The sequence below is a fragment of the Kitasatospora sp. NPDC101447 genome, assembly GCF_044767225.1.
Taxonomy (GTDB): domain Bacteria; phylum Actinomycetota; class Actinomycetes; order Streptomycetales; family Streptomycetaceae; genus Kitasatospora.
Genome location: NZ_JBIWNL010000016.1, coordinates 1 through 177,322 on the forward strand (window position 1 = coordinate 1; position 177,322 = coordinate 177,322).

Here is a 177,322-nt window from a genome sequence, read left to right on the forward strand (position 1 = left end):
TACCTTCGGGGAGGATGGCTGGCAAGTCTCGTGTGCACTGTCGGCCGACCCATCTCGGGCGCTGGCGTCGATTGCTTTGCGCCGCAGGGTGTAATTGGAAAGTCCCTCATATTCGCGAATTGATTCCATGGTTTAAGGCCTATGGAATTGCACTAAAGTGAGTTGCCGAAGGCATTAAAGCAGGAGCCCCGCCGGAATCTTCGGCGGGGCTCCCGTTGTTCCTCGAAGCGGTCTGACGGCAGTAGTTGACGGCAACGTCAGCGGACCGGTGCTGCCCAAAGCGGCGGGTCGTCGCCGTCGTCGGGCTCGGTGGTGGCTCCGGAGGGCTGGCCGAGCGTGCAAAATCCCGACGCATGATGGCGCGGCGGAAGCGTGGCTGCTGGCCCGCTTCGGCTGATGGGGAGGAGGGCGGACGATGAATTGGCCTGAGGGGTGGGAGTGGTTGGACGAGCCGAGGGAGAAATGGGAAGTTCCGGATTCTCTGCGGGGGCCGGCGGCCTCAACCCCATTGAATCTAGCTATTGCCATACTGTCCTGCGACTTCCTTGGGCATGAGCTTTGCGTGCTCGTGGGGAGGTTTATTTCCGAGAATGCTCAGCTCTATCTCCGCTCGCCAGGAAAGGGCTTGACGTTCCGCGAGCAATCTCTGATCTCCAATGTCTTGACCAGACATACGCGTCGTACTTTCGAAGCGTGGGAGAGGTTCAGGCTGAGTGCAGAACAGGAGGGGCCTGCGAATGAAGTTCGCCAACGTGTGCAGGAGAATCGGGGACTTCTTGAGTCTGAGCTGAATGAGGCAATCCTGGCTTTTTCGAGACTTCCAGGAAGTGTCCTCTGAGAGAGTGATCGGCAGGATGTGCCCTCAGCTATCCGGCTTCGATTATTGCGGCACGGACTCGGTTTCAGGATCTCGTGGTGGCCGAGTCCGTGCTTGCGATATTGATCAACTGTGACGGAACGGCGCCGGTACCCCTTAGATCTGAAGGATGAACAGTGGGTGCTCATCGAGCCATGTTGCTGGAGTGGCGACGCACCCGCGCCGAAGGGCGTGCGCCCCATAGCCGAGCTGCGGGAAGTGGTCAACACGATCCTCTACGTTGCGCGGGCCGGCATCGCCTGGCGCTACCTTCCGCACGACTTCCCGCCCCACACCACCATCTACGGTTACTTCAAGGAGTGGGAACGCGACGGCACCGCCGAGTGGATCCACGACATGCTCCGTGACCAGATGCGGGCGAAGAAGCGCTGCCGGATCCTGCCGACAGCGGCGATCGTCGACGCCCAGGCGGTGAAGGCCTCGCCGAACCGTTAGGCCGGGTGAAGACGTTGACTGTGATCGTTCCAGCTTCCGTCGGCATTCACCCGTCCCTGGGTCTGTTGGGCGCGGTGGGCGTGGAGTGAGTGCAGGCAGGGGTAGGCAGAGCGATGTGGCATGGGATGCGGACGGTGGCATGCTCCTCGGGAGGGGGTGGGCGTCCGGCATTGTGAGAAGTTCGGTCGCCTCTGGGTGTTCTGGGACGACGGGGCCGATGCTCTGTGGAATCTGTGGGAAGTCTCCGACGGCAGGACGGACAGGACGGATAGGGCGGTCGATCGCGGCATCGCTGCGCGATCTCGATCTGGTGGGCTCGTCGCCGACCGGGGGGTGTGGCGGCACTGTGAGTCGCCGCGGCGCGCACCAGCCAGGCGTGACCCCTCTCGCCGCCTTGATTCGGGCTGATCCCTCACGGCTTGTCGTCGTGTCGCGCAGCGTCGCCGGGCGGTTACCCGGGTAGGACTTGGGGAGTCCCGACCGGGCGTTGCCGAGACATCGCAGGAGCCGCGAGTGGCCGCTTACCACGACAGTGACGGAGCCGAGCAGGTACCGGCGCAGGACGCCCCGCCACCGCCCGCCGAACTGGTCGCGCTGGCGCAGGCGTACGGGGTGGACACCCGGCATCCGGGGCCGGGCGGACGGGCGGTGGGGGCGCGGACCCTGGTCGCCGTGCTGGCCGCACTGGGGGTGGCGGCCGGGACGTCGGAGGAGGTGCGGGAGGCGCTGGAGCGTCACCGGACCGAGCAGCGCGCCCGGTTGCTGCCGCCCACCGTGGTGGTCCGGCAGGGCCGGCGCACCGCCCTGGACGTCCCCGCGGACGCCCGGTTGCACGTGGAGCTGGAGGACGGCGGGAGTTGGGAGCTGCCGTGCGGGCACTCGCACTGGCTGCCCGCCGACCTGCCCCTCGGGCGGCACACCCTCAAGGCGGAGTCCAACGGCGCGAAGGCCGAAGCGGCGCTGATCGTGGCGCCGCAGGAAGTCCCCCGACTGCCCGGCCGCAGCTGGGGGTTCCTCGCCCAGCTGTACTCCGTCCTCTCCGACCGCTCCTGGGGCATGGGCGACCTCGGCGACCTCGCCGAACTGGCCCAGTGGGCGGGCGCCGACCTGGGCGCGGGCTTCGTGCAGATCAACCCGCTGCACGCGGGGCTCCCCGCCACCCCCTCCGACCCGTCCCCGTACCGCCCCTCCTCCCGCCGCTTCGCCGACCCGGTCCACCTGCGGATCGAGGCCGTCCCCGAGTACCCGTACCTCGACGGCGAGCAGCGCGCCCGGGCCGAGGAGCTGACCCACCGGGCGGCCCGCCTGCGCGACGAGGTCCTCGGCCACGACGGCCTGATCGACCGCGACGCCGTCTGGGCGCTCAAGCGCGAGGCCCTGGAACTGCTGCACGAGGTGCCGCGCGGGCCCGGCCGGCAGGCCGCGTACGAGGCGTTCCGGCGCCGGGAGGGCGAGTGGCTGCGCCGGCACGCCCTGTGGAACGCCCTGGCCGAGGTGCACGGCGCCGACTGGCACCACTGGCCGAAGGGCCTGCGTCACCCGGACGGCCCACACGTCGAGCAGGCCGGCAAGGAGCTCCGGGACCGGGTCGAGTTCCACCACTGGCTCGCCTGGCAGGTCGACCAGCAGCTCGGCCACGCCCAGCGCGCCGCCCGCGAGGCCGGCATGCCGGTCGGCCTGATCCTCGACCTCGCCGTCGGCGTCCACCCGGACGGCGCCGACGCCTGGGCCCTGCAGGACGTCCTGGCCGGCGGCATCTCGGTCGGCGCCCCGCCGGACGCCTTCAACGCCCACGGCCAGGACTGGGGCCTGCCGCCCTGGCGTCCGGACGCCCTCGCCGAGGCCGGCTACGCCCCGTACGCGGACCTGCTGCGGGCGGCCGCCCGGCACGCGGGGGCCCTGCGCATCGACCACGTCATGGGCCTGTTCCGGCTCTGGTGGGTGCCGGCCGGGCACCCGCCCACCGAGGGCGCGTACGTCCGCTACGACGCCGAGGCGATGCTCGGCGTGCTGGCCCTGGAAGCGCACCGGGCCGGGACGGCGGTGATCGGCGAGGACCTCGGCACGGTGGAGCCGGGCGTCCGGGAGGAGCTGGCGGCGCGCGGGGTGCTCGGCACCTCCGTGCTCTGGTTCGAACGGGACTGGCAGGCCGGTGGCGGCATCCTGGCCCCGGACCGCTGGCGGCCTGGCTGCCTGGCCACCCTGACCACCCACGACCTGCCGAGCACCGCCGCCCGGCTCTCCGGGGAGCACGTCGAGCTGCGCCACCGGCTCGGCCTGCTGGCCCGCCCGCTGGGCGAGGAGCAGGAGGAGGCGGCCGGGGAGCTGGCGGACTGGCGGGCCGCGCTGGCCGCCCAGGGGCTGCTCACCCCGGACGAGCCGCTGTCGATGCCCGCGCTGTACCGCTTCCTGCGGGCGACCCCGGCGGAGCTGGTCGGCGTCTGGCTGCCGGACCTGATCGGGGACCCGCGCCCGCAGAACCTGCCGGGCACTTGGGACCAGTACCCGAACTGGCGCCTCCCGGTCGCCGACGGCTCCGGCGCCCCGGTCACCCTCGACCGCCTCGCCACCACCCCCGCCGCCCGCGTCCTGGCCCACCTGCTCGCCCTGCCCCGTTGACCCGACGGCCCCGCGCCGCACGCGGCACCCCCGCCGCGTGCGGCCACCCCTCCCGGCCCCGGCCTCACCAGCCCCACCCCGGTCTCACAGGTCCCCGCCTGTCCCGGCCGCACAGGTCCCCGTCCGGCCCCGCCGGCCCCGCCCGGGCCCGCCGTCACCACCCGGCGCACGCCCCCCGACCCACCAGGCCGACCCCGACGCGCGCCCTCCCATAAGCGGCGGGTAAGTTGGAAACGTGGACAAGAGGAACGCTTTGCGAGCCGGCGCGGTCTCCGCAACGGTCACGCTGATGATGCTGCTGTCGTCGCCCGCCATGGCCTACACCAGGGACGACGGCGATGACCCCGGTACCGGCCTGAGCCTCGGCCAGACCCTCGGCCTGTACGTGTTTCTCCCGATCGTTCTCTTCGTGGTGATCGCCGCCCTGGCCGGCCTGCCCTACGGCAAGACCAAGAAGAAGTAACCACCCCGCGCACGGAGTCCACCCGGACCCGCACAACCCCGAAGGGGCGCCGGACGATCCCGTCCGGCGCCCCTTCGGGTTGTCCGCGCCTCGTCAGCGAGCGCCCGCCGCACGGTCGGCCGCCTGGGCCTTGAGCGCGCGCTCGATCCCGGCCCGCGACTCGACGACCTGGCGCCGCAGGGCCGGCGCCGGCTCGGCCGAGGCCAGCCAGGCGTCGGTGGCCTCCAGCGTCCCGGTCGTCACCTGCAGCCCCGGGTACAGCCCGACGATGATCTGCTGCGAGATCTCGTGGCTGCGGGTCTCCCAGATGCCCTTGACCGCCGCGAAGTACTTCTCCGCGTACGGCGCGAGCAGCTCGCGCTGGTCGGACTGCTGGAAGCCGGCGATGACGGCCTCCTGGACGTAGTTGGTCAGCGTGTCGGACTCCACCACCGACGCCCAGGCCTCCGCCTTGGCCTCGGCGGTCGGCCGGGCGGCGCGGCAGGTGGCCGCGTGCTCCTGGCCGGCCGCGGTGTTGTCCCGCTCCAGCTCGGCCGCGATCGCGGCCTCGTCCGCCCGGCCCGTGGCCGCGAGGCGGCCGAGCAGCGTCCAGCGCAGCTCGGTGTCCACCGCGAGGCCCTTGATCTCGACCGAGCCGTCCAGCAGACCGGCGAGCAGTCCGAGCTGACCGTCCGTGCGGGCGACCGAGGCGAGGGCGCGGGCCCAGGCCAGCTGGTGGTCGCTGCCGGGCTCGGCGGCGCGCAGGTGCTCCTCGGCGGCGGCGGCCCAGCGGGAGAGGCCCTCCTCGCGCCAGTCCGGGTCGGCGTACGCGTCGAGGGCGAGCTTGACCTGGCGCTGCACGGACTGCACGACGCCGATGTCGGACTCGCGGCCGATGCCGGAGAGCGCGAGCGACAGGTAGTCGCGGGCGGCGAGTTCGCCGTCGCGGGTCATGTCCCAGGCGGAGGCCCAGCACAGCGCGCGGGGGAGCGACTCGGTGAACCCGCCGAGGTGCTCGGTGACGACGGCCATCGAGTCCTCGTCGAGCCGGATCTTGGCGTACGACAGGTCGTCGTCGTTCAGCAGCACGACGGCCGGACGGTGACGCCCGACCAGCTCCGGCACCTCGGTGCGCGGGCCGTCGACGTCCAGCTCGATCCGGTCGGTGCGCACCAGCGCGCCGCCGTTCAGCTCGTAGAGGCCGATCGCGATGCGGTGCGGCCGCAGCACGGCCTCGCCCTTGGCGCCGGCGGGCAGCGCGGGGGCCTCCTGCAGCACGGCGAAGGACTCGATCTCGCCGTCGGTGTTCAGCGTGATTGCGGGCCGCAGCACGTTGATGCCGGCGGTCTCCAGCCAGGACTTGGACCAGGCCTTGAGGTCGCGGCCGCTGGCCTCCTCCAGGGCGCCGAGCAGGTCGCTGAGCCGGGTGTTGCCCCAGGCGTGACGCTTGAAGTAGGCCTGCACGCCCTGGAAGAAGGCGTCCTGGCCGACGTAGGCCACCAGCTGCTTGAGCACCGAGGCGCCCTTGGCGTAGGTGATGCCGTCGAAGTTGACCTGGACGTCCTCCAGGTCGTTGATCTCGGCCATGATCGGGTGGGTGGACGGCAGCTGGTCCTGCCGGTACGCCCAGGTCTTCATCTGGTTGGCGAAGGTGGTCCACGACTGCGGCCACTTGGAGCCGGGGGCCTCGGCCTGGCAGACGGCCTCGGCGAAGGTGGCGAAGGACTCGTTCAGCCAGAGGTCGTTCCACCACTCCATGGTGACGAGGTCGCCGAACCACATGTGGGCGAGCTCGTGCAGGATCGTCGCGGCGCGGGCCTCGTACGCGGCGTCGGTGACCTTGGAGCGGAACACGTACTGGTCGCGCAGGGTGACGGCGCCCGCGTTCTCCATCGCGCCGGCGTTGAACTCCGGGACGAACAGCTGGTCGTACTTCGCGAACGGGTACGGGAAGTCGAACTTCTCCTGGAAGTAGTCGAAGCCCTGCTTGGTGACCTCGAAGATGGCCTCCGGGTCCAGGAACTCCCGCAGCGAGGGCCGGCAGTAGACGCCCAGCGGCACCTTCTGCTCGCCCTTCTCGTAGCTGTCGAAGACGCCGACGTACGGGCCGGCGATCAGGGCGGTGATGTAGCTGGAGATCCGGCCGGTGGGCTCGAACTCCCAGACCTGGGTGTTGCCGTCGCCGACGGGGGTCGGGGTCGGCGAGTTGGAGACCACGACCCAGCCCTTGGGGGCGGTCACGGTGAACCTGAACGCGGCCTTCAGGTCGGGCTGTTCGAAGGTGGCGAAGACCCGGCGGGCGTCCGGCACCTCGAACTGGGTGTACAGGTAGGTCTCGCCGTCGACCGGGTCGACGAACCGGTGCAGACCCTCACCGGTGTTGGTGTACGCGCAGTCGGCGACGATCCGCAGCTCGTTCTCGGCGGCCAGGTTCGGCAGCGGGACGCGGCTGTCGGCGAAGCTCGCCGGGTCGAGCGACGCCCCGTTGAGGGTGATCTCCTCGACGCTCGGGGCGACGAGGTCGATGAAGGTGTCCGCGCCGGGCGTGGTGGCGGCGAACCGGACCACGGTGGTGGACCGGAAGGTGCCTCCCTCGCGGGCCGAGCCCAGGTCGAGCTCGATGTCGTACGCGTCCACGCGGAGGAGATCGGCCCGGGTGCGGGCCTCCTCGCGGGTCAGGTTTGTGCCGGGCACTCGCTGCACTCCTTTGTCAGGCGGATGTTCCGAATCCTCGCATGTCCAACGCATGGGTCCGCCGAAAATTCACGGGCGGGGCGGGTACCGGCTGTTCGCCCGTACCCGCCCCGCCCGTGTGTCGTCGTGGCCCTCGGCCCCGACGGAGGGTCATGCCCCCGGCGTCACTTCTTCCACTTGGTCAGCGGACCGTCGGTGGAGCTGTAGCGACGGAAGGCGTACACCGCGCTGCCGTCGTCGGAGATGACGTACTCGGAGGTGCTGCTGCCGATGTCCAGGCCGTTCGACATGGCGATGGTGCCGATGTCGGTCATCGAGCCGTCGGTCGGCGAGAGCGTCACCAGACGGGCCGGCTTGTCGTAGCCCTGCTCGACGACGGCGCGGACCTTCCCGTCCTTGTCGGTGCCCGAGACCAGGCGGATGTCGTTGCTGGTCGAGGAGGTGGTGGCCGCCCACAGGCGCTTGCCGGTGTTCAGGTCGTAGGCGTTGATGCCCGGCTTGGTGCTGCTGACCTGGACGTACAGGGTGGAGCCGCTGACCACGTTCCGGGTGAGGGCCTCGTCCTGGCCGGACAGGCGCAGGCTGTCCGAACCGGCTTCCTTGACGGACATCTGGTTGCCCGGCTTGTTGTCCTTGTCGAACGGCAGGACGTAGTCGCCCTGCGGGCCGCTGGACATCAGCAGGACGAGCGGCTTGTCCGAGACGACCTGGTCGACCTGCTCGATCTGGCCGGTCAGGGTGATCGGCGTGCTGGCCGCCTTGCCCGTCTCGGCGTTGACGATGACCAGCTGCGACTTGGGACCGCTGCCGCCGTAGCAGCGGTCGCTGACGGCGATCTGGACGCCGGCCGCGCGGCCGCGCACGCTGCAGTCCTTGTCGCGGGGCTGGTACTGCCAGGCGGGCTGGCCGGTGGCGATGTTCAGCGCACCGACCATGTTGCCGCCGATGGCGACGACGTTGTCGGTGACGCTCAGGGTCGGCGAGGACATCCGGTCGGCCGAGACCTTGGTGCTCCAGAGCAGCTTGCCCTGGTTGAGGTCGACGGCGCCGACGGTGGAGCAGTCGCTGTCACCGGTGTTGAAGGAGATCGCGGCGACGCCCTTGGAGTTGGCGCCGTACGAGGCGGTGCACAGCTCCTTGACGCCGGAGGGGACCGGGATGGTCCAGGCCTCCTTGCCGTCGGTCAGGTTGTAGGCCTTGATGCCGTTGCTGTCGACGCGGACGGCGAGCTTGTCGGTGCCCCAGACGCCGAGCATCTGGTTCGAGGCGTCGGTGCCGGCGCCCTTGGGGGCGCTCCAGGCGACGTTGTAGGTGGCGCCCTTGGTGACGGGGCCGGGGGAGGAGGTGGTGTCCCCGGAGGTGCCGCCGTCGCTGGTGCTGCCGGTGGAGACGGGGCCCGGGCCCGGGGTGGGCGTGGGGTCGTCCTTGAGCAGGACGACCAGGGCGACCACGATCGAGATCGCCAGCACGCCGCCGATGATCCCGCCCCACAGCATCACGGGGTTGCGCTGCTTGGGCGCGGCCGGCGCACCGGGGTAGCTGTACCCGGGCTGCTGCTGCGGGAAGTTGTAGCCGCCGGTGTTGTTGTAGCCCTGCCCGGCGTCGGGGGCGCCGTACGGGCCACCGGGGACGGGGTCGTACGGGCCGACCGGGGCGCCGGGCGGGGGCGGCGGGGCCTGCGCGGGGAAGCCGCCGGCCGCGGTCGGCGCGTACGCCGCGTAGTCGGCGCCGCCGACGGGCGGCTGGGCGGGCGGTGCCGGCGGCTGCGCGGGCGGCGGCCCGGCGGGGGCGGCCTGGCCCGGGACGGCCGAGCCGTCGAGCTGCGTCATCTGGTCCGCGACGGCGGCCGGATCGACACCGCCGCCCGGCGGGCGCCCGAACGAGACGCCCCGGTTGTCCTGCGGACCGTTGCCGGGAGTTTCGCCTGCCCCCGGCGTAGGGTGATCCCCTGCCATCTGATTCCCCGTCATGTCTGGAAGTGCCCCCTGCCGGTACCGTCCGCGGTTCCGGTGGGACGGGTGAGAATTGGGCACCATGCTAGTGGTGTGTGGATTTCGGCCGCTGCCAGGACCGTCGAACCTCGTCCCCGCAGGTCCAGGCCGTGCAACACCTTCACCCCCCGATCACCCGGCCCCCACCCCCGACATCACGGCGTGACCCCGGCGGCCCGCCCGCCCGGCTCCCGGGCCGACCGCACCCGCCGCTGTCACCTGTCGGCATCACCCGTCCGGCTCACCCGCCCCCGGCGGCCGTCGTCGCCGCGCCCGCCGCTGCGCCGGTCCCGGACCGGCGCCCGCCGCCCGGTCGTCTCCACCTCCGGTCCACCTCCGATCCACCTCCGATCCGCCTGCGAACCCTCCCCGTCGACATCCCCGCCCCCGCCCCCGGGCCGTACCCTTCAGGAGTTGAAGGGGACACCCGGCGGAGGGGTCCCCGCCCTGGGAGGGTGGATCATGTCGACGGACACACCGGGCTCGCAGTCGTCCCTGCACCGGGCGAACCTGGAGCGGGTGCTGCGCGCGGTGCGGATGGCCGGCTCGCTGACCCAGGCCGAGATCGCCCGCGGCACCGGTCTCTCCGCGGCCACCGTGTCCAACATCGTGCGGGAGTTGAAGGAGAGCGGCACCGTCGTGGTCGCCGACACCTCCTCCGGCGGCCGCCGGGCCCGCAGCGTCTCGCTCAGCGGCGACGCCGGCATCGTGGTCGGCATCGACTTCGGCCACACCCACCTGCGGGTCGCGGTCGGCAACCTGGCCCACCGGGTGCTGGCCGAGGAGAGCGCCCCGATCGACGTGGACGTTTCCGCCCAGCAGGGTTTCGACCGCGCCGAGGCGATGGTCGAGCGGCTGCTGGCGCAGGCCGGGTTCCGTTCGGACAAGGTGATCGGCGTCGGCCTCGGCGTGCCCGGCCCGATCGACGTGGAGACCGGCGCGCTGGGCTCCACCGCGATCCTGCCCGGCTGGACGGGCATCGCCCCGGGGCGGGAACTGGGCGAGCGGCTCGGCATGCCGGTGCACGTGGACAACGACGCCAACCTCGGTGCGCTCGGCGAGCTGGTCTGGGGTGCCGGCCGCGGTCTGAGCGACCTCGCCTACATCAAGATCGCCAGCGGTGTCGGCGCCGGCCTGGTCGTCAACGGCCAGATCTACCGCGGCCCGGGCGGCACGGCGGGTGAGATAGGGCACATCACGCTGGACGAGGCCGGGCCGGTGTGCCGCTGCGGCAACCGCGGCTGCCTGGAGACCTTCGTCGGCTCCCGCTACCTGCTCTCCCTGCTCAGCTCCACCCTCGGCCCGGACCTCACGCTGCCCCGGGTGGTCGAGCTGGCCCACCAGGGCGACCTCGGCTGCCGCCGGGTGATCGCCGACGCCGGCCGGCAGATCGGCACCGGCGTCGCGACCCTGTGCAACCTGCTCAACCCGCGCCGGGTGATCCTCGGCGGCGACCTCGCCGAGGCCGGTGAGCTGGTGCTCGCCCCGATCCGCGACTCGGTGGCCCGCTACGCGATCCCCAGCGCCGCCCGGCAGCTCTCGGTGGTCCCCGGCACCCTCGGCGGCCGCGCCGAGGTGCTCGGCGCGCTGGCGCTGGTGATGAGCGAGATGGGCGAGTCCGGCGCGCTGGGCCGCGCCTAGCACCGCCGGATCCGAGCCCGGCGGCGGCCGTCCGTTGTCAAGGCGCTCGAACGCCAGTCCGTCAACCTGTCGTGACCCGCATCCCCCGGCCGACCTCCCGGAATGGCGGTAACCGAACGGTGGCACCGGGCGCGCCGCTCGGTGTCCGGCAAGCGGACATTAGACTCGACCGGTCGGTACCGGCCGCGACCGTCGGCCTGCCGCCGGACCGGGCAGCGACGCCCGTCGGACCGCCAGCGGTCCGCGAACACTGAACGAGGAGGAACGGGTGGCCCTGCTGACCCGCATTCGGGGACCGCGCGATCTCGACCGGCTCACGCCCGGACAGCTGGCCGCACTGGCCCAGGAGATCCGGACCTTCCTGGTGACCGAGGTCTCCAAGACGGGCGGCCACCTCGGCCCCAACCTCGGCGTGGTGGAACTCACCATGGCGCTGCACCGGGTCTTCGACTCGCCGCGCGACCGCATCCTCTTCGACACCGGTCACCAGAGCTACGTCCACAAGCTGCTCACCGGCCGCCAGGACTTCTCGCGGCTGCGGATGAAGGGCGGCCTGTCCGGCTACCCGTCCCGCACCGAGTCCGAGCACGACGTGATCGAGAACTCGCACGCCTCCACCGTGCTCTCCTACGCCGACGGCCTGGCCAAGGCCAACCAGCTGCTGGGCAAGAACGACCCGGTGGTCGCCGTGATCGGCGACGGCGCGCTCACCGGCGGCATGGCCTGGGAGGCGCTCAACAACATCGCGGACGCCAAGGACCGCCCGGTCGTCATCGTCGTCAACGACAACGAGCGCTCCTACTCGCCGACCATCGGCGGTCTGGCCAACCACCTCGCCACCCTGCGCACCACCCAGGGCTACGAGCGCTTCCTGTCCTGGGGCAAGGACGCGCTGCAGCGCACCCCGGTGGTCGGCCAGCAGCTGTTCGAGACGCTGCACGGCGCCAAGAAGGGCCTCAAGGACTTCATCGCCCCGCAGGGCATGTTCGAGGACCTCGGCCTCAAGTACATCGGCCCGATCGACGGCCACGACCTGACCGCCCTGGAGTCCGCGCTGACCAAGGCGCGCGGCTTCGGCGGCCCGGTGATCGTGCACTGCCTCACCGAGAAGGGCCGCGGCTACCACGCCGCCGAGAACAACGACGAGGACCGCTTCCACGCGGTCGGCAAGATCCACCCGGAGACCGGCCTGCCGATCCAGAGCGGCGGCGGGCAGAGCTGGACCTCGGTCTTCGCCGAGGAGATGGTCGCGCTCGGCCACGAGCGCGAGGACATCGTCGGGATCACCGCGGCCATGCTGCACCCGGTCGGCCTGGCCCCGTTCGCCGAGGCCTTCCCGGACCGCATCTTCGACGTCGGCATCGCCGAGCAGCACGCCGTCACCAGCGCGGCCGGCCTGGCCACCAACGGTCTGCACCCGGTCTTCGCGGTCTACGCGACCTTCCTCAACCGGGCCTTCGACCAGGTCCTGATGGACGTCGCCCTGCACAAGCTGGGCGTCACCTTCGTGCTGGACCGGGCCGGTGTCACCGGTGACGACGGCGCCTCGCACAACGGCATGTGGGACATGTCGATGCTGCAGATCATCCCGACCCTGCGGCTGGCCGCCCCGCGCGACGCCGACCAGGTGCGGGCGCTGCTGCGCGAGGCCGTCGAGGTCAAGGACGCCCCGACCGTGGTCCGCTACTCCAAGGGCACGGTCGGCCCGGCCGTCGCCGCGGTCGGCAAGGTCGGCGGCATGGACGTGCTGCGCGCCGCCGAGGAGTCCTCCGGCGCCCACCGCGCCGACGTGCTGATCGTCTCGGTCGGCGCGATGGCCCCGACCAGCCTGGAGGTCGCCGACCTGCTGGCCGCCCAGGGCATCACCGCCACGGTGGTGGACCCGCGCTGGGTCAAGCCGGTGGACCGGGCCCTGCCCGGCCTGGCCGCCGAGCACCGGGTCGTCGTCACGATCGAGGACAACGGCCGGACGGGCGGCGTCGGCGCCGCCGTGGCGCAGGCGCTGCGGGACGCGGACGTGGACCTGCCGGTCCGCGACTTCGGCATCCCGCAGGAGTTCCTGGACCACGCGAGCCGGGCCGAGATCCTGGCCGAGATCGGCCTGAACGCCCCGGACATCGCCCGGAAGGTGACGGCCCTGGTCGCCCGCCTGGACACGGCGACGGTCGACGCCTGAGCGACGCGGGCCGACGGGGGCGTCACCCGTTCCGCCGACGACCGTTCGTCGTAACTCTGTAACAGTTCGTCACGGAACAAGCTGACAATCCTACTGAATGGCGGGACCGGCGCCACCGGCGCCGATCCCGCCCGGTAGGTTGTCAACCGTGCCGACCCCCACCCGCCTCCGCCCCGCCGGACTGGCCGAGCGCCTGCCCGAGCGTGTCCGTACCCATCTCCGGAACGGGTACTGGACCAGGCTGGTGCCGGTCCTCGCACTGGTTGCGCTGCTCACCCACATCCCGTCCTTCGCCCGGCCCGTCTGGAGCCCGGACGAGGGCTTCCTGGCCACCCAGGCCCGGATGCTGGCGGACGGCGGGGTGCTGTACGACACCGTGGTGGACCGCAAACCCCCGCTGCTGCCCTGGCTCTACCAGGCCTGCTTCGCGGTCTTCGGCTCCGCCTCGCTCTGGCCGCTGCGCACCCTGGCCGTGGTCGCCCACCTGGTGACCGCGATCCTGCTGGCCTCGATCGCCCGCGGCCGCTGGGGCAACCGGGCCGGCGCCGGCGCGGGCCTGCTCTACCTGCTGGTCTCCATCGGGCTCTCCCCGGAGGACACCCAGGCGGCGACCTTCGAGGTCTTCATGCTGCCCGCCATGGTGGCCGCCTTCCGGTACGCCGAGCGGCGCCGCTGGCTGGCCGCGGGCATCGCGGTGGCGCTCTGCTCGCTGACCAAGCAGACCGGCGGCGCGGTGCTGCTGCCGGTGCTCTGGATGCTCTTCCAGGACGCCCGCCGCCGCGGGGTGCGCTGGCCGCCCGCCCTGTTCAAGATCGGCTTCGGCTTCACCCTGCCGATAGCGCTGGTCGCGGTGATCCTCACCAAGCCCAAGGGCTTCCTGTTCTGGGTGGTCACCGGCAGCGGCGACTACGCCTCCTTCGGCGGCGCCTGGCTGCAGATGCTCGGCCGCGCGCTCGGCAACTCCGCCATCCTGGCCGGGGCCGGCCTGGGCTTCCTGCTGCCGGTCGGGCGCCGGCTCTGGCTCAGGTACCGCCACCGCCCCCTGCCGGTGGCCGGCGAGGAACACGGCTCGACCGCCGACCTGTGGGTCTGGCTGCTCTCCTCGGTCGTCGCGGTCAGCGTCGGTTTCCACTTCTTCGGCCACTACTACCTGCAGCTGATCCCGCCGCTGGTGCTGCTGGGCACCGGGGCGGTCGCCACGTCGGCGATCCGCTGGAAGCCCGTCCTGGCGTACACCACGGCCGCCGCCACGGTGTTCTGGGGTCTGGCGCTGGCCTGGCCGGGGGAGCGGCTCGACCGCACCACCGAGGTCGCCACCGCCGTCGCCGCCCAGACCACCCCCAAGGACACCGTGCTGGTCTGGGGCATGCACCCCGAGCTGTACTGGCTGGCCGACCGCAAGCCCGCCTCCCGCTACCTGACGGCGGGCTTCCTCACCAACTACAGCGGCGGCAAGGACGGCAGCGCCAACGTCGGCGAGCAGTTCAGCGTCTCCAACGCCTGGCAGACCTTCGACAAGGAACTGGCCAACGGCCTGCCCGAGGTCGTGGTGGACGACTCCGGCATCGCCCCGTACCAGCCGGTCATGGTCCCCCGGATCGAGAACCTGCTGGACACCCACTACGAGATGGTCGGCGTCTTCGCCGACACCGTGGTCTACCGCCTCAAGCACTGAGACGTCCGTACACGCGGTGCCGAAGGGCCCGCACACACGGAGGAGCCCCAGTGACCACCAGGTCACCGGGGCTCCTCCGTCAGGCGGCTACGCCCTACGCGGGCACCGAGGCCACGCCGGGGGCCAGGAACGGCTTGCCGTTCACGCGCTCCGAGATGCCCTCACGGTCCAGGTACGGGGTGATCCCGCCCAGGTGGAAGGGCCAGCCGGCGCCGGTGATCATGCAGAGGTCGATGTCCTGCGCCTCGGCGACGACACCCTCCTCCAGCATCAGGCCGATCTCCTGCGCGACGGCCTCCAGGGCGCGGGCGCGGACCTGCTCCTCGGTGAGGACCGAGTCGCCGAAGGTCAGCAGCTCCAGCACCTCGGGGTCGAGGACCTGCCGGCCGTCCGTCCAGGTGTAGAAGCCGCGCTTGCCGGCCTTGACGACCTTGCCGAGGTTCTCGGAGACGGTGAACCGCTCCGGGAAGGCGCCGTGCAGGGTCTCCGAGACGTGCAGGGCGATGGCCGGGCCGACCAGCTCCAGCAGCACGATCGGGGACATCGGCAGGCCGAGCGGCTCGACGGCCTTCTCGACGTCGGCGATCGGGGTGCCCTCGTCGATGATGTTCTGGATCTCGCCCATGAAGCGGGTCAGGATCCGGTTCACCACGAACGCCGGGGCGTCCTTGCACAGCACCGAGGTCTTCTTCAGCTTCTTCGACACGGCGAAGGCGGTGGCCAGCGACGCGTCGTCGGTCTTGTCGCCGCGGACGATCTCCAGCAGCGGCAGGATCGCGACGGGGTTGAAGAAGTGGAAGCCGACGACCCGCTCGGGGTGCTTCAGCTTCGAGGCCATCTCGGTGACCGACAGGGAGGAGGTGTTGGTCGCCAGCACACAGGTCGGCGAGACCACGTTCTCCAGGTCCGCGAAGACGGTCTGCTTGACGCCCATCTCCTCGAACACGGCCTCGATGACGAAGTCCGCGTCGCCGAAGGCGACGGCCTTGTCGAGCGAGCCGGTGACCAGGCCCTTGAGGCGGTTGGACTTGTCCTTGCCGATGCGGCCCTTGGCGAGCAGCTTGTCGATCTCGGCGTGGACGTAGCCGACGCCCTTGTCGACGCGCTCCTGGTCGATGTCGGTGAGGACCACCGGCACCTCCAGACGACGGGCGAACAGCAGCGCCAGCTGCGAGGCCATCAGGCCGGCGCCGACGACGCCGACCTTGGAGACCGGGCGGGCCAGCGACTTGTCCGGGGCGCCGACCGGGCGCTTGGCCCGACGCTGCACCAGGTTGAAGGCGTAGATGCCGCTGCGCAGCTCGCCGCTCATGATGAGGTCGGCCAGGGCCTCGTCCTCGGCGTCGAAGCCGCCCTGCAGGCTGCCCTTGTCGGCGAGGTCGGCGTCCTTGACGGCGGCGATGATGTCCAGCGCCTTGTAGGCGGCCGGCGCGGCGCCGTGCACCTTGCCGTCGGCGACCATGCGGCCCCAGAGGACGGCGTCGTCCCAGGCCTTGCCGCGGTCGATCGCCTCGCGCTCGACGACGACGTCGCCCTTGAGGACCTTGGCGGCCCACAGCAGCGACTGCTCCAGGAAGTCGGCCGGCTCGAAGATCGCGTCGGCGATCCCCAGCTCGAACACGTCCTTGCCCTTGAGCTGCTTGTTCTGGTTCATCGAGTTCTCGACGATGACCTTGACGGCCTTACCCGCACCGATCAGGTTCGGCAGGATGGTGCAGCCGCCCCAGCCGGGGACGAGGCCCAGGAAGACCTCGGGCAGCGAGAAGGCCGGGACGCCGGCCGACACCGTGCGGTAGTCGGCGTGCAGGCCGACCTCGACGCCGCCGCCCATCGCCGCGCCGTTGTAGAAGGCGAAGGTGGGGACGGGCAGCGCGGCGATCCGCTTGAAGACCTCGTGGCCGCCCTTGCCGATGGCCAGCGCGTCCGCGCGCTCCTTGAGCAGCTCGACGCCCTTGAGGTCGGCGCCGACCGCGAAGATGAACGGCTTGCCGGTGATCGCGGCGCCGACGATCTTGCCCTCGGCGGCCTCGGCCTCGACCTGGTCCAGCGCGACGGACAGCTTGAGCAGCGAGCCCGGGCCGAAGGTGGTCGGCTTGGTGTGGTCGAAGCCGTTGTCCAGGGTGATCAGGGCCAGCTTGCCGGCCTGCAGCGGCAGGTCCAGGTGGCGCACGTGGGCGGTCGTGACGACCTCGCCCGGGAACAGCTCGGCGCCGTGCTGGAGCAGCTCAGTCGTGGTGCTCATGGTCACTTACCACCCTCGAAGTGCGGGTTCTCCCAGATGATGGTGCCGCCCATGCCGAAGCCGATGCACATCGTGGTGAGGCCGTAGCGGACGTCCGGGCGCTGCTCGAAGCGGCGGGCCAGCTGGTTCATCAGGCGCACGCCCGAGGAGGCCAGCGGGTGGCCGAAGGCGATCGCGCCGCCGAACGGGTTGACCCGCTCGTCGTCGTCCGCGATGCCGTAGTGGTCCAGGAAGGCCAGCACCTGGACGGCGAAGGCCTCGTTGACCTCGAACGCCTGGATGTCGTCGATGGTCAGACCGGCCTTGGCCAGCGCCTTCTCGGTGGCCGGCACCGGGCCGATGCCCATGACCTCGGGCTCGACGCCCGCGAAGGCGTAGGAGACCAGGCGCATCTTGACCGGGAGGCCGAGCTCCTCGGCGACGTCCTCGGCGGCCAGCAGCGAGGCGGTGGCGCCGTCGTTCAGACCGGCCGAGTTGCCCGCGGTGATGTTGCCGTGCGGGCGGAACGGGGTCTTGAGGTTGGCCAGCGACTCCATCGTGGTGCCCGGGCGCAGCGGCTCGTCCACGGTGGCCAGGCCCCAGCCGGTCTCGCCGACCTCGGGGTTGGTGTTGCGGATCGAGATCGGCACCAGGTCGGGCTGGATGTCGCCGTTGGCGTACGCCTTGGCGGCCTTCTCCTGGGAGCGCACGGCGTAGGCGTCGCAGCGCTCCTTGGTGATGTGCGGGAAGCGGTCGTGCAGGTTCTCCGCGGTCATGCCCATGAACAGGGCGGACTCGTCGACCAGCTTCTCGGAGACGAAGCGCGGGTTCGGGTCGACGCCCTCGCCCATCGGGTGGCGGCCCATGTGCTCGACGCCACCGGCCACGACCACGTCGTACGCGCCGAAGGCGATGCCGCCGGCGGTGGCGGTCACGGCGGTCAGGGCGCCGGCGCACATGCGGTCGATCGAGTAGCCGGGCACGGACTTCGGCAGGCCTGCCAGCAGGGCGGCGGTGCGCCCGATGGTCAGACCCTGGTCGCCGATCTGCGTGGTGGCCGCCACGGCGACCTCGTCGATGCGCTCGACGGGCAGGTTCGGGTTACGGCGCACGAGCTCCCGGATGCACTTGACGACGAGGTCGTCGGCGCGGGTCTCGTGGTAGATGCCCTTCGGGCCGGCCTTGCCGAACGGGGTGCGGACGCCATCGACGAAGACGACGTCCCTCGCGGTACGAGGCACGGGGGCTCTCCTCCCAGGGACCAACATTTGAGGTGGGCAGGCTGCCGCCGGCGAAGACCCGAGCGGCGCCGCATCACGGTCATGCTACCGGTCGGTAACCACCCTGCCCAGGCCTCTCGGACGGATCTGCCCGTGTGTCCCGCGACACGTCCGACCAGGAGAGCTGTTCCCGGGCGCGACGAAGGGGATGCCGTCCGTACGGACGACATCCCCTTTCGAGGTCCTGTCGGGGTCAGCCCTGGACCGCGGCCGCGGCGGCGAACGCGGCGGCCACCGCGGGTGCGACCAGGTCCACCTGCCACTGCCGGGCGCCCAGTCGGCGCAGTGCGGCGGCCACGCCCTCCGGGCCGCGGTCGGCCGGGGGCTCCCAGGAGACGCGTCGGACCAGGTCCGGGGTGATCAGGTTCTCGGCCGGCAGGTGGTGCCGTTCGGCGAGCTCGCTGACCGCGCTGCGCGCGCCGGAGAGCCGGGCGGCGGCCACCGGGTCCTTCTCGGCCCAGGCCCGCGGCGGCGGGGGGCCGTCGTGCGGTGCGGCGGCCGGCGGCAGCTGGCCCTCCGGGATCTCCCGGCCGCGCTGCACGGCCGCCAGCCACTGCTCCAGCTGGCGCCGGTGCACCCGCGGCCCGAAGCCCTGGACGGCCTGCAGTGCGGGGACGTTCAGCGGCATGGCCAGCGCGGCGTTGACGATCGCGGCGTCCGAGAGCACCCGGCCGGGGGAGACGTCGCGCTCCTGCGCCATCCGGTCGCGGGCCAGCCACAGCTCGCGCACCACGGCCAGCTGGCGGCGCCGACGGACCTTGTGCAGCTGCGAGGTGCGCCGCCACGGGTCGGTGCGCGGCGCCGGGCGGGGCGCGGCGGCGATCGCGGCGAACTCCTCCAGGGCCCAGTCGAGCTTGCCCTGGGCGTCCAGCTCCTGTTCGAGTGCGTCGCGCAGCTCGACCAGCACCTCGACGTCCAGAGCGGCGTAGCGCAGCCACGGCTCGGGCAGCGGGCGGGTCGACCAGTCGACCGCCGAGTGCTCCTTGGCCAGGCTCAGGCCCAGCACGTTCTCGGTCATCGGCCCGAGGCCGACCCGGGCGAAGCCGGCGATCCGCCCGGCCAGCTCGGTGTCGAACAGCCGCCGGGGTCTCATGCCGACCTCGGCCAGACAGGGCAGGTCCTGGGTGGCCGCGTGCACCACCCATTCGGCGTCGGCGAGGACGGCGTCGAGCGCGCTGAGGTCGGGGCAGGCGATCGGGTCGATCAGGGCGGAGCCGGAGCCCGCGCGGCGCAGCTGGATGAGGTAGGCGCGCTGCCCGTAGCGGTAGCCGGAGGCGCGCTCGGCGTCGACGGCGACCGGCCCGGTGCCCGCGGCGAAGGCCGCGACCGTGGCGGCCAGCGCCTGCTCGTCCGCCACGACGGGCGGGATCCCCTCCTTCGGCTCCAGGAGCGGGACCGGGGCTGCTTCTTCTGGGATGGCTGCTACGGCGTCGGTCACCCACCAAGGGTACGACGGTCCTCGGGACCGGGAGTGTTGTCGGACTGGTCAGACCGTCACCCGCGGGGTCGCCCGCCCGTTCTCGTCCCGGCTTCGGTTCCGGCCGGGCCGTGCTCCGGCCGGGCCGTGGACGCCGGCCGGGCCGTGGACGCCGGCGCGGCGGCCGAGGAGGAAACGTTCCTCCTCGGCCGCCGCGGCGGTCCGGAGCGCTCGGCTCAGTGAATGATCCCGGTGCGCAGGGCGACGGCGACCATTCCGGCGCGGTCACCGGTGCCCAGCTTGCGGGCGATCCGGGCGAGGTGGCTCTTCACGGTGAGCGCCGACAGGCCCATCGCCACGCCGATCGCCTTGTTCGACTGACCCTCGGCGACCAGCCGCAGCACCTCGACCTCGCGGCCGGACAGCTCGCGGTAGGCGGCCTGCTGCGGGCCCGGCGCACCGGGGGCTCCGGGGGCGCCCGGTGCGCCGGCGGCGCCCGGCATGCCCGGCATCCCGGGGCGGCGCATCCGGCCGGCCAGCCCGGCGGCGCCGAGCGGCAGGCCCGGTCGGCCCGGCATCGCGACGTTCGTCCGGGTGCCGGTGACCACGTAGCCCTTGACGCCGCCGGCCAGTGCGCTGCGGACCGCGCCGATGTCGTCGGCGGCGGACAGTGCCAGGCCGTTGGGCCAGCCCGCGGCGCGGGTCTCGGCGAGGATGGTCAGTCCGGAGCCGTCCGGGAGGTGGACGTCGGCGACGCAGATGTCGCGCGGGGTGGAGACCCGGGGGCGGGCCTCGGCGATCGAGGACACCTCGATCACGTCGCGGACGCCGAGCGCCCACAGGTGACGGGTGACGGTGTTTCGGACGCGGGGATCGGCGATGACCACCATGGCGGTGGGCTTGGTCGGGCGGTAGGCGACCACGTTTGCGGGGTGCTCAAGAAGGACCGACACCAGGCCTCCTGCGGGGAGTGGCGGACGGAACCCCGATGGGGGCGGTCGGAGTGTTCCGCGTTCGGAAAGGGTCACAGTCTGCTTCGGCAGCTACCGTGCCCGGCTTTAGCGAAAGATCACGATCTAGTGAGTAACAATACGGACAAATCGCGCAAATGATTGATGCGACATGCCTCGTATTCGCACAAAATCGATCAGATTCGATGCAAACCAGTTGGTATCGACCGCGTTATTGACGCAGAGCGGGTCCGAGTTCACACTCCGTCAGCCCTGGGGGTGGCGTCCGGCCGTCCGGTGCCGCCGGGCCCCGACACCACCCGTCAGTGCGACCTGGGGCGTCGCCGGGCGGGCATCGGGACCACTCCACCGAGTGACGGCACCTCCGGCGGCCCCTGCGGCGTCGGCGCGGCCGGCGGCAGGCCGGCGCTGATGCAGAGCAGGTCCGCCCAGGCCGCCAGGTGCCGCTCGAAACGGCCGTCGGCCGGCGTCCAGGAGGCCCGGATCTCGATCTCGGTCGACGACGGGCGGTCCGCCAGACCGCCGAAGTACTGGGACGCGCACCTGGTCACCGTGCCGGACGGCTCCGCGTACCCGGCGCCGTGCGCCTGCAGCGCGTCGAGCAGCCAGGCCCAGCCGACCTCGCACAGCATCGGGTCGCCGGCCATCTCCGGCTCCAGCTCGGCCCGGGTCATCGTGACCACCCGGAACTCCCCGTTCCAGGACTCCTGCCCGGCCGGGTCGTACAGCAGTACCAGCCGGCCGTCCGCCAGCTCCTCGCCGTCCACCTCGACCGCGGCGGTCACCGCGAAGGAGTGCGGGGCGAGCCGGCGCGGCGCCGGCGCGGGGGAGAGCTGCACCTCGGGCCGCAGCCGGGCCCCGTCCAGGGCCGCCACGGCAGCCCGGAACTCGCTCGGCGCCCCCTCGCGACCCGTTCCGCCACCTGCTCCGCCACCCTGCGCGGGGTGCCCTCCGACCGCTGCCATGACCCGAAGACTAGGTCGAAAGCACGGGTTATCGCCGCAACTTCTCTCCCAGCGGCGTGCCGGAACGGCAAACCCCGGCAGATCTTGGAGGAACCGACGAGACCGGCCGGGAAGAGGCCCCCGGGACGCGTGCGAAGATTTGACGCGTGAGCGAGACTACGGCAGACACGACGGCGGCCAGCAACGACGGCCGGACCACCCCCGCGCGCCGCGGCGCCGCGTACGACTCCGCGTTCCTGCGCGCCTGCCGGAACGAGCCGGTGCCGCACACGCCCGTCTGGTTCATGCGCCAGGCCGGCCGCTCGCTGCCCGAGTACCTGAAGGTCCGCGAGGGCATCCCCATGCTGGAGTCCTGCATGCGGCCCGAGCTGGTCAAGGAGATCACCCTGCAGCCGGTGCGCCGGCACAAGGTGGACGCGGCGATCTTCTTCAGCGACATCGTGGTGCCGCTCAAGGCGGTCGGCATCGACGTCGACATCAAGGCCGGCGTCGGCCCGGTCATCGCCGACCCGATCCGCACCTTCGAGGACCTGCAGCGGCTGCGCCCCCTGGAGCCGGACGACGTCCCCTACATCACCGAGGCCATCGGCCTGCTGGTGGACGAGCTCGGCGAGACCCCGCTGATCGGCTTCGCCGGCGCGCCGTACACGCTGGCCAGCTACCTGGTCGAGGGCGGGCCGTCCAAGAACCACGAGAACACCAAGGCCATGATGTACGGGCAGCCCGAGCTGTGGGCCGCCCTGGTGGACCGGCTCGCCGACATCACCTCGGCCTTCCTGAAGGTGCAGATCGAGGCGGGCGCCTCGGCGATCCAGCTGTTCGACTCCTGGGTCGGCTCGCTCGCGCCGGACGACTACCGCCGCTCGGTGCTGCCGGCCAGCACCAAGGTCTTCGACGCCGTCGCCGAGTACGGCGTGCCGAAGATCCACTTCGGCGTCGGCACCGGCGAGCTGCTCGGCCTGATGGGCCAGGCCGGTGCGGACATCGTCGGCGTCGACTGGCGGGTGCCGCTGAACGTCGCCGCCGAGCGGGTCGGCCCCGGCAAGGGCCTGCAGGGCAACCTCGACCCGGCGGTGCTCTTCGCGCCCACCAAGGTCGTCGAGACCAAGGCCCGCGAGGTGCTGCACGCCGCCCAGGCGCTCGGCACCAGCGGCCACATCTTCAACCTCGGCCACGGCGTGCTGCCGTCCATGGACCCGGACGCGCTCAGCCGCCTCGTCGCCTTCGTCCACGAGGCCAGCGCGCGCTGACCCGCCCGCGGTGGCGGGCCCCGTCCCGGGGCCCGCTACCCGGCGGCGACCTCGATCCCCGCGCGCCGCAGCAGCGCGGCCGTCACCCCGTCGCCGGGGCGCAGCTCCCCGGAGAACGTCCCGTCGTACACCTGCCCGCAGCCGCAGGACGGGCTGCGCGCCATCAGCACCGCCCGCCGCGCCCCCGCCGACTCGGCGGCGGCGAGCGCCGCCCGGGCGCCGGCCAGGAACTCCCCGGTGCAGTCCGCCCCGGTCGCGTCCACCACCCGCGCCCGCCCGTCCAGCACGGCCGCGCCGTCCCCGCCCACGATCTCCGCCGGCGGCCGCGGCGTCGGCAACCCGCCCGCCCCCTCCGGGCACACCACCACGGCCCGCCCCTCCTCGACCAGCCGCACGGCGTCCGCCGAGGTCTTCGCCCGCCCGTCGTACCGGCAGGGGATCCCGGCCAGGCACGCGCTCACCACGATCGGTTCCATGTGGTCGAGCCTACGGAACTGCGGTCAGTCCTCGACGAGCCGGTCCCGGCGGACCCTGAACTCCCGCTGCCCGCACACGGTTTCGAGGCCGTGCGGCCGGTGGATGGACACCGTGGCCACCCCGTCCGGGCCGGTTTCCAGCACCGTGCAGTCGATCTCGACCGGCACCGGGTACGGCGAGTCGACGTCGAGCCAGGCGTCCGGCCCGAGCGCCTGCTCCGTCCCGAACATCGCGGTCTTGTCGATCACGGACCACCGCCGCCCGTCCGCGTCCGTGAAGCAGACCTCCACCCACCCCGGGCACCCGTCCTCCACCCACCGGACCGCCTCGCCCCTCAGATACGTCATGGCATTCCGATAGCACACCGCCCGTGCAGCCGGATACCGGGACGCCGATCTCGCTATCTTGGGGGCATGAGTGAGCTGCCGGACTGGATGTACGCGCCCAGAGCCGAGGGTTGGTTCGCCGATGACCTCGACCACCTGCCGCAGGCGCCGCGGCACACCGAACTGATCGATGGAGCACTGGTCTTCATGATGTCTCCCCAGCGCTGGTGGCACGGTGATGTCGTCACGGACCTCGTGTACACACTGCGGCGGCAGCTGCCGGAGGGCCACAGGGTCGGACGGGAGATGACGATCAAGCTCGACAAGCGGAACCGGCCCGAGCCCGACGTCCTCGTCGTCAAGGCTGCGTTCGACCCGGACCGGACGCAGTTCGCTCCCGAGGAGGTGGCGCTCGTCGTCGAGGTCGTCTCGCCGGAATCCGCGCACCGGGACCGCACCGTCAAGGTCCGCAAGTACGCCGAGGCGGGCATCCCGCACTACTGGATCGTGGAGGAGGAGGCGGGCCTGCCGGTCGTGCACGTCTACGAGCTGGACGAGGCGACGAGCGCCTACGCCCCGGCCGGGATCTTCCGCGGCAAGATCGAACGCCCGGTGCCGTTCTCGATCGCGATCGATCTGGACGCGCTGGTGCCGAGCGGCGGGCGTGCAGCGGATTGAGGAGTCCGTGTAAAGACCTGCGAGACTGCGGAGCATGTCGGATGCACAGGTCGTCGTCGTCGGTGGTGGGATCGCGGGGCTGGCTGCGGCCGCTTTCCTGAGTGGGGCGGCCGGGGGGCCCGCGCGGGCTCGGGTGACGCTGCTGGAGGCGTCCGGGCGGGTCGGCGGGAAGCTGTGGGGCGGTGAGGTCGGCGGGGTCCGGGTGGACCTCGGGGCCGAGTCGGTGCTGGCCCGGCGGCCGGAGGCGGTGGAGCTGGCGCGGGCGGTCGGACTGGCGGAGCAGCTGGAGCCGCCGACCACCGCGAAGGCCGCGATCTGGACCCGCGGGGCGCTGCGGCCGCTGCCGGGCGGGCAGGTGATGGGGGTGCCGGGCGACCTGGAGGCACTGGCGGCCTCCGGCGTGCTCACCGCCGAGGGGCTGGAGCGGGCCCGGCACGAGCAGCCCACCGACGTGGGGGAGGACGTCGCGATCGGCCGCTACGTCGCCGACCGGCTGGGCCGGGAGGTGGTGGACCGGCTGGTCGAGCCGCTGCTGGGCGGGGTCTACGCCGGGCGTGCGGACGAGATCTCGCTGCGCGCCGCGGTGCCGCAGCTGCTGGGGATCGCCCGGGGCGGCGGCTCGCTGGTCGAGGGGGTGCACGAGCTGGCCTCCCGGCCGCAGGTGGTCGGCACCCCGGTGTTCAACGGTCTGCGCGGCGGCCTCGGCACCCTGCCGGAGGCGGTCGCCGCGGCCTGCGCCGAGGCGGGCGTGGACCTGCGCACGGACGCCCCCGTGGACGAGCTCCGCCGCACCCCCGACGGCTGGCGGGTGCGGACCGGCGGCGAGGTGCTGCACGCGGACGCCGTGGTGCTGGCCGTCCCGGCCCCGGCCGCGGCCCGGCTGCTGCGCGCGGACGCCCCGGCGGCCGCCGCCGAACTGGACACCGTCGAGTACGCGGGCATGGCACTGGTGACCCTGGCGTTCCGCCGCTCCGACCTGGCCGAGCCGCCGAGCGGCAGCGGTTTCCTGGTGCCGCCGGTGGACGGCCGGCGGATCAAGGCGTCCACCTTCTCCTCCAACAAGTGGGGCTGGCTGGAGCGTTCCGCGCCGGACGCGTTCCTGCTGCGCACCTCGCTGGGCCGGCACCGCGAGGACGAGGCGCTGGGCCTGCCGGACGAGGAGCTGGTGGCGCGCTCGCTGGCGGACCTGGGGGAGGCGATCGGGCTGACCGCCCGGCCGTACGACACCTTCGTCTCGCGCTTCGAGGCCGGTCTGCCGCAGTACCCGGTGGGCCACCCGGAGAAGGTGGCCCGGGTCCGGGCGGCGGCCGAGCAGGTGGGCGGGCTGGCGCTGTGCGGCGCCGCGTACGACGGGGTGGGCATTCCGGCGTGCATCGGCTCGGCGGCCGCCGCGGTGGCCGCCGTCGACAGACTGTTGACCCCGGAGACCGGGGAACGTTCCACGGAGAGGACAATGGGCGCATGACTGAGAGCGTTGAGCGGGAGCCGGAGCAGCGACCCGAGAAGAAGAAGGCGCGCGACCTGAACCAGGTCATCCGCTACACCATGTGGTCGGTGTTCAAGCTCAAGGACGCCCTGCCCGAGGACCGTGCCGCCCTGGCCGCCGAGGTGGACGAGCTGTTCGAGCAGCTGGCCGCGAAGGACGTGACCGTGCGCGGCACGTACGACGTCTCCGGTCTGCGCGCGGACGCCGACATCATGGTCTGGTGGCACGCCGCCGACTCGGACGACCTGCAGGAGGCGTACAACCGCTTCCGCCGCACCGGCCTGGGCCGCCGGCTGGAGCCGGTCTGGTCGAACATGGCGCTGCACCGCCCGGCCGAGTTCAACAAGTCGCACATCCCGGCCTTCCTCGCCGACGAGCGCGCACGCGACTACGTCTGCGTGTACCCGTTCGTGCGCTCCTACGAGTGGTACCTGCTGCCGGACGAGGAGCGGCGCGCGATGCTCGCCGAGCACGGCAAGATGGCGCGCGGCTACCCGGACGTGCGGGCCAACACGGTGGCCTCGTTCGCGCTCGGCGACTACGAGTGGCTGCTCGCCTTCGAGGCGGACGAGCTGCACCGGATCGTGGACCTGATGCGCGACCTGCGCCCCTCCCGGGCCCGGCTGCACGTCCGCGAGGAGGTGCCGTTCTTCACCGGCCGCCGCAAGCCGGTCAGCGAGCTGCTGGGCGGCCTGGCCTGAGCCACCCGCACTCCGTCCGGAGGCCGGCTCCCCGCACGAGGGGAGCCGGCCTCCGGCGTTCCCGGGCCCCCGGGCGTCGCCCTGCAGCCGGATCCGGGTCAGGTGCGGTGCGGGCGCAGGGCGGCGCGGAGACGGGCGTCGGGGAGGACGGCCGGGCCGTTCATGGCGACGGCGGTGAGCAGTTCGCGCTCCTCGTCGTCGGCGAGGCCGCGCTGGCGGGCCGGGCGGACCTCCCGCAGCACCTCCTGGCCGATCGGGGAGGCCCAGCGGGTGTAGGGGTAGACGTCCACCCGGGCCATCAGCAGGGTGCCCGAGGTGAGCACCAGCGGCAGGGAGAACCAGGCGAGCGGGGTGAGGGTGTCACCGCCGGTGAAGCCGCTGACCGCCAGCGAGGCGGCCAGCAGGACCAGCGAGAGCAGCAGCGCGTGCCGGACCTGCCGGACGACCACGACGGTGCTGCGCTGCACCAGGGCCGGGGTGGCCAGGCCGGCCAGTGCGAGCCGGGCGCCGATCTCCAGCACGGTGGGGTGCTCGGCCATCGCCCGGCGCAGCTCGTCCGTGCGGCACTGGCCTTCCGGGCCGACGGTGGCGATGATCGCCCGCTCCAGGCGGCTGCGGCCCTTGGGGTCGACCACGGTGGTCCAGCCGGTGTGCGCCAGGTGCAGCCGGCCCCGGCCGGCCATCAGGACGAGGGCCAGTTCGACCACCCGGTCCGGGCCGCCGGCCAGGTAGGCGGTCTCGTACAGCCCGATGCCGACGGCTTCCGGTGGGCGCAGCCCGTCCTGTTCGGCCAGGGCGTCGGCGGTGGCGGTCATCCGGACCAGCCGGAGGCAGGAGAGGACCGCCGCGACACAGGCCGGTATGAGGAAGAGCAACCACATGGGCTTGTTGTATGCCTGGCCCGATGGCGCGGGGAACGCCTTCCCGGTCCGCGATACCGAACTGTGACGTCGGTCGTGGGACGAACCGGGGCCGGTCAGGAGCCGCAGCCGCCCCCGCCGCAGCTCGATCCGCAGCTGGAGGACGAGGAACCGCAGCTGGAGGACGAGCCGCAGCTGGAGGAGGACGAGCCGCAACTGCCGGAGGAGGAGCCGCAGCTGGACGAGCCGCAGCCGCTGCCCCCGCCGGAGGAACCGGAGTCGGAGGAGCCGCACCAGGTGGCGGGGCTGCCGGACGAGCACGAGGAGGACGAGCACGAGGAGGAGGAAGACGAGGACGAGGACGAGGAGTTCGTGAACCAGGACGAGCTCGTGGAAGCCTGTCGCATCATTTCCTCCTCCTCGGCCGTCGCGCCGAGCATCGCGGCCTCCAGCTCCTGGTTCTCCAGCCCGGCGGCGGCCAGCCCGCCGAGTGCGAGCGCGCCCAGCAGCGCGCCGCCCGCCAGCATGGGCGGCACCCCCGAGCCGGGCGTCCACGGCGAGCCGCCCATCAGGGTCAGCTGGCGTGCCCCGGCCGGGGTGATCCGGCCCCTGACCGGCCAGGTGGCCAGCAGCGTGACGGCGCCCACGAACAGCAGGAGGCCCGGGATCCAGAGGTGAGGGCGGTCGTGGCCGGGGGCGCCGTCGTCGAGCAGCGCGGCGGCGACGGCGAAGGCCACGACGACGAGCATCGCGAGCCAGAGCAGCCGGCGGGCGGTGCGGGCCCGCCGCAGTCGCTCGGGGCGGCGCAGCAGGCCGCGGTCGGCGAGCCGGCCACCGATCTCCTGGACGGCGTCCGAGCGCATCACCATCCGGCGCAGCGGGCCGATCTCCCGGCTGCCGGTGGGGCCGACGGCCTCGTGGACCGCCTGGTCGACGGCGTCGTACGGCTTGCCGCCGGTGAGCGTGACCAGGCCGGAGCGGCTGATCACGACCTGCTCGGCCAGGTGCATCCGGACCAGCGCGGTGTCGAACACCCGGCCCGGCCCGCCGGACAGGAACGCGGTGTCCAGCAGCGGCAGACCGCGGCCGGGCAGGCCCTTGGCGTACCGGACGCGGCCGATGTGCTGCCGGGTCCGGGAGGCGTACAGGGCGGCGGCCGCCAGCAGGACGGCCGGGACGACGAAGTAGCTGTTGTGCCACATGGGCGGTTCCCCCGGGATGACGATGGGTCGCTAGCCGCGCAGGGCCCGGCGAAGGCGGGCGAGCGGGCCGGGCGGCCGTACGGGTGCCGGGTGGAGCCACTGCTCCAGGGCCCGGCGGTGGTGGGCGGCGGTCGGGCCGCCGTCGGTGAGCACCCACTGGGCGAAGGCCCGGGCGTCGGCGCGGTAGCCGCCGGTCTGCGGGTGGGTGCGGGCGTAGTCGAGGAAGAGCGGCCCGTACCGGTCGCCGAGCAGGCGGGGCAGGTCCGGGGCCACCTTCGCGGTGGTGTCGCGCCGCTTGGCGGCGAGGCCGGTGGACTGGACGCGGACCTGGACCGGGTCGAAGCCGGGCGGGACGGGCCCGCCGGCCACCAGGGCGGCCAGCAGCTCCTCCTGGCGCCGGGCCAGCCGCTCCCGGGCACCGGCGGTGCCGGTGGCCTCCGGGGCTGCGGTCGGGCCGGTCGCCGTGGTCGGGTCGCTCGTCACCGGGTGCTCCCCTCCAGCACCCGGCGGATGGCGTCCAGTTCACCGGCCAGCTCACTGGGCGGCGGAAAGTTCGCGTCCCGCTCCAGCAGGACGCCGGGCGGCGCCACCCGCGCGCAGAGCTCGGCCAGCACCTCCAGCACCGGCTCGGTGACGGGGTGGGCGTGCGTGTCGTGCCAGGTCCCGTCGACCAGGGTGCCGCCGGCGACGTGGACGTAGGCGAGCGCCTCCAGCGGGAGGCGGTCGAGTTCGGCGGCCGGGTCGACGCCGAGGTTGACCCGGTTGGTGTGCAGGTTGGCGACGTCGATCAGCAGCCGGACGCCGGTGCGGCCGACCAGCTCGGCGAGGAACTGCCCTTCGGTGAACTCGTCGTCCGGCCAAGCGAGTTGAGCGGCGATGTTCTCCAGGGCGAGTGGCACCGGGAGCTGGTCCTGGGCGATCCGGACGTTCTCGGCGATCACCCGCAGCGAGTCCCGGGTGCGGGGGACGGGCAGCAGGTGACCGGCCTCCAGACCGCCGGCCCGGACGAAGGCCAGGTGCTCGGTGACCAGCGGGGATCCGAGCGCCAGCACGGTGTCGGCGAGTCGGGCGAGACGGCCGGGGTCGGGCAGCTCGGCGCCGCCGAGACCGAGGCCGACGCCGTGCGGGACGACGGTGACGCCGCGCTCGCGCAGCGCCGTCAGCGAGTCGGGCAGGTGGCCGGCGCAGACGTTCTCGGCGACGACCTCGACCCAGTCCAGGCCGGGTTGGCGCTCGACCACGGTGTCGATCTCCGGGCGCCAGCCGAGGCCGACACCCAGGCGGGTGGGGGCGGCGGGGCCGGTGGCCGGTACGGGCCGGTCCAGGGCAGCGGAAGTCATGGGTTCGCCCCCTTCGGAGGGCTGGGGTGGGAGGGCCGTCGGGTGGTGCGGGCGTCGTCGCCGGGCTTTCCGCGGCCGTGTTGCTGAGGATGTCCCCGGGCGGGGTGGCTGCCAAGCCTCACCCGGTCTTCTCAGAGCATTATTTGAGCTTGCCGCCCCGGAAGGCCCGGCTCCGGCCCTCCGCCGCGGCCGTTCCCGCAGCTGGGGCCCCCTTTCGCGGGCGGAAATTCGGAGGCGGTGCGCGGGCGGCGCGGCTAGCGTGGGAATCCATGACTTCTTTGACGATCCGTGAATTCCACCCCGACGACGCCGCCGCCGTGGCGGCCGCCCACCGGGCCGGGCGCGAGCACCTGGTGCTGAGCGCCGAGGCCCTGCTGTGGCTGAACGACCGGCCGAATCCCGACGAGCACTTCCGCACCTTCGTCGCCGAGTGCGACGGCCGGGTGGTCGGCGCGGTGCGCTGCGGGCTGGTGCGCGGGACGACGACCGTCGGCGTCGGGTACGCCAACGGCAGCGTGCTGCCGGAGTTCCGGCGCCGCGGCGCCGCGACCGCGCTGCTGGCCGCGGCCGAACGGCACCTGGTCGAGCACGGGGTGACGGAGCTGCACACCTGGCTGGACGACGAGCCCGCCTCGCTGGCCTTCGCCGCCGCCCGGGGCTACGAGCCGGGCCGTCCCGCGCAGTTCGGCGGACGGGACCTGACGCTGCCGCTGCCGCAGGCACCGGTCCGGCCGGCCGACGTCGAGCTGCGCCCGGCCACCGACTGGGCGGACGACCCCCGCCCGCTGTTCCTGGTCGAGGCGGACGCCATCCGGGACGAGCCCGGCGAGGTGCCGATGGACGCCCTGGAGTACGAGGAGTGGCTGCGGGGCGACTGGGCCCGGCCGGACCTGGACCTGACGCTGACCGTGGTCGCCGTGGTGGACGGCGAGCCCGCCGCGTTCACCCTGGCGCAGACCGACGGGGTGGACCGCTACTGGTCCGCGTTCACCGCCTGCCGCCGGGACTTCCGCGGGCGCGGCCTGAGCAAGCTGGCCAAGCTGGAGTCCCTGCGCCTGGCGGCCGCGGCGGGCTACCGGCGTGCGTACACCTCCAACGACGAGACCAACGCGCCGATGCTCGCGGTCAACGCGTGGCTGGGGTACGAGCGCTGCGCGGGGGAGCGCAAGGGGATCAAGCGCCTGAAGTGACCCTCGGAGCGGTGATTCTGACACCCGGAATCGCCGTCAGGGGGGTATTTCCGGCCATGGGCGGGGACTTAACCAGGGCGTACGGTTCGTGGTCGAGTCTTCCTCCGGGGGGATGATATGGACATCCTGCTCCAGGTACTGATCGCATCGGTGCCGGCCGTGATCGGCTTCCTCGCGGCCCGCTCCCTCGCCCGGACGAGACTGTTCCTGCGCTACGGCTTCCTGCGGGCGCTGCTCGCGCCGTACAGCCGGGTGCAGATCATCACGCCGAGCATCGAGGTCGCGGAGTTCGCCCTCACCTCGGACGGCTGCCAGCTGACCAGCCGCGGGCCGAAGAACGTGCTGTTCATGCCGATGGCCGAGGCGAGGGCGATAGCGGAACTCACCGACCTGCTGCGCAAGGTCAACCGGAAGGCGACGATCGAGCTGGTGGTGGCGGGCGCGCAGGACCCGCGGATGCCGACCTTCTCGATCGGCGGCCCGAGCGTCAACGCCTACTCCGGCGGCGTGCTGGACGCGGTGTTCCCGGACTTCGCGATCGAGTACCCGGAGGCGGCCCGCGCCCGCTGGGGCGGGATGACCTTCGAGGCGCTGTTCAATCCGGCCGGGGAGCTGATCCGCGACCACGGCTTCGTCTTCGTCACCCGCACGCCCCGGCACGCGCCCTGCGTCGTGCTCTGCGGGGTGTTCGCCTTCGGCTCCGCGATGGCGGTGGAGGCGCTGACGGCGGCGAGCCGGAACTCCCCGCTGGCGACGCTCTTCCGCTCGGGGGAGAAAGGATTCGCCGCGGTGGAGGGCCGGGTGATCGGGCTGGACACCGTGGACGTCACGGTCGAGGTCTGCCGGGTCCTGCCCGCACCCCGGTCGGACGTCCCGTCGGGCTTCCGGGGCGAGGTGTCCGTCAGTCGTCCCGACCAGTGAGACGATTGGTCTCGGACCTGCGGTGCGAATCCGGACAGACGGGCGAGAGCAGGCCATGAACTCCGGCTATTCGTACAGGTTTTGCCCCGCCCTTGACGCATCATGGGCATAATCGCGCACATGACGATCAACCGTGCGAACGTGAGCGCGATTGCCGAGGACCTGTACGTGTGGCTCCCCCCGAAGCGGGGCTGGGGCCTGGCCAACTGCGGACTGCTGGCCTCCGACACGACCGCGCTCTGGATCGACACGCCCTACGACCCCTCGATGGCGGGGGAGTTCCTCGCCGCGAGCCGCCGACTGCTGCCGGCCGGGGTCGAGATCGACCGGGTGGTCGTCACCCACGCCAACGGCGACCACCTGTGGGGCGCCGGCGTGGTGCCGGACGCCGAGGTGATCGCCACCCGCGAGGCGCTGGAGCACATCCACTGGGAGCCCACCCCGAAGCAGCAGCACGCCCTGGTCACCGACAGCGACCCGGACTCGCTGCTCGGCGGCTACCTCAGGGAGCACTTCGGGCGCTTCGACTGGTCCGCCACGGACCCGGTGCACCCGGACACCGTCTTCACCGGCGAGCTGGAGCTGCGGGTCGGACGCCACCCCGTGCAGATCACCAGCCTGCCCGCCGCCCACACCGGCGGCGACCTGATCGTCCACCTCCCGCACCAGCGCGCGGTGTTCACCGGCGACGTCATCTTCTCCTCGACGCCGGAGCAGCCCGGCGACCACCCCTCGCACTGGGCGGGCCCGCTGGAGAACGTCATCGGCGCCTGCGAGCAGGCCCTGGCCACCGGCGCGGAGATCTTCGTCCCCGGCCACGGCCCGGTGCTCGACCGCGACGGCGTCCGGGGGCACATCGGCTACCTCGCGTACGTCCGCGAGCGCGCCCACGCCCTGCACGCCGCCGGCATACCCGCGCTGGACGCCGCCCGGCGGGTGATCGCCGAACAGCGCCACCCCGAACTCGGCCTGCCCGAGCGGCTGGTGCTCACCGTCGCCGCCGAGTACCGGCACCTGGACGGCTCGGCGGCGCCGGGCGCGCTGGAAGCCATGGGGCAGGTCGCCCTGGTCGCCCGGGAGCTGGCCGAGGGCCCCGCCGCCCGGATCCCGCGCCCGCGCCCCGCCCGGAACTGACACCCGGCTCCGCGCCCCGCGGCTCCGCGCCCCCGGTTCCGTGCCCCGCCCGGAACCGGGCCGGCCGGGAAGCCGCCCCCCATGCCCCGCCCGGAAACGGGCCCGCCCGCCTGCCCGGCCCGCCCCGCAAGCACTCCCGAGGACTCCGATGACGCAGATCGCGCTGATCGCCCTGGCGCTGGTCGCCGCCGTGGCCGCGGCCGTGCTCGCCCGCAGCCGGGCCGGGGCCGTCGCCCGCGCGGCGGCCGCCGAGACCGCGCTCACCCGGGGCGAGGAGCGCGCCCGCGTCGCCGAGGGCCGCCTCGCCCGCACCGAGCAGCAACTGCGCGAGGCCCAGGAGACCGCCCGGCGCTCCACCGACGAGGCCCGGCGGGCGGAGGGCCGCACCCGCGCCGCCGAGGACGCCGTCCACGAGGCGCAGGACGTGGCCCGGGAGGCGCAGGAGGCCGTCCGGGACGCCCTGCGGCAGGGCGCCGCGGCGACCACCCGCGCCGAGGAGGCCGACCACCGCCTGGCCGCCGCCGAGGCGCGCGCCGCCGCGCTGCTCGCCGAGATCGGCCACCTCGCCCAGGAGCGGGTCGCCGCCACCGCCGTACGGCTCAGCCACGCCAACGCCCCGGTCGTCGGCCCGCTGGACCCGCAGATCGTCGGCCCGGAGGCCGTCCGGGCGCTGCAGTCCGTGCTGGACGCCACCGCCGCCGCCCTCGCCGACGAACGCGAACGGGTGGATGCCGCCGCCCGCGCCGCGATGCGCGGTGCCACCTCCCGGATCCAGACCCTGCTGTACCAGATCCAGAGCCTGGTCCAGCAGCTCCAGCACGACAACGACGACCCCCGGCTGCTGGAGGTCGACTTCCGCAACGAGGTCGCGCTGCGCCGGATCCAGACCGTCGCCGTGCTCTGCGAGGCCTGGCCGGGCCTGGCCCGCACCGACTCGCCGCTCGCCGAGGTCGTCGTCGGCGCCCTCTCCCGGGTGCCGGGCTACGCCCGGGTCAAGGTCGCCAACCACCTGCGGGAGCACCGGCTCGCGGTCGTCGCCCGGGCCGCCGAGCCGATCGCCGTCACCATCGCCGAACTGCTCGCCAACGCCACCGCCTACTCCCACCCGGAGACCGACGTCCCGGTCACCGTCCAGCAGGGCGGCCGCGGCGCGCTGGTGATCATCGACGACAGCGGCATCGGCATGGACGAGGACCAGCTGCGCCGCGCCCGCCGACTGCTCTCCGGCCCGCCGGACCTCCTGCTCACCGAGCTCGGGAACCCGCCCAAGACCGGCTTCGCGGTGATCGGCAAGCTCGCCCGTCAGTACGGCTTCTCCTGCCACATCGAGCCCTCGCCGTACGGCGGCATGCGGACCATCCTGCGCATCCCGGCCGGGCTGGTGACCGTCGTCGACGACGAGCAGCCGCTGTCGGTGCTCACCCCGCTGCCGTTGCGGGCCGGGTCCGGCCCCGCGTCCGCGCCCACCGTCGCCGCCGTCCCGCCGATGCGCGACGCCGACGAGCAGGACGGCCCGCAGCTCGCCGACCGCCACCACCAGCCCGGACCGCACCCGGCACCGGCCATCCGCGTGGTGCCCGACCCGGGCACCGGCGGCCCGTCGGGGGACGCGGCGGTCCCGGACGGCCGGACCTCCCCCGCGTCCGAGGCCGCCCCGGCCTCCCAGGCCTCCCAGGCTTCCGACGGCGCCTCCGCCGCCCGGGCCTCCGGTGACGCCCCGGCCGACGACGGCACCGGCCTGCCCACCCGGCGCCGCCGCCGTCCGCTGGCCCCCGAGGAGGCCGGTGCGCCCGCCGCCACCGCGGGCTCGTCCGTCGGGTCCGCGGTGGGATCCGCCGGCGGATCCGACGCCCCCGGTCGGTCCCCCGAGCGGGCCGCCGCCCGCTGGCAGGCGCTGCAGCAGGGCACCGACTCCGGCCGGGCCGCCGTCGCACAGGCCGAACGCGAGAGTGCCGACCGTGCAGCCGCCGAACGCGCGAGTGCCCAGCGCGAGGCCGCCGACCGCGCAGGCGCCGCGACCCAGGACAGCACCACCCCCGCCGGCACCCCCGGCGACACCACCACCGCCCGCCCCACCGGTGACCACACCACCGGCCCGACGACCTTAGAAGGAGCCGAGCAGTGAGCAGCTCGCCCAGCCCGACCGCCACCGACGAGATCTCGTGGGTGCTGACCCCGCTGCTGGAGCTGCCGGGGGTGCTGCACGCGGTCATCGCCACCGGGGACGGCCTGGTCGAAGGGGCCTCGGAGAGCCTGGGACGGGCCTCCGCCGAGCGGGTCGCCGCGATGACCGCCACCGTGCACGCTGCCGCCCGCGCCTTCACCGGCGCGTTCACCGACGCCGAACGGCCGCGACTGGCCCAGACCGTGGTGGAGTCCGACCTCGGCTACGCCATCGTCGTCCCCGCCGGGGAGAACACCTCGCTCGCCGTGTTCACCACCCCGGACGCCCAGCTCGGCAACGTGTCGTACCAGATGCAGGTGCAGGTCGCCGCCCTGGGCCGCGCGCTCGCGAGCCCGTGCCGGCGGCAGGGCGACACCGGCCGGTCATGACCGCCGTCCCCCGCAGGCGGATGGTGCCCGCCTACCTGGCCACCGGCGGCCGCAGCCGCCCCGGCACCGAGGGCTTCGAGCGACTGACCGTCCTGTTCGCCGACCGTGCCGAACCGCCGACCGGGCTCGAACCCGAACACCGCCGGCTCTGGGAACTGCTCTGCCCCGGCGCGCTGACCGTGGTGGAGGCCGCCGCGCACCTGCGCCTGCCGGTCAGCGCCACCGTCTTCCTCGCGGCCGATCTGGTCGAGGCGGGCTGCCTGCACGCCCGCGCACCGATCCCGCGCGCCCAGCAGACCGACCGCTCCATCGTCGAGAGGCTCCTCGTTGGACTCCGTGCGCTCCGGTGACCGGGCCGCCGACCCGGTCGGCCGGTCCGTCGATCCACCCGTCGACCCGCCCGACGGCTACCCCGACGGCCACCCCGACGGCCACCCCGCGGGGCCGCCGGACCGGGTGGGCTACCTGCCCGACCGGGACCAGACGCTGATGAAGCTGGTGGTCGCCGGCCCCTTCGGCGTCGGCAAGACCACCCTCATCCGCACCCTCTCCGAGATCGCCACCCTGCACACCGAGGAGGCGATGACCGAGACCGGACGCCCGGTGGACGACCTGGCCGGCCTGCCCGAGAAGACCACCACCACCGTCGCCGTGGACTTCGGCCGGCTCACCCTGCCCGGCAACGTCGTGCTCTACATGTTCGGCACCCCCGGCCAGCGCCGCTTCTTCCCGCTCTGGCAGGACATCGCCCGCGGCGCCCTGGGCGCGCTGGTGCTCGCCGACACCCGCCGGCTGGCCGACTCCTTCGAGATCATGGACATGGTCGAGGAGCAGGGCCTGCCGTACGCCGTCGCGGTCAACTGCTTCCCGGACGCGCCGGCCCACCCGGTCGAGGTGCTCCGCGCCCACCTGGACCTGCACCCCGCGACCCCCCTCCTGCTCTGCGACGCCCGCGAACGCGAGGGCAGCCTGGACGCGCTGATCGCGCTGGCCGAGCACGTCCTCGACGCCCTGCCCACCGCCTCCACCGTCACCCAGGAGTGCCCGTGACCGTCGAGACCCGCCCGATCCCGATCCACGGCCCGGTCTTCGCCGCCGACCCACAACTCGTCTACGAGCGGCTGCGCCGGCACGGCCCGGTCGCCCCGGTGGAGATCGCGCCCGGCGTCGAGGCCCTGCTCGTCACCGACTACCAGGCCGCGCTGGACCTGCTGCGCGACAGCGACACCTTCTCCAAGGACTCCCGGGCCTGGCAGCGGACCGTCCCGCCGGACTCCCCGCTGCTGCCGGTGCTCGGCTACCGCCCGACCGCCCTGTTCAGCGACGGCGAGACGCACGCGCGCTACCGCGCGGTGATCACCGACGCCCTCGCGCTGTTCGAACCGCACCGGCTCCAGCGCCAGGTCGCCGAGACCGCCCACCGGCTGATCGACCGCTTCGCCGCGGTCGGCCGCGCCGACCTGATCGCCGAGTACGCCCGCCAGGTGCCCGCCTCCGTGCTCACCACCTGGTTCGGCGTGCCGGAGGCGCAGCACGCCGAGGTGGTCGCCGCGATCACCGGGCTGATCGAGGGCACCGCGCAGGCGGGCGCCGCGTACGGGAAGCTCCTCGCGGTGGTCACCGCCATGGTCGCCGAACGCCGCGAGCGCCCCCGGCACGACCTCGCCTCCTGGTTCGTCACCCACCCGCGCGGGCTGGACGACGACGAGGCGATCCGGCAGATCAGCCTGACCATGATCGCCGGGCACGAGCCGACCACCAACCTGATCGGCAACGCCCTGCTGCGCCTGCTCACCGACGCCCGCTACGCCGGCTCGCTGTTCGGCGGCGCGATGACCGCCCACCAGGCGATCGACGAGGTGCTCTGGCACGAGCCGCCGCTGGCCAACCTCTCCGCGCACTACCCGCGCTACGACATCGTGTTCCACGGCCGTGAGATCAAGGCCGGCACCCTCCTGCTGGTCTCCTACGCGGCCGCCAACTCCCAGGCCGCACCGCCCACCGACGGCGGCGGGCTGCGCAGCGGCGAGAGCGCCCACCTGGCCTGGGCGGCCGGCCCGCACGCCTGTCCGGCCCGCGACCCCGCCCTGCTGATCGCGATCACCGCGATCGAGCAGCTGGGCAGCCGCCTCAGCGACCTCGAACTGGCCACCCCCGCCGAGGAGTTGCTCTGGCGTCCGGGTCCGTTCCACCGCGCCCTGGTGCACCTGCCGGTCCGCTTCGAGCCGGTCGCCGGGTAGCGCCCGCAGGGCCCGCCGGGTACGACGGCCCGGCGGTACGAGGCCCCGGACGCCCCGGACGCCGCGGACGCCCTGGAGGCCGCGGACAGCACGGAGGCCCGGACACCGCCGCAGGGTGTCCGGGCCTCCTCGCCGCGCGGCCTACTCGGCCGGCCGCAGCGTCAGCGAGACGCTGTTGATGCAGTAGCGCTGGTCGGTCGGCGTGCCGTAGCCCTCGCCCTCGAAGACGTGCCCGAGGTGCCCGCCGCAGCGCGCGCACCGCACCTCGACCCGGCGCATGCCGAGCGTGGTGTCCTCGATGTACTGGACCCGGTCCTCGGCCAGCGGCGCGTAGTACGACGGCCAGCCGCAGTGGCTGTCGAACTTGGTCTCGGAGCTGAACAGCTCCGCGCCGCAGGCCCGGCAGCCGTAGACGCCGACCGTCTTGGTGTCGGTGTACTCACCGGTGAACGGCCGCTCGGTGCCCGCCTCGCGGAGCACGTGGTACTCCTCGGGGCTGAGCTCGGCACGCCACTCGGCCTCGGACTTCTCGATCTCGTAGCTCATCACGGCTCCCGTTCGCGGTGGATGTCGGACGGACGTACGTCAGACGTTGGAAGCAACGTTCGCGAGGTGCTCCAGGCCCCTCTCAAGATAGTCGAGGACGGCCGGCCCGAGGTTGGTGACGTCGCCCGCGCCCATGGTGAGCAGCAGGTCGCCCGGGCGGGCGAGGCCGGCCAGCACGGCGGGGGCGGCGGCGAAGGAGTGCTCGGCGGTGACCTCGGCGCCGGCCCGGCGGGCGGCGTCGATGATCAGCTCGCTGGTCACGCCGGGGATCGGGTCCTCGCGGGCCGGGTAGATGTCCAGCACCACGGAGGCGTCGGCCAGCGCCAGGGCCTGGCCCATCTCCTCGGCGAGCTGCTGGGTGCGGCTGAACAGGTGCGGCTGGAAGACCACCAGCACCCGGCCCTCGCCGTCCAGGCCCTCGCGGATCGCCTCCAGGTCGGCGGTCATCTCGGTCGGGTGGTGGGCGTAGGAGTCGATCACCTGGACGCCGGCGGCCTCGCCCTTGAGCTGCAGGCGGCGGCGCACGCCGGTGTAGGCGCCGAGCGCCTTGGCCAGGTCGGCGGCCGGGACGTCCAGCGCGACGCCGGCGGCCAGCGCGGCGACGGCGTTGTGGGCGTAGTGGCGGCCGGGCACCGACACGGTGAAGGTCAGCTCGGTGCCGTCCAGCAGGACGGTGACCTCGCTGGTCATGCCGCGGGCGACCACCGAGAGCACCCGGACGTCGGCGTCCTCGGCGGAGCCGACGGTGACCACGTTCAGGCCCTCGCGGCCGGCCACCCGGGAGGTCAGCTCGCGGGCGCCGTCGTGGTCGGCGGAGACCACCAGGGTGCCGCCGGGGACGATCCGGCCGACGAAGGTCTCGAAGGACTCGTAGATCTCGTCGATCGAGGCGTAGTTGGCGTGGTGGTCCAGTTCCACGTTGAGCACGATCGCCACCTCGGGCGCGTACTTGTGGAAGCTGCGGTCGCTCTCGTCGGCCTCGGCGACGAAGATCTCCCCCGTGCCGTGGTGGGCGTTGGAGCCGGGCGCGTCGAGGTCGCCGCCGATCGCGTAGGACGGGTCGAGGCCCAGTTCGCCGAGGGCGACGGCGAGCATGCTGGTGGTGGTGGTCTTGCCGTGGGTGCCGGCCACCGCGAGCGCGCGGCGGCCGCCCATCAGCGCGGCCAGCGCGTCGGAGCGGTGCACCACCGGGATGCCGCGCTCGCGGGCGGCGGCCAGCTCCGGGTTGTCGGCGCGGATCGCGCTGGAGACGACCACGCTGCTGGTGCCGTCCGGCACGTGCTCGGCGGCGTGGCCGACGTGCACGGTGGCGCCGAGGGCGCGCAGCGCGAGGACGGTCTCGGACTCCTTGGAGTCGCTGCCGGAGACGCTGGCACCGCGCACTGCGAGGATCTTCGCCAGGCCGGACATCCCGGCGCCGCCGATGCCGATGAAGTGCGGGGCGTGCAGGTCGTGCGCGGCGTCGTTCAAGGCGTGGCTCCGTACGGGCGGGGGCAGACAGGTCGGGCGGACGGCTCGGCACCCGTCGGCGTGGGAGCCGACGTGGGAACCGTCCTCGCGGGCGGACCGCAAGGACGATTCTGCACCACCGGCGCCCGCAGCTAGGAGTCGCTGGCGAACAGCCTCAGCACCGGGACCCCCACCTTGTGCCGGGCCTGCGAGGCCCAGTCGCGGTGGAAGAACTCCTCCACGAAGTGCGGTGAGGTGAGCACCACCACCTCGTCCGCCCGGTGCTCCTCGACGACCGCGCGCAGCCGTTCCAGGGGCTTGTCCTCGACCAGCTCGCCCACCGCCTCGGCCCCGGCCGCGCGCAGGTGGCGCAGGCTGTGCTCCAGCGACTCGGTGGCCACGGTCGGCCCGCTCTCGGACTCGTCGTGCTCGTGCCTCACCTTGTCGAGGTGGCCGAGGGCCACGTCGTCGAGCGCCCGCAGCAGTTCGTCCTGCTTGCCGCGCGGCTGCATCAGGACGACGAAGGAGACCTTCTCGTCGCTGTGGAGCGTGGTGACGAGTTCCACGTCCGCGTCCGAGAGAGCCTTTTCGATCATCAGTACCGTCTTGAACACGTGAGTCCCTTCCAGTGGCCGGCCCCCGGGCCCCGGCATCGCATAACGGGATCACGAGCGGGGGGTCACGGGGTCATTCCGAACCCAGGTGACGCAGGTAGCGGGTGAAGAGGAATCCTTTCTGCTCGATCAATGAGACCAGCCGCATCCGCTGCACGTCAGGCATTTCCGCATCGCGGAGGATGCGCGGCGCGTCGCCGCCGGTGAGCAGCGGGGCGAGCGACAGGCACAGCTCGTCCAGCAGGTCCGCCGCCGCGAGCTGCCCCAGCAGGCGCGGGCCGCCCTCGGTGAGCAGCCGGGTCCAGCCCCGCTCGGCCAGCGCGGCCACGCCCGCCCGCAGGTCCACCGAGCCGGTGCCGGCGAGTACCACGTCGGCCACCTCGGCGGCCGCCCGGCGGCGCTCCTCGGGGGCGTCCTCGGTGGTGATGACCACCGTCCTGACCAGCGGTTCCGTGAACAGCGGCGCGGTCAGGTCCAGCTCCAGCGAGCGCGTCACGATCGCGATCACCGGCGCCGGGGCCTGTCCGGCCGCGGCCCGGGCCGCCGCGAACTCCCTGCGGGCCCGGGCCGGCCGGTAGCCCTCCGCGCGGACCGTCTCCGCGCCCACCAGCACCACGTCCGACAGCGCCCGCAGCACCCCGAAGATCCGCTTGTCGGCGTCGCCGGAGAGCCCCTCGGACAGGCCGTCGAGCCGTGCCCCGCCGTCCAGGCCGGCCACCATGTTGGCGCGCAGCCAGGGGCGGCCCCGATTCACCTGTTCGGGGTACGCGTACACGGCGGCGAGCGACTCCAGTGCGGCCGGATCGGCGACCGGCTCACCCAGCGGGCTGATCAACTGTTGCATGCCCTCAGTGTTCCACCGCAGGTCGTCCGGAGGCGGTTCGGAGGCCACCGGGACCAGGCGTACCCTCTACTGATGTGCCCGCAGCCTCCCGCCCCGACACCGCGACCGAGTCCATAGCCACCGCGAGCGCGGCCGGCTCCCCGATCGCGCTCACCGACCGCCGTCCCGTCGTGCCCGCCGAGCGGCTGGTCGCCGAGATGGTCCCGCCGCCCCGGTTCGCCGAGGTGAGCTTCGGGTCGTACATCCCGGACCAGAGCCAGCCCAGCCAGTACGAGGCCGTCCAGGTCCTGGAGCAGTTCGCGGCCACCCTCGCGGGAGGAAACGGTTCCGCACCCAAGCGCAGCTGGTTCCGCCGCTCCGCCCCCGCGCCCACCGGCCCGGCCGGCGTCTACCTCGACGGAGGCTACGGCGTCGGCAAGACCCACCTGCTCGCCTCGCTGTGGCACTCCGCCCCCGGGCCGAAGGCCTTCGGCACCTTCGTCGAGCTGACCAACCTGGTCGGCGCGCTCGGCTTCCAGCAGGCCGTGCAGACCCTCTCCGGGCACACGCTGCTCTGCATCGACGAGTTCGAGCTGGACGACCCGGGCGACACCGTGCTGGTCTCCACCCTGCTCGGCCGCCTGGTCGACAACGGCGTCAAGCTGTGCGCCACCTCGAACACCCTGCCCGAGAAGCTGGGCGAGGGCCGCTTCGCCGCCGCCGACTTCCTGCGCGAGATCCAGGGCCTGTCCGCGCACTTCCGCCCGCTGCGGATCGACGGCCAGGACTACCGCCACCGCGGCCTGCCCGACGCCCCGCCGCCGTACTCCGACGAGGCCGTCGAGGCCGCCGCCGCCCGCACCCCCGGTGCCTCGCTGGACGACTTCGACGCCCTGCTCGCCCACCTCTCCGCCGTCCACCCCAGCCGCTACGGCGCGCTGCTGGACGACGTCACTGCGGTCTGCCTGCGCGGCGTGCACCAGGTCGACGACCAGTCCACCGCCCTGCGCCTGGTCGTCCTGGCCGACCGCATGTACGACCGCGAACTGCCCGTCACCGCCTCCGGGATCCCCTTCGACCGGGTCTTCCCCGAGGACATGCTCCGCGGCGGCTACCGCAAGAAGTACCTGCGCGCGATCTCCCGCCTCGTCGCCCTGGCCCGCGACAGCGCCAAGTAGGCCCCGCCCGTAACCCCGGCCCCCGTCACGCGTTGCTCCTTGCGGAGCGAAGGGGGGCGCATGACCGGTGGCGGGCCCGGAGCGGGCTACTCGGTCGAGATCGAGCCCGAGGTGCGCGAGTGGCTGCGTCAGTGCCCGCTCCCCGAATACCGTGCGGCCGAGCGCGCCGCGGACCGACTGGCGGAGGACGGCGAGCTCCTGCCGTTCCCGCTCTCCAGCCACCTCGGCGGTGGTCTGCGGGAACTGCGGGTCGGCCCGGTGCGGATCACATACTGGCTCGCACCCGGGCGGAGAGCTGTGCTGCTGACGGTCTTCCGCAAGACTAGGAACCGCGAAACGGACCAGGTCGAGCGGGCACGGCGAGCCCAGAAGGTGTGCGAGGCCGAGCACCGGCCCGCAGCCGACCACGAGGTGTACGACCGGGAGGAGCAGCGGTGAGCAGCGGCTATCACACGCGGTGGGTCGTGCCCCCGGAGCACCGTGAGAGCGAGGAGTACCGGGCGGCCGGGCGGCGGATGGCGCTGGCCGAGGCCGTGTACGTCCGCCGGTCCGCCCTGGGCTGGAGCCCGGCCCAGCTCGCCCAGCGGGCCGGGCTGGACGAGGAGACGGTCGAGAGCATCGAGGAAAGCGGCATCGATCCGACGCTGCCGCTGATCGAGCGCCTCGCCGCCGCCTTCGACTCGGTCGTCCGCATCGACCCCGCCCGAGAGCCCGCCATAAGGTTCGAGGCGCACGCGGCCTGACCGAAGCACCCCCGGCTGTCAGTGGTGGGTCGTACGGTGGAGTCGTGCGTCCCATCACGAGTATTGAGCGGTCCGTGGCGCCCTTCGAGGTCGTCAGTCCCTTCCAACCGAACGGTGACCAGCCGGCGGCGATCGCCGAGCTGGAGCGGCGGATCAGGGGAGGGGAGAAGGACGTCGTGCTGCTCGGTGCCACCGGCACCGGCAAGTCGGCCACCACGGCCTGGATGATCGAGAAGCTGCAGCGGCCCACCCTGGTGATGGCGCCGAACAAGACGCTGGCCGCGCAGCTGGCGAACGAGTTCCGCGAGCTGCTGCCGAACAACGCGGTCGAGTACTTCGTCTCGTACTACGACTACTACCAGCCCGAGGCGTACGTCCCGCAGACGGACACCTACATCGAGAAGGACTCCTCGATCAACGAGGAGGTCGAGCGGCTGCGCCACTCGGCGACCAACTCGCTGCTCACCCGCCGGGACGTGATCGTGGTCGCGTCCGTCTCCTGCATCTACGGCCTCGGCACCCCGCAGGAGTACGTGGACCGGATGGTGCCGCTCAAGGTCGGCCAGGAGATCGACCGGGACGACCTGCTGCGCCGCTTCGTGGACATCCAGTACGCCCGCAACGACGTCGCCTTCACCCGAGGCACCTTCCGGGTGCGCGGCGACACCATCGAGATCTTCCCGGTCTACGAGGAGCTCGCCGTCCGGATCGAGATGTTCGGCGACGAGATCGAGGCGCTCTACACACTGCACCCGCTCACCGGCGAGATCATCAGCCAGGACGACTCGGTCTACGTCTTCCCCGCCTCGCACTACGTGGCCGGCCCCGAGCGCATGGAGCGCGCGATCACCGGCATCGAGCAGGAGCTGGAGCAGACGCTCGCCCGGATGGAGAAGCAGGGCAAGCTGCTGGAGGCCCAGCGGCTGCGGATGCGCACCACCTACGACATCGAGATGCTGCGCCAGATCGGCACCTGCTCGGGCGTCGAGAACTACTCGATGCACTTCGACGGCCGCGAGCCCGGCTCCCCGCCGAACACCCTGCTCGACTACTTCCCGGAGGACTTCCTCCTCGTCATCGACGAGTCGCACGTGACCGTCCCGCAGATCGGCGCGATGTACGAGGGCGACGCCTCGCGCAAGCGCACGCTGGTCGAGCACGGCTTCCGGCTGCCGTCCGCGATGGACAACCGCCCGCTGAAGTGGGAGGAGTTCCTGGGGCGGGTCGGCCAGACGGTGTACCTGTCGGCGACGCCCGGCCAGTACGAACTGTCGCGGGGCGACGGCCAGGTCGAGCAGATCATCCGCCCGACCGGCCTGATCGACCCCGAGGTGATCGTCAAGCCGACCGAGGGCCAGATCGACGACCTGGTGCACGAGGTCCGCACGCGGGTCGAGCGGGACGAGCGCGTGCTGGTCACCACGCTGACCAAGAAGATGGCCGAGGACCTCACCGACTACATGCTCGGCCTGGACATCCGGGTCCGGTACCTGCACAGCGACGTGGACACCCTGCGCCGGGTGGAGCTGCTGCGCGAGCTGCGGGCGGGCCGCTTCGACGTGCTGGTCGGCATCAACCTGCTGCGCGAGGGCCTGGACCTGCCCGAGGTCTCGCTGGTGGCGATCCTGGACGCGGACAAGGAGGGCTTCCTGCGCTCCGGCACCTCCCTGATCCAGACGATCGGCCGCGCGGCCCGCAACGTCTCCGGTCAGGTCCACATGTACGCGGACAGGATCACCGCGGCGATGGAGAAGGCCATCGACGAGACCAACCGCCGCCGGGCCGTGCAGCAGGCCTACAACAAGAAGCACGGGATCGATCCGCAGCCGCTGCGGAAGAAGATCGGCGACATCCTGGACACCCTCGCCCGGGAGGACGTGGACACCGACGAGCTGCTGTCCACCGGCTACCGCAGCCCGGGGAAGGGCAAGGCCCCGGTGCCGGCGCTGGGCGCGGAGCGCAAGCCCGCCAAGTCCCTGCCGGCGGCCGAGCTGGCGGACCTCATCCAGGAGATGACCGACCGGATGCACACGGCCGCCGCCGACCTGCAGTTCGAGGTCGCGGCCCGGCTGCGCGACGAGGTCAAGGAGCTGAAGAAGGAGCTGCGGCAGATGCGCGAGGCCGGCGTGGCGTAGCCGCCCGACCGGGGCGCCCGGGCTTGGCCGGAATGGCACCGGTCAAGCCCGGCGGTGTCTCAGCCTTGCCACAAACGGGGAAACCCTGAGGAGGCGGGGGTGTCGCAGGGCCTAGGCTGGCCTGCGGCATCGCGCTCATTGGACGGGCGCGGGCCGTATGCAGAGGGGGCCTCAGCCGGGGGACGGCGACGGGGTGTTCCAGGGGAGCCGGGCGGCAGTGACCGCGTGGCCGGCAGAGAGGACAACGTCGTGTCGGTGAACCTTGCCAAGGGGCAGCGGGTCAGCCTCCAGAAGGGGCAGGGCGGCGCCCTGACCGTGGTCCGGATGGGCCTCGGCTGGCAGGCCGCCCCCAAGCGGGGCCTGTTCGGCAGTCGTACCAGGACGATCGACCTGGACGCCTCGGCGCTGCTGTACGCCGAGCGGACCCCGTCCGACGTGGTGTTCTTCCAGCACCTGGAGAGCAACGACGGCTCCGTCCGGCACACCGGGGACAACCTGCAGGGCGGCTCGGGCCACGAGGACGACGAAGCGATCCTGGTCGACCTGATGCACGTGCCCGCGCACATCACCCAGGTGGTGTTCACGGTGAGCTCGTACACCGGGCAGACCTTCGCCGAGGTGCAGCGGGCGCACTGCCGGCTGGTGGACGAGACCACCGGGCTGGAGCTGGCCCGGTACGAGCTGGCGGGCGGCGGGCCGCACACCGGGCAGATCATGGCCAAGGTGGTCCGGGACGGCAACGGCGGCTGGGAGATGCAGGCGATCGGTGCCCCGGCGAAGGGGCGCACGTTCCAGGACCTGCTGCCGGCGATCGAGCCGTTCCTCTGACGCCGCCCCCGGCGGTCATCCCGGGTCGTCGTTCCTGACGGGTCTTTACCTTCTTTACCTTTCTTTGCCCGTCCTGTTACTCTCGATGGCAGCGGAGGGGAGTATTCCTCGACAGCCGACCCCGTCATCACGGGTGCCCGTCGCGGCATCCCGGGGCGCTGGCCCGATGGGCGGAAGAGACCTCCGGCAGTGACGACCTGTCTCGCCTAGCTGCCGGAGGAGCAGTAATGGACGTTTCCGTAACCATGTGGGCCACCACGATCGGTGTGCTGATCGCACTCGTCGTGGCCGATTTCTTCATCGGCGGCCGCAAGCCGCACGAGGTCTCGATCAAGGAGGCCGGGATCTGGACGGCCGTCTGGGTCGTGCTGGCGCTGCTGTTCGGCGGCTTCCTGTGGTGGCACTCCGGCGGGCAGCCGGCGGGTGAGTTCTTCGCCGGTTACATCACCGAGAAGTCGCTCAGCGTCGACAACCTCTTCGTGTTCATCCTGATCATGGGCAAGTTCGCGGTGCCGAGGATCTACCAGCAGCGCGTGCTGATGTTCGGTGTGATCATCGCGCTGGTGCTCCGCGCGGCGTTCATCGCCGGCGGCGCCGCACTGGTCACCCAGTTCTCCTGGGTGTTCTTCGTCTTCGGTGCCTTCCTGATCTGGACCGCCTGGAAGCTGATCAAGGAGGCGCGGGCCGAGGAGGAGGACGAGGAGTTCGAGGAGAACCGCCTGCTCAAGTCGATCACCCGGCGCTTCCCGTCGACCGACGGCTACCGCGGCACCAGGCTCCTGGTCCGTGAGCACGGCCGCCGCCTGATCACCCCGATGCTGATCGTCATGCTGGCGATCGGCACGACGGACGTCCTGTTCGCGCTGGACTCGATCCCGGCCATCTTCGGCCTCACCCAGGACCCGTACATCGTCTTCACCGCCAACGCCTTCGCCCTGATGGGTCTGCGCCAGCTGTACTTCCTGATCGGCGGCCTGCTGAAGAAGCTGGTGCACCTGAGCTACGGCCTGTCGGTGATCCTCGGCTTCATCGGCGTGAAGCTGGTGCTGCACGCCGCGCACGAGGCGGGCGCGACGTGGGCCCCGGAGATCGGCATCCCGTTCTCGCTGGGCTTCATCGTGGTGGTGCTGGCCGTCACCACCTTCACCAGCCTGCGCGCCTCGAAGAAGGCCGAACCGGCCGAGCGCGCCGAGCAGGCCGAGCCCGCGAAGCTCGACGCCTGACCGACACCGAACGAGTCGGGGCCCCGTCGCCGGATGCGATCCGGCGGCGGGGCTCAGTTCTGTGGGCGCCGACCTGCGCCGACCGGCCCGGAAGCCGCTACCAGCCGCGCTCGCGCCACTCGTCGAGGTGCGGGCGTTCGGCGCCGAGGGTGGTGTCGTTGCCGTGGCCGGGGTAGACCCAGGCCTCGTCCGGCAGGGCGTCGAAGATCTTCTCGTTGACGTCCCGGAAGAGGCTCTTGAAGGCCTCCGGGTCACCCCAGGTGTTGCCGACGCCGCCGGGGAAGAGGCAGTCGCCGGTGAAGACGTGCGGGTGGCCCTGCGGGTCGTCGTAGATCAGCACGATGGCGCCGGGGGTGTGCCCGACCAGGTGCCGGACGGTGAGCTCGACGTCGCCGACCCGCAGCCGCTCGCCGTCCGCGAGCCGCAGCTCGGTGGGCACGTCGATGCCCTCGGCGTCCTGCTCGCCGGCGGCGGTGCGGGCGCCGGTGGTGGCGACCACCTCGGCCAGCGCGGCCCAGTGGTCGTGGTGCCGGTGGGTGGTGACCACGGTCTCCAGCTCGTCGCCGACGGTCTCCAGCAGCACCGGGGCGTCCGCGGCGGCGTCGATCAGCAGCTGCTCGTCGGTGGCCCGGCAGCGCAGCAGGTAGGCGTTGTTGTCGTACGGGCCGACGGCCACCTTGGTGATGATCAGGTGGGCCAGTTCCCGTACGTCCGGCGGCCCGCCGACCTTGACCGCTCCGTGGTACGTCATCCGTCCGCTCCTCGTCCTAGTCCGGACCCGCCAACAGGGTTCAGGATCATCCTCGCGCCGTCAGCCCATCGGGGGAAGCGGGGGGAGGGCGGTGTCGGGGGTGCGGCGCAGGCCGGCGCCGTCGGAGCGGCCGGAGAGCCAGGCGGTCAGAGCGCGCTGCGGGCCCTCGACGGTCAGCGCGGGGGTGCCGGTGCCGATCAGGCCGAAGCTCCCGGTGTCCTCGGCGCGCACCTCGACGAGTGGCAGGCCGGGGCCGTGGAGCTTCTCCACGAGCCGGTGGAACTCCTCGACGGCGAACTCCTGCGGCCAGTCGCCCGGGCCGTGGCCGGCGGCCAGGTCGACGTGGTGGTACTCGACCTCCAGCAGGCGCTTGTGCGGGATGTCGGAGGCCGGGAAGACGTAGCCGGAGCGGTGCTTCACCTCTGCCGTCCAGGCCTGCGGGGTCAGCAGCGCGGCGGCCTCGGTGAAGCGGGCGTGCGACTCGCGCAGGTCGGCGAGGTGGACCTCCAGCGGGCGGGGCGCGTCGCGCTCGATGTCCTGGTCACGGGCCTCGTTGCTGACGTACTGCGGGATGTCGGCGCCGGTGCGGGCGCCGGTCAGCAGGTTGACCAGGGAGTCGGCGTTGCGGGCGAGGTGGGCCAGCACGTGGCCACGGGTCCAGCCGGGGAGCGCGGAGGGTTCGGCGACGGCCCCGGGCTCCAGCCCGGAGACGGTCTGCAGCAGGCGCTGGGTGCTCTCCTCGACCTGGCCGAGCCAGGCGGCGGCGGAGGCGGCGGCGGACTGCGGGTCGGTCATCGAATCTGCCTTCTGTCGGGAGACTGCGCGTTGCCCGCAGGGGGCTTCGCTCGTTGACCAGTCGACGCTACCGCCGGATCCGGGCCCTGAGCAGGGAGTTTTTCGGTACGCGCACGGTGTGGGTACGGACCGTCCCGGCCCCGCCCTCACTCGTTCGGGTGGTCTCCACTGGACAGAGTCGAGATTCGAACGTCTGAGCTATAGGCTGGCTGCCGCATCCTGGAAGAAGTACCGAATCTCACCGCAAGCCGTCTCGCCCCGGAGAAAGGCGCCAGAAGCAGTGGCCGACCGCCTCATCGTCCGCGGTGCTCGCGAGCACAACCTCAAGAACGTCTCGCTCGACCTGCCCCGCGACTCCCTCATCGTCTTCACGGGCCTCTCCGGCTCCGGCAAGTCCTCGCTCGCCTTCGACACGATCTTCGCCGAGGGCCAGCGCCGGTACGTCGAGTCGCTGTCGTCCTACGCCCGTCAGTTCCTCGGGCAGATGGACAAGCCCGACGTGGACTTCATCGAAGGCCTCTCCCCGGCCGTCTCGATCGACCAGAAGTCCACCAACCGCAACCCCCGTTCGACCGTCGGCACCATCACCGAGGTCTACGACTACCTGCGCCTGCTGTTCGCCCGGATCGGCAAGCCCCACTGTCCGCACTGCGGCCGCCCGATCGCCAAGCAGTCGCCGCAGGCGATCGTGGACAAGGTGCTGGAGCTCGCCGAGGGCACCCGGTTCCAGGTGCTCAGCCCGGTGGTGCGCGAGCGCAAGGGCGAGTTCGTCGACCTCTTCGCCGACCTCCAGTCCAAGGGCTACTCCCGCGCCCGCGTCGACGGCGAGACGATCCAGCTCGCCGAGCCGCCGAAGCTGAAGAAGCAGGAGAAGCACACCGTCGAGGTGGTCATCGACCGCCTCACCGTCAAGGAGAGCGCCAAGCGGCGGCTCACCGACTCGGTGGAGACGGCCCTGCGGCTGTCCGGCGGCATGGTCGTGCTCGACTTCGTCGACCTCCCCGAGGACGACCCGGAGCGCGAGCGGATGTACTCCGAGCACCTCTACTGCCCGTACGACGACGTGTCGTTCGAGGAGCTGGAGCCGCGCTCGTTCTCCTTCAACTCGCCGTTCGGCGCCTGCCCGGACTGCTCGGGCCTGGGCAACCGGATGGAGGTCGACCCGGAGCTGGTCGTACCGGACCCGGAGCGCTCGCTGGACGAGGGCGCGATCCACCCGTGGTCGGCCGGGCACGCCAAGGAGTACTTCCAGCGCCTGATCGACGCGCTCGCCGAGGAGCTCGGCTTCCGCACCGACATCCCGTGGGCCGGGCTGCCCGCCCGCGCCAAGAAGGCGCTGCTGTACGGGCACAAGCACCAGGTGCAGGTCCGCTACCGCAACCGCTTCGGCCGCGAGCGCTCGTACAGCACCGGCTTCGAGGGCGCCGTCCCGTTCATCCAGCGCCGGCACACCGAGGCGGAGAGCGACAGCAGCCGCGAGCGCTTCGAGGGCTACATGCGCGAGGTGCCCTGCCCGACGTGCCGGGGCACCCGGCTCAAGCCGGTGGTGCTCGCGGTCACCGTCGAGGACAGGTCGATCGCCGACGTCTCCTCGATGTCGATCAGCGACTGCGCCGAGTTCCTGGGCGCGATGAAGCTCAACGCCCGGGACAAGCAGATCGCCGAGCGGGTCCTCAAGGAGGTCAACGAGCGGCTGCGCTTCCTGGTCGACGTCGGCCTGGACTACCTCTCGCTCGACCGCGCGGCCGGCACCCTGTCCGGCGGCGAGGCCCAGCGCATCCGGCTGGCCACCCAGATCGGTTCCGGCCTGGTCGGCGTGCTCTACGTGCTGGACGAGCCGTCCATCGGCCTGCACCAGCGGGACAACCACCGGCTGATCGAGACGCTGGTGCGGCTGCGCGACATCGGCAACACCCTGATCGTGGTCGAGCACGACGAGGACACCATCAAGACCGCGGACTGGGTGGTCGACATCGGCCCGGGCGCGGGCGAGCACGGCGGCAAGGTGGTGCACTCCGGTTCGCTGAAGCAGCTGCTCGGCAACAAGGAGTCGCTGACCGGCCAGTACCTCTCGGGCAAGCGGTCCATCCCGATCCCGGACTCCCGCCGCGAGCGGGACAAGAAGCGGCAGTTGACCGTCCACGGTGCGCGCGAGCACAACCTCAAGGACGTCACGGTCGGCTTCCCGCTCGGCACCTTCACCGCGATCACCGGGGTCTCCGGCTCCGGCAAGTCGACGCTGGTCAACGACATCCTCTACACCCACCTCGCCCGGGAGCTGAACGGCGCCCGCAGCGTGCCCGGCCGGCACACCCGGATCACCGGCACCGACCAGGTGGACAAGGTGGTGCACGTCGACCAGTCGCCGATCGGCCGCACGCCGCGCTCCAACCCGGCCACCTACACCGGGGTGTTCGACCACGTCCGCCGGCTCTTCGCGGAGACCCAGGAGGCCAAGGTCCGCGGCTACCTGCCGGGCCGGTTCTCGTTCAACGTCAAGGGCGGTCGCTGCGAGAACTGCTCGGGCGACGGCACGATCAAGATCGAGATGAACTTCCTGCCGGACGTCTACGTCCCGTGCGAGGTCTGCCACGGCGCCCGGTACAACCGGGAGACGCTGGAGGTGCACTACAAGGGCAAGTCCATCGCCGAGGTGCTGGACATGCCGATCGAGGAGGCGCTGGCCTTCTTCGAGGCCGTCCCGGCGATCGCCCGGCACCTCAGGACGCTCAACGACGTCGGCCTCGGCTACGTCCGGCTCGGCCAGTCCGCGCCCACCCTCTCCGGCGGCGAGGCGCAGCGCGTCAAGCTCGCCTCGGAGCTGCAGAAGCGCTCCACCGGGCGGACGGTGTACGTGCTGGACGAGCCGACCACCGGTCTGCACTTCGAGGACATCAGCAAGCTGATCAAGGTGCTCAGCGGGCTGGTCGACAAGGGCAACACGGTGATCGTCATCGAGCACAACCTCGATGTGATCAAGACCGCCGACTGGGTCGTCGACATGGGTCCCGAGGGCGGCTCCGGCGGCGGCACGGTCGTCGCCGAGGGCACCCCCGAGCAGATCGCCGCCGTCCCGGAGAGCCACACCGGCAAGTTCCTGCGGGACATCCTGCCGAGCGACTTCGCGGACGCCCCGGTCGCCGCGGCGGCGAAGAAGGCGGCACCGCGCAAGCGCGCCGCGGCGAAGAAGTAACCACGCCCGTACCGCCGCTCCCGGACCGCCCGAACAGTGGGAGGCCCGGGAGCGGCGGGGCGCGTGCGGCATAGACTTCCGTGGTCCCTCGCAGCAGCAGCAACCGTAGGAGCGCACCGATGTCCGAGGCCCCCGAGACCAGCCCCACCGCCTCCCGCCGCACCCTGCTCTGCGGGGCCGCGGCCGTCCTGGCGGCCGGCGGCACCGTGGCCGTGACCGGCTGCAGCTCGTCCTCCTCGGGCTCCTCCGGCTCCGGCGGCACCGCCAAGGGCCCGGTGGACCTCGGCGCGGCCTCGGCCGTACCGGAGGGCGGCGGCAAGGTGTACCGCGAGCAGAAGATCGTGGTGACCCAGCCGACCGCCGGCCAGTACAAGGCCTTCAGCGCCAAGTGCACCCACGCCGGCTGCATCGTGGACCAGGTGAAGAACCAGCAGATCCAGTGCCCCTGCCACGGCAGCCGCTTCGGCATCGCCGACGGCGCCGTGCAGGACGGCCCGGCCCCTTCCCCGCTGCCCGCCTACACCGTCACGGTCGAGGGCGGGAACCTCAAGGTGACCCCGAGCTGAAGCAGTTGACCCCCGTCGAGTTGATCTCCTCCCCGCGGCCCCGTCCCCACTCGGTACGGTGGACCCATGGCTGACCCGAGCACCTACCGCCCGGCGCCCGGCGCGATCCCGACCTCCCCGGGCGTCTACAAGTTCCGTGACGCCCACGGCCGGGTCATCTACGTCGGCAAGGCCAAGAGCCTGCGGCCGCGCCTGTCGTCCTACTTCCAGGACCTGGCCGGCCTGCACCCGCGCACCGCGACCATGGTCACCACCGCCGCCTCGGTGGAGTGGACCGTGGTCGGCACCGAGGTCGAGGCGCTCCAGCTGGAGTACTCCTGGATCAAGGAGTTCGACCCGCGGTTCAACGTCAAGTACCGCGACGACAAGAGCTATCCGGAACTCGCCGTCACCCTCAACGAGGAGTACCCGCGGGTCCAGGTGATGCGTGGGGCGCACAAGAAGGGCGTGCGCTACTTCGGCCCCTACGGGCACGCCTGGGCCATCCGCGAGACGGTCGACCTGCTGCTGCGCGTCTTCCCCGTCCGCACCTGCTCCAACGGCGTCTTCAAGCGCGCCCGCCAGGTCGGCCGGCCCTGCCTGCTCGGCTACATCGGCAAGTGCGCCGCGCCCTGCGTCGGCAAGGTCTCGGCGGACGAACACCGGGAGCTGGCCGAGGACTTCTGCGACTTCATGGCCGGGCGCACCGGCAACTACCTGCACCGGCTGGAAGAGCAGATGCAGGAGGCCGCGGCCGAGCTGGAGTACGAGAAGGCGGCCCGGCTGCGCGACGACATCGGCGCCCTCAAGCGCGCGATGGAGAAGAACGCCATCGTGCTCGCCGACGCCACCGACGCCGACCTGCTGGCCCTCGCCGAGGACGAACTCGAAGCCGCCGTGCAGATCTTCCACGTCCGCGGCGGCCGGGTGCGCGGCCAGCGCGGCTGGGTCACCGACAAGGTCGAGGACGTCGACACCGCCGGCCTGGTCGAGCACGCCCTCCAGCAGCTCTACGGCGGCGGCGAGTCCGTCCCGCGCGAGGTGCTCGTCCCCGCCCTGCCCGAGCCGGTCGAACCGGTGCGGGAGTGGCTGGCCGGCCTGCGCGGCAGCCAGGTCGACCTGCGCATCCCGCAGCGCGGCGACAAGAAGGACCTGATGGCCACCGTGCAGCGCAACGCCCAGCAGGCGCTCGCGCTGCACAAGACCAAGCGCGCCTCCGACCTCACCACCCGCAGCCGCGCCCTGCAGGAGATCGCCGACGCGCTGGAGCTGGACTCCGTCCCGCTGCGCATCGAGTGCTACGACATCTCCCACCTCCAGGGCGAGGACGTGGTCGCCTCCATGGTCGTCTTCGAGGACGGCCTGGCCCGCAAGAGCGAGTACCGGCGCTTCCAGATCAAGGGCTTCGAGGGCCAGGACGACGTCCGCTCCATGCACGAGGTGATCGGCCGCCGCTTCCGCCGCTACCTCCAGGAGCGCGAGCAGACCGGCGAGTGGGCCGTCCCCGAGGAGGACGAGCAGCCCGAGGACGGCCCGCGCACCGAGGAGGGCCGCCCCAGGCGCTTCGCCTACCCGCCCCAGCTGCTGGTGGTCGACGGCGGCCAGCCGCAGGTCGCGGCCGCCAAGCGCGCCCTGGACGAACTCGGCATCGACGACGTCGCGCTGTGCGGCCTGGCCAAGCGCCTGGAGGAGGTGTGGCTGCCCGGCGAGGACGACCCGGTGGTGCTGCCCCGCTCCAGCGAGGGCCTCTACCTGCTCCAGCGGGTCCGCGACGAGGCCCACCGCTTCGCGATCGGCTACCAGCGCAACAAGCGTTCCAAGCGACTCACCGCCGGGGAGCTGGACTCCGTCCCGGGCCTCGGCGAGACTCGCCGCCAGGCGCTGCTCAAGCACTTCGGCTCGCTGAAGAAGCTCCGGGCCGCCACCGTGGACGAACTCTGCGCGGTACCCGGCATCGGACGCCGCACTGCGGAGACTGTTGCGGCGGCGTTGTCGTCCCGTACACCCGCCGCACCCGCGGTCAACACCGCGACCGGCGAGATCATCGAGGACGGGGCCGACCAGGCCGCCGAGCCGGCGGCAGCAGCACCCCAGACCGCACCATCCCAGGAGACGCCATGACGGCCGACGCCGCCCGTCAGCCGGTGTGCCCCGACCCCGCCCGCCTGCCCGGGCCGGGGAAGGGCGGCCGTGCCGTGCGCGTTCTCCCCAGCAGAAAGACCGAGAGCGGGGAACCGAAGTGACCGTGTCAGACGTGGCCGAGAACGCGCCGGAGCTGGTGATCATCTCCGGCATGTCCGGAGCCGGCCGCTCCACCGCCGCCAAGTGCCTGGAGGACCTCGGCTGGTTCGTGGTGGACAACCTGCCGCCGGCCCTGATCCCGACCATGGTCGACCTGGGCGCCCGGTCCCAGGGCAACGTCGCCCGGATCGGCGTCGTCGTGGACGTCCGCGGCCGCCAGTTCTTCGACGACCTGCTCACCTCGCTGGACGAGCTGGAGAAGCGCGGCGTCCGGCTGCGGGTCGTCTTCCTGGACTCCTCCGACGACGCGCTGGTGCGCCGCTTCGAGAACGTCCGCCGCCCGCACCCGTTGCAGGGCGACGGCCGGATCGTGGACGGCATCGCCCAGGAGCGCGACCTGCTGCGCGACCTGCGCGGCGAGGCCGACCTGGTGATCGACACCTCGAACCTCAACGTGCACCAGCTGCGTGCCAAGCTGGACGCCCAGTTCGCCGACCACGACGAACCCGAGCTGCGCGCCACCGTGATGTCCTTCGGCTTCAAGTACGGCCTGCCGGTCGACGCCGACCTCGTGGTGGACTGCCGCTTCCTGCCGAACCCGCACTGGGTGCCCGAGCTGCGGGCCCGCACCGGCACCGATACGGACGTCGCCGACTACGTGTTCCGGCAGCCCGGAGCCAACGAGTTCCTGGACGGCTACACCGAGCTGTTGCGGATCGTGACCGAGGGCTACCGACGCGAGGGGAAGCGCTACATGACGCTTGCCGTAGGCTGCACCGGTGGCAAGCACCGCAGCGTCGCCATGTCCGAGCGTCTGACCAAGCGTCTCATCGCCGACGGAGTCGAGACGGTGCTCGTCCACCGTGACATGGGACGGGAGTAACCGCCGCCTTCCCTGCCGGGCCCCCGGCGGAGCCGGTGGCGGGGCCGAGGAACGCGAGGTGATGTGTGGCGGGATACGTGCCCGGGCGACAGACGCAGAGCAGGACCGGTGACCGGGCGGGCAGCCCGGCCCGGCCCCCGGCGCCGAGCCGTCCGCGCAGCAGTCCCGCCAGGGCCAATCCGGCCCCCCGGATCACCGCGCTGGGCGGCGGCCAGGGCCTGTCCGCCTCGCTGTCCGCGCTGCGCCGCCTGACCAGCGACCTCACCGCCGTGGTCACCGTCGCCGACGACGGCGGCTCCAGCGGACGGCTGCGCAGCGAGCTGGGGGTGCTGCCCCCGGGCGACCTGCGCAAGGCGCTGGCCGCGCTGTGCGGGGACGACGACTGGGGCCGCACCTGGTCCGAGGTGATCCAGCAGCGCTTCACCGGCAACGGCGAGCTCGGCGGCCACGCCGTCGGCAACCTGCTGATCGTCGCGCTGTGGGAGAAGCTGGGCGACCCGGTGGAGGCCCTGGACTGGGTCGGCCGGCTGCTCAACGTCCAGGGCCGGGTGCTGCCGATGTCGGCGGTGCCGCTGGACATCGAGGCGACCGTGCGCGGCCACGACCCGGCGCTGCCCGGCGAGGTGTCGGCGGTCCGGGGCCAGGCGAACGTCGCGGTCACCCCGGGCACCGTGCAGTCGATCCGGCTGCTCCCGGACGGGCCGCCCGCCGTCCCGGAGGCGGTCACCGCCGTCCGCGAGGCGGACTGGGTGGTGCTCGGCCCCGGCTCCTGGTTCACCAGCGTGCTGCCGCACCTGCTGGTGCCCGAGCTGGCCAAGGCGCTCACCGAGACCCGCGCCCGCCGCCTGCTCACCCTGAACCTCGCCCCCCAGCCCGGCGAGACCGAGGGCTTCACCCCGCAGCGCCACCTGGAGGTCATCGCCGACCACGCCCCGGAGCTCGCGGTGGATGCGATCCTGGTGGACGAGCGAGCCGTCACCGGCGGCGCCTTCGGCCAGGCGGACCTCGACGGACTGGAGAAGGCGGCCGAGCGGATGGGCGCCGCCCTGGTGCTCGGTTCGGTGGCCCGCACCGACGGCACGCCGCGACACGACCCCGAGCTGTTGGCGGCAGCGTACGACCGGATTTTCCGGACACATGGAAGGATCGGGCCATGGCGATGACTCCAGCGGTGAAGGACGAGATCAGCCGGCTCCCGGTCACCCGGGCCTGCTGTCGCAAGGCGGAGGTGTCGGCGATCCTGCGGTTCGCGGGCGGGCTGCACATCGTGAGCGGCCGCATCGTGATCGAGGCGGAGCTGGACACCGGGGCGGCGGCACGGCGGCTGCGCAAGGACCTCCTGGAGATCTTCGGGCACTCCTCCGACCTCGTCGTGATGGCCCCCGGCGGGCTGCGCCGCGGCAGCCGCTTCGTGGTCCGCGTGGTCAAGGACGGCGAGCTGCTCGCGCGCCAGACCGGGCTGGTCGACGGGCGCGGGCGTCCGATCCGCGGCCTGCCGCCGGCGGTCGTCTCCGGTGCCACCTGCGACGCCGAGGCGGCCTGGCGCGGTGCCTTCCTGGCGCACGGCTCGCTCACTGAGCCGGGCCGCTCCTCCTCGCTGGAGATCACCTGCCCCGGCTCCGAGGCGGCGCTGGCGCTGGTCGGCGCCGCCCGCCGGCTCGGCATCCCGGCCAAGGCCCGCGAGGTCCGCGGCGTGGACCGGGTGGTGATCCGCGACGGCGACGCGATCGGCGCGCTGCTGACCCGCCTCGGCGCGCACGAGTCGGTGCTCGCCTGGGAGGAGCGCCGGATGCGGCGCGAGGTGCGGGCCACCGCGAACCGCCTCGCCAACTTCGACGACGCCAACCTGCGCCGCTCGGCCCGCGCCGCGGTGGCGGCCGGCGCGCGGGTCGCCCGCGCGCTGGAGATCCTGGGCGAGGAGGTGCCCGAGCACCTGGCCGCGGCCGGCCAGCTGAGGATGCAGCACAAGCAGGCCTCGCTGGAGGAGCTGGGCGCGCTCGCCGACCCGCCGCTGACCAAGGACGCGGTGGCCGGCCGGATCCGCCGCCTGCTGGCGATGGCGGACAAGCGCGCCTCCGAGCTCGGCCTGCCGAGCACCGAGGCCAGCCTGACCGACGAGATGGCGATGAACTGACGCCCGCGGTCCGTGATCACGACACGGCCGGCACCCGGCTCCCCGGGTGCCGGCCTTCGTCGTTTCCGGGTCGTTTCCGGGTGCCCGCCGAACCCCCGAATTGGTAGAGACCACTGGCCCCGGGACCAACTGCCCGCCGGACCAAGGCCGGATGGCCCGGAACCGCCTTCGGGGCACGCCACGCCACGTCTCACGAGGTGGCGCGATGTGCCCCAAAAGGCCCCGGAGGGGTAGGGTCATAGGCGGTCGGGGACTTCCCAAATCTCACCCCCGTCGGGCTCCGGCCCGGCGTACCTAACGAGGAGATCGGTTCGTGACGATCCGGGTAGGCATCAACGGCTTCGGCCGCATCGGCCGCAACTTCTTCCGTGCGGTCAAGGCCCAGGGCGCGGACATCGAGATCGTCGGTGTCAACGACCTCACCGACACGAAGACCCTGGCTCACCTGCTCAAGTACGACACCACCCTGGGTACCCTCCAGGCCGAGGTCTCGCACACCGAGGACAGCATCACCGTCGACGGCCACACCTTCAAGGTGACCGCCGAGCGTGACCCGGCCAACCTGCCGTGGGCCGCCCTGGGCGCCGACATCGTCGTCGAGTCCACCGGCATCTTCACCAAGGCCGAGGCTGCGAAGAAGCACCTCGCCGCCGGCGCGAAGAAGGTCATCATCTCGGCGCCCGCGACCGACGAGGACGTCACCATCGTCCTGGGCGTCAACGACGACAAGTACGACGCGGCCAACCACCACGTCATCTCCAACGCCTCCTGCACCACCAACTGCGTGGCGCCGATGGCCAAGGTGCTGAACGAGGCCTTCGGCATCGTCAAGGGTCTGATGACCACCGTCCACGCGTTCACCAACGACCAGGTCACCCTGGACTTCCCGCACAAGGACCTGCGCCGTGCTCGTGCGGCGAGCCAGAACATCATCCCGACCTCGACCGGTGCCGCCAAGGCGACCGCCCTGGTCCTGCCGGAGCTGAAGGGCAAGCTGGACGGCACCTCGCTGCGCGTCCCGGTCCCGACCGGTTCCATCACGGACCTGGTCGTCACCCTGGAGCGCGAGGTCACCAAGGACGAGGTCAACGCGGCCTTCCAGAAGGCCGCGCAGGAGGGCCCGCTCAAGGGCATCCTGGCCTACACCGAGGACCCGATCGTCTCCTCGGACATCGTCAACGACCCGGCCTCCTGCATCTTCGACAGCCAGCTCACCATGGTCCAGGGCAACCAGGTCAAGGTGCTCGGCTGGTACGACAACGAGTGGGGCTACTCGAACCGCGTCGTCGACCTGGTCACCCTCGTCGGTGGCCAGCTCTGACGCGTGGGAGCTGACGTGATGTAGGGGCGAGGGCCCGGACGGCGCACCGTGCCGACCGGGCCCTCGCTCCGCGCTCAAGGACTTCTCAGGCGGCCCCTGCGCCGTGCCGCCTCTGCGCATCGACCATCTCCCCAGGAGCAACCGAATCCCCGTGAAGACCATCGAAGAGCTCATCGAAGCCGGTGTCGCAGGAAAGCGCGTGTTCGTGCGCGCCGACCTGAACGTCCCGCTGGACGGCGAGACGATCACCGACGACGGCCGGATCCGCGCCGTCGCCCCGACCATCGCCAAGCTGGCCGCCGCCGGCGCGAAGGTCGTCGTGGCCTCGCACCTCGGCCGTCCCAAGGGCGAGCCGGACCCGAAGTTCTCGCTCGCGCCCGCGGCCAAGCGGCTCGGCGAGATCCTCGGCAAGGACGTCGCCTTCGCCACCGACACCGTCGGCGACAGCGCCGCGGCCACCGTCGCCGCGCTGGCGGACGGCGAGGTCGCGCTGCTGGAGAACCTGCGCTTCAACGCCGGCGAGACCAGCAAGGACGACGCCGAGCGCGGCGCCTTCGCCGAGCAGCTGGCCGCCCTGGCCGACCTGTACGTCGGTGACGGCTTCGGCGCCGTGCACCGCAAGCACGCCTCGGTGTTCGACCTGCCGAAGCTCCTGCCGCACGCCGCCGGCGACCTGATCGCCACCGAGGTCGGCGTGCTGAAGAAGCTCACCGACGAGGTGCGGCGCCCGTACGTGGTGGTGCTCGGCGGCGCCAAGGTCTCCGACAAGCTCGGCGTGATCGACAACCTGCTGAAGAAGGCCGACCGGATCCTGATCGGCGGCGGCATGGCGTACACCTTCCTCAAGGCCAAGGGCCACGAGGTCGGCATCTCGCTGCTGCAGGCGGACCAGATCCCGGTCTGCCTGGAGTACCTGGCCGAGGCCGAGAAGCGGGGCGTCGAGTTCGTCCTGCCGGTCGACGTGCTGGTCTCCGCCGAGTTCCCGGACCTGAAGGGCAAGACCCCGGCGAACCCGGACCTCGTCGCCGCGGACGCGATCCCGGCCGACAAGGAGGGCCTGGACATCGGCCCGAAGACCCGCGAGCTGTACGCGGCCAAGCTGGCCGACGCCGGCACGGTGTTCTGGAACGGCCCGATGGGCGTCTTCGAGCACCCGGACTACGCGAACGGCACCAAGGCCGTCGCGCAGGGCCTGCTGGACAGCGACGCGTTCACCGTCGTCGGCGGCGGCGACTCCGCCGCGGCCGTCCGCATCCTGGGCTTCGACGAGAACGCCTTCGGACACATCTCGACCGGCGGCGGCGCCAGCCTCGAATACCTGGAGGGCAAGACCCTCCCCGGCCTCGCCGCTCTGGAGGACTGAAAGCACATGACCGACCGTCTCCCGCTCATGGCGGGCAACTGGAAGATGAACCTCAACCACCTTGAGGCCATCCAGCACACCCAGAAGCTGGCGTTCGCGCTGGCCGACAAGGACTACGAGGCCGTCGAGGTCGCCGTCCTGGTGCCGTTCACCGACCTGCGCTCGGTGCAGACCCTGGTCTTCGGCGACAAGCTGAAGATCAAGTACGGCTCGCAGGACATCTCGCAGCACGACGGCGGCGCCTACACCGGCGAGGTCTCCGGGCCGATGCTGGCCAAGCTCCAGTGCACCTACGCGGTGATCGGCCACTCGGAGCGCCGTCAGTACCACGGCGAGAACGAAGAGATCGTCAACGCCAAGGTGAAGGCCGCCTACCGCGCCGGGATCACCCCGATCCTGTGCATCGGCGAGCCGCTGGACATCCGCAAGGCCGGTACCCACGTCGAGTACACCCTGGCCCAGCTGGACGGCGGCCTGGCGGACGTCCCGGCCCACCAGGCCGAGACCGTCGTGGTCGCCTACGAGCCGGTCTGGGCGATCGGCACCGGCGAGGTGGCCACCCCGGAGGACGCGCAGGAGGTCTGCGCGGCCATCCGCAAGCGGATCGCCGAGCTGTACGACGCCGAGCTGGCCAGCAAGGTCCGCGTGCTGTACGGCGGTTCGGTCAAGTCGTCGAGCGCGGCCGGTCTGATGGCCAAGCCCGACATCGACGGCGGCCTGATCGGCGGTGCCTCGCTGGACGCCGACGAGTTCGTCAAGATCGTGCGCTACCGTGAGCAGGCAGTAGGCTAACGCCGCTGCAGCAACGTAGGCTTTGGGGTCGGACCGCCGTACGCGGCCCGGCCCCTTCGCCGAAGATACGAGAGAGTTGGTCCCGTCGTGGTTCTCGGGTTCTCGATTGCCCTGATCATCTTCAGCCTGCTGATGATCCTCCTGGTGCTGCTGCACAAGGGGAAGGGCGGCGGCCTGTCGGACATGTTCGGCGGTGGCGCGATGTCCACCGGCGGCGGCTCGGCGGTGGCCGAGCGCAACCTCGACCGCATCACCATCGTGGTCGGCCTGGGCTGGTTCGCCTCCATCATCGTCCTGGGCCTGGTGCTGAAGTACCAGAGCTGACACAAGCCTGACGCCCCGTCGCCCGAGCGCCTATCCTGGAGCGGTCGGGGGCGGAGGCGATGGTGGCGGATCCTTAACTCCTGCTTACACTAGGACGACTTTCGCCACCGACGCGCTCCGCGGCGGGTCGGCGCACCAGTACGCAGGGAGTCAGACCGTGGCAAGTGGCAATGCCATCCGTGGCAGCAGGGTTGGGGCCGGCCCGATGGGCGAGGCGGAGCGCGGCGAGTCCGCCCCGCGCAACCGGATCTCCTTCTGGTGCGCCAACAAGCACGAGACCCGGCCCAGCTTCGCCGCCGAAGCGGCGATCCCGGACACCTGGGACTGCCCGCGCTGCGGCTTCCCGGCCGGGCAGGACCAGCACAACCCGCCGGCTCCCTCGCGCAACGAGCCGTACAAGACTCACCTCGCCTACGTCCGTGAGCGGCGCACCGACGCCGACGGCGAGGCGATCCTGGCCGAGGCGCTGGCGAAGCTCCGCGGCGAGATCTGAGGCGACCGGAACGGCGAAGGGCGCCACCGTCATCGACGGTGGCGCCCTTCGCCGTTGCCTGCCGGCCCTACGCCGAGGCCGGCGGGTAGAGCTGCGGCGGGATCCGCTCGGCGGCGGCGCGGTCCAGCAGCATCAGGGTGCGGCTGCGACCGTACGCGCCGGAGGCGGGCGCCTGGATCTCGCCGGGTCCGGACAGGGCCAGCGCGACCGCGCCCGCCTTGTCCTCGCCGGCGGCCAGCAGCCAGACCTCACGGGCGGCCCGGATGGCCGGGAGGGTGAGCGAGATCCGGGTCGGCGGGGGCTTGGGGGCCCCGCGCACGCCGATCACGGTCAGCTCGGTCTCCCGCACGCCCGGGTGCTCGGGGAAGAGCGAGGCGACGTGGGTGTCCGGGCCGACGCCGAGCAGCAGCACGTCGAAGGCGGGGACGCCCAGCCGGTCGCCGGGCCCGGCCGCCTTCGCCAGCTCCTCCGCGTAGCGGGCGGCGGCGGCCTCCACGTCCGAGCCGTCCGGCCCGTCCGAGGCGGGCATCTCGTGCACCCGCGCCGGGTCGAGCGGGACGGCGTCCAGCAGCTCGGCCCGCGCCTGGACCGCGTTGCGGTCCGGGTCGGCGGCGGACACGAACCGCTCGTCGCCCCACCAGAGGTCCAGCCGGCCCCAGTCGACCGCGTCGCGCGCCGGGGAGGCGGCGATCGCGGCCAGCAGGGCGTTGCCGTTGCGACCACCGGTGAGCACCACCGAGGCGGTGCCGCGCGCGGCCTGGGCGTCCACGATCCGGGTGATCAGCCGGGCCGCGGCCGCCTGGGCCATCAGCTCCTTGTCCCGGTGGACGACCAGCTGCGGGGTCGCGTTGGTCATGCGCTTTCCTTGGTGGTGCGCTTGCCGGCGGCCTTCTTGGCGGGCTTCTTGTCCGACGCGTCGGACGTGATCCGCTCCGGGTTGGCCACCGTGTCCTCGGCGGCGTCCCCGGTGTCCCCGGCGGCCTCCCGGGCGACCAGCCCGGCCGCCGCGGTCTCGGCGTTGGCCGGCTCGCGCAGCCGCTCGACGGGCGTGCGCACGGCCGTCGCGTAGATGTCGTCCGGGTCCAGGCGACGCAGCTCCTCGGCGATCAGCTCCGAGGTCTCGCGCCGCTTGAGCGCCACCTGGCGGTCCGGCGAGCCGGGCATGGAGAGCGTGCCCATCAGGCCGTCCGGGCGGTCCAGGGTGACGTCCCCGTCCGTGGTGCGCAGGTGCACCGCGGTGATGCCGGGGCCGCCGGTGACGACCCGCTCGACCGGCACGTGCAGCCGGTTGGTCAGCCACAGGCCGAGCAGCTCGACGCTGGGGTTGTAGGACTCGCCCTCGACCACCGCGGAGATGATCGTGGACGGCCGCTGGTCCAGCGCGGCGGCCAGCATGGAGCGCCAGCCGGTGATCCGGGTCCAGGCCAGGTCGGTGTCGCCCGGGGTGTAGCTCTGGGCCCGCTGGGCGAGCTGGCCGACCGGGGACTCGGCGGTGACGGCGTCGGTGATCCGGCGCTGGGCGAGCGAGCCCAGCGGGTCCTGGGCCGGGTGCAGCGGCGCGTTGTCCGGCCACCAGACCACGACCGGGGCGTCCGGCAGCAGCAGCGGCAGGACGACCGACTGGGCGTGCGCGGCGAGCTCGCCGTGCATGCGCAGGATGACCGTTTCGCCGGAGCCGGCGTCCGAGCCGACCAGGATCTCGGCGTCCAGGCGGGTCTCGGCGCGGGCCCGGGGCGAGCGCCCGGCGCGCTTGATCACCGCGAGGGTGCGCGAGGGGTGCTCGCGGGAGGCGTCGTTGGCGGCCTTGAGGGCGTCGTAGGCGCTGCCCTCGTCGGTCACGATCACCAGGGTGAGCACCATGCCGGCGGCGGTGGAGCCGCTGGCCCGGCGCGCCTCCATGAGCGCGGCGTTGATCTTGCTCGACGTCGTGTTGGTGAGGTCGATCTTCATGGCCGGCGCCAGCTCCTGCCGTCTCGTGCGAGCATCTCGTCCGCCTCGACGGGGCCCCAGGTCCCCGCCGCGTACTGGGCGGGCTTGCCGTGGGTGTCCCAGTACTTCTCGATCGGGTCGAGGATCTGCCAGGAGAGCTCGACCTCCTGGTGGCGCGGGAACAGGTTGGCGTCGCCGAGCAGCACGTCGAGGATGAGCCGCTCGTACGCCTCCGGGCTGGACTCGGTGAAGGACTCGCCGTAGGCGAAGTCCATCGTGACGTCACGGACCTCGAAGGAGGTGCCCGGCACCTTGGAGCCGAACCGCACCGTCACGCCCTCGTCCGGCTGGACCCGGATGACCAGGGCGTTCTGCCCCAGCTCCTCGGTCGCGTAGGAGTCGAAGGGCAGGTACGGGGCGCGCTGGAAGACCACCGCGATCTCGGTGACCCGGCGGCCCAGGCGCTTGCCGGTGCGCAGGTAGAACGGGACGCCCGCCCAGCGGCGGTTGTTGATCTCCAGCTTGATGGCCGCGTAGGTGTCGGTCTTGGAGTCCGGGTTGATGCCGTCCTCGTCCAGGTAGCCGACGACCTCCTCGCCGCCCTGCCAGCCGGAGGCGTACTGGCCGCGCACGGTGTGCCGGCCGAGGTCGGCCGGGAGCTTGACGGCGCTGAGCACCTTGAGCTTCTCGGCGACCAGTGCCTTCGGGTGGAAGGAGGCCGGCTCCTCGATGGCGGTGAGCGCCATCAGCTGGAGCAGGTGGTTCTGGATGACGTCACGGGCGGAGCCGATGCCGTCGTAGTAGCCGGCCCGGCCGCCGATGCCGATGTCCTCGGCCATGGTGATCTGCACGTGGTCGACGTACGACCGGTTCCAGATCGGCTCGAACATCTGGTTGGCGAAGCGCAGCGCCAGGATGTTCTGGACCGTCTCCTTGCCCAGGTAGTGGTCGATCCGGAAGACCTCGTCCCGGGGGAAGACCTCGTGGACGACCTTGTTGAGCTCCTGCGCGCTCTCCAGGTCGTGGCCGAAGGGCTTCTCGATGACGGCGCGGCGCCAGGAGCCCTGCGGCGGGTCGGCCAGACCGTGCTTCTTGAGCTGCTGGACGACCGTCGGGAAGAACTTCGGCGGGACGGACAGGTAGAAGGCGAAGTTGCCGCCGGTGCCCTGGGCCTTGTCCAGCTCCTCGATGGTCGCGCGGAGCTTGTCGAAGGCGTCGTCGTCGTCGAAGGTGCCGTGCACGAAGCGCATGCCCTTGGCGAGCTGCTGCCAGACCTCCTCCCGGAACGGGGTGCGGGCGTGGTCCCGGACGGCGTCGTGCACCTCCTTCGCGAAGTCCTCGTCGTCCCACTCGCGGCGGGCGAAGCCGACGAGGGAGAAGCCCGGCGGAAGCAGACCGCGGTTGGCCAGGTCGTAGATGGCCGGCATCAGCTTCTTGCGGGACAGGTCGCCGGTGACCCCGAAGATGACCAGACCCGACGGCCCCGCGATGCGCGGGAGCCGTCGGTCCGAGGGGTCACGAAGCGGGTTGACGGGGGTGGGCGGGAGGTCGTCCGCGTCCGAATCCGAAGTCAACTCAGGGAAATCAGTGCTCACTTGATGGGCTCCGCTTTCGTGCGCTGGCTGTGAGCAGGGGTCACTTCTCGTCGGCGAAGGAGGCGAGCGAGGCGGTGACGGTGTCGAGCAGCTCGTTCCAGGACTGCTCGAACTTCTCGACGCCCTCGTCCTCCAGGACCTGGACCACGTCGTCGTAGTCCACGCCGGCCGCGGCGATCGCGTCCAGCACGGCCTTGGCGTCGGCGTAGTTGGGGACGATGGTGTTGCCGGTGATCACGCCGTGGTCGCCGGTGGCGTCCAGGGTGGCCTCGGGCATGGTGTTGACGGTGCCGGGGGCGACCAGCTCGGTGACGTACAGGGTGTCCGGCAGGGCCGGGTCCTTGACACCGGTGGAGGCCCACAGCGGGCGCTGCGGCTTGGCGCCGGCGGCCTCCAGGGCCTTCCAGCGCGCGTTGCCGGCGGTCTTGCCGTCGACGCTGCCGAAGACCTCCTCGTACGCCTGGTAGGCGAGGCGGGCGTTGGCCAGGGCGGCCTTGGAGCGCAGGTCCTTGGCGTCGCCGCCGATCTTGTCCAGGCGCTTGTCGATCTCGGTGTCCACGCGGGACACGAAGAAGGAGGCGACCGACTCGATCTGGGAGAGGTCCAGGCCCTTGGCCTTGGCGGACTCCAGGCCGGTCAGGTAGGCGTCGATGACGGCCTTGTAGCGCTCCAGCGAGAAGATCAGCGTGACGTTGACGCTGATGCCCCGGCCGATGACCTCGCTGATCGCGGGCAGGCCGGCCTTGGTGGCGGGGATCTTGATGAAGACGTTCGGGCGGTCGACCAGCCACCACAGCTGCTTGGCCTCGGCCACGGTGGGGGCGGTCTCGTGCGCCAGGCGCGGGTCGACCTCGATGGAGACCCGGCCGTCGCGGCCGTTGGAGGCGTCGTAGACCGGGCGCAGCACGTCGGCCGCGTCGCGCACGTCGGAGGTGGTGATCATGCGGATCGCCTCGTCGGTGGTGACCTTGCGGACGGCGAGGTCGCGCAGCTGACCGTCGTAGGAGTCGTCGCCGCTGCCGGCGATCGCCTTCTGGAAGATGGTCGGGTTGGTGGTGACGCCCACCACGTGCTTGTTCTGCACCAGTTCGGCCAGGTTGCCGGAGTTGAGCCGCTTGCGGCTGAGGTCGTCCAGCCAGATCGCAACGCCTTCGTCGCTGAGGCGCTTCAGTGCGTCAGTCATGGTGCTTCAGTCCCTTGTTCTTCTGCTTCGTGGGGTAGGCGGAGGGGGCCGCGTACTCGCGTGCGGGCGGGTACGCGGCCCTGGCGGCTAGCGGTTGACGGCTTCGAGGGAGCGCAGGGCGTTGTGGGCCTCGGCCACCACGCGCTCGGCGGTGATGCCGAACTCCTCGAAGAGCACCTTGTAGTCGGCGGAGGCGCCGAAGTGCTCCAGCGAGACGATGCGGCCGTGGTCGCCGACCAGCTCGCGCCAGCCCTGGGCGATGCCGGCCTCGACCGACACCCGGGCCTTGACCGACGGCGGCAGCACGCTGTCGCGGTAGGCCTGGTCCTGCTCCTGGAACCACTCGAAGGACGGCATGGAGACCACGCGGGTCGCGATGCCCTCGGCCTCCAGCACCTCGCGGGCCTTGACGGCCAGCTGGACCTCGGAGCCGGTGCCGAGCAGGATCAGCTGCGGGTCACCGGTGGAGGCCTCGGCCAGGATGTAGCCGCCCTTGGCGGTGCCCTCGGCGGAGCCGAAGACCTCGCGGTCGAAGGTCGGGACGCCCTGGCGGGTGAGGGCCAGGCCGACCGGGCCCGGGTGGCTGGTCTGGCGCTCGACGACGGTGCGCCAGGCGACGGCGGTCTCGTTGGCGTCGGCCGGGCGGACCATGGCCAGGCCCGGGATGGCGCGCAGCGAGGCCAGGTGCTCGACCGGCTGGTGGGTCGGGCCGTCCTCGCCGAGGCCGATCGAGTCGTGCGTCCAGACGTAGGTGACCGGCAGCTTCATCAGCGCGGCCAGGCGGACGGCCGGGCGCATGTAGTCGGCGAAGACCAGGAAGGTGCCGCCGTACACACGGGTCTTGCCGTGCAGGGCGATGCCGTTCATGGTCGAGCCCATGGCGTGCTCGCGGATGCCGAAGTGGATCGTGCGGCCGTACGGGCTCGCCGACTTCAGCGGGTTGCCCTCGGGGAGGAAGGAGCTGTCCTCGTCGATGGTGGTGAGGTTGGACTCGGCGAGGTCGGCCGAGCCGCCCCACAGCTCCGGGATCACCGCGCCGATCGCCTTGAGGGTGTCGCCGGAGGCCTTGCGGGTGGCGACGTCCTTGCCGGCCGGGAAGGACGGGACGGCCTTCTTCCAGCCCTCGGGCAGCTCGCCGGCCTGGATGCGGTCGAACTCGGCGGCGCGGTCCGCGTCCGCGGCGCGCCAGGCGTCGAAGGACAGCTGCCACTGGTCGCGGGCGGCCTTGCCGCGCTTGATGACCAGGCGGGCGTGCTCGATGACCTGGTCGCTGACCTCGAAGGTCTTCTCCGGGTCGAAGCCCAGGACCTTCTTGGTGGCGGCGATCTCGGCGGCGCCGAGCGCGGAGCCGTGCGCCTTGGCGGTGTTCTGCGCGTCCGGGGCGGGCCAGGCGATGATCGTGCGCATCGCGATGAACGACGGGCGGGAGGTCTCGGCCTTGGCCGCGGCCAGCGCGTCGGCCAGGGCGGCCACGTCGATGTCGCCGTTGGACTTCGGGGTCACCCGCTGGACGTGCCAGCCGTACGCCTCGTAGCGCTTGAGGACGTCCTCGGAGAAGGCGGTCTCGGTGTCGCCCTCGATCGAGATGTGGTTGTCGTCGTAGAGCGCGACCAGGTTGCCCAGCTTCTGGTGGCCGGCCAGCGAGGAGGCCTCGGCGGAGATGCCCTCCTCCAGGTCGCCGTCGGAGACGATGGCCCAGATGGTGTGGTCGAAGGGGGATTCGCCGGCCGGGGCCTGCGGGTCGAAGAGGCCGCGCTCGTAGCGGGCGGCCATCGCCATGCCGACCGCGTTGGCGATGCCCTGGCCCAGCGGGCCGGTGGTGGTCTCGACGCCGGCCGTGTGGCCGTGCTCCGGGTGACCGGGGGTGCGGCTGCCGGCGACGCGGAAGGCCTTGAGGTCGTCCAGCTCCAGGCCGTAGCCCGAGAGGTACAGCTGGGTGTAGAGCGTCAGGCTGGTGTGCCCGGGGGAGAGGACGAAGCGGTCGCGGCCGACCCAGGACGGGTCGGTCGGGTCGTGGCGCAGGAAGCGCTGGAAGATCAGGTACGCGGCCGGGGCCAGCGACATGGCCGTCCCGGGGTGCCCGTTGCCGACCTTCTGGACAGCGTCCATGGCGAGGACTCGCGCGGTGTCAACCGTGCGCTCGTCCAGATCGGTCCACTCGAATGCGTTCGTCGGCGCAGTGCTCACCCTGTCTCAGGGCTCCTTCCATTGAAGAGTGACCCCGTGAATGGGGACCGGGTCGGCCACGGCGCTGTGGTCCCGACGCTGGGTGGTGCCGGTCACGGAGGGTAGATCCCGCTTCTGCGTGCGAGCCTACCGTCCGGGCCGGGGCTCACCCTCCGTGCTGAGACAACCGGGATTTCCGCATGGTGATTCCCACTAGGCCCGTATGACTGCTTTTGTCCCAGACTCTCCTGTTTCGTGACGGCCCGCCGCCGGGGTGGTCAGGACGGGGTAGCGGGGGCCGCCGGAGACGGTTCGTGGCTTCACCCAGTCGGTTCACCCGGGGGTGTGCGGTTCGGCCTCGCCGGGGACCCCGGAGCCGGATGGGATATATGGAGCGTCTATGGTGTCGTGGTACGCGCAGAGCGGACGATTCGGGACCCTTCGTTCCTGTGGACGCCTGCGAGGATTCATCTTCAGTTGGGGTGTTAGTGACCGCCGTCGAAACCCGTCCCGCCGGGGTCACCGGGGCGACGCCTGCGCACCGGCCGATCGGGGCCCGTGTCGGCGCGTTCGTCGCACTGACCAAGCCCCGGATCATCGAGCTGCTGCTGATGAGCACCGTGCCGGTGATGTTCCTGGCCCAGCAGGGCGTGCCGAACATGCTGCTGGTCCTGAAGGTCGTCGTCGGCGGCTACCTCTCGGCGGGCGGCGCCAACGCCCTCAACATGTACATCGACCGCGACATCGACGCGATGATGTCCCGCACCGAGCGCCGGCCGATCGTCACCGGGATGGTGTCGCCGCGCGAGGCGCTGGTGTTCGGCATCGCGCTCGCGGTCCTCTCCACCGCGGTGCTCGGCTGGGGCGTCAACTGGCTCTCCGCCGGACTGGCGCTGGGCGCGCTGCTGTTCTACGTGTTCGTCTACACGCTCGGGCTGAAGCGGCGCACCTCGCAGAACATCGTCTGGGGCGGCATCGCCGGCTGCATGCCGGTGCTGATCGGCTGGTCCTCGGTGACCGACTCGGTGTCGTGGGTGGCGGTGGCGCTGTTCCTGGTGGTGTTCTTCTGGACCCCGCCGCACACCTGGGTGCTGTCGATGAAGGTCCGCGACGACTACCTGCGCGCGGGCGTGCCGATGCTGCCGGTCGTCAAGGGCAACGTGGCGGTCGGCAAGCAGGTGGTCGCCTACTCCTGGGTGATGGTCGCGACCTCGCTGGCGGTGTGGCCGCTGGGGCACATGAGCTGGCTGTACCCCGTCGCCGCGGTGCTGCTCGGCGGCTTCTGGCTGCGCGAGGCGCACGCGCTGTACGGGCGGGCCAAGGCCGGGGTGGTGGGCGCCAAGCTGAAGGAGATGCGGCTGTTCCACTGGTCGATCACCTACCTGTCGCTGCTGTTCGTGGTGTGCGCGATCGACCCGTTCGTGAAGTAGACGTCGTGCGGAAGAGCCCCGGTCCTCCTCGGACCGGGGCTCTTCCGTTTCCGGTGCGTCAGCGGGGCGGCAGCTCGGAGGGGCCGACGTGGCCGTCCAGCCAGTCCCGCAGCGGCAGGGAGGCCTGCAGGAAGGCGGTGATCCGGGTGTAGGCGGTGCGGGTGCCCAGCCACTTCGCGGGCTCCCACTCCTGCCAGGCCACCAGGCCCTTGTGGCGCAGCAGCTCGATCCGGGGGTGGTCCTTGGGGTAGCCGCGCGGGGCCGACTTGAGGGAGTCCCGGCCGAACACCTTCGGGCCGTCCTTCTCCACCCGGGCGATCACCCGTTCCAGCTCGGCGCCGGTGACGTCCTCCGCGACGGCGGCGCGGTAGCGCTCCAGCTGGTCCGGGGCGAGCTGGTACATGCCGTTGCCGCAGGCCAGGCCGTCGGCGGAGAGCTGGATGTAGCCGCCGCTCTCCAGGTGCGCGCCGATGTGCGTCTTGTACGGGGACTTGTCGGCGCTGAAGCGGATGTCGCGGTTCGGGCGGAAGATCTTCCCCTGTCCGAACTCCGGCTCCAGGTCGGAGAGCAGCTGCTCCATCGGGGCCCGTACGGCGTCCTCGTACTGCTCCTTGTGGGCCTGCCAGAAGGTCTTCGAGTTGTCGGCCTCCAGGTGCTCGTAGAAGTCGAGCGCCTCGGAGGGCCAGCCTTTGAACGTCACGTCTCCAGTATGTGTCCCGGTGCACAGGGCGCTCCCGTCGCCAGGGCGTGTACCGGTGGGTAGCATGCGGGCATGAGCAGCGCAGAGACCGCCACCGCCGCGCCGGACGCCCGCACCGAGCGCCGCGCCAAGCGCATCGCCAAGAACCTGACCAGCTTCGCCAAGCAGCACGGCGGCAGCGCCGACGCGGTCGTCGAGTACGTCGGCGCCGTGGCCACCCGGATCGTCGTGGTCGGCGCGGACGGCGCCTGGGGCGACCAGGTGGCCCCCAGCTACGCCGTCGGCCGCCGGGCCGCGGAGCTGGCCGGGCTGACCCTGCACGACGACTTCGAGGGCGAGCTGGGCCTCAGGGTCAAGACCGGCCCGTACGAGTGGAAGCGGATGGCCGGCATCCAGCTCGGCGGCTGACGCCCCGCTCGGACGATGCGAAGGCCCGGTTCCCCCCCCGTGCGGGGGAACCGGGCCTTCGCGCTGTCCGGTGCCGTTCCGGTGTCGTACCCGGCGCCCTCAGGCGGCCGCGGTCTGCGGGGTCCGGTCGGCCGGCTGCCCGGCGGCGGCCTCGTCCTCGCGGGTGCGCAGGGCGAGCGGGATGCGCAGCGCGGCGATCCAGGTCAGCGTGGCCAGGAACATGTGGAGGCCGACCATCAGCTCGGGGGCGTCGGTGAAGTACTGGATGAAGCCGAGGACGCCCTGCACGAGCAGGACCGCGAGGAGTTCCTTGGTGCGGGACTTGGCTGCCTGCGGGGCCTTGATCGCGGCGAAGACGAAGATCATCGCGATGGTCAGGCCGACCGAGACGAAGGCGAAGTCGGCGTGGAACTGGGCGAGGCGGTCGTAGTCGATCGGGATGCGCGGGACGATCTTGTTGTCCTTGGGCGTGCCCGGGTGGTGGCCGGCGCCGGTGACCAGGGTGCCAGCCGCGACCAGCAGGCCGACGACCGTGACCAGGACATAGGAGAGCTGTTGGATGGGGCGGGCGACCGCGAGCTTCGGCGGGCCGTCGCCCTCCTTGCTGCGCTCCCACATCAGCAGTGCGACCCAGACCAGGGCCATCGCGGCGATCATGTGCAGCGCGACGGTGTACGGGTTGAGGCCGGTCAGCACGGTGATGCCGCCGAGCACGGCGTTGCTCATCACCAGCCAGAACTGGGCCCAGCCGAGCTTGGTCAGGCTGCGCCGCCACGGCCGGGCGCACCGGGCGGCCAGGATCGCCCAGCCGACCGCCGCGCTCAGCACGTAGGTGAGCATCCGGTTGGTGAACTCGACGATGCCGTGGAAGCCCATCTCGGCGGTGGGCGTCAGGCTCTCGTCGGTGCAGCGGGGCCAGGTCGTACAGCCGAGGCCGGAGGCGGTGAGCCGGACGGCGCCGCCGGTGACGACGATCACCACGCTCATCACCAGCGCGGCGAACGCGGCGCGCCGGACCATCGCGGCGGAGGGCTGCCAGCGCTCGGCGAGCAGGGAGAAGGGGGTGGTCTTAAGCACGACGTCCATGGTAGGTGGCTTTATGGGCGATCTTGGGGCGGGGCGCCCCGCCGCGTCCGGGGCGTGGAGGGACTGTTCGGACAGAACGTGCTGCCGCCGGCGATCGGCGGTGCCGTGGTGATCGCCGCCGGTGGCGCGATCGTGGTGGCCGCCCGACGCAAGGCCAAGAGGGCCTGATAAGGCAGGAAAAGTCCGAATGTTCGTCGGTTGATTGAAGCGGCACCCCCAGTGGTTGAACCCGATCACCGGGGGCGCCGTTCTGTCTGGAAGGTGACGAAGTTCATTCAAGTCTGCCGAATCCGCGTTCCGCGAGGTGGCGACTGTGATGGGCTGGTCATGCACATCGAAGACCGGACGGACAGGCGAAATCCGGTCGTACGGCGGGGTGTGGCGGGAAGCGGGAGTGCCGGTAGAGTCCCCCGGACAGTCGTAGCGGGCCACCGCGAACCATTCAACACGCCTGCTGCACAAGACCATTCGGAGGGGAACAGCGTAATGGCGCGACAGCAGCGGCACATCGGGATCGGCGCGGCGGCACTGGCCGGCACGGCGGCGGCCGGATTTCTACTGCCCCTGGCGCTGGCCACCAACGCCTCGGCACACGTGCCGAGTTGGTCGGTGACCTGCGACAAGATCGTGATCGATCTGATCAACTACAGCCCCAAGGCCGACGTGAAGAACACCGTCAGCCTCACCATCGACGGCGACAAGGTCCTGGACAACAAGGCCTTCCCCGCCGAGTTCCACGGCACCTTCCCGGTGAAGGACCACACCGCCCCGATCAAGGCGAACCTGGTGGTCACCACCTCGGAGAACCCGAACGAGAAGGGGTGGAACATCAACGAGACCAAGACGATCGAGCCGTGCCACACCCCGACTCCGACCCCCACCCCCACCAAGACCCCCACCCCCACGCCGACGCCCACCGTGACGCCGACGAAGACCCCCACGCCGACGCCGACGCCCACCGTGACGTCGACCGCGACGCCGACCGTGACCCCGTCGGCCACCCCGACCCCGAGCACGACGCCCTCCTCGGCGCCCACCAGCAGCGGCCCGGTGCTCGCCCAGACCGGTAGCAACGACGCGACCCCGATGATCGCGGCGGCCGGCGGCGGCGTGCTGCTGGTCGGTGGCGCGCTCGTCGTGATCGCCCGCAAGCGTCGTGGCGGCAGCCAGGGCTGACGCACCGCGACCCGAACACGGCAACGCCCCCCCGGCCGGATGAGGCCGGGGGGCGTTGCCGTGTCGCAGGCGCGGCCTACTCCCAGCGGAAGAGACGGGCGGCCGCGGCCAGGCCGAGCACGGCCCAGCCGGCCAGGATCCCGAGGTCCGCCCAGGGCACCCCGGCACCCGTCTGCAGCACCGAGCGCAGGCCGTCCGAGAGCGCCGAGATCGGCAGCAGCTCCAGCACCGACCGCACGGCGTCGGGGAACCGGCTCAGCGGCACGATCACCCCGCCCGCGAGCAGCAGCAGGATGAACACCAGGTTGGCGCCGGCCAGCGTGGCCTCGGCCTTCAGGGTGCCCGCCATCAGCAGGCCGAGCCCGGAGAAGGCGGCGGTGCCGAGGACCAGCAGCGCGGCCACGCTGAACGGGTCGCCGTGCGGGGACCAGCCGAGCGCCAGCGCGATCACCGTCAGCAGCGCGACCTGCAGCGCCTCGGTGACCAGCACGCAGCCGGTCTTGGCGGTCAGCAGCGCCCAGCGCGGGAGCGGGCTCGCGCCGAGCCGCTTCAGCACGCCGTAGCGGCGCTCGAAGCCGGTCGCGATGGCCTGCCCGGTGAACGCCGTCGACATCACGGCCAGCGCGAGCAGGCCGGGGGCCAGGAAGTCGACCCGCTTGCCCGGGCCCTCCACCGCGACGATGTCCACCGCGGAGAACAGCACCAGCAGCACGGTGGGGATGACCACGGTGAGCAGCAGCTGCTCGCCGTTGCGCAGCAGCATGCGGGTCTCGAACGCGGTCTGCGCGAGCAGCATCCGGCCGACCGGCGCTGCGCCCGGCTTCGGGGCGTAATCGGTGGCACTCACGATCGGAGCTCCCGTCCGGTCAGGTCGAGGAAGACGTCTTCGAGGCTGCGGCGCTGCACGGACAGCCGCTCGGGCAGGACGCCGGAGGCCGCGCACCAGCCGGTCACGGTGGCCACCAGCTGGGGGTCGACGGGCGCCTCGACCCGGTAGTTGCCGGGGGCGGTCTCGACGGCGGTGGCGCCCTCGGGCAGCTCCTTGAGCAGCGGGCCGAGGTCGAGCCCGGGCGGGCCGTCGAAGCGCAGGGCGCTCTCGGCGCCGCCGCGGCACAGCTCCTCGGTGGTGCCGTCGGCGATCACCCGGCCGCGGTCCACGATCGCGACGCGGTCGGCGAGCTGCTCGGCCTCGTCCATGTGGTGGGTGGTGACGACCACGGTCACGCCGTCCCGGCGAAGGTCGCGGACCAGCTCCCAGGTGGCGCGGCGGGCCTGCGGGTCGAGGCCGGCGGTGGGCTCGTCCAGGAAGACCAGCTCGGGGCGGCCGACCACGGCCATGGCCAGGGCGAGCCGCTGCTGCTGGCCGCCGGACAGCCGCCGGTAGGTGGTCCGGCCGCAGGAACCGAGGCCGAGGCGCTCGACCAGCGCGTCCACGTCCAGCGGGTGGGCGTGCAACTTGGCGGTGTGCCGCAGCATCTCGACGGCGCGGGCACCCGCGTACACACCACCCGACTGCAGCATGACGCCGATCCGGGGGCGCAGCGCCGCGTTCTGGGCGACCGGGTCGAGGCCGAGCACGCGGACGGTGCCGGCGTCGGGGCGGCGGTAGCCCTCGCAGGTCTCGATGGTGGTGGTCTTGCCGGCGCCGTTGGGGCCGAGGACGGCGGTGATCGCGCCGCGTGCGATGGTGAGGTCGAGGCCGTCCACCGCGGGCTTGTCGCCGTAGCGCTTGACCAGCCCGGCGATCTGGACCGCGGGTTCGGAGTGCATACCGGCGAGTGTAAGAGGCGCTCACGAACCGGCCGTACGGCGGCCTCGATGATCGTTTCGGCTGGTCAGGTAAGGCTTACCTGCGTGATCGATGACACCGGTGAGGCATGGATCACGGCTTGTCCCGACGGAAGTAATTACGCAACACTGGTGTTGTGAAAAACATGCGCGAGCACGCCCAGCAGCAGGAGGCCGAGTCGGCCTCCCACTGCGACGTGCCCGTGACGGCGGCCGAGGTGCTGCTGGAGGGCCACCGCGCCACCCGGGACCGGGTCGCCCGGTCGATCCTGGACCACGGCCCGTCCTCCGCCGCCGACCTCGCGAGCCGGCTCGGCCTCACCGCCGCCGCCGTGCGCCGCCACCTGGACGGACTCACCGCCGCCGGCCTGGTCGAGTCCCGCGAGCAGCGGGTCTACGGCAGCCGCGGCCGGGGCCGCCCGGCCAAGGTCTTCGCCCTCACCGACGGCGGCCGGGACGCCTTCTACCAGGCGTACGACCAGCTCGCCGCCGACGCCCTGCGCTGGATCTCGGACTCGGTGGGCGGCGGCAAGGCGGGCGAGGAGGCCGTCGCCGCCTTCGCCCGGGCCCGTTTCGGCAAGCAGGGCGAGAAGTACCTGGAGGCGCTGGGCCGGGCCGGGGCGGGGGAGCGCACCGAGGCGCTCGCCGAGGCGCTCAGTGCCGACGGGTACGCTGCCACGGTGCGGCGTGTCCCGTCGGCCGCGGCGAAGGCCCCGGCGGGCGCCCAGCTCTGCCAGCACCACTGCCCGGTCGCGCACATCGCCGAGCAGTTCCCGCAGCTCTGCGAGGCGGAGACCGAGGTCTTCTCCCGGCTCCTGGGCACCCATGTGCAACGGCTGGCCACCATCGCCCACGGCGACGGGGTCTGCACCACCTATGTGCCGGCACCCGGTGCCGCATCGTCGCCCGCCCGGGGTTCCGCGGGCCGCGGCTCCGATGCAGTGCCGACTGCCGGTACGTCCACCGAAGATTCTGCGTCCGCGCGTTAGGAAGCTCGCATGACTGACACCGTTTCGCACCCGGAGCTTGAGGGCCTGGGCAACTACGAGTACGGCTGGGCCGACCCGGACGCCGCCGGCGCCGTTGCCAAGCGCGGGCTCAGCGAGGAGGTCGTGCGCGACATCTCCGCGAAGAAGAGCGAGTCCGAGTGGATGCTGAACCTCCGGCTCAAGGGCCTGAAGCTGTTCGGCAAGAAGCCCATGCCGACCTGGGGCTCCGACCTCACCGGCATCGACTTCGACAACATCAAGTACTTCGTCCGCTCCACCGAGAAGCAGGCCGAGTCCTGGGAGGACCTGCCGGCGGACATCAAGGCCACCTACGACAAGCTCGGCATCCCGGAAGCGGAGAAGCAGCGCCTGGTCGCCGGTGTCGCCGCCCAGTACGAGTCCGAGGTCGTCTACCACCAGATCCGCGAGGACCTGGAGGAGCAGGGTGTCATCTTCCTGGACACCGACACCGCGCTGCGCGAGCACCCGGAGCTGTTCAAGGAGTACTTCGGCACCGTCATCCCGGCCGGTGACAACAAGTTCGCCGCTCTGAACACCGCGGTGTGGTCCGGCGGCTCGTTCATCTACGTGCCGAAGGGCGTGCACGTCGACATCCCGCTGCAGGCCTACTTCCGGATCAACACCGAGAACATGGGCCAGTTCGAGCGGACGCTGATCATCGTCGACGAGGACGCCTACGTCCACTACGTCGAGGGCTGCACCGCGCCGATCTACTCCTCCGACTCGCTGCACTCCGCGGTCGTGGAGATCATCGTCAAGAAGGGCGGCCGCTGCCGCTACACGACCATCCAGAACTGGTCGAACAACGTCTACAACCTGGTCACCAAGCGCGCCGTGGCGTACGAGGGCGCGACCATGGAGTGGGTCGACGGCAACATCGGCTCCAAGGTCACCATGAAGTACCCGGCCGTCTACCTGATGGGCGAGCACGCCAAGGGCGAGACCCTGTCGATCGCCTTCGCGGGCGAGGGCCAGCACCAGGACGCCGGCGCCAAGATGGTGCACATGGCGCCGAACACCTCGTCGCACATCGTCTCCAAGTCGGTGGCGCGCGGCGGCGGCCGCACCTCCTACCGCGGTCTGATCGAGATCGGCGAGGGCGCGCACGGCGCCAAGTCCAACGTGCTGTGCGACGCGCTGCTGGTCGACACCGTCTCCCGCTCGGACACCTACCCGTACGTGGACGTCCGCGAGGACGACGTGTCCATGGGCCACGAGGCGACCGTCTCCAAGGTCAGCGAGGACCAGCTGTTCTACCTGATGAGCCGCGGTCTGACCGAGACCGAGGCCATGGCGATGATCGTCCGCGGCTTCGTCGAGCCGATCGCGCGCGAGCTGCCGATGGAGTACGCGCTGGAGCTCAACCGGCTGATCGAGCTGCAGATGGAGGGCGCGGTCGGCTGACGTCCAGCCGCCACCGCCGTCCACCGATTTCCGAGGAAGAGAGCACTACGAACAGCCATGGCTGAGCAGAACACCACCGGCTCCACCACCGCCGGGTCGATCGAGGTCGGCACCGCCGGCGCGGGCGCGCAGCTCGCCGGCCCCGGCACCGGCCGTGCCACGGTCCAGCAGCCGATCGACGCGCGCGTCGCGGTCAAGCCGTCCTTCGACGTGAACGACTTCCCGGTGCCGCACGGCCGCGAGGAGGACTGGCGGTTCACCCCGCTGCACCGCCTCGGCGGGCTGCACGACGGGACCGCCGCCCAGGCCGAGAAGGGCGAGGACAAGGTCGAGTTCACGCTGCCGGACGGCGTCACCGCCGAGACCGTCGGCCGCGACGACGCCCGCCTGGGCAAGGCCGGTACGCCGGTGGACCGGGTCGCCGCGCAGGCGTTCAGCGCCTTCGAGCAGGCCCTGGTGGTCACCGTCCCCAAGGACGCGGTGCTGACCGAGCCGGTCAGGATCGACGTGCGAGGCGAGGGCGGCGTCCGCTTCGCCCACGTGGTGATCGACGTCAAGCCGTTCGCCGAGGCCGTCGTGGTGCTCAACCACGCGGGCACCGGCACCCGGGCCGCCAACGTCGAGCTGCTGGTCGGCGACGGCGCCAAGCTCACCTTCGTCTCCGTCCAGGACTGGGAGCGCGACGCCGTCCACGTCGCCCAGCACAACGCGCTGGTCGGCCGGGACGCCACGTACAAGTCCGTGGTCGTGACCTTCGGCGGCGACCTGGTCCGCCTGCACCCGCGGGTCAACTACGCGGGCCCCGGCGGCGAGGCCGAGCTGTTCGGCCTCTACTTCGCCGACGCCGGCCAGCACCTGGAGCACCGCCTGGTGATCGACCACGACACGCCGCACTGCCGGTCGAACGTGGCGTACAAGGGCGCGCTGCAGGGCCAGGACGCGCACGCGGTCTGGGTCGGCGACGTGCTGATCCGCGCCGCCGCGCTCGGCACCGACACCTACGAGCTCAACCGCAACCTGGTGCTCACCGACGGCGCCCGGGTCGACTCGATCCCGAACCTGGAGATCGAGACCGGCGAGATCGTCGGCGCCGGCCACGCCTCGGCGACCGGCCGCTTCGACGACGAGCAGCTGTTCTACCTGCAGGCCCGCGGCATCCCGGCGGACGAGGCCCGCCGCCTGGTGGTCCGCGGCTTCTTCGCCGAGCTGCTCCAGCAGATCGGCGTGGCCGAGGTCCAGGAACAGCTCATGGAGAAGATCGACGCAGAGCTGGAAGCGGCGGTCTGAACGCGATGACCTTCCTCCGTGCCTGCGCGCTGAGCGACCTCCAGGAGGACGTGCCCAAGCGCGTGGACCTCAACGGCGTGCCGGTCTCCGTCGTCCGCACCGACGAGGGGGTGTTCGCCGTGAACGACATCTGCTCGCACGCGAACGTCTCGCTCTCCGAGGGCGAGGTCGAGGACTGCATGATCGAGTGCTGGCTGCACGGCTCCAGCTTCGACCTGCGCACCGGCAAGCCCTCCGGCCTGCCCGCCACCAAGCCGGTCGCTGTCTACCCCGTAAAGATCGAAGGGGACGATGTGCTCGTCTCCGTCAACCAGGAGTCCTGAGTACACATGGCAACCCTTGAAATCCGCGACCTGCACGTCTCCGTCGAGGCCGAGAACGGCCCGCGCGAGATCCTGAAGGGCGTCGACCTGACCGTGAAGCAGGGCGAGACCCACGCCATCATGGGTCCGAACGGCTCCGGCAAGTCCACCCTGGCCTACTCGCTGGCCGGCCACCCCAAGTACACCGTCACCGGCGGCTCGGTGCTGCTGGACGGCGAGGACGTCCTGGAGATGTCCGTCGACGAGCGGGCCAAGGCCGGTGTCTTCCTGGCCATGCAGTACCCGGTCGAGGTCCCCGGTGTCTCGGTCAGCAACTTCCTGCGCACCGCCGCCACCGCCGTCCGCGGCGAGGCCCCGAAGCTGCGGCTGTGGGTGAAGGAGGTCAAGGAGGCGATGGCCGCCCTCCAGATGGACCCGGCCTTCGCCGAGCGCAACGTCAACGAGGGCTTCTCCGGCGGCGAGAAGAAGCGCCACGAGATCCTCCAGCTGGAGCTGCTCAAGCCGAAGATCGCGATCCTCGACGAGACCGACTCCGGCCTGGACGTCGACGCGCTGCGCATCGTCTCCGAGGGCATCAACCGGGTCCGCTCGACCGGCGAGGTCGGCACCCTGCTGGTGACCCACTACACCCGCATCCTGCGGTACATCCAGCCCGACTACGTCCACGTCTTCGCGGGCGGCCGCATCGTCGAGTCCGGCGGCGCCGAGCTGGCCGACAAGCTGGAGAACGAGGGCTACGAGGCCTACGTGAAGGGGGGCGCATCCGAGTGACGCATGCCCATGAGCGTTCGGGCCTGCCGGGTCTGCTCGACACCGACGCGATCCGCAAGGACTTCCCGGTCCTGCAGCGGCTGCTGCACGACGAGAAGCCGCTGGTCTACCTGGACAACGCGGCGACCTCGCAGAAGCCGCGCCAGGTGCTGGAGGCGCTGACCGCCTACTACGAGCGGCACAACGCCAACGTCCACCGCGGCGTGCACGTGCTCGCCGAAGAGGCCACCGCGCTGTACGAGGGTGCCCGCGACAAGGTCGCGGCGTTCGTCAACGCGCCGAGCCGCAACGAGGTGATCTTCACCAAGAACGCCTCGGAGTCGCTCAACCTCGTGGCCAACATGCTCGGTTGGGCCGACGAGCCGTACAAGGTGGACGCCGACTCCGAGATCGTCATCACGGAGATGGAGCACCACTCCAACATCGTCCCGTGGCAGCTGCTCTCGCAGCGCACCGGCGCGAAGCTGAAGTGGTTCGGGCTCACCGACGAGGGCCGGCTCGACCTGTCGAACATCGACGAGCTGATCACCGAGAAGACCAAGGTCGTCTCCTTCACCCTGGTCTCCAACCTGCTCGGCACCGTGAACCCGGTCGAGACGATCGTCCGCAAGGCCCAGTCGGTCGGCGCGCTGGTCGTCATCGACGCCTCGCAGGCCGCGCCGCACATGGTGCTGGACGTGCAGGCGCTGGAGGCCGACTTCGTCGCCTTCACCGGCCACAAGATGCTGGCCCCGACCGGCATCGGCGTGCTCTGGGGCCGCCAGGAGCTGCTGGAGGACCTCCCGCCGTTCCTCGGCGGCGGCGAGATGATCGAGACCGTCACCATGGGCTCGTCCACCTACGCCCCGGCGCCGCACAAGTTCGAGGCCGGCACCCCGCCGATCGCCCAGGCGGTCGGGCTCGGCGCGGCCATCGACTACCTGCAGGGCGTCGGCATGGAGAAGATCGCGGCGCACGAGCACGCGATCACCGCGTACGCCGTCGAGCGGCTGCTGGAGGTCCCAGACCTGCGGATCATCGGCCCGCGCACGGCCGTGGACCGCGGTGCGGCGATCTCCTTCACCCTCGGTGACATCCACCCGCACGACGTGGGTCAGGTGCTGGACGAGCAGGGCATCGCCGTGCGCGTCGGCCACCACTGCGCGCGGCCCGTCTGCCTCCGGTACGGAATTCCGGCGACCACGCGGGCGTCGTTCTACCTGTACTCGACGCCGGGCGAGGTCGACGCGCTGATCGACGGCCTGCACCACGTCCGGAACTTCTTCGGCTGACGGGACGCGCAGGACATGAAGCTCGACTCGATGTACCAGGACATCATCCTGGACCACTACCGCAACCCCCACGGCAAGGGGCTGCGGGACGGCGACGCCGAGGTCCACCACGTCAACCCGACGTGCGGCGACGAGATCACCCTGCGGGTGAAGCTCGACGGCGCGACCGTCGCCGACGTCTCGTACGAGTCCCAGGGCTGTTCGATCAGCCAGGCGAGCGCCTCGGTGCTCAACGACCTGGTGGTCGGCAAGAGCGTGGGCGAGGCGCAGGCGGTCCAGGAGGCCTTCCTGGAGCTGATGCAGAGCAAGGGCCAGGGCGAGGGCGACGAGGAGGTGCTGGAGGACGCGGTCGCGTTCGCCGGCGTCTCCAAGTACCCGGCCCGGGTCAAGTGCGCCCTGCTCAGCTGGATGGCCTGGAAGGACGCCACCGCCCAGGCGCTCGCCCAGCACCCCGCCGTGAACGACTGATCCCGCAGAGGAGGACAGAACCATGAGTGACGAGAGCACCACTGACGCCACGGCCTCCACTGCGGAGGAGCAGACCGGCATCATCGTCGGCACCACCGCCGGCACCGTCTCGGTCGAGGACCTGACCGAGGCCCTGATGGACGTCGTCGACCCCGAGCTGGGCATCGACGTCGTCAACCTGGGCCTGATCTACGGCATCCACATCGACGAGTCCGACGTGGCCACCATCGACATGACGCTCACCTCGGCGGCCTGCCCGCTGACCGACGTCATCGAGGACCAGGCGAAGACCGCCACCGACGGCCTGGTGAAGGACCTGCGCATCAACTGGGTCTGGATGCCGCCGTGGGGCCCCGACAAGATCACCGACGACGGCCGCGAGCAGCTCCGCGCCCTGGGCTTCAACGTCTGAGATCTCCCGATCGTCAACCTGCTGCCGCGCGAATCCTCCGGGTTCGCGCGGCAGCGGCGTTTCCGCGCCTACGCGCTCCACGCCTTCCAGGCATCCGTGCCGATCTCGACCCCGAACGGTTCCGGCAGTCGGACGGACTCGCCGAACTCCCACTCGCCCAGCACCTCGTGCGTCCCGTCACCCCGGTTCGGCTCGCCGAACAGCGTGACGCCGGGCCGTCGCGGGTCGCGGTCCACCAGCAGGTAGTACGGCACCCCAGCCCGCGCATACCCGTGCCGCTTGGCACGACGATCGTAGTGCGCGCTGAGCGGCGCGGTGACCTCAGCTACCAGACTGATCTCCTCCGGGCGGAGGTGCCGATCCTTCGCCTCCGGCAAAATCGCCGATTCCACCTCCGAGGCCGTCATCACAAGGTCCGGAACATAACCGTCCCCGATCTCCGCAAGGTCGAGGCCGACAGTCTGCACCGCCCGCCATGGATAACTCGGGTGCGTGAATTCGGCGCGGAACACCGCTTCTTGAATGTCCGAGACGGTCGCAGCATGGCCGTAACTCGGATGAGGCGTCACCACGAACTCTCCACCGATCACCTCGACCCGCAGGACTTCGGACAACCGCAGGTGCTCGTCGAGTTCGCCACGAGCCCACAGCGCATACGGCGACTCGGGCAGGACCCAGTGCCCAGACGCGACGACGGACGACATGCCCCCACCCTGGCGGCCCGTCGGCAGATACACCGCCGTTGCACGGATCTTCTCCACGAAGGGAGGAATCGCGGCAGGAAGGTTGACGAAGGAGCCACGGAATCGAAGCCCGCCCGCCGGCCCACGGGAGCGGGAACCTTCCCAGTACGGCCGTGCTCCCGAAAGGGCACCAGGATGACGCAGCGGACCTACTACACCACAGGCGAGCGCATCAAGCTTCTACGCGGCGAGCACGGCAACATCGGCGTCTACTACCAGGCGCCGCAGCCCCAGGCTCAGTGGATCGGGCGGATCATCGCGGTCAGCCGGGGCGAGTTCGGAGAGGGCTGTTGGGCGTTGAACGCCTGGTAGCCCCAGGTCTCGTAGAGCCGCTGGACTTTGCCGTCCCCGGCGAGCGGGTTGACCAGAAGGGTGACACGGCCCTCAACGCGGCGGCGCAGCAGGTCGTCGTGGATCCGGCGTGCGGCTCCCGTGCCGCGCCAGCGGGTCCGGACGCCGATTTCCTTGATGGCCAGAGCCGGGGCCTCGGCGTAGCCGTCCGGAAGGGGCTCGGTCATGCGCTTCCAGTACCGGTCGCCCGCCTCGATCGTGTTGCCGTAGGCGTAGCCGACCGGTACCTCTCCGTCGTAGCCGAGGACGAGCGCGAAGCCGGGCTCGGTGGCATGCCGGTCGAGGCGTTCGGAGAACACCTCGACGCGGTAGTTCGGCAGGTGCAGCAGGGGGGCCCGCACATCGGCGTACACGTCCAGCAGGTCCTGCCGGGCCTCGGGGGGCAGGGTGGTGTGGTGGCGGAGTTCGACGGTCACGCGGTGGTCCTCCAGCTGTTGTGGGCGTATGCCTCCCAGGTGCGGTCTGGGCCACTGCCGCTGGCCAGCGTGTGCAGCGAGGTGCCGAAGGCGGCCAGCATCCGGGTGACGCGGGGGTGTGCGAAGTCGTCGGCCGGGACGGACATGGCGGTGGCGACCGCGGGCTCGAAATCGCCCTGCCCGAGCTGGGCGCGGGCAAGCCGGACGGTGGTGATCGCTCGGGACCTCTGCATGGTGTCGCGCCGCCGGACGATGCTGCGGTGCGCGTGTGCTTCCGCGTCCTCCCAGTTCCCGGCTGCGAGGTGGGCGGCGAGGGCGAGTGAGTCGAGTTCGGACTGGTCGTAGAAGGCGGTGATCCACACCGGTCGGGAGACCTCAAGGTCGGCTCGGTTGAGGGCGTCCTGTGCGTGCCCGATGGACCGGCGGACCGCATTGGAGTCCCCGGTCAGGCCGTGGATCGCTGCGTGGCGGGCGTGTCCGAGAGAGGCGAACAGCGGGTCGCGTCGGGCGATCGGTAGGCTGCGGGCGACCGCATTGGCGGCGAGCGCGTCGCCTGTCTGCCCGAGGTGCCGGTACAGGCTTCCCGCGTGGGACCAGATGCGGAACTGGATGCCGGAGTCGCCGGACATCGCCGCGAGGGTGGCAGCCTTCTGGTGGTGTTCGAGGGCTGCGTCGAAGCGGCGGCCGTCGATCGCGGCCCACATCGCCGAGGACATGAACGATGCCGCGCAGGCGTACAGCTGGGCCCGAACCCGCTGGGTCGCGGTGCCGTTCTTCTGCAGGTCGAGGGCTTCCTCGGCGAGCGCGGTCGCCCTGGTCTCGATGCTGAGCCGACCGCCGTGGCGGTGGTCGCTGGCGATGACCTCGGCGAAGCGGGCCTGCAGTCTCCGCACGTCACCGACGCCGATCCGACCACTCGATGCCACGGCAGGGGGGCTCACGAGCAGGGTCACGGCCGCGCCTCCGGCCGCCGCTATGAAGTCGCGTCGCCTCACGTCGTCCTCCGTCGTGGTGCGGGCCCGCCCAGTCGGGACGAAGCCGAGGTCTTCGGGCGTACATGCGAATACTGCCCTGAGTGCGAGGCGGATCTTCACCGGCGGCCACCGGGTCGCGCCGGTCAGCCAGTTGTGCACCGTGCGCTCTGACACGGAGCCGAGCTTCCCCGTGAGGGTCCTGATCTCGGCGTTCACTTCGCGTGCCAACTCGGCCTTGGTCATGCGGCGTTCGGACATCCGGAGGCGGAGCGGGACATTGGCCAGCATGAGGTCAACGTAGTCGTGCTGCCACGCGCCGTGCATGCGGCCAGGCAATGGGACGGTCAAGTTTTCCGGTCGGAATGCGACCAGAATGCCATCAACTTTGCCTCACTGTAAGGCTTGTGACTGTCGTTCACTGATCGCACGTCGCCCGCACCGGGCGGCCCCCCGGCGCAGGATCCCGCCCCGTGGACGGCCCTGCGCCGGCCCGGTCTCCAACTTTGGAGAAGCAGCATGATGCACTCCCCGGCCCGGTATCGGCGCCGCATCGCCCGCCGTCCGAGGACAGCCGTTGTCCAGGCTGACTCCTTCTGCAACCTGAACTGCACCTACTGCTACCTGCCCGACCGTGATCGGCGGGCACCGATGTCGGTCGCGATCGCCGAGGCGGTGGCCCGTTCCGTCGCCGAGTTCGCCTGGCCTCGCTGATCCGACACCGGCCCGTGCGTGCTGTTCCGCTGCCCGTGGTGGTGGCAGCGCCGCGTCCGATCCCCATTCACGTAGGAGAGCTCCATGGCTGCTGCGCCGCCGCAAAGCCCCCATCCGGTCACGCCTCGGCTGCCGACCGGCCCGACCTTCGACCAGGAGCTGTGCCGGCTCGTGCTCGACACTGCACCCCGCCTGTTCGCCGTCGTGCAGGTTTGGGGCGAGGGTCTCCCGGACGTCGATGGGTGGGTCGCGGCCTGGGGGGTCGCCGACCACAGCGGGCGAGCGCACGTCATCAGCATCGACGGGCAGGCGCGATTGACCCTCACGTCTCCTGACCGGGCCTTACGCCACTTCGCCGGGCGGCCGGGGATCACTGCGCGGCTGGTCTGGCTCGCACAGCCGAGTGCAGCAGCAGTGGATCGGACCGAAGTCGCCTGACCTTGACGTGCTGGCGCGAGGGGCTACACGGCCCGCGGACTCCTCGCCGACCTCCTCTCCCGCCCCGGGGCAGAGGAGGCAGCCACAGGCGCCGCGAGAGTCCGAACCGCCCTGCGCTCCGCCATGACCGGTGGTCGGTCTGCACGCTTCGCCCACTGAGACACGCTGTCCCAGCGGTCGGACTGACTCCGGTAGGACGGGCCCTCTCGCTTCCGGCGAGGAATCGCCCTGCCCCGCCCTCGCCGAGCGCCGTCTGGCCGGGCGGCGCTCGGCGAGGTCCGGGGTGGGCACCCGCCGAGAGGCGGGTGGGGGGTGGATGGTGGGGAACGGCGGTGGACCTGCTCACCGAAACAGATGACGCGCGGGTGTTCACCTGGCGGTGGGTGAAGAGGAAACGCCGCTGCCCGGGGCTCCTGTGGGAGTCCCGGGCAGCGGCGTTCGGTGTTCGTGGGGGTCAGGCCGTGTGCTTGGGCTTGCGGGCGACGGCCACGGCCAGGGCGGCGCAGAGGACGGCGGCGACGGTGGCGAAGCCGCTGACGGCGGGCAGGAGGCCGTACTGCTGGACGAGGGCGCCGACGGCGATGATGGGGGCGGAGCTGCCGAGGTAGACGATGATCCACAGGGCGCTCAGCTCGGAGCCGCGGCGTTCCGGGTTCATGGCCGCGACGGCGCTGGTGAACAGGGAGCGGAAGGCCACGCCCTGGCAGATGCCGCCGAGGACGCTGCCGATGAACAGCAGTGCCGGGGTGCCGGTGTACCCGGCGGCGACGACCAGGCCGAGGCCGGTGGCCAGGCCGGTCATGCCGAGGGCGATCACCGTACGGTCGGCGGTCGGCGGGACGACGAGCTGGGCGGCGGCCGAGGAGCCGAGCAGCAGGGCGGCCACGATCGCGCCGGTCAGGTGCGAGGGCGTGTGCAGCAGCTTGGCCGAGAAGGCCGGGGCGAGGGCCAGGTAGACGCCGAAGACGCCGTACGAGATGAAGCCGGCGCCGGCGGCGAGCAGGAACTCGCGGCGGCCGGTGCGCGGCAGCCGCAGGCGCTGCGGGCGCAGGTGGGCCGGGGTGGTGATCCGGGGCGGGGAGGCCGGCGGGCGGTTGCGGCCGGGCATCCGGGGGTGGACCAGCGCCAGCGGCACGCAGAGCGCGAGGAGCGCGATGGCGTGCAGCAGGAACGGCGTGAGCAGCGGGTCGGCGCCGTCGGCCAGCAGGGAGCCGACGATGGGGCCGAGCGCGACGCCGCCGGCGGAGCAGGCCAGGGTGAGCTTGGCGGCCAGTGTCGGGTGGTCGGGCAGCAGGTCGCCGAGGGCGGCCCCGGCGGCGCCGGTGGACAGGCCCACGGCGATGCCCTGGACCGCCCGGCCGGCGGCGAGCTGCCAGAAGCTGCCGGAGGTGGCGAAGACGACGTCGCCGGCGGCGGCCAGGGCGACGGCGGGCAGGATCAGGGCCCGCCGGCCGAGGTGGTCGGACCAGTGGCCGACGACGGCCAGCACCGGGACCAGCGCGAAGACGTAGATCGTGAAGAGGATCGTGGTGTCGAGCGGGCCGAGTCCGAGGCGCTGCTGGAGGAGCGGGTAGATCGGCGTCGCCAGGTTGGCACCGATCAGCATCAGCAGCAGGGCGGCGGCCACCAGGCCGACGCGGACTCCGCGCATCGCGTTCCAGCGGCTGATCGCGGAGAGCTGGAGCTGGGCGCGCGGCGCGAGCTCCAGGGGAAGCAGGGCCTCCGACAGTCGGCGTCCGTCGAGCTGCGCGGTGCGCAGGCCGGAGCCGGCGGGGGAGAGGTCCGCCATGTGAGGGGTCTCCTGTGGCAGGGCACCACCGGGGTCGGCGGGGTATGCCGGCGCGCCCGTCCTGAGGCGCTGTGGTGGTGGCCGCGGTGCGGGGCTCCCTGGTGGAGCGGATGAGCTGAGAGAGGGGGCTTCGTTGCCCGGCGGCCCGCGCGGGGTGTGCACGGTACCAATGCGAAGGATAAGGGGTGGGCGCGTGGATGCGGCGCGCGCCCCTGCGTGCGCCCCTTGCGGCCGGGCATCGGGGGTGCCACACCTATACGCTGAGGTGGTAGATCGGTACGCGGAGCTGTTTGGGCTGACCGCTGGCTGAGGGAGAGCGCAAACGATGGCCGGACGACGTCGGAAGAACGCCGGGGCTACAGGGGGAGAGGGAGCTGCCGAGGCGGTCCTTCCCGCCGACATGGAGCTGCAGGACCTCTACGGGGCGTTCGCCGCGCACGGTCTGGACGACGAGGACCTGGACGACGCGGCCGTCCTGGTGCCGCCCGTCAAGCTGCCCGCCGAGGAGGAGCTGGCCGAGCAGGCGAAGGCCGTCCCGATGTTCGGGTACGCGCTGACGCTGGCCCGCTGGGCGGCCCCGCACCGGGCGGTGGACGAGTTCGGCGACCTGGTCGAGGAGGACCGCGCCCCCGCCGCGCGGCTGCTGGGCCTGGCCCCGGCCGAGGGCGAGGTGCCGGAGGAGGCCGAGGTCGAGGCGCTGCGCGCCTGGTCGCTGGCCTGCGACCTGGACCTGGTGGAGCTCGGCACGACCGCGGAGGGCGAGCACGTCGCCGTCCCCGGGCCGGACCTGGAGCCCGCCGAGCAGGGCGATCCGGAGACCGTCCTGGAGCTGTGGCTGACCGCCGCCGGGATCGTCCGGGAGCTGGCGGTGGAGGCGGACTCGATGCCGGAGGAGGGCACCGAGGAGGCGACGGCCGAGGAGGACGAGGACGGCCTGAACGAGGTCGAGGAGGCCCGGGACGAGGCCGCCGAGCTGCTGGACGAGGCGCTGCAGGTGCTCTACGAGACCACCGCCTTCGCCGACCCCGGCAACGAGACCGTGCCGCTGGGCGTGCTGGCCGCGCTGCTGGTGGTGCCGGAGGGCGAGGAGCCGAGCGAGGAGCTGCTGGGCGACATCACCGACGTGATGGTCGCGCTGGACCCGATGCTGGGCGACCTGGCCGAGCTGGGCCTGCTGGAGTACCGCCCGATCGACCCGGAGCTGTTCGACGAGGAGGAGGGCGAGGAGCCCGCCGTCGTCGGCGAGGAGCCGCTGGACGAGGAGGAGTCGGCCCGCTTCGGCCTGGTCCGACTCACCCCGCTCGGCCAGTACGGCATCCGGCAGTGGCTGCTGGAGGACGGCTACGACGCGCCGCTGGTCGGCGAGCTGGCCCAGGGCGACGCGGCCGAGCTGCTGCGCGCGGTGTGCGAGTCGGCCAACGTGCTGCCGGAGGAGGAGCTGCGGGTGTGGACCGCCGGCCGGGAGCCGGTGGCGGCGGCGCGCGAGCTGCTCGCGGCGGCGCGCGGCGACGACGCGTACGGGCCGCTGCGGCGGATGCTCTGCGTCTCCGCGCTCGACCTGCTGGGGGCGGGCGCCGAACCGGCCGTCCGGGAGGTGCTGGACGACCCGGAGCTGGGCGGTGCGGCGCGGGCCTGGCTGACCGCGCAGGGCGCGACGGACGTGCCGGTGCCGACCCGGGCGATGACGCTGTGGACGGTGGTCGACACCTTCGCCGCCCAGCTGCTGGACAGCGGCGGTGACGCCGCGCTGCTGCGCGAACTGGTCGCCGACCTGCCGGTGAAGGGCGATACGGCGACCTGGTTCGGCGAGCTGTGGCGGGTCGACCACCCGTACACGGCGGACGTCCTGGAGGCGATCGGGGAACTGCACCTGGACCGGGCGGTGGCCAAGGAGGCGCGCAAGGCGGCCTTCAAAGCCCGTTCGAGGAACTGAGGGGGCCCGGAGCGGACCCGGGGGTCTACTCCGGGAGGTCCAGCGAGCCGTCCTCGGTGAAGGGGAAGAACGGGTTGTGGGCCAGCTCCCAGAGGTGGCCGTCCGGGTCCTCGAAGTAGCCGGAGTAGCCGCCCCAGCTCGTCGGGACCGGCGCCTTGACCACCACGGCGCCGGCCTCGACGGCCGTCCTCATCGCGGCGTCCACCAGCGCGGGGGACTCCAGGTTCACCGCGAGGGTGACGCCGCGGAAGGACGGCTCGCCGGCGGCGGGGATGCCCGCGTCGGCCGCCAGCTCGTCGGTGGGGAAGAGACCGAGCGCCGAGTCGGCGGTGCGGAACCAGACGATCTCCGGGCTGGAGGCGGTGGAGCGCCGCCAGCCGAGGCCTTCGTAGAAGCGGGCGCTGCGGTCGAGGTCGGAGACGCCGAGGGTGACGATGCTGATCCTGGCGGGGAAGCCGTCCGGCGCCGGGCCGGCGCCCGCGGTGGTGCTGCTCTGTGCGGTCATGCGGCCAGGTTAGGGAGGACGGCTGACAACCGGGTGCCCTGACACGGCCACCACCCCCGTCCGGCAGTCGGGCTGATGACCCGGCAGCTGCGGGCACGTAAGGTGGCGTCAGCGGTGCGGGCGCGAGGAGTCGGGGGTGCGGCACAGGATGGTGCGGGAGAGCGGCGGCAGGCCCCAGGAGTGGAACACCGGGCCCTCGGGCCGCGCCCCGGTCCCGGACCGGTCGGGCCCGGAGGGCCGCTTCGCCGACCAGGAGGACTTCTCCCGCCGGACCCTCGCCGCGGTCGACTTCCCGGTGTACGGCGTGGCCTCCGGCCCGGGCCGCACCGGCGAGGCACTGGCCGCCTTCGAGACCTCCGGCGGCGTGCTGCGCTGGGTCGAGGTGCTGTGCGGCGACTGGCGTTCGGCGGCGGGCCCGTACGTGACGGTGCGGACGTACCGCCCGGGCGCCGAGCGGTGCGAGCCGCTGCCCGAGCTGGAGGACGTCGTCGAGGACGAACGGGACCGCGTCTACGAGCAGTTGGGCGTCGACGAGGGCGACGGGCCGGGCCGGGTACGGGCGCTGCGCGCGTGGATCACGGTCGACGGCGAGCCGCGCGCCGTGGAGGTGCACGAGGACCGGCCGGTGCTGCGGCCGGGGGCCGCGGCGGCCGAGGGGCCCGGGGCGGTGTGGGCCGGGCGGCTGCGGATCGGCGGGCTGACCGTGACGGTCTGCGGGCGCGGGGTGGACCCGGGCGGGGTGGAGCTCGGCGGGATCGGCGACTTCGAGCGGTACCTGAGCGGACGCACCGACCTGCTGCGCGACCTCGCCTCCCGGCGGGCCCGGTACGTGCCGGTCGAGGAGCGCGAACTGCCGCCCGTCGTCGGGCTGGAGGCGCACCGGTCGCTGATCGCGCAGAGCATCGCCGAGACCGCCGCGATCGAGGCACAGGTCCGGGCCGGGCGCACGCCGCGGCTGCCGCGCGGGCTGCGCGGGGACGCCTGCGCGGTGCGCTGGGAGGCGGCGGTGCGCCAGCAGATGCGGCTGGCCACCGAGACCCGGGAGGAGGCCGCGGCGGCGGTGACCTCGATGGTCAACCACCTCAACCGGCTGTCCCGGCAGACGCACTGGCTGGTGGGCACGGCGGAGGGGGAGGCGGCCGTCGAGGAGGTCGTCCGGTACACGGTGTTCGCGAGCGAGGTGGCGAGCCTGCCCGCGCAGCGGGCCTGGGCGCAGCTGTGGCGGGAGCGGCCCGCCGGGGGAGGGGCCGGGGTGTGGGAGGAGCACCGGCTGGCCGAGCAGCTGTGGCTGGCGGCCTGGGAGCAGTGGCGGGCGGCGCGTCGCTGAGCCCGGCGGGCCGGGGCCGGGAGTGCGGAAGCCGGGTCGGGAGTGCCGTGGCAGCCGGGTCGGGAGTGCCGTCCGACCGGGGCCGGGAGTGCCGTGACGGCGGGCGGCTTCTGACGATGCCTTGGCAAAGCGGAGGTCATGTGAAGGTCATCGGTCGGCAAATGGCCGCCCGGATGTGAGGTGGGCGTCATGCCGGGTTCACCCGCCCGGCGGAGCCTGCTGGTCGTCGGCATCCCGCCCCGACGCCCGCTCATCCTTCAGGAGTTGCTGCCATGTCGCTGTCCCGCCGGGACTTCGTCAACCGTTCCACCCTCGTCGGGGCCGGCGTGCTGATCGCCGGCAGCGCCGAGGCCCTGGCCAGCGCCCCCGGTGCGATCGCCGCCCCGGCCGGCGGCGAGGCTCCGGTCGCGGCCGCCGCCGGGACCAACGCGGCCGGTGGCACCGCCGTCGGCTACGGTCCGCTGGCGCAGGACCCGGCCGGACTGCTGTCCCTGCCGAAGGGCTTCTCGTACAAGGTCCTGAACCGGGCCGGCGTCACCAAGCTGCGCACCGGCGAGTTCACCCCGAGCAACCACGACGGCACCTCCGCCTTCGAGGACGAGCACGGCGGCAACTTCATGGTCGTCAACCACGAGCTCTCCGGCGCCCGCGCCAACTGGCCGCACCCGGTGCCGCTGACCGAGGGCCACGTCTACGACCCGGGCGCGGCCGGCGGCTGCACCATCGTGCACGCCAAGCGGGACGGCTCGGTCGAGCAGTGGGTCGGCATCGCCGGCACCGCCACCAACTGCGCGGGCGGCGTGACCCCGTGGGGCACCTGGCTGTCCGGCGAGGAGACCGAGGACAAGGCCGGCAAGAACGGCTTCACCAAGGACCACGGCTACATCTTCGAGGTCGACCCGTTCGACGACGACTACAACCGGGACCCGCAGCCGGTGAAGGCCTTCGGCCGCTACGCGCACGAGGCCGTCGTCGTGGACCCGAAGCGCGGCCAGGTCTACCTGACCGAGGACGCCTCGAACCCGAACGGCCTGCTGTTCCGCTGGACCCCGCCGGCCGGTTTCAAGCACGGCCGCTACCAGCTGCGCAAGCTGGCCGCCGACGCCGGTCTGCTGGAGGCCTTCAAGGTCTTCGACGCGCAGGGCAAGTTCGTCGACGACCTCTCCCGCGCCACCAAGGTCGGCACCACCTACGGCGTGGACTGGGTCAAGGTCCAGGACCGCGACGCCGCGACCGTCTCCGTCCGCAAGCAGTTCAAGGACGGCGAGGTCACCCGCGCCCGCAAGCTGGAGGGCATGTGGTGGGGTGACGGCGGCTTCTACTTCGTCTCCAGCTTCGCCCGCTCGGAGAGCCCGCTGCAGCACGACGGCCAGGTGTGGTTCTACAACCCGGCCCGCCGCACCATCACCCTGAAGGTCCTGCTGGGCGTCAACACCGACGTCTGGGGCGACCACGACAACTTCGACGGCCCGGACAACATCACCGTCTCGCCGTACGGCGGCATCGTGATCTGCGAGGACGGCGAGGGCGTCTCGCACCTGTTCGGCGCCACCGAGGACGGTCTGGTCTACCCGATCGCCCGCAACGAGCTGAACATCGGCACCGCCGAGAAGCCCGAGTTCAGCGAGTTCACCGGGGTGACCTTCTCGGACGACGGCAAGACCCTGTTCGCCAACATCCAGACCCCGGGCATCCAGCTGGCCATCACCGGCCCGTGGCGCCGGCTGAACGAGCACAAGCGCGGCCAGGGCTACGGCGAGTGACGCACCGTCCGTCCTGACCCCGTCGGCTGCCCGTGGACTACTCGTCCGCGGGCAGCCGCAGTTGCAGCATCGCCAGCAGCCGCTGCTGCGGCTGGGCGAGGTCGATGCCGGTCAACTGCTCGGCGCGGCGCACCCGGTAGCGCAGGGTGTTGGGGTGGATGTGCAGGGCGTCCGCGGCCACCCGGACCTCGCCGAGCGCGTCCAGCCAGGCCAGCACCGACTCGGCCAGCCGGGTGCCGTGCCGGCGGTCGTACTCGGTGAGCGCGGTGAGCCGCGGGTCGCGCAGGCCGGTGCGCTCCTGCAGCAGCGCGACCATCTCGCTGACCAGTACCTCCGCCTGGACGTCGATCAGTGCCGCGACGTCGAGGTCCACGCCGCCGCGGCCCATCGCGTCCAGGATGCGGTCCGCCTGCGCGCGGGAGTCGGGCACCCGGGCCAGGCCGTCGACGGTCGCGCCGATCGCCGCGCGCAGCGTGACACCGAGGTGCTCCCGGGCCGCCGTGACCACCTCGGAGGCCCAGCCGCGCACGGTCGTCATCGGCAGGCCCGGCGGCAGCTCGGGCAGCAGCACGTACACCCGGGACTCGATCGGGGCGAGCAGCGCGGTGCGGTGCCGGGCGGCGGTGTGCACCGAGATCAGGCCGGTGACGTCGGAGCGGTGCAGCGCCTCGGTGGTGTGCGCGCCGTACGCCAGCACGGTGGCCGGGCGGCGCAGGTCCAGGCCGAGGTGGGTGGCGAGGGACTGGGGGCCGGTGGAGCCCTCCAGCAGCCCGGTGAGCAGCGTCTGGGTCAGCCGGACGTCGGCGGACAGCTCCCGGCGGCGGCGCACCAGCTGGGCGGCCGCGACGCGGGCGGCGCCGACCAGCGCCTGCTCGGCCAGCGGGGCCAGCGGCTGCGCGCCCTCCTGCACCCAGATGGTGCCGAGCGGCTGCGCCCCGGCCCGGATGCCGACGGCCAGGCGGCGGCGCAGGCCGAGCTCGGGGTGCGGCTCGACCGCGATCGGGGCGTCCGAGCTGCGCAGGTGCTGGAAGATGCCCCACTCGCGGAGCTTGGACAGGTACGGCTCCGGGCCCTGCCAGCCGAGGATGGAGAGCCGGCGCAGGTCGTCGACCTCGTCGGAGTCGGAGGAGCGGGAGTAGGCCAGCACCCGGCTTGAGGTGTCCTCGATGGAGACGATGCCGTTGGTGAGCACGGCGACGGTCTGGGCGAGGGAGAAGAGGTCGCCCGCGTTGGGCTCGGGGGAGCCGGGCGCGTCCGGCGCGTCCGGGCCGGCGATGATCGCCCGGGCCAGCGAGTCGAGGTGCTCCCAGCGAGTCTCCCGGCGCACCGAGAGCAGGGCCACGCCCGCGTCGGTGGCGGCCTCGCGCAGCGCGTCGGCCTGGCCGGGGCCGTCCAGCTTGACCGCGACGGCGGCCGCGCCGGCCCGGCCGGCCGCGCGCAGGGCGGGGAGGGCGGCGCGGCCGCGGGCGCCGATCGCGAGGACGAGTTCGCCGGGGGCGGCGGTCGGCGGGTCCTCCGGGTCGAGGATCGCGACGTCGCGCACCGGGACGTCCAGGCCCAGCGGGGCGGCCTGCAGTTCGACCAGGGGTTCGCCGAGGGACATCAGCAGTTGACGGAGCGGCAGGCCGGGTGTGCTCACTCAGGCCTCCTTCATCCGCTCGGACAATGCCGTGTGGTTGATTTTAGCCGGACGGACAGAGTCGTGGTTCGTCGATCCTGAATAGTTGACTCTGACTATCCGAGAATGGATAGTCAGTACTGACCAAGTGATGAGGAACGTTCTCATGGCGAAGCGACGCAAGGTGTCGAACCCGCTGGCCCTCGCGGTCCTGGCCGAACTCGGAGCCGAGCCGATGCACCCGTACGAGATGGGGCGACGGCTCAAGGAGCACGGCAAGGACCGCAACATCAAGTACAACCGCAGCTCGCTCTACATGGTCGTGGAGCAACTGCGGAAGGCCGGGTTCGTCGCCGAGCAGGAGACCGTCCGCGACACCCAGCGGCCGGAGCGCACCGTCTACGCCCTCACCCCCGAGGGCCAGACGGAGCTCCTCGACTGGATGCGCGAATGGATCGCCGAACCGCAGGAGGAGTACCCGGCCTTCGGGGTCGCCCTCTGCCTGCTCGTGGTGCTCCCGACCGAGGAGTCGGCCGACCTGCTCGGCCGACGGCTGGAGGCGCTGGACGCGCGGATCGACGACTCGCGCGCCCAGCTGCGCAAGGCCGTCGAGATGGACGTCCACCCGATGTTCGTCGTCGAGGAGGAGTACGCCCTCGCGTTGCTGGAGGCCGAGCGCCGCTACACCGAGAACCTCATCGGACAGATCGGGGAGCCGGACTTCAACCGGACCCTGCAGGAATTCATGAGGAGCCTGGAATGAGCACCACCGGCACCACTGGCACCACCAGCACCACCGGCAATACAGGGACCACCCTGAAGGCGCTGGTCATCGGCGGCGGCATCGCCGGACCGGTGATGGCGCTGGCACTGCGCAAGGCCGGCATCGAGCCGGTCGTCTTCGAGGCGTACGGCAGCTCCGCCGAGGGCGTCGGCGGCACCTTCATGATCGCCCCCAACGGGCTCGGCGCCCTGGCCCTCGTCGGCCTGGAGGAGGAGGTCGGCCGGATCGGGCAACCCGTCGGGCCGATGGTGATCGAGGACGGCAAGGGCGGCGTGCTGGCCGAGTTCTCCGGCCTCGCCGACCTGCCGCGCGGCCGGCTGATGCGCCGCGCCGAGCTCTACGAGGTGCTGCAGCGGCGGCTGCAGGAGACCGGCGTCGAGGTGCACTGGGGCAAGCGGCTGGTCGGCGCCGAGGAGGGCGCCGACGGGGTCACCGCCCGGTTCGCCGACGGCAGCACCGCCACCGGCGACCTGCTGATCGGCACCGACGGCACCCGCTCCACCGTCCGCACCCTGATCGACCCGGCCGCGCCCGCCGCGCAGTACACCGGACTGCTCGGCGTCGGCGGCTACAGCTCCCACCGGCTGCCCGGCCGGGCCGGACGCGGCGAGTCCGTCCACTTCGCCAACGGCGCCCGCGCCTTCTTCGGCTACTGGGGCCTGGCCGACGGCAGCGGCACCGCCTGGTTCAGCAACATCCCGCAGCCCGAACCGCTGGCCCCCGAGGAGGCCCGGGCCGTCAACATGGCGGAGTGGCTGCGCCGCTGCCGCGAGCTGCACTCCGACGACGTGCCCGCCCGCGAGGTGCTGCGGATGGCGAACGTGGAGACCATGGACGTGTTCCCCCGGCTGGAGATCATGCCGTCCGTGCCGCGCTGGTACCGCGGCCGGATGGTCCTCGTCGGGGACTCGGTGCACGCCCCGTCCAACAGCTCGGGCCAGGGCGTCTCGCTGGCCGTCGAGAGCGCCGTCGAACTCGCCCGCTGCCTGCGCGACCTGCCCGACCACACCGCCGCCTTCGCCGCGTACGAGGCGCTGCGCCGGCCCCGGGTCGAGAAGATCGCCGCCGACGCGGCCCGCACCAACAGCCAGAAGTCCTCCGGGCCGGTCGGGCGGATGATGTTCCGGCTGGTCGCGCCGATCGCGATGCGGACCTTCATGAGCCCCGAGAAGATGCTCCGGCCGGTGCACGGCTACCGGATCGACTGGGACCGCCGGGTGGCCCCGGTCGCCCTGGACGGCACGGGTGCGGGCGCGACGGGCCGTCACGGGCGGGGCAAGCGCGCGGCCTGACGGTCGGGCGCGGTGCGCGAGCGCGTCGGGAGCCGTGATGGAGGGCGTCGGGTGCCGTGACGGGGCGGGTCGGCCGCCGCGGGGGTGGGGCCGACCGTGACCGCGGCGTGACCCCCTTCGTCGGGCCGGACAACGCCGTACGGGGGAATTTAGCCGCCCGGCCAATCAAGTAGGTCGGTGGCCAGGAATAGCGTTCGTGCTGTGGCCGGCGTGCGACCCGCGCCGGCAATCCCCCCGCATTGAACGAAGGAGAGCGTGCGCTCTATGGACGCTGTGACCCAGGTCCCCGCGCCGGTGAACGAGCCGGTCCACAGCTACGCCCCCGGGAGCCCCGAACGGGCCCGTCTGGAGGCCAAGCTGAAGGAGCTGGGCGGCCAGGAGCCGGTCCAGCTGACCATGACGATCAACGGTGAGCGCCGGATGGGCGGCGGCACCGAGATCCACGTCGTCCAGCCGCACAACCACGCGGCTCGGCTCGGCACCCTGCGCAACGCCACCCAGGCCGACGCGCAGGACGCCATCGACACTGCCCTGGCCGCTGCCCCGGCCTGGCAGGCGCTCTCCTTCGACTCCCGCGCCGCGATCTTCCTCAAGGCCGCCGACCTGCTGGCCGGCCCCTGGCGCGAGACCCTGGCCGCCGCCACCATGCTCGGCCAGTCCAAGACCGCGCAGCAGGCCGAGATCGACACCCCCTGCGAGCTGGTCGACTTCCTGCGCTTCAACGTGCACTTCGCCCGCCAGATCATGGCCGAGCAGCCGATCTCCTCGGACGGCGTGTGGAACCGCAGCGACCACCGCCCGCTGGAGGGCTTCGTCTACGCGATCACCCCGTTCAACTTCACCGCGATCGCCGGCAACCTGCCGACCGCGCCCGCGCTGATGGGCAACGTGGTGCTGTGGAAGCCGTCCCCGACCCAGCAGTACTCCGCGCACCTGCTGATGCAGCTGCTGGAGGAGGCCGGCCTGCCCAAGGGCGTCATCAACATGGTGACCGGCGACGGCCTGGCCGTCTCCGACGTCGCGCTGAAGCACCCGGCGCTGGCCGGCATCCACTTCACCGGCTCCACCGCCACCTTCCAGCACCTGTGGCGCGAGGTCGGCACCAACATCTCGCAGTACCGCACCTACCCGCGGATCGTCGGCGAGACCGGTGGCAAGGACTTCCTGGTCGCCCACCCGTCGGCCGACCCGAAGGTCCTGAAGACCGCGATGACCCGCGGCGCCTTCGAGTTCCAGGGCCAGAAGTGCTCCGCGCTCTCCCGCGCCTACGTCCCCGCCTCGCTGTGGGCCGGGCTGAAGGACGAGTTCGCGGCCGAGGTCGAGGGCCTCACCATGGGCGACGTCACCGACCTGTCCAACTTCATGTCGGCCGTCATCGACGACCGCGCGTTCGCCAAGAACAAGGCAGCGATCGACCGCGCCCAGGCGGACTCCTCCGTGGAGGTCCTCGCCGGCGGCACCTACGACGACTCGGTCGGCTACTTCGTCCGCCCGACCGTCCTGGTCTGCCAGGACCCGGCGAGCGAGTACTTCAAGGACGAGTACTTCGGCCCGATCCTGGCCGTGTACGTCTACGAGGACGAGAAGTACGACGAGATGCTGGCCCAGATGGAGTCGGTGTCCCCGTACGGCCTGACCGGCTCGATCATCTCCCAGGACCGCGCGGCGGCCCAGGACGCGATGCACAAGCTGCGCTTCGCGGCCGGCAACTTCTACATCAACGACAAGCCGACCGGCGCCGTCGTCGGCCAGCAGCCCTTCGGTGGCGGGCGTGCCTCCGGCACCAACGACAAGGCCGGTGCCAAGCAGAACCTGGCGCGCTGGACCTCGACCCGCTCGGTCAAGGAGACCTTCGTCCCGCCGACGGACTACCGCTACCCGCACATGGGCTGACACGCCCCGTGCCGACCACACGGCTCGTCCAGTAGCCACCGGTCACCCGCGACGCCCGGCCCCGCAGCCGGGCGTCGCCCCGCCGGGGCGGCGGCCCCCCCCCCCCCCACCCCCGCCCCCGCCCCCCCGGCCCCCCCCCCCCCCCCCCCCCCCCCCCCCCCCCGCCCCCCCCCCCCCCCCCGCCGGGGCGGCGGCCCCACCCACCCGAACCGCCGCCCCGGCCCTTCTGCCACCCTTGGAAACACCAGCTCCAGGAGTCACGATGCTCCGTTCCGCCCTTCTCGCGGCCTCCCGGTCCCCGCAGGTCCGCACCGTGGTCGAGAAGTTCCCCCCGACCCACGCGATAGTCGAGCGCTTCGTCGCGGGCGAGGCCCTCGACGACGCGGTCACCGCCTGCGACGACCTGGTCGCCACCGGCCGCAAGGTCACCCTGGACCACCTCGGCGAGGACACCCAGGACGCCGCCCAGGCCGCCGGCACCGCCGAGGCGTACGAGCACCTGCTCAAGGCCCTCAAGGAGACCGGCCTGGCGGCCGGTGCCGAGGTGTCGGTCAAGCTGTCGGCCGTCGGCCAGTTCCTCCCGGTGGACGGCGAGAAGATCGCGCTGGAGAACGCCCGCCGCATCTGCGAGGCCGCCGCCGACGCGGGCACCACGGTGACCCTCGACATGGAGGACCACACCACCACCGACTCCACCCTCGGCATCGCGCGCGAGCTGCGGGCGGACTTCCCCTGGCTGGGCGTCGTGCTCCAGGCCTACCTGCGCCGCACCGAGGCCGACTGCCGCGAGTTCTCCGGCCCCGGCTCGCGCGTGCGCCTGTGCAAGGGCGCCTACAAGGAGCCCGAGGCGGTCGCCTTCCAGGGCAAGCACGAGGTCGACCTCGCGTACGTCCGCGCGCTGAAGATCCTGATGGCCGGCGAGGGCTACCCGATGATCGCCTCGCACGACCCCAACATGATCAAGATCGCCGGTCAGCTGGCCGAGTGGAACCACCGCACCCGGGACTCCTTCGAGTACCAGATGCTCTACGGCATCCGCCCCGAGGAGCAGCTGCGCCTCGCCGGCGAGGGCAACACGATGCGCGTGTACCTCCCGTACGGCCAGGAGTGGTACGGCTACTTCATGCGCCGCCTCGCCGAGCGCCCGGCCAACCTGACCTTCTTCCTGCGCGCCATGGCCACCCGCAGCTGACCCCGGCGCCACCGAACGGACGGCCCGCACCCCTGACGGGGGGTGCGGGCCGTTTTCGTGGTTTCCGGAGTCCGTGGTTCTAGAGGAAGTCCTTGGTGTCCAGGTCGAACCCGAAGGGGGCGGGGATCGTGAGCGGTTCGCCGAACGCGGCGAGGTGGACCTCGGTGTACTCCTCGCGGTGAGGGGCGCTGAAGAGGCTGACCTGGGACTTCTCGCGGTCGATCAGGAGATAGAGCGGGATGCCGGCGCGGGCGTAACAGTGCCGCTTGGTGATGCGGTCCTGGTCGGGCCTGCTCGACGTGACCTCGGCGACCATGGCGACGCCGTCGGGCTCCATCCACGGCGGGGCGCCGCGGAAGAGGCGAAGCTCCTCGGGGGCGAACGTGACATCGGGGATGACGTGATTCGGCGGGTGGGGAGTGCCGGCGGCGAGGCGAAGGCCCTTGTGCTGCGACATCTGCATCTCGGTGGCCGACTCGTGCCACACCTGATCGGCCAACTCGCTGCGGAGGTGGGCGTGATGGCCGTCACCGGGTGGTTCGATGAGGATCTCGCCTTCGAGGAGTTCGGCGCGGAGTCCTTCAGGGGTGTCGAGATCGAGAAACAGTTCGAGGAGGATGGCGCTATCGGTCGCGTCCATGGAAGTCCTCTCGTTCCGGCTTGCGCGCAGCCTATTGGGTTCGATGATGTGTCGGGCGGGTTCGCGTGAAGATCACTCGATGGCGTGGTTTTCTGGTGAACTGGGCTTTTGGTGGGAGGAGTTGGGGATGCTGAAGGAGTTCGCGGGGCTGTCGACGCCGTTGGTGGCGGATGCGTGTGTGCGGCTCGGGGTGGGGTTGCGGGCGGCGCCGGTGGGGGTTCGCGGGGTGGCCGAGGGGAGCCGGGCGGCGGGACGGGTGCTGCCGGTGCGGCACTACGGGAGCGTGGACGTCTTCCTGGAGGCGTACGGGACCGCCCGGGAGGGGGACGTCCTGGTGATCGACAACGGCGGGCGGACCGACGAGGCCTGCATCGGGGACCTCGCGGTGCTGGAGGCGCGGGCCGCCGGGGTGGCCGGGATCGTGGTGTGGGGGCTGCACCGGGACACGCCCGAGCTGCTGGACATCGGGCTGCCGGTGTTCAGTTACGGCGCCCTGCCGCTCGGGCCGATGCGGCTGGACGAGCGGGAGCCGGAGGCGCTGCTCTCGGCGCGGGTCGGGCCGCACGCGGTGACCGTCGGGGACGTGGTGTTCGCCGACCCGGACGGAGTGCTGTTCGTCCCGGCCGGCCGGGTCGAGGAGGTGCTGGAGGCGGCGGGCGCGATCGCCCGGACCGAGCGCGCGCAGGCCGAGCGGATCGCCTCCGGGGACACGCTGCGCCGGCAGACCGCCTTCGACGACTACCTGGAGCGCCGCGCCGCCGACCCGTCGTACAGCTTCCGGCAGCACCTGCGGCGGGTCGGCGGGGCGATCGAGGAGTAGCGGCGGCGGGGCCGAGCCCGGGCCACGTCCCTTACAGGGGGCGGTACATGACGTGCAGGCCGACGTAGCCGTCGACCGGGTGGCGGAAGGCCTCGGGGACGGTGCCGACGATCTCGAAGCCCAGCGACTCGTAGAGCTTCACGGCGTGGTGGTTGTTGGCGACCACCGCGTTGAACTGCATGGCGCGGAAGCCCGCCCGGCGGGCCCAGTCGAGGGTGTGCTCGACCAGGGCCCGCCCGATGCCCCTGCCGTGGTGGGCCGGATCGACCAGGTAGCTGGCGCTGGCGACGTGCGAGCCGTTGCCGGGCCGGTTGCGGTTCATGTTGGCGGTGCCGACGATCCGGCCGTCGTCGTCCACCGCGACCACCGTCCGGTTGGGGGCGGCGAGCAGCCACCACTCCCGGCCGAGCTCGGAGGGCATGTCGAGGGGGTAGGGGAAGGTCTCGCCGGCGGCGACGACGGTCCGGAAGAACGGCCAGATCTCGGGCCAGTCCTCGGGGGTGGCTTCGCGGATGAGCATCCGACAAGCATGATCCACAGCACCGGGCCGGGCCAGTGGTTTTCCGCGGGATGCCCGGGCCCCGCCCGGCGGCCGGCGGGTCAGCCGCCGAGGACGGCGTTCTCGACGACGACGGCGGCGTTGGCCTGCCCCCGGGCGTTCGGGTGCACCAGCGCGTACTTCAGGGGGAGGATGCTGGTCAGCACGCCGTCCAGCCAGTGGTCGGCGTCGCAGACGCTGTGGCCGGCGGTGGTGGGGTAGAGGTCGACGAAGGTGTCGCCGTGGGCGGCGGTGGTGCGGGCGATGGCCGCGTTGAGCGGCTCGACGATCGCGGTGCGGGCCCAGGCGAGGTCGCCGGTGGTGAAGGTGGCGAACTGGCGCAGGTCGCCGTAGGTGCAGAGGTTGACGTCCTCGGGGACGAGGTGCGGGTAGCCGACGGTGAGCACCTTGGCGAACGGGGCCTTGGCGTGCAGCGCGGTGAGCATCCGGTCGTAGGCGTCGCGGAGCCCGGCGAGGCGGCCGGGCAGGCTCGCGTCGTACGCGTCCTTGCAAGGGGTGCCCTGGCCGAGGTGGGTGGCGCCGAGTTCGATGCAGTTCTTGAGGATCTCGGCGAAGCCGAGGTCGTTGCCGCCGATGCCGACGGTGATCAGGTCGGTGGCCGGGCCCACGGCGTCGATCTGCGGCGGGACGGGCGGGTAGGGGGCGTTCGGGTCGGAGCCGAGCGGCGGGAGCGGGCGGCCGAGCGGGGAGAGCTTGGTGGCGTCGACGTTCTCGGTGGTGGCGCCGCTGCAGCTGACGTTGTGCTGGTCGACCAGGGAGCCGAGGTCGCGACGGGCGATCTCGGGGTAGGACCCGACGGTGCGGGCGCAGCCGTCGACCGGCTCGGTCTCGGCGCCGGTGGCCTCGATGACGCCGGCGGTGTACGAGTCGCCCATCGCCACCCAGCTCAGGGCCCGGGCGCGGGCGGACGGCTTGGCGGCGGCCTGGACGGCGGTGGGCGTGGTCAGTCCGGCGGCGAGGACGACGGCGGTGCCGGCGACGGCGAGGCGGGACGGGAAGCGTGGCACGGTCTCTCCTCAGCGAGTGCGGGGGAGAGTGCGATTCACCCCCCTGAGAGTCAATCGAGCCGGTGCGTGGACGACTTGATGCCTCAGGAGGGTGAATTCGCGGGCGCGGGCATGACTAGAGCAGCGCGGCGGCGGGCTCGATCATCGCGCGGGCGGTCTTGCCGTCGACGTACTCGCCGAGCGCGGTCATCTCCCACTCGCCGCCCGGGCGGCGGACCAGCTTGCACATCACCACGCCGGTGCGGGGCTCGGAGTGGGTGAGGTCGAAGCGGACCAGTTCCTCGTTGGTGCCCGCGTCCAGCAGGCGGCAGTAGGCGTTCTTCACGTCCGTGAACTTCTGGCCGGAGAAGGAGTTGACGACGAAGACCAGCCCGTGGACCTCGGCCGGCAGGCCCTCCAGGTGCACGGTGATCATCTCGTCGTCACCGTCGCCGCCGCCGGTGAGGTTGTCGCCGGAGTGGGCGATGGCGCCGTTGAAGATGTTCAGCTTCATGAACCAGGCCGTCTCCAGCCGCTTGTGGCGGGCGTCGAAGGCGAGGCAGGAGGCGTCCAGGTCGACGCTGCGGCCGCGGCCGGCGGGCTCCCAGCCGAGGGCCATCCGGACGGAGGAGAGGAAGGGGCGGCCGTTCTTGATCAGGGAGACGGAGCTGCCCTTGACCAGGCTGACCCGGCCCTTGTCCAGGGTGATCTTCGCCGGCGCGGCCGGGGCGGGGGCCGGGGGCGCGGCGGGCGGCGCCGGCGGGAGCGGGGGCAGCGCGTGGGATCCGGTGGCGATGGCGATCCGCGGGTCGACCGCGGCGGCGGGCGGCGTTGCGGGCGCCGCCGGGGGAGCGGGCGGGGCCGTCGGCGGGGTGGGGAGCTGGACGGTCCGGTCCGCAGCCTGCGGGGTGCTCGGGGCGGGGGCCGGGGGAGCCGCGGGGGCCGGGGCGGCCTCGGCGGCCGGGGTCGGGGTGTCCTCGACGCTGACGCCGAAGTCGGTGGCGATGCCCGCGAGGCCGTTGGCGTAGCCCTGGCCGACGGCGCGGACCTTCCAGGCGCCGTTGCGGAGGTAGACCTCGACCACGATCAGCGCGGTCTCCACGCCGAGCGGGGGCGGGGTGAAGGTGGCCAGGACCTCGCCGCTGTCGGCGTCCCGGACGGTGGCGGTGGGCTCCGTCCCGGCGAAGGTGGAGACCTGGTCGGCGGGGCTGGCGGTGACCACGATCTTGGTGATGCCGGCCGGGACGGCCCGGGTGTCGACGGTGATCGCGTCGGGGGTCCCGGCGGCGGCCGGGCGGTGGCTGACACCGGGGCCGTTCGGGGCGTTGAAGAAGACGAAGTCGTCGTCCGAGCGCACCTTCCCGGCGTCGGTCAGCAGCAGGCCGGAGACGTCCAGCGCCTTGGGCGCGGTGACCTCGACGGTCACTCGCGCGGCGGTCAGCGGTGCGTTGCCGCCTTGGGTCAGGACGGTGGGCACGGACTCCTCCTCGGGTGCGGAACGACGGCCCCGGGCGGGGGCCGTTGGGGGCGCCCGGCCGGGTGGTGCCCACAGTAACGAACGAGGGTGCGGGGATGCGCCCGTCCGGGCAGGTCAGCTGTCGGATCGTCGGACTGTTGGAACGTTGTAACAACGGGCCGTCGGCCGGGCGGCCGCGGCGACCGGCCGGACCGGGCCGAGGGCGGGGCGTCAGCGGGGCGCGGGGACCTGCGGACCGGCCGGAGTGCCCGGAGGCCGAGGTGCGGCGGGCAGGGGAAGGGCGGGGCCGAAGGTGCCGAGCGTGGCGACCGCGCGCGGGTGGCCGAGGGCGAAGGCGGAGGCACTCCAGCTCTCCGTCGGGGCCGACTTGCGGACCGCCGACGGGTCGGCCGCGACCGGACGGGCGCCGCGCACCCCGAAGGTGTAGTGACCCGGTCGGACGTCGGTGCCGGGCGGCGTGGTGAAGCGGTACACCAGGGTGCCGCGTTCCTGCTGGACGGTGACCACGGCTCCGGGCAGGTCGGTCCAGGCGGTGCCGGGGCCGGCGGCCGAGTCGCCGGGGACGAGCCGGAACTCGGCCTGCAGGGCGGTGACCGACTCGGTCACGGTGAGCCCCAGCTCGTGCCGCAGGCCGTCGCGGCCGAGCGGCGAGACCAGGGCGACGCCGGACAGGGCGTGGTCGGCGCTCGGGTCCGGGTCGACCGGGTCGGGCACGACGGGAACGGGCGCCGTGGGAGCGGGTGCGGTCGGGTCGGGCGCGGTGGGGCCGGGGGCACCCGTCGCCGTGCCGGTGTCGCCGCCCGGGTCGGTCGCGGTGGGCGGCACGGGGTGGGTCGGTCCGGTGGGCTTGAGGCCGGGCCGGTTCGGCGGCCGGTCGTCGGTGGGCCCGCCGACGGGCTGCTCGGTGGGCGGGGTCGGGGCGACGGGCGAGGGTCCGCCCGGCGCCGGTGCGCCGGGCTGACCGCTCGGCTCGCTGCCCGCGAGCTGGGTGCCGGAGGGCTGCGCGTCCTGCCCGGCGGCGGTCCGGCCACCGGTCGGGTCGCCCGGGTGTGCGGAGCGCTCGGTGGGGGTGGCCAGGACGGGTGCCGCTCCCGAGGGGTGGGCCGAGGGGCGCGTGGGCGGGTGCGCCGGCTGCCGGGCGGCGGACGGCCCGCCGGAGGCCGGGCCGGCCGTGGGCGTCGACGCGGAGACCGCCTCGGCCTGGTCGGTGGCCCCCGGGGTGGGCGGCGGGGTGGAGCCGACCCGGGCCACGCCGGCCCGACGGCCGATCCCCTGCTGCTCGTTGAGCAGGAGGGTGGTGGCGATGCTGATGCCGACGACGGTGGACATCGCCATCGCGGCGCCGGAGAAGCGCAGGGTGGGCAGGCGGAGCCGGCCGCCGAACGGACGCGGTCGACCGTGCCGGCCGTTCCGGCCGTGCCGCTCGGGCTCGTGCCGCACGTCCTGCGTGGTGTCCTCGCGCACAGCCACCGGACCCCTCCCTCCCCGAAGTCGCCGTCGCGTCGCCGTATTCTCCCACGCGCGACCGCCGGGCCCGGCTCCGGCCGCCGCGGGGGGCCGTTTCCGCCGCGGGCCCGCGTCGGGGAGGGGGAGAGCGTACCAGCGGGCGGTCACACCGTGGACGGCTTCCATCCATTTCGTGGACATCCGTTCGATGTACGGAAGTTGACGCTCCGTCCGACAAGCGCCGTAAGGGCCGGTTGCCCCGGACGGGGGTTATTGCAACCCCCTTGCAACCCTTGCCGCCCGGCCCGGGGTGGCGCAGGCTGAGTGCATCCCACGCCGTCCCGGAGAGACCGTCATGCCGCCCGACCCGCTGTCCGCAGCCTCCAGTGCACCCCTCGCCGCCACCCCCACGGGCGGCGATGGGGACGGCTCCACCGCCGCTCCGGCGGCGGTGGAGGAGGTGCTGACCCTGCGGATCTCGCTGGGTGAGGAGGTCGTCGGCGAGGTGCGCACCCGGTTCCGGTTCGACGCCGTCCGGCCGTACGAGGTGCTGCTGACGTTCCACCTGGGGCGGCCGGACGAGGCCGACTGGGTGTTCTCGCGCGAGCTGCTGCGCGACGGCCTGCGCTCGTTGAGCGGCCAGGGCGACGTCAAGCTGTGGCCGGCGTACTGCCCTTGCCACGGTTCGACCCTGCACCTGGCGCTCGAATCCCCGCACGGCAGCGCCCTGTTGGAGGCCTCCAAGCCCCGGGTGCAGGCCTGGCTGGACCGGACGTACGCGCTGGTCTCCGAAGCGCAGGAGCGCGACTGCGGCCCCACCGACGCCGACCTGGCCGCGCTGCTCGCGGGCGGCTGACGGTCGGTCGGCGGTCGGCGGTCGACGGTCGGTCGGCGGTCGGCAGCCGGTGGCGGGCCTCAGCAGCCGAGCGGGGCGTCCCCGGGGGCGCGCGGCGGCGGGACGGGTGCCGCGCCGGGCAGCCGTGCGCTCCCTGCCGCCAGCGCGGTCCGCAGCCTCCGGACGGCCGGGGCCGAGGAGGACGGCAGCAGGTCGTACGGGTCGTCCGGCCCCTCCACCGTGACCAGCACCGACTCGGCGATCCGGTACGGCCGGTGGGCCAGCAGCCCGCCCAGGTAGCGGCGCAGCCGGGACAGCTCGGCGCGGACCGTCACCGTCCGTCCCGCGTCGCCGAACAGCGCCTCGGCGAGCTGGGCGGCGGTGCTGCCCTCGCGTCCGGTGGCGAGCAGGAGCAGCAGTTCGGCGTGGCGCGGGCTGAGCGGGTGGGACCAGCTGCCGGCCGCGCCGCGGACGGACAGCTCGGGGCGGTCCGGCCGGCGCAGGTCGAGCCGGAGCCGGGCGCCCTCGGACTGTTCGGCGTCGACCGGGCCGGAGCCGTCCTCGCCTGGTGGCCGGACCGGGCGCACCAGCCAGCCGTCGGCGAGCGGTTCCAGCACGCACTCGCCGAGGCCGGGCACCCAGTGCACCGCGGCCGGTGCCCAGCCCTCGCTGGGCACCCGCAGCCGGTCGGGTGGCGGCAGCCCGGCCGCGGCGGCGGTCCACCCGGCCGCGTCCACGACCAGGGCCGGGCCGCCGACCCGCGCGAGCATCGGGGCGGCCAGGGTGCGCAGCTGGTGCAGCGCCTCCAGCCGGTGGGCGCGCAGCTCGGTCTCGGCGAGCCGGGCGGCGGTGGCGGTGAGCTGGAGCAGGTAGGGGCGGATGCTGTGCGCGGGGCCGCTCAGGTTGACGGCGCCGACGAGACGTCCGGTGCCGGGGTCGTGCACGGGTGCGGCCACGCAGGTCCAGGAGTGGTGGCTGCGCAGGTAGTGCTCGGCGGAGTGGACGTGCATCGGGCGCCGGGCTCGCAGGGCGACGGCGATGCCGTTGGTGCCGACGCTCTCCTCGACCCAGCGGGCGCCGGTGATGAAGCCGATCCGGTCGGCGCTGCGGCGCAGGCCGCGCTCGCCCTCCTGCCAGAGCACGTGGCCCTCGGCGTCGGCGATGGCGAGGATCAGCGGGACGGCGCCGGTCGGTTCCAGCAGGGTCTGCCGCAGGACTGGCATGACTGTGTCAAGCCCGCTGGCGCGGCGGCGCTGTTCGACTTCGGCCGGGCCGAGCAGGACGGTGGCGGCGCCGGTGTCGGGGTCGAGTCCGAGCCGGCGCAGCCGGGCCCAGGAGTCGCCGATCTCCGGGCGGGGTTCGAGCAGGCCGGGGGCGCCGCCCTCCTCCGGGGACGGTCCGGTGAGCTCCCGGGCGGCGGCGTCGGTGAGGGTCCGCTCGTGGACCTTGGCCAGCTCCGTCGCGGTCGGCGGGGTGCGGCGCTCTGGTCGTCGGGACTGCCGTCCGGTCTGCCGCACTCGTTCCGCTCCTCGCCGCCGTTCGAGGTCGCGCCGGGGCCGACGCGCTGACGAAAGCGTACGGGTGAGGTGGGCGCGTGGGGATGGGGTCTGCCAACTCGGCATACCGGGCGGTACGGCGGAGCGGCCCCGGGGCGCGGGCGGCGTCAGTGCCGCGCGCCCGTGCCCAGCTCGGCCGCCTCGACGGTGTGGTGCAGGTCGGCGGTGGCCTCCAGGGTGGCGCCGGTGCTCAGCGCCAGGCAGGCGGCCAGGGCCAGCGCGACGGCCCGCAGCCGGGCGCCGGGGGTGGCGGCCGGACGGGGCTGGAGCAGCGCGGCGACCCGGCGCGGGACCGGTCCGGAGTGGGCGGCGGCGGCCGCCCGGGGCCGGTCCGGCCAGGGGGAGCGGCTCGCGGCCAGGGCGGCCCGGCCGACCGCGCGGGCGGTCACGGTGCGGTCGCCGACCCGGGCCGCCGCCACCTCGTCGGCCCAGCGCTCCAGGTGGTACCCGAGGGGCGCGCGCAGTGCCCGGAGCGCCGGATGGACGTGGGCGGCGTGCTCGGCCACGGCGAGGAAGACGTGGTGGCGGGCGGCCAGGTGGGCGCGTTCGTGGGCGAGCAGGGCGGAGCGCTCGGGCCCGTTCAGGGCGCGCAGCATGCCGGAGGTGACCACGATCCGGCCCGGTTCGCCGGGGCGGCCGGGGCGGCGCAGGCGGCCGGGCAGGGCGAAGGCGTCGGCGCGCTCGTCGTCCAGGACGCTGAGCGGGGGCTCGGCGGGCCGCAGCAGGGCCGCCACCGTCGATCGGGCGGGGCGCGGGGGAGTCGCGGCCGACGGTTCGGCGGGCCCCGGCGTCGGGGTGGTGAACCGTTCCGGGGTGCGCGCCCGGCGCACGGTGGCGCCTCGGGGGCGCACGTCCGGATGCCGGTCACCGGGCGGGAGGGCGGCGCGGGCCGTCCGCAGTTCCAGCCGGCGGCGGCGGGCCGTGCGCACCGCCAGCGCGGCGAGCACGACGAGTGCCAGGGCGGCCGCCGCGGCGGCGAGCGGGGCGTCCGGTGCGGCCGCGGTGAGCCACCGAAGCGAGAGGTGGCCGAGGGCGGCGACCGGCGGCAGCTGGAGCAGCCCGGCGGTGGCGAGCAGGCCGAGCGAGCAGAGGGTGCCGCCGGCCAGCACGGCGGTGCTGCCCGCCAGCGTCCAGGCGGCGGCCCGCGGGGGCAGGGACTCGGCGAGGCGGCGGGCCAGGGGTGCGGCCAGGAGGGGCAGCAGCAGCGGGGCCCAGACGGCGATCATCATCGGCCGGCCGACCCCCGGGGGCCCGGTCGCGGGTCGTCGCCGGCGGCACCGTCGCCGAGCAGGTCGCGCAGCAGCTGCTCGTCCTCGGCGGAGAGGTCGGACACGAAGCGGGCCAGCACGGTGGAGCGGTCGGCCTCGCGGCCCAGCTCGGTGTGCATCCGGCGGGCCGCCAGTCCGGCGGTGTCCTGGACGGTCGGGGTGTAGGCGTAGGCGCGGCCGGCCCGGGTGCGCTCGACCGTCCCCTTGTCGTGCAGCCGGGCCAGGATCGTCGCGATCGTGGTGCGGGCGAGGTCCCCGCCGAGCGCCGCCTGGACGTCCTGCGGCGTCATCGGCTGCCGGGCCGACCAGAGGGCGGCCAGCACCTCGGCCTCCAGCTCCCCGGCGGGCCGGCGGGCGGACGTTACGTCGGACATGGCGGCGTTTCCTCCAAGTTTCGTCTACAGTCATGTAGACCGTCTACGTGACTGTAGACGGTCGGGCGGGGGTCCGGCTCGTGAACCCACCGGTCCGGGCGCTCCCAGTGAACCGCCGACCGGGCGGGGTTCGCGGTGCACGGCCGACCCGGGCGGATCCGCTGCGAACCGATCGGTTCCGGGCGGATTCCGCCGTGAACCGCCCTCCAACGTACGGGAGGTTCGCCAGCCTTGCTCCAGTTCCCCGGCGATCCGGCCGTTCACCTCGCGGTGAACCCGCTGGACGCGTCCTCACTGCTCGCCGCCTTCGGCGCACTCGGCATCGCCGTCGTGCTCTTCGCCGAGACCGGCCTGCTGGTGGGCTTCTTCCTGCCCGGCGACTCGCTGCTGTTCACCGCCGGACTGCTCTGCGTGCCCGGAGCGGCCGGAGGGCCGCAGCTGGAGCTCTGGCAGGTGCTGCCCGCCGCCCTGGTCGGGGCGCTGGGCGGCGCCCAGCTCGGCTACCTGATCGGCCGGCGCGGCGGCCGGGCGCTGCTGCGCCGCACCCGGCGCAAGAGCCTGCTGCAGGGCGTCGAACGGGCCGAGGAGCTGCTGACGAAGTACGGCCACGGAAAGGCGATCGTGCTCGCGCGCTTCATCCCGGTGGTCCGAACGGTGCTGAATCCGCTGTGCGGCGTGCTGGAGGTGCCCGTCCGCTCGTTCACCCGCTGGCAGGTCCTCGGCGGTGCGGTCTGGACGGTCGGCGTGGTGCTCGCCGGGTACGCGCTCGGATCGTCCGTACCCGGGATCGACCGATATCTGCTCCCCGTCATCGGTCTGGTAGTAGTTGTCTCCGTGTTCCCCATTGTTCTCGAACTGTTCCGCGCCCGTAAGGCGCCACGTCACGGAGGTGACGCGTGATGCCCACCCGGGCCCTGGCCGTCTACGACGGCAGCGGCATCGACGGCAGCCTCTACACCCGGGTCAACGGGTGGGCGCAGTCGGCACCGCACTGGCTGGACGAGCTGATCAAGGTCTGGTCGGCGCTCGGCCTCGGACTGTTCGCACTCTTCATGCTCTGGGCGTGGTGGCGCGCACGCGGCGCGGACTCCGCGGTGATGGCCAAGGTGCTGGCCTCGCCGGTGATCGTGGTCCTCGCGTACGCCGTCAACTCGGTGTTCAAGGGGATCGTCGAGGAGGTCCGGCCCTGCGCGCAGATCCCCGGCAGCATCTCGCTGGAGACCTGCCCGGGCACCGGCGACTGGTCCTTCCCGAGCAACCACTCGGTGATCGCCTTCGCCGCCGCGGTCTCGCTCTGGTTCGTCAACCGCAGGCTCGGCTCGGTGGCCGTCCTGTTCGCGGCCCTGATGGCCGCCTCCCGGGTCTGGGTCGGCGTGCACTACCCGCACGACGTGGCGGTCGGCGCACTGGTCGGCCTGCTGGTCGCGGTGGTGCTGGCGCCGGTCGCCGGGCGCTGCGGGCCGCTTGTGGACCGGATGCGCTCCGGCGCGCTGCGGCCGCTGCTCGGGCCGGGACAGCCGCCGCTGGTGAGCCCCGAGTACGCGGGGTACGGGGCGCCGCGGCACTGAGCACCCGACGGCGTCGCTCCCGCCGGATGCGGCGGCTGCCGCCGACGCCGGTGCGGCGGCGCCGATTCCGCTGATTCCACCCGTTCCGCGGCCCTTGTCCGGCCGGGGCGGCGGGTAGAGCATGTGAGCCGGGCGTGGGGCCTCCTCGGGGGCGCCCGCCCGGCTCAGTCGTGCTCGGGGCGCGAAGGCGCCGGGCGTGCCAGCGGAGGGAGTGCCGTATGCCGTACAGACTCGACATCGCGCAGGGGGACTGGCCGGGCGACCTGCTGCACAAGGGCGTCGAGGGGCTGCTCGGGGAGGCCATGGTGCTCACCCTCGCCACCGCCGGCCACGAGCACGGGCCGCACGCCAACCTGGCCTTCTTCGCGTACGACGACGACCTCGTCCTCTACTTCGTCAGCGAGCGCTCCACCCGGCACAGCCACCACCTGGCCGAGGAGGCCCGGGCCGCCGCCACCGTCTTCCTGCCGCCGCCCGTCTTCGGCGAGCAGCTGCGCGGGCTGCAGCTGACCGGCAGCGCGGGCGAGGCCTGGGGGCGGCAGGCGGAGGCGGCGCTGGCCGCGTACCAGGGGCGCTACCCGTCCTTCGCGCAGGACGAGGACGTCCGGCGGCAGTTCCTCACCGGGGGCGGGGTGGCGGCGCTGTACCGCTTCCAGGTGGAGGAGCTGACGGCGGTGGACGAGCCGAACTTCGGCCGCCGCAACTACCTGCGGGCCCGGGTGGTCCGGTCGTAGGCACGCCTCGCCTCGCCGTCCGCGCCTCGCCGTCCGCGCCCCGCCGTCCGCGCCTCGCCGTCCGGGCCTCGCCGTCCGCGCCCCGAGCCTCTGCGCCTCTGCCACCGTGCGCAGGCCCCCCGACCCGGTCCCGGCGCCGGGAACGCCGCGGAGCGGGAAGTCGGCACTTCCGACTTCCCGCTCCGGTGGGCGAGTCGAGCAGCCCGTCGGTCAACCGACGGTCCGTCGGGACGCGATCGTCAGTGGCTGCCCTTGAGGTTGAGCACGACCACCCCGACGATCACCAGCGCGATCCCCACCCACTGCAGCCGGCCGAGCGACTCGCCGAAGGCGACCACACCGATCCCGGCGACCGCCGCCGTGCCGGCCCCCGACCAGACCGCGTACGCGACCGAGACCGGGATGTGCTTGAGCGCGCGGCCGAGCAGCAGGAAGGAGAGCGCGTACCCGAGGCCGACCCCCAGGCTCGGCCAGAGGCGGGTGAACCCGTCGGTGAGTTTGAGGCAGCTGGTGGCGCAGACCTCGCTCAGGATGGCGAGGGCGAGCAGGACGTAAGGCATGTCGGGATCAAACCGCCGGAGCGGCGGTGAGCTTCCCGAGCAGCGCGAGATCGGCCTGCTCCAGGCTGGCGAGCAGCGTGATCCGCTCCCCGTCCGGCATCGGCGTGGCCGTGGACGGCACGGCGAGCACGGCGCAGCCGGCCGCGCTGGCGGAGGCGACCCCGGTCGGGGTGTCCTCGACGGCGAGGCAGACGGCAGGGTCCAGGCCGAGCCGCTCGGCGGCGGCGAGGTACGGGTCCGGGGCGGGCTTGGTGCGCTCGGTGTCCTCGGCGGCCAGGGTGACGGCGAACCAGTCGCGGCCGATGGCGGACAGCACCAGGTCGACGACCCGGCGCGGGGAGGCGGAGACCAGCGCGGTGGGCACCCCCGCGTCCCGCAGCGAGGCCAGCAGGGCGAGCGCGCCGGGGCGCGGCACCGTTTCGGCGGCGACCTTGCCGGCGAAGGACTCGCCCAGCCGGGCGGCGACCTCGGCCTCGTCGAGGGTGGTGCCGCTGACCCGGTGGAGGTGGGCGGCGGTGTGCTCGACGGCCTGGCCGAGCACCTCGGGGGCGTCCTGGTCGGTGAGCGGGTGGTGGAGTTCCGCGGCGATCTCGACGGCGGTCTGCCACCACAGCTGCTCGGTGTCGACCAGGGTGCCGTCCATGTCGAAGAGGACGGCGGCGGGCAGGGCGGCCCCGGCGGGGGCCGCGGTTCCGGTCACTACGGGTTCAGGCATGGCGGTACCTTCGGTGGTTCTCGAAGTCGGAGCAGGGACGTGCAAGGCTCTCAGGCCGGGCGGCGGTCCACCAGCACGGGGCGCTCGGGGAGGGTGAGCTCGGCGCGCGAACCGGCCGGCAGCGCGGCGGTGGCCTCGGTCGGCAGGTCGGCCTTCACCTCGGTGCCGTCGTCGAGGCGCGCGGTGAGCCGGGTGACGGCGCCCAGGAAGGACGCGTTGACCACCAGGGCGGGGCCGTTCTCGGCGGGCGTCAGGTCGACGTTCTCCGGGCGGACCAGCACCTGCAGCTCGCCGTCGGCCGGGACCTCGCCGTCCACCGCGTGGCGGCGGCCGAGCACCTCGACGCCGTCCGAGGTGCGGGTGCACGGGATGCGGCTCATGGTGCCGACGAACTCGGCGACGAAGGCGGTGGCCGGCCGGCCGTACAGCTCGGACGGCGTGGCGCACTGCTCCAGGCGGCCCGCGCGCAGCACCGCGACCCGGTCGGCCATCGACAGCGCCTCCTCCTGGTCGTGGGTGACGAACAGGGTGGTGATGCCCAGCTCCTGCTGCAGGCGCCGGATCTCCTCGCGCAGCTGCAGCCGGACCTTGGCGTCCAGCGCGGACAGCGGCTCGTCGAGCAGCAGCACCCGCGGCTGCAGGGCGAGCGCGCGGGCCAGCGCGATGCGCTGCTGCTGACCGCCGGACATCTGGTGCGGGTAGTGCTCGGCGCGGTGCGGCAGGCCGACCAGCTCCAGCAGCTCCTGGGCGCGCTTGCGGCGGTCGGCCTTGCCGGTGCCGCGCATCCGCAGCCCGAAGGCGACGTTGTCCAGCGCGGTCAGGTGCGGGAAGAGGCTGTACGACTGGAACACCATGCCCGCGTCGCGCTTGTGCGCCGGGATCGCGGTGATGTCCCGGCCGTCGACCAGGACCTCGCCGGAGTCGTGCTGCTCGAAGCCGGCCAGGATGCGCAGCGCGGTGGTCTTGCCGCAGCCGGACGGGCCGAGCAGGGCGAGCAGTTCGCCCGGGTGGACGGTGAGGTCCAGGCCGTCGAGGGCGGTGGTGGCGCCGAACGAGCGGCGCAGCGAGCGGAACTCGACGGTGGCGCTGCCGGGGGCGAGCGCGACGCCGGTGACGGGGGCGGGGGCCGTGGTCATGGCAGGGAACTCCTGGAAAGCGGGGGGTGGTTCAGGACCGTACGGGCGGTGCGCTCAGGAGCGCGCGGTCTTGCGGCCGCGGCCGACGGCGGACATCAACAGCAGGACGAGCCAGACGATCAACAGGCTGAGCATGGAGACCGCGACGGACATCTGGCCGTCGCTCTTGCCGTTGGAGTTGATCCACACCGAGAAGGGGGCGAAGCCGAGGATCGAGGCGGTGGTGAACTCGCCGAGCACCAGGGCGACGGTGAGCACGGCCGCGTTCAGCAGCGCGCTGCGCAGGTTCGGCAGGACGACGGTGAACACCGCGCGCAGCCAGCCGGCGCCGCAGTTGCGGGCGGCCTCGACCAGGGTCACGACGTCCACGCCGCGCAGGCCGGCGTCGATCGCCCGGTAGGCGAAGGGCAGCGCCATCAGCACGTACGCGATGACCAGGACGATCGGGAACTGCGGGTCCTGGATCGCCACGATGGTCTGGAACAGCGGGGTGTCCTGCAGGTAGTCCGGGCCCCAGCGCAGCACGCCGATGATGCCCGTGGTGAGCGCGACCACCGGGACGACCAGCGGCATCGAGCACATCACCTCGATCACCGGGCGCAGCTTGGGCGCGCCGAGCCGGGCGGCGAGCATCGCCGGGACGAGCAGGAGCAGCAGCACCGCGACGGTGACGCCGGCCAGTTCGAGGCTGAGTACCAGGCTGTCGGTGAAGCCGGGGGCGTTCAGCAGCTCGGTGTAGGCGCGGAAGGTGGTGCCGCCCTTGTTGTCGTCGATGCTGAACCACAGCGAGGCGGCCATCGGCACGGCGAAGTAGACGCCGCAGAGCAGCAGGACCAGGCCGCGGCCGAAACGGATGCGATCGATCAGGCGAGCCACTTGGCACTCCGGCGCTGAAGGGGCAGGTACACGGCCATCACCAGGCAGGCGACCACGATCATGTCGAGGCCGAGGGCGAGGGCGAGGTTGCCCTGGCCGACCAGGACGTTGCCGGACAGCGCGTCGCCGATCTGCATCGAGATCAGCGGCACCGAACTGCCCACCATGGCCTCGGCGGTGGCGTACGCGGCGAAGGAGGCGCCGAACAGCAGCACGAAGCCGCCGAGCAGCGAGGGCAGCAGGACGGGCAGCGCGACGTGCCGCCAGTACTGCAGCGAGGTGGCGCCGTTGTTCTGGGCGGCCTCGCGCCACTGCACGCGCAGGCCCTCCAGGGCCGGCGTGATGGTGATGACCATCAGCGGGACCAGGAAGTAGAGGTAGACCACCGAGAGACCGGAGAAGGTGTAGAGGCTCCAGCCGTGCGTGGTCAGGCCGAGCTTCTTGGTGACCTCGCCGGAGTTGCCGAGGGTGGCGACGAACATGAACGCCAGCGGCACGCCGCCGAAGTTGGCGAGCACGCCGGAGGCCGACATCACCGCCTCGCGGAACATCCGGAACCGGGAGGTCGCCACGGCCTGGGCCAGCGGCAGGCCGACCACGGTGGCGATCAGCGCGGTCAGCAGCGAGAGCTTCACGCTGCCCCACAGGGCCGTCCAGTAGGCGCCCTGGAGCGAGCCGGTGAGGTTGTCGGTGGTGAAGGTGCCGCCGCCGTCGGGTGCGTCCGAGGACGTGGTGAACGCGCCGATGGCGATCGCGACGGCGGGCAGGCCGAAGCCGATCACGAAGAACAGCAGCAGGGGGAGGGCGGCGAGCCAGGCTCGGCCGCCGCCGCCCCGGCGCTTGCCGGAGCGGGGGGCCTTGGCCGTGCGGGCCGAGGCCGTGGTGGGGGTTGCGGGGCCGGGGGCGCCCCCGCCGCTCTGGGCGGCGGAGGCGGTGGCCGGCACCGGGGTGGGAGCCGTGGTCATCTCAGGTCAGCCCGCGATCGCCTTGGCCCAGTTCTCGGTCACGGTCTTCTTGGCCGCGTCCGTCTGGTCCTGGGTCGGGAAGGTGGTGAAGGGCTTCTCGACCGGCGGGAGCTTGGCGGCGGCGGCCGCGTCCAGGGTGCCGGCGGCCTTCATGGCGTCGAACAGGGCCGGGGTGGCGTAGCCACCGAGGAAGCCGTTCTGGCCCTGGGCGCTGTAGAGGTACTCCTCCCACAGGCGCGCGGCGGCCGGGTGCGGGGCGTCCTTGTTGATCGCCTGGTTGTAGTACTGGGCGTAGGAGCCGTCCGACGGGATGGCCACCTGCCAGTCGATGCCCTTGTCCTTGAACTTGTCGGCGTAGCCGGCGTTCAGGTACGACCAGTCGATCGAGATCGGGGTCTCGCCCTTCTCGATGGTCGCCGGGGTGACCTCGACCGGGTTGAAGTTGCCGGCCTGCTTGACCTTGCCGAAGAAGTCGATGCCGGGCTGGATGTTGTCCAGCGAGCCGCCGTTGGCGAGCGCGGCCGCGTACACGGCGCCGAAGGCGGCGCCGGCCTTGGTCGGGTTGCCGTTGAGGGCGACCATGCCCTTGTAGTCGGGCTTCAGCAGGTCGGCGAAGGTCTTCGGGCAGACGGACACCTTCTTGGCGTCGCAGCCGATCGACATGTAGCCGCCGTAGTCGTTGTAGTGCCGACCGTCGGCGTCCTTCATGGTGGCCGGGATCTTGTCGAAGTCCGTCACCTTGTACGGGGCCAGCAGGCCCTGCTTGGCGGCGCTCAGCGCGAAGGCGGAGCCGAGGTCGACGACGTCGGGGGCGCGGTCCTGGCCCTTGCGGGAGGTGACCGCGTTGATCTCGTCCTGGCTGGAGCCGTCCGGGTTCTCGTCCTCGATCTCGATGCCGTACTTGGCCTTGAAGTCGTCCATCAGCTTGCCGTAGTTCGCCCAGTCGCGCGGCAGCGTGATGACGTGCAGCTTGCCCTCCTTCTTGGCGGCGGCGACCAGCGCGTCCATGCCGCCGAAGTCGGCGACCGAGGTGGCGGTCTTGGCGTTCTTGCCGCCCGCGGCGTCGCCGGACTTCGCGGAGGAGCCGGCGGAACCGCAGGCGGTGAGGGAGAGCGCGGCGGCGGTCAGGACGGCCGCGAAGGCGGCGGTACGGGCGCGGTGCACGGACACGGGTCAGTCTCCTGAGAAGGGGGAACTGCGAGTGGGCGTCTCGATCGGGGGATCTGGCGAGTGGCGGTCCGGAGTCGTCCGGGCTTCGGGGGCTGTTCGGAACCGTCCGAGTTGACTAGCCAACTTCGCTGACGGAGGTAAGTACGCCGGAGCCCGGTGACGGGAAGGTGAACGGACGGCCCAGAACCGGGGTCGGCTACGGGAACGGTGGAATCCGGCCACCGGAGCGTGATCCGTTCGGTGCGATGCTTCGAAGGCGTAGCGGGATAGGGTCTGGCTGTCCGCGCCGGTACCGCTGCGCAGGACACCGCCCCAGGAGGGACATTGACTGACGTGGCAACCGAGCCCCAGCGCCCCGAGGCCGAGGGGCGCCCGGCCGCGAGAGAGCACGCCGGCACCGAGGAGCGTCCCGTCGGCGGGGACCGCCCCGCCGCGACCGGGGAGCGGGCCTCCGGCGCGCTGTACCGGAAGGTGGCCGCCGACCTGCGCGAGGCCATCACCACCGGCGCGTTCGGCGAGGCCGGCCGGCTGCCCGCCGAGGGCGCGCTGGCCGAGCAGTACGGCGTCTCGCGCGGCACGGTCCGTCAGGCGCTCGCGGTGCTGCGCTCCGACGGGCTGGTCACCTCCCGCCGCGGCACCCGCCGGGTGGTGCTCGGCGGCGCGCGGGTGCAGAGCTTCTCCGAACTGCTCAGCTTCACGCACTGGGCGTACTCCATGGGCGAGGAGCCCGGCGGCATCCTGGACTCGCTGGTGCGCCGCCCGGCGGACGCCGCCGAGCGCGAGCAACTGCGCCTGGAACCGGGGGCCGAGGTGTACGTGACGGTCCGGCTGCGGACGTTGTCCGGCACGCCGGTGATGGTCGAACGCACCGTCTACCCGCCGCGGGTCGGCGAGATCGTCGCCGAACTGCCGCCGGACGTGGTCTCGCACACCGAGGTGCTGCGCGAGCACGGCATCCTGTTCACCGACGCCGACCACACCATCGACATCGTCGCCGCCAACGCCGAGGACGCCCGGCTGCTCGGCTGCCGCCGCGGCGGCCCGCTGCTGCGCGAGCGGCGCCGGACCACCGACCCGACCGGCACCCCGGTGGAGTGGTCCCAGGACCGCTACCTGCCCGGGACGGTGGCGTTCAGCGTGCACAACTCCCTTGCCACCTCGGCACTTTCGCGGCACGCGCGGGAGATGGACTGAGCCGTCCCCCGCGCGTCCCGGTGCGCTACCGCATGAGGGCGGCGAGCAGCGGCCGGTAGTGGTCGAAGCCGGGAGTCGGCGCGCCGGCCACCTTCGCCTGCTCGTCCCAGCGCCGTACGGCCACCGCGTCGACCGCGCCGGGGAGTTCGGCGAAGGCGGCGGCCTCGGCGTCGGACATCGGGCCGCCCTGGACGCTCAGCGTGTACTCGGAGGCCGCGGACAGCCGGTCGCGGTACCCGGGCTCGACCGCGCACAGGTAGCGCTTGGCCGCCACGTGCAGCCGGACCGGCTCGGTGACCTCCGGGCCGAACCAGCGGGCCAGCCAGTCGGCGCCGGTGTCGCTGTGCCGGTTGTCGTTCCCCTGCATCAGGTCCCGTCCGTGCAGGGCCCCCTGGAAGTGGCCGACGTCGTGCAGCAGGGCCGCGGCGACCAGGTGGTCCGGCGCTCCGGCGGCCTCGGCGGCAGCGGCGGCCTGCAGCATGTGCTCGGCCATGGTGACCTCCTCGCCCAGGTACTCCCCGGCGCCCTCGCCCGCGAACAGCCCGGCGACCGCGTCCAGGGCGGCGGCGCGGTGGTGCAGCACGGCGAGGGTGCTCGACAGCGAGTCCAGGTCGGCGTAGCAGCCCTGGAGGTGCCGGTGGCCGTCCTGCCGGAAGGCCGTACGGGCGTGCAGCAGGCGGGTGTTGTCGAAGACCAGGCAGTCGCCGGGGCCGAGGCGGAAGGTGAGCTGCAGCTCGGGGCGCAGGGTGATCGCGGCGAAGCGGCGGTAGGCGGCGTAGAAGGCGCTCAGCTGCTCGCCGCTCCCGCGCAGGGTGCCGATCGAGCGGTTGTTGAACCGCACCTCGCGGATCCGGCCGAGGGCGTCGACGTCGATCAGCGGACGGTCGGCGCGCAGCTCGGTGCGGCGGTCGCGGAAGACGAAGGGGACGGGCGTGCGGGTCAGTGTCTCGAAGTCCGCCGGCGCCTCCGCGCGGAGGACCGCCGCGGCCTTGAAGCCGTCCACCAGGCCGGAGTCCCCGCCGGTCGCCGAGTTCTCCAGGCAGTGCAGCAGCTGCAGCGTCGGCACCGGGTCGCGGTACGGGTTGTCGGTGTGCGGCGCGATGGCGGCGCTGGTGAAGGCGAGGTTGTTCGGGTCCGGCTCGACCCGGACGTCGAACAGCTCCCCGTAGTTGGTGACCCGCACGTACCCGAAGCTCTCCGCCACCCGCAGCACCTGCCGCTCCACGGCCGGCACCCCGCGCAGCACCGCGAACCCGCTGCGGCGGACGGCGGCGAGCACCGCGGCCTGCTCGGCCGGGTCGGTCAGGTAGGTCTCCCACTCCGCCTCGGGGATGCCGCGGGCGAAGTCCGCGGCCGCCCAGAGCCGCTTGCCCTGCTCGGTGCGGCCGTCCCCCTCGTCCTCCTCCGCCAGCCAGTCGAGCGGGTAGCGGGAGCGGTGCCCGTCCGACCAGAGCACCTCCAGCCGACCGTCGGACTCGGTGCTCGCCGCGATCGTCAGGTCCTCCGGCAGGTCGTTGATCTGGAACAGCTTCTGCCCGTTGCGCGGGTCCCGGCACTCGGCGCACGGGCAGTTGTCGCGCAGCCAGTACGGCGACGGCTCGGTCATGGGGTGGTCTCCTGTTCGGTGGCTTCCGGCGCGAAGTTGTATAGCCAACTTCCCCCCTTGCGGGAGCCTGCCTGCCCGCGGTGAGCTCCGCGTGCCCGGTGGGTGAACGCTGCGCGAACTGTGCGGGGGGCGGCCCCCGAAGCCGGTTGCGCGGCGCGGTCCGGACCTGCTCGGATGTGCCGGTGAACGATCGACTCCCGAGAACCGTCGCACTGACGGCGCTGGCCGCACTGGCGGTCTCCTGCACCGGCAACGGCGCCACCCCGACCGCCGCGCAGGCCTCCGTGCCGGCCGCCGCGCCGGCCGCCACCGGGGCGGCGGCGGACCGGCAGTACCGCCCGCCCCAGGAGTTCGACGGCCTGCCGTCCGTCCCGGACTCCGCCTTCGTGAAGCTCATCCGCAGCGGGGTCGCCAAGGGGGACCTGCCCGCCACCGCCGTGGGCACCAGCTACATCAGCGCCGACCGGGCCCGGAACATCACCGTCCGCGTGATGCCGCAGCACAACACCGACCCGGCCGCGGCCCTGGACGAACTGATGGCGAAGGAGCTTCCCAAGCCGGAACTGCGCGCCGGATTCACGGAAGCCGACCCGGGCGAGCGTGGCGGTGTGATGCGCTGCGGCTCCTTCGGCGCCGACGGCAGCACGGTCAGCGCGCTCTGCCTCTGGAGCGACGGCAGCATGCTGGGCATCTACGGCGAGTACGTCCGGGGCACGGAGCAGGACGTCGACGCCGCCGCCCGCCACGCCCGCGACTTCCGCCGGCTCGCCGAGGCCCCCTCCTGAGCCCGGCCGCTCATCCGGGCTCCGGCAGCGGCTGCGGGTCGGGCGGGTGCCGATCATCGCTTGGGCCGGTCGCCGTCGCAGCCGACTTCTCGGAGGCCTATCCGCTGATCATGCGACGCGACGGGGAGCCGGTCGAGGCGCAGGACGATACGCCGGTGGCGTTACTGCGGAGGGGGAGCGGCCGTCATCGGCGGCCGCTTCGTCCGTCTGGCTGACGGGGGCGGGGTGCAGCGCGTTTCGGGGCGAGCGAGGGGCTGCGGCTGCGGCACTGTCGGGGTGGATTTTCCCCTGAAGCGAGAGGCGGCCGGGCATGGCTCATTCCGATACGAACACGGGGCCGATCGCCTCGGGGCACACCGGGCTCAAGCGTGAGGTCGGGGTCGCCGGGCTGCTGTGGGCCTCGGTCGGGGCGATCATCGGGTCCGGCTGGTTGTTCGGTGCGCAGAAGGCCGCGGTGGCGGCGGGGCCCGCGGCACTGGTGTCCTGGGCGATCGGCTCGGTGGCGATCATCCTGCTGGCGTTGGTGCACGCCGAGCTGGGCGGGCTGTTCCCGGTGGCGGGCGGGACGGCGCGGTACCCGCACTACGCCTTCGGCGGGTTCGCGGGGATGTCCTTCGGCTGGTTCACCTGGCTGCAGGCGGCGACCATCGCACCGATCGAGGTGCAAGCGATGATCAACTACTCCCAGCACTGGTCCTGGGCGGACGGCCTGCTGAACAAGGACCTGACGCTCACCGGCGCGGGCTTCGTCGTCGCAGCCGCGCTGATGGGTGTCTTCGTCGCGATCAACTTCCTCGGCGTCCGGCTGCTCGCGCACACCAACAGCGTGGCGACGGTCTGGAAGGTCGCCGTCCCGATCCTGACCATCTTCGCCCTCGGGATCACCGAGTTCCACGGCTCCAACTTCAACGTCCACGGCTTCGCACCGGACGGCGCCAAGGGCGTGCTCGCGGCGATCAGCACCAGCGGGGTGATCTTCGCGCTGCTCGGCTTCGAACAGGCCATCCAGTGGGCCGGCGAGAGCCGCAACCCCCGCCGGGACATCCCCCGGGCCGTCCTGGGGTCGGTGGTGATCGGCACGGTCATCTACATCATGCTCCAGGTGGTGTTCATCGGCGCCCTGCCGCCGGAGACCTTCGCCGGCGGCTGGGGCACGCTCACCTACCCCGGCATCAGCGGGCCGTTCGCGGGCCTCGCCACCCTGATCGGCCTGGGCTGGCTGGCCACCATCCTGTTCATCGACGCGATCATCTCGCCCGCCGGCACCGGCCTGGTCTACATGACCTCCAGCTCGCGGGTGACGTACGGCCTGAGCCGCAACGGCTACGCGCCCCAGGCCCTGCAGTTCACCGACAAGCGCTCGGTGCCCTGGCTGGGCCTGATCATCGCCTGGGTGGCCGGCGTGATCTGCTTCCTCCCCTTCCCCAGCTGGCAGCGGCTGGTCGGTTTCATCACCTCGGCCGTCGTGCTGATGTACGCCGGTGCCCCGCTGGCGTTCGGCGTGCTGCGCAAGCGGCTGCCGGGGATGGAGCGCTCGTACCACCTGCCCGGCGGCACGATCATCTCGCCGGTGGCCTTCGTGGTGGCGAGCCTCATCATCTACTGGTCCGGCTGGGACACCCTGTGGCGCCTGGGCCTGGCCATCGTGATCGGGTACGTGCTGCTCGGCGGGTACTCCGCGTACGCCGTCTCGAAGGGCGTGCCGAACGCGCCGCGGATGGACTTCAAGGCGGGGCAGTGGCTGCCGCCCTACCTGGTCGGGATGGGCCTGATCTCCTGGCAGGGCAGCTTCGGCGCGGGCGCGAAGGGGAACCTGCCGCTGTGGTGGGACATCCTCGTCGTGGTGGTGTTCTCGCTGGTCGTCTACTACTGGGCGCTGGCGGTCGCGCTGCCGGCGGAGGAGATCGAGCGGAACATCCGCGGCGTCGAGGTGGTGGACGCGGGCGGGCACTGAGCCCGGCGAACCGGAAGCGGCCCCCGGGAACCGTTCCCGGGGGCCGCTCCGCGTGTCCCTACGCCTCGACGTTCGCCTTCCATGCCGCCCCGGCGGCGGCCAGGGCCGGCTCGGCGTCGGCGTCCGTGGCTGCCGCCAGACCGGCGAGGCAGGCGCGGACGGTGTCCAGCGAGGCTGCGGCGCCGTAGTGGTTGACCCGGAGCATCGAGGCGGCCAGTGCGCCGCCGCCCGGCTGGACGGGCAGCGCCGGGTCGAGGCGGGCGGCGATTTCGCCCGCGTGCAGCCCGTCCGGGGTGCGCAGGGTGGTGGCGACCGGCGCCGCGTGGGCGTCCTCGGTGACGAAGGGGGAGAGGCTGCCGAGCGCGCGGACGCCGGCCCGGGTGGCGGCCGCGGCGGCGCGGTGGCGGCCGATGACGGCGGGCAGGCCGTCGGCGGCGATCCGGTCCAGGCAGGCGCCGAGGGCGAGCATCTCCAACTGGGCCGGGGCGTGCGGGAGCACGGCGCGGCCGGCGTCCGTCCAGCGCTCCTTCCAGTCGAGCAGCGACAGGTAGGAGCGGCGCGGGGCGGCCGGGTTGGCGGTGATCCGCTCCCAGGCGCGCTCGGAGACCGAGACGGCGGAGACCCCGGCGGGCCCGCCCATCGCCTTCTGGCCGCCGATCACACAGAGGTCGATGCCCCACTCGTCGGTGAGCAGCGGTTCGGCGGCGACGGAGGCGACCGCGTCGAGCATCAGCAGGGCGCCGTGCTCGCGGACGACGGCGCCGATCTCCGCGACCGGGTTGGTGTTGCCGGTCGCCGCCTCGGCGTGGACCAGCGAGACGAAGTCGATCCCGGGGTCGGCCCGGAGGGCCTCGGCGACCTGCTCCGCGCTCACCGCGCTGTCGAAGGGGACGGCGAGGTCGACGACGGTGGCGCCGCAGGACCGCAGCCAGTTGCCGAAGGTCTGCCCGTACGGGCCGGTGACGATGTTGAGCGCGGTGGAGCCCGGGTGGGCGGCGCCGCGGATCGCGGCCTCCAGGGGGAGGAGCGCCTCGCCCTGGGTGACGATCACGTCGGCCTCGGTGTGCAGCAGCGCGGCCACCTGGTCCTCGATCGCCGCGAACTCGGCGGCGCTGAGCGGGGGGAGGTCGAGGAAGGGACTCACGTCGTTGATGGCCTCTCGCTGCAAGGGACGGTCGGTGCGGGAACGAGTCTGCCGCATCTTCGCTACTTACACGGAACGTCTCCGTCGGTAGAGTGCGGCCATGAGCGATGGCGCGGTGCTGCACGTGCGGGGTCGGGTGCTGGTCGGTCCGGAGGACGTCCGGGACGAACTCTGGGTGGTGGACGGCCGGGTGAGCTTCACCCGCCCGCCGACCGCCGGGGACGTCCGGACGGTGACCGGCTGGGTGCTGCCGGGCCTGGTGGACGCGCACTGCCACGTCGGCCTGGACGCGCACGGCGCGGTGGACGCGCAGACCAGCGAGAAGCAGGCGCTCACCGACCGCGACGCCGGCACCCTGCTGATCCGCGACGCCGGCTCGGCCGCCGACACCCGCTGGATCGACGAGCGCGAGGACCTGCCCCGGATCATCCGCGCCGGGCGGCACATCGCCCGCACCCGCCGCTACATCCGCAACTACGCGCACGAGATCGAGCCCGGCGACCTGGCCGCGTACGTCCGGGCCGAGGCCCGGCGCGGGGACGGCTGGGTCAAGCTGGTCGGCGACTGGATCGACCGGGACCGCGGCGACCTGGCCGCCTGCTGGCCCGGCGACGCGCTGGCCGAGGCGATCGCGGCGGCGCACGAGGAGGGCGCGCGGGTCACCGCGCACTGCTTCTCCGCCGAGTCGCTGCCGGACCTGCTGGCGGCCGGGATCGACTGCGTCGAGCATGCCACCGGGCTGACCGAGGAGCTGATCCCGGTCTTCGCCGAGCGCGGCGTCGCCATCGTCCCGACCCTGGTCAACATCGCGACCTTCCCGGGCCTCGCGGCCGGCGGCGAGGCCAAGTTCCCGGCCTGGTCGGCGCACATGCGGCGGCTGCACGAGCGCCGGTACGACACCGTCGGCGCGGCGCACGACGCGGGCATCCCGGTGTTCGTCGGCACGGACGCGGGCGGCTCGCTCGCGCACGGGCTGGTCGCGGACGAGGTGGCGGAGCTGGTGAAGGCGGGCCTGAGCCCGGCCGAGGCGCTGTCGGCGGCGAGCTGGGGCGCGCGGCGGTGGCTGGGGCGGCCCGGCCTGGAGGAGGGCGCGCCGGCGGACTTCGTGGTGTACGCGCAGGACCCGCGGGCGGACGTCCGGGTGCTCGCGGACCCGCAGCTGGTGGTGCTGCGGGGGAGGCCGGTCGGCTGACGGCGGGTCGGGTGCGCGGTTCGGGCCCGCCTGGTCCGCCGCCGGGCTGCCGGGCTGTCGGGTCCGTCAGGGCCGCCGCCGGGCCGCTGCGGGGCCCGCGGAAAGGGCCTCCCGGTGGCCCTCGATCCCATGATCATCCGCCGGAACGCCCTGTCGGTGTAGGCCGATAGGGTGGCGACCATGGCACCGCGTCCACTGAATGAGATCGTCGAGCCCGGTTGGGCCACCGCCCTGGAACCCGTCGCCGGACGGGTCGCCGCGATGGGCGACTTCCTGCGCACCGAGCTGGCCGCAGGCCGCACCTACCTGCCCTCCGGCCCGAACGTGCTGCGGGCCTTCCAGCAGCCGTTCGCCGACGTGCGGGTGCTGATCGTCGGGCAGGACCCGTACCCGACGCCCGGCCACGCCGTCGGGCTCAGCTTCTCGGTGGCGCCGGAGGTGCGCCCGATCCCGGCGAGCCTGATCAACATCTACCAGGAGTACGGCACCGACCTGGGCCTGCCGCAGCCGTCCAACGGCGACCTCACCCCGTGGACGCAGCAGGGCGTGCTGCTGCTCAACCGCGCGCTGACCACCGCGCCGGGCAAGCCCGCCGCGCACCGCGGCAAGGGCTGGGAGGAGGTCACCGAGCAGGCGATCCGGGCGCTGGTGTCGCGCGGCGGCCCGCTGGTGGCGATCCTGTGGGGGCGCGACGCCCGTAACCTGCGGCCGTTGCTGGGGGCCGTCCCGGCGATCGAGTCGGCGCACCCGAGCCCGTACTCGGCGAGCGGTGGCTTCTTCGGCTCCCGGCCGTTCAGCCGGGCGAACGAGCTGCTGGTGCGGCAGGGGGCGCAGCCGGTGGACTGGCGGCTGGCCTGAGGCCCGTTCGTAGCAGAGTCAGGTCAGCGCGGAACGGCAATCTCACTCCAACGGGTGAAATGACGTTCCGTGTTGCTCATGTGACGGATTGTTCGAGAAGACTGGCGGCTCATCGTTCCATCTGTGTGGGGGTACCGCCTTGTCTGCTCGCCGAATCGTTTCTGCAACCGCCGTCGCCGCCGCCACCGCCGTGATGGCGGCGGGCACGCTGCTCACCGCCGGGCCCGTCCAGGCCGCTCCGGCCGCCCCGTCGGCCGAGCCCTCCCCGGGCAAAGCCCGCGCCGTCACCGCCGAAGTCGCGCTGGACGTCAAGCTGTTGAACAACGCCGTGGACGTCCCGGTGAACATCGCACTGAACAAGGTGGAGTCGCCCGCACAGCGATCGGGGTCCCCCCGGCCGGAGGCCGGGGGAGGCTCCGTCCTCACCGCCGCGGTGGACGGTGTCGACCAGCAGGGCCCGGTCACCCTGGTCAAGGCCGACGTCGGCACGTCCGTGACCCGCGTCGACGCCAAGGGCGCCACCGCCTCCGTGAAGCTGGTCAACGCCGACGTGCACGCACCCGGCCTGCCCGCCACCGCGCTGCTCGGCCTGGAGGCCATGAGCGCCGAGGCGACCTGCCCGGTGGACGGGCAGCCCACCGCGGACGTGGTCGCGCCGGCCAAGCTGACCGTGCTCGGCAAGCCGGTCACCGTCGGCCTGTACGGGCCCACCAAGGTGGACGTGCCGCTGATCGGCAGCGTCACGGTGGAGTTCTCCAAGAAGACCACCACCTCGACCACCGCCGCCGCCTCGGCCCTGGAGGTGCAGGTCGAGGTGAACCCGCTGAACCTGAACGTCGCCAAGGTCAGCGGCAAGGTCACCGTCGCCTCGGTGGGCTGCGAGAAGCCCTCCGCGCCGTCGGCCGCCCCGTCCGTGACGAACGCCCCGAGCACCGCGCCCGCCGCCCGGCCGGTGGCCGACACCACCACCTCGCACGCCGCCGTCCCGCCGGCCGGGGCCGGGAAGTCCGCGCAGCCGGAGCGGCTGGCCACCACCGGCGGCAGCAGCGCCACCGGCCCGCTGGCCGCCGGGGCCGCCGCCCTGGTCGCGGGCGGGGCGGCGGCGCTGTGGGCCACCCGGCGCCGCCGGGCCGCGCACGCCCGCCGGCACTGAGGCGACGTCGTGACCGGGGCCGGCCGCCGACTGCTGCGGTGACCGGCCCCGGCCTCGGCGGCCGGTCCGCGGAGGGCCCCGGGGGAGGGGCGCGTGCACCGCGCGAGGCGGGAGTGCCACCCCCGGCACTCCCGCACCGTGACCGTGCCAATGCGGACGGTTGGTTCACATGCGCGTTACATGAGAGGAACAACCGGGAAACGGCGGCTTGCGACGCTACGCGGGCACCCACCACCCAGCAATGCGAGGGACAAGCCGTGGCAATCAAGGCCGAGTACATCTGGATCGACGGCACCAAGCCGACCGCGAAGCTCCGTTCCAAGACTCGCGTCCTGCCCAACGCCGACAAGATCCCGACCTGGGGCTTCGACGGTTCCTCGACCAACCAGGCCGAGGGCCACGCCTCGGACCGCGTGCTGGAGCCGGTGAAGGTCGTTCCGGACCCGATCCGCGGCGGCGACAACATCCTGGTCCTCTGCGAGGTCCTGGAGACGAACGGCACCCCGCACGAGTCCAACACCCGCGCCCTGCTGCGCGAGGTCGCCGAGAAGTACGCCTCCCAGGAGTCGATCTTCGGCATCGAGCAGGAGTACACCTTCTTCAAGGGCTCCCGCCCGCTCGGCTTCCCGGAGGGCGGCTTCCCGGCCCCGCAGGGCGGCTACTACTGCGGCGTCGGCGCCGAGGAGGTCTTCGGCCGCGAGATCGTCGAGCTGCACCTGGACCGCTGCATCGACGCCGGCCTGGCCATCTGCGGCATCAACGCCGAGGTCATGCCCGGCCAGTGGGAGTTCCAGATCGGCCCGGTCGACGCCCTGACCGTCTCCGACGACATGTGGATCGCCCGCTACCTGCTCTACCGCACCGCCGAGGAGTTCGGCATCGACGCCACCCTCGACGCCAAGCCGGCCCGTGGCGACTGGAACGGCGCGGGTGCGCACACCAACTTCTCCACCAAGGCGATGCGCGAGGGCTACGAGGCCATCATCACCGCCTGCGAGTCGCTCGGCGCCTCGCAGGAGAAGGTGCTGGAGCACGTCAGCCAGTACGGTGACGACATCCAGTCCCGCCTCACCGGCAAGCACGAGACCGCCCCGTGGAACGTCTACAGCTACGGCGTCTCCAACCGCGGTGCCTCCGTCCGCATCCCGTGGCAGGTCGAGGTGGAGCAGAAGGGCTACATCGAGGACCGTCGCCCGAACGCCAACGTCGACCCCTACGTCGTCACCCGCCTCCTGATCAACACCTGCTGCGAGGCCCTGGAGAAGGCCGGCCAGGTCTGATCCGACGCCCCCGTGGTGTGCGTGCAACGCCCGCAGGCCCCTCCCCGCACCGGGGAGGGGCCTGCGGGCTTTGCGCCGAGCGCCTCGCCGGGCCCGGGGAGGGGCCCGGCGGCGACCGGCAAATCGCTGGTCAACTGTCGGCGCCGGAACGAGAATTCATGACATGACCCAGCAGCCCCTGCTCCTCCTCGACGTGGACGGACCACTCAACCCCTTCGCCGCGCCGAAGCGGCGCCCGGACGGCTACGGCACCTTCCGCCTGCGGCCCACCTGGTGGATCGCGAAGCAGGAGCGGCTGGCGGCGGCACAGGCCAGGCTGGCGACGCGGGCGAAGCACGCCAAGCGCCCGGTCGGCCGGGTCAAGCCGCTGCGGGTCTGGCTGAACCCGGCGCACGGCCCCGAACTGCTGGCGCTGCCCTATGAGTTGGTGTGGGCCACCGGCTGGATGAGTGAGGCGAACACCCACATCGGGCCGAACATCGGACTGCCCGAACTGCCGTACATCCGCTGGACGGAGATGTTCGGCGAGGACCCGGACGGGCTGCACTGGAAGACCCGGGACGTGGTCGCCTGGGCGGCCGGGCGGCCGTTCGTCTGGGTCGACGACGAGCTCGGCCCGCAGGACGCCGAGTGGATCGCGGCGAACCACGCCGGGCCGGCGCTCACCCTGCACGTCAACCCCCGAACAGGCCTGCTGGCCGACGACTTCGCGACCCTGCGGGAGTGGGCGGCCGCCGCATGAACGGACAGCCGCTGCTCTTCCTGGACGTGGACGGACCGCTCAACCCCTACGCCGCGCCCGGGGCCCGTCAGCCGGACGGCTACCGCACCCACCGGCTGCTCCCCGAGACGTGGGTGGCCCGCCACGCGCCGCAGCCTCGGGAGCAGGTGGAGCCGCTGCGGGTGTGGCTGAACCCGGCGCACGGGCCGGAGCTGCTGGCGCTGCCGTACGAGCTGGTGTGGGCCACCACCTGGACGGACGACGCGAACGCCCTCATCGGCCCGAACATCGGGCTGCCCGAACTCCCCTACGTCCCTTGGACGGAGATCTTCGGCACGGACCCGGACGGGCTGCACTGGAAGACCCGGGACCTGGTCGCCTGGGCGGCCGGGCGGCCGTTCGTCTGGGTCGACGACGAGCTCGGCCCGCAGGACATCGAGTGGATCGAGGCGAACCACCCGGCCCCGGCCGTGGCGCTCTGGGTCGATCCCCGGTTCGGCCTGCGGGAGCTGCACTTCGAGGCGCTCCGGGCATGGGTGGAGGAGGCGTGCTGAGCGGGGCCGACGCGCGCGCCGGCTCCGGCGTCGACGTGGGCCCGGTCGAGCGGCTGCGGCGCTACCCGGTGAAGTCCCTGCTGGGGGAGGAGCTGGACGCGGCCGACGTCACCGGCCGCGGCCTGGCCGGGGACCGGGAGCGGGCGCTGCTCGACCCGGCGACCGGGCGGGTCGCCAGTGCCAAGCACCCCCGGCTCTGGGCGGGCCTGCTCGGGTATGCGGCGGCGGTCACGGCGGACGGCGGTGTGGCGATCACCGGTCCGGACGGGCACGCCGCGGACGAGGCGGAGCTGTCCGAGGCGCTCGGCCGCAAGGTCGCGCTGGTCGCCGGACGCCCGCCCGGTGCGACGGTCGAGCGGGCCGTGCCGGAGGAGGTGCTGGCGCACGGCATCGCCGCCGAAGTCGGCTTCACCGTCAACGAGTTGGGGCGTGCCGCACCCGAGGGCGGCTTCTTCGACTTCGCTCCGCTGCACCTGATCACCACCTCGACGCTGCACGCCACCGGTTGCGAGGCCGAGCGCTACCGGCCGAACCTGGTGATCCGCACCGACGGTGAGGGCTTCGTCGAGAACGCCTGGGTGGGGCGCGAGCTGGCCGTCGGTCCGACGCTGCGCCTGCGCGTCGTGGCGGCCACCCCGCGCTGCGCCGTCCCCACCCTGAAGCACGGCCCGCTGCCCCGCCGCCCGGAGGCCCTGCGCATCCCGGCCGAGCGGAACCGGGTGGTCCCGCTGGAGGGCATGCCGGCACTGCCCTGCGCGGGGGTGTACGCGCAGGTGCTGGCGCCCGGGCGGATCCGGACGGGCGACCGGCTCAGGCTGGACTGAGCACCGCCGCAAGGGCCTTGAGGAACCGGTCGGTGGTCTCCTCGTCCCGGACGGCGATCCGCAGCCACTCCTCGCCCAGGCCCGGGAAGGTGTCCCCGCGCCGGACGGCGAAGCCGTGCTCGCGCAGGCGCCCCCGGACGGCGGCGGCGTCCGGCAGCCGGACCAGGACGAAGGAGGCGGCCGGTTCGCCGTACCACCGCACCTGCGGGAAGGCGGCCAGGCCCGTCAGCAGGTGGTCGCGCCGGCGGGCGAGCTCGTCGGCGGCCCGGTCGGCCTCGGCGAGTGCGGCCGGGGAGCTGCAGGCCTCGGCGGCGGCCAGGGCCGGGGTGGAGACCGGCCAGAGCGGCTGGGCGGCGGCGAGTTCGGCGATCAGCGGCGCCGGCCCGAGCACGTAGCCGATCCGCAGCCCGGCCAGCCCCCAGGTCTTGGTGAGGCTGCGCAGGACGACGACCCGGCCGGGCAGGTCCCGTACGGAGGCGAGGGACTCCCGTTCACCCGGCACGGTGTCCATGAACGCCTCGTCCACCACCAGGGTGCGCCCCGGCCGGGCGAGCGCGGCCACGGCCTCGGCGGGGTGCAGCACCGAGGTCGGATTGGTCGGGTTGCCGAGGACGACCAGGTCCGCCTCCTCGGGGACGGCGCCCAGTCGGAAGCCGACCCCGGGGGAGAGCAGCACCCGGTGCACCCGGTGTCCGGCATCCCGCAGGGCCGCCTCGGGCTCGGTGAACTGCGGGTGAACGACGACGATGTGACGGGCCGTCAGGGTGCGCGCCAGTAGGACGAAGGCCTCCGCGGCCCCCGAGGTGAGCAGCACCTCGTCCACCGGGCGGGCGTGCCGGGCGGCCACCGCCGCGCGGGCGGCGCTCTGGTCGGGGTAGGCGGCGAGGTCTCCGAGGGTGGCCGCCAGGCGCTCGCGCAGCCAGCTCGGGGGCGTTCCGGTGCGGACGTTGACGGCGAGGTCGATCAGGCCGAGCCCGTCGGCGCGGACCTCGGCGTCGCCGTGGTGGCGCAGGTCGGGTTCGGGGGCGGTCACGCGGGGTCTCCCTGGTGCTGGGCGGGGTCGGCGGGGTGGGCGTCGGTGTCGCTGTCGGTGTCGGTGTCGGCCGGGGCGGCCCGGGTGGCCGGTGCGGGCACGTGGCGGAGCTCGTACGGGCCGGGCGGCACGGCGAGTCCGGCGCCGTCGCCGAGGGTGACCAGGGCGACGGTGTGTCCGTGGGCGGCGAGGTGTGCGGCGGCTCCGGCCGGGTCCAGCGGCGCCCCGGAGCCGTCCGCCGTCGTCCCGGCGGCGACGTCCACCGCGATCCGCCGCGTCGTCGGCCGGAGCGGCCCGGCCGCCGCCTCGATCGCCGCGAGTGCGTCGAGGGCCTCGGGAGTCCCCACCACCGCGGAGGCGTCCCGCAGTTCGGCCGGTACGTACGGCTGCGCCGCGTCGGTTCCCGGCCGGCCCGCCCCCGGGGCGCCGGCCCCCGGGGTGCCCGCCCCCGGCAGGCCGGGCCGGCCGGTCCCGAGGTCGACCTGCACGAGCCGGCCGCGCACCGCCGCCGCCCGCGCGATCGCCACCGTCGCCATCGCCGACTTCCGCTTGGCGACCACGAGCCGCCCGCCCGGCGCGCTCGCCAGCGCCGCCGCCTCGGCGACGCTCGCCGTACCGACGGCCGCCCCGACCGCCGCGGACGGGTTCGGCACCGGTACGCCCGCCAGCTCCTCCGCGGGGTGCTCCTCCACCGGAACCCCGCCCAGGCAGAACGCGGCCCAGCGCACCGCCGGGTGGTCCGCCTTGCCGGCCACGGTGGCCAGCCGGGCCACCGTGCCGCGGGCCAGGCCGGCCCCCATGAGCGTGGCGTCCAGCAGGCGCATCAGCTCGGTCCGCCCGGCGCCGCCGGCGGCGCCGACCCCGACGACGAGCGTGCGCGGGAGCACCAGCAGATCGCTGTAGCCCGGGTCCTCCTGGTCGGTGACCCGCAGGATCGGGGCGTCCTCGGGGGCCTCGGGCGCGACGGGTGCGACGGGCGCCCCGGCCCACGGTGCGTGGCCGGTGGGAACCGGAGTGACGCCGAGGGCGGCCGCCACCTCGACGGACAGCTCCTCCGCCGTCTCCCCGCCGGCCATCGGGATCACCCAGCGCCGCTGCGGGTCCACGCAGAGCAGGGCCGTGCCGCGCGGAAGGTCGACGAGCCCGCCGGTGAGCAGGGAGATCACGGTCGGGAGCGCGGCGACGGCGACCACGGCCCGGTAGCGGCGGAGCGCGTAGTCCAGGGCGTCGGGCGGCTGGAAGCAGTTGCCGCGCGAGGCGTGGTGGACGCGGCTGCCCTCCGGCCAGAGGGCGTGCAGCTCGTCGGCGAGCGGATGGCCCGGCCCGTCGATGGCGACCAGTCCGATCACGTACCGCGCTCCTTGCCGTTCCCGGCCCCTCGGCAGCGGCCCCCGCGATCCCACCACGGGCGGCCGGAGGGGGTCAATCGCGACCGGTGTGACGTCCGCCGCCGGGCGGTGCGCGGGCCGGGACCTGGGCCGCTTCGGCCGGGACCTCGGCCGCTCCGGCCGGGACTTCGGCTCGCCGGCCGGAACGCTGCACGTCCACGAACCGGACGGCCCGGTCGCGGCAGCTGTTCGTCTGTTCTTCACTTGTCTTGTGCCGTACACGACACCCGCGCGCTCCTACTGTTTTCGGCGCTCCTGCCCCGGCAGCCCCGACCTCCGGAGGACCCCATGGCCATCGCACGACCGCGCACCCCCGGCGTCCCCGCCCCCGACTCCGCCCCCACGGCCGGCGCCACCCCGGCCCGGTCCGCCGCGCCGCGCCCCGCCCGCCGCCGCAGGATCCGCCCGCTGACCACCCTCGCCGCCGGGCTCGGCCTGGCCGCCGGCTCGCTGGGCCTCTGGTCCGCGGGCGGCAGCGCGGCCGCTGACACCGCCGCCGGCCTGCCCGCGCCGGACCACGTGGTCGTCGTGGTGCTGGAGAACCACGCCTACTCGCAGGTCATCGGCAGCCCCGACGCCCCGTACATCAACGACACCCTGGTGGCCGGCGGCGCACAGCTGACCCAGTCCCACGCGCTCACCCACCCCAGCCAGCCCAACTACTACGCGCTGTTCTCCGGCAGCACCCAGGGCATCGTGGACGACAGCTGCGTGCACGTCGGCGCGCTGCAGGCACCCAACCTGGCCTCCGAACTGCTCGCCGCCGGGCAGACCTGGGCCAGCTACAACGAGGGCCTGCCCCAGCAGGGCGCCACCGACTGCCGCGTCGACAACTACGCGCAGAAGCACAACCCGTGGTTCGGCTTCGGCAACGTGCCCACCGACAGCGCGAACACCATGGACGCGTTCCCCACCGACTTCAGCACCCTGCCCAAGGTCTCCTTCGTCGTCCCGGACCTCTGCGACGACATGCACGACTGCTCCGTCGGCACCGGTGACTCCTGGCTGCAGAGCAACCTCGACGCCTACGCGCAGTGGGCGAAGAGCAACAACAGCCTGCTCGTCGTCACCTTCGACGAGAACGACGGGATGGCCGGCAACCGCATCCCGACCCTGGTCTACGGCGCCCACGTCACCCCGGGCAGCAGCACCGCCACCACCTACAACCACTACGACGTGCTGCACACCCTGGAGGACCTGGCCGGCCTCGACGCCCACGCGGGCAACTCGGCCGGCGCCACCGACATCACCGGCATCTGGAACTGACGCCCGTGTACGTCGCGGACTCCCGCAGTTCGAAGGCACCCGTCGCCCCGGCCGCAGGACCGGCGCGACGGGCCGCCGTCCCCGGAACGGTGCTCGCCCTCGGCGCCGTCAGCCTGGTCACCGACATCTCCTCCGAGATGGTCACCGCCGTCCTCCCCCTCTACCTGCTCACCGGGCTCGGCCTCTCCCCGCTCGGCTTCGGCCTGCTCGACGGCATCCAGAACGGCTTCAGCGCCCTCGTCCGGCTCGTCGGCGGCCACCTCGCCGACCGCCGCGGCCGCGACGGCGCCGCCCGCCACAAGGCCGTCGCGGCCGTCGGGTACGGGCTCTCCGCGCTGTGCCGCCCGCTGCTGCTGCTCGTCCACTCCGTGCCGATGATCGGCGCCGTGATCGCCGTCGACCGCACCGGCAAGGGCCTGCGCACCGCACCCCGGGACGCGATGATCTCCCTCGCCACCGAACCCGCCCACCGCGGAAGGGCGTTCGGCGTGCACCGGGCGATGGACACGGCCGGCGCCCTGCTCGGCCCGCTCACCGCCTTCCTGGTGCTGCGGCTGGCCGGCGGCCCGCTGCTCGCCGACGGCGGCGAACGACACGGCTACGACGCGGTGTTCACGGTCAGCTCGTGCGTCGCCGCCCTCGGCGTGCTGATCCTGCTGCTGTTTGTGCCGAAGCGGCAGCAGCGTGTTGACGAACCGTCAACTCCCGCTCCCTCGCTGCGCGACAGCCTCACCCTGCTGCGGCTGCCCGGACTCCGGCGCCTCACCCTGTGCGCCGTCCTGCTCGGACTGACCACCGTCAGCGACTCCTTCCTCTACCTGCTCGTCCAGCGCCGACTGGGCCTGTCCGTCACCCTCTTCCCGCTGCTGCCGCTCGGCACCGCCGCCGCCTTCCTGCTGCTCGCCGTCCCGCTGGGGGCGCTCGCGGACCGGATCGGCCGCCACCGGCTCTTCCTCGCCGGGCACGGCGTGCTGCTCCTCGCGTACGGGGTGCTGCTCTCGCCGCTGCGCGGACTGCCGGCGGTGATCTGCGTCCTGGTGCTGCACGGCGCGTTCTACGCGGCCACCGACGGCGTGCTCGCCGCCGCGGCCGCCGACGCCGTGCCGGCCGAGCAGCGCGGCGCCGGACTCGCCCTGGTCGGCACCGGGCAGGCGCTGGCCCGGTTCGCCTGCTCGCTGCTGTTCGGCGCGCTGTGGGGCGCGGTCGGCGGCCCGACGGCGCTGGGCTGGTCGGCGGGGGCGCTGGCGCTGTGTGTGCTCGGCGCGTCGGCGGTGCTGCGCCCGGCCGGGCCGGCGGCGGCACGCGAAGCCGGACCTGACGGCGGGCGCGTCGTCGGGCTAGTAGCCGAAGCCGATGCCGCATCCGAAGCCGATGCCGCATCCGAACCCGATGTCGCATCCGATGCCGAGCCAGAAGCCGGAACCGTCGCCGTCGCCGTCGAGGAGAGTTCGTGAACCTGCAGAACCGGACCAGGGTGATCATCCTGCTGGTCGCCGTCGTGCTGCTCGGCGCGGTCGGCACCGGGGCCGTCCTGTACGCGGCCGACCGCACCGCCCGCCGGGACCAGGCCCAGCCCGGCGGCCCCTCCGTCCGGCCCGGCACCGTTTCCCTCCAAGCCCCGAGCAGCGGGCGTCAGTTGATGTTCCGCAACATGGCCTGGGGCCCGCACCGGGACGAGATCACCACCGTCGCCGCCGACCACCCCGACGGCCCCCGCACGGCCTCCGGCCTCCAGTGCCTGCGCTTCCACGCCGCCGCGGGCACCGGCATCTGCCTCCAGGCCCAGCGCGGCGCGCTGGAGGACACCTACCGGGCCGTCATCCTCGACGACCACCTGCGCGAACGGCGCTCCTTCCCCGCCGCCGGCATCCCCACCCGCTCCCGGGTCTCGCCGTCCGGGCACCTCGCCGCCTGGACGGTGTTCGTCAGCGGCGACTCGTACGCGGGCAGCAACTTCTCCACCCGCACCTCGATCGTGGACGTCCGGGACTGGAACCTCCGGGAGAACCTGGAGGACTTCGCGATCATCCTGGACGGCCACCCGTCCCAGGCGCACGACATCAACATCTGGGGCGTCACCTTCGCCGACGACAACACCTTCTACGCCACCGTCGCCAGCGGCGGACAGACCCACCTCGTCCGCGGCGACCTCGCCGCCCGCACCCTCACCGCGCTGCACGACAACGTCGAATGCCCCTCCCTCTCCCCGGACGGCACCCGCATCGCGTACAAGAAGCGCGTCCCCGGCCTCCCCGACGACGCCCCGTGGCGGCTGTACGTGCTCGACCTCGCCACCATGACCGAGACCGCCACCGCCGAGCAGCGCAACATCGACGACCAGGCGCTCTGGTCCGGCGACGGCACCCTGCTCTACGCCCTGCCCGGCGACTACGGCGCCGACCTGTGGGCCGTCCCGGCCGACGGCTCGGGCAGCCCCCAGCCGGTCACCAAGGCTGCGGTGGCCCCCGCCTACCTGGGCTGAGGAACTCTCGACTACGGTCCCACGTCGAGCACAGTGTGACGTCCTGATCGAACAACCGGATCGAACGTCCTGATCGAGGGGGAGCAGCAACCCGTGGACGGCATCCCACCCGAGCGCATGGTGACCGACTCCTGGCCCGCCCTGCACGGCCGACCCGTCCTGCGGCGCACCGTCGCCGTCGGGCTGGTGCTGTGCGTGTCCGTCGGCGCCGCCCTCGTGGTGCGCGGCGTCAACGCGCTCACCCTCGGCAGCCCCGGCCACGAGACCGACCGCGACCGCGCCGAACGCCTGGCCGGCCTCCACCCCTCCCAGCACCCCGGCGTCGGCCGGTACTACGTCCCGGTCGGCGCCGTCTACACCCACACCTCCGACGGCGCCCCCATCGCCTACCTCCACTACCGCCTCGGCGGCGGCAAGGCCCCGGGCCTCGGCGACTTCCTCAGCGCCTACGACCTCCCCGCCCCCGGCCCCGCCGCCCCCCTTCCGCCCGACCTCGTCGCCGCCCTCGGCGGCGACGAGCCGGCCGAGGCGCCGGAGCTCCCGGAGGGGCCGGTCACTCCGCCGTCTCCGACCTCCTCGCCGTCCGCTCTGCCGTCTTCGGCCACTTCACCGGTCACTCCGCCGTCTCCGGTCCCCTCGCCGTCCGTTCCGCCGCCTCCGGTCCCCTCGCCGTCCGTCTCCCCTGAGGCCGAGGCCTCTCCGTCCCCGTCCCCCTCCCGGTCCTGCTCGCACTCCTCGCACTCGCACTCCTCGCACTCGCACTCCTCGCACTCCTCGCCGTCCGGGCCGTCCGACCCGCCGTCCTCCGCCGCTCCGGCTCCCACCGGCGATGCCACCGCCCTCGCCCCCGAGGCGGACTCCGAGGCGGACCCCGATGTCGACCCGGACGCCGGTCCCGATGCGGAGGTCACCCCGACCCCGGAGGTCACCCCCGCTCCCGACGGCGAGCCCGCTGTCATCACGCCCACTCCCGCCGCGACCGTCACCCCGACCCCCACCGCCACGCCCACGCGCACCTCCGCCACCCGCCGTATCTACGTGTCCGCCATCCCCGGCGGCCTCTCCGGCGCCGCCGACATCTACATCCGCGCCACCGGCTGACCCCCGGGCGCTCACCTCCCGTGCGCGCGCATGCCGCTGCCCCGCCGAGCGGTGCTCGACGGGGCAGCGGTGAGGGGGGTGGCGCTGCTCGGTCAGCGAGTGGCTGCCGGGACCCGGACCGGGACCGCGACGGGAGCAGCAACGGCGGCGGGGGCCGGGGCCGGGGCGGCGGTGCTGCGGGCGGGGGCCTGGCCCACGACCAGGGCGCCGAGGGCGAGCAGGAGGCCGAGGACCTGCCAGCCGGTGAGGGTCTGGCCGAGGACGACGAGGCCGCCGACGGTCGCGACGACCGGGTTGATCAGGCCGAGGAACGAGGCCGGGCCGGCGCCGAGGTGGGCGATGCCGCGGAACCACAGGACGTAGCCGAGCGCGGTGCTGAACAGGCCGAGGTAGGCGAAGCCGGCCAGGTTGGCGGCGCTCAGCGCGGGCGGCGCGCCCTCGACGAACGCCGCGAGCGGGACCAGGAAGACCGAGCCGGCGAGCAGCTGCCACGCGGTGAGGTCGGTCAGGGTGGCGCCCTCGGGGCGGCCCCAGCGGCGGGTGAGGACGGTGCCCATGGCCATCAGCGCGATCCCGATGACCATTGCGGTGATCCCGATGCCGTCCAGCCGGGCGCCGCTCTTGAGCACCAGGAGTGCGACCCCGGCGACCCCGACCAGTCCGGCGAACAGTGTGCGCCGTCCGGGCCGTACGCCGAGCACGCCGATCGAGAACCCGGCGACGAGCAGCGGCTGGATCGCCCCGATGGTGGCCGCGACCCCGCCGGGCAGGCGGTACGCGCCGACGAACATGAGCGGGAAGAACAGCCCGATGTTGAGCATCCCCAGTACTGCCGCCCGCCCCCACCAGCGCCCCTTGGGCAGCTTGCGGCCGATCGCCAGCAGCAGCAGCCCGGCGGGCAGGGCGCGCAGCGCGGCGAGCAGCAGCGGGCGGCCTTCGGGCAGCAGCTGGGTGGTGACCAGGTAGGTCGTGCCCCAGGCAGCCGGGGCGAGTGCAGCGGTGGCGGCGATTCCTGCGCGCTTGCGGTCCATGACGGCCATCCCCTCAACGTTGATTATCTGAACGTTGAGATAAGTTCTACGCGCCGAGGTAGGTGAACGTCAAGTATGTGAAGGTTAAGATATTCGGGCGGGGGTCTCCCGGAAGCAGAGCCAGGAAGGCGGCAGACCATGCAGCAGCGCGACACGGTCGACGACATCGTCGAGCAGTGGGCGAGGACCCGTCCCGATCTGAACCCCGGCGCCATGGGCCTGATCGGCCGACTGCGGCGGCTCAACGTCCGGGTCGACAACGCCCTGCGCGAGTACTTCACCACCTGCGGCCTGGACTCCTCCGAGTTCGACGTCCTGGCCACCCTGCGCCGCTCCGGCGCGCCCTACGAGCTCAACGCCCGCGCCCTCCTCAAGGCCGCCATGGTCACCTCCGGCGCCATCACCAACCGGGTCGACCGGCTGAGCGCCAAGGGGCTGGTCGAGCGCAACCCCTCTCCGGACGACCGCCGCGCCGTCCTGATCCGCCTCACCCCGGCGGGCAAGGACCTCATCGACGGCGCCCTGGCCGGCCACGTCGACAACGAGGAACGCATCCTCGCCGCACTCGACGACGACGAGCGCGCCCAGCTCGACGGGCTGCTGCGCAAGCTCCTCGTCGCGCACGGCGACACCGAGCCGCTCCTCGACTGAGCCCCGGCCGCCCGGCACCCACACATCCGGCACCCGGCACCCGACCCGGGCCGGGCGTCGGGCAGCCGGGCGTGTCCGGTGGCCGCCCGGCTGCGTTGACCCCACGGAGCCCGCACCTGCGGACCCTGCGGAACCGCACCGGAGGAGAGGCCCGATGAAGGACAGGACGCCCAGGGACATCGCCGTCGGCGACCAGCTGCGGGCGGCCGGTGCGGAAGGCGCCCGGTGGCTCGCCGCCGCCGGGTGGGGCCCGCCGGTGACCGTCCCGCTGCAGCAGGCCGCCCCGTGGCAGCGGGAGACCCGGGCCCGGATGCTGGCGGCGCAGGAGGACCGGTCCTGCACCTGGTGCGACCACCTGCTCGACGGCGGCCCCCAGCCCGTCGTCGTGCACGCCGAGTGCCCCACCCACCTGATCTGCCGGGCCTGTTCCGTCGCCGCCCGCCCCCACCGCCCCTGCCTGGACTGCGGCGGGCCCGCCGCCTCCCCGTCCCCGGCCGACGGTCGTGAGGACGTCTTCATGGGCGCGGTGACGATCTACACCCGCCTCCGCTGCGCCGCCTGCTGCCGCGCCGACGCCCTGCGTGGCACCGTCGGCGGCGGCCCCTTCGGCAACGGCGTCTGACGGCTCCCCGGCCGGGTCCGCCGCCCGGCCGCGTGCACCGCGGAGCGTCGTCGCCGCCACGCCTCGGCCGCTCCTCAGGCCGCTCCGCGCAGGGCGGGCGGCTGCCAGTCGTAGGTCCGGGCGGAGCGGCTGAGCAGGGCGCGGGCGGGGAGGAGGCCGGCGAGGGTGAGGGCGGTGCTGCGGAGCAGGGTGGCGACGGGGGTGCGGAGGGCGACGAGGTCGCCGATGCGGCGGGAGCCGGTGACGATGGCGGTGGTGCGGGGGAGCCGGGCGGCGGTGTAGGCGGGGAGGGTGGTGACGGGGTCCGTGGCGGGGGTGAGCGGGGCGGCGAGCACGACGGCGTCCTCGATGGCCTGGCAGGCGCCCTGGCCCTGGAAGGGGCACATCGCGTGGGCGGCGTCGCCGAGGAGGGCGACCCGGCCGAGGTGGTGGGCGGGCAGGGGGTCGGCGAGGTCCCAGACGTCGTGGCGCAGGACGCGGTCGGGCTCGGCGAGCGCGAGGAGTTGGGGGACGGGGGCGCACCAGGTGCCGTAGTGGCGCAGGAGTTCGGCCTTCTCGTCGCCGTCGGCGGCCGCGGCGCCGGCGGGGGCGAGGGCGGCGCCGTACACGTAGACCCGGTCGTCGGCGAGCGGGACGACCCCGGCGAGCCGTCCGCGTCCCCAGACCTCGCCGACGGCGGCCGGTCGGCGGGCGGGCGTGACGATGGTGCGCCAGGTGGTGAAGCCGCTGTAGCGGGGGCCGGGGTGCCGGGGGAAGAGCAGGCCGCGGGTGGCGGAGCGGATGCCGTCGGCGGCGACGACCAGTGCGGCGGACCGCTCGCCGTCCGGGGTCCGGACGACGGCGGGTTCGGTGGCGCTTCCGGGGCTGACGAGCGAGGCGGGCGAGTCGGTGCGGACGGTGCCCTCCGGGAGGGCGTCGACCAGTGCGGCGATGACCTCGGCGCGGGCGACGGCGGCGATGGTGTCGCCGAAGCAGGCCTCGAAGGTGGCGGTGTCGGTGCGGGCGAGCCAGCGGCCGGAGGGGTGGCGCAGGCCGACGGCGGGGTGACTGTTCGCGAGGGAGCGCAGGCGTGCGCCGACGCCGAGCCGGTCGAGGGCGCGCAGGGCGTTGGGGGCGAGGGCGAGTCCGGCGCCGACGGGTTCGAGCGAGGCGGCGCGCTCGTGGACGGTCACGGGGACGCCCTGTCGGTGGAGGGCGAGGGCGGCGGCCAGCCCGCCGATGCCGCCGCCGATGACGATCGCCTGGTGCCTGCCCATGGATGGGCTCCTCTCCGACGCTCACACTACGGCTGTAGTTGCCGCTGTGCGTACCGTACTACACATGTAGTTCCGATGGACTACTGCCGTAGTGGGTTGGGATCGTCCGAGGAGAAAGGCCATGATCGGACCCATGACACCCCCGCGCCCGACCCTGATCGCCGACGCCGCCATCACCCTGATCGCCGAACGCGGCCTGCGCGGGCTGACCCACCGCGCCGTGGACGAGGAGGCCGGGCTGCCTGCCGGATCGACCTCCAACCTCGCCCGGACCAGGGCCGCCCTGCTGGAGGTCGCGCTGGTCCGGATCGTCGCGCGGGAGACCGAGGACCACCCCGTCCTCACCGGCGAGCCCCCGGCCGACGCCTCGCCCCGGGAACTGCTCGAACGGGTCGGCGCCGACCTGCTCCTCCAGGCGCTCACCACCGGACGCCAGGTCACCCTGGCCCGCCTCGAACTCGCCCTGGAGGCCACCCGGAGGCCCGAACTGCGCGCCGTCTACGACCGGTTGGGCGCGCGCTTCGCCGACATCGCCGCCGCCCTGCTCGCCCGGTGCGGCTCGGTCGATCCGGTGGCCGACGCCCGGCGGCTGGTCCGCTGGTGCGACGGGGTGCTGTTCAATGCGACGGCCGGCAGCGGACACCTGCGCACGCCGGTGCCGGAGGAACTGCGCGAGGAGACGGCGCGCTACCTCGCCTCGCTGCTCGACCGGGACTGATCCGGCGCCACCGGGGGGACGCGGCGCCGGCCCACGCCGCGACGGCCCGCGCGGCGCCCACCCGCCGCATGACGGCCCGCCGCATGGCGGCCCACCCCATGGCGGCCCACCCCATGGCGGCCGCGCCGTCGGGTCCGGGCTGCGCCGTCAGGCCTGCGCCGCGCCCACCCGCGCGGCGATGGTGCGGGCGCACTCGGCGGCGGAGGCCCGTGAGGTGTCCACCACCAGGTCGTACGCGACCCCCGCGTGCACCGCCTCCGCCTGCGCGGCGGCCATCCCGGCCACCCGGTCGCCGCGTGCGGCCTCCCGGGCCGCGGCCACCGCAGGCTCGCAGCGCACGCCGACCCAGAGCACGTCCAGGCCGTCCAGCGCCGCCCGCCAGCGGGCCTGCGAGGCGGTGGTGCCGAGGAACACCTCGTCCACCAGGATCCGGGCGCCGGCCCGGGCCATCGCCGCCACCCCGATCGTCCACGCGGCGTCCAGCCGGGCGAACGCCGGACCGACCTCGACCGTCCCGTCCCCGCCGTCCAGGCCGCCGATGCCCTCGCCGCCGTCACGCAGCGCGGGCGGCAGCGCGTCGACCATGGTGTCCGCGCCGAGGTGCAGCCACGGCTCGGGCAGCAGCTCCTGCAGGCAGCGGGCGATGCTCGACTTGCCGGAGCTGGAGCCGCCGTTGAGGACGATCACATGCATGGGCGGATCCTACGGTCTGCCGCCGTGGGCGGCCGCCGCGGCCGTGAAGGACGACGCCAGCGCGGGCGCCCCCGCCCAGTGCAGGTGCAGGTAGGAGGCGTGCACATTGCTCCCGGCGAAGCCCTCCGTGCGCGGCCCGGTCGGCAAGTGCCAGCCCCAGGCGGGGTGTTCGCCCGCGCCCGGTTCGCACACCGTCCGGTGGAACTCGTGCCCGCGCAGCCGGGTGCCGGCCGGTGCGAGTGGCGAGTCGTGCAGCGCGACGGCCTCCCGGTAGCCGAGGGTGAGGCGTTCGGTCATCCGGGCGCCGGTGTCCAGCACGCCGCACATCGGCAGGCCGTCCAACTCCCGTCCCAGGTAGAGCAGTCCGGCGCACTCGGCGGCGATCGGCCCGCCCGAGGCGGCGAACGCGGCGATGGCCGAGCGCAGTGCGGCGTTCCCGCTCAACTCCCGTACGTACAGCTCCGGGAAGCCGCCGCCGATGACCAGCCCGGCCGTCCCGGCCGGCAGCGCGGTGGCGTTCAGCGGGTCGAACGGGACGACCTCCGCCCCTGCCGCGCCGAGCAGTTCGGCGTTCTCGGCGTACGAGAAGGAGAACGCCGCGCCGCCCGCCACCGCGATCCGCGGCCGCCCGGCCACCGGGGTGACCTCGGCCGACGGGTCCCACGGTTCGGCGTCCAAGTCGGGCGCGGTGCGGGCGAGTTCCAGCAGAGCGTCCAGGTCGACGGAGGAGGCGACCAGGTCGCCCATGTCGGCGACCGCCTTCAGCGCCTCCGCCGAGCGCTCCACCGCCGGGATCAGCCCGAGGTGGCGGGACGGCGTGGCGACCGCCGCCGAGCGGCGCAGCGCGCCCAGCACGGGCACGCCGGAGCCCTCCTCCAGGGCCTCGCGCAGCAGGTGCTCGTGCCGGTCGGAGGCGACCCGGTTGAGGATCACCCCGGCCAGGCGCACCTGCGGGTCCCAGGAGGCGAAGCCGTGCACCAGCGCGGCCACCGAGCGGGACTGCGAGGAGCCGTCCACCACCAGCACCACCGGTGCCCGCAGCAGCTTGGCGACGTGCGCGGTGGACGCCAGCTCGCCGCGTCCCGAGGCCCCGTCGAACAGGCCCATGACGCCTTCGACGACCGCGACGTCGGCCCCCGCCGCGCCGTGCAGGAACAGCGGCGCGATCCGTTCCGGCCCGCACAGGAAGGCGTCCAGGTTGCGGCCCGGGCGCCCGGCGGCGAGCGCGTGGTAGCCCGGGTCGATGTAGTCCGGGCCGACCTTGTGCGGCGACACCGCCAGCCCGCGCGCGGCGAGCGCCGCGATCAGGCCGGTGGCGACGGTGGTCTTGCCGGCGCCGGAGGAGGGCGCGGCGACGACGAGGCGGGGGATTGTGCTCAACGGTCCACTCGATCTACCACTCGATGCCGCGCTGGCCCTTGCGGCCGGCGTCCATGGGGTGCTTCACCTTGGTCATCTCGGTGACCAGGTCGGCGAAGTCGGTCAGTGCCTCGGGGGCGTACCGGCCGGTGATGACGACGTGCTGGCTGCCCGGGCGGTCCTTGAGCACGGACACCACCTCGTCGGCGTCGATCCACCCCCAGTGCATCGGGTAGGTGAACTCGTCGAGCACGTAGAAGCGGTAGGTCTCGGCCGCGAGGTCGCGCTTGACCTGCTCCCAGCCCTCCTTGGCCGCCTCCTCGCTGGTCATCTCCTGCTCGGCGGAGCGCTGGATCCAGGACCAGCCGGAGCCCATCTTGTGCCAGTCGACGGTGCCGCCCTCGCCGGAGGCGCCGAGCACGCGCAGCGCGTTCTCCTCGCCGACCTTCCACTTGGCGGACTTCACGAACTGGAACACCCCGACCGGCCAGCCCTGGTTCCAGGCCCGCAGCGCCATGCCGAACGCGGCCGTGGACTTGCCCTTGCCGGGGCCGGTGTGCACGGCGGTGATCGGCAGCGTGCGGCGCTGACGGGTCGTCAGTCCGTCGTCGGGGACGCTCTCGGGGACGCCCTTGGGCATGGGTCAGGCCGCCTTTCGCAGGGTGGTCGCGCGGTTGTCGCGGACGGTCGTGGGACGGTTCTCGCGGACGAGCGAGGCCACGCCCTCGGCGCGCAGCTCGTCCAGGCTGACGGCGGTGCCGCCGAGCTGCCCGGCCAGGGTGCGGGCGAGGCCCAGTCGGACCGGGCCGGACTCGCAGTCCAGCACCACGCTCGCCGTGCCCTGCGCCGCGAACAGCGCGGCCGCGCGGTGGGAGCGGGCGAGCGCGTCGCGCCCGCCGGTGGCCCGGCCGTCGGTCACCACGACCAGCAGCGGGCGGCGGCTCGGGTCGCGCAGCCGCTCGACCCGCAGCACCTCGTGGGCCCGCAGCAGCCCCTCGGCCAGCGGGGTCCGCCCGCCGGTGGGCAGCGACTCCAGCCGGGCCGCGCCGACCTCCACGGAGGAGGTGGGCGGCAGCGCCAGCTCGGCGCCGGTGCCGCGGAAGGTGATCATGCCGATCTTGTCGCGCCGCTGGTAGGCGTCCATCAGCAGGGACAGCACGGCGCCCTTGACGGCGGTCATCCGCTGCCGGGCGGCCATCGATCCGGAGGCGTCGACCACGAACAGCACCAGGTTGGACTCCCGCCCCTGGCGCACCTGTTCGCGGAAGTCGTCCTTCTGCAGCACCAGCGCCCGGCCGCTGCGCCCGCGCGCCACCTGGTGCGGCGCGGCGGCCTGCAGGGTCGCGGTCAGGTGGAGCCGGCCGAGCGCGCCCTGCGGGCGGCGGGCGCGGATGGTGTGGCCGCCGTTGGTCTCGGCGGGGGAGCGGCGGCCCTGGGCGCCGTGGCCGGTGCCGCGGACGGTGAACAGCTTGGTCCGGTACGGGTCCCCGGCCGCGACCGGCGCCGACTCCCGTGCGGGGGAGGGGTGCTGGGTCGGGACGGGCTGCTGCGGCTGCTGCTCCGCGTCGTCCGGTCCGTCCGGTCCGCCCTCCGCGGGCGCCTCCGGTGCGCCGTCGGCGGACGGCTCGGGCGCCCCGCCGCCGTCCGGGCCGCCGCCGTCGGGGCCGCCCTCGGGGCCGCCCTCCGGGCCCGGGCCGTCGCCCTCGGGCTCCGGATCGTCGTCGCCCTGGGGGTGCTCCTCCAGCGTCCGCTCCAGCTGCTCCTCGTCCAGCCCCGGAGCGTCGAAGGGGTTGCGGCGCCGCCGGTGCGGCAGCGCCAGCCGGGCGGCCTGGCGGACGTCCTCCTCCAGCACCTCGGTGCGACCGTCCCAGGCGGCGAGCGCGACGGCCGTGCGGGCCATCACGATGTCGGCGCGCAGGCCGTCCACCTCGAACGCGGCGCACACCGCGGTGATCTGACGCAGCGCCACATCGGTCAGCTCGACCTTGGGGAGCAACTCCCGGGCCGCGGTGATGCGTTCGGCGAGCGCCCGCTCCTCCTCGGCGAACCGCGCGGCGAAGCCGGCCGGGTCCGCGTCGTACGCGAGCCGGCGCCGGACCACCTCGGCGCGCTCGGCCGGGTCCCGGGTGGCGGCGATCTCGACGGTCAGGCCGAACCGGTCGAGCAGCTGCGGCCGCAGCTCGCCCTCCTCCGGGTTCATCGTGCCGACCAGCAGGAAGCGGGCCGCGTGCCGCACCGACACGCCCTCGCGCTCGACGTACGAGCGGCCCATCGCGGCGGCGTCCAGCAGCAGGTCCACCACGTGGTCCTGGAGCAGGTTCACCTCGTCGATGTACAGCACGCCGCGGTGCGCCCGGGCGAGCAGTCCGGGCTCGTACGCCTTGACGCCCTCGGCCAGTGCGCGCTCCAGGTCCAGCGAGCCGACGATCCGGTCCTCGGCCACGCCGACGGGCAACTCGACCAGCTGGGACGGCCGTTCGTGGCTCACGGCGGCGGAGTGCGGCCCGTCCGGGCACTGCGGGTCGGGCGCGGCCGGGTCGCAGGCGAAGCGGCAGCCCTCCACGGTGGCGATGGACGGCAGCAGGCCGGCCAGGGCGCGCACCATGGTCGACTTCGCGGTGCCCTTCTCGCCGCGCACCAGCACGCCGCCCACAGCGGGGGAGACCGCGTTCAGCAGCAGCCCGAGCCGCAGGTCGGCCATGCCGACGATCGCGGTGAACGGATAGCGGACGTCAGTCATGCGTCACTCCCAGGTGCCCCGGGCGCCAGGAACGGCAGCGATCCGGCCGCCGGCACCCCGCCCTCGATCAGCTTCCACAGCGCGTCGGTGTCCGCGTGTTCCTCGATCAGGTCGCCCAGCCGGTCCAGCCGGGCCTCGCGCGCCTCGGCGAACGAGGTGTCCGGGGCCGGCACGAACGCCCGCCCGGCCAGGTCGGCGACCTCGCGCAGGAGTTCGCGGCGGAAGCCGTCGTTCTCCAGCACGCCGTGCCAGGTCGTGCCCCAGACCGAGCCCGCCCGGCAGCCGTCCAGGCTCTGCCCCCGGCCATCGGAGATGAACCTGTCGCCGCCCTCCACGGTCACCACCCCGTGGTGGATCTCGTAGCCCACGACCCGCCGGCCGTACGCCTCGCCGACCGGCCGCGCCAGCACCTTCTCGACGCCGAACCGCACCTGCGTCGGCAGCAGGCCGAGCCCGTCGACGGCGCCCGCCTTGGACTCCACCTCGTCGACGATCCCGCGCGCCAGCATCTGGTAGCCGCCGCAGACCCCGAGGATCGGCAGCCCGGCCGCCGCGCGCGCCTTCAGCGCCGGTTCCAGGCCGCGCTCGCGCAGCCAGGCGAGGTCCGCCACGGTGGCCCGGGTGCCGGGCAGCACCACCAGGTCGGCGTCGGCCAGCTCCTCCGGCCTGGTGGCCCAGCGCACCAGGACGCCGGGCTCCTGCGCCAGCGCGTCCACGTCGGTGAAGTTGGACAGCCGGGGGAAGCGCACCACGGCCACCCGCAGCACGTCCGCCCCGAGCGGGCCGCGCCCGTCGACCCGGTCCACCACGGTCGACAGGTCCAGCGAGTCCTCGGCGTCCAGCCACAGCCCGGGCAGCATCGGCAGGGTGCCCAGCACCGGACGGCCGGTCAGCCCGTGCAGCATCTCCAGGCCGGGCGCGAGCAGCCGCGCGTCGCCGCGGAACTTGTTGACGAACCAGCCCGCCACGTGCCGCTGGTCCTCCGCGGACAGCAGCGCCAGCGTGCCGTACATCGCCGCGAACACACCGCCCCGGTCGATGTCCCCGACCACCACCACGGGCAGCCCGGCGGCCGTGGCCAGGCCCATGTTGGCGATGTCGCGGTCGCGCAGGTTGATCTCGGCGGGCGATCCGGCGCCCTCGCAGACGACCACCTCGTAGCGGCTGCGCAGATCGGCCAGGCACTCCAGGGCGCGTTCCAGCAGGACGGGCTTGCGCTCGCGGTAGTCCAGCGCGCCCACCTCGGCGACCGGCCTGCCCAGCAGCACCACCTGGCTGCGGCCGTCCGCGCCGGGCTTCAGCAGCACCGGGTTCATCGCCGCCTCCGGCTCCACCCGGGCGGCCTGCGCCTGCATCGCCTGGGCGCGTCCGATCTCGGCGCCGTCGGCGGTGACGAAGGAGTTCAACGACATGTTCTGTGCCTTGAACGGCGCGACCCGCACGCCCTGACGGGCCAGCCAGCGGCAGATGCCGGCGGTGACCACGCTCTTGCCCGCGTCCGAGGTCGTCCCGGCGACCAGCAGCGCGTTCGTCATGCCCTTCCCCTCTTCCCACGGAGCGCGCGCAGCAGGACGTGCCCCGCGACCGTCGTACCCAGCGCCAGCGCGCCCACCCGCCGGGAGAGCGTGCAGGCCCGTTCGATGTCGTCGACCGTGACCGGCCGCAGCTCCCCGCCGAGCACCGGCCGGTGCTCGACGCGCTCGCCGTACTGCAGCGTCCCGCCCAGCCGCACGCCCACCGCGCCGGCGAACGCCGACTCCGCCTGACCGGCGTTCGGGCTCGGGTGCGAGGAGCCGTCGCGCCGCCAGACCCGCCAGGCCGTCCGCGGCTGCGGGGCGGCGGCCACCGTCAGCAGGGCCGTCAGCCGGGCGCCGGGCCAGCCCGCCACGTCGTCCAGCCGGGCCGAGGCCCAGCCGAACCGGGCGTGGCGCGGCGAGCGGTGGCCCACCATGGCGTCGAGGGTGTTCACCGCGCGGAAGGCCAGCAGCCCGGGCGTGCCGGCCAGGGCGCCCCAGGCCAGGGCGTTCACCACGGCGTCGGCGGTGTTCTCGGCCACCGACTCGACCACCGCGCGGGCGATCTGCTGCTCGTCCAGCGCGCTCGGGTCCCGCCCGCACAGGTGCGGCAGCCGCTCCCGCGCGGCCCGCAGGTCGCCCTGCTGCAGCGAGCGGCCGATGGCGCGGGCCTCCCGGGTCAGCGAGGTGCCGCCGAGCACGGTCCAGGTCGCGGCCGCCGCCAGTGCGGCCCGGCCCAGCGGTCGCCGGCCGACGGTACGGTCCAGGGCGAGGGCGCCCGCCGCGACCGTACCCACGCACAGCGCCGTGTACCCGGCCCCGACCGCCCGGTCGTCGCGCCACAGCCGCCGCTCCAGGCGGGTGGCGGCGCTGCCGAAGACGGCCACCGGGTGGCCCCGGCGCGGGTCGGCGAAGCGGGCGTCGGCGGCGTAGCCCACGACGGCGCCCACCGCGAACGCGGCGGCGCGGGCCCAGCGGCGGCCGGCCGCAGGACGGACGGTCACCGGCCGCACGCCGGAAGGCGGCTCATGGAGGGACAGCTCAACGAGAGGGAGCCCAGCGGAAGGCGACTCATCGAGAGGCGACTCATCGGGAGACGGCTCGGCGGAAGGCAGTTCGGAGTCCGGCCGGGCGGGGCAGCCTGCATCGCGTGCGTGTCCTCACTCAGGGTCCGCGCCCTGGATCGACGTAGCGGGGGCGAGAGTCTCCTGGCTTCCGGGTCGGACGCACCCCCGGTGCCTTCCAGCGGCTTCTGACGGCCCGCCGTGGCGAGATTTCCGAGCGTGCTCCCCGGTGACAGTGGCGGGACCGCGCCGGACTCGCACCGGCTTCCTCTCCATGCCTCCGATTGGCCCCAGGATCCCATCACGCGGCCGAACCGGGAGTCAACCGAGGTCACGGAGGGGTTGGTCACACGGGACGGCGGCCGATGAGCTGTGGGATCGCCCAGCGCGGCACCGCCCCCGGGCCGGCCGCTTCGTGGGTTCGGTCGCTGGGGCCGCGCCGTGGTCCGCGCCTAGCGTTCGGTGGCATGCGTCGCAGAAAGCCCCCCGCCGCCCCGCCCCCGGTGCCGTTCTCGCCCGCAGCCGCCCGCGCCCACCGGGCCGCCCTCGGCCTCACCCCCGAACAGGTCGCCGAGGGCCTGGCCGCGCACGGCGTACGGCTGCTGCCCGCGCACGTCCTCGCCTGGGAGAACGGCGAGCTGCGCCCCGGCGAAGCGGAGTTCATCGCCCTCGCCCGCGCCCTCTGGTGCCCCGCCGCCCAGCTGATGGACACCCGTCCGGTCCGGTTGCGCGACCACCGCGTCGCCCGTGAGCTCGGCCAGGCGGCCGTCGCCGAGCGCACCGGCACCACCCTCGACTCCTACCGGCAGGCCGAACTGACCGACCGCTGGGAGGGCGACGAGGAACAGACCCGCGCCCTCGCCGACGTCCTCGGCCTCGGCCTGCCCGAACTCGTCGAGGCCACCGGCCGCGGGGAGGCGCTCGACCACCTCCTCCGCCAGTGCGTCACCGGCCGCTGGCAGCCCCACCTCCGCGCCCTCGCCCGCATCGTCCCCGCCCCCGCCGACACCCTCGCCGACGCCCTCGCCGCCCTCCACCAGGAGCACCACGTCCCCACCCACTGGGGCGCCACCACCCGCACCGCACCGCCCCCGGCCGCCGGCTCCCTCACCCCCCGCTTCTGGCACCTCCTCGACACCGCGGGCACGACCGGGCCGACCGCGTGACAACGGGCACCACCGGGCCGACCGCGTAACAACGGGCACCACCGGGCCGACCGCGTAGCAAGGGGAGGCGGCCGGCCCTCCGACGGCGGGTGCGGATCCGGAGGCCGTGCCCCGGACGGGTCAGCCCGGTGGCCGCGCGGGCGGGGCGCCGGTGGACTGGTGCACGAACACCGTCCGGTCCGAGACCAACAGAGCGGGGAACGATATGCGCTGGGGAACCGCTGCCGTCGTGGCGGCCGCCGCCGTCGGAACCGGGGCCGTCGTCCTGGTGATCGGCCGTCGGGCTTCCGAGCGGATGGTCCGTCCGGTGACCGCCGGGCGGGAGTCCGGGCGGGAGTCCGGGCCGGTCGTGGTCCGGAGCGTCGGCGCCGGGCGGGTCACCTTCACCCGCAGCCCGGAGAGCCTGCACCCCGGCCGCTGGGCGGTCGAGTGGGGCGACAACGGCCACGCCGTCGTCGAGGACGTCCTGCACAGCGACGAGCAGGGCGTCACCCGTCGGCTGGTCCGCGCCGACCAGGGCACGCTCACCCCCGGCACCGAGGTCCGCTTCACCCCCCGCGTCCACCTCGGCGACCCCACCCGGGCACTCGGCCTCGCCTACACCGACACCTCCGCCGACGGGGAACTCGGCGCGCTCCCCGCCTGGCACCTCGACGGCAAGCGCGGCACCTGGGTGATCCTCGTCCACGGCCCGGAGGCCGACCGCCAGCAGACCCTCCCGGTGCTGCCCGTCCTCGACCGCTTCGGCCTGCCCGTCCTCGCCGTCACGTACCGCGGCGACGAGGGAGCCCCGGCCTCCCCGGACGGGTACAGCCACTTTGGCGAGACCGAGTGGCGGGACGTCGAGGCGGCGGTACGGCTGGCGCTCGACAACGGCGCGAGCCGGGTGATCCTCTACGGCTGGTCGGTCGGCGCCACGGTGGTCCTGCAGACCGCGGCCCGCTCGACCTGGGCCCACGCCATCAGCGGCCTGATCCTCGACTCGCCGGTCCTCGACCTGCCGGGCTCCGCCCGCCGCGACGCCGAGCGGCTCGGCTTCCGCGGCGCCGCCGCCGAACTCGGTGTCCTCGCCGCGCGGGGCCGCACCGGGGTCGACCTCGCCGACTTCTCCCGCATCGCCGAGGGCGCCGACCTGCGCGTCCCGACGCTGCTCCTGCACAGTCCGGACGACCGGGTCTCCCCGTTCCACAGCGCCGAGCGGCTCGCCGCCGCCCGCCCCGACGTGGTCAACCTCCAGGCCTTCCCCGGCGCCGACCACGGCACCCTGTGGAACAGCGCCCCCGACCACTACACCGAGCTCCTCCGCCGCTGGCTCACCCCGCTCCTCTGACCCGGGGGCCGTCGGCGGCCGCGCGGCCGGCAGCCGTGGGGCTGCGGGCCGGGCGCCTGGCACGGGGCACGCGGCGCCGGGCCGGGTGGCGGGGGGGGGGGGGCCCCGCCCACCCCCCCCCCCCCGCCGCCCGCCCCCCCCCCCCGCGCCCGGCCCCGAACGTGCGAGGCCCCACCCCCCGGCGGCGAGGGCGCCGCGCCCGGGCGGGGGGGGGGGGGGGGGGGGCGGGGGGGGGGGCGGGGGCGGGGGGGGGGGGGGGGGGGGCGCGCGCCCCCCCCCCCCCCCCCCCGCGCCGAGATCGGCCCGATCCGCCGGTCATCCGTCCGGATTCGGGCTGGACAGCTCCGCCGGGCGTCGAGGGCCCCGGCGTCGATCGCCGCGATCGCCGCGCAGCCGGGGGCACATCCTGGCCCCTGCTGATCACCCCCGCCCTCACACTCCGTGACCGTTCGAACGGGTGCAGCAACCGCCCCGGCTCACCTGGCATGAGCAGGCCACACGTTTCCGGCCAGGCGGTTTGCCTCTGTTGCCCGATCTTGCGGAGGTGCCGCCGCCGGTCGCCCGGTCGTACGGACAACCGGATGTGACAGAAGGCCGGTACAAGGGGAAGACTGCTCGACGTGACGTCTCGGAACCCGCGCGACCGTGATGCCCCGCTCCCGCCTCCGATCGGTACCGGTGCGACGGTGACCCGTCTCCCCGGTACGGCCCACCGGCCAGCCGGTGGCAGGCCGAGCGGGGCGGGTGTACCCCGCAACGGCGTACCCCGGCGACGAGGGCCCGCGCCGGCGCCCGGTCGGGGCCGGGTTCCCGTGCCGGAGGGCTTCCCGGCACCGGCCGAGCTGGCGCCGCTGGCCCGCCGGATGCTGGTGGACGCCGTCCGGATCGCCCGCTGGGCCGGGGAGCTGGAGGAGGTCGACAAGCGCGGCGAGCTGCTCCCGGAGGACGCCCGTGCGGCCGGCCGGGCGCTGGCCATGACGGTCGGCGCCGCCGCCAAGGCCTGGGGGCAGGCGCTCCTGGTGGGCCTGGTGGAGGCCCGGGACGCGGGAGCCGGCCCCGGCTGGCGCCTGCACGCCTGGGAGCACGACGACGAGGCCGTGGTGCGCGGCTGGTCGGCGCTGTTCGACGCCTGGACCCTGCTCGCCCCGGTGCCGCCCGCCGCGCTGCGCGGGGTGTTCGCCGTGCTGGCCGGGCAGGCCGTGGACCAGGCTCCGCAGCTGCTGTCCTTCCTGCACCTGGTGGACGGCCCGGTGCCCGAGAGCGAGCTGCTGGAGCTGCTGCGGCGCGGCCTGGACGAGCGCCGGGTCGGCGGCGGGCCCGGCGGTCCCGGACTGTCGCCGGTGCCGCACGCGGCCTCCGCGGTGTCCGCGGTCCGCGGCACCTGCCGGGAGCCGCAGATCGACACCCCGGCCGCGCCCTCGGACGTGGCCGCGGTCCTGGACTGGATGCTGGACGGCCTGGCGGCCGTCGGCGCGCTCACCCGCAGGAACGATGCGGCCGAGCTGTCGCCGCTCGGCCACTGGGCGGTGCGGGCGAAGCTGGAGGAGATCTGCACGGTCGCGCAGACGGCGGCCGGGCACATCGAGCAGAGCGCCTTCGAGCTGCTGAACGCCTGCGCGGACTACTCGCCGGGCCCGGCCCGCGCCGAGTACCGCGCCTGGGTCGCGGCCCGTCCGGCGGACCGCGCGGTGGCCGAGCTGCTGGACGCGGCGCAGGGCGACGACGCGCTGGTGCGCGGGCTGGCCTTCGAGGCGCTGCGGGTGGCCGGCGGGCCGGCCGAGCAGGCCGTGCGGGCGGCGGTGGACGAGCCGGTGCTGCGCCCGTACGCGCTGCTGTGGCTGGCGGAGCGCGCGGACGAGGGGGTCTCCCCGGCGGACGTGCTGGGCGCGGACGACGCGGCCTGGCTCTGGGTGGACACGGCGGCCGCGGTGCTCGACCACGGCGAGACGGAGCTGCTGGTGGGCCACGTCGAGGGCGCCTCGGCGGGGGACCCGGTGCGGCTGTTCGCGCGGGCCCGGCAGTCCGGGCACCCGCGGGCGGCCTCGGTGCTGACGGCGGTCTCGGGCGTGCACCCGGACCCGGGCGTGGCGCGGGCGGCCCGCCGCTCGGCCTTCAGCGTCCACACCGGCGGCGCGTGATCCCACGGAGCCCGCGGGCACGCGGAGCCGGCGGACCGCAGAACAGGCGGTAGGCATGCGGAAGGGCCCGGAACCGATCGGTTCCGGGCCCTTCCGCATGCGACGGTCGAGCGGCCTCAGCCGAGCCGCGACTCCGCCCGCCGGGCGCGGACGTCGCCGACCTTCTGCCCCACCTTGCGGCGGATCACCAGCAGCGGCGCCATCGCGGCGAGCGTGATCTGGGCGAACGCGCCGACGTGCATCAGCGCGTCGCCGCCGGGCAGGCCGGTGGCCCAGGCCGCCAGGCAGCCGATGGAGACCACGATCCAGCAGAGCGTGGCGGTGGCGAGCAGCCCCTGCGGCTTCGGGTACTCGATCCGGCTGACCATCAGGTACGCGGCGCCGAAGATGGCGAGCAGACCGGGCAGGAACGGCGGGTCGAGCAGCACGATGGCGATGACCGTCATCGCGCCCATCGGGCAGGGCATGCCCTGGAACACCCCGGGCCGCATCTTGACGGCCGAGAAGCGGGCCAGCCGCAGCACGACCGCGAGCAGCACGGTGATCGCGATGAGCGCCGAGAGCTTGCTGTTGGAGCCCTGGGAGACCATGCCCCAGACCGCGACGAAGTAGGCCGGCGCGATGCCGAAGCTGATCAGGTCCGCCAGGTTGTCCAGTTCCGCTCCGAGGGCGGAGGAGCGCAGCTTGCGCGCCACCAGGCCGTCGAAGAGGTCGCACATCGAGCCGATCAGCAGCAGCGTGACCGCCGTGGCGGCGCTGTGCCGGTCCGGAGCGGCGTCCGGGTTGGTGATGTGCGGGACGAGGACCCCGGTGGTGATCGAGTAGATCGCCAGGAAGCCGCAGACGGCGTTCCCCAGGGTCAGGAAGTCGGCGGTGGACAGGTGCTGGGGAGAACGCGGAGCACGCAGCTCGCGGTCGCGCGCCCAGCGGCGGCGGCGCAGGGACGTCTCCTCGTCGTCCAGGCCGACGATTGTCTCAGGATCAGTCACGGTCAAGGCGCGTCACCCCGGCTGTGGTCTTCTGGCCGACCTCGACGCCGACCTCGACGCCGGCCGGCAGGTAGGTGTCGACCCGGGACCCGAACCGGATCAGACCGATCCGGTCGCCCTGCTCGACCTTGGTTCCGGCGGCCACGTACGGCACGATGCGGCGGGCCACGGCCCCCGCGATCTGGACCATCTCGATGTCGCCGAGCTCGGTGTCGAAGTGCCAGACGACCCGCTCGTTCTGGTCGCTGTCCTTGTTGAACGCGGGGACGAAGCCGCCCGCGACGTGCTCGACCGACGTCACCGTGCCCGGCAGGGGCGCGCGGTTGACGTGGACGTTGAGCGGGCTCATGAAGATCGCGACCCGGGTGCGGCCGTCCGGCCAGGCGTCGATGCTCTGCACCACGCCGTCGGCGGGGGAGATCACTCTGCCCGTGCCGACCTCACGCTCGGGATCGCGGAAGAACCACAGCATGCCCGCGCTGAGCGCGCAGGCGGGTACCGCCGCCAGGGCCCACTTGCCGCTGCGCCGGGTGAGGGCGGTGGTCACGGCGGCCGTGGCGAGGGTGGGGACGAACCAGGGGGTGGCTCCGCGCGCGATGGTCACGCGGGGTCGCCGACCGGACGTCGGGGCTGCGAGGGCATCGCGGTCCGGGACGGAGGTGTGAGGGGACGGGCTGATGGGCATCGAAGACCTTTGTCGCGGGGGATCATGGCCGCTGGACGGGGGCCACCGCGGAATCGGTAATAGAGGGACGGCTTGCTGTCCCGGTGGATGCTATCGGGAGCACACGGTGGGTGGGCAACCCGCCTGCTCGTTCATGTGTCCGGCGGGAGCGCGTGTGCGCGTCCCACCTCTACGACCGTAGCTCGCCCCGGTCCGGTTCCCAAGGGACCGGACGCGGCTGGTGAGACTTGTCTCAGCGGGTGCCCCGATCGAACCACGGCGGGGAAACGGGCGCGGCGGCCGGAAGAAGGTGTGCGGAAGCGGCCGCAGGGCGCGTTGTCGCAGCTGTACGCCCTACGGCCGCTTCCGGAGGGCCGTGCCGGACCCTGGCGGACCAGGCCGGGCCCGTGACGGGGCACGGCGCTCCGCCGGGACGGGCCCGCACGCCCGTCGACCGGCGGTTCGAGGGGGCCGTCCGGCGACGCGGTCGGTCGCCGGACGGCCCGGGGATCACTCGGCGATCCGGTACTCCTCCAGGAGCCGGCGTCCGACGATCATCTTCTGGATCTCCGCAGTACCTTCACCGATGAGCAGCATCGGGGCCTCGCGGTAGAGGCGCTCGATCTCGTACTCCTTGGAGAAGCCGTAGCCGCCGTGGATGCGGAAGGCGTCCTCGACGACCTCCTTGCAGTACTCGGAGGCGAGGTACTTGGCCATGCCGGCTTCGAGGTCGTTGCGCTCGCCGCTGTCCTTCTTGCGGGCGGCCATGACCATCATCTGGTGGGCGGCCTCGACCTTGGTGGCCATCTCGGCGAGCTTGAACTGGATGGCCTGGTGCTCGGCGATCTTCTTGCCGAAGGTGGAGCGCTGCTGGGCGTAGGAGATGCCCAGCTCGAAGGCGCGGCGGGCGACGCCGCAGCCGCGGGCGGCGACGTTGACGCGGCCGACCTCGACGCCGTCCATCATCTGGTAGAAGCCGCGCCCCGGGACGCCGCCGAGGATGCGGTCGGCCGGGATCCGGACGTCCTGCAGCACCAGCTCGGTGGTGTCGACGCCCTTGTAGCCCATCTTCTCGATCTTGCCGGGCACGGTCAGGCCGGGAACCCTGGGGTTCGGGCCGAAACCCGCCTCCTTCTCGATCAGGAAGGTGGTCATGTTCTTGTACGGCGTGTTGCCGCCCTCGTCGGTCTTGCAGAGGACCGCGACGAGGGTGGAGGTGCCGCCGTTGGTGAGCCACATCTTCTGGCCGTTGAGGACGTAGAAGTCGCCGTCCTTGACGCCCTTGGTGGAGATGGCCGAAACGTCGGAGCCGAGGCCGGGCTCGGACATCGAGAAGGCGCCGCGGATTTCGCCGGCGGCCATCTTCGGCAGGAAGTGGTCCTTCTGCTCCTGGGTGCCGTGGGCGTTGATCATGTGCGCCACGATGAAGTGGGTGTTGACGATGCCGGAGACCGACATCCAGCCGCGGGCGATCTCCTCGACCACCAGGGCGTAGGTGAGCAGCGACTCGCCGAGGCCGCCGTACTCCTCGGGGATGGTGAGTCCGAAGAGGCCGAGCTGCTTCATGCCCTCGACGATGGCGGTCGGGTACTCGTCCTTGTGCTCCAGCTCGGTCGCGACCGGAATGATCTCCTTGTCGACGAAATCCCGCACGGTGGCGAGGATGTCCCGCTGGATCTCGGTGAGGCCGTCGGTCTGTGCGAGGCGTCCCATCGTGCGGCTCCGAAATTGTCTGAAGAAGGCGGGGGGGGGATTGCGGGGGCCCTGCCGGCGTGGCTGCGGCAGCAGGGCCCCCGTTACCGGGTGGGGGTCGGCCGATGACGGCGGCCTGCCCCTCCGGGGTCTCCACGGTCTCCTCGGAAGGAGAGGGGGGAGGGGTTCAGGAGAGCGGGGTGGGGCGGCCGGGCTGCTCGCCGCCGCGCGCCTTGGTGTACGTCTCGGTCGGCACCATCACCTTGCGGCGGAAGATGCAGACGACCGTGCCGTCCTGCTTGTACCCCTTGGTCTCGACGTAGACGATGCCGCGGTCGTCCTTGGACTTGGACGGCCACTTGTCGAGCACGGTGGTCTCGCCGTAGATGGTGTCGCCGTGGAAGGTCGGTGCGACGTGGCGCAGCGACTCGATCTCCAGGTTGGCGATCGCCTTGCCGGAGACGTCCGGGACGGACATGCCGAGCAGCAGCGAGTAGATGTAGTTGCCCACCACGACGTTCTTGCCGAAGTCCGTCGTCTTCTCCGCATAGTTGGTGTCCATGTGGAGCGGGTGGTGGTTCATGGTGAGGAGGCAGAAGAGGTGGTCGTCGTACTCGGTGACCGTCTTGCCGGGCCAGTGCTTGTAGACCGCGCCGACCTCGAACTCCTCGTAGGTGCGTCCGAACTGCATGGCTCAGGCCCTCAGCTTTCCGGGATCTCGAACTTGGTGGTGCGCTCCATGCCGCCGGCCCGGCCCTTGCCGGCGATGACCAGGGCCATCTTGCGGCTGGCCTCGTCGATCATCTCGTCGCCGAGCATCGCGGAGCCCTTGGCGCCGCCCGCCTCGGAGGTGCAGTAGTCGTAGGCGTCGAGGATCAGCTCGGCGTGGTCGTAGTCCTCCTGCGAGGGCGAGTAGATCTCGTTCGCGGCGGCGACCTGGTCCGGGTGGAGCACCCACTTGCCGTCGAAGCCGAGGGCGGCGGAGCGGCCGGCGACCTCGCGGTAGCCCTCCTGGTTGCGGATCTGCAGGTACGGGCCGTCGATCGCCTGGAGGTCGTTGGCGCGGGCGGCCATCAGGATGCGCATCAGGATGTAGTGGTAGGCGTCGGCGTTGTAGCCGGGCGGCTGCTCGCCGACGACCAGGGACTTCATGTTGATGGAGGCCATGAAGTCGGCGGGGCCGAAGATGATGGTCTCCAGCCGGGGCGAGGCCTCGGCGATGGCGTCGACGTTGATCAGGCCCTTGGCGTTCTCGATCTGCGCCTCGATGCCGATCTTGCCGACCTCGAAGCCCATGGTCTTCTCGATCTGGGTGAGCAGCAGGTCGAGCGCCTTCACCTGCTCCGCGTCCTGGACCTTCGGCAGCATGATGCAGTCGAGGTTGGGGCCGGCGCCCTCGACCACGGTGATCACGTCGCGGTAGGTCCAGTGGGTGGTCCAGTCGTTGACCCGGACGACCTTGGTCTTGTTGCCCCAGTCGCCGTTGTTCAGCGCGTCGACGATGTTGTGGCGGGCGCTCTCCTTGACCAGGGGGGCGCAGGCGTCCTCCAGGTCGAGGAAGACCTGGTCGGCCGGGAGGCCCTGGGCCTTCTCCAGGAAACGCGGGTTGCTGCCCGGTACGGCGAGGCAGGAGCGGCGCGGGCGCAGGCGGTTGACGTTGGTCATGAGGGTGGTTCGTTCCTTCCCAGTGGTCAGCTGGTCAGCTGGTCAGTTCGTGGCCGCAGTCGGTGCGGGCGTCCACGGCTGGAGCTTGTTGGCCAGCCGGATCTCGTCCACGATCCGGCCGATGATGGTGGTGATGCCGAAGTCCTTCGGGGTGAACACGGCGGCGACGCCGGCGGCCTTGAGGGCCTCGCCGTCCGCTGCCGGGATGATGCCACCCACGATCACCGGGACATCCTGCACCCCGGCGCGGTCCAGGCGCTTCAGGACGTCGGGAACCAGCTCGCAGTGCGCGCCGGAGAGGATCGACAGACCCACGCAGTGGACGTCCTCCGCGACGGCGGCGGAGACGATCTGCTCCGGCGTCAGCCGGATGCCCTGGTAGACCACCTCGAACCCGGCGTCGCGGGCCCGGACGGCGATCTGCTCGGCACCGTTGGAGTGCCCGTCCAGTCCGGGCTTGCCGACCAGCAGGCGCAGCTTGCCGGCGCCCAGCTCCTCGGCGGTCGCGGCGACCGCGGCACGGACCTGCTCCAGCTCCCCGCCCGGCTCGGCGGCGACCGCGACGGGCGCGCCGCCGACGCCGGTGGGGGCGCGGTACTCGCCGAAGACCTCGCGCAGGGCGAAGGACCACTCGCCGGTGGTGACGCCGGCCCGGGCGCAGGCGAGCGTGGCCGGCATCAGGTTGGCCTCGGTGGCGGCGACGGCCTTGAGCTCGGCCAGCGCCGCCTGGGCGGCGGCCTCGTCGCGCTGTCCCCGCCAGGCCTCCAGGGCGGCGAGCACGGACCGCTCGGAGGCCGGGTCGACCACCATGATCGCGGTGTCGAGGTCGGCGGTGAGCGGGCTGGGCTCGGTGGTGTCGAAGCAGTTGACCCCGACGATCTTGTCCTCGCCGGACTCGATCCGGGCCCGGCGGGCCGCGTGCGAGGCGACCAGGTTGGACTTCAGGTAGCCGGACTCGACGGCTGGGATCACCCCGCCCATCTCCAGCACCTTGGCGATCTCCGCCTCCGCGCCGGCCAGCAGCGCGGCGGTCTTGGTCTCGATCACCTCGGAGCCGTTGAAGATGTCGCCGTACTCCAGGAGGTCCGACTCGTACGCCAGCACCTGCTGGATCCGCAGCGACCACTGCTGGTCCCACGGGCGGGGCAGGCCGAGCGCCTCGTTCCAGGCGGGCAGCTGGACGGCCCGGGCGCGGGCGTCCTTGGAGAGGGTGACGGCCAGCATCTCCAGGACGATCCGCTGGACGTTGTTCTCCGGCTGGGCCTCGGTCAGGCCGAGGGAGTTGACCTGGACGCCGTAGCGGAAGCGGCGCTGCTTGGGGTCCGTCACGCCGTAGCGCTCCAGGGTGACCTTCTCCCAGAGCTGGGCGAAGGCGCGCATCTTGCACATCTCCTCGACGAAGCGCACGCCGGCGTTCACGAAGAAGGAGATCCGGGCGACCACGTCGCCCATCCGCTCGGCGGGCACCTGGCCGGAGTCGCGGACGGCGTCGAGCACCGAGATGGCGGTGCACATCGCGTACGCGATCTCCTGGACGGGCGTGGCCCCGGCCTCCTGCAGGTGGTAGCTGCAGATGTTGATCGGGTTCCACTTGGGGATGTTGCCGACCGTGTAGGCGATCATGTCGGTGATCAGCCGCACCGACGGGCCGGGCGGGAAGACGTGCGTCCCGCGCGACAGGTACTCCTTGACGATGTCGTTCTGGGTGGTGCCGGTGAGCCTGGCGATGTCGGCGCCCTGCTCCTCGGCCACCACCTGGTAGAGCGCCAGCAGCCACATCGCGGTGGCGTTGATCGTCATGGAGGTGTTGGTCTGTTCGAGCGGGATGCCGTCGAACAGGGTGCGCATGTCGCCGACGTGCCCGACCGGGACGCCGACCCGGCCCACCTCGCCCCGGGCGAGGATGTGGTCGGAGTCGTAGCCGGTCTGGGTCGGCAGGTCGAAGGCGACGGACAGGCCGGTCTGGCCCTTCGCCAGGTTCCGCCGGTAGAGCGCGTTGGAGTCGCTCGCGGTGGAGTGGCCGGCGTAGGTGCGCATCAGCCAGGGCCGGTCGCGCTTCTGGGGCTCGGTCATCGGGTCCGTCTCACACGTTTCGGAAGCGGTTGATGGCGTCGACGTGCGTGGCGCGGAACTCCTGGTCGCGCACGCCGAGGCCCTCCTCGGGGGCCAGGCAGAGCACGCCGACCTTGCCCTGGTGCTTGTTGTGGTGCACGTCGAGGGCGGCCTGGCCGGTCTCCTCCAGGGAGTAGACCTTGGACAGGGTGGGGTGGATCTTGCCCTTGGCGACCAGGCGGTTGGCCTCGAAGGCCTCGCGGTAGTTCGCGAAGTGCGAGCCGACGATGCGCTTGAGCGACATCCACAGGTAGCGGTTGTCGTACTGGTGCATGTAGCCCGAGGTGGAGGCGCAGGTGACGATGGTGCCGCCCTTGCGGGTGACGTACACCGAGGCGCCGAAGGTCTCGCGGCCCGGGTGCTCGAAGACGATGTCCACGTCCTCGCCGCCGGTGAACTCGCGGATCTTGGAGCCCAGGCGCTTCCACTCGCGCGGGTCCTGGTTGTTCTCGTCCTTCCAGAACCGGTAGCCCTCGGCGGAGCGGTCGATGATCGCCTCGGCGCCCATGGCGCGGCAGATCTCGGCCTTGGCGTCGCTGGAGACCACGCAGATCGGGGTGGCGCCGCCGGCCAGCGCGTACTGGGTGGCGTACGAGCCGAGGCCGCCGCTGGCGCCCCAGATCAGCACGTTGTCGCCCTGCTTCATGCCGGCGCCGTTGCGCGAGACCAGCTGGCGGTACGCGGTGGAGTTGACCAGGCCGGGGGAGGCGGCCTCCTCCCAGGTGAGGTGCTTCGGCTTGGGCAGCAGCTGGTTGGTCTTCACCAGGGCGATCTGGGCCAGGCCGCCGAAGTTGGTCTCGAAGCCCCAGATGCGCTGCTCCGGGTCCATCATCGTGTCGTTGTGGCCGTCCGGGGACTCCAGCTCGACCGAGAGGCAGTGCGCGACGACCTCGTCGCCCGGCTTCCAGGAGTTGACGCCGGCACCGGTGCGCAGCACGACGCCCGCGAGGTCGGAACCGAGGACGTGGTACGGCAGGTCGTGGCGCTTGGTGAGCGGCGACAGCCGGCCGTAGCGCTCCAGGAAGCCGAAGGTGGAGACCGGCTCGAAGATCGAGCTCCACACCGTGTTGTAGTTCACCGAGCTGGCCATGACGGCCACCAGGGCCTCGCCGGGGCCCAGTTCGGGCAGGGCGACCTCGTCGAGGTGAAGGGACTTGCGGGGGTCCTTGTCGCGGCTGTCGAGGCCCGCGAACATCTGCTCCTCGTCCTTGTGGAGCGTGACCGCCCGGTAGGACTCGGGGAGCTTGATCGCCGCGAAGTCCGCCGACGTGCTGTCGGTGCTGAGGATCGCGTCGAGGATTTCCTGCATGGCTGCCTCCGAAGGCGTACCTGTGTGAGGGTCACAGGGCGTCTGGGGGAGCCGGGAGCGGACACCGGCTTCGCTGAGATGGGTGGTGGTCGGTCAGGCTGGGCGCCCGGCGTGGACCGGGCCGTGCTGGCACTGCTCCCGGGGTGTGGGAACACCGGACGACGGCGCGCCGAGGTGGGGAGCCGCGGCGCCGCGACTGGTGAGTAACAAGGTAGTGGCACCCTGTGCCACTCGTAAAGACACCGGGTGTCAGGAATTCCGACCGGCCGAAACGGGCGGAAACGGCGCGTGACGCGCGTTGCGCGGACAGCCGAAAGGCCCGCGCCGACGAATCGGCGCGGGCCTTTGATATCGCTCTGACCTGCGTAAACGCTGGGCCTATGACTCCCGGGCGCCGCTCAGTGCGGCCCGGATGCTGTCCACCACGACGTCCAGCGGGGCGTCCGTCCGGGCGACTGTGATGAGCACCTCACCTCCGGGGCTGGCACTCAGTGCGCTCTCGGCCACGGTGTCACCGGGGGCCCCACTGGCACCGGGTGCCACCACGGACCCCCGGCGTCTGGCACCCGGGGCGCTGGCGGCCCAGAAGGTCCGCCGGATCACCTCGAAGGAGTGGTCCAGCTGTGCCTCCACGTCCCCCCGCCCGCCGGCCCGCAGCCAGCGCCGCAGCACGTGGTTGTGCGCCGCGACGACCGCCGCCGCCGACACCTCGGCCAGCATCGAGTCGTCCTCGCCGCCGCGCTGCCAGCCGGACGGGATGGACTCGCCGGTGTCGAACCGGCCCAGCAGGTACCGGGTGAACAGCCGCTCGTAGCGCGCCACCACGGCGATCTCCCGCTCGCGCAGCGCCGGGACCTGGCGGATCAGCTGGTACCGCGCGACCGACACCCCCGGGGTGGAGGCGTACATCCGCAGCACCTCCTTGATGCCGCGGCAGACCACGTCCAGCGGGTGCTCCTCCGGCTCGGCGCTCGCCAGCAGGTCGGCCACCCGGACGAGGGTGTCGTCGTGGTCCGGGAAGATCGCCTCCTCCTTCGACCGGAAGTACCGGAAGAAGGTGCGCCGGGCCACGCCGGCGGCGGCCGCGATCTGGTCGACCGTGGTCTCCTCGTAGCCCTGCGAGGCGAACAACTCCATCGCGGCCGTGGCCAGGTCCTGGCGCATCTGCTGGCGCTGCGCCGCCGCCCGGCGGCTGCCCGGCCCGCCCTCCGGCCCGGTGCCCCCGGTCGAGGGGGCGGTCCGCTCGGTGCCGTGCGAACCGGCGGGGCGCTGCGGGGAGGCTGACTGAACCCGATCCATGTCCGGAACGCTACACGGCCCCGGGGGTGCGGCCGCGGGCCTTCCCCGGCGCACCGGTGCGACCGGGGCGCTCACGGCCGGCCGGGGCCAGCGCGAGGACACCGCCCCGGGGCTCCAGCCGGGGCGCGCGGCGGGCGCGGCCCCGTGCGGCGGCGCGCCGTTGCCGTGCGCCGCGCCGCCGTACGGAGGGGTCCCGGAGGGCGGTCCGGCCTGGTACGGGCCGCCGCCCCCGGGCTGCGGCGTGGTCACCGGCGCGCGTGGTCGCGGAAGCCGCGGCCGGTCTTGCGGCCCAGGCAGCCCGCCGCGACCAGGTGCTCCAGCAGCGGCGCGGCGGCCAGGCCGGGCTCGCGGAACTCCTGGTGCAGCACCTGCTCGATGGTCAGCGAGACGTCCAGGCCGACCACGTCCAGCAGCTCGAACGGGCCCATCGGGTAGCCGCAGCCGAGCTTCATCGCGGTGTCGATGTCGTCCACCGTCGCGTAGTGCTCCTGCAGCATCCGCACCGCGTCGTTCAGGTAGGGGAAGAGCAGCGCGTTGACGATGAAGCCGGCCCGGTCGCCGCACTCCACCGGGTGCTTGCGGACCTTGGCGGTCAGTTCCAGCACGGTCGCGGTGACGTCCGGCGCGGTCAGCACGGTGGAGACCACCTCGACCAGCTTCATGGCCGGGGCCGGGTTGAAGAAGTGCATGCCGATCACGTCCTGCGGCCGCGAGGTGGCGGTCGCGCAGCTGATCACCGGCAGCGAGGAGGTGGTGGTGGCGAGTACCGCGCCCGGCTTGACGATCTTGTCCAGGGTGGCGAACAGCTCCCGCTTGATCCCCAGGTCCTCGGCCACCGCCTCGACCACCAGGTCGACGTCGGCCAGCTCGGCGTACTGGCCGACCGGGGTGACCAGCGCCAGCGCGGCGTCCCGCTGCTCGGCGGACATCCGGCCCTTGGCGACCGAGCGCTCCAGGGACCTGGCCAGCTGCGCCTTCGCGCGGTCGGCCTTCTCCTGGCTGCGGGCGGCCAGCAGCACCGGGTGCCCGGCCTTGGCGAACACCTCGGCGATGCCGGTCGCCATGGTGCCCGAGCCGCAGACACCGACGGTCCGGACCTCGCGGCCCGGCACCTTCGGCAGGGCCGGACCGGTCGCCGCGTCCACGGCCCTGGACGAGCCCGGCGCCTCGTAGGTGTAGAAGCCGCGGCCGGACTTGCGGCCCAGCAGCCCGGCCGAGACCAGCTGGCCGAGGATCGGGGCGGGGGCGTGCAGGCGGTCCCGCGACTGCTCGTACATCGCCTCCAGGACGGTGCGCGCGGTGTCGACGCCGATCAGGTCGAGCAGCGCCAGCGGGCCCATCGGCAGGCCGCAGCCGAGCCGCATCGCGGCGTCGATGTCCTCCCGCGAGGCGTACTTGGACTCGTACATCGCGGCGGCCTGGTTCAGGTACGCGAACAGCAGGCCGTTCACCACGAACCCGGCCCGGTCGCCGGCTGCCACCGGCTCCTTGCCGAGGTCGCGGGCGAAGGCGGCGGCGTCCTCGGCGGTCTGCGGGGAGGTCAGCACGGTGCGGACCACCTCGACCAGCTTCATGGTGTGCACCGGGTTGAAGAAGTGCAGGCCCAGCACCCGCTCCGGACGGGCGGTCGCGGCGGCGATCCGGGTCACCGAGAGCGCGGTGGTGCCGGTGGCCAGCACGGTCGTCTCCGGGCAGATCCGGTCCAGCTCGGCGAAGACCTCCCGCTTCAGCTCCAGCTGCTCGGGCACCTCCTCGATCACCAGGTCCGCGCCGGCGGCGGCCGCCAGCTCGTGCCCGACGGAGATCCGGGCCAGCAGCCCGCTGCGCTCCTCGGCGGTGAGCCGCTCCCGGTCGACCGCGTGCGCGGTCGCCTCCTCGATCCGGGCCAGTGCCCGGGCGGCGGAGTCCTCGGTTGCCTCGATGCCGATCACCCGGCGGCCGCTCTTGGCGACGGCCACCGCGACGCCGGCACCCATCGTGCCGAGGCCGACGACGGCGACGGTCGGGAAGGGACGCTCCATCTGTCCTGACTCCTAGTCATGAAGGGCCCGCGCGTGCTCCGGCGGGCACGCCGCCGCGCCCGTACGCCGGGGGCGGCCGCCGCCGGAGGAGGGTTCACGCGCGGGGGCTTGGGGAGATGACGGGGTGCGGCCCACCCGGGCAGCGGCCGGTCCGCTCCGGCCGAACTGCGGGTGTGCCGTGGTACTCAGGCGCTCGAAGGTGAAGGAAGCGGCTCTGATGCGAGGGAAACCCGGCCGGCCGCGGTTCGCGGCACCGGCCGGTGAAAGCGCACCGCGCGAGCGCCGCAGACACGGCGACCGCAGGCTCCCGCCGGTGCGGCTCCCGAAGCCCGGCGGTGGTGCGTCCGGCCACTGTAGCGAAGCTACTCGTCGGTAGGAAGAGGGCGTGGGCGGAAAACCGTTCGGGCGCGCGGGCCGCTGCCCGCTAGGGTGATCGACGCGGGGGCGGCTCCGCGGCGTGCTTCCTTCTCTCATCTTTCACATGACCGAGTGCGCCCACTCTCCGCCCCCGCTTTGTCGTATCCGACGGGGGAAGAGCTGTGAAGAAGCCGAGCGTCGCGGCGCCCGAACACGGGCTGGACGCCTACCTGCTGCGCCGCCACGGGACGGTCCCGGTCGAGGGCGGGGCCGCGCCCGCGGAACCGGACCCCTGGACGGCCGAGGGCCTGATCGCCCTGGAGGCCGACCTGGCCCGGCGCGGACACGTCCTGACCCGCGACCTGCACGCCGCCCTCGGACGGCTGCGCCCGGCCGCGCTGGCCGAGACCGGCACGCGCCTGCTGGCACGGATCGACGCGACGCTCGGCGCCGACCGCCGCCACCAGCCGCTGTTCCGCCGCTTCCCCGAGGGCGTGCCCTCCCGCGCACGGGCCGACTACTCGGCGGCCGTCCGCGGCTACCTCCTCTGCCAGGCGAGCCAGATCTGCCTCTGCTGCGGGCGCAGCAGCCTGGAGGCCGGGATCGGCGCGCTCGCCCCCTGCGCACACCTGCTGTGCGGCGACTGCCACGACGACCTCGTCGAGCCCTCCGGCGACGCCCGCTGCCCGGTCTGCCGCACCCCGCTGGACCGGCAGCGCCGCCTCGCGCCCGACACCCGGGGCGCCCGGCACGCCGCCCGCGCCCTCCAGCCCGGCAGCACCCTGCGGCCGCTGCGCCTGGCCGAGGCCGGCGACCGGGCCGAACTCGCCGGCACCGCGCTCGCCGCCCTGCTCGCCCGGCGGACCCCGCTGGACCCGCAGGACCGCGAGGACCTGGCCCTGCTGCTCGACCACGCCCCGGCCGACCCGGCCGCCTGGCTGCCCGCCGAGATCCCCGTCCGGGAGAGCCGCGCCACCGTGCTGGCCGCGCTGCTGCGCCGCGACCCGGAGCACACCCGACCGCTGCTCGCCGCCCACCTCACCACCGCCACCGACGTGCTGCGGCTGATCTGGGCGTGGTCCGGCGCCGAACCCGACCTGCTGCCGGAGACCGCCCGCACCCTGCGGCTGCGGGGCCTGCCCCGCCCGCTGCGCCGCGAACTGCTCGCCGTCCTGGACGCGTTCCCGGTCGGCACCCTCGCCGAGGACCTGCGCCGCCACCGCCAGCCCTGGCTGCGGGCCGGCGAACTGCTGCACCCGTACGAGCACCGCGCCCGCTTCCCGTACGCGGCGGCCGCCTTCGCCGTCGTCCGGCAGAGCGACCTCGACCTGCACGGCCTCGGCCCGCACCTGCGCGAGGCCCCCGCCCCGCTACGGGTGCGCGAGACGCCCGCCGGGCACACCCGGCTGACCGTCGAGACCTTCGCCGCCCGGGTCGAGCACGCCCTCGAACAGGGCGACCTGCCCGCCGCCGTGCGCCTGCTGGCCCGCCGACCCGGCGAACTGGTGCGCCGACTGCACCACCTGCTGCGGGTGCACGCCACCTGGTCCCCCGGCGCGCCCCTGCCCGCCGAACTCGCCGACGCGCTGCCGGCCGCGCTGCGCGCGGTCGCCCCCGGCCCGCTGCTCGGCGCGTACGGACGGCTGCGCGCGCCGCGCGGGATCGGCGAGCAGCGGCTGTACTTCCCGCGCGGCCGGGTCGCCTCGGCGCACGTCCGCCGCGACTGGGGCAAGCCCGTCCCGGCCGGGCTGAGCGCGCCGGTCTGCGCCCTGATCGAGGCCGAACTGCTGCGCCGGGCCGGGCAGTCCGAGCGCTACGACGTGGCCGTGCTGGACGCCGGGCTGGCCGACCTGGTGGTCCCGTTCGCCGAACGGGCCAGCGCCAAGACCCTGGTCGCCGTGCCGCGCGGCAGCGTGCAGCGGCTCCCGCACGGGCAGCACCTGCGGCTGTTCGTGCACTGGACGCAGCGCCCGCCGCAGCGGGTGGACCTCGACCTGTCGGTCGCCTTCTACGACGAGGAATGGCAGTTCACCGGCCTGTGCGACTACACCCGGCTGGTGCTCGGCCCGCGCGCCGCCGTGCACTCCGGGGACTTCACCACCGCCCCGCCGCCGCACGGCGCCACCGAGTTCGTCGACCTCGACCTGCAGGCGCTGGGCAAGGTCCGCGCCCGGTACGCCGTGGTGGTGGTGTTCAGCTACAACGACATCCCCTTCGAGGACCTCGCCGACGCGTTCGCCGGCTTCATGACCCTGACCCCCTCCGAGGCGGCCCGGAACCGCACGGGCGCCTTCCACCCCAGGAGCGTCCGCCAGCGGCTGGACCTCGCCGGGGACGCCAGGATCTGCGTCCCGATGATCGTCGACCTGCACACCCGCAGCCACACCTGGACCGACCTCAACGTCGGCGCCGCTTCCGGGTTCCACAACCTCTTCCGGCACCACGCCGAGATCGGCACGCTGGCCGAGGCCGTGACCACCCACTTCGCCACCGGCACCCGGGCCACCCTGTGGGACCTCGGCTGCGCCGCCGCCGCGGCCGCCAGCGACGAGGTGTGGGTGCGCGACCGCACCGGCCTCGGGCTGGGGCGCTACCACCGGGGCGCGGACGAGCCGGTGGCGGCCTTCGCCGAGCGGCTGCGCGGGTGGTACGAGAGCGACCACCACACCGAGCAGCCGGCCGACGACACGGCCCGGCTGATCGCCGAACGCCTCGGCGGCTCACGGGCGTTCGCGGCCCTGGTGCACGCCGACGTGCCCGTCCCGGAGGGCGCCGGCGGGACGCTGTACCGGCTCTACCCGGGCCGGCTGGACGCCGCGCCGGACACGCTGGAGCGGATCACCGCAGGGGAGCTGGTGGCCCGGTTCGCCCCGAACGGGTGAACGGGTGGACGGGCTTCCGTTTGGACCACCCGATAGGGGAGTTACGGAAGCCCGACCGGCGGGGCAGCATGGTGACATGACCATCGGAACCGCCACCGCAGGCCCCACCGCGCCCGGCGCCGCCCAGCCCTCCGGTGCCGATCCGTTCGGCCCCGCCGGCTCCGCGGCCGCCGTGGGGCTGCCCCCGCGCGCCGAGCGGGCCGAGCGCGCCCAGCAGGCGGCCGACCGGCTGCGCACCGCCGCCGTGGAGGCGGTGGCCGTCACCTGGGTGGACAACGCGGGCGTCACCCGGGTCAAGGCCGTGCCGCTCGGCGGTCTGACGCACGCCGCGCAGTGGGGCGTCGGTACCGCGCCCTGCTTCGACGTGTTCCTCGCCGACGACGCGATCACCACCAGCCCGATCATCGGCGGCCCCACCGGGGACCTCAGGCTCTACCCCGACGTGGAGCGGATCGTCCCGCTGGCGGCCCAGCCCGGCTGGGCCTGGGCCCCGGGGGACAGGTACACCCAGAGCGGCGCCCCGCACCCCGGCTGCCAGCGGCTGTTCGCCCGCCGGGCGCAGGCCGCGGCGGCCGGGCGCGGGCTGAGCCTCAAGGCCGGCATCGAGATCGAGTGGGTGGTCGCCCTCGCCGGTTCCCCGCAGGAGGCGCCGCAGTACCCGACGCACGGCCCCGCGTACGGGATGCACCGGCTCACCGACCTCTCCGACTACCTGCGCGACGTCCTGCGCGCCCTCGGCGAGCAGGGCCTGGACGTCCTGCAGATCCACCCCGAGTACTCCCCGGGCCAGTTCGAGGTCTCGGTGGCCCCCGAGGGCCCGGTCGGCGCCGCGGACACCTCCGTCCTGGTCCGGCACACCGTCCGGGCCGTCTCCGCCAGGCACGGCCTGCGGGTCTCCTTCGCGCCGGTGGTCGAGGCGGGCGCGGTCGGCAACGGCGGGCACCTCCACCTCAGCCTCTGGCGGGACGGGCAGAACCTCGGGCACGGCGGCCCAGGCCCGCACGGGCTGACGGCCGAGGCCGAGGGCTTCCTCGCCGGGGTGCTCGACGCGCTGCCCGAACTGCTGGTGCTGGGCTGCTCCAGCCCCGCCGGGTACCTGCGGCTGGTGCCCTCGCACTGGGCCGGCGCGTACCAGTGCTGGGGCCTGGAGAACCGCGAGGCCGCGCTACGGCTGGTGACCGGCTCCACCGGGGAGCGGGCCGCCGCCGCCAACGCCGAGGTCAAGTGCTTCGACGCCAGCGCCAACCCGTACCTGGCGGTCGGCGCGGTGATCGCGGCCGGCCTCGCCGGGCTGGACCAACGCCGGGCCCTGCCACCGGAGTTCACCGGGGACCCGGCGGCCGCCGAGCCCGGTACGGTGCCCAGGCTGCCGCAGGCTCCGGCCGAGGCGCTGGCCGCGTACGAGCGCTCGGCGGTGCTGCGCGAGGCGCTCGGCGAGCCGCTGTACCAGGCGGTGCTGGCGGTGCGCCGGGCGGAGGCCGAGCAGTACGCCACCGCCACGCCCGAGGAGGTGGCCGCGGCCACCCGCTGGCGGTACTGACCGGTGGCCCGGCCGCGGCCCGCACCGTCCGCAGCGGCGCCCGCGCTGGTCGACCACCACTGCCACAGCGTGGTGGCCGCCGACCTCTCCGACGACGCCCTGGCCGGGCTGCTCACCGAGTCCGACCGTCCGCCCGCGCCCGGCTGCTCGCCCTTCGACAGCGCGCTCGGCCTCGCCGTGCGGCGCTGGTGCCCGCCCGCGCTCGGCCTTCCGGCGCACGCCCCGGCTGCCGAGTACCTGGCCCGGCGGCGCGAGTTGGGCGCCGCCGGGGCGACCGGCCGGCTGCTCGCCGCGGCCGGGCTGGACACCTGCCTGGTGGACACCGGGCTGACCGAGGCCGCGGGCCTGCCGCTGCTGCCGCCGGCCGAACTGGCCGCGGCCGCCGGGGCGTCGGTGCGCGAGGTGGTCCGGCTGGAGTCCGTCGCCGAGGCGGTGGCCGCCGGTGCCGAGGACTGGCCGTCGGCCGTCGCCGAGGCGCTGGCGGCCGCCGCCGGCGGGGCCGTCGCGGTGAAGTCCGTGCTCGCCTACCGGCACGGCCTGGCCGCCCCGGCCGAACGGCCCGCCCGCCGGGCCGTGGTGGCCGCGGCCGGCGCCCGGCTGCGCGGCGGGTCCGGGCGGCTCACCGACCCGGTCCTGCTGCACCACCTGCTCTGGACGGCCGTGGACGTCTGTGCCGAGCTCGGCCTGCCGATCCAGCTCCACACCGGCTTCGGGGACCCGGACCTCACCCTGCACCGGGCCGACCCGTCCCTGCTGACGGACTTCGTGCGCGCCGCCGAGCCCAGCGGCGTCCCGCTGGTGCTGCTGCACTGCTACCCGTACCACCGTCAAGCCGCCTGGCTGGCCCAGGCCTTTCCGACGGTCTTCACCGACCTCGGGCTGACGGCTTCCTACACCGGCCCGCAGGTGGCATCGGTGCTGGGCGAGATGCTGGAACTGGCGCCGTTCGGCAAATTGCTGTTCTCCACGGACGCTTACGGGCTACCCGAACTTTTCTTGGTGGGCACCTGTCAGTTCCGGCACGGACTGGCCGTGTTGCTGGATCGTTGGCGGGCGGACGGTGCCTGTTCCGCCGCCGACGCGCAGCGGCTGACGTGCTCGGTCGCCGCCGACAACGCCCGTCGGCTGTACGCCCTGTAGCTGCGCCGCGGCCGTGCGGGCCCGGTGCCCGGCCGCCGTTATCGGGGCAAAGGAAGCACGTCGGCGAACCATCACTTTTTAACAATCTTGGCCCCTGTTTCCCTTGTTGACCTGCGGACTCCTAACATCCGTTGCTGGTCTAGATGTGACGATTAGATGACTACCTCTTGCGCATCTCATCGAATATTCATTAGCGTCCGGTCATTCCCAGTGCACCTGCCAACCGCAGCTGCCGCATGACGACTCGGGAGGGCCACCCCCAATGAGAGTTTCTCGGATCAGCCGGACCCGGTACGCGGCGGTGGGCCTCGTGCTCGCCACTGCCGGCGCCCTCGCGCTCCCGGCCGGCACCGCCGTCGCGGCCCCCACGGCCGACCCGACGACCGGTCCGCTGCTCAGCTACGTCGTCAACACCAAGGCCAACCACGGCCAGGTGCAGAAGGTCGAACAGGCCGTCAAGAGCCTCGGCGGCACGGTGGTCTACTCGTACGAGCAGATCGGCGTCGTCATCGCCCGCTCGACCGACACCAAGTTCGCCGAGAAGCTGCGCCTGGCCAAGGGCGTCGACTCCGTCGGTGCCAGCCGCACCAAGGGCATCACGGCTGCCGACCGCGAGAAGGCCGAGGTCGTCGCCGAGCCCACCGCCGCCGCGGCCGCCCCCGGTCAGGAGCCGCTTGAGGCCAACCAGTGGGACATGCGCCAGATCGGTGTCGACAAGGCGCACAAGCTCTCCCTGGGCAGCCGCAACGTCACCGTCGGCGTGCTGGACTCCGGCATCGACGGCACCCACGAGGACCTGGCCGCCAACGTGGACGCCTCGCAGTCGGTCTCCTGCATCGACGGCGGCAAGCCGAACACCGACTGGAAGGCCTGGCAGCCGGGCGTCGACGGTGACCACGGCACCCACGTGGCCGGCACCATCGCCGCCGCCAAGAACGGCAAGGGCATCGTCGGCATCGCCCCGAACGTCAAGCTGGCCGCGGTCAAGGTCGTGGACGACGGCGGGTTCATCTACCCGGAGTACGCGATCTGCGGCTTCGTGTGGGCCGGTGAGCACCAGTTCAAGGTGACCAACAACAGCTACTACATCGACCCGTGGATGTTCAACTGCCCGAACGACAAGGACCAGGCGGCCATCACCGCCGCCGTCCGCAAGGCCGTCGCGTTCTCGCAGCGCAAGGGCGTCCTCAACGTCGCCGCGGCGGGCAACGAGAACATCGACCTGGCGCACAAGACCACTGACGTCTCCAGCCCGGACGACACCACCCCCGGCACCCGTCCGGTCACCAACGACTGCCTGTCGCTGCCGACCGAGCTCCCGGGCGTCCTGGCCGTCTCCTCGGTGGGCGTCAACGGCGACAAGTCGTACTACTCCAGCTACGGCAAGGGCGTCGTGACCGTCGCCGCGCCGGGTGGCGACGCCCGCTACCAGATCCCGAACACCCCGGACAAGAACGGCCGCATCCTGTCCACCCTCCCCGGTGGCAAGTACGGCTACATGCAGGGCACGTCGATGGCCTCGCCGCACGCCACCGGTGTGGTCGCCCTGCTCGCCAGCACCTTCCCGTGGGCCAGCGCGGACGAGCTGACCGAGATGCTGACCAGCCAGGCCGAGTCCCACGCCTGCCCGACCGGCGACTGGAACCCGGGCGGCGCCGGCCAGTGGAAGGCCACCTGTGAGGGCGGCGCCGACGACAACGGCTTCTACGGCGCGGGCATCATCAACGCCGAGAAGGCGGTCCAGTGGTGGCGCTGAAGCACTGAGGCGCTGAGGCGCTCAGGCGCTGACCGCGACGACACCTGATCGCCGAGCCGGGGAGCGGGGCCACACAGGCCCTGCTCCCCGGTCGCGTTTGAGTAGCCGTACTCAGGCCTTCGCCTCCCCCGCCGCCGAGGATGGGTCCGTACCCGACGGAGTCACCACAGGAGTTGAGCGGCATGGCGCAGACCGTCCCCGGCCGACAGGCCCTTCCCGGCAAGCGGAACCGGCTCGCGCTGGCCCTGGGCGTGGGCGAACTGCTGCTCGCCGCACCGATGCTGGCCACGGTCGCGGCCGGCGGCCTGGTGGTCGCCGTGATGGGCCTGGCCGCCGGTGGGTCGGCGGTCGCGGTGCTGCTCCTCGCCCTGCTGCTCGCCGCCGGCCCGCTGCTCGGCCTGGGCCTCGGGTTCCTGGTCGCCCGGCTGCAGCGGCTGCCCCGGGACGTCGCGTTCCCGGTGGTCGGCTTCGGCCTGCTGCTCGGAACGGCGGTCGAGTACTTCGGCTGGATCCGTCCCGCGATGGGCTGACCCGCGGCGGCCCCGCGATGGGCTGACCCGCGGCGGCCCCCTGATCGGCGGCCGGCTCAGCCCTCGTCGAAGTGGTGCTCCCAGACCGTCTCCACCGACGGCTTGCCGTGCAGGTCCGGCACCTGCTGCAGCCAGGCCGGGCGCCCGGCCCGGGTCCGGGCCGCCTGCCGCCGCTCGGCCTCGCGCAGCTGCTCGGGCGTGGCGAAGCCCTCCGGCAGCCACTCCCCGGAGAGCACCACCCGGGCGGCCAGGTGGGTGACGTACGCGTGCCGGACGGCGTCCGCCGAGTCGAAGCCGGGCTCGCCGGCCAGCCACTCGTCCGGGACCAGGGTCAGCACCTCCTCCAGCAGCGGCACGGTGACCAGCGGACCGAGCTCCTCGTCGGCCAGCCGGACGTCCGGGGCCGAGCCGCCGAGCGCGTGCGCGCTGAGGTCGTACCGCTTGCCGACGGACGCCTCGGCGCCCGCCCAGCGGTGGTGGAAGATCAGCGCGGCGCCGTTGTCGATCAGCCAGAGCCGCCCGTGCCAGACCACCAGGTTGGGGTTGTGCACGGTGCGGTCGACGTTGCCGGTGAGCGCGTCCAGCCAGACCACCCGGCCGGCCTCGACGGAGTCCACCGCGATCATCCCCGGGCGGAAGTCCCGCGCCCCGGGCAGCAGGTCCATCCCCAGGTTGAGTCCCGCGCTGGCCTTGAGCATGTCCTGGATCTCGGTGTCCGGCTCGTCCGCGGCGACGGCCGGGTCGAAGTCCACCAGCCGCAGCTCCGGCACCCGCAGGCCCAGCCGCCGGGCCAGCTCGCCGACGATCACCTCGGCGATCAGCGCCTTGCGGCCCTGCGCGGCCCCGGTGAACTTGACCACGTACGTTCCCAGGTCGTCGGTCTCCACCACACCGGGAACGGAGCCGCCGGCGCGCAGCGGGTCGACGTAGCGCACTGCAGTCACCAGATCGAGCACACCGGCCACCCTAATTCGTTGACGGCGGATCGGTGTAGCCAGGTGCTGCGGCCGGTCCGTTCGAATGCCGGGGCCGTCAGGCCCCGGGGACGGACCGGCGCGCGACACCGCGGCCCCGGCCTGCCCGGGTGTCGGTGCGGGGCGGCAGACTGCGCGCATGAGCGACATCCCACACGCCTCCCACCGGCAACTCGGCCTGACCTGGGTCGGGTCCATGGGGGGACCGCTGGTCGTCGTCCCGGTGTCCGCGCTGCACCGGTGGGGCGGATGCACTCCGGAGGGTGTGATCGTCGGCGGCACCGACCGGCCGGACGACTACGACCGGGCTTGCGCGGTCGAGGGTTCCGCCGAGGTGATCGGCCTGGGCGGTGGCACCGCATCCGCTCTGGTGCTGGGTGACGAGCCCGCCGCCACTTGCTACCTGTCCGAGCGGAAGAGCTTCCTGCGGTGGTTCGCCGCCGACTCCGACGTCGAACTGCTCGCCGCTGCCGAGGCCGCGCTGGACGACCCGTCGACGCCGTGGGAGGAGTGCGGGGTCTGGGAAACCGACGGACCGGCAGTCCTCATGGACTCGGCCGAGGCTGGCAGCGACCTCGGCGTGCCCTACCCCACCGGCGGGGGGCAGCCGGACGAGGCCCCGGTCCCCTTGCCCGCAGGACGCTGGAGGGTCCGCGCGTTCTGCGAGAACGCCGACTCCCACCGGCTCGGCGTGGTCCAGCTCCTTCCCGAGTCCGGTCCGCAGCCGCCCGCACCCTGACACGGGCGACAGCCCGAGGATTCGAACGTCGGGTCCGTGCCCGGAACGGCCGGCTCGACCGCTCGGCACCGTGAGGTGTCCATCCCGCCGCGTCACGGGCGTGACCCTGTGATTGGCTTGCCGGTGAGAGCGCTACCACCACACGAGGAGAGCAAGGTCATGGGACAGGTGCAGGCCACCACCGAGCGGGTCTACGACGCGGCCCCCGAGCGGGTGTACGAGGTGCTGGCCGACTACCAGGTGACCCGCCCGAAGCTGCTGCCCGCGCAGTACAGCGAGTACGAGGTCCGGGTCGGCGGCACCGGCGCCGGCACCCAGGTGCACTGGAAGCTGCAGGCCACCGAGAAGCGGGTGCGCGACTGCCTCTTCACCGTGTCGGCGCCGAAGCCCGACCAGCTGGTGGAGAAGGACGCCAACTCCAGCATGGTGATCACCTGGACCGTCGCCGCGGCCGGCGAGGGCCGCAGCAAGGTCACCGTGACCGCCACCTGGCAGGGCGCGACCGGCATCGGCGGCTTCTTCGAGCGCACCTTCGCCCCGAAGGGCCTGAACCGGATCCACGACGAGGTGCTGGCCAACCTGGCCGCCGAGGTCCGCTGAGGACCGCCGAGGTCCGCCGAGGTCCGTCGGGGCCGGTCGAGCCCCGCTGAGGTCCGCCGAGCGTCGCTGAGGTCCGCCGAAGCCGGCCGGGGCCCGCCGGGCGGCGCGCCGGAATTCGACGGCAGCGCGATTCGAGCGCGTAAATCCACCGATGCACGTGAATCGCGTGGGAATTCGAGCGGCGGGGGGCGGCCCGGCCGCCCCCACGCCCACAGCCCGGCCGCCCCCCACCCCCACCCCACCGGCGCCCGCGCCCCCGCCGGGGGCGCCGCCCGCCAC

At 73.1% G+C, this 177,322-nt stretch carries 155 protein-coding genes, 1 pseudogene and 1 riboswitch; of the genes and pseudogenes, 87 read left to right on the plus strand and 69 right to left on the minus strand.

Going from position 1 to position 177,322, the window contains the following annotated elements:
• Positions 1-949 precede the first annotated feature (949 nt).
• The 3 genes from ACIRST_RS22865 (at position 950) to ACIRST_RS22875 (ending at position 4,394) form a co-directional block, all read left to right on the plus strand.
• The gene (locus tag ACIRST_RS22865; protein ID WP_402803972.1) at positions 950-1,312 is read left to right on the plus strand and encodes a transposase; all 363 of its coding nucleotides are present in this window, start codon (positions 950-952) and stop codon (positions 1,310-1,312) included.
• A gap of 513 nt (positions 1,313-1,825) precedes the next feature.
• Positions 1,826-3,931, plus strand: a complete 2,106-nt coding sequence (gene malQ / locus ACIRST_RS22870) for a 4-alpha-glucanotransferase (protein ID WP_402803974.1) — start codon at positions 1,826-1,828, stop codon at positions 3,929-3,931.
• A gap of 235 nt (positions 3,932-4,166) precedes the next feature.
• A complete protein-coding gene (locus tag ACIRST_RS22875; protein WP_350521432.1) occupies positions 4,167-4,394 on the plus strand; it encodes a hypothetical protein in 228 nt (75 codons plus the stop codon).
• Positions 4,395-4,487: 93 nt separating this feature from the next.
• On the opposite strand, the gene pepN is transcribed toward ACIRST_RS22875, so the two are convergent.
• On the minus strand, positions 4,488-7,067 hold the full coding sequence (pepN, locus tag ACIRST_RS22880; RefSeq protein ID WP_402803977.1) for an aminopeptidase N: 2,580 nt from the start codon (positions 7,065-7,067) through the stop codon (positions 4,488-4,490).
• A gap of 164 nt (positions 7,068-7,231) precedes the next feature.
• A complete protein-coding gene (locus ACIRST_RS22885) occupies positions 7,232-8,896 on the minus strand; it encodes a PQQ-binding-like beta-propeller repeat protein (protein ID WP_402803979.1) in 1,665 nt (554 codons plus the stop codon).
• 624 nt (positions 8,897-9,520) lie between these two features.
• Here ACIRST_RS22885 and ACIRST_RS22890 point away from each other — a divergent pair.
• The 3 genes from ACIRST_RS22890 to ACIRST_RS22900 all read left to right on the plus strand — a co-directional run bounded on the left by ACIRST_RS22890 (position 9,521) and on the right by ACIRST_RS22900 (position 14,550).
• Positions 9,521-10,699, plus strand: coding sequence for an ROK family transcriptional regulator (locus tag ACIRST_RS22890; RefSeq protein ID WP_350521429.1), 1,179 nt, complete (start codon positions 9,521-9,523; stop codon positions 10,697-10,699).
• A gap of 268 nt (positions 10,700-10,967) precedes the next feature.
• A complete protein-coding gene (dxs, locus tag ACIRST_RS22895) occupies positions 10,968-12,875 on the plus strand; it encodes a 1-deoxy-D-xylulose-5-phosphate synthase (RefSeq protein ID WP_350521428.1) in 1,908 nt (635 codons plus the stop codon).
• 148 nt (positions 12,876-13,023) lie between these two features.
• Positions 13,024-14,550: a glycosyltransferase family 39 protein gene (locus ACIRST_RS22900; protein ID WP_350521427.1), complete on the plus strand. Its 1,527-nt coding sequence runs from the start codon at positions 13,024-13,026 to the stop codon at positions 14,548-14,550.
• A gap of 94 nt (positions 14,551-14,644) precedes the next feature.
• On the opposite strand, the gene ACIRST_RS22905 is transcribed toward ACIRST_RS22900, so the two are convergent.
• The 5 genes from ACIRST_RS22905 to ACIRST_RS22925 form a co-directional block, all read right to left on the minus strand.
• Positions 14,645-16,792, minus strand: coding sequence for a 3-hydroxyacyl-CoA dehydrogenase NAD-binding domain-containing protein (locus ACIRST_RS22905; protein ID WP_402803982.1), 2,148 nt, complete (start codon positions 16,790-16,792; stop codon positions 14,645-14,647).
• A gap of 2 nt (positions 16,793-16,794) precedes the next feature.
• Entirely contained in the window at positions 16,795-18,012 is a 1,218-nt protein-coding gene (locus ACIRST_RS22910; RefSeq protein WP_350521425.1) for an acetyl-CoA C-acyltransferase, read from the minus strand.
• Positions 18,013-18,244: 232 nt separating this feature from the next.
• Complete coding sequence (locus ACIRST_RS22915; RefSeq protein WP_402803984.1) at positions 18,245-19,489, minus strand: HRDC domain-containing protein; 1,245 nt, start codon at positions 19,487-19,489, stop codon at positions 18,245-18,247.
• Between the two features lie 215 nt (positions 19,490-19,704).
• Entirely contained in the window at positions 19,705-20,421 is a 717-nt protein-coding gene (locus ACIRST_RS22920; protein WP_030288221.1) for a response regulator transcription factor, read from the minus strand.
• A 320-nt stretch (positions 20,422-20,741) separates the two neighbouring features.
• On the minus strand, positions 20,742-21,404 hold the full coding sequence (locus ACIRST_RS22925; RefSeq protein WP_350521423.1) for a DUF3000 domain-containing protein: 663 nt from the start codon (positions 21,402-21,404) through the stop codon (positions 20,742-20,744).
• Between the two features lie 146 nt (positions 21,405-21,550).
• On the opposite strand from ACIRST_RS22925, the gene hemE reads away from it, so the two are divergent.
• A complete protein-coding gene (gene hemE / locus ACIRST_RS22930; protein WP_402803987.1) occupies positions 21,551-22,654 on the plus strand; it encodes a uroporphyrinogen decarboxylase in 1,104 nt (367 codons plus the stop codon).
• 35 nt (positions 22,655-22,689) lie between these two features.
• Here the strand turns inward: hemE and ACIRST_RS22935 are convergent, their stop codons facing one another.
• Together ACIRST_RS22935 and ACIRST_RS22940 are read right to left on the minus strand one after the other, a co-directional pair.
• Entirely contained in the window at positions 22,690-23,130 is a 441-nt protein-coding gene (locus tag ACIRST_RS22935) for a DUF523 domain-containing protein (protein ID WP_402803989.1), read from the minus strand.
• 24 nt (positions 23,131-23,154) lie between these two features.
• The gene (locus tag ACIRST_RS22940) at positions 23,155-23,478 is read right to left on the minus strand and encodes a hypothetical protein (RefSeq protein WP_350521421.1); all 324 of its coding nucleotides are present in this window, start codon (positions 23,476-23,478) and stop codon (positions 23,155-23,157) included.
• A 66-nt stretch (positions 23,479-23,544) separates the two neighbouring features.
• On the opposite strand from ACIRST_RS22940, the gene ACIRST_RS22945 reads away from it, so the two are divergent.
• From ACIRST_RS22945 to hemQ, 3 genes are read left to right on the plus strand one after another with little or no spacing between them, the layout of a single operon-like run.
• Positions 23,545-24,135 carry a Uma2 family endonuclease gene (locus tag ACIRST_RS22945; protein ID WP_350521420.1) on the plus strand — a complete coding sequence of 197 codons (591 nt, stop codon included), beginning with the start codon at positions 23,545-23,547 and terminating at the stop codon, positions 24,133-24,135.
• Between the two features lie 34 nt (positions 24,136-24,169).
• The gene (gene hemG / locus ACIRST_RS22950; RefSeq protein WP_402803991.1) at positions 24,170-25,600 is read left to right on the plus strand and encodes a protoporphyrinogen oxidase; all 1,431 of its coding nucleotides are present in this window, start codon (positions 24,170-24,172) and stop codon (positions 25,598-25,600) included.
• Entirely contained in the window at positions 25,597-26,322 is a 726-nt protein-coding gene (gene hemQ, locus ACIRST_RS22955) for a hydrogen peroxide-dependent heme synthase (RefSeq protein ID WP_396546994.1), read from the plus strand. Before hemG ends, hemQ begins: the two co-directional genes overlap by 4 nt.
• Before the next feature lie 98 nt (positions 26,323-26,420).
• Here hemQ and ACIRST_RS22960 read toward each other — a convergent pair whose 3' ends face one another.
• The 3 genes and pseudogenes from ACIRST_RS22960 to ACIRST_RS22970 form a co-directional block, all read right to left on the minus strand.
• The gene (locus tag ACIRST_RS22960; protein WP_350521417.1) at positions 26,421-27,203 is read right to left on the minus strand and encodes a TIGR04222 domain-containing membrane protein; all 783 of its coding nucleotides are present in this window, start codon (positions 27,201-27,203) and stop codon (positions 26,421-26,423) included.
• A gap of 95 nt (positions 27,204-27,298) precedes the next feature.
• Positions 27,299-28,384, minus strand: a complete 1,086-nt coding sequence (locus ACIRST_RS22965; protein ID WP_402803994.1) for a TIGR04222 domain-containing membrane protein — start codon at positions 28,382-28,384, stop codon at positions 27,299-27,301.
• A gap of 30 nt (positions 28,385-28,414) precedes the next feature.
• Positions 28,415-29,724 (minus strand): annotated as a pseudogene (locus ACIRST_RS22970) (DUF692 domain-containing protein).
• A gap of 269 nt (positions 29,725-29,993) precedes the next feature.
• On the opposite strand from ACIRST_RS22970, the gene ACIRST_RS22975 reads away from it, so the two are divergent.
• The 8 genes from ACIRST_RS22975 to ACIRST_RS23010 all read left to right on the plus strand — a co-directional run bounded on the left by ACIRST_RS22975 (position 29,994) and on the right by ACIRST_RS23010 (position 37,762).
• Complete coding sequence (locus tag ACIRST_RS22975; protein ID WP_402803995.1) at positions 29,994-30,914, plus strand: GNAT family N-acetyltransferase; 921 nt, start codon at positions 29,994-29,996, stop codon at positions 30,912-30,914.
• Positions 30,915-31,031: 117 nt separating this feature from the next.
• On the plus strand, positions 31,032-31,835 hold the full coding sequence (locus tag ACIRST_RS22980; protein ID WP_350521414.1) for a hypothetical protein: 804 nt from the start codon (positions 31,032-31,034) through the stop codon (positions 31,833-31,835).
• A 120-nt stretch (positions 31,836-31,955) separates the two neighbouring features.
• Complete coding sequence (locus ACIRST_RS22985) at positions 31,956-32,969, plus strand: MBL fold metallo-hydrolase (protein WP_350521413.1); 1,014 nt, start codon at positions 31,956-31,958, stop codon at positions 32,967-32,969.
• A 148-nt stretch (positions 32,970-33,117) separates the two neighbouring features.
• Complete coding sequence (locus ACIRST_RS22990) at positions 33,118-35,094, plus strand: ATP-binding protein (protein ID WP_402803997.1); 1,977 nt, start codon at positions 33,118-33,120, stop codon at positions 35,092-35,094.
• A complete protein-coding gene (locus tag ACIRST_RS22995) occupies positions 35,091-35,522 on the plus strand; it encodes a roadblock/LC7 domain-containing protein (protein ID WP_350521411.1) in 432 nt (143 codons plus the stop codon). Before ACIRST_RS22990 ends, ACIRST_RS22995 begins: the two co-directional genes overlap by 4 nt.
• The gene (locus tag ACIRST_RS23000) at positions 35,519-35,872 is read left to right on the plus strand and encodes a DUF742 domain-containing protein (RefSeq protein WP_350521410.1); all 354 of its coding nucleotides are present in this window, start codon (positions 35,519-35,521) and stop codon (positions 35,870-35,872) included. Before ACIRST_RS22995 ends, ACIRST_RS23000 begins: the two co-directional genes overlap by 4 nt.
• A gap of 139 nt (positions 35,873-36,011) precedes the next feature.
• A complete protein-coding gene (locus ACIRST_RS23005; protein WP_350521525.1) occupies positions 36,012-36,572 on the plus strand; it encodes an ATP/GTP-binding protein in 561 nt (186 codons plus the stop codon).
• Positions 36,569-37,762, plus strand: coding sequence for a cytochrome P450 (locus ACIRST_RS23010; protein ID WP_402803999.1), 1,194 nt, complete (start codon positions 36,569-36,571; stop codon positions 37,760-37,762). The genes ACIRST_RS23005 and ACIRST_RS23010 overlap by 4 nt, the downstream gene beginning before the upstream one ends.
• A 141-nt stretch (positions 37,763-37,903) precedes the next feature.
• On the opposite strand, the gene msrB is transcribed toward ACIRST_RS23010, so the two are convergent.
• From msrB to ACIRST_RS23030, 4 genes are all read right to left on the minus strand, one after another.
• Positions 37,904-38,308, minus strand: coding sequence for a peptide-methionine (R)-S-oxide reductase MsrB (msrB, locus tag ACIRST_RS23015; protein WP_350521408.1), 405 nt, complete (start codon positions 38,306-38,308; stop codon positions 37,904-37,906).
• A gap of 39 nt (positions 38,309-38,347) precedes the next feature.
• On the minus strand, positions 38,348-39,778 hold the full coding sequence (gene murC / locus ACIRST_RS23020; RefSeq protein ID WP_402804001.1) for a UDP-N-acetylmuramate--L-alanine ligase: 1,431 nt from the start codon (positions 39,776-39,778) through the stop codon (positions 38,348-38,350).
• A 131-nt stretch (positions 39,779-39,909) separates the two neighbouring features.
• The gene (locus tag ACIRST_RS23025; RefSeq protein WP_350521407.1) at positions 39,910-40,371 is read right to left on the minus strand and encodes an indole-3-glycerol phosphate synthase; all 462 of its coding nucleotides are present in this window, start codon (positions 40,369-40,371) and stop codon (positions 39,910-39,912) included.
• A 73-nt stretch (positions 40,372-40,444) separates the two neighbouring features.
• Complete coding sequence (locus ACIRST_RS23030; protein WP_350521406.1) at positions 40,445-41,215, minus strand: pyrimidine reductase family protein; 771 nt, start codon at positions 41,213-41,215, stop codon at positions 40,445-40,447.
• Between the two features lie 113 nt (positions 41,216-41,328).
• Between ACIRST_RS23030 and zapE the strand changes: the two genes are divergently transcribed.
• From zapE to ACIRST_RS23060, 6 genes are all read left to right on the plus strand, one after another.
• Positions 41,329-42,372, plus strand: a complete 1,044-nt coding sequence (gene zapE, locus ACIRST_RS23035; RefSeq protein ID WP_350521523.1) for a cell division protein ZapE — start codon at positions 41,329-41,331, stop codon at positions 42,370-42,372.
• A gap of 60 nt (positions 42,373-42,432) precedes the next feature.
• Positions 42,433-42,810, plus strand: a complete 378-nt coding sequence (locus tag ACIRST_RS23040) for a type II toxin-antitoxin system RelE/ParE family toxin (protein WP_402804003.1) — start codon at positions 42,433-42,435, stop codon at positions 42,808-42,810.
• The gene (locus ACIRST_RS23045) at positions 42,807-43,115 is read left to right on the plus strand and encodes a helix-turn-helix domain-containing protein (RefSeq protein ID WP_396546974.1); all 309 of its coding nucleotides are present in this window, start codon (positions 42,807-42,809) and stop codon (positions 43,113-43,115) included. The genes ACIRST_RS23040 and ACIRST_RS23045 overlap by 4 nt, the downstream gene beginning before the upstream one ends.
• A 44-nt stretch (positions 43,116-43,159) precedes the next feature.
• On the plus strand, positions 43,160-45,250 hold the full coding sequence (gene uvrB, locus ACIRST_RS23050; RefSeq protein ID WP_402804005.1) for an excinuclease ABC subunit UvrB: 2,091 nt from the start codon (positions 43,160-43,162) through the stop codon (positions 45,248-45,250).
• A 249-nt stretch (positions 45,251-45,499) separates the two neighbouring features.
• Positions 45,500-46,078 (plus strand): TerD family protein, encoded by a 579-nt coding sequence (locus tag ACIRST_RS23055; protein WP_350521404.1) that lies wholly within the window; start codon positions 45,500-45,502, stop codon positions 46,076-46,078.
• Positions 46,079-46,305: 227 nt separating this feature from the next.
• The gene (locus ACIRST_RS23060) at positions 46,306-47,301 is read left to right on the plus strand and encodes a TerC family protein (protein ID WP_402804007.1); all 996 of its coding nucleotides are present in this window, start codon (positions 46,306-46,308) and stop codon (positions 47,299-47,301) included.
• A gap of 97 nt (positions 47,302-47,398) precedes the next feature.
• Here the strand turns inward: ACIRST_RS23060 and ACIRST_RS23065 are convergent, their stop codons facing one another.
• Positions 47,399-48,052: an MBL fold metallo-hydrolase gene (locus ACIRST_RS23065; protein WP_350521399.1), complete on the minus strand. Its 654-nt coding sequence runs from the start codon at positions 48,050-48,052 to the stop codon at positions 47,399-47,401.
• Between the two features lie 60 nt (positions 48,053-48,112).
• Entirely contained in the window at positions 48,113-48,847 is a 735-nt protein-coding gene (locus ACIRST_RS23070) for a maleylpyruvate isomerase family mycothiol-dependent enzyme (RefSeq protein ID WP_350521398.1), read from the minus strand.
• A gap of 280 nt (positions 48,848-49,127) precedes the next feature.
• On the opposite strand from ACIRST_RS23070, the gene uvrA reads away from it, so the two are divergent.
• From uvrA to ACIRST_RS23125, 11 genes are all read left to right on the plus strand, one after another.
• Positions 49,128-52,040, plus strand: coding sequence for an excinuclease ABC subunit UvrA (gene uvrA, locus ACIRST_RS23075; protein ID WP_350521397.1), 2,913 nt, complete (start codon positions 49,128-49,130; stop codon positions 52,038-52,040).
• A 119-nt stretch (positions 52,041-52,159) separates the two neighbouring features.
• A complete protein-coding gene (locus tag ACIRST_RS23080) occupies positions 52,160-52,606 on the plus strand; it encodes a Rieske (2Fe-2S) protein (RefSeq protein ID WP_350521396.1) in 447 nt (148 codons plus the stop codon).
• 66 nt (positions 52,607-52,672) lie between these two features.
• Positions 52,673-54,706, plus strand: a complete 2,034-nt coding sequence (gene uvrC, locus ACIRST_RS23085) for an excinuclease ABC subunit UvrC (RefSeq protein ID WP_350521395.1) — start codon at positions 52,673-52,675, stop codon at positions 54,704-54,706.
• Between the two features lie 118 nt (positions 54,707-54,824).
• Positions 54,825-55,709, plus strand: coding sequence for an RNase adapter RapZ (gene rapZ, locus ACIRST_RS23090; protein WP_350521394.1), 885 nt, complete (start codon positions 54,825-54,827; stop codon positions 55,707-55,709).
• Between the two features lie 65 nt (positions 55,710-55,774).
• On the plus strand, positions 55,775-56,872 hold the full coding sequence (gene yvcK, locus ACIRST_RS23095; RefSeq protein WP_350521393.1) for a uridine diphosphate-N-acetylglucosamine-binding protein YvcK: 1,098 nt from the start codon (positions 55,775-55,777) through the stop codon (positions 56,870-56,872).
• Positions 56,863-57,843: a DNA-binding protein WhiA gene (whiA, locus tag ACIRST_RS23100; RefSeq protein WP_350521392.1), complete on the plus strand. Its 981-nt coding sequence runs from the start codon at positions 56,863-56,865 to the stop codon at positions 57,841-57,843. Before yvcK ends, whiA begins: the two co-directional genes overlap by 10 nt.
• A 313-nt stretch (positions 57,844-58,156) precedes the next feature.
• Positions 58,157-59,164: a type I glyceraldehyde-3-phosphate dehydrogenase gene (gene gap, locus ACIRST_RS23105; RefSeq protein WP_350521391.1), complete on the plus strand. Its 1,008-nt coding sequence runs from the start codon at positions 58,157-58,159 to the stop codon at positions 59,162-59,164.
• A 151-nt stretch (positions 59,165-59,315) separates the two neighbouring features.
• Positions 59,316-60,527, plus strand: coding sequence for a phosphoglycerate kinase (locus ACIRST_RS23110; protein WP_396546956.1), 1,212 nt, complete (start codon positions 59,316-59,318; stop codon positions 60,525-60,527).
• Positions 60,528-60,533: 6 nt separating this feature from the next.
• Positions 60,534-61,319, plus strand: a complete 786-nt coding sequence (gene tpiA / locus ACIRST_RS23115; protein WP_402804013.1) for a triose-phosphate isomerase — start codon at positions 60,534-60,536, stop codon at positions 61,317-61,319.
• 87 nt (positions 61,320-61,406) lie between these two features.
• The gene (gene secG, locus ACIRST_RS23120; RefSeq protein WP_350521388.1) at positions 61,407-61,643 is read left to right on the plus strand and encodes a preprotein translocase subunit SecG; all 237 of its coding nucleotides are present in this window, start codon (positions 61,407-61,409) and stop codon (positions 61,641-61,643) included.
• Positions 61,644-61,848: 205 nt separating this feature from the next.
• A complete protein-coding gene (locus tag ACIRST_RS23125) occupies positions 61,849-62,136 on the plus strand; it encodes an RNA polymerase-binding protein RbpA (protein ID WP_030238413.1) in 288 nt (95 codons plus the stop codon).
• 67 nt (positions 62,137-62,203) lie between these two features.
• Here the strand turns inward: ACIRST_RS23125 and pgl are convergent, their stop codons facing one another.
• The 5 genes from pgl to tkt all read right to left on the minus strand — a co-directional run bounded on the left by pgl (position 62,204) and on the right by tkt (position 69,030).
• Positions 62,204-62,992: a 6-phosphogluconolactonase gene (gene pgl / locus ACIRST_RS23130; RefSeq protein WP_350521387.1), complete on the minus strand. Its 789-nt coding sequence runs from the start codon at positions 62,990-62,992 to the stop codon at positions 62,204-62,206.
• Positions 62,989-64,086, minus strand: a complete 1,098-nt coding sequence (opcA, locus tag ACIRST_RS23135; protein ID WP_402804016.1) for a glucose-6-phosphate dehydrogenase assembly protein OpcA — start codon at positions 64,084-64,086, stop codon at positions 62,989-62,991. Before opcA ends, pgl begins: the two co-directional genes overlap by 4 nt.
• On the minus strand, positions 64,083-65,639 hold the full coding sequence (gene zwf, locus ACIRST_RS23140; protein ID WP_350521385.1) for a glucose-6-phosphate dehydrogenase: 1,557 nt from the start codon (positions 65,637-65,639) through the stop codon (positions 64,083-64,085). Before zwf ends, opcA begins: the two co-directional genes overlap by 4 nt.
• Before the next feature lie 61 nt (positions 65,640-65,700).
• Positions 65,701-66,843 (minus strand): transaldolase, encoded by a 1,143-nt coding sequence (gene tal, locus ACIRST_RS23145; RefSeq protein WP_350521384.1) that lies wholly within the window; start codon positions 66,841-66,843, stop codon positions 65,701-65,703.
• An 87-nt stretch (positions 66,844-66,930) separates the two neighbouring features.
• Complete coding sequence (gene tkt, locus ACIRST_RS23150) at positions 66,931-69,030, minus strand: transketolase (protein ID WP_396546951.1); 2,100 nt, start codon at positions 69,028-69,030, stop codon at positions 66,931-66,933.
• Between the two features lie 461 nt (positions 69,031-69,491).
• Between tkt and ACIRST_RS23155 the strand changes: the two genes are divergently transcribed.
• A complete protein-coding gene (locus ACIRST_RS23155; RefSeq protein WP_350521382.1) occupies positions 69,492-70,439 on the plus strand; it encodes a heme o synthase in 948 nt (315 codons plus the stop codon).
• Between the two features lie 58 nt (positions 70,440-70,497).
• On the opposite strand, the gene ACIRST_RS23160 is transcribed toward ACIRST_RS23155, so the two are convergent.
• Complete coding sequence (locus ACIRST_RS23160) at positions 70,498-71,139, minus strand: DUF2461 domain-containing protein (RefSeq protein WP_350521381.1); 642 nt, start codon at positions 71,137-71,139, stop codon at positions 70,498-70,500.
• Between the two features lie 72 nt (positions 71,140-71,211).
• Here ACIRST_RS23160 and ACIRST_RS23165 point away from each other — a divergent pair, with 72 nt between their 5' ends.
• Positions 71,212-71,547 (plus strand): hypothetical protein, encoded by a 336-nt coding sequence (locus ACIRST_RS23165; RefSeq protein ID WP_402804019.1) that lies wholly within the window; start codon positions 71,212-71,214, stop codon positions 71,545-71,547.
• Between the two features lie 99 nt (positions 71,548-71,646).
• Here ACIRST_RS23165 and ACIRST_RS23170 read toward each other — a convergent pair whose 3' ends face one another.
• Positions 71,647-72,633: a heme A synthase gene (locus tag ACIRST_RS23170; protein WP_402804021.1), complete on the minus strand. Its 987-nt coding sequence runs from the start codon at positions 72,631-72,633 to the stop codon at positions 71,647-71,649.
• A 486-nt stretch (positions 72,634-73,119) separates the two neighbouring features.
• On the opposite strand from ACIRST_RS23170, the gene ACIRST_RS23175 reads away from it, so the two are divergent.
• Positions 73,120-73,809 carry an LAETG motif-containing sortase-dependent surface protein gene (locus ACIRST_RS23175; protein WP_402804023.1) on the plus strand — a complete coding sequence of 230 codons (690 nt, stop codon included), beginning with the start codon at positions 73,120-73,122 and terminating at the stop codon, positions 73,807-73,809.
• A 76-nt stretch (positions 73,810-73,885) separates the two neighbouring features.
• On the opposite strand, the gene ACIRST_RS23180 is transcribed toward ACIRST_RS23175, so the two are convergent.
• Positions 73,886-74,656, minus strand: coding sequence for an ABC transporter permease (locus ACIRST_RS23180; RefSeq protein ID WP_350521378.1), 771 nt, complete (start codon positions 74,654-74,656; stop codon positions 73,886-73,888).
• Positions 74,653-75,579 (minus strand): ABC transporter ATP-binding protein, encoded by a 927-nt coding sequence (locus ACIRST_RS23185; RefSeq protein WP_402804025.1) that lies wholly within the window; start codon positions 75,577-75,579, stop codon positions 74,653-74,655. The genes ACIRST_RS23180 and ACIRST_RS23185 overlap by 4 nt, the downstream gene beginning before the upstream one ends.
• Positions 75,580-75,743: 164 nt before the next feature.
• On the opposite strand from ACIRST_RS23185, the gene ACIRST_RS23190 reads away from it, so the two are divergent.
• From ACIRST_RS23190 to ACIRST_RS23225, 8 genes are read left to right on the plus strand one after another with little or no spacing between them, the layout of a single operon-like run.
• A complete protein-coding gene (locus tag ACIRST_RS23190; RefSeq protein WP_350521376.1) occupies positions 75,744-76,586 on the plus strand; it encodes a MarR family transcriptional regulator in 843 nt (280 codons plus the stop codon).
• Positions 76,587-76,595: 9 nt separating this feature from the next.
• Positions 76,596-78,011, plus strand: a complete 1,416-nt coding sequence (gene sufB / locus ACIRST_RS23195) for a Fe-S cluster assembly protein SufB (protein WP_350521375.1) — start codon at positions 76,596-76,598, stop codon at positions 78,009-78,011.
• 57 nt (positions 78,012-78,068) lie between these two features.
• The gene (gene sufD / locus ACIRST_RS23200; protein ID WP_350521374.1) at positions 78,069-79,298 is read left to right on the plus strand and encodes a Fe-S cluster assembly protein SufD; all 1,230 of its coding nucleotides are present in this window, start codon (positions 78,069-78,071) and stop codon (positions 79,296-79,298) included.
• Between the two features lie 5 nt (positions 79,299-79,303).
• Entirely contained in the window at positions 79,304-79,621 is a 318-nt protein-coding gene (locus tag ACIRST_RS23205) for a bifunctional 3-phenylpropionate/cinnamic acid dioxygenase ferredoxin subunit (RefSeq protein WP_350521373.1), read from the plus strand.
• 6 nt (positions 79,622-79,627) lie between these two features.
• Entirely contained in the window at positions 79,628-80,392 is a 765-nt protein-coding gene (gene sufC / locus ACIRST_RS23210) for a Fe-S cluster assembly ATPase SufC (RefSeq protein ID WP_196952639.1), read from the plus strand.
• The gene (locus tag ACIRST_RS23215; RefSeq protein ID WP_350521372.1) at positions 80,389-81,663 is read left to right on the plus strand and encodes a cysteine desulfurase; all 1,275 of its coding nucleotides are present in this window, start codon (positions 80,389-80,391) and stop codon (positions 81,661-81,663) included. The genes sufC and ACIRST_RS23215 overlap by 4 nt, the downstream gene beginning before the upstream one ends.
• A gap of 15 nt (positions 81,664-81,678) precedes the next feature.
• Complete coding sequence (gene sufU, locus ACIRST_RS23220) at positions 81,679-82,131, plus strand: Fe-S cluster assembly sulfur transfer protein SufU (RefSeq protein WP_350521371.1); 453 nt, start codon at positions 81,679-81,681, stop codon at positions 82,129-82,131.
• 22 nt (positions 82,132-82,153) lie between these two features.
• A complete protein-coding gene (locus ACIRST_RS23225; protein WP_350521370.1) occupies positions 82,154-82,543 on the plus strand; it encodes a metal-sulfur cluster assembly factor in 390 nt (129 codons plus the stop codon).
• Positions 82,544-82,611: 68 nt separating this feature from the next.
• Here the strand turns inward: ACIRST_RS23225 and ACIRST_RS23230 are convergent, their stop codons facing one another.
• From ACIRST_RS23230 to ACIRST_RS23240, 3 genes are all read right to left on the minus strand, one after another.
• A complete protein-coding gene (locus tag ACIRST_RS23230; protein WP_402804030.1) occupies positions 82,612-83,304 on the minus strand; it encodes a Uma2 family endonuclease in 693 nt (230 codons plus the stop codon).
• A 218-nt stretch (positions 83,305-83,522) separates the two neighbouring features.
• On the minus strand, positions 83,523-84,053 hold the full coding sequence (locus tag ACIRST_RS23235; protein ID WP_402804032.1) for a GNAT family N-acetyltransferase: 531 nt from the start codon (positions 84,051-84,053) through the stop codon (positions 83,523-83,525).
• Positions 84,050-85,351, minus strand: a complete 1,302-nt coding sequence (locus tag ACIRST_RS23240; RefSeq protein WP_402804033.1) for a helix-turn-helix domain-containing protein — start codon at positions 85,349-85,351, stop codon at positions 84,050-84,052. Before ACIRST_RS23240 ends, ACIRST_RS23235 begins: the two co-directional genes overlap by 4 nt.
• A gap of 192 nt (positions 85,352-85,543) precedes the next feature.
• Between ACIRST_RS23240 and ACIRST_RS23245 the strand changes: the two genes are divergently transcribed.
• Together ACIRST_RS23245 and ACIRST_RS23250 are read left to right on the plus strand one after the other, a co-directional pair.
• Positions 85,544-85,738 carry a hypothetical protein gene (locus tag ACIRST_RS23245; protein WP_402804035.1) on the plus strand — a complete coding sequence of 65 codons (195 nt, stop codon included), beginning with the start codon at positions 85,544-85,546 and terminating at the stop codon, positions 85,736-85,738.
• 84 nt (positions 85,739-85,822) lie between these two features.
• Complete coding sequence (locus ACIRST_RS23250) at positions 85,823-86,176, plus strand: hypothetical protein (RefSeq protein WP_402804037.1); 354 nt, start codon at positions 85,823-85,825, stop codon at positions 86,174-86,176.
• 454 nt (positions 86,177-86,630) lie between these two features.
• On the opposite strand, the gene ACIRST_RS23255 is transcribed toward ACIRST_RS23250, so the two are convergent.
• Complete coding sequence (locus tag ACIRST_RS23255) at positions 86,631-87,965, minus strand: MFS transporter (RefSeq protein WP_402804039.1); 1,335 nt, start codon at positions 87,963-87,965, stop codon at positions 86,631-86,633.
• A gap of 400 nt (positions 87,966-88,365) precedes the next feature.
• On the opposite strand from ACIRST_RS23255, the gene ACIRST_RS23260 reads away from it, so the two are divergent.
• Positions 88,366-89,898: a hypothetical protein gene (locus ACIRST_RS23260; RefSeq protein ID WP_350521365.1), complete on the plus strand. Its 1,533-nt coding sequence runs from the start codon at positions 88,366-88,368 to the stop codon at positions 89,896-89,898.
• A 25-nt stretch (positions 89,899-89,923) separates the two neighbouring features.
• Here the strand turns inward: ACIRST_RS23260 and ACIRST_RS23265 are convergent, their stop codons facing one another.
• Positions 89,924-90,403: a VOC family protein gene (locus tag ACIRST_RS23265; protein ID WP_350521364.1), complete on the minus strand. Its 480-nt coding sequence runs from the start codon at positions 90,401-90,403 to the stop codon at positions 89,924-89,926.
• A gap of 136 nt (positions 90,404-90,539) precedes the next feature.
• Here ACIRST_RS23265 and ACIRST_RS23270 point away from each other — a divergent pair, with 136 nt between their 5' ends.
• Both ACIRST_RS23270 and ACIRST_RS23275 read left to right on the plus strand, forming a co-directional pair.
• Positions 90,540-91,730, plus strand: coding sequence for a hypothetical protein (locus tag ACIRST_RS23270; RefSeq protein WP_350521363.1), 1,191 nt, complete (start codon positions 90,540-90,542; stop codon positions 91,728-91,730).
• Positions 91,731-92,002: 272 nt separating this feature from the next.
• Complete coding sequence (locus tag ACIRST_RS23275; RefSeq protein WP_402804042.1) at positions 92,003-93,493, plus strand: alkaline phosphatase PhoX; 1,491 nt, start codon at positions 92,003-92,005, stop codon at positions 93,491-93,493.
• Between the two features lie 37 nt (positions 93,494-93,530).
• Here the strand turns inward: ACIRST_RS23275 and ACIRST_RS23280 are convergent, their stop codons facing one another.
• The gene (locus ACIRST_RS23280) at positions 93,531-95,132 is read right to left on the minus strand and encodes a PucR family transcriptional regulator (protein ID WP_402804044.1); all 1,602 of its coding nucleotides are present in this window, start codon (positions 95,130-95,132) and stop codon (positions 93,531-93,533) included.
• Positions 95,133-95,277: 145 nt separating this feature from the next.
• Between ACIRST_RS23280 and ACIRST_RS23285 the strand changes: the two genes are divergently transcribed.
• The 4 genes from ACIRST_RS23285 to ACIRST_RS23300 all read left to right on the plus strand — a co-directional run bounded on the left by ACIRST_RS23285 (position 95,278) and on the right by ACIRST_RS23300 (position 100,272).
• A complete protein-coding gene (locus tag ACIRST_RS23285; RefSeq protein WP_350521360.1) occupies positions 95,278-95,874 on the plus strand; it encodes a PadR family transcriptional regulator in 597 nt (198 codons plus the stop codon).
• A complete protein-coding gene (locus ACIRST_RS23290) occupies positions 95,871-97,187 on the plus strand; it encodes an FAD-dependent oxidoreductase (RefSeq protein WP_402804046.1) in 1,317 nt (438 codons plus the stop codon). The genes ACIRST_RS23285 and ACIRST_RS23290 overlap by 4 nt, the downstream gene beginning before the upstream one ends.
• A gap of 264 nt (positions 97,188-97,451) precedes the next feature.
• Positions 97,452-99,080, plus strand: coding sequence for an L-glutamate gamma-semialdehyde dehydrogenase (gene pruA, locus ACIRST_RS23295; protein WP_350521358.1), 1,629 nt, complete (start codon positions 97,452-97,454; stop codon positions 99,078-99,080).
• A gap of 262 nt (positions 99,081-99,342) precedes the next feature.
• Complete coding sequence (locus tag ACIRST_RS23300; protein WP_396546920.1) at positions 99,343-100,272, plus strand: proline dehydrogenase family protein; 930 nt, start codon at positions 99,343-99,345, stop codon at positions 100,270-100,272.
• A gap of 79 nt (positions 100,273-100,351) precedes the next feature.
• Here the strand turns inward: ACIRST_RS23300 and ACIRST_RS23305 are convergent, their stop codons facing one another.
• Positions 100,352-100,912: a Uma2 family endonuclease gene (locus ACIRST_RS23305; RefSeq protein ID WP_402804048.1), complete on the minus strand. Its 561-nt coding sequence runs from the start codon at positions 100,910-100,912 to the stop codon at positions 100,352-100,354.
• A gap of 127 nt (positions 100,913-101,039) precedes the next feature.
• Between ACIRST_RS23305 and ACIRST_RS23310 the strand changes: the two genes are divergently transcribed.
• The gene (locus tag ACIRST_RS23310; RefSeq protein ID WP_402804049.1) at positions 101,040-101,732 is read left to right on the plus strand and encodes an RraA family protein; all 693 of its coding nucleotides are present in this window, start codon (positions 101,040-101,042) and stop codon (positions 101,730-101,732) included.
• A 31-nt stretch (positions 101,733-101,763) separates the two neighbouring features.
• Here the strand turns inward: ACIRST_RS23310 and ACIRST_RS23315 are convergent, their stop codons facing one another.
• The 4 genes from ACIRST_RS23315 to ACIRST_RS23330 all read right to left on the minus strand — a co-directional run bounded on the left by ACIRST_RS23315 (position 101,764) and on the right by ACIRST_RS23330 (position 106,224).
• Positions 101,764-102,252: a GNAT family N-acetyltransferase gene (locus ACIRST_RS23315; RefSeq protein ID WP_402804050.1), complete on the minus strand. Its 489-nt coding sequence runs from the start codon at positions 102,250-102,252 to the stop codon at positions 101,764-101,766.
• 80 nt (positions 102,253-102,332) lie between these two features.
• Entirely contained in the window at positions 102,333-103,298 is a 966-nt protein-coding gene (locus ACIRST_RS23320; RefSeq protein ID WP_402804051.1) for an SGNH/GDSL hydrolase family protein, read from the minus strand.
• 115 nt (positions 103,299-103,413) lie between these two features.
• Complete coding sequence (locus tag ACIRST_RS23325; protein ID WP_402804124.1) at positions 103,414-104,742, minus strand: TerD family protein; 1,329 nt, start codon at positions 104,740-104,742, stop codon at positions 103,414-103,416.
• Positions 104,743-104,964: 222 nt separating this feature from the next.
• Complete coding sequence (locus ACIRST_RS23330) at positions 104,965-106,224, minus strand: hypothetical protein (protein ID WP_402804053.1); 1,260 nt, start codon at positions 106,222-106,224, stop codon at positions 104,965-104,967.
• Positions 106,225-106,555: 331 nt separating this feature from the next.
• Here ACIRST_RS23330 and ACIRST_RS23335 point away from each other — a divergent pair, with 331 nt between their 5' ends.
• Positions 106,556-107,056 (plus strand): SsgA family sporulation/cell division regulator, encoded by a 501-nt coding sequence (locus ACIRST_RS23335; protein ID WP_350521351.1) that lies wholly within the window; start codon positions 106,556-106,558, stop codon positions 107,054-107,056.
• Positions 107,057-107,115: 59 nt separating this feature from the next.
• Here ACIRST_RS23335 and ACIRST_RS23340 read toward each other — a convergent pair whose 3' ends face one another.
• The 3 genes from ACIRST_RS23340 to ACIRST_RS23350 all read right to left on the minus strand — a co-directional run bounded on the left by ACIRST_RS23340 (position 107,116) and on the right by ACIRST_RS23350 (position 110,233).
• On the minus strand, positions 107,116-108,552 hold the full coding sequence (locus ACIRST_RS23340; protein WP_402804054.1) for a GAF domain-containing protein: 1,437 nt from the start codon (positions 108,550-108,552) through the stop codon (positions 107,116-107,118).
• 146 nt (positions 108,553-108,698) lie between these two features.
• Positions 108,699-109,820 carry a M48 family metalloprotease gene (locus tag ACIRST_RS23345; RefSeq protein ID WP_402804055.1) on the minus strand — a complete coding sequence of 374 codons (1,122 nt, stop codon included), beginning with the start codon at positions 109,818-109,820 and terminating at the stop codon, positions 108,699-108,701.
• Positions 109,817-110,233, minus strand: coding sequence for a BlaI/MecI/CopY family transcriptional regulator (locus ACIRST_RS23350; RefSeq protein WP_402804057.1), 417 nt, complete (start codon positions 110,231-110,233; stop codon positions 109,817-109,819). Before ACIRST_RS23350 ends, ACIRST_RS23345 begins: the two co-directional genes overlap by 4 nt.
• A gap of 231 nt (positions 110,234-110,464) precedes the next feature.
• Here ACIRST_RS23350 and ACIRST_RS23355 point away from each other — a divergent pair, with 231 nt between their 5' ends.
• The 3 genes from ACIRST_RS23355 to ACIRST_RS23365 all read left to right on the plus strand — a co-directional run bounded on the left by ACIRST_RS23355 (position 110,465) and on the right by ACIRST_RS23365 (position 112,535).
• Positions 110,465-111,133 carry a DedA family protein gene (locus ACIRST_RS23355; protein ID WP_402804058.1) on the plus strand — a complete coding sequence of 223 codons (669 nt, stop codon included), beginning with the start codon at positions 110,465-110,467 and terminating at the stop codon, positions 111,131-111,133.
• A complete protein-coding gene (locus ACIRST_RS23360; RefSeq protein ID WP_402804060.1) occupies positions 111,133-111,801 on the plus strand; it encodes a phosphatase PAP2 family protein in 669 nt (222 codons plus the stop codon). The genes ACIRST_RS23355 and ACIRST_RS23360 overlap by 1 nt, the downstream gene beginning before the upstream one ends.
• 218 nt (positions 111,802-112,019) lie before the next feature.
• The gene (locus ACIRST_RS23365; protein ID WP_402804061.1) at positions 112,020-112,535 is read left to right on the plus strand and encodes a pyridoxamine 5'-phosphate oxidase family protein; all 516 of its coding nucleotides are present in this window, start codon (positions 112,020-112,022) and stop codon (positions 112,533-112,535) included.
• Between the two features lie 239 nt (positions 112,536-112,774).
• On the opposite strand, the gene ACIRST_RS23370 is transcribed toward ACIRST_RS23365, so the two are convergent.
• The 6 genes from ACIRST_RS23370 to ACIRST_RS23395 are packed head-to-tail and all read right to left on the minus strand — an operon-like array spanning position 112,775 to position 117,957.
• Positions 112,775-113,095, minus strand: coding sequence for a multidrug efflux SMR transporter (locus ACIRST_RS23370; RefSeq protein ID WP_350521344.1), 321 nt, complete (start codon positions 113,093-113,095; stop codon positions 112,775-112,777).
• A 7-nt stretch (positions 113,096-113,102) separates the two neighbouring features.
• A complete protein-coding gene (locus ACIRST_RS23375; protein ID WP_402804063.1) occupies positions 113,103-113,810 on the minus strand; it encodes an HAD family hydrolase in 708 nt (235 codons plus the stop codon).
• 50 nt (positions 113,811-113,860) lie between these two features.
• The gene (locus ACIRST_RS23380) at positions 113,861-114,946 is read right to left on the minus strand and encodes an ABC transporter ATP-binding protein (protein WP_402804064.1); all 1,086 of its coding nucleotides are present in this window, start codon (positions 114,944-114,946) and stop codon (positions 113,861-113,863) included.
• A gap of 54 nt (positions 114,947-115,000) precedes the next feature.
• Positions 115,001-115,810 (minus strand): ABC transporter permease, encoded by an 810-nt coding sequence (locus tag ACIRST_RS23385; RefSeq protein WP_402804125.1) that lies wholly within the window; start codon positions 115,808-115,810, stop codon positions 115,001-115,003.
• Positions 115,810-116,787, minus strand: a complete 978-nt coding sequence (locus ACIRST_RS23390) for an ABC transporter permease (RefSeq protein WP_402804066.1) — start codon at positions 116,785-116,787, stop codon at positions 115,810-115,812. The genes ACIRST_RS23385 and ACIRST_RS23390 overlap by 1 nt, the downstream gene beginning before the upstream one ends.
• A 6-nt stretch (positions 116,788-116,793) precedes the next feature.
• The gene (locus ACIRST_RS23395; RefSeq protein ID WP_350521340.1) at positions 116,794-117,957 is read right to left on the minus strand and encodes an extracellular solute-binding protein; all 1,164 of its coding nucleotides are present in this window, start codon (positions 117,955-117,957) and stop codon (positions 116,794-116,796) included.
• 459 nt (positions 117,958-118,416) lie between these two features.
• On the opposite strand from ACIRST_RS23395, the gene ACIRST_RS23400 reads away from it, so the two are divergent.
• Complete coding sequence (locus ACIRST_RS23400; protein ID WP_396547018.1) at positions 118,417-119,151, plus strand: GntR family transcriptional regulator; 735 nt, start codon at positions 118,417-118,419, stop codon at positions 119,149-119,151.
• Between the two features lie 25 nt (positions 119,152-119,176).
• Here ACIRST_RS23400 and ACIRST_RS23405 read toward each other — a convergent pair whose 3' ends face one another.
• Positions 119,177-120,757: a TauD/TfdA family dioxygenase gene (locus ACIRST_RS23405; RefSeq protein ID WP_402804069.1), complete on the minus strand. Its 1,581-nt coding sequence runs from the start codon at positions 120,755-120,757 to the stop codon at positions 119,177-119,179.
• Between the two features lie 182 nt (positions 120,758-120,939).
• On the opposite strand from ACIRST_RS23405, the gene ACIRST_RS23410 reads away from it, so the two are divergent.
• A complete protein-coding gene (locus tag ACIRST_RS23410) occupies positions 120,940-121,542 on the plus strand; it encodes a hypothetical protein (protein ID WP_402804072.1) in 603 nt (200 codons plus the stop codon).
• Between the two features lie 310 nt (positions 121,543-121,852).
• The gene (locus ACIRST_RS23415) at positions 121,853-123,496 is read left to right on the plus strand and encodes an APC family permease (RefSeq protein ID WP_350521333.1); all 1,644 of its coding nucleotides are present in this window, start codon (positions 121,853-121,855) and stop codon (positions 123,494-123,496) included.
• Positions 123,497-123,554: 58 nt separating this feature from the next.
• On the opposite strand, the gene ACIRST_RS23420 is transcribed toward ACIRST_RS23415, so the two are convergent.
• Complete coding sequence (locus ACIRST_RS23420) at positions 123,555-124,664, minus strand: pyridoxal-phosphate-dependent aminotransferase family protein (RefSeq protein WP_402804074.1); 1,110 nt, start codon at positions 124,662-124,664, stop codon at positions 123,555-123,557.
• A 76-nt stretch (positions 124,665-124,740) separates the two neighbouring features.
• Here ACIRST_RS23420 and ACIRST_RS23425 point away from each other — a divergent pair, with 76 nt between their 5' ends.
• The 7 genes from ACIRST_RS23425 to ACIRST_RS23455 all read left to right on the plus strand — a co-directional run bounded on the left by ACIRST_RS23425 (position 124,741) and on the right by ACIRST_RS23455 (position 131,222).
• A complete protein-coding gene (locus ACIRST_RS23425) occupies positions 124,741-125,832 on the plus strand; it encodes an amidohydrolase family protein (RefSeq protein WP_402804076.1) in 1,092 nt (363 codons plus the stop codon).
• A 180-nt stretch (positions 125,833-126,012) separates the two neighbouring features.
• The gene (locus ACIRST_RS23430) at positions 126,013-126,690 is read left to right on the plus strand and encodes a uracil-DNA glycosylase (protein ID WP_350521330.1); all 678 of its coding nucleotides are present in this window, start codon (positions 126,013-126,015) and stop codon (positions 126,688-126,690) included.
• Positions 126,691-126,829: 139 nt separating this feature from the next.
• A complete protein-coding gene (locus ACIRST_RS23435) occupies positions 126,830-127,843 on the plus strand; it encodes an SCO1860 family LAETG-anchored protein (protein ID WP_402804078.1) in 1,014 nt (337 codons plus the stop codon).
• Between the two features lie 257 nt (positions 127,844-128,100).
• Positions 128,101-129,123 (plus strand): glutamine synthetase GlnII, encoded by a 1,023-nt coding sequence (gene glnII / locus ACIRST_RS23440; protein ID WP_350521328.1) that lies wholly within the window; start codon positions 128,101-128,103, stop codon positions 129,121-129,123.
• 163 nt (positions 129,124-129,286) lie between these two features.
• Complete coding sequence (locus ACIRST_RS23445; protein ID WP_350521327.1) at positions 129,287-129,865, plus strand: hypothetical protein; 579 nt, start codon at positions 129,287-129,289, stop codon at positions 129,863-129,865.
• Entirely contained in the window at positions 129,862-130,398 is a 537-nt protein-coding gene (locus ACIRST_RS23450; protein ID WP_402804080.1) for a hypothetical protein, read from the plus strand. The genes ACIRST_RS23445 and ACIRST_RS23450 overlap by 4 nt, the downstream gene beginning before the upstream one ends.
• Positions 130,377-131,222 (plus strand): MOSC domain-containing protein, encoded by an 846-nt coding sequence (locus tag ACIRST_RS23455; protein WP_402804082.1) that lies wholly within the window; start codon positions 130,377-130,379, stop codon positions 131,220-131,222. The genes ACIRST_RS23450 and ACIRST_RS23455 overlap by 22 nt, the downstream gene beginning before the upstream one ends.
• Here the strand turns inward: ACIRST_RS23455 and cobC are convergent.
• Both cobC and ACIRST_RS23465 read right to left on the minus strand, forming a co-directional pair.
• Complete coding sequence (cobC, locus tag ACIRST_RS23460) at positions 131,209-132,255, minus strand: Rv2231c family pyridoxal phosphate-dependent protein CobC (protein ID WP_402804084.1); 1,047 nt, start codon at positions 132,253-132,255, stop codon at positions 131,209-131,211. The two genes, ACIRST_RS23455 and cobC, sit on opposite strands and share 14 nt — an antisense overlap.
• Positions 132,252-133,604, minus strand: a complete 1,353-nt coding sequence (locus ACIRST_RS23465) for a cobalamin biosynthesis protein (protein ID WP_402804086.1) — start codon at positions 133,602-133,604, stop codon at positions 132,252-132,254. The genes cobC and ACIRST_RS23465 overlap by 4 nt, the downstream gene beginning before the upstream one ends.
• 327 nt (positions 133,605-133,931) lie before the next feature.
• Between ACIRST_RS23465 and ACIRST_RS23470 the strand changes: the two genes are divergently transcribed.
• The 4 genes from ACIRST_RS23470 to ACIRST_RS23485 all read left to right on the plus strand — a co-directional run bounded on the left by ACIRST_RS23470 (position 133,932) and on the right by ACIRST_RS23485 (position 138,492).
• The gene (locus ACIRST_RS23470) at positions 133,932-134,909 is read left to right on the plus strand and encodes an alkaline phosphatase family protein (protein ID WP_402804088.1); all 978 of its coding nucleotides are present in this window, start codon (positions 133,932-133,934) and stop codon (positions 134,907-134,909) included.
• A gap of 5 nt (positions 134,910-134,914) precedes the next feature.
• The gene (locus ACIRST_RS23475; protein ID WP_402804090.1) at positions 134,915-136,363 is read left to right on the plus strand and encodes an MFS transporter; all 1,449 of its coding nucleotides are present in this window, start codon (positions 134,915-134,917) and stop codon (positions 136,361-136,363) included.
• Between the two features lie 2 nt (positions 136,364-136,365).
• Complete coding sequence (locus ACIRST_RS23480; protein ID WP_402804127.1) at positions 136,366-137,391, plus strand: TolB family protein; 1,026 nt, start codon at positions 136,366-136,368, stop codon at positions 137,389-137,391.
• Between the two features lie 93 nt (positions 137,392-137,484).
• The gene (locus ACIRST_RS23485) at positions 137,485-138,492 is read left to right on the plus strand and encodes a hypothetical protein (protein WP_402804091.1); all 1,008 of its coding nucleotides are present in this window, start codon (positions 137,485-137,487) and stop codon (positions 138,490-138,492) included.
• 92 nt (positions 138,493-138,584) lie between these two features.
• Here the strand turns inward: ACIRST_RS23485 and ACIRST_RS23490 are convergent, their stop codons facing one another.
• Entirely contained in the window at positions 138,585-139,532 is a 948-nt protein-coding gene (locus ACIRST_RS23490; RefSeq protein WP_402804093.1) for an EamA family transporter, read from the minus strand.
• A 129-nt stretch (positions 139,533-139,661) separates the two neighbouring features.
• On the opposite strand from ACIRST_RS23490, the gene ACIRST_RS23495 reads away from it, so the two are divergent.
• Positions 139,662-140,174 (plus strand): MarR family transcriptional regulator, encoded by a 513-nt coding sequence (locus ACIRST_RS23495; RefSeq protein ID WP_350521318.1) that lies wholly within the window; start codon positions 139,662-139,664, stop codon positions 140,172-140,174.
• 154 nt (positions 140,175-140,328) lie between these two features.
• Entirely contained in the window at positions 140,329-140,796 is a 468-nt protein-coding gene (locus ACIRST_RS23500) for a hypothetical protein (RefSeq protein ID WP_402804095.1), read from the plus strand.
• 74 nt (positions 140,797-140,870) lie between these two features.
• On the opposite strand, the gene ACIRST_RS23505 is transcribed toward ACIRST_RS23500, so the two are convergent.
• The gene (locus tag ACIRST_RS23505) at positions 140,871-142,052 is read right to left on the minus strand and encodes an FAD-dependent monooxygenase (RefSeq protein WP_402804097.1); all 1,182 of its coding nucleotides are present in this window, start codon (positions 142,050-142,052) and stop codon (positions 140,871-140,873) included.
• Between the two features lie 121 nt (positions 142,053-142,173).
• Here ACIRST_RS23505 and ACIRST_RS23510 point away from each other — a divergent pair, with 121 nt between their 5' ends.
• The gene (locus tag ACIRST_RS23510) at positions 142,174-142,770 is read left to right on the plus strand and encodes a TetR/AcrR family transcriptional regulator (protein WP_350521315.1); all 597 of its coding nucleotides are present in this window, start codon (positions 142,174-142,176) and stop codon (positions 142,768-142,770) included.
• Positions 142,771-142,917: 147 nt separating this feature from the next.
• Here the strand turns inward: ACIRST_RS23510 and cpt are convergent, their stop codons facing one another.
• From cpt to ACIRST_RS23540, 6 genes are read right to left on the minus strand one after another with little or no spacing between them, the layout of a single operon-like run.
• Entirely contained in the window at positions 142,918-143,457 is a 540-nt protein-coding gene (cpt, locus tag ACIRST_RS23515; RefSeq protein WP_350521518.1) for a chloramphenicol phosphotransferase CPT, read from the minus strand.
• A 15-nt stretch (positions 143,458-143,472) separates the two neighbouring features.
• Entirely contained in the window at positions 143,473-144,843 is a 1,371-nt protein-coding gene (locus tag ACIRST_RS23520) for a cobyrinate a,c-diamide synthase (RefSeq protein WP_350521314.1), read from the minus strand.
• A gap of 13 nt (positions 144,844-144,856) precedes the next feature.
• Positions 144,857-145,462, minus strand: a complete 606-nt coding sequence (gene cobO, locus ACIRST_RS23525; protein WP_350521313.1) for a cob(I)yrinic acid a,c-diamide adenosyltransferase — start codon at positions 145,460-145,462, stop codon at positions 144,857-144,859.
• Positions 145,463-145,465: 3 nt separating this feature from the next.
• Positions 145,466-147,562 (minus strand): putative cobaltochelatase, encoded by a 2,097-nt coding sequence (locus ACIRST_RS23530; protein ID WP_402804100.1) that lies wholly within the window; start codon positions 147,560-147,562, stop codon positions 145,466-145,468.
• Entirely contained in the window at positions 147,559-149,097 is a 1,539-nt protein-coding gene (locus ACIRST_RS23535; RefSeq protein WP_402804102.1) for a cobyric acid synthase, read from the minus strand. The genes ACIRST_RS23530 and ACIRST_RS23535 overlap by 4 nt, the downstream gene beginning before the upstream one ends.
• Positions 149,094-150,080 (minus strand): cobalamin biosynthesis protein, encoded by a 987-nt coding sequence (locus ACIRST_RS23540; protein WP_402804104.1) that lies wholly within the window; start codon positions 150,078-150,080, stop codon positions 149,094-149,096. Before ACIRST_RS23540 ends, ACIRST_RS23535 begins: the two co-directional genes overlap by 4 nt.
• A gap of 197 nt (positions 150,081-150,277) precedes the next feature.
• Positions 150,278-150,412, minus strand: a riboswitch (cobalamin riboswitch).
• A 195-nt stretch (positions 150,413-150,607) separates the two neighbouring features.
• On the opposite strand from ACIRST_RS23540, the gene ACIRST_RS23545 reads away from it, so the two are divergent.
• From ACIRST_RS23545 to ACIRST_RS23555, 3 genes are all read left to right on the plus strand, one after another.
• Positions 150,608-151,306: a helix-turn-helix domain-containing protein gene (locus tag ACIRST_RS23545; RefSeq protein ID WP_402804106.1), complete on the plus strand. Its 699-nt coding sequence runs from the start codon at positions 150,608-150,610 to the stop codon at positions 151,304-151,306.
• Between the two features lie 205 nt (positions 151,307-151,511).
• On the plus strand, positions 151,512-152,636 hold the full coding sequence (locus ACIRST_RS23550) for a prolyl oligopeptidase family serine peptidase (RefSeq protein ID WP_350521308.1): 1,125 nt from the start codon (positions 151,512-151,514) through the stop codon (positions 152,634-152,636).
• A gap of 812 nt (positions 152,637-153,448) precedes the next feature.
• Positions 153,449-154,774: a hypothetical protein gene (locus ACIRST_RS23555; RefSeq protein WP_350525311.1), complete on the plus strand. Its 1,326-nt coding sequence runs from the start codon at positions 153,449-153,451 to the stop codon at positions 154,772-154,774.
• A 116-nt stretch (positions 154,775-154,890) separates the two neighbouring features.
• On the opposite strand, the gene ACIRST_RS23560 is transcribed toward ACIRST_RS23555, so the two are convergent.
• The 9 genes from ACIRST_RS23560 to ACIRST_RS23600 all read right to left on the minus strand — a co-directional run bounded on the left by ACIRST_RS23560 (position 154,891) and on the right by ACIRST_RS23600 (position 166,525).
• The gene (locus ACIRST_RS23560; RefSeq protein WP_030242067.1) at positions 154,891-155,769 is read right to left on the minus strand and encodes a phosphatidylcholine/phosphatidylserine synthase; all 879 of its coding nucleotides are present in this window, start codon (positions 155,767-155,769) and stop codon (positions 154,891-154,893) included.
• Entirely contained in the window at positions 155,756-156,448 is a 693-nt protein-coding gene (locus ACIRST_RS23565) for a phosphatidylserine decarboxylase (RefSeq protein ID WP_350525310.1), read from the minus strand. Before ACIRST_RS23565 ends, ACIRST_RS23560 begins: the two co-directional genes overlap by 14 nt.
• Before the next feature lie 489 nt (positions 156,449-156,937).
• On the minus strand, positions 156,938-158,140 hold the full coding sequence (locus ACIRST_RS23570) for an acyl-CoA dehydrogenase family protein (RefSeq protein ID WP_350525309.1): 1,203 nt from the start codon (positions 158,138-158,140) through the stop codon (positions 156,938-156,940).
• 166 nt (positions 158,141-158,306) lie between these two features.
• Complete coding sequence (locus ACIRST_RS23575; protein ID WP_350525308.1) at positions 158,307-158,810, minus strand: MaoC family dehydratase; 504 nt, start codon at positions 158,808-158,810, stop codon at positions 158,307-158,309.
• A gap of 11 nt (positions 158,811-158,821) precedes the next feature.
• Entirely contained in the window at positions 158,822-159,784 is a 963-nt protein-coding gene (locus ACIRST_RS23580) for a CoA ester lyase (RefSeq protein WP_350525307.1), read from the minus strand.
• Between the two features lie 42 nt (positions 159,785-159,826).
• Positions 159,827-161,857 carry a protein meaA gene (locus ACIRST_RS23585; RefSeq protein ID WP_402804110.1) on the minus strand — a complete coding sequence of 677 codons (2,031 nt, stop codon included), beginning with the start codon at positions 161,855-161,857 and terminating at the stop codon, positions 159,827-159,829.
• Positions 161,858-161,867: 10 nt separating this feature from the next.
• Positions 161,868-163,205: a crotonyl-CoA carboxylase/reductase gene (gene ccrA, locus ACIRST_RS23590; RefSeq protein WP_350525305.1), complete on the minus strand. Its 1,338-nt coding sequence runs from the start codon at positions 163,203-163,205 to the stop codon at positions 161,868-161,870.
• 378 nt (positions 163,206-163,583) lie between these two features.
• The gene (locus ACIRST_RS23595; protein WP_350525304.1) at positions 163,584-164,504 is read right to left on the minus strand and encodes a TetR family transcriptional regulator; all 921 of its coding nucleotides are present in this window, start codon (positions 164,502-164,504) and stop codon (positions 163,584-163,586) included.
• Between the two features lie 245 nt (positions 164,505-164,749).
• Entirely contained in the window at positions 164,750-166,525 is a 1,776-nt protein-coding gene (locus tag ACIRST_RS23600) for a 3-hydroxyacyl-CoA dehydrogenase family protein (protein ID WP_402804112.1), read from the minus strand.
• A gap of 539 nt (positions 166,526-167,064) precedes the next feature.
• On the opposite strand from ACIRST_RS23600, the gene ACIRST_RS23605 reads away from it, so the two are divergent.
• The 5 genes from ACIRST_RS23605 to ACIRST_RS23625 all read left to right on the plus strand — a co-directional run bounded on the left by ACIRST_RS23605 (position 167,065) and on the right by ACIRST_RS23625 (position 174,730).
• Positions 167,065-169,764: an MXAN_6230/SCO0854 family RING domain-containing protein gene (locus ACIRST_RS23605; protein ID WP_402804114.1), complete on the plus strand. Its 2,700-nt coding sequence runs from the start codon at positions 167,065-167,067 to the stop codon at positions 169,762-169,764.
• 76 nt (positions 169,765-169,840) lie between these two features.
• On the plus strand, positions 169,841-171,304 hold the full coding sequence (locus ACIRST_RS23610) for a glutamine synthetase (RefSeq protein WP_396546840.1): 1,464 nt from the start codon (positions 169,841-169,843) through the stop codon (positions 171,302-171,304).
• 3 nt (positions 171,305-171,307) lie between these two features.
• Positions 171,308-172,444, plus strand: a complete 1,137-nt coding sequence (locus ACIRST_RS23615; RefSeq protein WP_402804116.1) for an amidohydrolase family protein — start codon at positions 171,308-171,310, stop codon at positions 172,442-172,444.
• A gap of 262 nt (positions 172,445-172,706) precedes the next feature.
• Positions 172,707-174,200 carry a S8 family serine peptidase gene (locus tag ACIRST_RS23620; protein ID WP_350525300.1) on the plus strand — a complete coding sequence of 498 codons (1,494 nt, stop codon included), beginning with the start codon at positions 172,707-172,709 and terminating at the stop codon, positions 174,198-174,200.
• A gap of 182 nt (positions 174,201-174,382) precedes the next feature.
• Positions 174,383-174,730, plus strand: coding sequence for a hypothetical protein (locus ACIRST_RS23625; protein ID WP_350525299.1), 348 nt, complete (start codon positions 174,383-174,385; stop codon positions 174,728-174,730).
• A 56-nt stretch (positions 174,731-174,786) separates the two neighbouring features.
• On the opposite strand, the gene ACIRST_RS23630 is transcribed toward ACIRST_RS23625, so the two are convergent.
• A complete protein-coding gene (locus tag ACIRST_RS23630; protein ID WP_402804119.1) occupies positions 174,787-175,686 on the minus strand; it encodes a HipA family kinase in 900 nt (299 codons plus the stop codon).
• Between the two features lie 157 nt (positions 175,687-175,843).
• Between ACIRST_RS23630 and ACIRST_RS23635 the strand changes: the two genes are divergently transcribed.
• Both ACIRST_RS23635 and ACIRST_RS23640 read left to right on the plus strand, forming a co-directional pair.
• On the plus strand, positions 175,844-176,443 hold the full coding sequence (locus tag ACIRST_RS23635; protein ID WP_402804121.1) for an Imm21 family immunity protein: 600 nt from the start codon (positions 175,844-175,846) through the stop codon (positions 176,441-176,443).
• A gap of 159 nt (positions 176,444-176,602) precedes the next feature.
• Positions 176,603-177,043, plus strand: coding sequence for an SRPBCC family protein (locus ACIRST_RS23640; protein ID WP_350525296.1), 441 nt, complete (start codon positions 176,603-176,605; stop codon positions 177,041-177,043).
• The last annotated feature ends 279 nt before the right edge of the window (positions 177,044-177,322 follow it).

What these genes read in the sequence shown, in the direction of transcription:
- ACIRST_RS22885 (WP_402803979.1), bottom strand. Translation starts at nt 8,896, where the DNA reads ATGACGCAGCTCGACGGCTCGGCCGTCCCGGGCCAGGCCGCCCCCGCC.
- ACIRST_RS22890 (WP_350521429.1), top strand. Translation starts at nt 9,521, where the DNA reads ATGTCGACGGACACACCGGGCTCGCAGTCGTCCCTGCACCGGGCGAAC.
- ACIRST_RS22905 (WP_402803982.1), bottom strand. Translation starts at nt 16,792, where the DNA reads ATGAGCACCACGACTGAGCTGCTCCAGCACGGCGCCGAGCTGTTCCCG.
- ACIRST_RS22925 (WP_350521423.1), bottom strand. Translation starts at nt 21,404, where the DNA reads ATGGCAGCGGTCGGAGGGCACCCCGCGCAGGGTGGCGGAGCAGGTGGC.
- ACIRST_RS22935 (WP_402803989.1), bottom strand. Translation starts at nt 23,130, where the DNA reads ATGGAACCGATCGTGGTGAGCGCGTGCCTGGCCGGGATCCCCTGCCGG.
- ACIRST_RS22940 (WP_350521421.1), bottom strand. Translation starts at nt 23,478, where the DNA reads ATGACGTATCTGAGGGGCGAGGCGGTCCGGTGGGTGGAGGACGGGTGC.
- ACIRST_RS22945 (WP_350521420.1), top strand. Translation starts at nt 23,545, where the DNA reads ATGAGTGAGCTGCCGGACTGGATGTACGCGCCCAGAGCCGAGGGTTGG.
- hemG (WP_402803991.1), top strand. Translation starts at nt 24,170, where the DNA reads ATGTCGGATGCACAGGTCGTCGTCGTCGGTGGTGGGATCGCGGGGCTG.
- hemQ (WP_396546994.1), top strand. Translation starts at nt 25,597, where the DNA reads ATGACTGAGAGCGTTGAGCGGGAGCCGGAGCAGCGACCCGAGAAGAAG.
- ACIRST_RS22960 (WP_350521417.1), bottom strand. Translation starts at nt 27,203, where the DNA reads ATGTGGTTGCTCTTCCTCATACCGGCCTGTGTCGCGGCGGTCCTCTCC.
- ACIRST_RS22965 (WP_402803994.1), bottom strand. Translation starts at nt 28,384, where the DNA reads ATGTGGCACAACAGCTACTTCGTCGTCCCGGCCGTCCTGCTGGCGGCC.
- ACIRST_RS22975 (WP_402803995.1), top strand. Translation starts at nt 29,994, where the DNA reads ATGACTTCTTTGACGATCCGTGAATTCCACCCCGACGACGCCGCCGCC.
- ACIRST_RS22980 (WP_350521414.1), top strand. Translation starts at nt 31,032, where the DNA reads ATGGACATCCTGCTCCAGGTACTGATCGCATCGGTGCCGGCCGTGATC.
- ACIRST_RS22985 (WP_350521413.1), top strand. Translation starts at nt 31,956, where the DNA reads ATGACGATCAACCGTGCGAACGTGAGCGCGATTGCCGAGGACCTGTAC.
- ACIRST_RS22990 (WP_402803997.1), top strand. Translation starts at nt 33,118, where the DNA reads ATGACGCAGATCGCGCTGATCGCCCTGGCGCTGGTCGCCGCCGTGGCC.
- ACIRST_RS23000 (WP_350521410.1), top strand. Translation starts at nt 35,519, where the DNA reads ATGACCGCCGTCCCCCGCAGGCGGATGGTGCCCGCCTACCTGGCCACC.
- ACIRST_RS23005 (WP_350521525.1), top strand. Translation starts at nt 36,012, where the DNA reads ATGAAGCTGGTGGTCGCCGGCCCCTTCGGCGTCGGCAAGACCACCCTC.
- msrB (WP_350521408.1), bottom strand. Translation starts at nt 38,308, where the DNA reads ATGAGCTACGAGATCGAGAAGTCCGAGGCCGAGTGGCGTGCCGAGCTC.
- ACIRST_RS23030 (WP_350521406.1), bottom strand. Translation starts at nt 41,215, where the DNA reads ATGCAACAGTTGATCAGCCCGCTGGGTGAGCCGGTCGCCGATCCGGCC.
- ACIRST_RS23040 (WP_402804003.1), top strand. Translation starts at nt 42,433, where the DNA reads ATGACCGGTGGCGGGCCCGGAGCGGGCTACTCGGTCGAGATCGAGCCC.
- ACIRST_RS23060 (WP_402804007.1), top strand. Translation starts at nt 46,306, where the DNA reads ATGGACGTTTCCGTAACCATGTGGGCCACCACGATCGGTGTGCTGATC.
- ACIRST_RS23065 (WP_350521399.1), bottom strand. Translation starts at nt 48,052, where the DNA reads ATGACGTACCACGGAGCGGTCAAGGTCGGCGGGCCGCCGGACGTACGG.
- ACIRST_RS23070 (WP_350521398.1), bottom strand. Translation starts at nt 48,847, where the DNA reads ATGACCGACCCGCAGTCCGCCGCCGCCTCCGCCGCCGCCTGGCTCGGC.
- ACIRST_RS23080 (WP_350521396.1), top strand. Translation starts at nt 52,160, where the DNA reads ATGTCCGAGGCCCCCGAGACCAGCCCCACCGCCTCCCGCCGCACCCTG.
- uvrC (WP_350521395.1), top strand. Translation starts at nt 52,673, where the DNA reads ATGGCTGACCCGAGCACCTACCGCCCGGCGCCCGGCGCGATCCCGACC.
- whiA (WP_350521392.1), top strand. Translation starts at nt 56,863, where the DNA reads ATGGCGATGACTCCAGCGGTGAAGGACGAGATCAGCCGGCTCCCGGTC.
- tpiA (WP_402804013.1), top strand. Translation starts at nt 60,534, where the DNA reads ATGACCGACCGTCTCCCGCTCATGGCGGGCAACTGGAAGATGAACCTC.
- ACIRST_RS23125 (WP_030238413.1), top strand. Translation starts at nt 61,849, where the DNA reads ATGGGCGAGGCGGAGCGCGGCGAGTCCGCCCCGCGCAACCGGATCTCC.
- pgl (WP_350521387.1), bottom strand. Translation starts at nt 62,992, where the DNA reads ATGACCAACGCGACCCCGCAGCTGGTCGTCCACCGGGACAAGGAGCTG.
- opcA (WP_402804016.1), bottom strand. Translation starts at nt 64,086, where the DNA reads ATGAAGATCGACCTCACCAACACGACGTCGAGCAAGATCAACGCCGCG.
- tal (WP_350521384.1), bottom strand. Translation starts at nt 66,843, where the DNA reads ATGACTGACGCACTGAAGCGCCTCAGCGACGAAGGCGTTGCGATCTGG.
- ACIRST_RS23165 (WP_402804019.1), top strand. Translation starts at nt 71,212, where the DNA reads ATGAGCAGCGCAGAGACCGCCACCGCCGCGCCGGACGCCCGCACCGAG.
- ACIRST_RS23170 (WP_402804021.1), bottom strand. Translation starts at nt 72,633, where the DNA reads ATGGACGTCGTGCTTAAGACCACCCCCTTCTCCCTGCTCGCCGAGCGC.
- ACIRST_RS23175 (WP_402804023.1), top strand. Translation starts at nt 73,120, where the DNA reads ATGGCGCGACAGCAGCGGCACATCGGGATCGGCGCGGCGGCACTGGCC.
- ACIRST_RS23185 (WP_402804025.1), bottom strand. Translation starts at nt 75,579, where the DNA reads ATGCACTCCGAACCCGCGGTCCAGATCGCCGGGCTGGTCAAGCGCTAC.
- ACIRST_RS23190 (WP_350521376.1), top strand. Translation starts at nt 75,744, where the DNA reads ATGCGCGAGCACGCCCAGCAGCAGGAGGCCGAGTCGGCCTCCCACTGC.
- sufB (WP_350521375.1), top strand. Translation starts at nt 76,596, where the DNA reads ATGACTGACACCGTTTCGCACCCGGAGCTTGAGGGCCTGGGCAACTAC.
- sufD (WP_350521374.1), top strand. Translation starts at nt 78,069, where the DNA reads ATGGCTGAGCAGAACACCACCGGCTCCACCACCGCCGGGTCGATCGAG.
- ACIRST_RS23205 (WP_350521373.1), top strand. Translation starts at nt 79,304, where the DNA reads ATGACCTTCCTCCGTGCCTGCGCGCTGAGCGACCTCCAGGAGGACGTG.
- sufC (WP_196952639.1), top strand. Translation starts at nt 79,628, where the DNA reads ATGGCAACCCTTGAAATCCGCGACCTGCACGTCTCCGTCGAGGCCGAG.
- sufU (WP_350521371.1), top strand. Translation starts at nt 81,679, where the DNA reads ATGAAGCTCGACTCGATGTACCAGGACATCATCCTGGACCACTACCGC.
- ACIRST_RS23225 (WP_350521370.1), top strand. Translation starts at nt 82,154, where the DNA reads ATGAGTGACGAGAGCACCACTGACGCCACGGCCTCCACTGCGGAGGAG.
- ACIRST_RS23240 (WP_402804033.1), bottom strand. Translation starts at nt 85,351, where the DNA reads ATGCACGGCGCGTGGCAGCACGACTACGTTGACCTCATGCTGGCCAAT.
- ACIRST_RS23245 (WP_402804035.1), top strand. Translation starts at nt 85,544, where the DNA reads ATGATGCACTCCCCGGCCCGGTATCGGCGCCGCATCGCCCGCCGTCCG.
- ACIRST_RS23250 (WP_402804037.1), top strand. Translation starts at nt 85,823, where the DNA reads ATGGCTGCTGCGCCGCCGCAAAGCCCCCATCCGGTCACGCCTCGGCTG.
- ACIRST_RS23255 (WP_402804039.1), bottom strand. Translation starts at nt 87,965, where the DNA reads ATGGCGGACCTCTCCCCCGCCGGCTCCGGCCTGCGCACCGCGCAGCTC.
- ACIRST_RS23260 (WP_350521365.1), top strand. Translation starts at nt 88,366, where the DNA reads ATGGAGCTGCAGGACCTCTACGGGGCGTTCGCCGCGCACGGTCTGGAC.
- ACIRST_RS23265 (WP_350521364.1), bottom strand. Translation starts at nt 90,403, where the DNA reads ATGACCGCACAGAGCAGCACCACCGCGGGCGCCGGCCCGGCGCCGGAC.
- ACIRST_RS23275 (WP_402804042.1), top strand. Translation starts at nt 92,003, where the DNA reads ATGTCGCTGTCCCGCCGGGACTTCGTCAACCGTTCCACCCTCGTCGGG.
- ACIRST_RS23285 (WP_350521360.1), top strand. Translation starts at nt 95,278, where the DNA reads ATGGCGAAGCGACGCAAGGTGTCGAACCCGCTGGCCCTCGCGGTCCTG.
- ACIRST_RS23290 (WP_402804046.1), top strand. Translation starts at nt 95,871, where the DNA reads ATGAGCACCACCGGCACCACTGGCACCACCAGCACCACCGGCAATACA.
- pruA (WP_350521358.1), top strand. Translation starts at nt 97,452, where the DNA reads ATGGACGCTGTGACCCAGGTCCCCGCGCCGGTGAACGAGCCGGTCCAC.
- ACIRST_RS23300 (WP_396546920.1), top strand. Translation starts at nt 99,343, where the DNA reads ATGCTCCGTTCCGCCCTTCTCGCGGCCTCCCGGTCCCCGCAGGTCCGC.
- ACIRST_RS23305 (WP_402804048.1), bottom strand. Translation starts at nt 100,912, where the DNA reads ATGGACGCGACCGATAGCGCCATCCTCCTCGAACTGTTTCTCGATCTC.
- ACIRST_RS23310 (WP_402804049.1), top strand. Translation starts at nt 101,040, where the DNA reads ATGCTGAAGGAGTTCGCGGGGCTGTCGACGCCGTTGGTGGCGGATGCG.
- ACIRST_RS23315 (WP_402804050.1), bottom strand. Translation starts at nt 102,252, where the DNA reads ATGCTCATCCGCGAAGCCACCCCCGAGGACTGGCCCGAGATCTGGCCG.
- ACIRST_RS23335 (WP_350521351.1), top strand. Translation starts at nt 106,556, where the DNA reads ATGCCGCCCGACCCGCTGTCCGCAGCCTCCAGTGCACCCCTCGCCGCC.
- ACIRST_RS23345 (WP_402804055.1), bottom strand. Translation starts at nt 109,820, where the DNA reads ATGATGATCGCCGTCTGGGCCCCGCTGCTGCTGCCCCTCCTGGCCGCA.
- ACIRST_RS23350 (WP_402804057.1), bottom strand. Translation starts at nt 110,233, where the DNA reads ATGTCCGACGTAACGTCCGCCCGCCGGCCCGCCGGGGAGCTGGAGGCC.
- ACIRST_RS23360 (WP_402804060.1), top strand. Translation starts at nt 111,133, where the DNA reads ATGCCCACCCGGGCCCTGGCCGTCTACGACGGCAGCGGCATCGACGGC.
- ACIRST_RS23365 (WP_402804061.1), top strand. Translation starts at nt 112,020, where the DNA reads ATGCCGTACAGACTCGACATCGCGCAGGGGGACTGGCCGGGCGACCTG.
- ACIRST_RS23370 (WP_350521344.1), bottom strand. Translation starts at nt 113,095, where the DNA reads ATGCCTTACGTCCTGCTCGCCCTCGCCATCCTGAGCGAGGTCTGCGCC.
- ACIRST_RS23375 (WP_402804063.1), bottom strand. Translation starts at nt 113,810, where the DNA reads ATGCCTGAACCCGTAGTGACCGGAACCGCGGCCCCCGCCGGGGCCGCC.
- ACIRST_RS23380 (WP_402804064.1), bottom strand. Translation starts at nt 114,946, where the DNA reads ATGACCACGGCCCCCGCCCCCGTCACCGGCGTCGCGCTCGCCCCCGGC.
- ACIRST_RS23390 (WP_402804066.1), bottom strand. Translation starts at nt 116,787, where the DNA reads ATGACCACGGCTCCCACCCCGGTGCCGGCCACCGCCTCCGCCGCCCAG.
- ACIRST_RS23405 (WP_402804069.1), bottom strand. Translation starts at nt 120,757, where the DNA reads ATGACCGAGCCGTCGCCGTACTGGCTGCGCGACAACTGCCCGTGCGCC.
- ACIRST_RS23415 (WP_350521333.1), top strand. Translation starts at nt 121,853, where the DNA reads ATGGCTCATTCCGATACGAACACGGGGCCGATCGCCTCGGGGCACACC.
- ACIRST_RS23425 (WP_402804076.1), top strand. Translation starts at nt 124,741, where the DNA reads ATGAGCGATGGCGCGGTGCTGCACGTGCGGGGTCGGGTGCTGGTCGGT.
- ACIRST_RS23430 (WP_350521330.1), top strand. Translation starts at nt 126,013, where the DNA reads ATGGCACCGCGTCCACTGAATGAGATCGTCGAGCCCGGTTGGGCCACC.
- ACIRST_RS23445 (WP_350521327.1), top strand. Translation starts at nt 129,287, where the DNA reads ATGACCCAGCAGCCCCTGCTCCTCCTCGACGTGGACGGACCACTCAAC.
- ACIRST_RS23450 (WP_402804080.1), top strand. Translation starts at nt 129,862, where the DNA reads ATGAACGGACAGCCGCTGCTCTTCCTGGACGTGGACGGACCGCTCAAC.
- ACIRST_RS23455 (WP_402804082.1), top strand. Translation starts at nt 130,377, where the DNA reads ATGGGTGGAGGAGGCGTGCTGAGCGGGGCCGACGCGCGCGCCGGCTCC.
- ACIRST_RS23470 (WP_402804088.1), top strand. Translation starts at nt 133,932, where the DNA reads ATGGCCATCGCACGACCGCGCACCCCCGGCGTCCCCGCCCCCGACTCC.
- ACIRST_RS23490 (WP_402804093.1), bottom strand. Translation starts at nt 139,532, where the DNA reads ATGGCCGTCATGGACCGCAAGCGCGCAGGAATCGCCGCCACCGCTGCA.
- ACIRST_RS23495 (WP_350521318.1), top strand. Translation starts at nt 139,662, where the DNA reads ATGCAGCAGCGCGACACGGTCGACGACATCGTCGAGCAGTGGGCGAGG.
- ACIRST_RS23500 (WP_402804095.1), top strand. Translation starts at nt 140,329, where the DNA reads ATGAAGGACAGGACGCCCAGGGACATCGCCGTCGGCGACCAGCTGCGG.
- ACIRST_RS23505 (WP_402804097.1), bottom strand. Translation starts at nt 142,052, where the DNA reads ATGGGCAGGCACCAGGCGATCGTCATCGGCGGCGGCATCGGCGGGCTG.
- ACIRST_RS23510 (WP_350521315.1), top strand. Translation starts at nt 142,174, where the DNA reads ATGATCGGACCCATGACACCCCCGCGCCCGACCCTGATCGCCGACGCC.
- cobO (WP_350521313.1), bottom strand. Translation starts at nt 145,462, where the DNA reads ATGCCCAAGGGCGTCCCCGAGAGCGTCCCCGACGACGGACTGACGACC.
- ACIRST_RS23530 (WP_402804100.1), bottom strand. Translation starts at nt 147,562, where the DNA reads ATGACTGACGTCCGCTATCCGTTCACCGCGATCGTCGGCATGGCCGAC.
- ACIRST_RS23535 (WP_402804102.1), bottom strand. Translation starts at nt 149,097, where the DNA reads ATGACGAACGCGCTGCTGGTCGCCGGGACGACCTCGGACGCGGGCAAG.
- ACIRST_RS23545 (WP_402804106.1), top strand. Translation starts at nt 150,608, where the DNA reads ATGCGTCGCAGAAAGCCCCCCGCCGCCCCGCCCCCGGTGCCGTTCTCG.
- ACIRST_RS23550 (WP_350521308.1), top strand. Translation starts at nt 151,512, where the DNA reads ATGCGCTGGGGAACCGCTGCCGTCGTGGCGGCCGCCGCCGTCGGAACC.
- ACIRST_RS23565 (WP_350525310.1), bottom strand. Translation starts at nt 156,448, where the DNA reads ATGCCCATCAGCCCGTCCCCTCACACCTCCGTCCCGGACCGCGATGCC.
- ACIRST_RS23570 (WP_350525309.1), bottom strand. Translation starts at nt 158,140, where the DNA reads ATGGGACGCCTCGCACAGACCGACGGCCTCACCGAGATCCAGCGGGAC.
- ACIRST_RS23575 (WP_350525308.1), bottom strand. Translation starts at nt 158,810, where the DNA reads ATGCAGTTCGGACGCACCTACGAGGAGTTCGAGGTCGGCGCGGTCTAC.
- ACIRST_RS23580 (WP_350525307.1), bottom strand. Translation starts at nt 159,784, where the DNA reads ATGACCAACGTCAACCGCCTGCGCCCGCGCCGCTCCTGCCTCGCCGTA.
- ACIRST_RS23585 (WP_402804110.1), bottom strand. Translation starts at nt 161,857, where the DNA reads ATGACCGAGCCCCAGAAGCGCGACCGGCCCTGGCTGATGCGCACCTAC.
- ccrA (WP_350525305.1), bottom strand. Translation starts at nt 163,205, where the DNA reads ATGCAGGAAATCCTCGACGCGATCCTCAGCACCGACAGCACGTCGGCG.
- ACIRST_RS23595 (WP_350525304.1), bottom strand. Translation starts at nt 164,504, where the DNA reads ATGGATCGGGTTCAGTCAGCCTCCCCGCAGCGCCCCGCCGGTTCGCAC.
- ACIRST_RS23600 (WP_402804112.1), bottom strand. Translation starts at nt 166,525, where the DNA reads ATGGAGCGTCCCTTCCCGACCGTCGCCGTCGTCGGCCTCGGCACGATG.
- ACIRST_RS23610 (WP_396546840.1), top strand. Translation starts at nt 169,841, where the DNA reads ATGACCATCGGAACCGCCACCGCAGGCCCCACCGCGCCCGGCGCCGCC.
- ACIRST_RS23620 (WP_350525300.1), top strand. Translation starts at nt 172,707, where the DNA reads ATGAGAGTTTCTCGGATCAGCCGGACCCGGTACGCGGCGGTGGGCCTC.
- ACIRST_RS23625 (WP_350525299.1), top strand. Translation starts at nt 174,383, where the DNA reads ATGGCGCAGACCGTCCCCGGCCGACAGGCCCTTCCCGGCAAGCGGAAC.
- ACIRST_RS23635 (WP_402804121.1), top strand. Translation starts at nt 175,844, where the DNA reads ATGAGCGACATCCCACACGCCTCCCACCGGCAACTCGGCCTGACCTGG.
- ACIRST_RS23640 (WP_350525296.1), top strand. Translation starts at nt 176,603, where the DNA reads ATGGGACAGGTGCAGGCCACCACCGAGCGGGTCTACGACGCGGCCCCC.